Genomic DNA, 197728 nt, shown 5'->3' with positions numbered 1-197728 from the left:
GGCTCTTTGTCAATAAGGACTGATGAGTTGTGCAAAATCAAATCTGGGTCAGAATGAACCTCATTCTGGCTCAGATTTTTTTGTTATCTTACATTGATTAATTGATTGATCAAAAAGATTCTAATTCTCATGTTCTCAAATGATTTAAATCCGTAGGATACTCGTTTCATTGTCTTTATGTGGGTATTCTTCGCTTCTATTTTTCCATTGGAATAAGGATAGATCATCGCGTTGGTGATGCCTTCTTCATAGGTCAGAAGGTTTTGAAGCTTCTCCCGAAAGCCGTCATCTAATGTTTCGGGAAGTTCTGCCAATAAGGAGAAAAACAAGTCAGGGTCTTTGTCTCGAAAGGTTTCAACTAATTCATGAAAAATGGGATATGCCTCCTTAAGGGGCGTGGAAAAGCCAAGCAATCGATCGATCATCATCGCTTCAGTAAGAAACGGGTATTTTGGCGCTCGGAAACTTTTCCATGTTTTGTATTCATAATGGTTAATGTTTGCACGATTTTTTAGCAAAAAGCGCCAGTTCTTTTTCAGTTTTTCTGCTTGGCTTTTCTGTCCTGCTTTACGAAGTTCATTCATTTCACGGATACGCAACTCATTGAACGCCTGATTCATGTGTTTGACAATATGAAACCGATCAATCACTACTTTCGCATTTGGTAGAACACGTTTGGTGAGCTGGAAGTAGGCGGCGTTCATGTCTGTAACTAAGAATTCTACTTCTTCTGGATTGGTACAGCCTAAGAAATAGCTTGTTAATCGAGGCAATTTACGCGTAGGCAAGACATCAATTAATTTTCCTGTTTCGCCATCTGCACAAATAAAACTCATTTTATCTTCTATGGAAGTGTGCGAACGAAATTCATCAACCATCAATACTCTGGGGAGAATCTTCTTAGATTGCTTTGGTAAATAGCTTTTAAACTTTTTCAATGTACGAATAACGGTGGTCAAAGATACCTGACAGCTTTTCGCAATAAAAGATAAAGATACTTTTTCAGTCAGTAAAGAAGCAATTTTATATCTAACATGATCTGCGATTGAATGTCTGGGTCGGACAAAATAACTTTGAGCAGTCCAATGGGTTCGACAGTTCTTACAGGTATAGCGCTGCTTTTTTAGGCGCATAACCATTGGCATATGATTGTATTGTTCAAAACGGACAATAGTTTCCTTTTTTCCATTTTTCACTATAATTGCTTTCCCGTTTCCATCTACCACAGTAGAACCACAACTTCTACAAGCACGAGGAGCAGGCGAGAGAACAGCATCGACGATTAACGTCTTTTCCTTCTGAAAGGTCTCGTAAGAGACCTCTTTAATCATCAAATCTTTATCTATTATTCTCAGCATTTTTTTGATAGAATCATTCATATAGCATATCGTCCTCTCAGTCTGTTTATTTTGTGGTGATTTAATCATACTAGAGAACGATATGTTTTTTAATACCTAAAATGAAAATGGGACTGAAGAATCAATTCTGATTCATCAGTCCCATAAATTATAGAGCCCTTTTTTTTGCTCTTTGTCAAATAGTGTTGTTTTGAATTAAATCTGGAAAAGAGAGCATTTCGGTGTTCTCTTTTTTTGGGCTCTTCGTCAAATCGGACTGATGGTGTCACCTATGAACTAGGTTTTTCAACGAAAAAAAGGACAATCAATGTCCTTTTTAGTTGAGATATGTTCGAATGTTGTCTTTAATTTTCACGATACTATATGGGGTTGGGTCATTGTAATCAGAGGGAGTATCTAAATTGATTTTCTCTGAAAAAAGTATTTCATATTCCTTGATTGATAATTGTTTACGGTTATTTAGTAGTTGCTGATGTTTTTTTGTTAATAAAGGCTTTTTGAAGTTTGCTGCTAATTCTCCTGTGAAAAACTCGGCAACGGCTCCAGAACCATAGCTGAATAGACCAATTTGATCGCCAGACTGCAAAGCGGAACTATTTTCTAGCAGGGAAATCAATCCTAGATACAAAGATCCAGTATAGAGGTTGCCGATTCGTCGGCTATATTGAATGCTTTCCTCGTAGCGAGACAATAGGCGGGCTTGTTCTTCTTCTTTGAGATCAGTAATTTGTGCTAATAGAGCTTTTTTTCCCATCTTTGTATAAGGAATATGGAAGGTTAGTGCTGCATAATCGTTAAAATCAAGATCAGTTCGTTTCTTATGTTCTTGCCAAACAGTTCCAAAGGCGTTGATATAAGTTTTGTTTGATAAGGGACCGTCAACGATTGGGTATTCATAGCCGGTTGGCCGCCAAAAGTCATAGATATCTTGAGTTAAGCTTACGCTGTCATCTTTAAGGATTAAAATATTCGGGTCGCTGGTCACTAGCATTGCGACTGCTCCGGCTCCTTGAGTGGGTTCCCCCCCAGAGGCCAATCCATACTTGGCGATATCGGCTGCCACAACCAGAACTTTTTTATCTGGATGCAACAGAACATGGTTTTTTGCCAGTTGTAGCCCAGCTGTTGCACCATAACAAGCTTCTTTAATCTCAAAGGAGCGGGCAAAGGGTTGAATGCCCATTAGACGGTGTAAAACCACCGCTGATGCTTTTGATTCGTCAATGCTTGATTCTGTTCCAACAACAACCATGTCGATGTCTTGCTTGTCTTCTTCCGTCAGAATTGCTGCTGCAGCATTGGCAGCAAAGGTAACGATATCTTGGCTGATTGGATTGATTGCCATTTGATCTTGACCAATCCCAATATGAAATTTGTTTGGGTCGACGTTTCGGGCGTTAGCAAGATCTGTCATATCTATATAATAAGGTGGAACAAAGAAACTAATTTTATCAATACCTACTGTCATACTCAGACTCCTTCAACTCATTTTTCAGTCTGATATAAAGGTATCATAATTCTTTGATTTTGGGGATAAAAAAAGCGAGAATTTAAAGTTTGTTAAAATTTCTAGTTTTAGCTTAGGTGAGAAGGAAAATGTTATTTGTTTTTTTCCTGTTTAATGATATATTGCAATTTGGAGGTGTCACTTTTGAAAGAAGTTGTCATTATTGATGCGTTACGCACACCAATTGGAAAATACAAAGGTGCATTAAGTGAAGTCAGTGCAGTTGAACTTGGCACGCAGGTTACCAAAGCGCTGCTCAAAAGAAATAATAAAATAAAATCTGCGATTCAGCAGGTAATTTTCGGCAATGTCATCCAAGCTGGAAATGGTCAAAATCCCGCGCGACAGATTGCGGTAAATAGTGGCATTTCAGTTGAAGTTCCGGCTTCAACGATTAATGAGGTTTGTGGTTCAGGAATGAAGGCAGTTATCTTGGCACGGCAGTTGATTCAACTAGGCGAAGCGGAGATCGTTTTGGCTGGTGGGACTGAGAGCATGTCTCAAGCACCTAAGCTACTGCCTTATCAAACAGATGGAACGTATGGGGAAGCAATCTCAAGCATGTTGCAGGATGGGCTGATTGATTCTTTCAGTGGAAATCACATGGGAATCACGGCGGAAAATGTTGCGGAAAACTATCAGGTTTCCAGAGAGACTCAGGATCTTTTTGCCTATCATTCTCAGATGAAAGCTGCGGCGGCGAAAAAAACCGGACGATTCACAAAAGAAATCGTGCCCCTGACAGTGGGAACTGGAATTGTCAATGAAGATGAAGGAATTCGCCCTTCAACCACCGTTGAGAAATTAGCCGAGTTGCGCACGGTTTTCAAAGAAAACGGCACAGTGACAGCAGGAAATGCTTCCACACTAAATGATGGGGCATCGGCACTTTTATTGGCATCAAAAAGCTATGCGGATGCTAACGACCTCCCTTATTTGGCAGTTATCAAAGACGCAGTAGAAGTGGGAATTGATCCGTCAATTATGGGAATATCGCCCATCAAAGCTATTAATAGGCTTTTGGAAAGAAATCAGTTATCCATCAGTGACATCGATTTGTTTGAAATCAATGAAGCTTTTGCTGCCTCTTCTAGTGTGGTAGAACAACAATTGGGCTTGGATCCGGCAAAAGTTAATATCTATGGTGGCGGTATCTCATTAGGACATGCAATCGGTGCAACCGGTGCACGTATTTTAACTACCTTAAGCTATCAGCTGATTGATCATCAGAAACAGTATGGTGTAGCTTCCTTGTGTATTGGTGGAGGATTGGGGTTAGCAGTTCTTTTGGAGCGGTCGAACGAAAGCAAAGGAAAATTTTACGAGCTTTCAGCGGAAGAGCGATTGGCAAAATTAGTCCGAGAAAAGAAGGTCTCACCGGAAACTAGGCTAGAATTTGAAAAAGCGGGCTTGGATACTGCAATTGCAAATCATCTGATTGAAAATCAAATCGGTGACTTTTCAATACCGTTAGGAGTAGCCTTGAATCTATCCGTCAATGAAAAAAAATATGTTGTACCAATGGCGACAGAAGAGCCATCGGTCATTGCGGCTTGTAGTAATGGCGGAAAGCTGTGCGGTGATTTTCAAGGAGAAATCCAGCAGCGACTGATGCGGGGACAGATTGTTTTTCAACAGGTTGAAAATCCCGAAGAAGTGAGAACAGAAATTGAAGCACGCCAAGCAGAAATCAAGGAAAAAGCGGCAGCAAGTTATCCTTCAATCATCAAAAGAGGCGGAGGATTACATTCGTTGACTACGCGACAAGTAGGAACCTTTGTTTCCGTTGATCTTTTGATTGATGTGAAGGATGCTATGGGGGCCAATATTGTAAATACGATTCTTGAAGGAGTAGCGACAACTTTTCGCGACTGGTTTCCAGAAGAAGATATTTTGTTTAGTATTTTAAGTAATTATGCAACAGAATCTTTAGTCAATGTTTCTTGTCGCATACCTGTGGATCGGTTAGCCAAAAAAAATGGTAAGGCTGTTGCTGAAAAGATTGCAGCAGCAAGTCAGTATGCTGCCCTTGATCCTTATCGGGCGGTGACTCATAACAAGGGAATCATGAATGGGATCAATGGGGTGGTCTTAGCTACTGGAAATGACACGCGCGCTGTTGCTGCCGGTTGTCATGCATATGCTGCTCGGAATGGTTCTTATCAAGGATTGAGTCATTGGCAGGTAGAAGGAGATTTTTTGCTGGGAACAATCGAACTGCCATTAGCTATTGCGACGGTAGGAGGAGCAACGAGGGTTTTACCAAAAGCACAGGCAGCTTTAGCCCTTTTAGATGTCCAAAGTGCCGAGGAACTTGCGCAGGTGATTGCTGCTGTTGGCTTGGCACAGAATCTTGCCGCGTTACGAGCTCTCGTAACGGAAGGTATCCAACAAGGACATATGTCGTTGCAGGCACGTTCCTTAGCGTTATCCGTTGGCGCAATTGGAAATGAAATTGTACGTTTATCGGATCAGCTACAGCAGGAACCAATCATGAATCAGGAAACTGCTGTTAAATTACTGACCCAGTTACGAAAATAAGGGTAAAATTATCTCAGAGGAATAAATAAAAAACGAAGGCTAAACTCCATTGGGCCGCTTGGTTCTGTCGTAATTACGACTTTTTGGAGATAGCCTTCGTTTTTTTGATTGTTAATTATCGTTGATTGAGGGGAGTTTTGGCAAATTCTTCGATAACTGGAATGACCTCTGTTTTTAGCTTATATTTTCGTTCCAGCGCTTTTTCAATTGTAAAGTCATTTTCTTCGGTGGTAGAAATCGTAGCAAGTAAACGGTCTTCTTTCCCCTTTTCTTTGATTAAAAGCTGAGAGGCTTCAGTTTCTACAAAGAATTTAGGGAAAGCTTCGATTTGTTCACGAAATGCTTGAAAATCCAATCCATTTTTGGCTTCTTCAGGGGCTTGTTCCTTGGGTTCAGCTACTTGTACAGCTTTTTCTGCCACTGGTTGGGTTTGACGAGCAGGTGCCCAATAGCCGGCAATCTCATTAGCCAAATTCAAAGAAAAACGTTCCATTAGACCTGCTTCTTGTTTTTGAATCCGTTTCAGGACGGTAACGAAATTTTCATCCATAGGTACAGATAAAATTTGTTCCTTATGGGTTTCTCCCAGTAATTCGATCGTCATCTCTTGCAATTTCTTAGGATCGATATACACACGGATCGCTAGCTGATGATTTTGCAGGGCAAGTTTTTCTAAATTTTCAAAAAGCTGCAGACGCACTTGCTCAAACGAAGGGCGGAATTGTTTTAATAATTTTTGTTTTTGTTTTTTCTTCATCGTCTTCTCCTTTAGTCTAGTACCTTTTGTATTATAAGAAAAAAGTTGAAAAATGAAAAGGAAAAATTGAAAAAAAGCTGAAATCGGCCTCTCTTTCCCAGATATTTCAATTAAATGGCAGATTTGGTTAAAATTTTTACTTGTTTCTTGGTACATTTTCTACTACCCTTAGAAAGAAGGAGAAGTGAACATGGACATTTATTTAAAAAAAGCGATTTTACATGTCGTGGATCGTGAAGCTGGAACGCCGGTCCTTTCCCAAGTTGAGCTTGATCTAACGACAGAATATATTAGGGAATATTTAACAAAAAAAATTCAAAAATTATCAACAGCCCAGACAAAAACCGGTCAGTTGGTGGCTGCGTCTAGCTTTGTCCAACTAGCGATGGAAACGAAAGAACAGTTTGTTACCGGCAGCGAAAAACTGCTTCAACGTTGGTTTGAAAAATACCATGAAAGCGAAGATGCGCCAAGTGCTGATGTTTTTATTGTTTTATATGAACAGGATGCCCAACCTTATCTTGCGTTTCTCAAAGTGAATTATGGTCAGGCCTACACCCATTACGTAGAGGCAGAAGAAACAGGAATTGCAAACAAGTTGATTATTAACCGGGCAATTTTAGCAAATAAGACCCAAAAAGCCGATGAAGGAATTGCGGTGAATTTGGGGGATCTAAGTTATGAATTAGTTGAAAAAAAATATACCTTTTCCGGTGAGAAGAAAAATTATTTCTCAACGGAGGTAATCGAAACACAGCCGTTACCATCACTGGAAGAAAATGTGAAGGTCATCAAACGAGTCGCCGAAAAAATCGGTGAGAAATTTGAGACGCCAAAGCATGATATTGCAGCGGACGTGAAAGAGGCAGTTTTTTCATCCATTGAAGAAACGGGTCAGGTAGCCGTTCAAGAAGTGGCACAGCGGGTATTCAAAGATAATATTACTGCACAAATGGCCTTCCAAGAAGAAGTTTTGGAAAAAGGAGTCATTGATCAGTCGCCATTATTAAAAGATGTGAAGGAAATTACCGAGAAAAAATATGGGAAGCAAAAATTAAAATTATCCAATGGCATCGAATTAATCGTACCATTGGATGTGTACCGCAACCGAGATTTGATCGAATTTATCAACAATCCGGACGGGACGATTTCTGTTACCATTAAGAATGTCGAAGACGTAATCAATAAATTATAAAAAATCACAGCAGTCCTTTCCTTGAAAGAGATTGCTGTGATTTCTTTAGTCTAGTTTGTTTTGGACTTTTTCCGGCAGCTCATTTTTGGTGACTTCTTCCCAACGCAATACACCTTTACGGGGATTGACTATTAATTTTAGGTAAGCTTTCAAACGCAGGGGCTTTTCTCGAGATTCATGGAGAGTTACTGTCGTTTTTTCTCCTTGTTCATTGTAAGCAGACTGATTTTCATAGATATAGACTGTGTATTGACGGCCGTCCGTTGCTTTTTCTGTCGTTTTCTCGCCATTAGTCGTAATTTGTGTATAGTAGCTGGTTCCACCATAGAAATAATTATAGGCGTAAAAACAGCCCGCTGTAAAAACAGCTAGTACGACTAAAAAAGGAATTATTTTTTTCAAATTTTTCACCTCAAACCAATTATTCTATAAAAAAGGAAAAACGTCTACCAAAAGATTTAAATGTGAAAAGGAGGAAGACGACTTTCTTGACTTTGACTAAGTTTGACCTATAATAAACATAGATTCAAACTTACAAAAGATAAGTAGATTTTCACAGGTGAAAATTTTTTACAATTGTGAGGAAAAGTCTATAATAAAAGTGAAGCCAAGGAAACTTGGAACCAATAATAGGAGGTTTTTGATATGGCAAAAGAACATTACGATAGAAGTAAACCACACGTTAATATTGGGACCATTGGCCACGTCGACCATGGTAAAACAACGTTGACTGCTGCGATTACAACCGTTTTAGGAAAAAAAGGGCTTGCAAATCCACAGGACTACGCAAGTATTGATGCTGCACCTGAAGAACGTGAACGGGGAATTACCATCAACACCGCCCACGTGGAATATGAAACTGAAAAGCGCCACTATGCGCATATTGATGCACCAGGCCACGCGGACTATGTAAAAAACATGATTACCGGTGCGGCTCAAATGGATGGAGCAATTCTCGTTGTTTCTGCAACAGATGGTCCAATGCCACAAACCCGTGAACATATTTTGCTTTCACGACAAGTTGGTGTAAAACACTTGATCGTCTTTTTGAACAAGACAGATTTAGTGGATGACGATGAATTGATCGATTTAGTGGAAATGGAAGTCCGTGAATTATTAACGGAATATAATTTCCCAGGGGATGATATTCCTGTGATCAAAGGATCTGCATTAAAAGCCTTGGAAGGGGATCCTGAAGCGGAAGCTGCTATCATGGAATTAATGGATACAGTGGATGAATACATTCCAACCCCTGAACGTGACAATGACAAACCATTCTTGTTGCCAGTTGAAGATGTCTTTTCAATCACTGGACGCGGTACCGTTGCTTCTGGACGTATTGATCGTGGTGAAGTCAAGGTAGGGGATGAAATAGAAATCGTCGGTATCAAACCTGAAACACAAAAAGCTGTAGTTACTGGTTTGGAAATGTTCCGTAAAACATTGGATTATGGGCAAGCCGGAGATAACGTCGGTGTCTTGTTACGGGGAATCACTCGTGACGAAATCGAACGGGGACAAGTTTTAGCAAAACCCGGTTCTATTACTCCACATACAAAATTTAAAGGAGAAGTGTATGTACTGACGAAAGAAGAAGGCGGACGTCATACACCATTCTTCAATAATTATCGTCCACAATTTTATTTCCGTACGACGGATGTAACTGGAAATATCGTTTTACCTGAAGGGGTAGAAATGGTCATGCCTGGCGATAACGTAACGATCGATGTTGAATTGATCCATCCAATCGCGGTTGAAAAAGGAACGACCTTCTCAATTCGTGAAGGTGGACGAACAGTTGGTTCTGGTATCGTAACTGAAATCGAAGCATAATTAATTGAAAAGGAACAACCAGACTCGGTACATAACGAGTTTGGTTGTTTTTTGCTTTTGTCGAATCAAGATTTGGATGAAATCTTTTATTTTTATTAATTTTAACGAAAGGAGGGGCAAGAATAGTAGCTCCTTTTATTCGGAAAATGGTACTATGGAAAAAGCCTAAAAAGTCTGGACGGGAATAAATAACCGATGAAGAAAAAATTTCGATGGATAAAACGATTACTCTTAGGAATAACAATCCTTTTATTTACAGCACTGATTCTATTAGGTGTTCGTAATTATTTGATTTTAAAACAGGTGCATACCTACGATCAGGAAATCAGTACTGCCAGTCAGAAATATGACATTTCTGAGTATCAAAATTTGATTGCTGCCATTATCTTTACTGAAAGTAAGGGAAAAGTAATCGATATTATGCAAAGTTCAGAAAGTGTCTACGGGGAAATGGGGAAAATCTCAAGCACGGAGGAAAGCATTGAGCATGGAGTGAAATTTTTGGCTGAAGCCCTTCAAAAAGCAGAGGATCAAAAGTGTGATTTGTGGACGGCGGTTCAAGCCTATAATTTTGGCTTAGATTATATTGATTACGTGGCAGAACGAGGAGGAAAAAACAGCTTAGAATTAGCAGAGGCGTATTCTAGGGATGTCCTTTCTCCATTACTGGGGAATCAAGAAAAAACAAAATACCGTTATTGGGGAATTCATTCTCTGTTTTATAACGGCGGGTATTTATACCATAATGGTGGCAATTTATTTTATGCGGAGACAGTTAAGCTGAACCAGTTAAAAATTCAAGGGACAAATTTCCTTTTTTGATTTGACTGAAAAAGGGATTATGCTACACTAAGGAAGAATTCGCGTTTTCTGCAAAATAGTTGGTAATTACAAAAAAGATGACGCAGCAAAAAAACGAAAAGAAATTTGAGTAAGGGAGTACAACTGAATGGAAGAGAAGCACCAGACAACAACTAAGGAATGGCTGTTACGGTTTGTAAAGGGAATGTTCATTGGTTCAGGCTTTATTTTACCGGGAGTCAGCGGCGGAGCCTTAGCGGCGATTTTTGGGATTTATGAACGGATCATTTCATTTTTAGCTCATATTACCCGTAATTTTAAAGAAAATGTATTGTTTTTTATTCCTGTAGGGTTAGGAGGAGTTACTGGAGTCTTTTTACTCTCCTTCGCTGTCAGCTTTTTGTTGGGAGCTTATGAAACGATTATTTTATGGTTTTTCGTTGGCTGTATTATCGGAACTGTGCCTGCGTTATGGAAAGAGGCTGGTAAGAAAGGACGTTCCACTCGGGAATTGATTATTTTGGCGGTTAGTTTCGTTTTGGGCTTCTTGTTCTTATGGAAAGGTTCAGGCCTTTTCTCTCATGTGGATCAAAATTTTGTAACCTGGATGATTGCCGGCGGACTGATTGGTTTAGGAATGATCGTGCCAGGTCTTAGTCCTTCTAACTTTCTGGTTTATATGGGCATGTATAAAGCGATGTCTGACGGAATCAAAGAATTGAATTTTGGTGTGATTTTGCCTATCGGAATTGGCGGAATCATTACGGTTCTAGGTCTTTCGAAGGTTATGGATTATATTTTCAGCAAAGCTTATCCGCAATTATTCCACTTTATTTTAGGTGTAGTTTTTGCTTCGACAATCATGATTATTCCCACAGATTATTCCGGTTTTACTGCTGGCAGTTATGTCGCTTGCGTAATTTTATGTGCAGCAGGTGCGGCATTAGGTGCATGGATGAGTAAACTAGAGAATGAATACAAATAGAAATTAGTCTTGAGAGGGGAAAAACATTTTTTCCTCTCTTTCGACTTTAGTGATTTGAAAAGTTTCTTAGGATAAAAAGCTTGAAAAACAGCGGAATTATGATAGAATGAAACATGTATAATTGTGTCAATTTCTAAATCGCGCTGATTTCGGTTAGTGCGATTTTTTACGGACATTCATTATCAAAAACTCGTCTTAGCATTTCTCGCAGGAGGTGAGTGAAATGGTAAAAAGAATTCCTTCAACCGTGATTGAGGAAATTCGGTCGAAGACAAATATCGTTGAAGTGGTTGGACAATATGTCCAATTAAAAAAATCAGGAAAAAACTATTCCGGGTTGTGTCCATTTCACGAAGAAAAAACACCTTCCTTTTCAGTAGCCGAGGATAAACAGATTTTTCATTGTTTTGGCTGTGGGAAAGGCGGAAATGTTTTTAGTTTTATTCAGGAAATAGAGGGACTCTCGTTTCCCGAGGCAGTCGTCAAGGTTGCGGATTTAGAAAGTATTCCAATGGCTCAGCAGTATCAGGAAGTGGAAGCTTCTGAAAATACGCAATCCAGACAATTGATTGAGCTGCATGAAAAAGCTGTAGAGGTTTTTCATCATATGTTGATTCATACAGCGGCTGGTCAAGGGGCATTGGATTATTTGCTGGAAAGAGGGCTGACGCAAGAACTGATTGAGACCTTTCAAATTGGGTTTGCGCCGAATGAACGCCACTTTTTAGGCCAGATTTTTCAAAATGAAAAGGTTCCTGAGACACTTTATTCTGCTTCCGGTCTGTTTGTAGAACGAGAAGATGGGACGTTTGCTGATCGTTTTTATCAGCGCATCATGTTTCCTATCCGTAATCCACAAGGGAAAACAATCGGGTTTTCTGGTCGATTTTTACCAACAGAGGGTCTTTCCGGAAAGGAACAGCCAAAGTATTTAAACAGTCCAGAAACCGAGCTGTTTAATAAACGGGATGTTTTGTTCAACTTTGATAAAGCGCGAAGTACGATCCGCAAAGAAAGTACGGTTTTTTTATTTGAGGGATTTATGGATGTGCTGGCGGCGTGGCAGGCAGGAATTCAAAACGGTATTGCAAGTATGGGCACGAGTCTTACCAATCAACAAATCACGGCAATTGAACGTGTCGCTAAAGAGCTTGTTATCTGTTATGACGGAGATACTGCTGGCGTTGAAGCAACGAATCGTGCGATTGGACTGATGCAGGAACATAGTCGACTACGATTGACAATCGTCAGTTTGCCAGAACGGTTGGATCCAGATGAATATGTTCAAAAATATGGTGTTGATGCGTTTCAAGAGTTAGCCTATCACGGGCGGGATACAGTCTTTTCTTTTAAGATGATGTATCATCGGCTGCATCATAATCTACAAAATGAAAAAGAACAGCTTGATTATGTACAAGAATTATTAAAGGAACTAACCAAGGTTGATTCGCTGATTGAACAAGATCGTTACCTGACTCAGTTATCCACAGAGTTTCATATCAGTCGTGAAACATTGCAACAGCAATTTCGTCAATTCAGGCAGGACCAACGCATACAGAACAATGAACAGCGGCAACCAACCAAGGAGCGCAATCCAGCTTTCCGTGGAACAAAGTCGCCACCGATTATTGGAGTGAAGGCAAAGCAGTTCACCCAACTGGAAAAAGCAGAACGTCTCTTGCTTTATCGTTTATTTAATGATCCCTTTCTCAATCAGAAACTGAAACAGCAACAGTTGCAGTTTGTTCATGAAAGGTATCAGGAAATCTATTTTTTATATGATACCTACGTAGAGAGCACCGGGAATTTTTTACTACCTGAATTTCTTGATTTTTTAAAAGATCAAGAAATCAAAAATATCGTGATTGAAATTGCTTATCTCAATGTTCCGGAAGAAAGCTCGGACCATGAGATCAACTACTTATTGCAGATTTTCAAAAAGGCGGAAATTGCTGATGAAATCACAAAAAAAAGAATCCAGCAGCAAGAAGCTAGTCAAAAAGGAAATCAGCAGTTAGAGTTGGAATTGGCAGTTGAAATAATAAATTTAACAAAAAAGATGAAGCAAGCCGAATTACATTGAAGGGGGCCTTCTTTTTATGGCAAAACAAGCAAACACCGAGTATGATAAAGCAGTCTCAGAATTTATACGGACAAACAAAACAAAAGGGCAGGTCGTGTATGACGAATTGTCAAATACCCTCGCAACACCTTTTTCTCTAGATGCTGATGCAATGGATAAATTGATCCAAAAAATCGAGGATGCCGGCATAAGCGTCGTGGATGAAAATGGCGAACCCTCCGTCCACAGTCTAAAAAGTAACGAAAAAAAGGCCGAAGCGGCAAAACAAGAAGACCTTTCAGCGCCAACTGGTGTTAAAATCAATGACCCTGTTCGGATGTACCTAAAAGAAATTGGTCGGGTACCGTTGCTGACAGCGGAAGAAGAAGTCGCATTGGCATTAAAGATCGAAGAAGGCGACCAAGAAGCAAAACAACGCTTAGCTGAAGCCAATTTACGGTTAGTAGTAAGTATTGCCAAACGGTATGTAGGTCGGGGCATGCAGTTTTTGGATTTGATCCAAGAAGGAAACATGGGCTTGATGAAGGCTGTTGAAAAATTTGACTATCGCAAAGGATTCAAATTTTCTACCTATGCGACGTGGTGGATTCGTCAAGCGATTACACGAGCAATCGCAGACCAAGCACGGACAATCCGAATTCCAGTTCACATGGTGGAAACCATCAACAAATTGATCCGTATCCAACGGCAACTATTACAAGATTTAGGACGGGAACCAACACCGGAAGAAATCGGTGCAGAAATGGATCTGCCAACAGAAAAAGTTCGGGAAATCTTGAAAATCGCTCAAGAACCAGTTTCTTTGGAAACACCAATCGGTGAAGAAGATGATTCCCATTTAGGTGATTTCATTGAAGACCAAGAGGCAACCAGCCCAGCAGAACATGCAGCGTATGAGTTGCTGAAGGAACAATTGGAAGATGTTTTGGATACACTGACCGATCGTGAGGAAAATGTTTTACGTCTACGTTTTGGTTTAGATGACGGTCGTACACGTACATTGGAAGAAGTCGGAAAAGTCTTTGGTGTGACGAGAGAACGGATTCGTCAAATTGAAGCAAAAGCCCTACGGAAACTGCGCCATCCTTCACGTTCAAAACAACTGAAAGATTTCTTAGAATAAGAATGAAATAAAAACGTTAAAAAAACTTTTAAAGGTCTTTTAAGGCTTTTGAAAGTTTTTTTTGTTACAAACGCAAAAAATGGTAAAATAAATTTAAAGAAAACCTAATGTTCTCACTATTGGCGAACATCTAATAATATGATAGATTTAGGGCTATGAATGTAAAGGAGCAAGATAATAGTGATCAACAAATGTCCACAATGTGGTTTTGAACCTGTGGCAGGAAAAATGATTTGCCCCAATTGCGGATTCGAAATCAAAGAAAATATTGCACAAAAAATTGAAGATCAAAACGAACAAAAAGATACACATAAAAATGATAATATTGCCTGGTCGGATTTCAAGAATGTTTCCATTGGTTCGGTAATGGAAACGTTTAATGAACAGCATGGCATCGATGAAGACACTGAGACAACAAAATCAATCGAAGCAAAAGACGAACCCATAGAAAATCCTATTTTATCTGCTTATATTCGCCAGCATAAAGGGGAAGAGGGCGAAACTGTCGAAGAACTTGTTGCAAAAGAACAGGCGGAAGCCCAGTCTACAATAGCAGAATCTACCGAATTAATAGAAGAACCTGTTGAAGAGGTTGATGGAGCGGAAGAAAATGTTATTTCACTTTCAGAAACGAAAGAGATAACGTCAGCAGAAACGGCAGAAGCTACAGCAGTTCCTGAAGAAATTGACGAAGGCTTAAAAAATTCAGAACAAGCTTCACAGCCTACTGAGGTTCTTTTAGAAGCTGAAAGCGACTCTGAGCACCTTGAAGAGGTTGATGATGAAGAGGCGGCGACGGAAGAACCTATTCGCAACAAGCCTCATAAATCTCGAGGATCTTATTTAATTGCGGCAGCAGCCGTGGCAGTCGTTGGAATCGGTGGTTGGCTTTTTTATGACCATCAAGAAAAAGTTGCCGCAGAAAAAGCTCAAGAACAAAAAGTTACTTCAGCTTTGGAAGATATTCAACAACAGCTGGATCAGTTTTATTTAGATTCCGATCAGCAATTTATCAAAGAAAATAAATCATTAGCTGAACTGGAAACGGTCAAAACGACCTTGGACAAATACGAGAATGAAGAAAAATATGCGGCAATCAATGCTTCCTATGGCAAATTGAAAGAAAAGTTTACAACAATCAATCAAGTGAACCAATTATTTGATCAGCCAATTTTGGTGGGAGATCATCTGGCAGAGCCAGCAGTCTACGATTCTTTAGCTGATGTTACTCTTGAAAAGCCTACCGGGACTTCCGCTTTTGATCAACTTGTCACTCAGGCGATTGAAAAAGCAGAGAAACAAGCGGCGGCTTTACAAAAAGCAACAGATGCTGTTGCTTTGGTTTACCAAAAGGATCAAGTGAAAAGCGATGCTTCCCGTAAAAATTATCAAACAGCCAATAACTTGGTGAAAAAACTTCCTGATAGTACTTCAAAAACGGCGATGCTTGAAGCTTTGAGTGCAGTAGACGGTGCCTTATCGAAAAAAGAGACGGCAGCCAAAGAAGCTGCGGCAAAGAAAGCAGCAGAAAAAGAGGCAGCAGCCAAAGAAGCTGCCGCAAATCAAGCGGCAAAAGAACAGGCAGCGCAACAAGCCGCATTACCGGCAGAGGCTTCGCCTAATATGCAGCCGAATACGAACAATCAGCCTATTTTAGGGACAGTAGCCAGTGATGTTGCAGATGCGAATAACCCAGCTTGGCAATGGGCGGCCGGGGTGAAAGAGAAAGTTCTTGCGACGTGTATTGCACGAGGCTATATTGTTGAAGGAGGCTACACGCTGGAGAAAGTTCGGATTGAAAATGGCGAGGGATATTACAACTTATTCGCCACAAATACTCGTTCTTCCTTAATGAAGGGAGTATCTGATTCAGCACTGCCATTTTATCTAGTAACTATCAACTGTAAAACCGGCTATTTCCGGGGAAATGGTTCAGATAACACAATAAAATAAAAATAAAAAGAATATTATTTATTTTCTGAAAATTACTTGTTTACCTTCCTTATTTCCGCTATGATAATTTCAATTAAATGGAAAGAAGGAGGGTAATTTTCATGCAAAAATTACAAAAAGTGAGCTATGCAAGTTTCAGTGACGGTGTGAGAGCATGTTTACCCACGATGTTAGGTTATTTAGGAATCGGTTTTGCGGCTGGGGTCGTTGAAAAAGGTGTTGGCCTTTCCCTTTTAGAGATTGCGTTGTTATCACTAATTGTTTACGCCGGTAGTGCTCAATTTATTATTTGCGGTTTGTTGGCGATTCAGGCACCGTTGTCCTCAATTGTGGTCACTGTTTTTTTAGTGAATCTTCGGCACCTATTGATGAGTCTTTCTGTCGCCGGCTATTTTAGAAAAGAAAAAATCTGGACGAATATCGGGCTGGGAACCTTACTGACTGATGAATCCTATGGTGTGCTAACTACCGCTTTACAAGAAGAACAGTCGGTAACGGCCTCATGGACCAATGGATTGAATGTTGCGGCTTACTTGACGTGGCTGGTTGCCAATCTTTTAGGAGGACTTCTCGGGCATTTCATTCCTGATCCGGCAGCTTTTGGTTTGGATTTTGCATTGACAGCAATGTTTTTAGGTCTCTTTTTGTTTCAAGTAGAATTACCTCTAAAAAAGCGTACCAGACAAACGGTGACGGTTTTAGCCACCGTGATTTTTTCGTTGGTGCTTTTGATGCGGCTGACTTCTGCTGAAATCGCGGTAATCGGCTCGACACTGATTGGTTGTTTCGTAGGGACGGTGACTGTTGATGATTAGTAGTGGGATTTTGATTATGATTGTTGTTAGTGGGATCGTTACATGGATACCGAGAATTTTACCCTTTGTATTTTCTCGCAAGCTGGTCTTTCCAGATAAAGTTCAAACTTTTTTAAATTTTTTGCCCTTGTGTATTTTGACTGCCCTTTTTGTTCAAAGTTTGCTGGAATTTCGAGAAGGTCGGTTTCCGGTGATAAAATTAGAGGAAACACTTGCTTGTATTCCCGCTTTAGTGGTAGGTTACTATACGAAGGATCTTATGAAAATCGTCGTGACCGGTATCGTAGCAATTGCGATTATTCGGATCATAATTTAAGGAGAAAAATATGGAAGAATTATTAGCATCCGTCTTTTCAGGGATGATTATTGATGAAAATGAAAAAGATTATTTCGTTCAAAAAAATGGGGTGACTTTCCGCCTATCGAAAAAAGAAGGGGAATTTCAGTTAGGAACAGCGGTGGAAGGTTTTGGCTATCAAAATCAGAAGCAGGAGTTTAGTTTCACAACAGAAATTCCGAAAAGCCGTAAAGGGCATTATGCTTTTGCGACAGTAATCGATACCCGTCGTGACCTTGGTGCATTTGTGGATATCGGCTTACCTGACAAGGATATCCCGGTTTCTCTTGATGAACTGCCAACGATGCGGGAGCTCTGGCCGAAAAAAGGAGATCGTTTGATGGTTTCTTTGCGCGTTGATCACAAGGAACGGATTTGGGCTACCTTGGCAGATGAAAAAATTTTCCGAGCATTAAGCAAGCAGGGAAATGCAGAAATGAAGAATCAAAATAAAGTTGGAACGATTTTCCGATTGAAGTTGGCAGGTTCTTATTTGCTGACGGAAGATTTTTATCTGGGCTTTATTCATCCTTCTGAACGTTTTCAAGAACCACGGTTAGGTGAAGTAGTGCAACCGCGGATCATCGGCGTACGTCCAGATGGGGTGCTGAATATGTCGCTAAAACCTCGAGCGCATGAAGCAATCAATGATGATGCGGCGATGTTGTTGGCTTATTTGGAACGAACAGCAGAAAAACGGATGCCTTACACAGATAAATCTGATCCAGAAGCGATTAAGCAAATGTTTGGTATCAGCAAAGGGCAATTCAAACGGGCGATGGGTCACTTACTAAAAGCAAAGCTTGTGGAACAAAAAGAAGCGTACACCTATTTGTTGAAAAATTCTAATTGAGAATAACTTGTATTAATCTGGAATTTTATTTATAATAAATATAATCTATCGATAATTATCTAAAACCTAGATTATAATTATTATAAAGTGTTGACGAAAGAGGTTGATGGGCTGATGAACACACTCACTGCTTTGAAAAAAATCAAAAAGCAACTTCATGAATCGGGATTTAAGCTTACGCCGCAACGAGAAGCTACGTTGCAAGTGCTTTTAGAAAATGAGAAGGATCATCTTTCCGCAGAAGAAATTTTCTTTTTTGTTAAACGGAAAAGTCCGGAAATTGGTTTAGCGACTGTTTATCGTACATTAGAAATTCTAACTGAGATCAAGGTAATCGATAAAGTCAGTTTTAATGACGGGGTTGCCCGGTATGATTTAAGAAAAGAAGGTGCCAAACACTTTCATCATCACCTGCTTTGTTTGGAATGCGGCAATATCGAAGAGGTAGAAGAGGATTTACTGGGTGCAGTCGAGGAAGTCGTTGAAAGTAAGTATCATTTTTTGGTAAAAGATCATCGTCTGACCTTTCACGGAATTTGTAAAAATTGCCAAGAAAAAGCGGCATATTCTGAATTGACAGAACAAAAAGAACAATAGAAAAAAAGTCTGGTTTGACATGAGCGGACAGCCTCCTCACAGGAAGCGTCGGTTCACGGAAACGAGGCTTTTCTTTTTGATATTTTTCTGTTCGAACAGAGGGTTATTTGTTATGATGGTAAAGTCGAAAGTTGAGGATTGATGATGGAAGAGCAAGTAATTGATTATATTCATTATTTAACGATTGAACGAGGCTTATCTTTAAATACAAGAAAGAGCTATGAACGGGATTTGACGCAGTATTTACACTTTTTGGAAAAAGCGCAGGTAACGAATTGGGATCAGATTGATCGATTTCTTATCTTGAGTTTTTTACAGGAATTAAAAACAGCTCAAAAATCTTCGGCGACGATTACTCGAATGGTTTCTAGTTTGCGCCGGTTTCATCAATTTTTACGTCAGGAACGCTATACGGATCATGATCCCATGCAGCACATCGATTCGCCTAAAAAAGTGCAGAAATTACCGGATACATTGAGTTTGCAGGAAGTCGAACTTCTGATCGATACACCGGATACGAAGGATATTTTAGGCATTCGGGATCGAGCAATTCTGGAAGTGTTGTATGCGACTGGACTGCGAGTTAGTGAATTGATCGGCTTAAAGTTAAATGACCTGCATTTAAGTATGGGACTTTTGCAAACTTTAGGAAAAGGGGACAAGGAACGAATCGTGCCTTTAGGGGATTATGCAATTCAATGGGTGCAGCGATATCTGGAGGAAGCTCGCCCTTATTTGACCCGCAAGCATCCGGAAGAAGCACATCTGTTTGTGAATAGTCATGGCACAGGATTATCCCGCCAAGGAATTTGGAAAAATTTGAAAGGGATTGTCCGTGAGGCAGGCATCACTAAAAAAGTGACGCCTCATACATTGCGACATAGTTTCGCTACTCATTTGTTGGAAAATGGAGCTGATTTGAGAACGGTACAAGAATTGCTGGGACACGCCGATATTTCCACGACACAGATTTACACCCATATTACGAAAAAACGAATGACTGATGTATATAAGCAACATTTCCCACGAGCATAGAAAAAGGTGAGACGGTGCGAGAGATTAAAATAAAATTAGCTGTTTTCGAAGGTCCCCTGGATCTTTTGCTGCATTTGATTCAAAAATTGGAACTGGATATTTACGATATTCCCATCGCTGATGTGACGGAACAATATATGGAATATATTCATACGATGAAAACATTGGAGCTGGAGATTGCGGGAGAATATTTGGTGATGGCCGCAAGTTTGATGGCAATCAAATCTCAGATGCTTTTGCCGAAACAGGAATTGGAACCAATCGATGATGCCTATGAAGAAGATCCGCGGGAAGCATTGGTGGCTCAGCTGTTGGAATATCGCAAGTATAAATATGCTGCGGAACAATTGTCGGAGAAGGCAGAAGAACGCAGTCAGTATTATACAAAAGAACCCATGGATATAGAAGATTACCGGGAAACGACCGAAGAATTACCGGAACATCAATTAAACACGATTGATCTTTTTTTAGCCTTTCATCAAATGTTGGAAAAACGTAAGAAAAGAAAGGTTTTGGAGACAACGATTTCTGCTGACGAAAACACAATTGAAGAAAAGATAAAGGAACTTCAGGAAAAAATGCGTCAATTTACCGGGAAACGTGGACGGTCCTTTGAATCCTTTTTTGTCAGTTACAGCAAATCAGAGATTGTTGCCACGTTTTTGGCTTTGTTAGAGTTAATGAAAAAAGGTCAAATACGGGCAGAACAGGAAAAAAATTACGGAGAAATCATGCTTTATGCAACAGGAGAAGAGTATAATGAAATTGAGTGAATTGGAAGCGATGCTGTTTGTCGTTGGGGATGAAGGCATCGGATTGGAAGAATTGAGCTACTTGCTGGAAGCCCAGACTGCTACGGTGTATCAAGCGTTGCAAACATTGCAGCAAAAATATCAGGATGACGAATCTTCTGCTCTGCATATCTTAGAAGTAGGAAATCATTTTGTTCTAACGACAAAAAAGCAATTTGCTCCCTTGTTAAAAAAATATGCACACTCGCCAATCGCCCATACTTTATCTCAGGCCGCCTTAGAAACATTATCGATTATTGCTTATAAACAACCGATTACTCGGGTGGAAGTCGATGAGATTCGTGGTGTGCAGTCCGCCGGTTCAGTCCAAAAATTGGTGGCGCGGCAATTGATCGGTGAAAAAGGTCGAGTAGATGGACCGGGACGAGCCATTCTTTATGGGACAACGGACTATTTCATGGATTATTTTGGCTTGAAATCATTGGAAGAGTTGCCAGATATCCAAGCGATGGAAGAAGAATTAGAAGAACTGCCGACAGACTTGTTTTTTGATCGCTTTACAAAAGAACAAACAGAACCCGCAGCAGACGATTCGCAACCATAATTTCTGGAAGAAAAGTTGCTGCTAGAAAAAGAAAATCCAAAGTATCCGTTCCACTTAAAAGGAAAGAATCTAGTGGAATGATATACGTAGCGAAAATTGGAAAAAATTTTGCAAAAAATTTCAACAAAAGAATGAACGAGGATGTCAGTTCCACTTAAAAGGAAAGAATCTAGTGGAATGATATACGTAGTGAAAATTGGAAGAAATTTTGCAAAAAATTTCAACAAAAGAATGAACGAGGATGTCAGTTCCACTTAAAAAGAAAGAATCTAGTGGAATGATATACGTAGTGAAAATTGGAAGAAATTTCGCAAAAAATTTCAACAAAAGAATGAACGAGGAGAAAATAAATGGAACGTTTACAAAAAGTGATTGCGCATGCAGGGATCGCTTCCCGAAGAAAAGCCGAGCAACTGATTATTGATGGTCGGGTAAAAATCAATGGCGAAGTAGTAACGGAACTAGGCATCAAAGTTCAAAAGCAAGACCGTGTTGAGGTAGATGATATTCCTATCTATCAAGAAGAACCTGTTTATTTTCTCTTTTATAAACCAAGAGGTGTGATCTCTGCGGTTTCTGATGACAAAGGACGCAAGGTAGTGGTTGACTATCTGTCAGGGGTGACAGAGCGAATTTACCCTGTGGGACGATTGGATTATGATACCTCTGGTTTGCTTTTACTGACGAATGATGGGGAGTTTTCACAAAAATTAACTCACCCCAAACACCAAGTTGATAAAGTATACGTGGCAAAAGTCAAAGGAATCGCTGATAAAAGACGGTTAGCACCATTAGCACGGGGAATCAAAGTTGAAGGTAAGAAAACTGCGCCGGCTCGTTTTACCATTCTGTCAACCGATACAAAAGCAGAGACAAGTATTGTTGAACTGACCATCCATGAAGGCCGTAACCATCAAGTGAAAAACATGCTGATGGCAGTAGGATATCCTGTGCAAAAACTAAAACGGGAAAAATACGGCGAGTTGACATTAGGAAAATTACGTCCGGGAGAATACCGGGAGTTGAATAAGAAAGAAGTTTCCAGTTTATTGAATACAGCAAAAGAAATCTAGCCAAAAGAAGCACAACAACTTATTTGTCTTTTTGTTAGATTCGTGTATAATAGGGACTGTAAAAAAAATATTAAGGTTCGTCTTCAGGGGCAGGGTGTAATTCCCGACCGGTGGTTATAGTCCACGACCCACTTCATTGAAGTGGCTGAATCGGTGAAATTCCGATACCGACAGTAAAGTCTGGATAAAGAAGATAGGGCTTATTTGAATTGGCACTATACCTTCAAATAACTCTAACTCTATTTTTCCCTGAGAAAAATAGAGTTTTTTTGTTTGCATCGTATGGCGACGATTTGAAAAGGTTCGATTGAAGATGAGTCCTTGAACTAGGAGGATTTCAATGAAGAACAGTAAGGTACAAAAAATGGTGGCAGTCGCACTTTTTGCGGCGATGGGATTGATTTTGCAATACGTGGCGTTTCCAGTATTGCCGGCGTTCAATTTTTTAAAAATTGATTTTAGTGATATTCCGGTAATGTTGAGTATGTTTTTATTTGGACCAGTTGCCGGTATTATGACGGCGTTTCTCCGTTCAACATTGCATTTGTTGACGACAGGGCTGGAACCAAGCAATATGGTAGGAGACATCGCAAGTTTCCTAGCCTCCAGTATTTTTACGCTACCGATGTATTATTTCTTTAGAGGTCATGAAACAAAAAGAAATAAAACCTTTGGAATCGTAACGGGGATTTTGGCATTGACGATTTTTATGAGTCTTGCAAATTATTTCATCATCACCCCATTGTATCTCACATTTTTCGGTGTAAGTGCCGATCAATTCTTAGGAATGTCACTGGCTCGCTATGTAGCGATCGGTATCGTTCCCTTCAATTTGATCAAAGGAGCGATCGTCAGTGCGGTGTTCTTAGTCCTTCATGCCAAACTGCTTCCTTGGTTGAGTCGTAAGCAAAAACAAACACAAATGAACCATTTTTAAGAAGATAGAATCAGGAGAGATCGAGTGCAAAGATAGCATTCGATCTTTTTTTTAATAAAATAGCAAAATGCTGTTATTTTTGAGTGAAAAAAAATACATAATTAAGTGTAATGACAGGTACAATTGAGCTAGATTGGACATTTTATGCGGATTGGTGTATAAAAATTGAATTAACATTGCATAAAGCCAAATCCTTCACGTTTTAAAGGGCGAGATTTTCATTTTATTTCTTTTTTGAAAGCGTTACAATTTTGATGGAAGCAGAGATTTAATAAAAATTTAAAAAGTCTCGCTTGAAAATTTTGAAGCATACGGTTACTCAGACGAAATATACATAATCTTGGGAAAAAGACGTTTTTAATTGATTTTTAATCCAAGTATGCAGGTCGTTTACGATTTGATAAAATAACGATGTCGGTGTAATTTGTATGTTAAAAAAATACAGAGAGGAAGAAAGAGATGGAAAATGTAAAAAAGAAAAAGTTTCAAATGCCTTCCGCGTACACGGTCTTATTCCTTATCATTGCAGTTATCGCGGTCTTTACCTGGTTCATTCCTGCGGGACATTACAGCGTTGATGATGCAGGAAATATCATTGCTGGTTCTTATGAACAGGTAAAATCAAACCCACAGGGAATCTATGATGTATTGATGGCACCAGTCAATGGGATGTTAGGAGTAGATGCAGGAGAATTTACGAAATCAACACCCGCTGCAGTCCAAGTGTCCTTCTTTATTTTAATCGTTGGTGGATTTTTGGGAATCATCAACAAAACCGGCGCTTTAGATGCGGGAATCGCCACGGTCGTGAAAAGATTTAAAGGCAAAGAAAAAATGCTGATTCCAGTATTGATGTTCTTGTTTGCTTTAGGGGGATCAACCTACGGAATGGCAGAAGAAACGATTCCGTTTTATGCGTTGTTGATTCCGGTGATGATGGCAATTGGTCTAGATACAGTGGTTGCCGTAGCAATTGTTTTGGTCGGTTCACAGGTGGGCTGTCTTGCTTCTACTGTTAACCCCTTTGCAACTGGTGTAGCATCGGATGCAGTTGGTATTTCGATGGGGGAAGGAATCGGTTTGCGATTCGTTATGTTCATCGTTTTAGTCACGATTTCAATCATTTACGTGTATCGTTATGCCTCGAAGATCGAAAAAGATCCGACCAAATCGCTGGTTTATAAAAACCGCGAAAAAGACAACAAACATTTTGATATTGAAGCGATTGCCAATCAAGAAACGATGTCCAAAAAACAAAGACACGTTATGATTTTGTTCTTTGCTACCTTTATCATTATGATCATTAGTTTGATTCCTTGGACGATGCTGAATGAAAACTTCACCTTGTTTGAAAATATCACAGCATGGTTGACTGGTCTGCCAGTTATTGGAACAGTTTTAGGACAAGACATGTTGCCGTTTGGTGACTGGTACTTCCCAGAAATCACCATGTTGTTCCTATTGATGGCAATTCTGGTTGCTTTCATTTATGGCATGAAGGAATCCACTTTTATTTCAGAATTTATGGCAGGCGCTGCTGACCTTTTAGGTGTTGCAATCGTGGTTGCTGTTGCGCGGGGAATCCAAGTTATCATGAATCAAGGACTGATTACAGATACGATTCTTCATTGGGGGGAACAAGGACTGAGCGGACTGAATTCTGGTGTCTTCATCGTATTGACATTTATTTTCTATATTCCAATGTCCTTCTTGATTCCATCGACTTCTGGTCTGGCATCAGCAACGATGGGAATCATGGGACCAATGGGAGAATTTGCCGGTGTCGGTAAAGACTTAGTCATCACTGCGTATCAATCTGCTTCAGGTCTGGTGAATCTGATTACACCAACTTCAGCGATCGTTATGGGGGCGTTAGCCATTGCTCGTTTTGATATTGGTGTCTGGTTCAAATTCATGGGTAAATTGATTGGAATCTTATTTGTTGCTATTTGTGCAATCTTGGCAATTGCCGCAATGCTGTAAGATTTTCACTGGACAAAAATATTGAAGAAGTCTAACATGAATGACAGATAATCTGATAGGATCACCTAGCAATAGGAAATGGATTAGAGGGATTTCGATTATCTGATCGAAATCCCTTTTTAAATTTTATAGGAGGTAGGAAGATGAAACAATTTGTTACAGAAGAACATCAAAAAGCTGCAGTCCATGCATTGGAAGAATTGATTCAAGTGCCATCCGTTTTAGATGAATCTGATACTGGAAAAGGGCATCCTTTTGGCAAAAAAGTAGTGGCGGCTTTAGACAAGGTCGTTGAAATCTGCGATCAAATTGGCTTTAAAACATTTAGAGATCCAGATGGGTATTATGCCTATGCGGAAGTCGGTGAAGGTAAAGAACTTTTTGGCATTTTATGTCACATGGATGTCGTACCAGCTGCTGACCAAAAAGGCTGGGAAACAGATCCTTTCAAACCAGAAATCAAAGATGGAAAAATCATCGGGCGGGGTTCACAAGATGATAAAGGACCGTCAATGGCTGCGTTGTTTGCGGTAAAAGCTTTGATGGATGCCGGTGTAACTTTTAATCAACGAATTCGTTTTATTTTTGGCTCGGACGAAGAAAACTTGTGGCGTTGTATTGAAAAGTACAATGAAAAAGAAGAAGGCATCACACAAGGCTTTGCTCCTGATGCAGAATTCCCATTGATTTATGCAGAAAAAGGCTTACTGCAAGCTTATCTGACTGGTCCGGGAACAAATGAAGTCTTTGTGAAAGCACCGGGAGCACTGAACGTTGTACCAGATTCGGCTCCTTATAGCGGGAAACATTTAGCAGAGGTCAAAAAACAATTAGAAGCATTTGGCTTCGATTTTGAAGAAACCGCAGATGGACTTGCGGTTCTTGGAAAAAGTATCCATGCAAAAGATGCACCGCAAGGCACCAATGCGATCTCGCGTTTGTCTATGGCATTAGCGAACATTGTAGATTTTGGTCCGTTGAATTTCTTAGGTAAATTAGTGAAGGAAAATGCGACAGGAGAAAATGTTGTCGGGAAAACGGTGGATGAACAATCTGGTGAGCTGACAATGAATATTGCAAGTTTAGAAATCACTCCTGAACACACAAAAATTGGAATCGATATGCGAATTCCGGTGACCTTTGAAAAAGAAGATTTAGTGGCAAAACTTTCAGAAAAAGTGAAAGAGTACGGACTAACTTATGAAGAATTTGACTTTTTGGATTCCTTATATGTGCCGATTGAAAGTGAATTAATTCAAACATTACTTGGGACATATCGAGAAATTACTGGAGACACAAGCGAACCGATGATTTCCGGTGGCGCAACCTTTGCTCGAACGATGAACAATTGTGTCGCTTTTGGCGCGATGTTTGCAGATACGCCAGACTTCATGCACCAAGCCAATGAACAATGGGAATTGGCAAGCATGTACAAAGTAATGACGATTTATGCAGAAGCCATTTATCGATTGTGCGGAAAATAAAAAAAGACTCAAAGACGGAAGTTTTCGTCTTTGAGCTTTTTTTTGTTATCTATTTTAATGAAGTTCTTTGTAAATCTACTGGAGTTCTTCCAGTAAGATTGCACGAACAGGACATTTTTGATAAGCTTTGGTCACAGCCATGGCTTCAGCTGGTTGAACGAATTGTTGCCGAGCTTCGGGTTCTTGTTTGAATAAAACAATCCCTTCTTCATCGTAGTCAAAAATATCTGGTGCGTAAACGGCACATAAACCGCAGGCAATACATCGTTCGGGAACGATTTTACATAGACGAGCCACTGTGGGTCACTCACTTTCTGGAGGAAGCATTCATTGAATAATTTTATTTTAGCTTTGTTTGCGGAACATGGCAAGTTAAAGCCAAGTTCTCTTTTTCATTTATTAAACGGCAAACGAACCACATCCATCTTATCTTTCGGCTTTTTTCATGATCTGCTTGCACTGAACGGTGTGTTGCCGAATTATTCACAGAAAGCCTATGAAAAAACATTAGCCGATTTGCTGCAAGAGCAATTATTAGAAGAAACGCTAGACGGGCAACTGCAGCTGACGCAAAAAGGCAGACAAAACGTGCCGATGCAAGCAACGATTTTGTCGCAGGTCGATTATTTTTCCTACGGTCGAAACACGGAAAAAATGTGGCGTTTTGTGCAGTTCGTTCTCCAAGTGACTTCCTATCTAGGAAAAACGAATCGGTACTTGCCTTTGGAAACATCTCCTGAATATACAGAGCGGGTGCGACAACTGGTCCGTAGGTCAGAGAATCAGTTGCCTAATCAAATCTACAAGGAATTGACGCAAATTTTTTCTAGGATGCCAAAAGAAGAAGCCAATTATTTGGCACAGACTTTTTCAGGGTATCATTTTGTCGGGCAAGCCTCCTATCAATTAGTTCCCCAAAATTTTCAAGAAATGCCATGGGCACAGTTGTTCCATGATAGCCAGGTTCATCATTTTTTTCACGAATTAGCGGGACATCCCGACTTTATACTCTATCATTTTTTGCAACCTTATTATTTTGAAAATGAAAATCAAAGTATGGGAAAAACCCGGCAATTATTTTTAAAGGGCTATTCAAGAGAGCAGATTATGAAAATGCGTCACATAAAAAGCGGAACCATCAACGATCATTTGATTGAATGGGCATTGCGAACCCCAGATTTTCCCTTTGAACGGTTCATCTCGAGTCAAGCACGAGAAAAGTTGCAACAGCTTTCTGGGGAGTATCAGCAATGGGATTACCGAGAAATTACAGCAGCACTGGAAATTTCTTTTGAAGAATTTCGGTTGTACCAAATTATGCGGAAAATGGAGGAAGGTCATGCTTGAAGATTCGTTGAAAAGCTATTTTGGGTATGATACCTTTCGTCAAGGACAAAAGGAGACCATCACTGCGATTTTATCGGGGCAAGATACTTTGGCGGTTCTCCCGACTGGAACGGGAAAAAGTTTGTGTTATCAGCTTTCGGGTTATCTGATAGAAGGCTTGGTGGTGATTGTTTCCCCATTGATTTCTTTAATGGAAGATCAGGTCAGTTCCTTGCACCAAACCCAAGAAAAACGGGTGATTGCACTGAATAGTCTGTTATCAAAAAATGAAAAAAAGTTTGTACTGTCACGACTGAATCGCTACAAATTTTTATTTGCCAGTCCGGAAATGTTGTTGCAGCCGGAAGTTATTCGCGCTTTGCAGCAATGTACGATTGGTTTGTTGGTTATTGATGAAGCCCATTGTGTTTCTCAATGGGGAATCGATTTTCGCCCGGAATACCGGGAACTGCAACAGGTAAAAGACTATTTAGGAAATCCCGTTACCTTAGCACTGACAGCAACGGCTCCCAAGCAGGTTCGAGAAGATATTGCCACGACATTGCTTACCGAGAAGCATCAGGAGATTCTTTATTCTGTGGATCGCCCAAATATTGCCTTGTTTGTAGAAAAAACGACAGATAAACTGGCTTCATTAAAAACTATCCTTACACATTTTTCGGGATCAGGTATTATTTATTGCGCCACGAGGAAAAACGTGGAACAGTTGTATGAGCAATTGAAGGATCAGTGGAATGTCGGGTATTACCACGGGGGACTGGCTGCCAGTCAACGAAAATTATTGCAGCAACAATTTTCTACAGGGAAACTCCAACTTTTGATTGCAACCAATGCGTTTGGCATGGGAATCAATAAAGCGGACATCCGGTTTGTGATCCATTATGATTTGGCTGATAGTTTGGAAAATTATAGTCAAGAGATCGGGCGGGCGGGAAGAGACGGTCGCCCCAGCTATGCTCTGCTGCTTTACCAAGACGGCGATGAAAAGATCCATGAATTTTTTCAACATGCCTCACAGCAAGAGCGAATCGGATTGGAGCAGTTGTTTAATCATCAGGTGACTGAACAGACACCTCTGCAAGGAAAATGGCAAAAGCAAGCCGACCATTTTGGAAAATCTGCTGTTTTACAACTTTTGTATCAAAATGAACAGGCTAAAAAACAACGATTGCAAAAAATGCTTGCTTATATTGATGAGACGACGTGCCGCCGTCGCTGTCTGCTGGAAAATTTTGAAGAACGATTGACGAAAAAAGTCGCGAACTGCTGTGATCTCCATGCCGCTCAGCTTCCGCAAAAAGAACTACTACCTGAAAAAAAGACGAACCTACCAGATTGGCAAGAGATTTTACTAAAAATGTTTAAAGAAACAGATTGATTGCTTTTTTTCAAGACAGTCGTCAAATTCCTATGGTATAATTACACACGAAAGATTTTAGGAGGGTAACACATTGAGCAGAAAAGACAAACATGATGACGTTCAACCAAATGAAACGCAAGAACCGTGGGAACAACCGATCTATGACACAGAATACGATCAAAGTTCTTCCCGTTCACAGCAACGTAAGAAAAAACGCGGGACTTCAAAATTCTTGATTATTCTCGTTGTTTTATTGGCGCTTTGTATTGCGCTTCCAACAGCAGCGTATTTTTTTGTGATTAAAGGTGATCGCAGCAACAATACAGCAGCAAGTACCGAACAAACGACACAAGTTAGCGAAAGCACGAGCGAAACGACTGAAGAAACGTCTACTGAAGAGTCTTCAACGAGCGAAAGCTCAACGGAATCTTCTTCAACAAGTACTAGCACCAGTGAGTCTTCCTCTGATTCCAGCAGCAGTCAAGCAGTTGAAAATAATGCCGCTGCTGAAAATGACAATCAGACAAACAATCAAACAAACAATCAAACTGGTGAACAGTACACAACCGTTCAAGATGGAGAAGGACCAAACCAAGTTGCGGCTCGGATGGGAATCTCAGTTGAAGAGTTGTATCAATTAAACGGCATTGATCCTAATAACTTTATGTTGTATCCAGGACAAGAATTGCGCGTGAAATAAAGTTGAGTAAAAGCTGAACGTTTCCGTTCGGCTTTTCTTATGAATGTTTTTATTCTGTATGGAAAGTGTTAGGTGTCAGATAATGGAAAAAATCAATATCGCAATCGACGGACCGGCTTCTTCCGGCAAAAGTACTGTTGCTAAAATTTTAGCTAAGAAATATGGCTTTGTTTATACGGATACGGGGGCAATGTACCGTAGTGTTACCTATTTGGCGATTCAACATCAGGTGGCTTTTTCAGACGAGGAAGCATTGGTCCAGTTAATCAAAAAACATACGATTTCCTTCAAACAGACAGGGAGAGGACAACTTGTTTTTGTTGACGGCGAGAATGTGTCAAAAGTGATACGGGAACCGGAAGTGACCAACAACGTCTCAGAAGTATCCGCCCACCGAAAAGTGCGGGAAGAACTGGTTCGCCAGCAACAAAAAATCGCTGAAGCTGGTGGTGTGGTGATGGATGGTCGAGATATTGGCACCGCTGTTTTACCAAATGCAGAGGTCAAAATCTTTTTGGTTGCCAGTGCAGAAGAACGTGCCCAACGACGATACAAAGAAAATCAAGGAAAAGGAATCACAACAGACTTTGATACGTTGAAAAAAGAAATCGAACACCGAGATTACCTGGATTCTCACCGGGAAGTTTCACCGTTAAAACAAGCGGAAGATGCTGTATTAATCGATACGACAGGCAAAGACATTCCCGAAGTGGTCAAAGCAATTCGAATCGTAGTTGCCAAAAAAGGATACCAAGGCGCCTAAATTTTGCCCTAATTGATCTGTTGTTATCCAAAGAGAGACCAATCACGCATCCAAAGTGAAGAATTTCAAAGAAATAAGAGAAATCGCTTTATTTTTTCGCAAGAATATTTTACACTTAAAGTTGTAGTGTAAACGTAGAATTGAATTTAATTGTTGGTTAGGAGGACATTTGTTATGACAGAATTTGAAAACGGTCAAGTGGAAAATGGAAATGAAACAATGGCAGATGCATTGGAAAGTTTCCAAGAAGTAAAAGTTGGCGATATCGTCAAAGGTGAAGTGCTGGCAATCGAAGACAAGCAAGCAATCGTTGGTATCGAAGGTGCCGGCGTTGAAGGTGTCGTGCCTGCAAAAGAGTTGTCAACATTACCTGTTGAAGACATTGAGGAAGTCGTAAAAGTCGGCGACGTCTTAGACTTAGTCGTGATTTCAACGATCGGTAAAGATAAAGAAAACGGTAGCTACCTTCTTTCAAAACGCCGCCTAGACGCGAAGAAAGTTTGGGAAGATATCGAAAAAGACTTCAAAGAAGGAAAAGTCATTGAAGCACCTGTAACAAATGTTGTAAAAGGCGGCTTAGTTGTTGATGTCGGTGTTCGTGGATTTGTTCCTGCATCAATGGTAGAAGACCATTTTGTTGCTGATTTTGAAGAGTACAAAGGCAAAACGTTGGCTTTCAAAATCATTGAAATCGAACCTTCAGAAAATCGTTTGATTTTATCCCATAAAGCTGTAGTTGAAACAGAAAAAGAAGCACAAAAACAAGAAGTATTGGCTACAATCCATGAAGGAGAAACGGTTGAAGGAACGGTTGCCCGTTTAACAGACTTCGGTGCGTTTGTCGATCTTGGTGGTGTGGACGGTTTAGTCCATGTATCTGAAATTTCTCACAGCCATGTGGATCGCCCAAGCGATGTCCTAAAAGTCGGCGATTCCGTTCAAGTAAAAGTATTGTCCGTTGATCCTGAAAAAGAACGTGTTTCTTTATCAATCAAAGACACATTGCCTGGACCTTGGACAGATATCGAAGAAAAAGCAGCACCAGGTACGATTTTAGAGGGCACGGTTAAACGCTTGACAAGCTTTGGCGCATTTGTTGAAGTCTTCCCAGGAGTTGAGGGATTGGTTCACATTTCTCAAATTTCTCACAAACACATTGCTACACCTCATGAAGTGCTTAAAGAAGGCGATGAAGTGCAAGTTAAGGTGCTGGAAGTCAATCCGAATGAACATCGGGTAGCATTGAGCATCAAAGCATTGGAAGAAAAACCACAAGAAGAAAAAGAAGAATCCTATGAACTTCCTGAAGAAACAAGTGGATTTACAATGGGAGACATTCTTGGTAATGCATTAAATACGGATGATTCCGAAGACAAATCAGAAGAATAACCCGTACTTGCTGGGAGACATTAATCTGTTGAGATTAGTGTCTCTTTTTTTGAGAAGCAAGCGGCAGGTTTTTCCACGAGAATTTTACCTTGCAAGTTACCGGGGGATTAGGTAAACTAAATAAGATTGTAATGAATTTGGACAAATTTTCTGATGGAAAATTTCATACCAAAAAAGGAACTAGGGGGAATTAACATGGCGAATCCAACAATAGCAATCGTCGGTCGACCAAATGTCGGCAAGTCGACGATTTTTAATCGCATTGCCGGTGAACGAATTTCGATCGTTGAAGATACGCCGGGTGTTACTCGTGATCGTATCTATGCGACAGGAGAATGGCTGGGACGTGAATTTAGTATTATCGACACTGGCGGTATTGATTTAGGCGATGAGCCTTTTATGGAACAAATCAAGCATCAAGCAGAAATCGCAATCGATGAAGCTGACGTTATCTTATTTATTGCCAGCGGACGTGAGGGTGTAACTGATGCAGATGAATTAGTTGCCAAAATTTTATATAAAAGTAATAAACCAGTTATCTTGGCAGTAAACAAAGTGGATAATCCGGAAATGCGTGCGGAAATCTATGAATTTTATTCTTTAGGCCTAGGCGATCCATTCCCAATTTCTGGTAGTCATGGTTTGGGTATCGGGGATGTTTTAGATGAAGCGGTCAAACATTTCAGCACAGAAATCGAAGAGGAAGATGATTCGGTTATTAAATTCAGCTTGATTGGACGGCCCAACGTTGGTAAATCCTCATTAATTAATGCAATTTTAGGGGAAGATCGAGTGATTGTTTCTGATATTGAAGGAACTACTCGAGATGCAGTCGATACTCATTTTACTTCGGATACCGGACAGGAATTTACCATGATCGATACTGCAGGAATGCGTAAACGGGGAAAAGTGTACGAAAGCACAGAGAAATATAGCGTGATGCGTGCGATGCGTGCAATCGAACGTTCTGATGTCGTCTTGATGATTTTAAACGGGGAGGAAGGAATTCGGGAGCAGGATAAAAAAATCGCCGGCTATGCCCATGAAGCAGGACGCGGAATCATTATTGTCGTTAATAAATGGGATTTGGTGAAAAAAGAAACCAATACCCTGCGTGATTTTGAAAAGGAAATCCGTGAAGAATTCCAATATCTGGATTATGCCCCGATTCTATTTGTTTCAGCAGAGACAAAACAACGGTTGAATAAATTACCTGAGCTGATTGAAGAAGTCAGTGCCAATCAGAATATGCGGATTCCGTCAGCAGTCTTGAATGATGTAATTATGGACGCAGTAGCGATCAATCCAACACCAACGGATAAAGGCAAGCGATTAAAGATTTTCTATGCAACACAAGTAGCAGTAAAACCACCTGCTTTTGTTATCTTCGTCAATGAGGAAGAACTGATGCATTTTTCTTATGCTCGCTTCTTGGAAAATCAAATTCGAAAGGCATTTGTCTTTGAAGGAACACCGATTAAAATCATTCCTCGCCGCAGAAAATAAAAGATTTTACCATAGTTGAATTTTTTTTTCAAAGAATAACTATTTTTTTAATAGATTTGTTTTTTTGATGGAAAAAAGACGGGTTAAAAACGCGAAAATCCTTGATATTACAACGTTCTTATGATAACGTTATATCAGAATATTGATGGTTATCAATATTTATCGCAAAGATTTGGACCACTCAAATTTTTGTGATGTGATGTTAAGCATCATAACCCTTTTGGAGGAGGTGAAATCATCCCATGGCAAACAAAGCAGAATTAATCGAAAAAGTTGCAGCAGCTACTGAATTAACAAAAAAAGACGCAACTGCAGCTGTTGACGCAGTCTTTTCAACAATCCAAGATGCTTTAGCTAAAGGTGAAAAAGTTCAATTGATCGGTTTTGGTAACTTTGAAGTTCGCTCTCGTGCAGAACGCAAAGGACGTAACCCACAAACTGGTGAAGAAATCAAAATCCCTGCAAGCAAAGTACCTGCATTCAAACCAGGTAAAGCTCTTAAGGACGCTGTGAAATAATGCGGCAAATAAACTCGTTGGGGCTCTAGAGCTCTAGCGGGTTTTTTATTTTTCATCTTAAAAAAGCGGAAAATGAACTCCTGTCTAGTTTCTGTTTTTTGAGCAGGATTTTTTAGAAAACGCTTTATTTGTGCTACGCTTTAACTAGGTATTGATACTGCGGAAATTTTTATCTTTTTGAAGTTGAAATAGTATGTTCAGGTTAAGAACAGGAGGAGACCATGATGAATAAGAATAAAATGGCTTGTTGTCTGTGGATCGATGGTGCACCACAAGAAACTGCTGATTTTTATTTGGATATTTTTGATAAAAGTGAGCAAAAGCGTTCCTTGCGTTTTGTTGAAGATATTCACGGGCGCCCTGGTGAAATTGCAACGATTGAACTGAATTTAGCGGGAAGTGAATTTATTCTTTTAAATGGCGGACCAGAATTCACCCCAACACCGGCGATTTCTTATGTTATCAATTGTGAAGATAACACTCAGTTGGAAAATGTTTGGCAACGATTATCTGCTGATGGAACTGTTTTGATGGAATTTCAAGAGTATCCAGAGATTGGACTCTTTGGTTGGGTGGAAGATCGTTATGGTTTTTCTTGGCAGGTAAAAATTGGCGAGGGAGCGCAATCCATTACTCCTTTTGTATCATGTTCGCAAATGAACGCTATGGAAAAGCTCAGGAGGCCGTTACTGAATGGTTGACGATTTTTGGTGGAGGAACGGATTTTCGTTTATTGAATGATGATCAAACTACACAGCTTATCGGTTTCCATCTTTACGATCAATCGTTTCTTGCGATGGATAGCCCAGAAGAGCATAAATTCGGGTTTTCAATGGCTAATTCCTTCTATATCTATTGTGAAGATCAGGATGAAATCGATCGTTTGTGGGAAAGCGTAACTAACGAAGGAACGGAATATCCCTGTGGTTGGATGATGGATAAATTTGGCATTTCTTGGCAAACCGTTCCACGAGATTTATCTGATTTATTGGACGATCATCATTTTGAAAAAGCGTATCAAACAACACTGGCTCTGTATAAAATGAAAAAAATCGACATTGAAAAATTACGCAGTGTTCATCGCAATGCTTAGAATCTAAGAAACCGGAGACAATCTGAAAAAAAGGGCTCTTTGTCAATAAGGACTGATGAGTTGTGCAAAATCAAATCTGGGTCAGAATGAACCTCATTCTGGCTCAGATTTTTTTGTTATCTTACATTGATTAATTGATTGATCAAAAAGATTCTAATTCTCATGTTCTCAAATGATTTAAATCCGTAGGATACTCGTTTCATTGTCTTTATGTGGGTATTCTTCGCTTCTATTTTTCCATTGGAATAAGGATAGATCATCGCGTTGGTGATGCCTTCTTCATAGGTCAGAAGGTTTTGAAGCTTCTCCCGAAAGCCGTCATCTAATGTTTCGGGAAGTTCTGCCAATAAGGAGAAAAACAAGTCAGGGTCTTTGTCTCGAAAGGTTTCAACTAATTCATGAAAAATGGGATATGCCTCCTTAAGGGGCGTGGAAAAGCCAAGCAATCGATCGATCATCATCGCTTCAGTAAGAAACGGGTATTTTGGCGCTCGGAAACTTTTCCATGTTTTGTATTCATAATGGTTAATGTTTGCACGATTTTTTAGCAAAAAGCGCCAGTTCTTTTTCAGTTTTTCTGCTTGGCTTTTCTGTCCTGCTTTACGAAGTTCATTCATTTCACGGATACGCAACTCATTGAACGCCTGATTCATGTGTTTGACAATATGAAACCGATCAATCACTACTTTCGCATTTGGTAGAACACGTTTGGTGAGCTGGAAGTAGGCGGCGTTCATGTCTGTAACTAAGAATTCTACTTCTTCTGGATTGGTACAGCCTAAGAAATAGCTTGTTAATCGAGGCAATTTACGCGTAGGCAAGACATCAATTAATTTTCCTGTTTCGCCATCTGCACAAATAAAACTCATTTTATCTTCTATGGAAGTGTGCGAACGAAATTCATCAACCATCAATACTCTGGGGAGAATCTTCTTAGATTGCTTTGGTAAATAGCTTTTAAACTTTTTCAATGTACGAATAACGGTGGTCAAAGATACCTGACAGCTTTTCGCAATAAAAGATAAAGATACTTTTTCAGTCAGTAAAGAAGCAATTTTATATCTAACATGATCTGCGATTGAATGTCTGGGTCGGACAAAATAACTTTGAGCAGTCCAATGGGTTCGACAGTTCTTACAGGTATAGCGCTGCTTTTTTAGGCGCATAACCATTGGCATATGATTGTATTGTTCAAAACGGACAATAGTTTCCTTTTTTCCATTTTTCACTATAATTGCTTTCCCGTTTCCATCTACCACAGTAGAACCACAACTTCTACAAGCACGAGGAGCAGGCGAGAGAACAGCATCGACGATTAACGTCTTTTCCTTCTGAAAGGTCTCGTAAGAGACCTCTTTAATCATCAAATCTTTATCTATTATTCTCAGCATTTTTTTGATAGAATCATTCATATAGCATATCGTCCTCTCAGTCTGTTTATTTTGTGGTGATTTAATCATACTAGAGAACGATATGTTTTTTAATACCTAAAATGAAAATGGGACTGAAGAATCAATTCTGATTCATCAGTCCCATAAATTATAGAGCCAAAAAAAGGATTGTCTTTTTTCTTTGCAATCGCTATCCTAATAATGAACGCATTCAGTGATTGTTAGAAAAACAATCGCTAAAGAATAAAAGAAATGAGGCAATCAAATGAGTATGTATACATTTCCAGAAAACTTTTGGTGGGGCTCAGCCGCAAGCGGTCCCCAAACAGAAGGTAGAGTCGCAGGAGACGGCAAAGGCGATAATATCTTTGATTATTGGTACGAAAAAGAACCAGAGAAGTTTTTTAATCAAGTAGGTCCGGGAAAAGCTTCGCAAGTGTATACCAAATATAAAGAAGACATTCAACTGATGAAACAAACGGGGCATAATTCTTTTCGGACGTCAATTCAATGGAGTCGATTGCTCCCCAATGGAACCGGTGAAGTCAATTCAGAAGCAGTGAAATTCTATCGCAATTATTTTGCGGAATTATTGGCAAATGACATTGAACCTTTCATCAATCTGTATCATTTTGATATGCCGATGCCATTACAGACAGCCGGGGGATGGCTCAATCGGGAAACGGTAGCGGCTTATGAAGTGTACGCCAAGACTTGTTTTGAGTTATTTGGCGATCAAGTAAAGAAATGGTTCACTCATAACGAGCCGATCGTTCCTGTTGAAGCAGGTTATCTGTATCAATTGCATTATCCAGAAGAAGCAAATATGACGCATGCTGTTCAAGTTGGCTATCATGAAGCGTTGGCTTCTGCTTTGGCAATTAAAGCCTATCATGAAAGCAAGCAGGAAGGACAAATTGGGATTATTTTGAATTTGACACCGAGCTATCCTCGAGATGAGAATAATCCAGCTGACGTAAAAGCAGCAAAAATTGCTGATGCTTTTTTCAATCGTTCTTTTTTAGACCCAGCAGTCAAAGGAGAGTTTCCTCAAGATTTGGTGGATTTATTAAAAGAAAAAGGAATGTTACCGGAAATGCAAGAAAATGATTTGCAACTTATCCGAGAAAATACAGTGGACTTATTAGGAATCAATTATTATCAACCACGAAGAATCAAAGAAAAAGAAACACCAAAAGCTGAAAATCCTATGCCGGAAGATTATTTTGATGTGTACGAAATGCCGGGAAGAAAAATGAATCCTTATCGTGGCTGGGAAATTTATGAAAAGGGAATCTATGACATTTTGATGAATGTTCGCGACAATTACGGCAATATCCCTTGTTTCATTTCTGAAAATGGTATGGGAGTAGAAGATGAAGGTCGTTTCATTCAAGCAGATGGAATGATTCATGATGATTATCGGATCGACTTTGTTTCGGAGCATTTGAAGTTTGTGCATCAAGCAATTCAAGAAGGAGCTAATTGTTTAGGCTACCACATGTGGACGTGTATGGATAATTGGTCATGGACCAATGCCTACAAAAATCGTTATGGCTTTATTTCAGTCAATTTAGCAGAAGATGGGAAACGGACAATCAAGAAATCTGGTTATTGGTTTAAACAAGTAGCGGATCAAAATGGGTTTGAAGAATAAAAAAAGCGGTCAAAATCAGATGATTTTGACCGTTTCTTTATGAAATTTTATTGAATTATTCAGCTACAGTAACGTCGCCGCTAACTGTTGCGCCGTTTTCTTCTAATTTAGCAGAATCTTGGAATTCTTTGCTTGCAAAAGTTACGTTTCCTTCAACTTTAGCGCCATCCAATACAAAGCCGTTTGCTTTCACTTCGATATCGCCTTTTACAGTTCCGTGAACGATGTTTAAGTTTTCTGATTCAACAACGATCTTTGGTACAGTAATTGTATATTCAGCTGTTACATTACGGTCTTCATCTTGAGAATACAAAGCTAATTTACGGTAAACAGCTTGTGTATCGTCACCTTTATCGTGGAATTCACCAGTAACTGTTAAGTCATTGTCAAAAGTTACATCAGCAGTTGCTGCTACGATCCAGTTTCCGTCAGCACCTAATGCTTTTTCAAGAACACTTGCTTGATCGCTGATTGAAGCAGTTGATGTTACTTCAACAGAAGAAGATGCTTCAGTTGATGCTGCGACTGAAGAAGAAGCACTTGATGATTCTTTTGTTCCTTCATCTGCGCCACAAGCTGTTAAAACACCGCCTGTTGCTAATAATGCTGCTGCGAACGTTACGACTTTCACGAATTTCATAAAAAAATCTCCCCTAAAAAAAGTTTTTGTTTGATACAATGAAAATAATAAGCGTTCCAACCTCATTCGTCAACTATAAATACTTATTTTTACTTTGTGAATAAATTGACGCACGAATTAGATTAGACAGAAGAAGAGCAATTGATTGTCAATTAAAGGAAATCGTGCTATGCTTTCAAAACGTAAAGATTACAGTTTATGAAAAGCTCATTGGTTGAAAAAACAATTTAAAAATGGAAGGAATTTATAATGGCAAAAAAATCCAAAATCGTTAAAGCGCAAAAACAACTAGCGCTAATCGAAAAATATGCAGCAGTACGCTTTGAATTGAAGCAACAAGGAGATTATGCTGCTTTAGCGAAATTACCAAAAGATGCAAATCCTAATCGTTTGAAAAATCGTGATTTGATCGATGGTCGCCCCCGCGGCTACATGCGTAAATTCGGTATGTCACGGATCAATTTCCGTCAATTAGCTCACGAAGGAAAGATACCCGGAGTGACAAAAGCCAGTTGGTAAGATAAAAATTTAAAAAAGATGAACTGTGGAAAATCTAACTGAATGATTTTCCACTTTTTGATTTCCCTTAAATTTTTTATTTCTGAGAAATTAATGATACACTGACAGGGGAGGGGAAAAGGATGCGCAGCCAATTCAAAAAACAGCAACAATCGTCAACAATTATTTATGGTGAACCGCTTGCTGCCAGCCTACCGACAGCAGCATTGTCCGGCAAACATGTACTTGTTGTAACCAATCAAAAATATTATGACCATTTTTTTGATAAAATCAGTCGAGTGTTGCAATCGGCGGAGGATTTGGATTGGTATATCGTGACCAACCAAGTCTATTGTAATAATTTAAATGGAATGATGGATCTATTGTCCTTTTTAGAAAAATTTCCTGAAAATAAAGAGTATTTACTAATAGGGTTTGGCAATGAAGGCGTGATGCAGCTGGTAGGCTTTTTGCAACAGACGATTCGCATGCGAGGAAATTATTGGACGATTCCTCCATCTGTTCGATCTTTGGCAAGTTGTTTGACGGCTCATTCATCCATTGTAAAAAAAGGCAATCAAGCCATTTTACAAGTTAAAAATCTGCCGGAATTCATTTTTTATGATCAAACAATTTCGGAAGGTCAAAAAGATGGTAAGCTGGTGGATTTCCTAACCCTGATTCGTTGTGGTCTCGTTTGTGATTATCCTTTTTTACAAAACCTATACAGAAATTTTCCCACGAGTAATCAAATTGAAAATCGTTCATTTACCGCCTTATTGCAGGATGTGCTCCGTTTTTATCAGGAAACATCGGTTGAAACTTTCGGGTCGCTTTTTGAGCAGGCTTTTTATGAAACTGAGAATGGTCACTTGCTTTCGGCAAATATGAAACGATTGTACGGTGTGATTTTCCAGCTGCTTTGGAGTGACTGTGAGGTGCCATTGAATTTTCAATTGGAGAATTTTATGAAGTGGCTAAGTCATTTAGGTTACCCAATCCATTTACCGCAACAGCTATCCCTTAGTGAATATTGCGAAAACGTGGTAAAATTAAGTCAAAGAACCGATGCACCTATTGTATTGACTGCTATCGGAAAAATCGGCGGCAGAAAATTGCCGAGGGATGAGGCGTTAATCGCCATGATGCAAAAGTACCAACAAATTCTAAATAAGATTTGAGGAAAACCATGGAACAATCATACAGTGAACAAATGCTGACGGCACTTGAAAATGAAGATCTCGTCGCCGCTCAGTTAGCATTTAATCAAGCATTAGTAAAAGATCAGCCGGAAGAGTTGGCACAATTAGGAGAACAACTGCTGCAATTGGGTTTTTTGGAAGAAGCACAGCAGCTATTTGAGCGTCTCGTAGAACAAACAAAAAGTCCGGAATTTTATCTGCCTTTAGCAGAAATCGCCATTGAGAACGATCAGATTGACACCGCATTTGAGTTCATTGAAAAAATTCCTAAAGACAATGATTTTTATCCAGAAGCACTGTTGCTTTCAGCGGATTTGTATCAGGTTTTGGGAATACCGGAAGTCAGCGAAGCGAAATTGAATGAAGCTGCAAAATTATTGCCGGATGAACCATTGATTCAGTTTGCATTGGCAGAATTATATTTTACAACGGAGCGTTTTTCAGAGGCTGCGACACTTTATCAGATGTTGTTGGCTGCAAAAGTCAAAGAAATGGCAAATGTCTCGTTGGAGGAACGTCTTGGTAGTGCCCTTAGCTTAGAAGGGAAGTTTGAAGAAGCTGTCGTGCATATGGAAAAAGCTTTGCAGGAAGAAGTCACTGATGATCGACTGTTTCAAACAGCTTTTGTTTATTTGCAATTAAAAGAAAATCAGCAAGCCATCCACTATTTGCAACAGCTGCGGACATTAAATCCTCAGTATCAGTCTTTATATCTGTATTTGGCGCAAGCATTACAGGAAGAAGAGCTGTTGGAGGAAGCGCAGGAAGTAATTGAAGAAGGGTTAAAGGAAAATCCTTTCCAAATCGATTTTTATCAATTTGCATCAGAAAATGCCTTTCGATTGCATGAAGAAGAAAAGGCAGAGAAATTTTTGATTCAAGCATTGGAAATCGGTGAAAAAACCGATGAAACGTTATTGATGCTCAGCAATCTGTATCTTAAAGAAGAACGATTCGATGAGGTAGTCACAACGATCGAAAAGATGGAAAACCCCGATGATGCGTTTGCACAATGGAATTTGGCTCATGCCTACAACGAATTAGAAGATTTTACCGAAGCAGCTGTACATTATGAACAAGCCAATGTTTCATTGCAGCATGAACCGGAATTTATGAAGGAATATGGACTCTTTTTACGAGAAGAAGGACGGTTAGCTGAGGCACTTTCGTTGTTTACCCATTATTTAAGCCATGAACCGGGAGATTTGGAGGTCCAATCGATTATTGACGCCTTAACAGAAGGATAGGTGAGGACAATGGTTGTAACTATCAAAGAAAAAAAGAATTTTCTAAACTGGTTTGTTGCGAATGCTTCATTTAGTCGGCGGGAAGTATCTTGGATTTTGAATTATTTAATCAACCACGAGTCGATTTTGCAAAATGTTCATTTTGTTGAAGGAGTCAAAATGACTAATCGTGGATTGCAGATTCGCGAGGTATCCTTTAGTGGGGAACCGTTGACTTTGCAAATTGATGGGCAACGATTTCACGACAGCGATCAAATTTTTCATGAGATTCGTTTAAATTGGAAAGAACCGCTTTATATCGAGTGTCTATTTAAAAATGCCTGGAATCAACCGGCCTATCTTTCGGTACTGGAGGATAACCCCTATTTGCGATGGAACGATATCGTAAGTGAAGGAATCATTGATCGCATCGATACTTATTTGAAGCAGGAAGAGATCCAAGCACAAATTCGCTTGCTGTATCAGCAAATCGATGCCGCTTTGGAAGCAGGGGACAAAAATGCCTTCTTTGAATTATCAGATGAAGTCAATCGCGAATTGTTACGATTGCGGGAAGCAAATGGAAATCACTCCCAACTTTTAGAAGACAATCCAAAATAAAAGACAAGAGCTTTTACAGTTTCCGTCAATCGGCTGGATAAATCCGGCAGGAAGCTGTCAAAAGCTCTTGTTTTAATTACTCTATTTTTGTACCATTTGGCGTTTTTCGCTTGAATAAGGCGTTCTTCGGCTTCATGTAGGTAAAACCCTCACCTTCGACTTCGTGGACGTTGATGATGGAAACAAAGGCCCGTTCATCAAATTCATGAACAATGCGTTTAACCTCAGAAATTTCCCGTGCGCTGACCACCATATAAATGATTTTCTTTTCTACACCGGAAAAACCGCCTTCGCCTTTGATGTAGCTGACACCCCGTTGTAATTCAGACATTAGGACAGGGGTAATTTGCTCGGTGAAATTGGAAATAATCAAGACACCCTTTGCCGAGTACCCGCCGTCTAGGATCGTATCGACGATTCGAGAAAAAACATAAGAAAAAATGAGGGTGTACATCATTCGTTGCAGGTCAATATAAGTTAAGGAGGCTGTCAGAACGAGGATGTCAAAAAAGAATAAGGAACGCCCCATCGTGATTCCAAATTTTTGTTCCAGCACGCGTGCTAGAACATCACTACCTCCTGTCGTTCCCCCTACGCGATAAATAATCCCACTGCCGATGCCGGCAAATAATCCTGCAATGAGAGCGGCAATCAACAAATCGTGTTGAATGTCGATACTAAAAGAAATATGCTGCCAGAAAAAAAGCCAGCCGGAAAGAGCCACTGTTCCAATAATCGTATAAAAAAAAGACCTTCTTCCCAATATTTTTCCGCCTAATAAAATGATCGGAATGTTTAGTATCAAAGTACTTAATGCCGGATTGATTCCAAACAGTGCCCGCAGAATCAGAGTGATCCCCGTCACGCCGCCTTCTGCCAAACTATTGGGAATATTGAAATAAATCAGACCAAAAGCATAAATAAGTGTTCCCAGTAAAATGATCAGTGTATCTTTGATTGTTCTTGAAAAATCCATGAAATCACGCTCCAGTTGCAACTAATGTAGCTTTAATGTAGCACGAAAAAAAATTCTTCACAATCATTCTGTTGTTCTATGCTAGGAAAAAGAGTCTACTTTTGATAAGATAAAGGAAAATAGAGGTGAAAAAAGTGACAGAAAAACGATCATTGGTTTCCATGCAAGAAGAAGTAGATACCTATATCCAACAATTCAAAACTGGCTATTTCAGCCCATTGGCGCAAATGGCTCGTTTGACAGAAGAAGTCGGCGAACTGGCGCGAGAGATCAATCATTATCACGGGGAAAAAGCCAAGAAAGCTTCGGAAGGACAAAAAACCGTTGCGGAAGAATTAGGGGATGTATTGTTTGTCACTTTGATCATGGCCAATTCATTGAACATCGACTTGACTGAGGTATTCGAAGAAAATATGGAGAAATTCAATCGGCGGGATCGCTATCGTTTTGAACGCAAAGATGGAAAAACCGCAGAAATGGAAAAAAACGATGAAATTAAATAAATTACCGGAAGAATTTACAAAAGCTTCGCCCGTTTTGAAACAAATCGAAGAAGCTGGTTATGAGGCATATTTTGTTGGTGGGAGCGTTCGGGATGCATTGTTGGGACAACCAATCCATGACGTAGATATTGCGACCAGTGCTTTTCCTGCAGAAATCAAAGAAATTTTTAAACGGACCATCGACATTGGGATTGAACATGGGACCGTGCTGGTTCTTCATGAAGAGGAACAATATGAGATCACAACTTTTCGAACAGAATCAACCTATCAGGATTTTCGGCGACCAGACCATGTAGAGTTTGTTCGTTCCTTAGCAGAAGATCTGAAAAGGCGAGATTTCACGATCAACGCCTTTGCTTTAAAAGAAGATCATACGATTATTGATTTGTTCGATGGCTTATCGGATTTGGATCAAAAAATCTTGCGAGCAGTAGGCAACCCTCATGAACGGTTTCATGAAGATGCGTTACGCATGATGCGAGGCCTGCGATTTATCAGCCAACTGGGTTTTGAGATGGAGCAGGAAACTTTTTCAGCCATTTATGAGAACCATGCCTTGTTAGAAAAAATTTCCATCGAACGAATTTATATTGAATTCAATAAATTGCTTTTAGGAAATTACCGAATCCGAGCAATCAAGAACTTTGTTGAAACTGAATGCTATCAGTATTGCCCAGGATTCAGGGACAAGGGAGCAGAGCTGCTGAATTTTGCTGATTTACCTCCCCAAAAAATTGCGACGGAAGCTCAGGCATGGGCGTTATTATTGGATCAGCTTTTAGTGAAAGCGGAAGAAATTCGTTCCTTTTTAAAAAAATGGAAAGCTTCAAATGAACTGATTACTCATACTCAAGCGATTTTTTGCGGGATGCAGCTTCGCAAAGATCATTTTTGGCAACCATTAGAACTTTATCATCTTGGCAGTTTTGCTTTATCAGCAGAAGAAATGATGCCATATTTTTCGGTCGAATCCGACCAAATGGCAGTGGAGGCAGCGTTAGATGATTTACCCATCCGTTCATTAAAGGACCTCGCCATCAACGGACGGGATTTATTGACGACCTTTGATTTAAAATCCGGAAAATGGGTCAAAGAAGTGTTGACGTGCTGCGAAGAAGCTGTGGTATTAAGAAAAATTAAAAATACACGTTCTACTTTGATTGAATTTGCAAAAAAACAGTTGGAGGGAGAAAAATGAATCCCAACAAAGAATTTACCGTCACTCCTGAATTGACCGCTTTAGCAGTTGGTTCAGGAGGACTAGACGTTTTAGCGACACCAGCCCTAGTGACAATGATTGAAAATACGTGTTATAATTACCTTGAAGAACTTCTGAGTAAAGAGGAAACCAGCGTTGGTGTCCAAATCACGCTTCATCATATTGCCCCTTCAAAGGTGGGTGCGCAGATTCAAATTGTGGTGAATACCATCACAGACGAAGGAAAAAAAGTCGGATTTCAGTTTGAAGCTTTTGAGAATGGTCGAGTAATCGCCCGTGGGGAGCATCAGCGAGTGATTGTAAATGCTCAGAAATTTTTATCAAAACTTTCGTAATGTAAGCATTATCTAAACGATTGTGCATTAGGTATGCTACACTAAAAACGTAAAACATAAAGTGAGGAGATCAAAATATGTCAAGAGAAATGAAAGCACTAAAATTTTACTTTAGAAATGGAGAAACATGGACGATTGAACGTCGTCACATCGGTGATCTATGGATCAAACAAATTACGACTAGTTATGGACGAATCAATGGAAGCGAATTCGTAGAAATCCATCCATGTGCTGGTTTTAAAATTGAAATTTTCCAAGAAGGCGATCATGTTGCCACGCAAGATATCAATCTTGGCGGTTTGGAATTAGGCATGTTTTCTCGAGCATTAAAATATGAAGACATCGAACGGATGGAAATTTTATTCCGCACGGGAACCCCAGATTTAGTTTACTTCCCATACAAAGACAAAGATACAGAAGGATTGGATAATGTTTATCAATCCACAAAAGTCAGTGAAAAAACAAAGAGTCTATATATCGTAATCGATCCAACGCAAACTGTTGATGAAGTTTATGGTGAATTTTTTTAATTAGACTGCAGTAAGAATTGATCCGAGCGAAGATGTTCGGATCAATTCTTTTAATTTTGAAATTTTTTTCGTCAAGTAAAACTACTTAACAAAATCCATAAAAAGACTAGCGTTCACGAAAAAAACATGATATTATATTTAGGTCTGAGAGAGATCTTGGAGAATGCTAGTGAATAGGGGAGGGAAAACAATGCGCGTAAACATCACATTAGAATGCACTTCTTGCAAAGAACGCAATTATCTAACAAGCAAAAACAAACGTAACAGCCCTGACCGCTTGGAAAAGAAAAAATATTGCCCACGCGAAAGAAAAGTTACTTTACATCGTGAAACTAAATAATTTTTATTTGGCACTTGAAACCTGTTTTTACGGCGTTTCAAGTGTTTTTTATTTGTTAACCGATAGAAAATAAAAAAATCCGCTCATCATGGACAAACGGATTTTCTAAGAGAAAGTAGATAAAAATCTGTATAAACTTAGTTGAGTTTTTCTTGAATATCTTCAACCATCTGAGTATAGGCGATTGGTCCATTGTAGAGCCAACTGCTCTCAGGTCCAAATTCCCACAAATGATTGTTTTTGACTGCGGGGATGTTTTGCCAAATTTGATCGTCAAACATGGCAGCACCCGTGTCACTATTAACAAGAATCAAATAATCTGCATCAAGCTGAGCGAGTTTTTCTAATGAGACTGCGGACCAGTCAGAAGTTGCTGATTGACTGATTTCCTTGGTGAGATTGGGTACTTCAAAGCCTAATTGGTCATAAAGTAAATTACCGCTGGAGCGGTTTTCAGCGACCATGAAGGCAGAATTGTTGGTCACCCATAAAACGGCAGCCGATTTTCCGGCAATTTTGTCTTTTAATTCTTCTTTTGCTTGTTTCACAAGAGCTTCGTAATCTGTGATCACTTGGTCTCCTTGTTCATTTTTATCCAGAACGTCGGCAATATCTTTTAATTTTTCCTGCCAAGTGACATCTTCACCATTTTTTACTACATAGGTTGGCGCGATTTTATTGTATTCTGCATATTTGCCGCCTTCGACCATCGAATTAGATTCAATCAGCAGCAAATCTGGTTCAAAACTCAATACGTCTTCATACGGCAGATCAAAATTGATTGTCGGAACATCTTTTAATCCTTCTTGTAAATAGGTTTGAATGGATCCACTGCCAACTGTCCATTGGGCAACTGGTTTGACGTCAAGAGCAACGAGGTAATCTTCCAGATAGCTGCCGATGATTCGTTTCGGGTTGTTCGGGATAGCTACTTTGTGATCCAAAGCATCGGTTTTTGTTTCACTTTTTTCAGTAGAATCATTTTTTTGAGAGCTGCAACCGGCAAAGACGAGGGTGCTTAATAAAAGTACAGGCAGAATCATTTTTCTTGTTATTTTTTTCATCTTGGATTCCTTTCGTAAATGAGAACTGTTATCAATTATAAATACTAACAAACTCAAGGGGAAAGTCAATCATTACTTTCTATTAAATCCTGTAAAATCAATTCTTCTCCTATTGACGAATGAAAAAAATAAGGGGATAATTGAGAACGATTATCAACAATACATAGGAGATACCAATGACGGAATTAAAAACGATTGATTTATCAGTCGGTTATCAAAAACAAAGAATTATAAAAAATTTAACCTTAAAAATTCCAGAAGGACAGATTATAGGCTTGATCGGACCTAACGGCAGTGGAAAATCCACTTTGTTGAAGGCTTTAGCTCGGATTTTGCTTCCCCACGAAGGGACTGTTTTTTTGGATGGTGAAGCGATTCAAACCATTGCAACAAAAGAAGTAGCGAAAAAAATCGCCATGCTGGCACAAGCTAGCGATAGTTCCATCGGCTTGACGATTGAAGAAATTGTTTCCTATGGTCGCTTTCCGTATCAAAAAGGCTTTGGACAGCTGTCCAAAGCAGATTACGAAGCAATTCACTGGGCGATTGAGGCAACTGGGTTGGAAAAACTGGCAAACAAAACGATTCAAACACTATCAGGCGGACAAAAGCAACGAGTTTGGATTGCAATGGCGTTGGCACAAGATACTGATATTGTTATTTTAGATGAACCAACGACCTTTTTAGACCCTGCTCATCAATTGGAAATTTTACAATTATTGCAAAAAATCAATCAAAAGCATGAAAAAACCATCATCATGTCGATTCACGATTTGAATTTGGCTTCTCGATTCTGTGATTATCTTTATGCGTTAAAAGAGGGTGAGATGCTGACCTGTGGAACTCCTGAACAAGTATTGACAAATGACTGTTTGCAACAGTTATTTGAAATTGATGCCTGCTTAGGAACTTTTCCTGACAGTACCAAACCGTTAGTAATAAGTTATGAACTGCGAGGAGCTGCTTATGAAACGGAATAAAATGTCGCTACTTATCGGAGGCCTTTTTTTAGCCTGTCTGCTTTTATTTTATTTTTCTTTGACAAATGGGGCAGTGACTATTTCCAGACAAACTGTTTGGGAGGCGCTTTTTCAATTTGATCCGCAAAATCAGACGCAGCAAATTATCCGCAATTTACGTTTGCCACGAGTCTTGGCTGCCTTTTTGATTGGCGGTGCATTTGCTGTCAGCGGGGCATTGATGCAAGCTGTCACGAAAAATCCTTTGGCTGATTCAGGATTATTGGGAATCAATAGTGGAGCTTCCCTGGGATTGGCATTAAGTTTTGTTTTCTTTCCGACACACGAGGCAACAGCGGTTTTATTTTCATTTTTTGGTGCATTAGGGGCAGCGGGTTTTATTTTCTTGCTGACACGTTTTTCAACCGTCGGGCTTTCGCCGGTTCGATTAGTTTTAGCGGGAGTGGCAATAAGTTCTCTGTTTTCTGCATTGAGTCAATCTTTGTCCCTCTTTTTTGATCTTCAGCAGGATATCGCTTTCTGGTTTATTGGTGGCGTGGCAGCAATTACTTGGAGTCGCTTTTTCAATTTATTGCCTTTTTTTGTTGTTGCGATCATCGGAAGTATTTTTTTATCTGCACAATTGAATGTGTTGACGTTGGGGGATGAAACTGCGATTGGTTTGGGAAAAAATCCCTCTTTTATCCGCGGATTTGCCTTAGTGCTGGTCGTTTTATTGGCAGGAACTGCCGTTTCACTGGTTGGTCCAATTAGTTTTATTGGATTGATGGTTCCTCATGTAGCGCGTCATTTTTCAGAAAGTTATCGTAAAATCGTGCCCTTAAGTATTTTGATGGGGGGCTTTCTGGTTATGCTGGCAGATTTTTGTGCCCGCTTAATCAATCCCCCTTTTGAAACGCCATTTGGCTTGTTGATTGCAGCCATTGGTGTACCTTTCTTACTCTACAAAGTAAGGAGGACAACCCTATGAAGAAACAGACGATTGGTGTAGTTGGTGTTTTGCTTTTGGTTTTTTGTGCCAGTTTGATGATTGGAAAAACGACGTTGGATTTTTCAGAGGTAGCAGCAATTTTTATGAAGGAAGCCACACCAGCACAAACACTGATTTTTTGGAATTTTCGTTTTCCTCGGAGTTTGATTGCCTTAATCGGCGGTTGCGGATTAGCATTTTCCGGTTTTTTATTGCAAGGAACGACCCGAAATGACCTAGCAGATGGCAGTATTCTCGGTATCAATAGCGGTGCTGGATTGTTTGTGATGGTATATCTGGGATTTTTTGCACAGGGTTCTCTTCTTATTTTGCCGATGCTTGCTATGGCGGGAGGAATTTTAGCAGCTATTTTAGTATTTGGCATTGCTTTTCAACGTAAAGAATTTTTATCAATGGAAAAAATTCTTTTAGCCGGAATCGCTGTCAATGCTGGTTTTAGCGCATTGACTTTATTATTAACGATCAAAATTTCTAAAGATAGTTATTCCTTCGTCACTTCTTGGCTTGCCGGTTCAATTTGGGGAACGACGTGGAGTGCAGTTACGACGTTGATTCCGTTTCTTCTTATTTTTACAATTTTTGCTTATCGTAAAGTACCAATGCTGACAATTTTAGGCTTTGGAGAAGAACGAGCAATGAGTTTAGGCATAAAGGTCAATCGGGAACGAATGATTTTATTGGGGACAGCAGTTGGACTGGCAGCCTGTTGTGTTGCATTTACCGGGAGTCTCGGTTTTGTTGGTTTATTGGCTCCGCATATCAGCAAAGCATGGCTTAAACAAGAAACTCGTAGCAGCTTCTTAATAAGCGGTGCAATAGGCGGCATATTGGTTTTAGTAGCAGATATTATCGGACGGATTCTTCTTACCAGCGGAGAGATTCCTGCGGGGATTATTATTGCGATCATTGGTGCACCGTATTTTTTATTTTTATTGTTGAGAGATCAATTTTAACTAGCAAACGGCGGATTCGTGTTCTGTCCGTTTGCTATTTCTACTTTTTTTCGATACTATTCACTTATGGGAGCGTTGATGATGAAGAAAGAATTACGAAAAAAAAGCATTGAGAGCTTACAAAAACTTGCGCAAAATGCAGAAGAAAAAAAAGCCAAAGAAAAACAGATTTTAGCTACTTTTTTTGCAAGTGCTTTATGGAAAGAAGCTAAAACAATTGGTCTGATTCGTTCCGTGGGTTTTGAATTTTCCACCGATGGGATTTTTACCCGAGGATTTGAAGAAAAAAAACAATTGGTCGTACCTAAATCATTGAAAGACCGTCGATTGATTTTTTATCATGTCACACCAAAGACTCGTTATGAAACGTCTACATTTGGGGTGGAGGAGCCATTGAGCGATTTGGAGGCACCAAAAGATACGATTGATTTATTGATCGTTCCGGGACTGGTTTTTTCCAGTGAAGGTTATCGAATTGGTTTTGGCGGTGGCTATTATGATCGCTATCTCCAAGATTTTTCTGGCAATACTTGTAGTTTGGCTTTTAAGGAACAGTTAGATGATTCTTGGCAGCCGGAGCCGTTTGATGTACCGATCATGAAACTATTTACAGACAATTAAAAGGAGATTTTATGGATTATCAGACACAACTAAAAACAAAGCGCTGGTTGAACAAACCCTTTATCACCTATGGATTTTTAGGTATTCAAACAATCGTTTTTGTGATAACCGCGTTGTTTCCACACTCATCTTTAGAAAGCAGCGGGGTCATGTTTGGTCCCTTCGTTTATTTTTATCATGAATATTGGCGTTTTGTTACACCGATTTTTATTCACTTTTCATTGCTTCACTTTGCAGTAAATTCCATTGTCTTATATTTTATCGGACAGCAGGTTGAAGCAATCTACGGACATTGGCGTTTTTTGATTTTGTATCTATTGAGCGGGGTTCTGGGAAATGCAATGAGTTTTGCTTTTAATACCGCCGGCGTTCAATCTGCCGGGTCCAGTACTTCGATTTTTGGAATTTTTGGCGCCTTTTTGTTGCTAGGGTATTATTTCAAACACAATCCGGCAATCCAAGGAATGGTGCGGCAATTTGCTCTTTTCGTTGGAATGAGTCTGCTGTTTGGTATTTTTGATCAGTCTATTGATATGTGGGGGCATATTGGCGGCATCATCGGTGGATTATTAATTGGGAATATCTTAGCATTACCGAAAAATCATGGGAAATTCTCTATCCATGCACGAATTATATCTGTTTTGATTTTTAGTTTTCTTATCGTGCTTTGTCTTGTTTACGGGTTAAGAAAATATAGTTTATTGATTGGGTAAAAAAGGATGTCGGCCTTTGAGGGCTCTTTGTCAATAAGGACTGATGAGTTGTGCAAAATCAAATCTGGGTCAGAATGAACCTCATTCTGGCTCAGATTTTTTTGTTATCTTACATTGATTAATTGATTGATCAAAAAGATTCTAATTCTCATGTTCTCAAATGATTTAAATCCGTAGGATACTCGTTTCATTGTCTTTATGTGGGTATTCTTCGCTTCTATTTTTCCATTGGAATAAGGATAGATCATCGCGTTGGTGATGCCTTCTTCATAGGTCAGAAGGTTTTGAAGCTTCTCCCGAAAGCCGTCATCTAATGTTTCGGGAAGTTCTGCCAATAAGGAGAAAAACAAGTCAGGGTCTTTGTCTCGAAAGGTTTCAACTAATTCATGAAAAATGGGATATGCCTCCTTAAGGGGCGTGGAAAAGCCAAGCAATCGATCGATCATCATCGCTTCAGTAAGAAACGGGTATTTTGGCGCTCGGAAACTTTTCCATGTTTTGTATTCATAATGGTTAATGTTTGCACGATTTTTTAGCAAAAAGCGCCAGTTCTTTTTCAGTTTTTCTGCTTGGCTTTTCTGTCCTGCTTTACGAAGTTCATTCATTTCACGGATACGCAACTCATTGAACGCCTGATTCATGTGTTTGACAATATGAAACCGATCAATCACTACTTTCGCATTTGGTAGAACACGTTTGGTGAGCTGGAAGTAGGCGGCGTTCATGTCTGTAACTAAGAATTCTACTTCTTCTGGATTGGTACAGCCTAAGAAATAGCTTGTTAATCGAGGCAATTTACGCGTAGGCAAGACATCAATTAATTTTCCTGTTTCGCCATCTGCACAAATAAAACTCATTTTATCTTCTATGGAAGTGTGCGAACGAAATTCATCAACCATCAATACTCTGGGGAGAATCTTCTTAGATTGCTTTGGTAAATAGCTTTTAAACTTTTTCAATGTACGAATAACGGTGGTCAAAGATACCTGACAGCTTTTCGCAATAAAAGATAAAGATACTTTTTCAGTCAGTAAAGAAGCAATTTTATATCTAACATGATCTGCGATTGAATGTCTGGGTCGGACAAAATAACTTTGAGCAGTCCAATGGGTTCGACAGTTCTTACAGGTATAGCGCTGCTTTTTTAGGCGCATAACCATTGGCATATGATTGTATTGTTCAAAACGGACAATAGTTTCCTTTTTTCCATTTTTCACTATAATTGCTTTCCCGTTTCCATCTACCACAGTAGAACCACAACTTCTACAAGCACGAGGAGCAGGCGAGAGAACAGCATCGACGATTAACGTCTTTTCCTTCTGAAAGGTCTCGTAAGAGACCTCTTTAATCATCAAATCTTTATCTATTATTCTCAGCATTTTTTTGATAGAATCATTCATATAGCATATCGTCCTCTCAGTCTGTTTATTTTGTGGTGATTTAATCATACTAGAGAACGATATGTTTTTTAATACCTAAAATGAAAATGGGACTGAAGAATCAATTCTGATTCATCAGTCCCATAAATTATAGAGCCCCTTTGAGCTGACATCCTTTTTTTAAAATTTTTAAAACAGAATCAGAAAATATCCATGGGTACGAAAGAATAGCGATCAGGTTGGTAAGAAAACGAACGCGGATAGAACCACTTAACGCCTATGCTATAAACTTGCGCATTATTGGCAGCTTGGATATCGGCATTAGAATCACCAAAATAGACCGCAGTTTCTGTCTTTGCTTGAAAATAATCCAGAGCTTTTAGAATTCCTTCTTGATGAGGCTTTGGCTGGATCACATCATCCCCTGTCACGCTAAATGCAACGACTTTTTCTAACCCTAAAAACTGCATTGAAATATCATAGGAAATTCTGCCTTTACCCGTCACGACTGCGATATTTTTTTTGCTGGCAGAAAGTTTCGCCAACATGGCTGTGATTTCAGGATTTTCTTTAACCAATTTACTATGTTCTTGTTGATAAATACTGTAATAAAGTGCGAGAGCATCTGAAAAATCATCAGGATTTGTCAGATTATTCTTTATTATGCCAGCTTCACTCGGTCCAAACCAACTTTCAATTGTCTGATTGGAGAGGGAGACACCATTGTATTTTATAAACACCCGTCGAAAACTTTCAAAACAAATTGGCAGCGTATCCGCCAGTGGTACCGTCAAAATCAAAAATAAATGTATTGTATCGTTTCAGCAAGTCCATACTCCTAATTCCTCCAAATCATTTCTTTGACCATTTCTCTAAGATTATCGGCATTTTCGACCAGCTCCACGCAATACTGGCTAAGCCGATGATCGCCAGTATCAACCCCAAGATGCCCATTTTATTTTCTTCTTTTCTTGCGTTTGTAATGAGTATGACAGCCTTCTATTCTTGAGATAGCGTTTTCAAATAATCTTTAGAAATATTTAGAGGATGAATTGAATAAGTTTTGCTCTTTGCAGGTGCTCATCCTATAATGAAGAGAAGATAAAAAAGAGGAATACTCACTCTACCAAAGTAGTAAGTAATCGTGGAAACTACGTAACAGAAATCATTGGAAAAAGAAAGCTTAGGAGGGGAAAATGGATCAAAAAACAATTATTAAAGAATGGTTTGAGTCATGGGTAACAAAAGATTTTTCTAAAATTGAGGAATATTTTATTGAGGACATCTATTACCGAGAATGCTATGGGCCGATTTATTGTGGACTGTCACAACTATCTCAGTGGATAGAATTGATGAAAGCAAAGCAAGATGTTTTGGAATGGCGGATTGATCGAATTTTTGCGGTCCAGTCTGATATTTTTGTTGTTGAGTGGTACTTTCGTGCGCGGGAAGAGCAGGAATACGCCTTTGATGGGGTATCAATAATTGAATTTAAGAAAGAAAAAATCAAGAAGTTGACAGAATATCAGGCAAAACATGAGACATATCGTCCGTTTGGGTGAATGAAAACTATCTATTTTTTCCAGTGAAAATCCAAAGTAATTTTTGGTCGAAATAAATCATAGAAATTTGGTACTTTGATATTTAGAACTGTAGATAGTAAGATAGTAGAGAACTGTTTTCTGCTTTTTTTTGAAATTCTTTTGTACAACAAGAGATTTACTTGTATAATAGTCGAGGAAGTGCTTTATATGGAAACCCTGTACGATGTTCAACAATTATTCAAACAATTCGGAATGTACATTTATGTCGGCAAACGACTGTATGACATCGAATTGATGATGATCGAGTTGCGTAATCTTTATGATGGTCGCGTGATTGATCATGAAACTTATATGACCGCTTGGCGTGTTTTAAAGCGGGAGCATCGCATTGAGGAAAGTCGCGAGAAAGGATAGTTTAGCATGGATAAAAAAATTATTGGTATCGATTTAGGAGGTACCACCGTTAAATTTGCCATCATGACAGTCGATGGAGACATTCAACAAAAATGGAGTATTGAAACCAATATCTTAGATGATGGATCACATATTGTTCCAGATATTATTGAATCAATCAATCACCATTTAAATCTTTACGATATGAAAGCGGATGATTTCTTAGGAATCGGTATGGGGACTCCAGGAAGTGTTGACCGGGAAAAAGGAACTGTTGTGGGTGCCTACAACTTAAACTGGACAACTATCCAGCCTGTTCGTCAACAAATCGAAGAAGGAACCGGAATTCGATTTACTTTAGACAATGATGCCAATGTAGCGGCTCTTGGTGAACGTTGGAAAGGTGCTGGCGAAAATAATCCAGATGTTGTTTTCATCACCTTAGGAACCGGAGTTGGTGGCGGAATCATCGCTGAAGGAAAATTATTGCACGGTGTTGCTGGTTGTGCCGGAGAAGTCGGTCACATTACCGTAGATCCTCATGGATTTGAATGTACCTGTGGCAAGCGTGGTTGTTTAGAAACTGTTTCTAGTGCTACGGGAGTCGTTCGAGTAGCACGACATCTTGCTGAAGAATATGCTGGCGATTCCGAACTGAAAAAACGGTTGGATGATGGTCAGGATATCAGTTCAAAAGATGTTTTTGAATCAGCAGAAAAGGATGATCCTTTTGCATTGATGGTTGTAGACAAAGTTTGTTTCTATCTAGGATTAGCTTGCGGAAACCTTGGAAATACGCTGAATCCTTCAAGTGTTGTTTTAGGTGGCGGCGTATCTGCAGCAGGAGAATTTTTACGAAGCCGAGTAGAAAACTATTTTAAAGAATTTACATTTCCACAAGTGCGCAACAGCACTCAGATCAAACTAGCAGAATTAGGCAATGAAGCCGGCGTTATCGGAGCAGGTTCATTGGCATTGCAATTTGTAGAATAGAGAGGGTAGAAGTGAATGAGTCCTTTAGCTTGGATCAATATTATTTTATTAGCGATTTTACTAGCGATCGGAGCCAATGAATTGTATCTACGTATCATGGCAAAACGTTCCGCAAAAGTTTTAACAGAAGAAGAATTTAAAGAAGGTATGCGAAAAGCTCAAGTGATTGATGTTCGGGAAAAGGACGAGTTTGATGCAGGACATATTTTAGGGGCACGAAATATCCCTTATTCCGTTTTGTCGAATTCTTACAATAGTATCCGTAAAGATCAACCCGTTTATATTTACGATCAAAAAAAATCGATGAGTATTCGTGCGGCGAATAAATTAAGAAAACAAGGCTACAAAGATATGTATTTGCTAAAGGGCGGCTATCAAAGCTGGACGGGCAAAACAAAATCTAAGAATATTTAAACAAGAAATCACTCTGAAAAGGGTGATTTTTTTTGAAAAAGCGCAATGATTTTGTGGTTCTTTTTGAAAATGCTACACTTTAAGTGGAGGGGATCGAAATGATCAAATTAAAGAGAATTTATGAAGAAGCAGAACCAACTGACGGATTTCGGGTACTGGTTGATCGCATTTGGCCTCGAGGAATAAAAAAAACAGAGGCTAAATTGGATGAATGGTTAAAAGAGATTGCGCCAACGACAGCGTTGCGAAAATGGTTTAATCATGAATCGGGGAAGTATCCAATGTTTCGAGAAAAATATCTTGCAGAATTAAAAATATCCCCTGCTAAAGAAGCAGTGACTATTTTGCAAGATGACATCCAAAAATATCCAACGGTCACTCTTTTATACGGTGCCAAAAATCAAACCGAGAACCAGGCAGTCGTACTAAAAGAATATTTGGAAAGCCTATGAAAATTGGGATTGTAGGTGCAGGACCTCGAGGCTTGTCTTTGTGTGAGCGCTTAGTGGTAAATCATTCTGCGGCAGATGAACCAATAGAAATTTTTCTTTTTGATCATGTGGGGATTGGCGGCAGCGTTTGGCGAGAAGAGCAATCCAAAAATTTAAAGATGAATACCGTTGCTCAGCAAGTGACTTTATTCACGGATGATCGCGTAGATATAATGGGAAAAAAAAGAAATGGCTTGGATCTTTTTCAATGGAGCAAGCAACTTGGTTATGAATTTATCAAAAGAAATGGCGGCAAAGAAAAACAGTATTTTATGGAAGAAGTATTGCGGCTGAAGGAAAACGATGTCACGAGCAGGGCGCTTTACGGATTCTACCAACGATGGTTTTATCAACAGTTACGGCAACAACTCTCCCCAAAAAAACAAGTGACTTTTTTTAAGACTAAAGTTCTTGCGGCACTTCCTCATAAACAAGGCTTTTTAGTAACCACGGAGCATCAGCCACAGGTTGTAGATCAATTGGCACTGGCTACTGGGTATTGGCAAAATGAATGGACTAAAGAAGAAACGGAATTTTTTCAATACGCGAAAAAACACGGCTTAATTTACCAATCGCCAAGTAATGCAGCCGATGTCGTGGTGGACTCGATTCCAGAAGCGCAGCCGATTTTTTTTCGGGGATTAGGATTGGCATTTTTTGATTATCTTAGTTTGTTTTCTTTGCAACGAGGTGGAAAATTTGAAGGAGAGGAAAAATTGCGGTACATCCCTTCAGGCAGAGAGCCGAAAATGTATGCCGTATCTAGACGAGGGGTCCCTTATTTTCCTCGAGGCAAAAATCAAAAAGGATGGGGAGAAGCAGCGAAACCTCATTTTCTGACTCCTGAGTACTTAAATAAAAGAAAACAATCTGCAGAAGTTCCTTCTTTTTTTGATAACATGAAAAAGGAAGTGGAGCTGGTTTATTATCGACAACGAATTCTTGAAGAAAAACTGCCGATTGCTGTTGATACATTTACAAATCAGTTTATTGAAAAGGGCAGAGAAATCCTTTCAACATTTCCTTCGTTGGATAAACAGCGTTGGAATTGGGAGAAGATAGCTGATCCGGCGCGGTTTTTCACAGAATCCTTTCAACAAGAACTGATAGCTTATTTGCAGTGGCAAATTAGTGAGGCGAAAAAAGGAACCATAGATGGGCCGGTAGCTGCAGCAATTGACGTCTGGAAAGATTTGCGAGACCCGGTGCGGTTCATGCTGTTTCATAATTTGTTCAGTAAGGAAGAATTAGAGTGTATGTGGCAATGGTTTGTTCCCTTAGATGCTTTTTTAACAATTGGTCCACCGTTGGAACGAAGTGAAGAGTTGCTTGCGCTGATTGAGTCGGGTATTTTGACGATTCTTCCGCCCAAAACGCCTATTAAATTGTTAGATGAAAAATTTTCTGTTTCTTTAAATGGACAAAAAATTTTATCTGACACATTGATTGAAGCAAGATTACCAGATACACAGCTTTTTGCTACAAGAAATCCTTTGCTGAAAAATCTCCGCCAACAAGGATTGGCAACATCTTTTACTTATTCAGGCAAATTGAAGACTGGTGCATTGGCTGTTGAAAGAAAAACCAATCGTGTGTTGACTTCAAAGGGAATTCCCCAGCCAAACCTTTATTGTTTTGGTCTTCCAGTCGAGGGAGAAGACTGGTTGACAGCAAGCGTTTCCCGTCCAGGAACCAACGCATGGAATCTCCGTCAGGCAGATAAGATTTCTCTATTACTAATGAAAAAGAACCGCTGATTAGTGAAATCAGCGGTTCTTTTTAGCGAGCAACACGTTTGCGCATTGCTTTCTTACGATTTTCTTCGATCATCGCTTCTTTTTCATCGATTGGATCGATCACTTGTTTTTTGACAGCGAAGACAAATCCTGCTGCTGCCGCTACGGTTGCTAATGTGCCGACTAAGACACCTGAAGCAAATTTTTTCATCGGACTCACTCCATTCCCTATCTTCTTCTTTCATTATGACGGAAACTGCGAAAAATGAAAAGTTAAAACACTTGCAAAAACGTTGAAAATATTTAGTAAATATTATATAATAAATTTACTAAATAAAAAGTGAGAGGTGTACGATGAAAAATTTACAAGAGATCTTCAAAGAAAAGTTTGGAACAGAACCAACAGGCGAATATTTTGCGCCAGGAAGAATTAATTTGATTGGTGAGCACACGGATTATAATGGTGGTTTTGTTTTTCCGGCAGCTATCACAATTGGAACATTTGGTGTAGCAAAAAAACGGGAAGACGATCTCGTTCGTTTATATTCGGAGAATTTTCCTGAAAAAGGAATCATCGAATTTTCAATCAATGATCTGCACTATAAAAAAGAGCATGATTGGACAAATTATCCAAAAGGAATGATGCATTTTCTAAAAGAAGACGGACATGCAATCGACACTGGGATGGAAATTGTTTTTTACGGTACGATTCCGAATGGTGCAGGTCTTTCCTCTTCTGCTTCTATTGAACTTTTGACGGGGGTTATTTTAGAAGATTTATTCCAATTGACGGTGAAACGTCTTGACTTGGTCATTACCGGCAAACGAGTAGAAAATAAATTTATCGGTGTTAATTCTGGGATTATGGATCAATTTGCGATTGGCATGGGACAAAAAGATCATGCATTATTATTAGACACGAATACATTGGAATATGAGGTAGTACCGGCAGAATTTGGAGAATACGTGGTTGCAATCATGAACACTAACAAACGGCGAGAATTAGCAGATTCCAAATATAATGAACGGCGAGCGGAATGTGAAGAGGCATTAAGCCGGTTGCAAACCAAGCTCACGATCAAGTCACTTGGTGAATTGGATGAAGAAACGTTCTATGCTCATACAGAGCTTATCGAAGATGACACGTTGATCAAACGAGCAAAGCATGCGGTCACAGAAAATCAACGGACATTAAAAGCGAAGGCTGCTTTAGTCAAAGGAGATTTAGAAACCTTTGGTAAATTATTGAATGCTTCTCATGACTCTTTACAAAATGATTATGAAGTAACTGGTATCGAATTGGATACACTTGTTTCTGCTGCTCAAGCACAGCCCGGGGTTCTCGGTGCGCGGATGACCGGCGCTGGTTTTGGCGGTTGTGCGATTGCCCTAGTCAAAGATTCTGAATGGGAAAATTTTGTTGCCGCAGTGAAGAAGGAGTATAATAATAAAATCGGCTATGCCACAGATATTTATAAAGCAAGCATTGATGACGGGGCAAGAAAACTTTCTTAGGTTACTGAGGCTGTTTTTAGTGGAGCAGGTCGAAAAAAGTGAAAAATTAGTTACCCAACAGACAAAGGAGAAGATAAAATGGCAGTTTTAGTATTAGGCGGGGCAGGTTACATCGGCTCTCATGCTGTTGATCAGCTTATTGAAAAAGGATACGACGTCGTAGTTGTTGATAATTTATTAACCGGACATAAACAGGCAATCCATCCTGCTGCACGTTTTTATGAAGGCGATGTGCGGGACAAACCGTTTTTGCAGCAAGTATTTGAAAAAGAAGCCATCGAAGGTGTCATTCACTTTGCTGCAAGCTCATTAGTAGGAGAATCAGTTGAAAAACCGCTGATGTATTTTAATAACAATGTCCACGGGATGCAGGTGTTATTGGAAGTGATGCAGGAAAATGATGTGAAACATATCGTTTTCTCATCAACAGCCGCTACTTATGGAGAACCAGAAGAAGTACCGATTCGCGAAACAACACCACAAAAGCCTAAAAATCCCTATGGCGAAAGTAAATTAATGATGGAAAAAATGATGAAATGGTGCGACAACGCGTATGGAATGAAATATGTTGCTTTGCGTTACTTTAATGTAGCAGGCGCTAAAGCAGACGCCTCCATTGGGGAAGACCACAATCCGGAAACGCATTTGGTACCGATTATCTTGCAAGTTGCACTAGGGCAACGGAAACAGTTGGCAATTTTTGGGGATGATTATGATACACCTGATGGGACCTGTGTTCGGGACTATGTACAGGTAGAGGATTTGATTGCTGCTCATATCCTTGCATTGGAATATTTAAAAGCGGGCAATGAAAGCAATGCCTTTAATTTAGGAAGCAATCATGGCTATTCTGTCAAAGAAATGTTGGATGCTGCTCGAGAAGTGACAGGAAAAGAAATTCCGGCAAACGTAGCACCACGTCGTGCAGGTGATCCAGGTACTTTGATTGCAGCAAGTGATAAAGCACAGGAAGTATTAGGCTGGAAACCGCAATATACGGATGTAAAAGCAATTATTCAAACGGCTTGGGATTGGCACGTTAGTCATCCAAACGGGTATGAAAAATAGGAGGGAACAGATTTCATGTCAATCAGTCAAACAATCTTTGACTTTACAACTTTAGCCATCCAAGCAGGTGGGTGGATGGATCTTGATCGTCTTTACCTGCATAATCGCTTGTTGGCGCTAATCGGAGAAGATTCGCTGGGTGAAACTATCAGCCAAAAACCACAACAGTCATCAGTGGAATTGCTGGATCAATTAATTATGCAAGCCCAAAAAAATGGTGTAATCACAGACACACCGCAAAAAGAAATCTTGGAAAGTCAACTGATGGATTTTTTGACACCACCACCATCAGTTGTCAATGCACTTTTTGCCCAACAATATGCAAAAAGTCCGCAAGAAGCTACCGATTACTTTTTCGAGTTATGTAAAACAAACGATTACATCAAAACTCGTGCTATTGCAAAAAATATCGTTTTTCCAGTGGAGACAGAATACGGAGAATTGGAAATCACTATTAATCTTTCGAAACCAGAGAAAGATCCTAAACAAATTGCTGCTGCTCGAAATGTGACAGCGGTCAATTATCCTAAATGTATGCTTTGCATGGAAAATGAAGGCTATCAAGGTCGGGTCAATTATCCTGCTCGAACCAATCATCGAATCATTCGGATGAATCTGGATGGGGAGAGTTGGGGTTTTCAATATTCGCCTTATGCGTATTACAATGAACATTGTATTATTTTAGCTGAAGAACATCGACCAATGAAAATCAGCAAGGAGACCTTCGAACGTTTGTTGCGGATTACGGAAGTTTTACCGCATTATTTTGTAGGGTCAAATGCGGATTTGCCAATCGTTGGTGGATCGATTTTATCTCATGACCATTATCAAGGTGGCAGACACACTTTTGCAATGGCAAATGCCCCAATCGAGAAAAATGTGACGTTATCTGACTTTCCAAATGTTCAAGCAGGAATTGTCAAATGGCCTCTTTCCGTTATTCGCTTGCAATCTGCAAAGCAAGAAGAATTGGTGGAGGCAGCAGAATTTATTTTTGAAAAATGGCGTGATTACTCCGATTACTCGGTGGAAATTTCGGCTTACTCGGAAGATGGTACGCCACATCACACGGTCACACCAATTGCTCGTCGTAAAGATAATTTGTTCGAATTAGATTTGGTTTTGCGAGACAATAATGTCTCCGAAGAACATCCGGACGGTATTTTCCATCCTCATCAAGATGTTCAACACATTAAAAAAGAAAATATCGGATTGATCGAAGTCATGGGACTGGCTGTTTTGCCCCCACGTTTAGCTACTGAATTGGTGGAAGTCGAAAAATATCTTTTAGGTGAAGTCAATCAAATCGCACCTTATCATTTGAAATGGGCGAATGAATTGAAAACCAACTATACGTTTACGAAAGAAACAACGGAAGCTATCCTGCGCAAAGAAGTAGGACTGATTTTTGCACGGGTGTTGGAAGATGCCGGTGTTTTCAAACGAGATGAACAAGGACAGGCTGCCTTTGCTCGGTTTATAGAAGTTTTGTGAAGGGAGTAAGGAATGGCTACCATTAAAGATATCGCAGAAAAAGCGGGTGTCTCACCGGCAACCGTTTCTCGCGTATTGAATTATGATCGTGAGCTTTCAGTCGGTCAAGAAACAAAACAAAAGATTTTTGAAGCGGCAGAAGCATTGAATTATACGAAATACAAAATCAAACAGAAAAAAGAAGCGCAGGTTTTTCGTTTAGTCCAATGGTACGAGGCAGAAGAAGAATTGGCGGATTTGTATTATCTCGCAATTCGTTTGGGGATTGAGAATAAAGCAGAAGAATTGAATATCCGCTTGATTAAGGAACCGTTTGATCAGCTTTCCGAAACACAGACGGATGGAACGATTGCTCTGGGGAAATTTGATGGAAAACAAGTCAAACGGTTTTCTCAACTGAATCAGCCGATTCTTTTTGTGGACTATGATGCGATGAGTGAAGGCTATGATTCATTGACGGTTGATTTTCAACAAGCAGTAGATTTGGTAATTGATCATTTTATTGCAGAGGGACATGAGAAAATCGGAATTCTTTCTGGTTTGGAATATACCAAGGGAAACCACAATGAAATTGAAGATCCCCGCTTAACGGCTTTTCGTCGGCGGATGACGCAATTAAAAATATACGATGCGGACAGTCATCTTTCTGCGGAATTTTCCGTGGAAGGTGGTTATCAAGCGATGAAAACTTTTCTTGCAGCGAATAAAGAGTATCCAACCGCTTTTTTTGCTTCCAGTGATGCCTTAGCAATCGGTGCGATGCGGGCGATTCAAGAAAAAGGACTGTCCTTGCCAAAGGATATCTCACTGATTGGCTTTAATGATGTCAGTGTTGCCAAGTATGTGTTTCCAGCACTTTCTACCATTAATGTTCCGACTGAATGGATGGGAGAACTGGCTCTAACTACGTTGCAAGATATTAGTAAAGAAAAAGCTCCCGTTCCTAGAAAAATTACATTGGGAACGAAATTAGTTTTACGGGAATCGACAAAAAAGTAAAATGATAGTAAAAAGCGGCTCGTTTTAGCCGCTTTTTTGTTTTGAAAAACAATGGGCTGTACCTCTTTTTGATTTGTGGTAAAATATGATGGTGTTTAAAGGAAGGGTGCAAAAATGAAAATTTTAGCCATTGATACATCGAATCAATCCTTAGCAATCGGACTGATGGAAGAAGATCAGGTTGTCGGGCAGTTGCAGACAACTGTAAATAAAAATCATAGTGTTACCTTGATGCCGGCAATTGCTGGACTTGTGAAAATGGTGCATTGGAAACCAAAAGAGATTACACGAATCGTGGTTGCACAAGGTCCGGGTTCCTACACCGGTTTGAGGATAGGTGTTACGACCGGGAAAACCTTGGCAGATACGTTGTCTGCGGAGCTTGTGGGCGTATCAAGTTTAGCCGTGATTGCTGCAAATTGTCGCAACATCGATGGGTGGATTTTACCAATTTTTGATGCACGGCGGGGAAATGTCTACGCAGGTGCCTACCAATGGCAAAAAGAGCAATTGATAAATGTGTGGCCGGATCAGCATATCTCCTTTGAAGAACTGAGTGAAAAAGTTCGTGAGCAAAAAGTTTTTTTTGTCGGAGCAGATGTGTCAAAATTTACGGAACAGATTCAGCAGAATTTACCTGATGCTACAATCAATCAAATTCCTGAATGGAACTATCCATCAGGTGTTGTCCTTGCTGAATTGGGGGCAAAAAAACCGGTGACAGCTGTAGATACTTTTTTACCGAATTATTTAAAACGTGTGGAGGCAGAAGAAAAATGGCTGGCGTCTCACGAACCCGGAGATGAAGCGTATGTTGAAAAAATTTAGTCTGTTTATCCAACAATGGCCCTTCAAAAAAAGGACAAACTATCCGACGCGGGTGAAATCAATTCAGGGAACAGACTATCTGGTTCGAGCAATGAAGCGGGAAGATATTAAAGCTCTTTTGCAGGTAGAACGGCACGTTTATGCAGGGGAGGTACCGTGGACACGAGCCGCTTTTCTTTCTGAGTTGTTATCGTCTGTGCCTCATCTGTATCTTTGTCTTGAGTATGGCGGCGAATTAGTCGGATTTATTGGTTGCCGAGTCACTGGAAACGATGGACATATTACCAATATTGCTATTTTGCCTACTTATCAAGGAAGAGGACTGGGTACTTTTTTACTGGAGGAAATCGAGAGCTATGCGCGGAAACAGCGGTGTGAGATTTTATCTTTAGAGGTCCGTCTTGGGAATCGCGATGCCCAACGTTTGTACCGAAAATTTGGCTTTGTGTCACGAACGATTAAAAATGGCTATTATGATGAAACAAATGAGGATGCATTAGATATGGTGAAATACATAAATGAATAAGTTGCAAATTATAAAAGCACAAAAAGAAGAAAGTGAAAAATGGGCAGCATCTGTTTATCATTTGGCAAATGAAGCCTACACCTATCATTCCCCCTGGACACAAGAACAGTTTCTTGAAGATATGAAGACACCGTATAACAATTACTTACTTCTGAAACAAGAAGAAAGACTGATTGGATTTCTTGGGTATCAACACTTGTTATCAGAAGTAGAAATTTCAAATCTTGTAGTTTCGGTGAGGGAGCAAGGAAAGGGACACGGTAAAAAATTATTGCAGCATTTGATTCAACAGCTGGGAATGACTCCAGCAACTATTTTTTTAGAAGTGCGGGTCTCTAACCATGCAGCACAAAATTTGTATCTGACTTGTGGGTTTGAAATTATCAGTCGGCGAAAAGAGTATTATTCGGCACCTGTGGAAGATGCGTTAGTGATGCGTAAGAAAGTAAGGGAAAATGAATGAATGAATTGATTTTAGCAATTGAAAGCAGTTGCGATGAAACAAGTGTCGCGGTCGTAAAAGATGGGGCGATAATTTGTAGCAATATCGTGGCTTCTCAGATTAAAAGTCACCAACGTTTTGGTGGTGTTGTGCCGGAAGTTGCCAGCCGACACCATGTTGAACAAATTACCAGCTGTATCGATGATGCGTTGCAAGAAGCCAAAGTAACTCCTGAAGATTTGACGGCAGTGGCAGTAACCTATGGACCGGGTTTAGTCGGTGCGTTGTTAATTGGTATTTCTGCAGCAAAAGCCTTCGCCTGGGCAAATAGTCTGCCGTTGATTCCTGTTAGTCATATGGCAGGTCACATTTATGCGGCCCGTTTTGTCAAACCGTTGGAATTTCCATTAATGGCGCTGTTGGTCAGTGGCGGGCATACGGAGCTTGTTTATATGGCAGAAGATGGTTCTTATGAAATTATTGGAGAAACGCGGGATGATGCAGCTGGTGAAGCATATGATAAGGTTGGTCGGGTCTTGGGATTGACTTATCCCAGCGGAAAAGAAATTGACCGCATGGCTCATGAGGGACAAGATACGTATCATTTTCCACGGGCAATGATTCATGAAGACAATTTTGATTTTAGTTTCAGTGGTTTAAAAAGTGCCTTTATCAATCTAGTTCATAATGCAGAACAACGGGGAGAAAAACTGGTGCCCAATGATTTAGCTGCAAGTTTTCAGGCAAGTGTGGTTGATGTTTTAACAACAAAGACGATTAAAGCCTGCCAAAAATATCCGGTCAAACAAGTAGTTGTCGCTGGTGGAGTAGCAGCGAATCAAGGGCTGCGAGAAAGTTTGCAGCAGCAGGTGGCATCAACACTGCCTAATGTCGAATTGATTATTCCGCCGTTGAAATTATGTGGCGACAATGCCGCAATGATCGGTGCAGCAGCTCATATTGAATTAAAAAAACGACATTTTGCTGATTGGCAGTTAAATGCTGTCCCAAGTTTATCCTTTTAATAAAATACAAAAAAATCCGGAAAATAGGAACCTGACACGTCACAGTCTTCTGACAAAGACCACTGGACAATAGGCATTTCCTATTCTTCGGATTTTTTGCATAGAATCGAAGCTTTTCTCAATCATAAAAGGTAAACATTTTTTTGTCGTAATCCAACAAGCCTTTTTTCTTCATTTTTTTAATGACCTGACCAGCCGTTTCGCGAGTCGTTCCACTGTTGACAGCTAATTCTTTCAGGGTAATAGGAAAAGGAATCACCGTTTTGGTTGCTTCTTTTTTTCCTAATTCTTTTTTTAAAATGTAAAGATTTTGTGTCACACGATCATGGGCATTTGAGGTCAATCCAGTTTGCAATCGTAATTGGTGGGAGGCAATAATGCCGTTTAATTTTTTTATTAAGTAAATCAGCTGCTTTGGATTATTCTGACAGATCTGTTCAAAAATCTGTGCCGGAAAATAAAAAGTATCAATATCGGTCAACGCTTGAGCACTGTGGGAATATAACTCTTCACGGAAAATGCCCCCCATTGGAAAAACACTGCAATTTGATACATAGTCATAGTAATAGTAAGTGGCGCTTTCATCGTAGCGTTCTAAACGGACAAGCCCTTCAGTGACGAAGTACAGACGATCACGAGGATCGCCCTCATCAAAAAGAATCTGTCCTTTTTTGTACGAGCGTAGCAGGACATTGGCCTTTAAAAGATTAAATTCTTCTTCTGTCAAATGTTCGAAGTCATCCTGATAGCGTAAACGAGAAAATTGAAAATCGGTTTTATCGGTATACATTCATAGCCCTCATCTCTTGGTTATTTCTCTCATATCAATTGTTGCTTTTTTTTAAATGTTTGTAAAGATAAAAATGCAAAGAATATGGCAAAAATTTCCTTTGAAAGGAGCATTAAATAATCAATTCATTCATAATAAATAAAAGATACATAATAGTTGTAAAAATGAATAAAATCTGTTTGTGTATAAAAAAAATATACATAAAAAGGAAAATACTGACATTAGAAAGCGATAACAATATTATTTAAAAACGAAAAATAAAAATATACAATAATTTTTTTTGAATGAATAAATATTTTTTTGTTTCTTATTTTGCATAAAAACAACGGATTTTTTTGACAATAAAGAATAAATACGGTTAAATATAAATAACAGAACTATTAACGTGAAATATTTGGCATTTCCAATGACGAATATTTTTGAAAGGGCTTTCCGTAACGCGTTAAGCTATTCATGTAATCAAGAAAGAGGAGGCAGCAAAATGGATAAACCGATTCACGTATTTTCTGAAATAGGAAAATTGAAAACCGTCTTATTGAAAAGACCGGGACAAGAGGTAGAAAATTTAACCCCAGATATTATGGAACGTCTATTGTTTGATGATATTCCGTATCTTCCAGTCGCTCAGGACGAACATGATGAGTTCGCCAAAGTATTGCAAGACAACGGAACTGAAACCTTGTACTTAGAAAAGCTAGTTGCTGAAGCAATTGATGCGGGCAACGTCAAAGAAGAATTCTTAAATCGAATGTTGGATGAATCCTTTATTGACTCTGCCACGGTTCGTCAAGGATTGTTTGAATACTTATTGTCAATGGAAACCCAAGACATGGTTAATAAAATCATGGCGGGTGTTCGGACGAAAGAAATCGATGTCAAACCACACTCTTTATTTGATCTTTCAAAAGATGATGACTACCCATTCTTTATGGACCCAATGCCAAATCTATATTTCACACGAGATCCGTCCGCCTCAATCGGAAACGGAATGACAGTTAACAAAATGGCATTTGAAGCACGACGTCGGGAATCAATGTTTACAACCTATATCCTAAATCATCACCCACGCTTCGCAAATAAAGGTGTTGAAGTTTGGTTGGATCGTGATGTCGATGGGCATATTGAAGGTGGCGACGAACTAGTTCTTAGCGATGAAGTAGTAGCTATCGGAATTTCCCAACGGACGCATGCGCGTTCACTAGAAAAATTAGCCCGCAATTTGTTCGCAAAAAATGCTGGCTTTAAAAAAGTCTTGGCAATCAAAATCCCGCATAATCGCGCGATGATGCACTTAGATACTGTTTTTACAATGGTTGATTACGATAAATTTACGATTCATCCAGAAATTCAAGATGCTGACGGAAAAATCGACGTTTACACAATTGAACCAGATGGTGACGACATCAAAATTTCACATAGCCAAGATTTACATGGTACATTAAAAGCAGCATTGCATTTAGACGATTTGGTTTTGATTCCAACTGGAAACGGGGATGCTATTGTTGCACCTCGGGAACAATGGAATGACGGATCAAATACATTGGCAATCGCACCGGGTGTGGTAGTCACTTATAATCGTAACTATGTTTCCAATGAATTGTTGCGCAGCTATGGCATCAAAGTGTTGGAAATCCATTCAGGGGAATTGTCCCGCGGTCGTGGTGGCCCACGTTGCATGAGTCAACCTCTCGTTCGTGAAGATTTGAAAAAATAATTCGTTGACTTTTCCGAGGCGGTGATCTCATTGCCTTCGGATTCATTTAATGACCAAACTAAAGGAGAGTACCAATATGAAAGAATCTGTATTTCAAGGAAGAAGTTTATTAGCTGAGAAAGATTTCACCAAAGAAGAACTACAATACCTAATCGATTTTTCAGAACATTTAAAGGATCTAAAAAAACGCGGCATTCCTCATCACTATTTAGAAGGAAAAAATATCGCACTGCTTTTTGAAAAAACATCGACTCGGACACGGGCAGCCTTTACTACTGCTGCAGTGGATTTAGGTGCACATCCAGAATATTTGGGTGCGAATGATATCCAATTAGGAAAAAAAGAATCGACGGAAGATACAGCCAAAGTTCTTGGTCGGATGTTTGATGGAATTGAATTCCGCGGATTCAGTCAAAAAATGGTCGAAGAACTAGCAGAATTCTCCGGTGTACCTGTTTGGAACGGTTTGACAGATGAATGGCATCCAACGCAAATGATTGCTGACTTCTTAACAATCCAAGAAAACTTTGGAACGGTGGAAGGTATTACAGTTGCTTATTGTGGCGATGGTCGGAACAATATGGCAAATTCTTTATTGGTAACTGGTGCGATTTTAGGAACACATATGCGTATCGTGGCACCGAAAGAGTTACAACCGGACGAAGAAGTTGTGAAATTAGCAGAAGGTTTTGCAGCGAAGACAGGTGCGAAATTAATGATTACAGATGACGTAGATAAAGGCGTTGACGGTGCAGATGTTCTTTATTCTGATGTATGGGTTTCAATGGGAGAAGAAGACAAATTTGAAGAACGCATCAAATTACTGAAACCTTATCAAATCAATATGGAAATGATTGAAAAAACCCACAACACAGACAGACTGATTTTCTTGCACTGCTTGCCAGCATTCCATGATACAAAAACGGTTTACGGGGAACAAATGAAAGAAAAATTCGGTATCACGGAAATGGAAGTGACAGACGAAGTATTCAACAGCAAATATGCCCGTCAATTTGATCAAGCGGAAAATCGGATGCACTCCATTAAAGCCATCATGGCAGCAACTTTGGGCAACCTGTTTATTCCCCGAGTATAAATAAAAACTACTTACTTTAACAAAAGCGGGTCAGAACGTTGTAGGTTTGAAAAAACAGGCGACAGGCGCTGGCCCGCTTTGTCATTCTTAAAAATGTCGAAAAGGAGCGTGCCATCATGGCAAATCGTAAAGTTGTTGTCGCATTAGGGGGAAATGCTATTCTTTCTGATGACGCAACTGCCCAAGCACAACAAAGCGCGTTACGTGAAACTGCAAAATATTTAGTGAAATTTATTGAGCAAGGCGATGAATTGATTATCTCTCACGGAAACGGTCCACAAGTGGGAAACTTATTGATCCAGCAAGCAGCAGCCGATTCTGAAAAAACACCAGCAATGCCGCTTGATACCTGTGTCGCTATGACAGAAGGATCTATTGGGTATTGGCTGCAAAATGAAATGGGCAGTACTCTAAAAGAAAAAGGAATCGATAAAGATGTCGTTTCTTTAGTTACGCAAGTTATCGTCGATGAAAATGATCCTTCTTTCCAAAGTCCATCGAAACCAGTTGGTCCATTTTTTACTGAAACAGAAGCACAACAACAAATGAAAGAGACCGGCGCAACCTTTAAAGAAGATGCCGGTCGTGGCTGGCGAAAAGTAGTCGCTTCACCAAAACCAATTTCAATTAAGGAAGCACGAGTAATTGAAAGTCTGGTCAATCAAGGAGTGATTACCGTTTCAGTTGGAGGCGGTGGGATTCCCGTTGTTGAAACAGCTAACGGTTTAGAAGGTCGCGAAGCAGTGATCGATAAAGATTTTGCTTCAGAAAAATTGGCAGAAATCATTGAAGCAGATTTGCTGATTATTTTGACCGGAGTGGATAATGTTTATGTGAATTATCAAAAACCTGATCAAAAAAAATTAGAGACAGTTACTGTGGCTGAAATGAAGCAATACATCGAAGAGAACCAGTTCGCACCAGGCAGTATGCTGCCAAAAGTTCAAGCAGCAATCGAATTTGCTGAAGCTCGTCCAGAGGGCAAAGCAATCATCACTTCATTGGAAAACATCGAAAACCTATTAGCCAATGAAGAAGGAACGATTGTTGTCGCAAAATAAGTGAATCTATCGCGTAGGCGATTGGTTTATAGAAAACCTTGAAGTGTGTGATTTTCTCCTTTAGTGCATACTTCAAGGCTTTTAAAGAAACGTGAAAAGAAATTTTGATTAAAAATATTTAAAAATTAATTCGCAAACAGGAAAATACTAGCCATTCACAAAAACCTTTGCTATAATCAATGCAGTTTAATAAACGATTTGATGAACAAGAGAGTATCTTTTGATGAACGTATAGCGAGTTCGGGCAGGTGAGAGCCGAATGGGAAAACAAGAGAGAACCGCACTTGGGAAAATCTGCCTAGCAGACGGCTATCTACCGTTATTAGAGAAGCAGGTTCTTTTTAGAACAATTAGAGTGGTACCGCGGGTAATCTCGTCTCTGGTGAAGGATTCACTGGGGGCTTTTTTTGTTGCTTCAAATCATCTCTCAAAAAATCAAGGAGGAAGTAAAATGAATAATAAAGATGTCGTTGCAAAAGCTATTTATGAGGTAGTCAAGGATGATCTATCCTTAGAACAAGTAGAAAAATTATTGGAAAACCCAAAATCGGCAGATCACGGAGACGTGGCTTTTCCGGCTTTTGCATTAGCAAAAGCCTATCGTAAAGCACCACAACAAATCGCACCGGAATTAGCAGAAAAAATCGATGGGGCAGATTTTGAAAAAATCGAAGTAGTTGGACCTTATTTGAACTTTTTTATGAATAAAGCCAGCATCAGCGAAAAAGTATTGGCAACCGTCGTAAAAGAAAAGAATCATTACGGGGATGCTTCCATCGGCGAAAACAAAAATGTACCGATTGACTTGTCTTCACCAAACATTGCCAAACCAATTTCAATGGGACATTTACGTTCTACCGTAATCGGAAATTCCATTGGGTTTATTATGGAAAAAATCGGCTACAATCCGATTCGTATCAATCACTTGGGCGACTGGGGTACTCAATTTGGAAAATTGATTGTAGGTTACAAAAAATGGGGCTCTGAAGAAGCTGTTAAAGCTGAACCAATCAATGAATTATTACGTTTGTATGTTCAATTCCATGAAGTTGTTGAAACAGAACCAGAATTGGATGATGAAGCACGGGCTTGGTTCAAAAAATTAGAAGACGGCGACGAAGAAGCTGTTAGCTTATGGCAATGGTTCCGTGATGAATCCATGAAAGAGTTCAATAAAATTTATGACATGTTGGGTGTCGAGTTTGATTCTTTAAATGGGGAAGCTTTTTACAATGATAAAATGGATGAAGTCATCGAATTACTTGAAGAAAAACATCTGTTGAAAGAAGATAAGGGCGCAGAAATCGTTGACCTTTCTGCCTATGATCTAAACCCTGCTTTGATCCGTAAGTCAGACGGAGCCACTTTATATATCACTCGTGACTTGGCGGCTGCCTTGTATCGTAAACGGACGTATGACTTTGCCCAATCTATTTATGTTGTTGGGAATGAACAAAGCTATCACTTTAAACAATTAAAAGCTGTATTGAAGGAAATGGGCTTTGATTGGTCAGATGACATGCATCATATTGCATTTGGTTTGATTACCCAAGGCGGGAAGAAATTATCCACCCGTAAAGGAAAAATCGTTTTACTTGAAGAAGTTTTGAATCAAGCCATCGATTCTGCCAAGGAGCAAATTACAGAGAAGAATCCTGATTTGGAAAACAAAGATGAAGTAGCAAAACAAGTCGGCGTTGGAGCTGTGATTTTCCATGATTTAAAAAATGATCGTTTGAATACCTTTGACTTTACTTTGGAAGAAGTGGTGCGCTTTGAAGGAGAAACCGGTCCTTACGTACAATATACCCACGCACGAGCAATGAGCATTCTTGCCAAAGCCGGCTTTGTTCCTCAAGCCGATCAAAGTTACGCATTAGCTGATGAAGGAAGCTGGGAAGTCATCAAGCTGGTTCAAAAATATCCTGAAACAATCATGCAAGCAGCAGAAAAATTTGAACCATCTGTTATTGCAAAACACGCGATTAAATTGGCACAAGCTTTCAATAAATACTATGCTCAAACTAAAATTTTGGCAGATGACGGACAAAAAGATGCTCGTTTGGCATTAGTTTATGCCGTTACAGTCTTGTTGAAAGAAGATTTACGTCTCTTGGGACTTCATGCGCCAGACAAAATGTAAGAAAATAGCCAAAAAAAGACTGACATCGATTGATGTCAGTCTTTTCACTATGCTAATATGTGGTTTTTGAAATAGCGTTCCATTTTTTTTGCATCTTCTTCTGTTCGGGAGATAATAATGACCGTGTCAAAACCGGCGATGGTCGTTACTTTTTCAGGAATGTGGACTTCATCAATGACCGCTGTAATCAATTGGGCATTGTCCGGCAAAGTATTGACGATGGTCAAAAATTGAACCCGATCGACTTTCGTCACAACATCTTCGATCATGTGGATCAATCGTTGTTCTTCTTCCTGTCCGTCTTGTCCAAAACGTTCTCCTTGGAAAATTTCAAACCGTGCTTGACCGGTTTCGTCAGGGGCTTTGATGATTTTTAAATCGCGAATATCGCGGGAAATCGTTGCTTGCGTCGCAGTGACGCCTTTTTCTTCCAATAATCGAAGCAATTCTTCTTGAGTGCGGACTGTTTGGCTGCTAATGATCTGTTTAATTAGTAAGTGTCGGTCAGCTTTGCGCATAGTAGAATCTCCTTTATTCGTTTTGTTCCTTTCATCATAGCAAATCATTTTCCTTCTGCCCACTTTGATGAGTGAATTTTTATCCGTAAAAGCTGAATTTTCATCTTAATTGGTCAATAAGATTATGATTTTTATATTGAGAGAAGCGTTTAAAGTAACGTATTTTTTTGAATTGGAGTATACTTTACTTAGAAATAACTCGTTGCTTTCTTTTAGCAATGAAATTCTAAAGGAGTGAATCTTAATGGAAACTGGACAAGAAAAATTTTTGCATTTCTTTTTAGATCGCGTAGAAGCGGCCCATGTGGATGAGGCAAAAAAGCTATTAGTAAAGTCATTTGCAGATCAACAAGTAGAAAACTTTACCTATGCAGATTTTGAGAAACTGCAAGCAAAGCTTTTACCATTGGTTAAAGAAGATAAAGTAGATGAAGTCAAACAAGCAATGACTCATTTTTCACAAGGTTTAGCAAAATAAGTACTGAATTCAATAAACGCGTTCTCGATGAAAATCAGAAGAATGTGTTTTTTTTAACGGGAAAAATCGTTGCATTTTAGTTTTGCCTACTGTATACTGTTCTAGGTGTGAGCGAGTCTTGCACAAATCCACATTAAAGGTCTATTTACAGTCAGGGTGCTTTGCTTGCGAAGTCTGCTGTGGAGTTTACGGCTTTTAAGAGGAAAACAAAAACCAATTGGAGGAAACAAATCATGGCAGTAATCAGTATGAAACAATTGCTAGAAGCCGGCGTACACTTTGGACACCAAACACGTCGCTGGAACCCAAAAATGAAGAAATATATCTTCACTGAAAGAAACGGAATCTACATCATCGACTTGCAAAAAACAGTTAAATTAGTCGATGCAGCTTACGACTACATGAGAAACGTTGCAGAAGAAGGCGGCGTTGCATTGTTCGTAGGAACAAAAAAACAAGCACAAGAAGCGATTAAAGAAGAAGCTACCCGCGCAGGTCAATACTTTGTAAACCATCGTTGGTTAGGTGGAACTTTAACTAACTGGGAAACAATCCAAAAACGTGTTGCACGTTTGAAACAAATCAGCAAAATGGAAGAAGACGGTACATTTGATGTCCTTCCTAAAAAAGAAGTTGTTGGTTTGAACAAAGAACGTGAACGTCTTGAAAAATTCTTAGGCGGTATCGCTGATATGCCAAGAATTCCTGATGTAATGTACATCGTTGACCCACGTAAAGAACGCATTGCTGTTCAAGAAGCACACAAACTAAATATCCCAATCGTCGCTATGGTTGACACGAACTGTGATCCAGATGAAATCGACGTAGTTATCCCTTCAAATGATGATGCAATCCGTGCGGTAAAATTGATTACTGCTAAAATGGCTGATGCCTTCATCGAAGGAAATCAAGGGGAAGATCAAGTTGTAGAAGAAGATTTTGCAGCAGAAACTACTGAAAATGCAACTTCAATCGAAGAAATCGTTGATGTAGTAGAAGGCGACAATACTTCTGCTGATTCAGCTGAATAATTTTGAATGACGGAGCTGTTTCAAAGGCCAGGCGGTCAAGCCTCACTCTCCTTTGAAACAGCTTTTTTTAAGAAAATAATTATAAATCAACCAATTCAGGAGGGAATTTTTAAAATGGCAGACGTTACAGCTAAAATGGTAAAAGAACTGCGCGACATGACCGGCGTAGGAATGATGGATGCGAAACGCGCATTAGTAGAAGTAGAAGGCGATATGGAAAAAGCAGTGGATCTTTTACGTGAAAAAGGAATGGCTAAAGCTGCGAAGAAAAGCGATCGTATCGCTGCTGAAGGATTAGCAGCTGTTGCAGTAAAAGGCAACGTAGCTTCTATTGTTGAAATCAACTCAGAAACAGACTTTGTTTCTAAAAATGAAATGTTCCAAGACCTAGTTAAAGAAGTTGCGGAATTGATTGCTGAACATAAACCTGCTGACATGGAAGCTGCAATGAAGCTTGAAACAGCAAAAGGTACGATTGAAGCAACGATGATCGAAGCAACACAAGTAATTGGTGAAAAAATCAGCTTCCGTCGTTTTGAAGTTGTTGAAAAAGAGGATAACGCAGCATTTGGCGGTTACTTGCACATGGGCGGACGTATCGCTGTGTTAACTGTTTTAGAAGGAACAACAGACGATTCAGTAGCAAAAGATGTAGCAATGCACGTCGCAGCTATCAATCCTCGTTATGTAAACGAAAAAGAAATCCCTGCAGCAGAATTAGAACATGAAAAAGCTGTGTTGACAGAACAAGCATTAAACGAAGGCAAACCAGCTAAAATCGTTGAAAAAATGGTTGAAGGTCGTTTGAGCAAATTCAAAGCAGAAATCGCTTTGGTTGACCAACCATTTGTTAAAGATCCAGATATGACGGTTGAAAAATATGTGGCATCAAAAGGTGCAACGGTGAAATCATTCGTCCGCTTTGAAGTTGGCGAAGGAATCGAAAAACGCGAAGATAACTTTGTTGAAGAAGTTATGAGCCAAGTGAAAAAATAATTACTATTCAGTTGAATAGATGGGGACGCATGAATTGTGCGCTCCCTTTTTTTAAGCAAGTCTGTCAAGTTATTACTGGCATAACTTTAGCGATATGCTACAATAACAGTAGAGAAATACGGAGGAATCATAATGGCTAAAACAAAATATCAACGAGTTGTCCTAAAATTAAGTGGTGAAGCATTAGCGGGTGAAGACGGCTTTGGAATCAAACCACCAACCATCAAAGAAATCGTGAAACAAATCAAAGAAGTCCATGAGTTGGGCGTTGAGATGGCGATTGTAGTTGGCGGAGGCAATATCTGGCGAGGACAAATCGGCGCACAAATGGGAATGGAACGTGCCCAAGCAGATTATATGGGCATGTTGGCAACTGTCATGAACGCGTTGGCGTTGCAGGATACTCTTGAAAATGAAGGAGTACCGACACGAGTGCAAACATCTATCGAGATGCGTCAAATCGCTGAACCATACATTCGGCGCCGTGCTGAACGACACTTGGAAAAAGGACGAATTGTTATTTTTGCAGGCGGAACCGGCAATCCTTATTTCTCAACCGATACGACCGCAGCGTTGCGTGCGGCTGAAATCAATGCTGACGTTATTTTGATGGCAAAAAACAATGTGGATGGCGTATACTCTGCAGATCCAAAATTAGATGCTAATGCAGTGAAATTTGATGAATTGACTCATTTAGATGTGATTGCAAAAGGATTACAAGTAATGGATTCCACCGCAAGCTCATTAAGTATGGACAACGATATTCCGTTGGTTGTTTTCAATCTGAATGAAGCAGGTAATATCCGCCGTGCGGTTATGGGAGAAAATATCGGAACAACAGTTAGGGGGAAATAGTAATGGCAGATGCAATAATGGCAGAAGCAAAAGAAAAAATGAAAAAAGCTGCAGAAAGTTTGCAGCGTGATCTTGGTCAAATTCGTGCAGGTCGTGCGAATGCCAGCTTGATGGATCGTGTTTCAGTGATCTACTATGGCGCACCAACACCAATCAATCAATTGGCTTCAATCACCATTCCAGAGGCGAGAGTTTTGATGGTAACACCATTTGACAAATCGATCATTCAAGATATTGAAAAAGCGATTTTAACAAGTGATATCGGAATCACACCAGCAAATGACGGCAATGTGATTCGTTTAGTTATTCCACAACTGACGGAAGAACGCCGAAAAGAATTAGCAAAAGAAGTAAAAAAAGAAGCTGAAAATGCAAAAATTGCGATTCGCAACATTCGTCGTGATGCAATGGACAGCTACAAAAAACAACAAAAAGACGGTGATATCACCGAAGACGATTTGCGAGGAATGGAAAAAGATGTGCAAACGTTGACGGATGATAGCATCAAAGCAATCGATAAAATTGCTGCTGATAAAGAAAAAGAATTATTGGAAGTATAATTCGTAAGTACAAAAGAAATCTGGCGTGTTCGTCAGATTTCTTTTTTTTCAGTAAAATCACTACAACAAAGGTGATTTTTCATAGGAAACTTATGGAATTATTGTTATAATGGGGAAGATGAAATTGTAAATTCGTTAGGAGCCGAGCTTATGTTACGTTTTTTTCCACAAAAAAATAAATATATCCAGGAAACAGGCGACTTTGCGTTTGCACAAGATGGACCGATTCCTAAACATATAGCGATTATTATGGACGGAAATGGTCGCTGGGCACAAAATCGGCGCTTGCCACGGGTCGCGGGTCATAAAGAAGGAATGGAAACAGTCAAAACGGTTACCAAGCATGCGTCAAAACTTGGTGTCAAAGTGTTGACTCTTTATGCGTTTTCTACAGAGAACTGGAAACGACCGACAGATGAAGTCAATTTTTTGATGCAGCTGCCTGTCGATTTTTTTGATACCTTCGTTCCTGAATTGATCAAAGAAAATGTGCGGGTCCATGTGATGGGGTATACGGACTTGTTGCCGGCCCATACCCAAGGGGCGGTTGAAAGAGCCATGGAGCAAACCAAAGAAAATACGGGGATGATTCTAAATTTTGCGTTGAATTATGGCAGTCGTGCAGAAATCGTGACGGCTGTTCAAAATATTACGAAAAAAATAGAAAAAGAGACAATTTCTTCAGATGACATCACAGAAGAAATGATTGCAGATCATCTAATGACCGGTTTTTTACCTGTGGATTTGCGAGATCCGGAGCTGGTGATTCGAACGAGTGGAGAAGAACGAATCAGCAACTTTTTGTTATGGCAGATAGCATATAGTGAATTCTTTTTTACAAAAGCACTTTGGCCAGACTTTAACGGAGAGCTGTTAGAAATGGCAATTGCGTCCTTCCAAAATCGTGACCGACGATTTGGCGGACTGAAAAGCAAAGAGGAGGATAAATAGTGAAGCAACGTGTGATTACAGCGGTTGTTGCCTTGGCATTATTTTTGCCGATTATTTATGTGGGTGGCATCGCTATTGAAATTACGGCGGCCTTGTTGGCAATCGTTGGGGTTTATGAGCTTTTTAGAATGAAAGGATTGAATATTGTTAGTTTTGAAGGAATCATTTCAGCAATCGGTGCCGTTTTTCTGGTGTTGCCGATCAATCGCTGGTTGATTTTGCCGGAACAGACAAATCCTTATTTACTTTTTTATTTGACAGTGATGATTTTGTTGGGAGTCTCCGTTGTTTCTAAAAATACGTATACGATTGATGAAGCGGGTTTTCCAGTAATCGTTAGTTTGTATGTTGGTGTTGGGTTCCAAAACTTCGTCGCAGCGCGAAGTGAAAGTTTGACGGTATTAGTTTTTGGTTTGTTTGTTGTTTGGGCGACGGACATCGGTGCCTATATGGTTGGTCGCAGATACGGCAGAAAAAAATTATGGCCGGAAATTTCACCTAATAAAACGGTAGAAGGCGCTCTGGGCGGAATTTTAAGTGCAGTGATAGTGGCTGCAATTTATTTACTACTATTTCCAGGGAAACAATTTTTTGGACACAGTACACCGATTATGTTGATTTTGACCATTGTTTTTTCCGTTGTTGGTCAATTTGGTGATTTAGTAGAGTCAGCGATCAAACGGCATTACGGAGTCAAAGATTCAGGAAATATTCTACCAGGACACGGCGGAATTTTAGATCGCTTTGACAGTTTATTATTCGTTTTCCCTATTATGCATTTATTAGGAGTTTTTTAAAAGAAACCGTACTGTAGTTGCTTTGAGCGGCTACAGTTTTTTTCTAATCAATCCAAAAAGGGATGATTGGTTATTCATTTCCGGTATGATAGAATAGAAAAGAGTTTTAATTTGATTTTAATACACTTTGAAAGTGAGGAAACAAGATGAAAACAGCTTTGACATTTATCATTGTCTTTGGTGTTATCGTAATCATACATGAATTTGGTCACTTCTTTTTTGCAAAACGTGCGGGAATCTTAGTGCGGGAATTTGCTATCGGAATGGGGCCAAAAATTTATGGTCATCAAGGAAAAGACGGTACAACGTATACATTACGATTATTGCCAATTGGTGGATATGTTCGCATGGCAGGGATGGGGGAAGATGAAACGGAGCTTTCACCGGGCATGCCCATTGCACTTTTACAAAATGAGCAAGGAGATATCACCAAAATCAATACCAGTAAAAAAATCCAGTTACCAAATGGATTTCCAATGGAGTTGGCAGAAGCTGATTTGGAAGATAAGCTGACGATTTCCGGGTACATCAATGGCGATGAGAGCCAGTTAGTGACCTATTCTGTTTTGCATGATGCGACGATTATTGAGCAGGATGGCACCGAGGTTCGTATTGCACCACGGGATGTCCAATTCCAATCAGCAAAACTATGGCAACGGATGTTGACAAATTTTGCCGGACCTATGAATAATTTTATTTTAGCGATTTTACTTTTTATTTTTATTACCTTCATGCAAGGTGGCGTTACTATCACCAATACAAATGCAATTGGTGAAGTTCTTCCCGATGGGGTGGCGGCACAAGCCGGACTGGAGGAGAAGGATAAAATTGTCAGTATCGACGGAGAAAAGATCAATAATTGGAATGAATTAACAACGATTATTACTGAAAATCCTGATAAGGAACTGACCTTTGAAGTACAAAGAGGATCGGAAAAATTTGAAAAGACAATCACACCTGAAGCTGAGAAAAGCGGCAATCAAACAGTGGGAAAACTAGGTATTCACGTACCGATGGATACTGGATTTTCTGCTAAAATCACTGGCGGATTTCGACAGGCAATCGACAGTTCACTAGCAATTTTTACCGCATTAGGGAGTTTGATTGTGCAACCGGATATTAATAAATTGGGCGGACCAGTAGCAATGTTTCAAATGTCCTCTCAGGCAGCTGAGCAGGGTCCAATGACGGTGTTATTACTGATGGCAGTTTTATCGATGAATCTGGGAATCTTTAATTTATTGCCGATTCCTGCATTGGATGGTGGAAAATTAGTTTTAAATATTTTTGAAGGCGTTAGAGGCAAACCTTTGAGTCAAGAAAAGGAAGGCATACTGACACTTGTCGGCTTTGGGTTGCTGATGGTGTTGATGGTCTTTGTTACGTGGAATGATATCCAACGTTTCTTTTTCTAAAATAGTTGGTAGCTAAGTTCAAAGGTAAAGGAGAAAAAAATGAAGCAATCAAAGATGTTGATTCCAACTTTGCGGGAAGTACCAAACGAAGCAGAAGTATTGAGCCATAAAATGCTGATTCGAGCGGGGTATATCCGACAGTTTTCATCCGGCAGTTATTGTTATCTGCCCCTTGCATACCGAGTGTTAGAAAAAATCAAACAAATCATACGCGAAGAGTTGACAGCAATCGATGCGCAGGAAATGCAAATGCCGCTGTTGCTGTCAACTGAATTGTGGGAAGAATCTGGTCGTTTGGAGACGTATGGTTCTAATCTCTATCGGCTGAATGATCGCAGTGAACGCACCTATCTTTTAGCGCCAACTCATGAGGAAGCGTTTACGGCATTGATTCGGGATGAAGTCAGTTCGTATAAACGCTTGCCAATCAATCTTTTTCAGATTCAAACAAAATTTCGTGATGAAAAAAGACCCCGTTTTGGACTGTTACGTAGCAAAGAATTTATTATGAAAGACGGCTATTCTTTTCATGGAACAAAAGAAAGTTTGGAGAAAACCTATCAACTATACGATCAGGCGTATCGTCGAATCTTTTCTCGCTGCGGTTTAGCAGTCCGTGGCATCATCGGAAACGGCGGGGCAATGGGTGGCAAAGATTCAAAAGAATATATGCTAGTTTCTGAAATTGGAGAGGATACGGTTTGCTTTTCAACGGAAAGTGAATATGCGGCCAACCTCGAAATGGCAACAAGTCAATATGTTGCTAAACGATCCCATGAAACTTTGAAGGAACGTCAAAAACTAGCAACACCCGGTGTCAAAACCATTGCAGAAGTTGCAGACTTTTTGAACGTTGAACCGCAAAAAATCATTAAATCCGTGCTTTTTTTAGCTGATGATGCGCCAATCATGGTTTTGGTCCGGGGAGATCATGAAGTAAATGAAGTGAAAATTAAAAACTATCTTCAAGTGGAACGATTGATTCCAGCGACTAATGAAGAAGCTGTTGCTCTGCTTGCGGCAGATTTTGGATCAATTGGACCCGTTGAGCTGCCTCAAGGAATTGAAATTTATAGTGATTTTTATGTAAAGGACCTGACAAATGCGGTCACAGGGGCAAATAGCACGGACTATCATTTTGTTAACGTGAATCCTGGCCGTGATTTTCAACCGGCAGCTTACGGTGATTTTCGTTTTGTTAGAGAAGGAGAACCATCACCAGACGGTCACGGCGTGTTGACCTTTGCTAAAGGGATTGAATTGGGTCACATTTTTAAACTAGGGACACGATACAGTCAGGCATTGGGGGCGATGGTCCTTGATGAAAACGGACAGAAAATTCCCGTTGAAATGGGCAGTTATGGGATCGGTGTCAGCCGCTTGTTGGCAGCAATTGTTGAACAACATGCAGATGAAGAAGGAATCAACTGGCCCAAGGGAATCGCGCCTTTTGATTTGCATGTCATCCAAGTAAATATGGAGGATAACTTCCAAACAGAACTTATCGAGGAATTAGCAACGACTTTGACTGCGGCAGATTACGAAGTGTTGGTGGATGATCGCGAGGAACGAGCTGGTGTCAAATTTGCAGATGCGGATTTAATCGGCTGTCCTTTGCGAATCACCGTTGGGAAAAAAGCCAGAGACGGGGTTGTAGAAGTTAAAATCAAGAATACCGGTGCAATGGTTGAGGTTCGTAAAGAAGAACTGGTAGACACAATCGCCATTTTACTTGATACATTGGATGAACCGTACTGAGTGACGAAAAAAATGAGGAGGTCGAAAGCGACTCCTTATTTTTTTTAATGAAAAATCAATCAAAGCACGTTATACTAGAAACTGTTGAATGAAAAAGGGAGGAAAATGAACTTGTCAAAAAATAGAGAAACCTTTGAAATACTTTTGGATCAAATTCAGCTTGAGCCACAAGAACGACAACATCCCTTAATTTCTACCGGTGAAATCAAAGAAGTCATTGTCCATCGTCAATCTAAGGTTTGGTCATTCGTCTTTTCTTTTGATCAAATATTGCCGGTTTTTTTGTATCAATCTTTTCGCCAGCATTTAGAAATGGCGTTTAAGGAAATTGCTCAGGTCGCAGTAACCATCGAAACGAAGGATTCAGGATTTGATGAAGTTCTACTTCAAGAATATTGGGGAGTAGCTATTGCAAACAATGCGTGTGATACGCAACTGGTTCAGCAAACCATCAAGTCTCAACTGCCACTTTTGAAAGAAAAGAAAGTTCTTTTGCCTATTTCTAATGAAGCAGTTATTCCGTATATGGTTCAGCAATACTTGCCAATTGTCGAACAAAGTTATCGGCAAATGGGTTTTCCCGCATTTCGCATTGAACCGCAAGTAGATGAACAACAAGCAAAAGCGGCTTTGCAGGAATTGGAAACAAAAAAAGAAGAACAAGCGCAGGCCTTTATGCAACAAGCAGCTGAAAATTTGGCAGCCCACGAACAACGGAAAAAAGAAAAGAAAGAGCGGGGACCTGCGCTTGAAGGACCGATTCAGCTGGGAAGAAATATTCCAACGGATGAACCAATTACACCGATGGGAAATATTTTGGAAGAAGAACGGCGAATCACGATTGAAGGGTATGTTTTTGACAAAGAAGTGCGGGAATTGCGTTCTAAACGAAAAATTCTCACGCTGAAAATTACAGATTATACCTCTTCTTTCATTGTTAAGAAATTTTCCAATAATGAAACCGATGAGCAAATTTTTGATGCGATCGCAAAGGGAAGCTGGCTAAAAGTTCGCGGAAGTATTCAAGAAGATACCTTCATGCGGGATTTAGTAATGAATGCGCAGGATTTGATAGAAGTAAAGCATCCTGAACGGAAAGATTATGCACCAGAAGGAGAAAAACGGGTCGAATTGCATCTGCATTCAAATATGAGTACGATGGATGCGACAAATAATGTGGCAGACCTTGTTGCTCAAGCCGGACGCTGGGGTCATAAAGCCATTGCCATCACTGATCACGGTGGGGCTCAATCGTTTCCTGATGCCCATCAAGCAGGTCAAAAAGCTGGCGTGAAGATTTTGTACGGGGTTGAAGCTAATGTCGTCGATGATGGGGTATTGATTGCTTACAATGATCAACATATTTCCTTGACCGATGCGACTTATGTGGTGTTTGACGTGGAAACGACTGGACTTTCTGCAGTATATGACACAATCATCGAACTCGCTGCTGTCAAAATGCATAAGGGGAATGTGATCGATACTTTTGACGAATTCATTGATCCTGGGCATCCATTATCAAATACCACGGTGAATTTAACAGGGATCACGGATGAAATGGTTCGCGGATCTAAGTCAGAAAGAGAAGTACTAGAAGCTTTTCGTGCATTTTCGGAAAATACGATATTAGTGGCTCACAATGCGTCTTTTGATATGGGCTTTCTTAATACAACCTATCGACGATTGTCCTTGCCAGAAACGCAGGCTCCTGTCATCGATACCTTAGAATTGGCCCGCTATCTTTATCCGGAATTCAAACGATTTGGACTGGGTGTGCTGTCTAAAAAATTCGGTGTTGGTTTGGAACAACATCACCGGGCAATCTATGACTCGGAAGCTACTGGACATTTGGCGTGGATCTTTGTTAAAGAGGCCATGGAAAAGCACGACATGTTTTACCACGATGACTTGAATCGGCATGTCGGCGGAGAAAATTCTTTTAAAGCGGCCCGACCGTTCCATGCAACGATATTAGCGCAGACACAAGATGGACTAAAAAATCTGTTCAAGCTGATTTCTATGTCGAATATTACTTATTTCCACGGAAAAGTTCCACGGATTCCTCGGTCAGAGTTGGTTAAGCTGCGTTCAGGATTACTGGTTGGAACAGCCTGCGACAAAGGTGAAGTTTTCGTAGCGATGATGCAAAAAGGTGTTGAAGCAGCACGAGAATTGGCAAAATTTTATGATTATATTGAAGTTATGCCAAAAGAAGTCTATGCACCCCTGATTGAACAAGAACTGATCAAAAATGAGAAAGATCTGGAAGAAATCATCCGAAATTTAGTTGAGATCGGACATGAATTGAATAAACCGGTCGTAGCTACAGGAAATGTCCATTATCTAAATGAAGAGGATGCAATTTATCGAAAAATTTTGATTAATTCAATGGGAGGCGCCAATCCATTGAATCGTCACAGTTTGCCGGATGTTCATTTTCGAACGACAGATGAAATGCTGACTGCTTTTCAATTTTTAGGTGCGGAAACAGCAAAAGAAATCGTGGTCGAAAATCCCAATAAAATTGTTGATTTGTGTGAAACAATTATTCCTGTGAAGGATAAATTGTACACGCCGAAAATTCCTGGATCAGAACAAGAAATCACGGATCTAAGTTACAAACGAGCAAAAGAATTGTACGGTGATCCATTACCTGAGATTGTAGAAAAACGATTGGAAAAAGAATTGCATTCAATTATCGGAAATGGCTTTTCGGTTATCTACTTGATTGCCCAAAAACTGGTGCATAAAAGTAATGCGGATGGGTATTTGGTTGGTTCCCGAGGATCGGTAGGCTCAAGTTTCGTGGCAACTATGACAGGGATTACCGAGGTAAATCCTTTAGCACCACATTATCATTGTCCAAATTGTCAGTACTCTGAATTTTATGAAGATGGCTCTTACGGTTCGGGATTTGACATGCCGGAGAAAGCCTGTCCTAATTGCGGCACCCGCTTGAAAAAAGATGGACATGATATTCCTTTTGAAACCTTCCTTGGCTTCCATGGCGATAAGGTACCGGATATTGATTTGAATTTCTCAGGGGAATATCAACCAGAAGCCCATAATTACACGAAAGTACTTTTTGGTGAAGACTATGTTTATCGGGCAGGGACGATTGGTACCGTGGCAGATAAAACTGCTTATGGTTTTGTTAAGGGATATGAACGCGACCACAACCTGCATTTCCGCGGGGCAGAAGTAGATCGTTTGGCAAAAGGTGCCACAGGCGTAAAACGAACCACAGGTCAACATCCCGGCGGTATTATTGTTATTCCAGATTATATGGATGTATATGATTTTACACCGATTCAGTATCCAGCAGATGATCTGAATTCAGAATGGCGAACGACTCACTTTGATTTCCACTCGATCCATGACAATATTTTGAAGCTTGATATTTTAGGGCATGATGATCCGACCGTGATTCGAATGCTGCAGGATCTTTCAGGAATCGATCCCAAAACAATTCCCACAGATGATCCAGAGGTAATGCGGATCTTTGACGGTCCAGAGGTATTGAATGTGGAGGAAAATCAAATCTATTCCAAAACGGGTACTTTGGGAATTCCAGAATTTGGGACACGTTTTGTTCGAGGAATGCTGGAAGAAACCCACCCTTCAACCTTTGCTGAATTGCTGCAAATTTCGGGTCTGTCTCATGGGACGGATGTTTGGTTGGGGAATGCCGAAGAACTGATCCGTCGAGGAGAAGCTACATTGGCAAACGTAATCGGTTGTCGGGATGATATCATGGTTTATTTGATGCACGCCGGCTTGGACAGCGGGATGGCCTTTAAAATTATGGAAACAGTTCGTAAAGGACAATGGAATAAAATTCCAGAAGATTTGCGGGAAACGTACCTGAAAGCCATGAGAGAAAATAACGTCCCTGAATGGTACATTGACTCCTGTTCAAAAATAAAATATATGTTTCCAAAAGCCCATGCAGCAGCCTATGTGTTGATGGCGTTACGGGTAGCATACTTTAAAGTGTATTTTCCAATTCTTTATTACTGTGCTTATTTTTCCGTTCGAGCAGATGACTTTGATTTGATATCAATGGCAAAAGGGAAAGATGCCGTTAAAGCAAGCATGAAAGAAATCATGGATAAAGGTATGGATGCTTCTACGAAAGAAAAAAATATGTTGACGGTTTTAGAACTGGCGAATGAAATGATCGAACGAGGATTTGAGTTCGGCATGATTGACTTGTATAAATCGGATGCAGAAAACTTTGTCATTGAAGGAAATAAATTGATTGCACCATTTCGAGCAGTCCCAAGTTTGGGGACCAACGTGGCAAAACAAATCGTTGAAGCACGAAAAGACGGACCATTCTTATCTAAAGAAGATCTTGCCAATCGAGGAAAAGTTTCAAAAACCTTGATTGAATACATGACGGAAAATGGTGTATTGAAGGATCTGCCGGATGAAAATCAATTATCCTTGTTTGATATGTTATAAAAAAAGCCTGAGAAGCGAATAAAGTGTACCCTTTGTAAAGGACATTTTGAAAAAGCCTAGGCGACTTGTTGAAGCTGCTGTCTGTATTTTACAGGCGGCAGCTTTTTTAAATTCCACTGGCCTCGGTAATGATTGTAATACGTCATATAACTCTTAATCTCTCGTTTTACTTCTTCTAATGTTTCGCACTCATTTAGATTTGTTTCATCTTTAAAATGCCCAAAGAATGACTCTTGGGGTGCGTTATCCCAACAGTTTCCTCGGCGTGACATGGATTGTCCTAATCCCATTTTCTTCACAAGCTTTTGGAATTGGGAGCTTGTATAATGAACACCCTGATCAGAATGGATAAAGGCATCTTCTGTTAGATGGTGATGCTTCTTCAATTTATAAAGCGTATTGAGCGCAATTTCTATACTTAATGAAGAAGATACTTCATACGCTAAAATTTCATTTGTTTCAGCGTCTTTAATCGTTGATAGATAAGCACGTTTACCACCTCTATAGGTTAAATATGTGATATCAGTTAATAGTACTTTTCCTGCAACACCTTGCTTGAAATGACGATTTAATTTATTTTCGCAAGTGCGATGTTCTTTCGTTGCTTTCGCCATACGACGTGCTGGATTCGCTTTTCGAATGGGGCAGGTAATTTTAAATTTCTTCATAATACGGCGTATGCGTTTCAAGTTGTATGTGATTCCATACTGATTTTGAAGCGTCATTTTAATTTGGCGTGCTCCTTTTTTGCGTCCTCGGAAATGATACGCCTTTAAAATGATTTCCATTACTACTTCATCTGCTTGTTCCTGTGTAGCACGATTTTGTGCTGATTCTTCCGTGAAGTAATTGTAATAACCTGAACGAGACACTTCCATTACTTCGCAGAGATAGCTCACCATATGCTTCAATTTGTACTTTTTAATCGTTTGGTTAATCAGTTTAAATTTTAATTGTGGTGCGATTTTTATTTCTTCTTCAACATCTGCCTTTCGAGTAGATCGAGCTTTTTTAGAAGTTCATTCTCCGCCTCAAGTAAACGGTTTTTCGCTTCTAATCGTGCAATCTTTTCCTCTAATGTTAACTCACGCTCTGATGGTCTACCTGAGTTCGTTTTACGTGTATCTTGTAACCCTTCTACACATGCTTTACGGAAAGCGGCACGCCAACGTTTACTTGCAGCTTTCACACGTTCAACACCAATCAATTCAATATTAAGACCAGCTTCTTCAAATATTTCGCGTGGCAGTTTACCTTTCTTGTTTTCCGAAATAAAATGACGTTTAAATTCATCTGTATACGTGATCGCCTTTTCACTCACCGCTTGCACATGAGGATTACATTTCAGTTGTTCTTGTTCTTTTTTAGTTAATAATCTTTTCGTCATTCTAGTTCCGCTCCAACTTCTTTTTTCTCATTATAAACAAAAGTACCCTATCAGAAGGACTTTTTTCAAAGTGTTTATCTGATAGGGTACATTTTAGAAAACTTCTCGGTTTTTTTTTCAAGCATTAGTTGGAAGGTGTTATTAGAATGTGTGGTACACTGGCTTCGAGGTGAAGAAAATGCGTAATACTTGGTTGGCGGAGCAGTTGAATTTGTTGAAGAAGGAAAATCCCCTCGTGATTGAGGAAACAATCCGTTATATTGAGCAGCTAGAAGATGACAACGAAAGTCTGCAGGTCTCTCTTGAAGGAACGATCTGGAGTCCTCGCTTGTGGAACCAACCATCCACAGCACAGCAAAAAAATAAGCCGGAATAGCTCCGACTTATTTTTTTGTTAATTTGACAACGACTTCGCAACGCGCAGTTTGGGGGAACATGTCTACTGATTGTAAGTAATGAATGTCGTAGATTTTTGCTAGTTGAACAAGGTCACGTGCTAAAGTAGAAACATTACAGGAAATATAAACTAATTTTTCAGGTGGATAAGCAACCAGTGTTTTTAGTAATTGATTGTCCAGCCCGGTTCGTGGAGGATCAACAATGATTGCATCCGGCTCAAAGCCCTCGTGAAACCATTTTGGAATCAATTCTTCTGCTGCACCGGTTTCATAGTGGGTATTTGTCATGCCCATTGCTTGCGCATTGTGTTGGGCATCAGTGATTGCTTGCGGAATGATATCCATTCCTCGGACCTCTTTTGCTAAAGAAGCTAAACTTAATCCAATCGTCCCTACACCACAATAAGCATCTACCAGTGTTTCATTTTTTTGCAGTGCCAATGCTTTGCGAGCCTCATCATAGAGAGTAGCGGTTTGTTCAGGATTTAATTGAAAAAAAGCTCGGGCAGATAGATCAAATGTTAAGTCGTTCAGTCGTTCTTGAATGCTTTCTTTTCCCCATAAATGGATGGTTTCATCTCCCATGATGACAGAAGTTTTTTGATTTTGAACATTTTGCATAATGGAAACAACTTCTGGTAGTTGCGCGTTGATTTCCCGAATCAGAGCATTTTTTTTCGGTAATTTAGGTGTACTAGTGACAAAAACAATCTGGAGCTCACCAGTTTCGACACCTTCTCTAACCATTAAGGTTCGCAAAATTCCGGCATTTTTTCGTTCATCATAAATAGGCAGATGGTACTCATTAATCAGTTGCACTAGTAGGTTGATTACTTTTTGTGTTGCGGGATGCTGGACGATGCAGTCGTCAATTGCTACTAATCGATGAGAATTGGTTTCGTATAAGCCGGCTTCTGCAAGTTGGGTCTTTTCATTGAAACGCAACTGGAATTGTGCCTTGTTCCGATAGCGCCAAGGATCATCCATGCCGATGGTTTCCTTTAGTTGATACTTTTTATAGCCTTCTGGTTTGAATTTTTCTAAAGCCTGTTTTAATAAATCTTTTTTGAAATCCAATTGTTTTGGATAGGCAAGGTGCTGCAACTGACATCCTCCGCAACGATCATAAAAAACACAGGGAGGTGTCATGCGGTCTGGACTGCTTTTAATGATCTTAGTCAGTTCAGCTTCTGCAAATCGGGGATTAACCTGAGTAATGGTCGCCAGTATCTCCTCAGTCGGCAGAGCTTTTGGAACAAAAACAATCAGACGTTTATAATAGCCGATTCCTTCGCCATTAATTCCCAGACGTTTGATTTTTAATTTTATTGTTTGCCCATTTTTTACTATTGTTTCAGCCATAATTGCTCCTCATGTAAATAAATTTCTGTTTTTATTTTACCATAGAATTGTCGGAGAAAGTTCTTTTTTGTGGTAAACTAGAATATATGTTCGTAAGGAGGACACTATGATCACGATCGTACGAATCAGTAAAGGTAAAGGAAATTTTTATAAAGTAGAGTTTTCAAACGGAGAAGCATTGCGGGTTTCGGAAGATTTATTGGTTCGCTACCGTTTATTAAAGGGAATGGAGCTTTCAGAAGAAGAATTTCAAAAGGTCAAAAAGAGTACTGGATATGATCTGGGCCTACAATTGGCGATGAACTATATTAGTTATCAGTTACGTTCAGAAAAAGAAGTTCGAAGTTATCTTAAAGAAAAAGAAATTGAAGCGCATGACCGTGATACAATTCTTCAACGATTAAAAGAATTAAAGGTTGTTGATGATCGGGTCTATGGGGAGAGTTATGTTCGTACGCAGATGCGTACTTCGGATAAAGGCCCCACTGTTGTTAAGCAGCAATTGCGATTAAAGGGGCTGTCTGAGGATTTGATTGAAGAAGTTCTTCATTTGTACACCTTTGATCAGCAACTAGAGGTAGCTAAGCATGTGGCTGAAAAAAGTTTACGGCGAATTCATGGAAAGAGTCACAAAGAAACGATTCAAAAAATTCGTACTGCATTAATGCAAAAAGGTTTTTCTGGCGACAGCATCTCTCTTACAATGGAGGATTTAGCGTTAGAAAAGGAATCGGATGAAGAATATGATGCCCTTGTAAAAGAAGGAGAACGGCTATGGCGACGGCACCAACGTAAAGCGCAACGTGAGCGGGAAAATAAGGTCAAGCAAGGCCTGTTTCAAAAAGGGTTTCAGCTAGAGGAAATCCAGCGATTTTTAGAAGAAAAAGGATTAGAAGATGACTAAGAAAACGGAACTATCCGCAGCTGAAATCAGTCAGCTGCGACAAGAATTTTTGACATGGTATCATGATAAAAAACGAAATCTTCCTTGGCGGGCGACAACTGATCCTTATGCTATCTGGATATCGGAGATTATGCTTCAGCAAACCCGTGTGGATACGGTAATCGATTATTATTATCGTTTCATGGAATTATTTCCTACTATTCAGGATTTAGCAGAGGCTGAGGAACAAAAACTTTTAAAAGTCTGGGAAGGACTGGGCTATTATTCACGGGCACGAAATTTAAAAATTGCTGCCCAACAGATTGTTGAATTATATGATGGAAAAATGCCGACGACCATTGATGAGATTCGTACATTGAAGGGAATTGGACCGTACACAGCCGGTGCGATTGCCAGCATTGCCTTTGGGTTACCGGAACCGGCAATCGACGGTAATGTGATGCGGGTGGTCAGTCGTTTATTTGAAATCGATGCGGATATCGCAAAGGCCAGCAGTCGTCATTACTTTGAGGATGCTATGAGAAAAATCATTGATCCTGATGAACCGGGAGAATTCAATCAAGCCTTGATGGATTTAGGCTCGAGCATCTGTACACCAACGTCTCCTGATTGCGCTGCATGCCCGTTGAAGGATTTTTGTTTGGCTTACCAAGAGAATCGTCAAACTGATTTTCCAGTTAAAACCAAAAAGGCTAAGCCTAAGGATGTTTATTATATTGCGACGGCCCTAGAAAATCCTACTGGAAAATATTTATTGCAACAACGACCAGCAACCGGTCTATTGGCTTCCATGTGGACTTTTCCGATGATGGAAGTGACGGAAAAAGAATACCGAAAGCTTGAAGCTACCTGGTCAAAAAAATCAATGGATCAACTCTCTCTTTTTGTGGCAGAAGATCAATTGTTACCGGATATTTTTGAAGAAGAGGTGGTTTGGCAAAAGCGGCATTTAGGCGAAATTACACATATTTTTAGTCATTTAAAATGGCATGTCTTACTGTTTTATGGGCGAACAGGAAAAAAAGAAGTCAATGAAAATCAGCGTTTTGCTGCAATGAGCGACTTTGAGAAATACGTTTTTCCTAAGCCACAGCAAAAATTAGTAGAACAATTGAAGAAAAATCATTTATCAGATAAAGATTTCTAGGCAAACCATTGATTTATTGCTATAATGTTTACGATGTCGGTGTAATGAACACCCAAACAAATGCAGTGTGTCTGCTGAGGGAAGGGTAGCTATGCGAATTCCTAAAGAAGGAGAGTTTGTTTCCATACAAAGTTACAAACATGATGGCAATTTGCATCGAACGTGGCGCGATACAATGGTATTGAAAACTAGTGAATACTCAATGATTGGTGTGAATGATCACACGTTAGTGACTGAATCCGATGGTCGTCGTTGGGTAACACGCGAACCAGCAATTGTTTATTTTCATAAAAAATACTGGTTTAATGTAATAGCAATGATTAGAGAAAAGGGGGTTTCCTATTATTGCAATCTAGCTTCACCTTATTTGATGGATGAAGAAGCCTTGAAATATATCGATTATGATTTGGATATCAAGGTCTTTCCAGATGGTGAAAAACGTTTATTGGATGTGGATGAGTATGAGCTTCACAGTAAAATCATGCATTATCCGGATGATATTGACTATGTATTAAAAGAAAATGTCAAAATTCTAGTAGACTGGATCAATAATGGCAAAGGACCATTCTCAGAAGGCTATATTGATATTTGGTATAACCGCTACAAGCAATTGTCACGTAAATAAAAAACAGCAGATCTTTAAGGTCTGCTGTTTTTTATTGCTTTTTTCTCATAATTAACTTTGAAAGTGAAATAGTTTGTTTAAGACAAAGTTAAGGTAGGTAAGGTACAATAAATGTATTAAGGAAAAGCAGGTTGGTATATGGAAGAACATAAAAATAATAAGAAAAAATATTATTTATTCATTATTTTTTTACTTTCAGTGGCTGTAGTCTTTAGTTTGGGATGGCAAAAAATAGAAGCACCGACTACTGACTCCAGTGTTTATGAAACGAACACCAGTGAATCTGTTACGGAGATTCCTGAAGAAAAGGTGACTGAAAAATTGGTTCAAGTATATGTTGCGCCAGAATTATACGACACGACGACGGTTACGGAAAATGATTTTGTTCCATTACAGGAGGAACCTAGCAGTCAAAGCAACGTCTTGGAAAAAATCCATCGTGGTGAATGGACCAATTATTTAGGAACCGAGGGAGATTGGATCTACATTCAGACGAATAAGGGAAATAAAGGGTATATCCCGAAAGAGAACAGCAAAGAAAAAGAAGTGACTCGTACAGAAAGTAAAGAATTAACAGTAGTACTGGATGCTGGTCATGGTGGTTCCGATACGGGAGCGACTAGCTCAGATGGCGTATTGAATGAAAAAGATTTGACACTTAAAACTGTACAAACAGTAGGGAAAGTTTTAGAAGCTGCTGGAATTAACGTGGTTTATACACGTACAAAAGATACGTACCTTGAATTAACAGATATTACTCAAATCAGTTTGGAACAAAATGCTGACTTATTTCTGAGTCTTCATTATGATAACTATGATTATGCAAATGTGATGTCTGGTTTTACGACCTACTATTATTATGAAAAAATGAAATCTTTTGCGGAAATAATCAATCAAGAATTGGCAAAACAGATTGATTTGACAAATAATGGGATTCGTCAAGGAAATTATCTGGTGATTCGTGAATCCTATGTTCCCAGTTTGTTGCTGGAACTCGGCTATATGAATTCTGATCAGGATCTGGCTCAAATCAATACCAGGGAATACCGGGAAAAAGTTGCGGCAGCGATTCTTTCTGGTGTTGAAAAATTTGGACAGAACTATTTTCCATTTGGAATGGGAGAATAGAAAAATGAGAAAAACCATTTGCGGTTTTTCTCATTTTTTTATAGGTTTTTTTTCATTGCGATATGCTCCATACCTGCATCAAGAAAAACTTCCCCATATTTGTGATACCCCATTTTTTCATAGAAGGGCTCTGCGGGCAGTTGTGCCCCCAATTGAATCATAGAAAATCCCTGTTGCTTAGCAAATTTTTCTGCTTCTGTGATCACCTGCTTGCCTAAATTTTTTTTACGGGCATCTTTGCGAACGGCCATGCGTTGCAGTTTCAAGGTTGTTTCATTTAGCGGCAATAAACGGACGGTTGCTAACGCCTGACCTTCCTCATAAAGTACGAAATGGATTGCATAGGCTTCATCTTTATCGATTTCTCTTTCTAATGGTACGCCTTGTTCTTTTACAAAGACTTGATGACGAATTTTAACAGCATCAAGATAAATTTGACTCATGGTATCTTTTGTTTGGACAACAGTCACTCCACTCACCTCGATAGTAGTATACCCAAAGTTTAACAATCTGCAAAATAACTTGTCTAAATCGAGAGAAAAAGAAGCTGTTTTTTGCAAGTTAGGTTATAATATGAAAATGAGGGAGGGATGGCCTTGTTTGATAAATTAAAAAATTCAAAATTAATGTTTTGGTCGCTTGAGTTGCTGATTTTAGCGACGTTGGTTTTTGTTTCAACAAAAATAAATTTTTTGTTTCAACCAATTGGTACATTTTTTAGAACCTTGTTTGTACCGATTCTGGTGGGGGGATTTCTCTACTATGTCTTAAATCCGATTGTCAACTTCTTGATAAAGTATACGAAAATAAAGCGGATTTTTGCCATTATCCTCGTTTTTATTTTGTTGGTTGGGGTTATCGTCTGGATGATTTTAAGTGTGATTCCAAATTTGGTAAGTCAAATTTCTTCCTTGGCATCAAATATCCCAAATTTTGTGGAAAACATGCAGACTTGGGGTATGAAGCTCGCAGATAATCCAATTTTCAGTCAGATAAATATCGTAGAACAAATCGAAAAAATGGATATTTCTTATTCATCTATCATTCAAAAATTCTTGAGTGGTCTTTCAACAAGTTTAGGTTCAATCGTAGGAACGATTGCTTCTGCGACGGTAACGATTGTGACGGTACCGTTTATTCTTTTCTATATGTTAAAAGATGGAGATCGTTTAGTACCGAATATTCAACGGTTCTTTCCTGAAACACGTCGGGCACAAATCGTTGACTTATTGGGTCAACTGCACCAAACGCTGTCTAATTATATCAGCGGTCAAGCAATTGAATGTGTTTTTGTCGGCACCTTCACGTTTATCGGATATTTGATTGTCGGTGTTGATTATGCCTTTCTGTTCGGTGTGATCGCGGGAATCACGAATCTGATTCCTTATCTTGGTCCTTACTTAGGATTATTGCCTGCGGTACTGGCGACCGTCTTTGATGATCCATTAAGAGCTGTTTTGTGTGCGGTGGTTGTAATCATTGTTCAACAAATCGATGGGAATGTGATTTATCCAAATGTTATCGGCAAATCTTTGGCAATTCATCCGTTGACAATCATCTTAGTCTTGTTGGTAGCAGGGAATATTGCTGGATTGTTGGGAATATTCTTAGGAATTCCTTTTTATGCGATTTGCCGTACGATTATTATTTTTATCATTCGATTGGTAAAAGCAGACCGTATCAAAGAAAATCATGACAAAATCACTGATAGCAGTGATTTACAGCTATAGGGTTTTTATTGCAAAGAAAATCGCTTTGTGATACGATTTTAGCGTGGCACTTGCCACGCTTTTTTTCTAGAAAATTGTTTAAAAATAAGGAGAGATTGCTATTATGAATGCTGACCCGGAGAGTCAGTCGCTTTTAGCGCAAATTTTACTACTAATTGTTCTTACGTTGATCAATGCCTTTCTTGCAGCATCGGAGATATCACTGATTTCCGTTAACAAAAATCGGGTGGAGCAAAAAGCCGAAGAAGGAAATATCAAGTCACAAAAACTACTGAAGATATTAGAAGATCCAACCAATTTTCTTTCAACTATTCAGGTAGGAATTACATTGGTAACTATTTTGTCAGGGGCTTCATTAGCAGATACATTGGCGACACGCTTGGCGCCGGTATTAGGAGATATCCCTGGGGCAAAAAATATTGCTAGTATCATCGTTCTTGCGATATTGACCTATATTTCAATCGTTTTTGGCGAGCTATATCCGAAACGAATTGCATTGAATAAATCAGAAGAAGTTGCCTCGTTTACTTCAGGCGTCATTCGTTTTCTGGGAAAAGTCACAAAACCGTTCGTTTGGTTGCTTTCAGCTTCAACAAGTTTGTTAGCACGAATCACGCCAATGGAATTTGATGACGAAGATGGAAAAATGACCCGTGACGAGATGCGTTATATGTTGGAAACAGAAGGCGTACTGAAAGATGAAGAACGGGAAATGCTTCAGGGCGTTTTTTCATTAGACACAAAAGTTGCTAGAGAAGTGATGGTTCCGCGAACGGATGCATTTATGGTGGATATTGATGATTCTGTGAACGAAATCGTCTCAGAAATTTTAGCTGAGAGTTATTCACGAATTCCCGTTTATGAAGAAGATAAAGATAAAGTAATCGGGGTGCTGCATACGAAAAACTTGTTAAAGGCAGCCTATGAAGTTGGGTTTGAAGCATTGGATCTGCATAAGATTTTGCAAGAGCCGCTTTTCATGCCGGAAACTGTTTTTATCGATGATTTGCTTTATGAACTGAAACGTACCCAAAATCAAATGGCGATTTTGCTGGACGAATACGGTGGCGTTGTCGGTGTCGTGACTTTAGAGGACTTGTTGGAAGAAATTGTTGGCGAGATTGATGATGAATCCGATGAAGTTGAAAATCTTTATGAACGAATTGATGAAAATGAATATATGATCCAAGGTCGTATGCTGATTGATGAATTCAATGAACTTTTTGGAACAAATCTGCATATGAGCGATGTGGATACAATGGCAGGATATTTGATCACTGCGTTAGGAACGATTCCTGATGAAGGAGAAAAACTATCCTTCAACGTAGATAATGTCACTTTAATTTCTGAAGAAATGGAAGGTTCACGAGTTCTTAAAATTCGAGCAATCTTTCATCCAGAGGAAACCGACGTAGATCCAGAGGAAGAACGCCGGCATTTTCGTAAAGATTTTGAAGAAGATGAACCCCGCAGATGAAAGAAAGTTTACAGAAGACTAAATAGGTAAAATGGAGGAGCGAGCCACTTGGTCTTGCTCCTTTTATTCGGAAAAAATAGCAGGAGAAAGAAAACAGTTTTGGAAATCCCCTGCTATCCATGCTATACTATCCTAGTTGAAAAAATGCGACGCAGGAATGATAGATAAAGATCAGTGAAAAGGAATGAAAAAAATGGACAATCCTAAATTAAAAGAACAAGTCGATAGTCGCCGCACCTTTGCGATTATTTCCCACCCGGATGCGGGGAAAACGACAATTACGGAACAATTGCTTTTATTTGGCGGAGCGATTCGTCAAGCTGGAACGGTCAAAGGAAAAAAGACCGGGAATTTTGCAAAATCTGACTGGATGGAAATTGAAAAACAACGGGGGATTTCTGTAACCAGCTCGGTGATGCAATTTGATTACAATGGAAAACGCATCAATATTCTGGATACTCCAGGACATGAGGACTTTTCAGAAGATACCTATCGTACGCTGATGGCTGTGGATAGTGCTGTGATGGTGATTGACAGCGCCAAAGGGATCGAAGCCCAAACCAAAAAATTATTTCAAGTTGTAAAAAAACGCGGAATCCCGATTTTTACTTTTATCAATAAACTGGATCGTGACGGTCGTGAACCTTTAGATTTATTGGAAGAATTAGAAGAATTGCTGAATATCGAATCCTATCCGATGAATTGGCCAATCGGTATGGGAAAAGGATTAGACGGTCTCTATGATATCCATAATCAGCGGGTAGAATTGTACCGACCAGAAACTCCTGAAAAGCGGTTTGTTCCTCTGGATGAAGCAGGAGCGATTCCTGAAGATCATCCCTTGCAACAAAGTGGCGTTTTCCAACAGGTATTGGAAGAAGTTGAGTTGTTGAAGGAAGCAGGAGATGAATTCGATCCAGAAAAAGTTGCAACAGGAAAACAAACACCGGTTTTCTTTGGCTCTGCATTGACTAATTTTGGTGTACAAACTTTCTTGGAAACCTTCTTGCAATTTGCGCCATCTCCATACGGGCATCAAACGATGGATGGCGAAGAAATCAGTCCTTATGAAGCTGATTTTTCAGGTTTTGTTTTTAAAATCCAAGCCAATATGAATCCAGCTCACCGAGATCGGATCGCTTTTGTTCGTATTTGTTCAGGAACATTTGAACGGGGAATGGATGTCTTTTTAGAACGAACAGATAAAAAAATGAAGTTAAGCAACGTGACGCAGTTTATGGCAGACACACGAGAAAATATCGAAGAAGCGGTTGCCGGTGATATCATTGGGGTTTATGATACAGGAAACTATCAAATCGGGGATACTCTCTACGAAGGTAAATTGAAGGTCGCATATGAAGAATTACCGTCGTTCACACCGGAATTATTTATGCGGGTCTCTGCAAAAAATGTGATGAAGCAAAAATCCTTCCACAAAGGAATCTACCAACTGGTGCAAGAAGGCGCCATTCAGCTGTATAAAACTTACTTGACGGAAGAATACATCATCGGGGCAGTCGGACAATTGCAGTTTGAAGTCTTCCAATATCGGATGAAAAATGAATACAACGCTGAAGTAATCATGACACCAATGGGGCATAAAATCGCTCGCTGGATCGATCCAGCCGATTTGGATGAACGCATGAGCTCTAGCCGAAATATTTTGGCGAAGGATCGCTTTGACCAACCACTATTCTTGTTTGAAAACCAATTTGCGGAACGCTGGTTTGCGGATAAGTATCCAAAAGTTAAGTTAAAGAGTTTGATGTAAAAAATGAAATGTCAAAATTAGTATGAGGTGTTTTAAGTGCGAAGAGGTCCTTTCCTATCTGAAAATGGTGGGAAGGGGCTTTTTTTGACGATGCAATGATTGATAGCCTTTTTAAAGGAAATAGGATATAATGATGTAAAAAAATAAGCTAAGGGAACTATGATGGAAAACGAAAAAAAAAATACCACTATCAGCATTTTGATTTTTATTAGCTTTGCGGGACTCTTTTTGATTCAAAAATTTCAACATATGGATTTGACGCTGGTGTTTATAGCTATTTTAATGGTTAATGCTTTTTATTATACAATTAGGGCGTATCAGGAAAAATCAGTTCTTCGTTTATTTTTGTTTGGAATCTCGGCATTTGTTTCAGCCTATATTCTATGGACAAGTATTTTTTAGGAGTAGGGGGGCGTCAAATTTGGAAAAAACAAAGAAACAATGGATTTCAAACGGAGTTTTTATCTTTAGCTTTATATCGATTTTGGTTGTTCAAGAGTCTAAAAATATGGACCTTAGTTGGATTTTTACCGGAATTTTTTCTGTTTATTTTTTTTATCAAACATTGAAAGCTCAAAAAGAAGAATCGATGTTTCGTCTGGTTGGATTTGCCATTCTAAGTTTGTCATTTGCTTATTTAACGTTTGAAGAAAAGGTGCTTTAGAAATGGAGGGATTGGAGTGAAAAGGACGAAAATAGATAACGGTGTAATGATTTTATTTGCTTTTATCGTGGGATTGATTATAATTGTCGAGTATTTTACAGAATTAAACCTGGACACTATGTTTCCTGGGAGTTTTGCTTTATTCTTTCTTTATTTTTCAGTAAGAGCCTATCAGGAAAAACAATTTTCAAGACTAATAATATGGGGATCATTAGCAATTCTTTTTTCTTATTTAGTTGTTACTAGTTTAGCTTATAAATAAAAAAATAAATGGATGGTGAAATTTTTTATTTTTAATTTGGATAGTCTCGGGAGAAAACAAATAAAAGGGCTTTAAAAAAGAGCTTTTGGACTGAAAAGGATGAAGAGAGATAATCATCAGTTTAAGCTCTGTATTTAAAAAAGATTATGCCGTCAAAGACTTCTTATATTTTTTGATTTTTTTACTTGCCCAATTGTAATGACTTGAAGTGGCCGATACAAAATAACTACCTAAAGTGCTGCCGCCAACCCATTTGAAGGCTCCTTTAGAAAATAATTCGTCCTCTGAGAAAGTTTCTATCTGGTTCATTACCTGTGAATGGCTGTCTGTCAGTAAGTTTAGAGAATCTTCATAGGAGGTTTCCTGATGATTTTCCCAAAATACCTGATTCATTGCTCCATAAGTTTTCCAGTTATAGCCTTCTTTTAAAAACTGCATTTCTACACCTTTCTGGTTCGCAGATACCCAGTCTATAAGTAATTTATGCCACTCATACAGATGAACGAGTACATCTCGAATATTTTTGTCTCTTTTCCAGTGGGCTCCTTTTTCTTTTTCAATATCAAAACGAAATACACCGTCTACATCTTTTTCTGGAATAGAATTGATTAGTGCGAGTAATTTCTCGTATTCTTCAGTTCCTGTTTGGATTAGCTCCGCTTTTGTTTTTGGTCTTGCCATAGGTATGTCCTCCCGTTTTTATTTTTATTATAACGCAGATGGATTATACTTCTAGCAATCATCCTCATTTTGAGTGAAGTATCTATCAGGAAGAAGGGTACACTTATTTCTTCCTACTCATCCATATTAGAACCATTCTCACCAACAAAGCCAGTCCGACGGAAAGTAAGAGAGACAAAAATAAATATGCTGTGCCGTAGTAAAAAGTATTGCTGAAGATGTGTTTGCCTAATGGAGGAATAAGCAAGAAAAAGAGTATACCAAAAGCAACACTAATCAGCCAAAAACCCAATCCATTTGTTTGCCAACTTTTTGGATTAAAGGAAAGTAAAGAATTTCCTTTTTGAATTGGATTGCTGCCTTGTGTTCCGTTCGTGTTGATACGATTGTATTCGCTGGAACGAATGGTGGATTTTTCCGCAAACTTTTTTTGTCCCTCTAAACGATTCATGTTGTTCCTCTCCCAATCTAAAAAATTTAATAAATCAGTTAAAAAAACATGCTTAATGTAAAAAAACACTTCAATAAAAAAGTTCTCTATGCTAAACTTAGCATAGATTCTTCCCTAAACAGGAGCAAGGTTTCAGCGGAGAAAAGAGGAGAAACGTGCTTTTAGTCAGACGTTTCTTCTTGTTTTCTTTAAAGGCAACTTTTTAGAGAATAGGGTATAAAAAAAGCTGATCTTTAAATCAGCTTTTAGACGAATGGACAAATTACAGACTGGCAGTTTTTTCGGTGAGCACTGGTTTTTTAATAGAAATTTCAACCAAGCCGGGCATCTCGATGACTTGAATCGAATCTTTATAATAAGAGCCGGTGGGCATTTTTTTCAAGAAATACTCCTTTACTTCATGGATTTCTGAAGAACGCAGATTACGCTTTTTGTTAATTAAAAGAATTTCATTATGTGATGGGGCAACGGTGTACACAACGGTAGTATTTCCATCGGTATAAACTTTAACTAACTCAGCATCTGTATTTTCAAGTTGGTTTTTGACCATGCGAGAATGGCTGTTGGTTACATTGATTAATTTCATTTTTTTCACCCCTCGTAGTGTACCTTTGATTAAGTCTATTATATATTTTTTTTTGAGAAATTGGAAAGGGATAACCCTTATTCTGAAAAAAAACATCAAAAAAACAGTAGAATAGTTTCCTATTTATACATCCTTCTATTTTAAGTTACTAGTGTTGCATAGATAATATCAGAATAGTCTGAAAATTAATTCTCGTTAAAAATTGCCAAAAAGTCGAGTGCTTACGCAACGGATGACTATTTTTCCAGAAATTACACGTTTATTCAAATGAAAACTAAGAGAGACGACGATAAAACAATGAGAATCAACCTGATCTATGAAGTTCCAACCAACTTTCAGCTGGCTCGAACATCAGATAATGAAAGGATCTTTTCAACTGAAAGAGTGTCGCTGTCGTTTCAAGTTCAATCTTCACCATATAGGTTAGAAGGGATGCAATAAGGGTAAGTATCACTTGATTTATTGCACCTTGTTCACTTCGTGAATAAAGATGTTTGATGGTTAGATTCTGTTTCAAATGCTTAAAGAAAAGTTCAATATGCCAGCGTGCCTGATACATGTCTGCTACTTCATTTGGCGTGACATCAAACCGATTGGTTACAATTCGTAATAGTTTTTGCCCGTTTGTTAGTACAGTGACTAATCTGAATCGTTCAGTGACATGATTGACACCACCACCTAGAATGACGTGCTGATCACTAATAATTTTACCATCCGTTGTTTCAGGTTTAGTCACATCAATTTGATCTAGAATAGTGATTTTAGTATTACCCTTTATTCTTGTCACAAAGAAATAGCCATCTCCATGCAGTTTATCCAGTAATTTGTAATCGAAGTAACCCCGGTCAACGACATAAGTTGCTTCTGTCTTATCAGCTAACACTTCGAACTGTGTACGATCGTGTTCACTAGCGTTTGTGATGGTGAAGCTTTCTGGATATTGATTGTTCTCATCGAGGTAACAGAGATTCAGATGAAGTTTGATTCCAGACTTCGTCTGGCGAAACTTAGCCCAGGGAAACCATGCTTTGTTTAGTGGAATTGTTGTTGAATCAATGATTTGTAGGCTTGTTGTCTTTGAACTGGGTCTTTGTTGGGATATTTTTTTTACCAATTGCGTGAAAATCTCCATCAAAACGTTTTGATCAATTTTTGCAGTTTTACGAGACAGCGAGCTGTAGCATAGTGACTCAATGCCCACTTCTTTGCATAATCGTTGATCTAAAAAAGCACGATTGATTTCTCGATAGCTGGGTAAGTCCTCATAAACTGCGTGAAGAAGGATCTTTAAAGCTGATCTAAAATCTAGTTTCTTACTGTAATAATCGAATGTTTGAATTGAATTTTTGGCATTCTCAGATAAATTATCAAGATTTATTGAAGAAAGCCATTTCTGAAATGATGTTTTTAAGTTATACTTATCCATACGTAGGTCCTTTTTATTGGTCTTGGATAAGTCATCCAAGAGTAGTATAAAGGATTTTTTTGTGCGTGAATAGCTTTAAATCAAGGATTTTACAAGTTAGTATTTCTTTGCAACACTAGTGATTTTAAGTAAAAAAAGAGCTTGGGACATAAGTCCTAATGAAAAATCCAGATACCAGTCAAATTGATTGGCATCTGGATTATTTTTTTGTATTAAAATAAGAACACCTTTGCTAAAATAAAAGTGACTAAACAAATAAAAAAGCGAGGTGTTCTTATGTTTAAAAATTATACCACAAATCAAGTCGTTCTTCCTCTAGATTTTAGTTTTCAGTTAGAAAAAAATGATATTGCGTTCGCTATTGATGAGTTAATTGAAAGTATTCCCGAACAGCGTTTCATTCCCTTTCATCATCAAATGGGACCTTCTTCCTATCATCCAAAAATGATGATGAAGATGATTTTATGTGCCTACACACAATCCGTGTTTTCTGGTCGAAAGATTGAAGTATTGACGAAAGACAGTATTCGCATGATGTGGCTTACGCAAAGTTATCAACCTAGTTATCGAACAATTAATCGGTTCCGTGTGAATCCTTTGGTGAACACACTCCTTCGGGAGTGCTTCGTTCAGTTCCGTAGCCAATTGGTCAAGGAACAATTGATCGATGAAGAAGCCATTTTTATCGATGGGACAAAGATTGAAGCAAATGCCAATAAATACACCTTTGTTTGGAGAAAATCGATTGATAACTTTGATAAAAAGCTTACTGAAAAATCAGCTTTTCTTTATGATGAATTGGTAAAAAATACGATTATTCCTGAAATTGAACGCGAGTCCACAAATGAATTATCTCCAACTGAATTAAGTCAGATTGAAGAACACCTCACTCATGTTGTGGATAAATTTACAGAAAAAATCACACAAGAAGAAGATGGAACGACTCGAAAATCGTTACGTTCGAAACGGAAAATCCCGAAAAAAATCAGAAAACTATTTCGTGACTTCAAAGAAAGAAAACTTGCCTATCAAAGACATAGACAGATTCTAGGAAAACGAAATAGCTACTCTAGAACCGACCTAGACGCAACGTTTATGCGCATGAAAGATGATCCTATGAAAAATGGTCAGCTGAAAGCTGGCTACAACCTTCAAATTGCCACAAACAGTCAGTATATTTTAGGCTATGATCTTTTCTCAAATCCAACGGATACACGAACACTGCGCCCCTTTTTAACTACTTTAAAAGAGCGTTTCTTTGAGCTACCAACCTATATTGTCGCGGATGCTGGTTATGGAGGAGAAGAAAACTATCAAGCTATTTTAGAAGACCATGAACGGATACCGCTCATTACCTATGCCATGTATCATAAAGAACAAAAGAAAAAATTTAAACAAAACCCGTTTCTTCCCGCAAACTGGTCGTATCAAGAATTAGATGATACATTTCTTTGCCCTAATGGACGGAAAATGAGGTTTCGCAATTATTCTATTCGTACAGATAAATATGGATTTAAACGATATTTAAAACGGTATGAATGTGAAGATTGTTCGAATTGTCCTCTTCGAAGCCAGTGTACAAAAGCAAAGGGTGACAAGAATCGTGAGATTCAAAAGAACATGAACTGGGAATACTTTAAAGCAACGATTCAACAGCTACTTTCAGAAGAAGAAACCGGTAAAATCTATCGTCAACGAAAAATTGACGTTGAACCAGCTTTCGGACATTTGAAGGCTTGTTTAGGTTTTACTCGGTTCTCTGTTCGAGGAAAACAGCAGACACACAATGAGATTGGGTTTGCACTAATGGCGATCAATTTAAGGAAGTATAGGTTGAACATGCCCGCAACCAAGGAAGCTTCTTCCAATAATCTAAAAAACAGACGACCGAAAATTCTTTTTACGATTTTCGGTCGTCTATTTTATGATTCTTGGAACTTATGTCCCAAGCTCTTTTTACTTATTCTTTTGTTTCTGGTTCCGTAGTTTTTTCTTTAGGAGCGTTTTTAGCAACTACTTCGATTTTGCCATCCTTGGTCAATTTTGCTTTTAAGTTTTTGATTTTTGGATGATCCAAATAGTATTCCGCTACACCATCTTCGATTTGTTCTTGAATCGTTCGGCGAAGAGGGCGGGCACCCATTGCTGGATTGTAACCTAAGTCAACTAATTTTTCTTGAACAGTTTTTGGTACATCAATATGGATTCCTTGAGCACTCAACATTTTGTTTACATCGTTAAGCATCAAATTGACAATCGTCAACAAGTCTTCTTTTGAAAGTGTCTTGAATTCCACGATGCCATCGAAACGGTTCAAGAATTCTGGTGTGAAGTAATTATTTAATTGTCCTAAAACGGATCGAGTAATTCCTTCACGGGCTGCTCCGAAGCCAACATTGGCTTCCACTTTTCCGGTACCGGCATTACTTGTCATAATAATCAAGGTATCTTTAAAGCTGACAGTGCGACCTTGTGCATCCGTCAAACGACCGTCATCCAAAATTTGCAGGAACATATGCAATACATCTGGGTGAGCTTTTTCGATTTCATCTAATAAAATCAAACTGTAAGGATTACGACGAACTTTTTCGGTCAATTGTCCAGCTTCTTCATAACCAACATAGCCAGGAGGAGAACCAATCAATTTAGAAACACTGTGTTTTTCCATATATTCAGACATATCGAAACGAATCATGGATTCTTCTGAGCCGAATAATTCATATGCCAATTGTTTGGCCAATTCTGTTTTTCCGACGCCAGTCGGTCCGACAAATAAGAAGGAACCGATTGGTCGAGTTTGTTTCCCAAGTCCTACACGATTTCGACGAATGGCTTTTGCCACACGATCGATCGCGTCTTCTTGTCCAATGACATGAGCTTTTAGGTCAGTAGCCAAATTTTTCAATTGTGTTTGTTCTTTTTCTTTCAGCTCACCGACTGGAATACCCGTTCGAGCTTCTACGATTTGTTCCATGTCTTTTTCGGTGATGACTGGTATTTCTTCGTCACTGATTTGTTTTTCTTTCATTTTTTGAAGTTTGTTGATTTGGTCGCGATAATACGCGGCTTTTTCAAAATCTTCTTCTTGTGAGGCTTGTTGTTTTTGGGTTTGGGCATCGGCTAATTTCTTTTCGATAACTTTTGGATCGATCATTTGAATCGTCAAATTCTTTTTCGAGCCGGTTTCATCCAACAAGTCAATGGCCTTATCCGGCAAGAAACGATCTTGAACATACCGATTAGATAAAACAGCAGCAGCTTCGATTGCTTCATCCGTATATTTAACATGGTGATAGTCTTCATAACGAGGTTGCAATCCTTTTAAGATTGTGATGGTTTCTTCTACAGAAGGTTCCTCCACACGAACGGGTTGAAGCCGACGTTCTAGGGCTGCATCTTTTTCAATAATTCGATATTCGTTTAACGTTGTAGCACCTACCATTTGCAATTCGCCACGAGCTAAAGCAGGTTTTAAAATATTTCCTGCATCCATATTTCCGTCGCCGGCAGAACCAGCACCAACGATTTCGTGTACTTCATCAATAAATAGGATAACATTTTTTGCCTGTTTGACTTCTTCAATCAATTTTTGAACCCGTTCTTCAAATTGCCCACGGATACCTGTTCCTTGAACAAGGGAGGCGACATCTAAACGAATCACTTCTTTGTCCATTAATTTTTGTGGGACATCACCATTGACAATCTTTTGAGCGAAACCTTCAACAACTGCCGTTTTACCGACACCGGGTTCACCAATCAAAACGGGATTGTTTTTGGTTCTGCGGTTAAGGATCTCAATCACTCGTTGAATTTCTTCATCCCGTCCAACGACTGGATCAATGTCTCCTTGACGAGCTTGTTCTGTAATGTTGATTCCATATTCTCCCAGCAGTCCATTGGCTTGCCGATTTCCTTGTGGAGGTTGTCCACCGTTAAAGTTATTGCCACCGCCGAATTGAGTGGGGGGTGTTTGTTCGGGAGCACCGTTTTGTTGCATTTGCCGAGACATTTGTCGGAACAAATCATCAAGACTGCCAAACCCGAATGGATCTTGTTGCATCATATTTTGTTGGCTTCCTTTTTGATTTTTTAATTTTTGATAACAGCTTTGACAATAATCAAGCTGTTTTCTCTGACCATTTACATTTGCGTATAAATGGATCGTTGCTTCATTTTTGCCGCAATTTTGACAAAGCATAGAATAGTCACGACCTTTCATACCGTTTTTACTACGAATTAATTTTAACGCGAATCCTGCGTTTCGTAAAAAGATAAACTCAATAGAAGATCAAAAAATGGAAATACTTTCACTGACCATCTTTGACCTTTGGTTTTTATTATACCAAGTTTTGCTTAAGATGCAACTATTTGCTCTTTGACAATTGTCGAAAAATGAAAAACAAGTATACTATATAAATAGTGACAGGTGAGGAGGTGCGTCAATGGTTGAAAATCCATATGAAGGCCAGTTGCAGCAGCTTCGCAGCGGCGACCTTTCAGAAATTATCGTTGAGCAAGCAGAATTTTTAATTTTTCGAGAAGCATGGTTAAAATGCGAAGACCGTACCGCTTTTGTCGGGGAAGCCGGCTTAAATGGCAGGATTATTTACCGTTATCAGAAAAATCAAGGCTAGACCAATGAATAAACAATGTAAATTGGTAGAAAACGGTTGTAAGATTGGCAAAAAAATGGTAATCTTTACAATTGAAAGGGAATTTTTTAGATGTCTTTTTTACGTTGTAGAAAGCAGAAAAAACCCTAACAAAAAACTTTGTTTAATAAAGGAGATCAATCAATTATGGAAAAGAAAGACTTTCATGTAGTAGCAGAAACTGGAATCCACGCACGTCCAGCTACCTTATTAGTTCAAACAGCTAGCAAATTCAACTCTGATATCAACCTTGAATACAAAGGCAAATCAGTGAACCTAAAATCAATCATGGGCGTTATGTCTTTAGGCGTTGGCCAAGGATCAGACGTTACCATCACTGCTGAAGGTGCTGACGAAGCTGACGCAATGGCAGCAATCGTTGACACAATGAAGAAAGAAGGATTATCTGAATAATGGTTGAAATGCTAAAAGGGATCGCCGCAAGTGACGGAGTTGCCGTTGCAAAAGCTTACCTGCTAGTTCAACCGGATTTATCCTTCAATAAAGTTTCAGTAGAAGATACTGACGCTGAGGAAAAACGATTAGACGACGCTTTGGCAAAGTCTACCGATGAATTGACTCAAATTCGGGAAAAAGCAGCGCAAAGTCTCGGTGAAGAAGAAGCGCAAGTATTTGATGCCCATTTGATGGTTCTTAGTGATCCAGAAATGGTTGGTCAAATCAAGCAAAACGTGAAAGATAACAAAGTCAATGCTGAATCAGCATTGAAAGATGTTACCGACATGTATATCGGTATGTTCGAAGCGATGGATGACAATGCTTACATGCAAGAACGCGCAGCAGATATTCGTGACGTTGCAAAACGGATCTTGGCGAATTTGTTAGGAGTTTCTCTACCAAATCCTTCAATGATCAACGAACAAGTTGTTGTCGTGGCGCATGACTTGACTCCAAGTGATACGGCACAATTAGACCGTAACTTTGTTAAAGCATTCGTAACGGATATCGGCGGACGTACTTCGCACTCTGCGATTATGGCTCGTTCTTTAGAAATTCCTGCAATCGTGGGAACAAAAGAAATTACTGCCAAAGTCAAAGCTGGCGATATTTTAGCTGTGAATGGGATCGAAGGGGACGTTATCATTGACCCTACTGAAGATCAAAAAGCAGAATTTATTAAAATTGGTGAAGACTATGCTGCTCAAAAAGCAGAATGGGAAAAACTAAAAAATTCAAAAACAATCACTGCTGATGGCAAACATTTTGAATTAGCTGCTAATATTGGTACGCCAAAAGATTTAGAAGGCGTACGTAATAACGGCGCAGAAGCAATCGGTTTGTATCGTACAGAATTCTTATACATGGATTCTGCTGATTTTCCTACTGAAGACGACCAATACAAAGCGTATAAAGCTGTATTGGAAGGCATGGGAGACAAACCTGTTGTTGTTCGTACGATGGATATCGGTGGGGATAAGGAGCTTCCTTATCTGCAATTGCCTCATGAAATGAATCCATTCTTGGGTTATCGTGCGTTGCGTATCAGTTTATCCGACTTAGGAGACGATATGTTCCGTACACAAATGCGTGCGTTGTTGCGTGCTTCTGCGCACGGCAATTTACGGATTATGTTCCCAATGGTGGCAACATTGAAAGAGTTCCGCGCTGCGAAAAAAATCTACAATGAAGAACGTCAAAAATTGATTAGCGAAGGTGTAACTGTTTCGGATACGATCCAAGTTGGGATTATGATCGAAATTCCTGCGGCTGCTGTTTTAGCAGATAAATTCGCAAAAGAAGTTGATTTCTTCAGTATTGGAACCAATGATTTGATTCAATACACAATGGCGGCTGACCGGATGAACGAACGCGTTTCGTACCTATACCAACCTTATAATCCTTCAATTTTACGTTTAATCAAAAATGTAATTGATGCAGCACATGCAGAAGGTAAATGGGCTGGAATGTGTGGCGAAATGGCAGGAGATCAAACAGCGGTACCATTGTTAGTAGGAATGGGCTTAGATGAATTTTCAATGAGTGCGACTTCAGTCTTGAAGACTCGTAGCTTGATGAAACGTTTGACAACTACTGATATGCAAGAGCTTGCTGATCGTGCGTTGAAAGAATGTGACACACTTGAAGAAGTTGTTGCTTTAGTTGAACAATACGTAAAATAGATTTTTCAAAAAGAGGAAGAGCACTTTGTAAATTCGCAAAGTTGCTCTTCTTTTTGTTTTTTTAAAGGGCACCCAATCTATCAAATTTGTAAGGTGTTTTCCAGCAAATCTAGGTCTATAGTTGGAGATACATTTGCCCTTGCTGTGCTATAATGTTTGTAACGCCAGATGGAAAAGCTTGTTTTTACCGTTTTCAGTATTTCAATGAAATGCTGGTATGACATGACGACTGGTTGAAATTTTGAAAAAAATGTCAATCGGAAAAAGAACAAGGATGTCAATTCCACTTATTTCAAGAATCCTAGTGGAATGATATACGGTGTGAAAATCGGAAGAAATTTTGAAAAAAATTTCAACCAGAAAAAGAACAAGGATGTCAGTTCCACTTATTTCAAGAATCCTAGTGGAATGATATACGGCGTGAAAATCGGAAGAAATTTTGAAAAAAATTTCAACCAGAAAAAGAACAAGGAGGATATTCTCTTTGAAGGTATTACTTTATTTCGAAGGAGAAAAGATGCTTGAAAAATCAGGGATTGGTCGAGCATTATCCCACCAAAAGCGAGCATTAAGTGAGGTTGGGGTGGAATATACCTGTGACCCTCATGATGAAGATTATGATATTTTGCACATCAACACATACGGTGTCAATAGTTATAATATGGTAAGCAAAGCTCGTCGTGCAGGTAAAAAAGTTATTTACCATGCCCATTCAACCGAAGAGGATTTTCGAAACTCTTTCATCGGTTCCAATCAAGTATCACCTATTTATAAAAAATATTTAGTCAGCTTATATTCAAAAGCCGATCAATTGATTACACCAACACCCTATTCCAAAGAATTACTGGAAGGATACGGGTTGACCGTGCCAATTGCTGCGATTTCAAACGGTATTGATTTAGAAAAATATGCACCTGATCCAGAGAAAGAACAAAAATTCCGCGAATATTTTCATTTATCACCAGAGCAAAAAGTTATTATTTCAGTGGGCTTGTTCTTTGAGCGAAAAGGAATCGTTGATTTTGTCGAGTTAGCCAAACAATTTCCTGAGTACCTTTTCATCTGGTTTGGTCATGTGCCAATGTACACGATTCCGAAAAATATTCGAAATATCGTAAAGGAAGATCATCCTGATAACGTTCTTTTCCCTGGTTATATTCAGGGAGAGATTATCCAAGGCGCATATTCTGGTGCAGATCTCTTTTTCTTTCCTTCCTATGAAGAAACGGAAGGTATCGTGGTTTTAGAAGCACTGGCAAGTAAGCAGAAGGTTTTAGTTCGGGATATTCCCGTCTACAAAGGCTGGCTGCAAAATGAACAAAACTGTTACATGGCAAAAGATAATCAGGAATTTGCTAATCGAATTGAAGAAATCGTTGAACAGAAAGTACCGGATCTTTCTTTGGCAGGGTATGAAACAGCTAAAGGTAAGAGTATTCGAAAAATCGGTGAGGAATTGAAAGCTGTTTATGAACAGGTTTTGGAAAATGAAACTGTTATGTAGTTTGGAGGAAGTAAAGTGAAAATTGGATTTTTTACGGATACCTATTTTCCGCAGGTCAGTGGTGTTGCGACATCGATCAAAACATTGAAGGATGAACTGGAGCATAAAGGGCATGAAGTATATATTTTTACAACAACTGACCCGAATGCGAAGGAAATGGAAGAAGATATTATCCGAATGCCAAGTGTACCGTTTGTTTCGTTCAAGGATCGACGAATCGTTGTTCGTGGCATGTGGTATGCCTATCTTATCGCTAAGGAATTAGAACTGGACTTGATTCATACCCACACAGAATTTGGTGCAGGAATGTTGGGAAAAATGGTTGGAAAAAAATTGAAGATTCCTGTGATCCATACCTACCACACCATGTACGAAGATTATTTGCATTATGTAGCAAAAGGCAAAGTATTGCGCCCTTCCCATGTAAAATATTTCTCTCGGATTTTTGCCAACCACACAACAGGTGTCGTCTGCCCAAGTGAACGGGTGATTGATACGTTGCGTTCATATGGTGTGACCTCGCCAATGCGGGTGATTCCCACCGGCATTGAAATTGAAAAATTTGAACGTCCTGATATTACGGAAGACATGCGGAAAACTGTCCGAGAACATTTGGGAATTACTCAAGACCAACTGATGATTTTATCTTTAAGCCGAATTTCTTATGAAAAAAATATTCAAGCTATTATTCATGGCTTTCCAGAAGTCATTCGTCAGTTACCGCAAGCCCGTTTAGTTGTAGTTGGGAAAGGTCCTTATTTAGAAAAATTACGGGAATTGGTTGAAACATTGGGATTAAGTGAAGTGGTTCAATTTACCGGAGAAGTACCGAATGAGGAAACTGCCTTGTTTTATCATGCGGCAGATTACTTTGTCAGCACATCTACGTCGGAAACACAGGGTCTGACCTATACAGAGGCAATGGCAGCGGGAACGCCTCTTGTCGTGGAAGGTAACGATTATTTGAACAATCTGATCGATGATCCTTCGCTGGGTATGACCTTTGTTTCAGAGGAAGACTTTGCGGATTCTTTGATTGATTATATCAATCAAAAAATTCCCGGCAACGATCAAGTGCTGGAAACAAAACTTTACGAAATTTCGGCTACTCATTTTGGTGAATCGATGCTTGATTTTTATAACGACATGATTGCCTATTATCATTCCCGTGAATTGGAGAAGGAAACGGAGCCTTCAATCCAAAAAATCAAGGTTAAACTTCGTGCTTTTAGAAAGTCATCGATGTAAACATTCTGCGACACATCTTCACACTTTTAGCGTATACTAAGAGTGTGAATTTTTTTGATTGGAGGAATGGATATGAAGATTGGTTTTATTGGAACGGGCGTCATGGGGCATGCGATCGTTGAACATTTGCTGGCAGCCGGCCATGAATTAGCAGTATTTAATCGAACAAAAAGCAAGACGGATGATTTGGTTGCAAAAGGTGCAGTATGGAAAGATACACCGAAAGAAATTGCAGCAGCAAGCGACTTTGTTTTTTCCATGGTAGGTTATCCAAAAGATGTGGAAGAAATTTATTATGGTGAAAAAGGTATTTTTCAAACAGATGTTGCGGGAAAAGTTCTGGTGGATCTTACTACCAGCACTCCGACTTTAGCAGAAAGAATTGCAAAGACCGCAATTGAAAACGGAGCAGAAAGCTTGGATGCGCCAGTTTCGGGTGGAGATCTGGGCGCTAAAAATGCGACGTTGACAATTATGGTAGGGGGTAGCTCGGAAACGTTTGAAAAAGTATTGCCTCTTTTTGAAGTAATCGGAAAAACCTATAGTCTGCATGGAGGTCCCGGTAAAGGACAGCACACTAAAATGGCAAATCAAATCATGATTGCCGGTACTATGACAGGAATGACAGAAATGTTGGTTTATGCGAAAAATGCCGGTCTGGATTTACCTAAAGTCATCGATACTTTAGCCGGCGGCAGTGCAGCCAATTGGTCTATGAGCAATTATGGTCCTCGCATTTTAAAAGCAGATTATTCTCCCGGATTTTTTGTTAAACATTTTATCAAAGATTTAAAAATTGCATTGGATGAGGCGAAGAAAATGAAGTTGGAACTGCCAAGTACCAAATTGGCAACGAAACTCTATGAAGAGCTTGCAGACAAGGGCTTTGAAAATGACGGAACCCAAGCGCTGATTAAACTATGGTGGAACGATTAGAAAATTTAAAAAAATCATGTTTTTTTTCCAAAAAACAATGCAAGCATAGGTCTGTTTTGATACAATGTAACAGAAATGGAGAAAGGGAGGCTTTCGGATGAAAAGTTCACAATTAGTTGCCATCATCAAACGCCTTGAAGCGATGACAGAAGCAACCGACAATGAGGTACAAGTGCGCCGTTTTGAAAAAGAAGGCGTTGAGAAGTGTACAGTGACATACGATAAAGCAACAGAAACCTTTGAATTGACTGAGGCAGATACACATCAAAGCTATCAATTTGATAACATTGATATCGTTGCAATGGAGATTTACGACCTGATTCAATAGTGTCACCAATCTGCATTTATTCAACTAGAAAAACCGAGATTTTCAGAATCCAACAGATACCTGTTTGGCGCTGAAAATGTCGGTTTTTTTTATTCATCAATTAGGATCGCTTGGTTGTGAGGTTCGATAAAGCGGCGATAATAGCTGATCAAAATATCGGTGGGATCGACTTCGGATTTTTCTAATTGTTTCTTCTCTTTAGTAATTGGCGGAAACGTTGGTGGTTCAGTTGCAATGATTGCTTGATCGATTCGACCATAAGAGATTTGATAATATTTTCTTTTTTCCGCAGCAATCGGCAAGGAAAATTCAATTTGTGGTTGCTTTAAAAATTGATTTCTCCGTAGCAAAGAGTCATAAAAACGTTGGCTCTGATTGGCTTCCTCCTGCAATCGTTGCGCCTGTTCAAAATTCAGATGTTCACTGGCATGCAGCATTCGCTGGTGAAGCAGATGAAAGTAACTCGTTGGTTCGCCAGTAAAAAAATGTTTCACCTCTGTTAGCCGTTCGCTCAATGGAGTGTCAGTGATTTGAGGAATTTGTTTTTCTACCGCCAAACGAGTGAGGGGATTAGTTTTTGGCAACAGAAAAGTATCGTTCAAGCTGACGAGGATATCCGGCAGATGTTTGTATTGGCGGAATGGTCCCAAAAAATTCGGCTGATACTCTGTTGAAAGAAGGATCTCATGACCGACAATTCCAACATAAAGATAATTTTGATAAAAGTTCATTTGGCGATTATAGAGAGGATGGTATTGTTGGATGTATCGACATTCCAATAACAGTGCATCAAGCTCAGTCGCTACATCAATCGTTTCAAAAGAAGCAATATTATAAATCATCCGCAAAACCTTATTGGAATGATTTGGGTTGTGTCGAAAATAGGACTGTACCCGTTTTTTTAGATTTTTTGCTTTTCCAACATAAATGATTCCGCCGTGCTGATCTTTCATCAAATAAATTCCCGGCGTTGTCGGCAATGCCGCTGCTTGTTGTTTTAGATTTTTCATAGGAAGAAGATAACAGAAAAAAGGAAAAAGAACAAGGAAAGCTCCGTCTTTTTTTTACGAATAATGTTTTGAATATCAAACTAATTTTCTAGGAAACGATTGAGGAAACAAAAATTTTTTCAATTAAAAATCCATGATTATTCTTGAAAATTAATGTGAGATTGCAAAAAATTCTAAAAAGGACTTGCAATTTGTAAAAACATATAATATATTTTGATAGTCAAATGATTTGATAATCAAAGTATTTTGGATGGTGAAACCGTGGAACCTAATTTAGAAACAGTCAACGATTATTTAGTAAGTGTCTTCAATGATATTCTTACGATCGAAGAATCAGAATTACAAAAATCACAATTTAATGATTTATCCATTACGGAGATGCACACGATCGAAGCAATTGGAATGTATAAGAAGAAAACGACCTCGGAAGTAGCCAAGGAATTATCCATTACTGTGGGAACGCTGACGACAGCAATTAATCGTTTGGTAAAAAAAGGATACGTTGATCGGATTCGCAGTGAAGATGATCGCCGAGTGGTAAAGCTGGGACTAACGAAAAAAGGAAAGCTGCTTTTTCGGGTTCATCAGTATTTTCATCGACAAATGATCAAAGGAGTATTGCAGGATATGAGTAGTGAGGAAGAAGCAGCACTTTTAAAAGCGCTAAAAAATCTGCATGATTTCTTGCAGGAATACAAATGAGCGAGGTAAAGAAGTGTTACGGAAAAATTACTGCCACCGCAAGCTATGTTCCAGAAAAAATCATTTCCAACCAGCAGCTTTCAGAAATCATGGATACATCGGATGAATGGATTTTTTCCCGAACTGGTATCAAAGAGCGACATGTAGTCACTACAGAAAATACGTCAGATCTTTGTACCGAGGTAGCAAAAAGAATTTTAAGAAAAGCCGATTGCTTGCCGGAAGAGCTTGATTTTATTTTAGTTGCTACCATGACTCCAGATTTTGCTACACCATCTGTTGCCTGTCAGGTTCAAGGAAATATTCAAGCCGTCAATGCCTTTGCTTTTGATATCAGTGCCGCTTGTTCTGGTTTCGTTTATGCGATGGCAATGGCAGAAAAATTGATTCGCACCGGTGGAAAAAAAGGACTGGTAATCGGGGGCGAGGTTTTATCAAAAGTTTTAGATTGGCAGGATCGATCAACAGCGGTGCTATTTGGTGACGCTGCTGCCGGAATCTTATTGGAAGCAACAGAGCAACCAAGGATTTTGCAGGAAAAATTACAAGCAGATGGTCAAAAAGCCGATTGCCTGACTTCAGGTTTTGTAGCTAACGAAAGTCCTTATTCAGAAAAAAAAGCTTCTTCGCCTTATCTTACAATGATTGGCAGAGAAATCTTTGATTTTGCAACTCGGACCGTTGTGGCACAAATTGCAGACGTGATTGGAGAAAGAGAGATTGATTATTTCTTGCTCCATCAAGCGAATGCCCGAATTTTAGACAAGGTTGCCAGAAAACTAAAACAACCTCGTGAAAAATTTTTGCAAAATATGGAAAAATACGGCAACACTTCAGCAGCAAGTATTCCTTTATTGTTGGATGAAGCTGTGACAAATGGCACTTTGATTATAGGTAGTAAACAAACAGTGGTGTTTTCAGGTTTTGGTGGCGGTCTGACATACGGAGCCATCCTTCTAAAGCTTTAGAGACCTGTTTACAATAAAAATGACGAATAATTAATTATTGGAGGAACTATACACATGATATTTGAAAAAATTCAAGAAATCGTAGCAGAAGAACTAGGGAAAGAAACAGCAGAAATCAAATTGAACACCAACATCCAAGAAGATTTAGAAGCAGACAGCTTGGATTTGTTCCAAATCATCAACGAAATCGAAGATGAATTTGATGTAAAAATTGAAACAGAAGAAGGCATCACAACCGTAGAAGATTTAGTGAAATACGTAGAGAAACAACAAGCGTAAGGTGAGACTGGCTAGGCCCATAGCCTAGCTTTTCTTATAATGGGAAGAAGTCTTTCTTCCTATTATAAGGAAATCAGTTCGTTGATTTTCGTAAAGGTAGCTAAAGGAGAAGAATATGCAAACAGCTTTTTTATTTAGTGGGCAAGGAGCACAATATCCAGGGATGGGTAAAGAGCTTTATCAACAAGAAAAAATCGTTCGGCAGACTTTCTCACAAGCGAGTGAGGTTTTAGGCTATGACATGGCTGAATTATGTTTTGAAAGTGATCGAATCCACCAGACAGAATACACACAGCCGGCCATTTTGACGGTTAGCATTGCTTTTTGGCGGATCTTAAATGAAAAAGGATTCCAAGCAGATGCTGTAGCCGGTTTGAGTCTTGGAGAATATTCCGCTCTAGTTGCCAGTGGCGCACTGGATTTCGAAATAGCGGTTGACCTTGTCGCAAAACGAGGCAAGTTCATGACAAAAGCGGCACCTAAAGGAACAGGAAAAATGGTGGCAGTTTTGAATACGCCAATTGAAACGATTGAGGCAAGTTGCCAACAAGCAGCAAATGTAGGAATTGTTGTACCGGCAAACTATAATACACCGCAGCAAATTGTTATCGGTGGAGAAGTAGAAGCTGTTGACGCTGCTGTAAATTTTCTAAAAGAAGCCGGAGTTAAGCGGATGATTCCGTTAAACGTCAGTGGTCCATTTCATACCCCCTTGCTGAAGCCGGCAGCTGATGAGTTAAAAAAAGAGCTGGAAAAAATTCGTTTTTCTGCGATGCAGATTCCAGTAATTAGTAACACAACGGCAAAAGTGATGAAACAAGAAGAAATTAAGTCGTTATTGGAACAGCAGGTTATGTCATCTGTTCGTTTTTATGAAAGTATTGAGACATTGAAGCAAATAGGAATTACCCAAACAGTAGAAATCGGTCCGGGAAAAGTACTGACTGGATTTATTAAAAAAATCGATCCTTCGATCAATCTATTGCGAGTTGAGGATAGTGAAACCTTGGCAGCAACGATTGCGCAGTTGGACTAGGAGGAAGTAATGGATATACAGGGAAAAAATATATTTGTGACCGGTAGTACCCGCGGCATTGGCTTAGGTATTGCGAAAGCTTTCGCACAAGCAGGTGGGAACATTATTTTAAATGGACGGGGAGATATTTCATCCGAGTTGATTCAAGAAATCGAAGCATACGGCGTTCGTTGTATCGGTGTATCGGGAGACATTGCTGATTTTGATACTGCCGGTGAAATGATCGACAATGCGATTGAAGCGCTAGGACCGATCCATATCTTGATCAATAACGCTGGTATCACTAATGATAAGCTGGTGATGCGTATGACAGCAGAGGATTTTGAAAAGGTCATCCGTATTAATCTGACGGGAACTTTCAATATGACACAACATGTCATCAAAAAGATGATGAAGCAACGAGAAGGAAGAATCATTAATATGGCTTCTGTTTCGGGCTTGATTGGAAATCTAGGGCAGGCAAATTATGCGGCAAGCAAAGCCGGCGTCGTTGGATTTACCAAATCAGTTGCCAGAGAGGCGGCAGCTAGAGGGATTACCTGCAACGCGATAGCTCCCGGGTTCATTGCTACGGATATGACAGAGGTTCTTTCTGCTAAAGTAAAAGAGCAGGTTGCAGAAAATATTCCGTTACAAAAATTCGGCGGTGTCGAGGATGTGGCAAACACGGCACTTTTCTTAGCCCGAAGCCCATATATTACCGGACAGGTCATCAATGTTGATGGCGGACTAGTCATGCACGGTTAACAGGAGGAGAAACGAATGAATCGAGTAGTAATCACAGGATATGGTGTTGCTTCACCTATCGGCAACGATCCAGAGACCTTTTTAACAAGTCTAAAAGAAGGAAAAAACGGTATTGGGGAAATCACCCACTTTGATGCAACAGATACGGGTATTCGCTTAGCAGCAGAAGTGAAGGAATTTCCTTTTGATAAATATTTTATAAAAAAAGATGCAAAACGAATGGATATGTTTTCCGTATACGGTGTGTATGCAGCTTTAGAAGCAATGACAATGGCAGATTTCACCAAAGAAGATGTTGATGCGGATCGTTTTGGTGTCATCGTAGGATCGGGAATCGGTGGTTTACAAACAATCCAAGATCAAGTGATTCGAATGTCTGAAAAAGGCTCACAACGAGTATCACCAATGTTTGTTCCTATGTCAATCGTCAATATGGTGGCTGGAAACATCGCTTTGCGAGTGGGGGCAAAAGGAATTTGTACGAGCATCGTAACCGCTTGTGCTTCAGGAACTCATTCGATTGGTGAAGCTTTCCGCAACATTAAACATGGCTATGCGGATGTCATACTGGCTGGAGGAGCAGAAGCATCCATCAATCAAATCGGTATTGCCGGTTTTGCTTCCTTGACAGCTTTGACAAAAGAAACGGATCCTTCAAAGGCCTCAGTTCCTTTTGATACGAATCGCAGCGGTTTTGTCATGGGGGAAGGTGCAGGAGTCATGGTGTTAGAATCTTACGAGCATGCCAAACAACGAGGAGCCAACATACTAGCCGAGATTGTTGGGTATGGAGCAAATTGTGATGCATATCATATGACAGCGCCAAATCCTGATGGTTCGGGAGCAGGTAAAGCGATTCAGTTGGCAATGGCAGAAGCAGGAATCACCGGAGCAGATGTTGACTATGTAAATGCTCATGGAACAAGCACACCGGCAAATGATGTTGCTGAAGCAAAAGCGATTCAATATGGACTAGGTGAAACCTACCGTCAAACTTATGTCAGCAGTACAAAATCGATGACCGGTCATTTGTTGGGAGCCGCTGGAGGAATTGAAGCTATTGCAAGTCTGCTTGCTTTGGAACATCAATTTATTCCACCAACAATCAATGTTTCTCAGCAAGATCCCGAAATTGATTTAAACGTTGTAAAAAATCAAAGTCAACCAGCAGATGTGACCTATGCTTTAAGTAATTCGTTAGGCTTTGGTGGTCATAATGCAGTTATTTGTTTGAAACGTTGGGAGGCTGACGAATGAATATTCAAGAAATCAAAGGGTTATTAGATCAGTTCGATCAATCCTCTTTAACAGAATTTGATTTAAAAGAAGGCAATTTTGAACTTTATTTTAATAAAAATACGTCATCTGGAAAAGAACGGCTCTATGCAACGCCAGCTGCGGAAACACCAGCAATTGGAGGCACACAACTTCAGACAACATCTACTCATGAAGAAACTACCGAAACAATTGTGACCGAAGAGGCAAAAGCTGAGGGAACATCAATCGTGTCACCGTTAGTAGGTGTGGTCTATCTGCAACCAACACCAGAAAAACCGGCATTTAAAAAACTGGGTGATCAGGTGAAAAAAGGCGAAGTTCTATGCATTATCGAAGCCATGAAAGTAATGAATGAAATTACCAGTGAAGTATCTGGAGAAATTACCGCGATACTCGTTGAGAATGAACAGACAGTGGAATACAATCAACCGTTGTTTGTGGTGAAAGAAGGCTAAAAAATGTCATTAATGACTGTAGAAGAAATCAAAAAAATCATTCCCCATCGTTATCCGTTTCTATTGCTGGATCGCGTAGAGGAAATGGAAATTGGCAAAAAAATCATCGCAAAGAAAAATGTATCCGTCAATGAACCTTTCTTTCAAGGACACTTTCCTCACGAACCGGTAATGCCGGGCGTACTGATTCTAGAAGCAATGGCGCAAGCTGGTGCAGTTGCGTTGCTTTCTCTTGAAGAATTTCAAGGGAAAACTGCTTATTTCGGTGGAATTGATAAAGCAAAATTTAGAAAAAAAGTAACGCCGGGAGATACCCTGCTGTTGGAAGTAGAATTATTGAAAGTGAAATCTTCTGCTGGAATCGGCAAAGGGATCGCATATGTTGATGGAAAAAAAGTTGCTGAGGCGGAACTGACGTTTATGATTGGATAGGTGAGTTATGTTTTCAAAAGTATTGATTGCAAATCGTGGAGAAATCGCTGTACGAATCATTCGCGCCTGTCGTGAACTAGGAATTGCCACTGTTGCGGTTTATTCAGAAGCAGACCGGGAAGCTCTGCATACGGAAATGGCAGATGAGGCGATTTGTATCGGACCGGCAAAAGCAGCAGATTCTTATTTAAACGTGCAGCAGATTCTAAGTGCTGCAGTGGTGACAAAGGCAGAAGCCATTCATCCGGGGTTTGGTTTTTTATCAGAAAATAGCCGCTTTGCTGCCATGTGCGAAGAAATCAATGTTACGTTTATCGGTCCTAAAAGTGAAACGATTGAAGCAATGGGCAATAAAATCAATGCCCGTCAATTAATGATCCAAGCAGAAGTTCCCGTCATTCCTGGTAGCGATGGAGAAGTGGTTGATGTTGAAGAAGCATTAGCCGTAGCCGAACGCATCGGGTATCCTGTGATGCTGAAAGCTGCAGCTGGCGGTGGCGGAAAAGGAATTCGAAAAGTTGCTTCAAAAGATGAACTGCCACAGCATTTTTCTTCTGCCCAGCAGGAAGCAAAAGCAGCCTTTGGAAATGACGCCATGTATTTGGAAAAAATCGTTTATCCTGCTCGTCATATTGAAGTACAAATTTTAGGTGACGCATTTGGTCATATTATCCATCTGGGAGAAAGAGACTGTTCTTTACAGCGAAACAACCAAAAAGTGATGGAAGAATCTCCATCGGTGGTGATTTCAGAAGAAAAACGCCAAGAACTTGGTGAAGCTGCCCTGCGAGCGGCAAGAGCAGTCGGTTACCAAAATGCCGGCACAATTGAATTTTTAATGGATCAAGCTGGCTCGTTTTATTTTATGGAAATGAATACCCGAATTCAAGTGGAACATCCAATCACTGAGATGGTCACTGGAATTGATCTTGTAAAAAAACAAATTCAGATTGCAGCAAATGAACCTTTGGATATTCAGCAAACGGATATTAAGTTGAAGGGACATGCAATTGAATGTCGAATCAATGCAGAAAATCCAGCCTTTCATTTTGCTCCTTCGCCAGGGAAGATCACCAATCTTTTCTTACCCAGTGGTGGATTAGGTGTGCGGGTGGATAGCGGTATGTACTCTGGGTACACAATTCCTCCTTATTATGATTCCATGATTGCAAAAGTAATCGTTCATGGAGATACCCGTTTTGAAGCATTGATGAAAATGCAACGTGCACTAGGAGAGCTAGTGACAGATGGTGTATTGACAAATTCAGAATTTCAAATGGATTTGATTAGTCATCCACAAGTTGTTGCAGGAGATTACGACACCGCCTTTTTACAAGAAATCTTTTTACCGAATTGGGAACAATAGGAGGGTGAAACATGGCCTTATTCAAAAAGAAAAATTACATTCGCATCAATCCAAATAGGGATGCGACGCCAGCAAATACTCCTTTCGTTCCAGATAACATGTGGGCGAAATGTCCAAGTTGCAAACACACGCTTTATACGAAAGAAATGGGAGCAGAAAAGGTCTGCCCCCATTGTGGTTACAATTTTCGAATCAGTGCTTGGGAAAGAATCGCTCTTACTATCGATGAAAAAAGTTTTGAAGAATGGGATAATGATTGTCGGACGAGCGACCCGCTTGATTTTCCCGGCTATCTGGAAAAGATTCGCATAACACAAGAAAAAACGGGACTGAGTGAAGCCGTATTGACAGGAAACGCTACAATCAATGGCGTCCCTTTGGCAATCGGTGTCATGGATTCTCATTTCATCATGGGAAGCATGGGCACGGTTGTAGGAGAAAAAATCACCCGCTTGTTTGAACGGGCTACAACCAAAGGATTGCCAGTAGTGATTTTTACCGCTTCCGGAGGCGCCCGAATGCAAGAAGGAATTTTTTCTTTGATGCAGATGGCAAAAATTTCTGCGGCAGTCAAGCGACATAGTGAAGCAGGATTGTTTTATTTGACGGTTTTAACTGATCCAACTACCGGCGGCGTCACGGCAAGTTTTGCAATGGAAGGGGACATTATTTTAGCAGAGCCCCAAAGCCTGATTGGGTTTGCCGGACGGCGAGTGATTGAAGAAACTATCAAGCAGGAGTTGCCAGAGGACTTTCAAAAGGCGGAATTTTTGAAAAAACACGGCTTCGTTGACCAAATTGTTCCAAGAAAAGAAATGAAGGAACGTATTTATCAATTATTGACACTTCATACGATGGAAGGGTGGTCGCTGGGATGAAAAAAACTGCGGCAGAAATTCTGCAACAAGCGCGGGGAAAAGATCGCTTGACGGCTCTTGATTATTTTGAGTTGATTTTTGAGAATTTCCAAGAGCTACATGGGGATCGACTTTTTGGAGATGACGAGGCGGTAGTTGGTGGTATTGCATGTTTAGACGAAAAGCCAGTGACAGTCATCGGCATTCAAAAAGGCAAAAATCTGCAGGAGAATCTACGAAGAAATTTTGGTTCTCCTCATCCAGAAGGATATCGAAAAGCCTTACGTTTAATGAAGCAAGCCGAAAAATTTGGCCGGCCGGTGATTACCTTTATCAATACCGCAGGCGCTTTTTGCGGTGTTGGGGCAGAAGAAAGAGGCGAAGGCGAGGCGATTGCCCGTAATCTTTTGGAAATGTCTGATTTGAAGGTGCCAATCATCGCCATCATTATTGGTGAAGGCGGTAGCGGTGGTGCGCTTGCCTTAGCTCTTGGCGACGAAGTATGGATGATGGAGCAATCAATTTATGCTATTTTGTCACCAGAAGGCTTTGCCTCAATCCTATGGAAAGATGGCAGCCGTGCAAAAGAAGCTGCGGAATTGATGAAAATTACTGCAAAAGAATTGTTTGATTTAAAGGTAATTGATAAAGTCATTCCCGAAACTTTAAATGGCGAACCAATTGAAATGGAAAAAATCAATCACATGCTTCGCAAAGCATTGATCGACAAATTACAAGAACTTTGCCAACTGACGGAATCCGAAAGGTTAGAAGCACGTTATCAGCGTTTTCGTAAATTTTAATCGTAAAAGTAGAAGGACCAAAGCATCCAGCTTTTGGTCTTTTTTTGTTTCTTATAGCCGTTTTTGCTGGGAATATTCAATAAACTAGCGATTTTCACGAGAAAAGTAAATAAAATTTCAAAAAACTTTCAAAAAATGGATGAAAAGTCAAAAAAACTGTGGTAATATGTATACAATCTCATAAAAAAGAAATATATTGTATAAAAAATGAATAATGAGGAGCGGATTTTATGAAAAAGATTTTAACAGGGGTTGCGTCATTAGCATTAGTTTTCTTACTGGGTGCTTGTGGTGGCGGAAATAACGAAAAAGCATCAAAGGATTCAGATACACAAGACAAAGCAGTTGCTGCAATCAAAGATGCGGGAGTACTGAAAGTTGGATTATCTGCAGATTTTGCTCCTTTTGAATTTCATACGATGTCTGACGGCAAAGATAAAATTGTCGGGGCAGATATTGATTTAGCCAATGCAATCGCCGAAAAATTAGATGTTGATGTTGAGTTTATGGATATGGAATTCAATGCAGTATTAAGTTCTCTGCAACAGGGAAAAGTGGATATTGCGATTTCGGGAATTTCTGCTACACCGGAACGTAAGGAATCCTTCGACTTTTCAGATAATTACTACAATCCACCACAAAAAATTGTTATCAACAAGAAAAATGCCGCAACCTTTACTTCGATTGAAAGTTTGAGTGGCAAAAAAATCGGTGCACAAAAAGGCTCTGTTCAAGAAGATGTAGCCAAGACACAGATTGCTGATGCACAGATCGTTTCTGTTGCGAAAGTTCCTAATCTAATCATTGAATTAAACCAAGGCTCGATCGATGCGCTCGTCGTTGAAGAAACAGTTGGTGCTTCTTATATTGACCAAAACCCGGATTTGCAGTTTGCAGAAGTTGACTTGAAATCCAGCGAAGACGAAGCGTATGCAATCGCCTTGCCAAAAGACAGCGGCGAATTAAAATCAGAAATTAATGATGTAATCAAAGAATTGAACGATTCTGGCAAAATGGAAGAATTTGTTCAAAAAAATATCGAGCTAGCAAATAAAAATGCCGAAAAATAGATTGAGGTCAGACAAATGAATTTTTCCTTTTTACCAGATTTTTTCCCTTATTTTCTTTCAGGAACAGTCGTTACCATTATCATTTCAGTGGTTACTATCATTTTTGGAACGATTATCGGAGTCGTAATGGCTTTGCTGAAACTTTCCAGCGTGTCTCCTTTGCGTTGGTTTGCCAATATTTATATTGAAATTATTCGTTGTACACCGATGTTGATCCAAATTTTGATTGGTTTTGGACTTTTGCAAGGAATCATCAGTGCGCCAACGGTAGCTATCGGTGTTTTAGATGTCGATTTTAGTCGGTTGATTCCCGGAATTATTGTGATTTCAATGAACTCTGGCGCCTATGTAGCAGAAATCGTTCGGGGTGGGATTATTTCCGTTGAAGCAGGGCAAAAAGAAGCAGCAGAATCTCTGGGTTTGCGTCCAATGCAGGCGATGCGTTACGTGATTTTACCGCAAGCATTGCGAAATATTCTTCCTTCAATGGGAAATGAATTTATCACCCTGATCAAAGATTCTTCCCTACTTTCAACAATTGGAATTTACGAATTATTGAGCAGTGCGCAAATCGTTATCACCAATTCGTATATTCCGTTAGAACCATTGTATATTGCCGCTATCATTTACTTTATCCTGACCTTCTTCACGGGCCGTTTACTGGCTTTATGGGAAGAAAAAATGGGTAAAGGATACCAAAGATAGGGGGAATATAAGATGTCGGAAGCATTGATTAAAGTAGAAAATCTGCATAAATCATTTAAGAAAAATCAAGTATTAAAAGGAATCAATTCAGAGATTAAAAAAGGGGAAGTCGTGGTAATCATCGGACCATCTGGCTCAGGAAAAAGTACCTTTCTCCGCTGTCTAAATCTTTTAGAGGTACCAACTCAAGGTAATATTTATTTTGAAGGTACAGATATTACCGATAAGAAAAATGACATTTACAAAATGCGAGAGAAAATGGGAATGGTTTTTCAAAATTTTAATCTTTTTCCTAATATGACAGTCATGGATAACTTGATTTTATCTCCTGTTAAAGTAAAAAAAGAATCCAAAGAGACAGCTATGGCTTTTGGGGAGCAGCTTTTAGAAAAAGTTGGTTTGAGTGAAAAAAGCGATGCCTATCCTCAATCGCTTTCTGGGGGACAGAAACAGCGGATCGCGATTGCACGAGCATTGGCGATGCAGCCGGATGTTATGTTGTTTGATGAACCGACTTCGGCGTTAGATCCGGAAATGGTAGGGGAGGTCCTTTCAGTTATGCAGCAGTTGGCAAAAGACGGTATGACGATGGTCATTGTTACCCATGAAATGGGATTTGCCAAAGAAGTTGGAGATCGTGTGCTCTTTATGGATGAAGGAATCATCATGGAAGAAGGAACACCGGAAGACATCTTTCAGCATGCACAAAATCCACGGACGATTGATTTTTTGTCGAAAATATTATAGAAAAAACCTGTAGGAAAATAGCCAAGAGGCCGTTTTCCTACAGGTTTTTTTAAAAATTCGGATGTTGATGTTTTTGTTTTCGTAAAAGAGGCAGCAATTCTTTTGCAGTGATCGCCATTACTTTTTCGCCAAGGGAACCCTTCGGCATTTTTTCTGCGGGGTCATTTTTGTAACGATAATCGGTAAAGAGCTGTTCTCCGTCTTTTTCTTCATAAAAAGCCCAGATTTCTTCATCTCCGATATCTTCAATATCGGCAAAAAGCTCAACAATCAGTTCATTCAAGTCTTCGTGAAATTGCATCATTCATTCTCCTTACTCAAAATTTTCTCCTTCTATCTTAGCACATTTTTGTGGGGATACAACGGGGTTTTAAGAAGGTGGGGCTATGCTTACAATAGAAATTCGTTCTCAATCCATGCCAATCCTTCATGAGTGCTAGTGTAAAAAAGGAGTTTTCCATTCAAATCAAAAAAGGCTATGTTCATGTAGCCAAATTCTGTAGTATCAACACTGCTACCTAAAACAACATCAAAATGATTATAGAAAAAAGAGTCAATTTTTCGTAAGTCATTAAAAAAGTTTTTTCTGTTACCAGTAAATATCTCTATTTATTAAGAATAATAGTAGATTCTTGGTCATCGAGAAGACGTAATAATTTAACATATTTTGTCTTTTTTTCAAGAAAATTCACTATTTCAAAATAGTCGGCTTTAGTTGTTATCCGAATATTTTCCATAATTTGCCTCCAAACTAGAATAGTCTATCAAAAAGATGCGAGGGTTCATCTTTTTTTAATGCTATTTGCAGATGGTTACTAACGGGAATAAATTTAGGGTAAAAGAAAAAGCCTTGATAAATCAAGACTTATAAGATAAGCGGGTGACGAGAATCGAACTCGCGACGGAAGCTTGGGAAGCTTCTGTTTTACCACTAAACTACACCCGCGGAACAAGATAAAGTATACGGCTTTTTCTAAAAAGAAACAAGAGAAATTTTAATTTTCTGCTTGCATTTTCAAAAATAATACGTTATATTTAAGCCATCAAAATGATAAAGCGCTATCATTTTGAATGAACAAACCTAACTCCTTTTTAAATCTTTTCAATACAAAGCTATTTATTTTGAAAAAATCGCTAACAAATTGTGTTGGCGATTTTTTCTTTTGAATTGTACTTATCAAGGCGTAAAGCATATTGGTTGCATTTTTGTCTATTTTCAATTACAGTACCTTTATAAGTATAGGCCATGCTCGTTTTTGATGAGTCTATTGATCAAGCACTGTCAACGGATGAAACGACGTTGATGGTGTTTTTTTGTTTGAGCCGACAGTAGGGAGAAAAAATAAAAAATTTGATTAAAAAACCATTGACAAAAAAATAGAAAGTGCTAATCTTATATTCAACAAAATAATTCTCCGTTGATAAGGAAAGTAAGCTTAAAGCTGTTTCAGAGAGACTCTGGTTGGTGTGAAGGGTTAGGTGTGGCAAGTTGAAAATGGCCTTTGAGGAATTTTTGGCGATATGTAGTCAAAAACGGATTGTCCACCGTTAAAAGGACCGCCGATCTCATTCATGATGACGTCGGGCTGAGGGAAAGAGCAATCTTTCTAAATAAAGGTGGTAACACGATCATTCGTCCTTTTACTGGCATTCGCCGGTAAAGGGATTTTTTTATTAAAAAAATTTAAGAAAAGAGTGGAAAATATGAGCAAAAAAATACCATTTACAGTCGATCACGTAGGAAGTTTCTTACGTCCTAAAAAATTGAAGGAAGCACGAAAAAAAGCCTCAGAAGGCGTGATTTCTGCGGCGGAATTGCGGGCGGTCGAAGATGAAGCCATTCGTTCATTAGTGAAAAAAGAAAAAGAAGCTGGCTTAAAAGGAATCACGGATGGTGAATTTCGTCGTGGATTCTGGCATATTGATTTTTTAGAAAATTTAAATGGAGTGGAAGGTTACGTACCAGAGACCGGATACAATCAACATTTTCATGGAAAAGCAGCACCCTCATACAATATTCGCGTGATTGATCGCATTTCCTTTAATGAACATCATCCATTTTTAGCTGATTTTCGTTTTCTGAAAGAAGTAGTTGAAACGGAGGAAGGCTATTTTGCGAAAGCAACGATTCCCAGTCCAACGATGATTTTACGCCAAGAATTGCTCGCAAATGATGGTTCTTCCAGAATCGCTGCTATTTATCCAGACCTGACTGTTTTTTACGAAGATTTGGCTAAAACCTATCAAGATGCGCTTCATGCATTTTATGCAGCTGGCTGTCGTTATTTACAATTTGATGATACCAATTGGGCTTTTTTGGCGGATGCGACGAAACAAAAAGAATTGCAGGAAAAAGGAATCAACGCTTCAGAAATCGCTGCTATCTGTACAAAAATTATCAATCAAGCATTAGCCGATAAACCGGAAGATTTGACAGTCACCACGCATATCTGTCGAGGAAATCATGCTTCTTCATGGTTATTTTCGGGTGGATATGAACCAATCGCTGCAGAATTATTTGCAACCAATTATGATGGTTTTTTCTTAGAATACGATTCAGAACGTGCCGGTGACTTCTCGCCATTGCGCCATTGGTCAAATAATGGAAGCAAAGTTGTTTTGGGGTTAGTTACTTCAAAATTTCCACAATTGGAAAATCCTGAAGAAATCAAAGCACGGATTCAGGAAGCAGCAGCATTTGTTCCTCTTGAAAATTTGAGTATCAGTCCGCAATGTGGTTTTGCTTCCACCGAGGAAGGCAATAAAGTAGCAGAAGAAGATCAGTGGAAAAAAATCACTTTATTACAAGAAATCGCAAAAGAAGTTTGGTAGAAAAGAATCCACTTTTTTCTTGCTATTTCTCGGGAAATATAGTATTTTTAATTTACTAAGTGATAATCATTATCATTTAGTAAAGCTTTTACTCCTTAAAACGAAACGCTTTACAAGATAGATTATGCCGCCAACCGTTCAATTGGCGGTGTTTTTTTATCGAAAAAAATAAAAATCCTTCGTTTGTAAGGAGAGGAAATAATTGTGTTTTATACAGTTTTCATGTTTAATTATGCTGTATCATAAAAAATGCAAAGGAGCAAACGCATATGGAAACACGTTTATTTCCTTCCATCGCATTTGACAATGCGAAAGAAGCACTTGCGTATTATGAAAATGTTTTTGGAGCAACGGACATTTATCGCTTGTCGCCGACAGCAGAACAAGCAAGTCAAATGGGGATTCCTGAAAACACCGATTTAGATACGATTACAGTTCATGCAACTTTCAGTGTTTTGGGTGTAGAGATCCAAGCAGGAGATTCTTTTGGCGCCGACACAAATCCGACAGGACAAATCACCCTCATGATCAGTGTAAATAGTGAAGATCCTGAAAGTATGAAAGCGGCAGATGATTTTTATGAAGGATTGACAAAATCAAATGAAGTTACCGTTGTTTTACCTTATGAAAATCAATTCTGGGGAGGAAAACTTGGTCAATTTAAAGATAAGTATGGTATCAACTGGATGTTGCATGCCCAACCATGGTCACAATTTTAGAAAAACGATCCCACACTACTTCGACTGTAATGTGGGATTTTTTTGATTTCAAAAAACTTTAGTCGTTTGATTAGTCGGTTAAGCGCAGGACCCCGTCCAATCGTTGAGCAATAGCGGCGGATAAGTGATGGGTGATCATGATGACTGTCAATTCAGGTTTATCCAGCAGCAGGTTTTCAATTTTTTCTGCACTCGTGCGATCAAGATTTGCGGTTCCTTCATCGACCAAAATAATTTTTTTCTGCCGTAAAAATCCTCGAGCTAGTGCGAGACGCTGCTTTTGACCACCGGAAAACAATCTACCGTTTTCACCGATAAATTGATCCAGGCCTTTTTCTTGGGTCTGAACCAACTCCCATAAATCAGCTTCTTCTAAGGCGTGTTTAATCTCTTCCTCGGAGAAATGCTCATCCAAGACCAGATTTTCTCGGATGGTTCCAGTAAAGATGTAAGGCACTTGATCAATGTACAAAATATCCTGATAGATTTGATTGGTGGCAAGCTTTGCTAATTCTGAGTTCCCAATGGTGACAGAGCCTTGGTATCCACGAATTTTACCATTCAAAATATTTAATAGCGTGCTTTTTCCCGAACCGCTGGCACCTACGACGGAGTATTTTTTATTTTGTTCAAACGTATAAGAAAGGTTAGTGAAAATGGGTTGTTCCTTTTGATAGCCGTAAGAAAGATTGGTTAGTTGGATACCTTGTGTCAGTTGATAATCGGCTGCTGGAGTTTCATCAAATGATGCAACGTTCAAATATTTATCAAACAAAGGGGCGGTCCCCTGAATTTCTGAAATGTAGTTATTCAAATTGCCTAAAGTATTAAAAATCGTGGAGGCAAAATTTCCGGTAGCTGCGACCGAACCTGGTGTTAGAGCTTTTCGAATAACTAAAAGACCTGTCAATGCAAGAATTGAAACTTGACCGATAACATTGCCGATACCGCCGGTCACCGCAACTTTTGCGGTGGTGTTTCCTTGCATGATTTTGCTTTCTTGTAAAGGGGCAATGGCTTCAGCAACCTTTTTATGAATAAATGGGAGGCGATGAAAGACATAGAGGGTGTCAAAGCCGCTGAGGTAGTCTGATACTTGACTTAAAAAAACTTCACTTTTAGTTGCCACAGTAAGATAGCGGTGTTTCATTTCTTTTTCAAAAATTTTTGGCAGAAGCAATAGTGCGACACTTTCAACAAAAGTCAATAAAACCAATGACCAGTGAAAAGAAAATAAAGCGAAAAAGGAAACGACGGTTGCGATCATTCCGCTGGTAACTTGGTAAAAGCTGTCAAAACTCTTTTCAATGGTATTGATATCGTTAGTCAGCCATGAAGCGTAAGTCCCAACTTTTTCTTTATGAAAATCTCCATAGCTGGTTCCAGTCAAGCGGTCAGTGATTTCCAAACGCAGGTAATTGATCATTTTTTGAATGACTGTTGTTTTCCAGCGAACACGGAAAAAAACCAGAATCAAAAATAGTGTGAATGCTGCCAACACCTCAAAAATTGTGCGGAAAAAAAGTTGTTGATTCAAGGCAATGATTGCATTGAAAACTTTAGCAATGCTCAAAGTAGCAGCGGTTTGTGCCGAGGCTTCTCCTAATAAAAATAAGCCGACGACGAAATTTTCCTTCCAAAATAACCGTAAAATTCTTTTCATTGAATGTCCCTCCTTGATGTTTCTAGCATAGCGGGTTAAAATAAAGGAAACACAATAAATTACATATATGTAAAAAGAGGATGGCAGATGAACTTTGGCGAGACGTTTCAGCAATTGCGAAAAAACAAACGAATCACTTTGAAGGAGGCAGCAGCTTCTAGTATTAGCGCGGCACAGCTTTCCCGATTTGAAAACAATAAGACGATGCTGACGGTGGATCAGTTTTTTCATTGTCTGGAAAATATCAATGTCTCTATTGAGGAATTTCGCTTTGTTCAAAAAGAAACGATTAAAGATCATTATCAGTTGGACGTAAAACGAATGGAAACGTTCTTGAATCAAAATCAAAAGGAAAAGAGTATTCTGCTAATGAACGAGCTTCATCAACGAAGCACTTCTGCCTATAGTTGGCCGCTTTTTCTTGGAGATTTTATTCAATATATTCTTGCGTTGAATGAAGACAATGATTTCATTGGATCGGATACCCGAGTTGTTCGCTATCTCCATCAGGTAGATGATTGGGGTGAAATGGAATTACGCTTGTTTTCGATTTTTAGTTTTCTTTTCGAACCAGAAGAACTCTATCGTTTTTCAAAAGGAGTCATCAAAAAAGCAAATTCTTATTTGGCATTGCCTCAGACACAGCGCTTGTATTTTGATATCCTGTACAATTTGTTTCAAGTCTTTATTTATCGAAACAAAATCAGTTATGCGCGGGAAATTCTGCAACTGACAGGAGAGGCTTTAGGAAAAAAAGTGGATTTATTGTTTCCTCAAATCGATTATTTATACAATAAGGGTGTTTTGTGCTATAAGGAGCAACAGGTGATGGTGGGAGATCAATATTTTGATCAAGCATTGTCTGTTTGTCGAATTTTTAGACAAAAAGAACGCTTAAAGCAATTTCAAAATCAAATTCAACAATGGCGTACTTCTCATGAGGAACCGAATTTTAAAATGTTGACCCTCAATCTAAGTCTTTTTTCGTAAAAAAGCGGACCTTTGTGTAAACCTAGTATTTTCCGCAATTTTATAGTATAATTTCGGCTTGAGGAGTACGTTTTTGTACTCCTTCATTTTTTGAACAAAGGAGACACTATGTTTGCAAAGTACAAACCAACATGGATGGTCAATGCTATCTATGATTTGACTCCCGAACAATTACGAAAACATGGAATCAAAGCGGTCCTGACGGATTTGGACAATACCTTGATTGCATGGAACAATCCTGATGGTACGGATGAATTGCGGCAATGGCTGCAAACTATGAAACAGGCGGAGATTCCTGTAATCGTGGTTTCCAATAATAAAGCCAGTCGTGTGGAGCGGGCCATCCAAGCATTGGATCTAGGCTATGTTTCTCGCGCATTAAAACCTTTTTCCCGAGGCATTCGTATCGGACATGAGCGGCTGCAAATGTCAAAAGATGAGGTTGTGATGGTGGGAGATCAATTAATGACGGATATTCGCGGAGCCAATCGCGCAGGTGTACGCAGTATTTTGGTAAAACCGCTGATTGAAACAGATGCATGGAACACACGAATCAATCGCTTTATGGAGCGAAGAGTAATGAAACAGTTATTGAAAGAACATTCAGATATGAAATGGCGAGGTGATTTAGGTGAGTGAAGCAATCCATTGTGTAGGCTGTGGTGCGGTGATTCAAACAGAAGATCCGGAAAAACCCGGCTTCACACCACAATCGGCACTTGAAAAAGGATTAGCGACTGGAGAAGTGTATTGTCAAAGATGTTTTCGTCTGCGGCACTACAATGAAATCCAAGATGTTTCTTTGACAGATGATGATTTTTTGCGATTATTGAATGAATTAGGGCAAAAGGATGCGTTGATCGTGAATGTCGTGGATATTTTTGATTTTAACGGATCATTGATTCCGGGACTTCATCGGTTTGTTGGGAACAACCCCGTGTTACTTGTCGGCAATAAAGTCGATATTTTGCCAAAATCTTTAAAACCGGGGAAATTGACCCAATGGATGCGGGAACAAGCGCATGCATCAGGCTTGCGTCCAGTAGATGTCATGCTGACTAGTGGAAAAAATGCAAAATACATGCAAAAACTATTGGATATGATTGAAAAATATCGGGAAAATCGAGACGTCTATGTCGTGGGTGTGACAAACGTTGGAAAATCAACCTTGATCAATCAAATCATTCAACATACGGCTGGGATCAAAGAATTGATCACCACTTCAAGATTTCCCGGCACGACGTTGGATAAAATTGAGATTCCGTTGGATGACGGCCACTTTTTAATTGATACACCGGGAATTATTCACCGGCATCAAATGGCACATTATCTTGGCAAGAAGGATCTCAAAATTATCGCGCCCCACAAAGAAATCAAACCAAAAGTTTATCAACTTCAGGCAGAGCAAACACTCTTTTTAGGTGGATTAGCTCGATTTGATTTCATTCAGGGGGAAAAAAGTTCCTTTATCGCATATGTCGCCAACGATGTGGAGATTCATCGCACAAAATTAGCGAAGGCAGACGAATTTTATGACAAGCACGTGGGAGGCTTATTGCAGCCGCCACGCCCAGATGAAGTGGCTGATTTTCCCGAACTGGTTCGTTTTGAATTTGCAGTGAAAGCAAAAACCGACATCGTTTTTGCTGGTCTTGGCTGGGTCACCGTTACGACCCCCTGTGTGGTTGCTGGTTGGGCGCCAAAAGGTGTCGATGTCTTGCGTAGAAAAGCTTTAATTTAGAAAGAAGGAACGTTATGGAACTTAGAGGAAAACAAAAACGCTTTTTGCGTAGTCAAGCGCATCATCTGCAACCAATTTTCCAAGTTGGTAAAGGTGGAGTCAATGAGGCGATGATTAAACAAATTGAAGAAGCACTTGAAAAAAGAGAATTAATCAAAATATCTTTGTTGCAAAATACAGAAGAAGTCGCAGATGAGGTTGCAGAAACGTTACAAAAAGAAATTCGTTGCGACGTGGTACAAATTATTGGTCGTGTGCTGGTTTTATTTAAACCCTCTACGAAAGAAAAGTACCAAAAGTTGTCAAGAGAAGTTCGTTCGATTTAAAAACGGAGGGAAAGAACATGCAGGCAAAATCACTTGTGGGAACTGCAACCTTGGTTCAACCGGAATTGGAAACAATCCAAAAACGCAAGCAAGTGGGGATTCTTGGTGGAAATTTCAACCCAGTTCACACCACTCACTTGATTTTAGCCGATCAGGTCGGCCAGTCCCTAGGTTTGGAAAAAGTTTATCTTATGCCGGAATATTTACCGCCACATAAGGATGGAAAAACGACGATTTCAGCAACGCATCGGTTAAACATGCTGGAGCTGGCTGTTGCAGATAATCCTTTGTTGGCAGTGGAAACGATTGAACTAGAACGAAAAGGAATCAGTTACACTTACGATACAATGAAAGAGCTGACGGAAAAAAATCCCGATACTGATTATTATTTTATTATCGGCGGGGATATGGTTGCTTATCTTCCAGAATGGTACCGGATTGATGAATTAGTTCAATTGGTTCGTTTTGTTGGGGTCAAACGTCCTGATTTCCCGGCTGAAAGTGAATACCCCGTCATTTGGGTAGATGCTCCGTTGATGGATATTAGCTCTTCCATGATACGAAAAAGAATCGCTCAAGGATGCTCGGTTCGATACTTCCTACCAGAGAATGTGCTACACTATATTCAAGAAAAGAGGTTGTATCTGGATGAATTATAGCGGAAAATATACATCGCTTGATCGGGAACTCTTGATGCAAAAAGTTCAAATGCGGATGAGTGAACGGCGATTTAAACATGTTTTGGGCGTCGAAGAAACGGCGATTGCCTTAGCTGAAAAATATGGTTGTTCACCAGAGCAGGCAAGCATTGCCGGATTGGTTCACGATTATGCAAAGGAACGCCCTGACGAAGAATTTCAATTAGTGATTCGTCGTGACGGATTCGACCTTGATTTGCTTCATTGGGGAAATGCAATTTGGCATGGTGTCGTGGGTGCAGATTTTGTTCAACGAGAGTTGGCTATTGATGATCCTGAAATTTTACAGGCCATTCGGGTTCACACAACGGGTGCAGCGGAAATGAGTCTGCTTGACAAAATTCTTTATGTGGCAGATTACATTGAACCAGGTCGAGATTTTCCTGGTGTTGAAGCAGCACGAGAATTGGCATTAGTAGATTTGGATAGTGCAGTTGCTTTTGAAACGAAACACACATTGAGTCATCTAATTGAACAAGACAAACCCATTTACCCCAAAACCATCGAAACCTATAACCGCTGGGTAGCAAAGAAAATTTAATATATTAAAAAGACCAAGGATGCCAGTTCCACTTGTAACGAGAGGCTTAGTGGAATGGAGATAGGGCGAGAGAATAAAACTAAATTTTCTAAAAGAAAATTTAATACATTAAAAGGACCAAGGATGCCAGTTCCACTTGTAACGAGAGGCTTAGTGGAATGGGGATAGGGCGAGAGAATAAGACTAAATTTTCTAAAGGAAAATTTAATACATTAAAAGGACCAAGGATGCCAGTTCCACTTGTAACGAGAGGCTTAGTGGAATGGAGATAGGGCGAGAGAATAAAACTAAATTTTCTAAAGGAAAATTTAATACATTAAAAGGACCAAGGATGCCAGTTCCACTTGTAACGAGAGGCTTAGTGGAATGGGGATAGGGCGAGAGAATAAGACTAAATTTTCTAAAGGAAAATTTAATACATTAAAACGAACAAGGAGGGAATTATCATAGATAGTCAGAAAATTTTAGAAGTCGCTGTTCGGGCGGCAGATTCCAAACGTGCTGAGGATATTCTTGCTTTAGATGTCAGAGGAATTTCGTTATTAGCCGATTATTTCGTCATCTGTTCAGCAAACAGCGAACGTCAAATCAATGCGATTATTGACGAGGTAGTTGATAAGGAAGAAGAGCAACAGGTTGAAGTAAAACGTATCGAAGGAAAAGATGGTGCCAAGTGGGTCTTAATCGACTTGGGAGATGTTATCGTCCATGTTTTCAGTAATTCAGAACGTGCCTTTTATAATCTTGAAAAACTTTGGGCAGATGCGCCATTAGTGAGCGTCAACGATTGGATCGTGGAATAAAATGGCTTACGAAACATTTGCCTTCGTGTATGACGAAGTGATGGATGCCAGCTTGTATGAAAAATGGCTGGCATTTTCTAAACGTCATTTGCAAGGAAAAAAAGAAATCCTTGAATTGGCTTGCGGAACAGGTGCATTGGCAGTGGCTTTTGCAAAAGAAGCGTATCAAGTAACCGCGCTTGATTTGTCTGAGGAAATGCTGATGATCGCCAGCAATCGGGCAATCGATGCAGATGTTTCGATTCAATTTGTTGAGGGAGATATGCTTGATTTATCTGAGATTGGTCAGTATGAGGCAGTGACCTGTTTTTCTGATTCTCTGTGCTATATGGCAGATGAACAAGATGTTCAGCAAGTTTTTGATGAAGTGTACCAGGTTTTAGAAGATGGCGGAATCTTTCTTTTCGACGTCCATTCCCTTTATCAGATTAATGATGTTTTTCCGGAATACAGCTACCACTATCAAACAGATGAGTTTGCGTTTTTGTGGGACAGCTATGCTGGCGAACATGAAAACAGCATTGAGCATTTCTTGACTTTTTTTGTTGCAGACGAAGAGGGAAGTAATCATTTTTCGCGACAAGATGAATTGCATAAGGAACGGACCTATCCACTGGAGGTTTATTTACGAATGTTGGAAAATGCTGGCTTTCAGCAGGTGCAAACTTTTGCAGATTTTACTGATTCGCCGCTGAATGAAGTGAGTCGGCGTTGGTTTTTTGTTTGTCAAAAATAGACATGAATCTTTTTGATTTGTGTCTTTTTTTTATATACTTGGATTTTGATAAGTAGGTTACAGCGGTGATAACAGAAAAAAATTAGAAAAAGGACAAAGCGTTTTCACATTTGTCAGAAAAAGTGATAAAATATAGATGTATGGAAAGAAAAGACTGTGAATTTCTTTTCACCAAAAAGGAGGAGAATTTTTTGGAAAACACACATAAAACAAACTTTCCTGCTGATTTTCTGTGGGGATCAGCTTCCGCCGCGTATCAAGTTGAAGGTGCTTGGGACGAAGACGGCAAAGGAAAATCCGTTTGGGATGAATTTGTACGAATTCCCGGTAAAACGTTTAAAGGAACGAACGGCGATTTAGCAGTAGATCATTACCATCGTTTTGAAGAAGACATTCGCTTGATGAAAGAACAAGGATTGAAATCCTATCGTTTTTCCGTTGCTTGGACACGGATTTTTCCAGAAGGACGTGGAGAAATCAATCAGGCTGGACTTGATTTTTATGTTCGCTTAGTAGATGAATTGATTGCAAACGGAATCGAACCGTTATTAACGATTTATCACTGGGATCTTCCACTTGCGTTACAAGAAGCCTATGGAGGTTGGGAATCTCGTGAAATCGTTGAGGACTTTGTGAACTATGCAACCGTTTTATTTGAGACCTTTAAAGGAAAAGTTCATTATTGGGTGAGCTTGAATGAACAAAACGTATTCATTCAATTAGGCTATATGCTGGCGGTTCATCCCCCAGGTGTCAGTGATCAAAAACGCATGTATCAAGCAAATCATCATGCAAATTTGGCGAATGCAGCGGTTATCAAAAAATTTCATGAAATGAAAATGCCGGGACAAATTGGTCCAAGTTTTGCCTATACACCTAATTATTCTTTTGATAGTGATCCTAAAAATGTATTAGCCGCAGAAAATGCAGAAGAATTCATGGCAAATTTCTGGATGGATGTTTATGCAAGAGGAGAATATCCCATCGTTGTGATGGACTATTTGGAAAAACATGGAATCGCTCCGGAGGTTTTACCGGAAGATGCGGCATTGTTGAAAGCAGGCAAACCTGACTTTATGGGAATGAACTATTATCAAAGTGCCACAAATCAATTCAATCCTTTAGATGGTGTCGGTCAAGGGGAAATGAACACATCTGGAAAAAAAGGTTCTTCAAAAGAATCTGGCGTTCCTGGTTTATACAAAAAGGTTCAAAATCCATTTGTTGATCGTACAAACTGGGATTGGGAAATTGATCCAATGGGAATTCGTATTGCATTGCGTCGAATCACCAGTCGGTACCGTCTACCTGTTTTAATTACGGAAAACGGGTTGGGAGAATTTGATAAAATTACTGAGGACCACCAAGTTCATGATGACTACCGAATCAAGTATTTACGGAATCATGTGGCAGCTATTTCTGATGCGATTGCTGACGGTTGTCAAGTTTTGGGCTATTGCACATGGTCCTATACAGATTTATTAAGTTGGTTGAATGGATACCAAAAACGGTATGGTTTCGTTTATGTGGATCAAGATGAAACACAAGAAGGCAGCTTGAATCGTTACAAGAAAGATAGTTACTATTGGTATCAACGTGTCATTGCATCAAATGGAGAAAACTTAGATTAATTTTTTTGGAGAGTCTATTCAAGGCTCTCTTTTTTTATGGAATAAATCACTAGTGTTGCAAAGAAATACTAACTTGTAAAATCCTTGATTTAAAGCTATTCACGCACAAAAAAATCCTTTATACTACTCTTGGATGACTTATCCAAGACCAATAAAAAGGACCTACGTATGGATAAGTATAACTTAAAAACATCATTTCAGAAATGGCTTTCTTCAATAAATCTTGATAATTTATCTGAGAATGCCAAAAATTCAATTCAAACATTCGATTATTACAGTAAGAAACTAGATTTTAGATCAGCTTTAAAGATCCTTCTTCACGCAGTTTATGAGGACTTACCCAGCTATCGAGAAATCAATCGTGCTTTTTTAGATCAACGATTATGCAAAGAAGTGGGCATTGAGTCACTATGCTACAGCTCGCTGTCTCGTAAAACTGCAAAAATTGATCAAAACGTTTTGATGGAGATTTTCACGCAATTGGTAAAAAAAATATCCCAACAAAGACCCAGTTCAAAGACAACAAGCCTACAAATCATTGATTCAACAACAATTCCACTAAACAAAGCATGGTTTCCCTGGGCTAAGTTTCGCCAGACGAAGTCTGGAATCAAACTTCATCTGAATCTCTGTTACCTCGATGAGAACAATCAATATCCAGAAAGCTTCACCATCACAAACGCTAGTGAACACGATCGTACACAGTTCGAAGTGTTAGCTGATAAGACAGAAGCAACTTATGTCGTTGACCGGGGTTACTTCGATTACAAATTACTGGATAAACTGCATGGAGATGGCTATTTCTTTGTGACAAGAATAAAGGGTAATACTAAAATCACTATTCTAGATCAAATTGATGTGACTAAACCTGAAACAACGGATGGTAAAATTATTAGTGATCAGCACGTCATTCTAGGTGGTGGTGTCAATCATGTCACTGAACGATTCAGATTAGTCACTGTACTAACAAACGGGCAAAAACTATTACGAATTGTAACCAATCGGTTTGATGTCACGCCAAATGAAGTAGCAGACATGTATCAGGCACGCTGGCATATTGAACTTTTCTTTAAGCATTTGAAACAGAATCTAACCATCAAACATCTTTATTCACGAAGTGAACAAGGTGCAATAAATCAAGTGATACTTACCCTTATTGCATCCCTTCTAACCTATATGGTGAAGATTGAACTTGAAACGACAGCGACACTCTTTCAGTTGAAAAGATCCTTTCATTATCTGATGTTCGAGCCAGCTGAAAGTTGGTTGGAACTTCATAGATCAGGTTGATTCTCATTGTTTTATCGTCGTCTCTCTTAGTTTTCATTTGAATAAACGTGTAATTTCTGGAAAAATAGTCATCCGTTGCGTAAGCACTCGACTTTTTGGCAATTTTTAACGAGAATTAATTTTCAGACTATTCTGATATTATCTATGCAACACTAGTAGGAATAAATCTGTTAAAATAAAGAAAAAAAGGGAGGCAAAAATGTGAAAGCATGCGGGATCATCGTCGAATACAATCCTTTTCATAATGGTCATTCCTATCACGCAAAAAAAGCACGAGAGCTGACCGGCGCAGATGTTGTTGTCGCAGTGATGAGTGGGAATTTTTTGCAACGGGGAGAGCCGGCAATTATAGATAAATGGCAGCGAGCAAATGCGGCGTTGCAAAATGGTGTGGATCTGGTGATCGAATTACCTGTCGAATGGTCCATGCAGCCGGCAGATCTTTTTGCAAGAGGTGCCATTGGATTATTGCAGGCGCTGGGCTGTGAATTTTTATGTTTTGGCACAGATCAAGAGACTTTTTTTGATTATCAAGCTTTTGGCAGGTTTGTTTTAGAAAATCAAGAGAAAATTGATCTGGCTTTTCAAAAAATCACAGATCCCAGCCTAACCTATCCTCAGAAAATGATGACTGTTTTGCAAGAAATTTATCCTCCATTGCAGGTGGGCACCAACCAGCCAAATCATATCCTAGGATTAAGCTATGCACAGGCAAATGCGAAGTATCCTAATCCGATGCAGCTTTTTTCTGTAAAACGCGAAGGTGCCGGTTATCATTCAACGGAATTGACCCAAACCATTGCCAGTGCTACTGCTATTCGCCAAGCAGTTGGAAATCATCATTCGGTGACTGCTTATGTTCCAGAGCAAACGGCAGCGGGATTGAAATCGCACACGGTGACTTGGGAAAATTACTGGCCCCTGTTGCAGTATCGTATTCTTTCCAGCACTCTGACGGAATTGCGGGAAATTTATCAAATGGTGGATGGATTAGAATTCCGACTAAAAAAAGTGATTCAAGAAGCAGATAATTTTGAAGAATTAGTTACCAAACTAAAAACCAAGCGGTATACCCAGGCCCGAATCCAACGGCTGCTTTGTTCCTTGTTGTTAAATTTAAAGCAGACAGATTTAGAGGAACAGTGGCAAAAGCAATACCTTCATATATTAGGTTTTACGAAAAATGGTCAGGCTTTTTTGACTGAAAGAAAAAAGAAAAGCAGCTTGCCGTACTTTTCTAAAATCGGTAAAAAAGAGGAAGCAGTTGCTTCACTGATGATTCGAAGTGATCAAATCTATCAATTGGGAGCGACTGGAATCAAAGAACAAAATTTTGGTCGGCATCCTTGGAGGCTTTTAAAATAGTTTTGGAAAACTACTTCACAGGAGCGGGATTGACAAGTATAATGGACGAGGACGTTTTTTCGTCAGAGGCACAAAAATTAGAAAGCGAAGTGAGACTATGGGTCGTAAATGGGCAAATATCGTAGCAAAAAAGACTGCTAAAGATGCAAACAACAGCCGAATTTATGCAAAATTTGGAATCGAAATTTATGCGGCAGCGAAATCAGGTGATCCTGACCCACACGCGAACCAAAAATTACGGTTCGTTATCGAACGTGCGAAAACCTATAATGTACCAAGACATATCATTGATCGTGCAATTGAAAAAGCGAAGGGTTCTGGCGATGAGCAATATTCAGAATTGCGCTATGAAGGTTTTGGACCAAATGGCTCGATGGTTATTGTGGATACATTGACAAACAATGTCAATCGTACAGCGGCAGATGTTCGGGCAGCATTTGGTAAAAATGGCGGAAATATGGGTGTTTCTGGCGCCGTTTCCTATATGTTTGATAACACAGCGATTTTTGGCTTTGCCGGAAATGATGCCGATGAAATTTTAGAATATTTAATGGAAAAAGAAATCGATGTTCGAGATGTGATCGATGAAGAAGGGCAAATCATCGTATACGGTGAACCAACAGATTTTAACAGCATCCAAGAAGCCTTAAAAGAAAAAGGTATCACCAAATTTTCAATTGCTGAAATCCAAATGATTCCGCAAAATGAAGTACAACTATCCGGTGACGATTTAGAAAAATTTGAAAAAATGATAGATGTTTTGGAAGATTTAGAAGATGTTCAAAACATTTATCACAATGTCGAGTTAGACGACTAAAAAAACGCTGACCTCGTTCTGGATGACAGAAACGAGGTCAGCGTTTTTTAGAAGACTTCCATAAACCCAAAAAGATTCAAAACAAAAACAATGAAGACCGCCATATTTCCTAAAAGGGACAGCATGATCAATCCATAACGAATCGTCCAGATTTTATACCAGCCTCCGTCATAAGAGCCGCGTTTTTTAGGTCCGCGATAGAGTATTTTGGCAAGAATCGTTAGTACCAATAGTCCAAGTTGAAGAATGGTAGCAATCGTTAGGGAAATCGTTGCGTTCATAATCAAGTAATAAAGAAAAATAGTGGCGATTCCCGTTATAATAGCAAGTACAAACATGTTTAACACCTCATTTTCTGTAAATAATTGGCTGAATTTTTTCTAAGGGAGTCCTTTAATAGAAATCTAGAAAGACCCAGCATCTCCTAAAAAAAAGTATAACGTAGACTAGAAAAAAAGACTATTAGAAAGCTGTTTTAGGTCGCCTTATCTTAAAAATGTGCCATTAAAAAAATTTTCCACTTGCTCCTGTTTCAATTTGGCTAATCAGAAAATTCTGTGCTAAAATCAAAGGAGAAAGTTATTTATTTTTAGAGAGCAGGTGAGCATATGTCGGAAAAAATCGTCCTCGAACCTTTTGATCGTATTTTGAGCGGGTATGATAAATTAGCAGAAACAGCTGTCTCAATCGCAGATTGTTCAAAGTTATGTGAAAAATATCAAAAGTTTGGCGTATCTGGCTATCGGCTAGGAAATTTTCGCGGTTCAGGTTATTTAAATCGTTATGTAAATTTCAGTGTCGATTGTGCACCTCTTTTGATTTATAAAAAGAGATATTTGATTCCTTTAGTTTTTCGACAATCAGCAGAAACCGATCGTCTGTTTCGAGAAGAATACCGAATGGAAGGTTTTTTCCTGCTTTTGGAATGGAGTCTGAAGCATCAACCGGAAAAAGTGATTATGGATTACAACAAAACAAAAAAGCGTACCTCCTATGAAGCTATTTCTGATGATAAACAAGTCATTGACAGTGCCTATCTCGTTTTCCGTTTGTCGGAGATTCTGGATGGTGCGGGTTTTCCTATCAGCAATTTCAATACATTGGAGCAGTTTATTGAATGGAACCGAATCTATCGTTTGATTGATAACGGTGCGATTGGTCGACATAGCAAAAATTTTGATTCAGAACTGGCAGAAAATCGTTCAGAATTGGCAATGATTTTAAATGTCGTATCCTTAAAATATCCTCATACGACACCATTTCTAAAAGAATAATAAATGAAAAACGCCCTTTTCACAAAATAGTGGAAAGGGCGTTTTTTTAAATCATTTTTTCTTGAAAACTATTTTTTACCGCAGCCAGTAGTGGACTGGTTGGTGTTGGTGTAAAAATAGTCAGCTCGTGCATGGCACGGGTAGCAATCGTATATAAAATCAGTTGATCTTGAGCTGTCTGGAAATTTTCTCCTATATTCCACGCAAATACCTGATCAAATTCCAAACCTTTCGCCAGAAATGCCGGAATAATCATAATAGAACGCTTCATGAAGGTGTCTTCTGAAACAATCAACTGGACTTTTTTCTGTAATTCTGGTGAAAGCTGTTGATACAAGGCTTCACATTCTTCAGCTGTTTTACAAATGACTGCACTACGCCAAAAATGGGCTTTTTCTTCATCCTGCAACAACTGTTCGAGGACATGCAAGCGTTGCTTTTCAGAAGGACTGGTTAGAATCAAAGGAAGCTCGCCTTTGCGGGCAGTCAATTCTACTCGGTTGTCTTGGGTCAGAAACTGATTGGCAAAATCGGTGATTTCTTTGGTGGAACGATAGCTGGTCGTCAATTGATAACGAGTCACCTCTTCATTAGGGAATAACTCAGGCAGAGAGCCCACAATCGTTTCATTTCCAAAAACTTTTTGATTCAGATCGCCGCACAAAGTTAGTGTGGCTTTCGGATAGAGTCGGCGCAATAAAGCAACCTGTGCAGGGGGGAAATCCTGCATTTCATCAATAAAGATGAAGCGGGCTTTTTGCGGTACTTCAGCAGGATAAAGTTCCTTTGACAATAGGAAAAACAACACTGCATCTTCTTGAGTCAAGACTTTATTTTTCAATTTTTCACGGGTGACAAGTTGAGATTCTGCCCATTCTGCTTTTGAAATTCCCGCTTTTTCCAATTTTGTTTCTGGAATGGATTGCAGAAAATGCAGGTATTGTTTGGAATAATTGATAAATTGAAATTGTTGGATAGCTCGTGTCATTCCTCGGAAATAACGCCGGGCTATTTGTTTGCGAATTTGCCCCCGTATCCGACGTTCATTTTCTTCTGAGTCATCTTGATTGGGATTGTCGGCAAAAAATTCCTGCAGCTTTTCTTCTGCCAACTCCTTGACCCAGTTTTTCTTCGCTTCGTCTTTTTGCAATCCGCCGATTTTTTTCAAGAGCTTCGTTTGCAAAAGTTGTGTTCGTTGATAAAGCGGTAGTGCCTGATTGGTCTCTTGGTACCATTGTCTGATTTGTGCCGCCGATAATTTTACTTCACCCTTGACTTTCAGCGAACGGAACAAAGGACCATAGGAAGTAATTCCCCGACTGTACCGCTGGATTTCACTAACGAGACTCATTCCACTTTTGAGTCGTTCGGTTTTCTGTTCTTTTCCGGATAGAAAAATTTCTTCCTGCTGTGCTTCTTTTTCAATTTCAAATCCTGGTACCAATTGGGAAATAAAGGTTCGGAAGGTACGTGTAGGAACTTCACTTTCCCCTAAAGAAGGTAAAACCATTGCAATGTAATCAGAAAATAGATGATTGGGTGAAAACAGTAAAACTTGTTTGTCGTCTAGCCATTTGCGGTGACGGTACAAAAGAAAGGCGACCCGTTGTAATAAAGCCGAGGTTTTTCCACTACCGGCGATTCCTTCAATCAGCATGATTTTGCTATGAGTATCACGGATAATTTGGTTTTGCGCTTTTTGAATCGTGGAGACGATATTTTTCATTTGGGAAGAAGAGGCTTCATCCAAGATTTCCAGAAGGAATTCATCGTTGATCACTTCGGAAGTATCCACCATCGAAAGAATTTTTCCTTCTTGGATTTTAAATTGTCTTTTTAACAATAATTCTACATCAAAATGCTCTTGATCCGTTTCATAAAAAGTAGGACCCAGCTCGCCTTCGTAATAAAGATTAGCAATCGGTGCCCGCCAGTCGATCACGATCGTTTCTTCCGATTTGTCTCGCAAGGAGGCAATTCCTAAATAAAGTGTTTCTTTTTCCGTTTCTTCCTTGAAATCGATTCGGGCAAAATACGGATTTCCACTCATTGTCTGCAAGGTTTTGATCCGCTTTTGCTGGGACTCTGCAGTCTGATATTTTAGTAATAATTCTTGTTCATGTTGGCGATATTCAACGGCAGATTCATAAAAGGCTTCGTCAGAACCGCTGCGGATCGTTTTCTTTGCGATTTCTTTCAGTTCTTCTTGCATCGTTCCAGTCAATACTTGCTGCTGTTTTTCCAATAATTGCTGCTCAGCACCGATCAAGCCGATGGTCTCATCTGCATGCATTTGTTCTTTGATTCTTTCCTCCATTAAATAGGCCTCCTTAAAAAAATACAACATAAAATTATAGCATAAAAAACAGTAACTTGCCGAGAGAAAAAAAGACTTATGATAAAATAAAGAAAAAGAAAGAGATGTGAGAGAAATGGAAATGAGAACAGAACAAGAAATGCTGACGTTGATTCTGCAAACAGCCAAGGAATTACCTCAGGTCGTCGCTGCAGCAATCTCAGGTTCTCGTATGAATTCCAACGTACCAAAGGATTCTTTTCAGGATTTTGATATTGTGTATATTGTGAATGAGAAAAAAAGTCTACTCACTAATCGGAAATGGTTGGAAAAATTCGGGGAACGCTTGATTATGCAATGCCCCGAGGAAATGACCTTGTTTCCACCAACATTAGGGGAGCGATTTACTTTTTTGATGCTGTTTGCAGATGGCAATCGGATTGATTTAATGCTCTGTCCATTTTCTGAGATTGAAAGGGAGATTGCAGAAGAACCATTATTATCAGTTTTATATGATCCTTGTGGCATTTTTCCGCAATTAACTTCTCCAACAGATACTGCTTTTTGGGTCAAGGAGCCAACAAAGGAAGAGTTTTTTGACTGCTGCAATGAATTTTGGTGGGTATCCACCTATGTTGTTAAAGGCTTGTGGCGTAAGGAACTGCTCTATGCTTCAGATCATTTGTATGAAGTTTGTCAAAAAGAATTATTGCGCTTGTTAAGCTGGCAGGTTGCTGCAGAAAAAAATTACACGTTTAGTGTCGGCAAAAATTTTAAATATTTGCCTAAATATTTAACGATGGATCAACAAGAGCAACTTTTAATCGTTCGGGATTTTTCTTCTAAAGAAAAAATCTGGCAGGCATTGTTTAAAACACAAGCCTTCTTTCATGGCGAAGCTTTAAAATTTGCAGCACATCAAGGATTCTTTTACGATGCGGAAACAGCCGAAAAAGTAATGGCTTATAGCCGTACGTGGTACCAGGAAACAGACAAAAAGGAAACTGTTTAATTGTAAATGAAAGATATTTTCATTTAAGTTGCTTTCTTTTTCTTTTCAGCGAATTATCGGTATGCTAGAAAAGAAAGAAGGATGATCGTTGATGAACCACTTTAAAAAATTCATTATTACAATTCTTGTAGGAGTAGCGGCTCTCGCAAGCGAATTCTTATTGAAGCAACCGAGATGGGCATTTTTATTGGTTGCTATCATTGGCAGTATCGTTGCTTTTACTATGTTGATTGAAATGATTCGAACACTTCGTTCTGGGCGATATGGTGTGGATATTTTAGCAATTACCGCCATTGTTGCCACATTAGCAGTAGGCGAATATTGGGCGAGTTTGATGATTTTGGTCATGCTGACAGGTGGAGATAGTTTAGAAGATTACGCCGGCAGACAAGCCAATAAAGAATTGCAGTCTTTACTGGATCATTCACCACAAATTGCCCATCGGCTTGTGAATGGACAATTGGAGGATATTGCGGTCGAAGCGGCTCAAATCAACGATCAGCTAGTGGTGAAGCCCGGTGAGATCGTTCCAGTAGATGGGAAAATTTTATCTGAGAGGGCTACGTTGGATGAGTCTTCCTTGACAGGTGAGTCTCGTCCGGTGACGAAAAAAATCGGTGAAGAGGTCATGTCTGGATCAATCAACGGTGAAGAATCGTTGCGAGTCGAAGTTACAAAGTCCGCGGAAGATTCTCAATACCAAACAATTATCAAATTGGTAAAAGAATCAAAAGAAAAACCAGCTCACTTTGTTCGAATGGCAGATCGTTACGCGATTCCTTTTACTGCAATTGCTTACCTAATCGGGGGGATTGCATGGTTGGTGACAAAAGATCCAGTTCGTTTTGCTGAAGTTTTGGTTGTTGCTTCTCCTTGTCCGTTGATTTTGGCAGCGCCAATCGCTTTGGTTGCAGGAATGAGCCGCTCTAGTCGAAACGGTATCATTGTAAAAACCGGAACAACGATTGAAAAATTGGCAGAGGCAAAAACAATAACTTTTGATAAAACAGGAACCATAACAGCGGGACAACTGGCAGTTTCCGCAATTCATCCGACCGAAGGATTCAATGAACAGCGCCTGCTTTACTATGTTGCCAGCGCGGAACAGGATTCTTCTCACATCTTAGCTCGTTCCATCGTTGCGTATGCCAAAAACAAAGTTACCTTGACAACGGCAGATTCATTGGAAGAAGTAACTGGTTCAGGAATCAAGGCGGAAATTGATGGTCATCTTTTAAAAATCGGGCGGGCAGCATTTGCTAACGCGCAAGAAATTCCCACTGATGAAACGATTATTTATATTTCCTGCGATGAATCATTCGCCGGGACGATTACTTTTCAAGACATCTTACGGCCAGAAGCAAAGCAAACCGTTGCTTCCTTGAGAAACCTTGGTATCAAACGAATTTTAATGTTGACGGGAGACCATCAAGCGATTGCCGATGATATTGCTCAACAAGCGGGTATTGACGAGGTCTATGCTGAGTGTTTGCCACAGGATAAAATCAATGTGATTAAGGGAATTTCGGCATCTGATCGACCACTGGTAATGGTGGGTGACGGGGTCAATGATGCACCGGCGCTTGCAATCGCGGATATCGGAATTGCCATGGGAGCGCATGGGTCAACTGCTGCCAGTGAGAGTGCCGATGCGGTTGTTTTGAAGGATGACTTGTCGCGAGTGCTCAGAGCCGTAGAGGTCGCAAAAGATACAATGCGAATCGCCAAGCAATCGGTTTTGATCGGAATCTTTATTTGTATACTTTTGATGTTGATTGCCAGCACAGGTGTCATCCCCGCTTTGTTCGGAGCAATTTTGCAAGAAGTTGTAGATACTGTTTCAATTTTGAGTGCGTTGCGTGCCAAAAATGATTAGAAAATTGGAGGGATAGCATGAAGATTTTATTGACTGGAGATAGTTTGATCGCTCGTAAGGAATCCCTAAAAGAACCCATGTTGAACGCATATTTGAAGAAGAAGGTTCCTAAAATAAAAATCGTAAACACCGCAATCAGTGGCAACAACAGTAATGACTTACGAAATCGTTTTGCCAAAGATGTGATGCATTTTAGAGGAATTGACAAGCTGTTTCTTCTAATTGGAACAAATGATTTAGCTGAAAATAAGCAGGTTTCCAAAATGGTTTATCAGGAAAATCTGCAATGGATGATTACTCAGCTGAAAAAGAAATATACTGCCAGCCAAATTTTCTTTATCACTCCTCCCGCAGTGGATGAAAAGAAACAGAAATTTCGTAACAATGAGCTAATCAAGTCCTACATCAATTGTTTGATGGAGGTAGCAAATCGGGAAAACTGTGTTGTTCTTGATTTTTATACAGAGATCATCAACCAGCCGGATTTTAAAAAAATCATCAATGGAACCGTAAAGGATGGTCTGCACTTTGGTAAAGAAGGCTATGATCTGCTTTCAGATATCATCGTGAGGTATCTTTAATAGGAAAAAAATCAGTCGGTTTGGGGCTGATTTTTTTGTATCCATCGGTGAGGAAAGTAGGACCCCCAATTTTTTTAAGAGCGATTTGCTATTTAAGAAAGGCGGGAGGTATAATAGGAGCCGCAAAGTCAAAAATCATTTGTCTATATTTATGAAAAGAGGAAAGAACTATGCCATTTGTTCATGTAGAATTGGTTGAAGGAAGAAGCAGAGAACAGCTTGAAGGAATGATGAAAGATATTACTGAGGCTGTTCATAAAAATACGGGTGCGCCAAAAGAGCATATCCACATCATCATCAATGAAATGAAAAAAGGAAATTACGGAGTTAACGGAGCTTGGAAAGAATAGGCATTTCTTTCTTGCAATTTACACGTTTTAGTGCTTAAATGGTTCTATAATTGATTGATGAAAAAGACAACCAAATTTGAGAGTCTTCGAAAAGAGAGGAAAATCACGGCTGAGAATTTTCCGGAAGAAAACCAGAGGCGGACCACTTTTGAAACCTTTGTTGAAGCGAAGGCGGTCGCACCGTTACCACGTTTGAGGAACACAGATTGTGTTTGAAAATTAGGTGGAACCACGAAATTTCGTCCTAGTATCGCAGTGCGATGCTAGGATTTTTTTATTTTTCGGCAATCAAAAGCTCTTCGACCTATCTTTTTATCAATCATAATTTTGAAGGAGGATTTTTTATGTCAATAAAAATTACATTTCCAGATGGTGCAGTAAAAGAGTTTGCTGCTGGAATCACTACAAAAGAAATCGCAGATCAAATTTCTAAAAGTCTTGGAAAAAAAGCTTTAGCAGGAAAAATAAACGGACAATTGATCGACTTGGATCGCCCAATTGAAGAAGATGCTTCTATTGAAATCGTAACCCCAGATCATGAAGATGCTCTTGCTTTGGTTCGACATTCTTCTGCTCATTTAATGGCGCAAGCTATGCGTCGCTTGTTCCCTAAAATCCATTTTGGAGTGGGTCCAGCGATTGATACTGGTTTTTATTACGATACAGACAATGGCGAACACCCAATTGCTGCCGAAGATTTACCAGCAATCGAAACAGAAATGATGAAAATTGTAAAAGAAAACCTGCCAATCGAACGCCATGTTTTAACAAAAGCAGAAGCACTAGAACTTTTTGCGGCTGATCCTTATAAAGTGGAACTGATTAGTGAATTGCCAGAAGACGAAGTAATTACTGCCTATAGTCAAGGAGAATTCGTTGACCTATGCCGTGGACCTCACGTGCCGTCAACGGGGCGAATCCAAGTATTCAAATTGCTGTCTGTGGCAGGTGCTTACTGGCGCGGAAATTCTGACAACCACATGATGCAACGGGTTTATGGTACAGCTTTCTTTGATAAAAAAGAATTAAAGGAATTTATCAAACAAAGAGAAGAAGCCAAGGAACGGGATCACCGTAAACTTGGGAAAGAATTAGATTTATTCATGGTTTCTCAAGAAGTTGGTTCTGGGTTACCATTCTGGTTGCCAAAAGGAGCAACCATTCGTCGGACTATCGAACGCTACATTGTAGATAAGGAAATTGGTTTGGGTTATCAACACGTGTATACACCGATTATGGCAGATGTGAACTTATACAAAACTTCTGGACACTGGGATCACTACCATGAAGATATGTTTCCGCCAATGGATATGGGAGATGGCGAAATGCTGGTTCTGCGCCCAATGAATTGTCCTCATCATATGATGGTTTATAAAAATCATATCCATTCTTATCGCGAGTTGCCAATTCGAATTGCTGAACTTGGTATGATGCACCGTTATGAAAAATCTGGCGCATTGTCCGGGTTGCAACGGGTGCGGGAAATGACCTTGAACGACGGACATACTTTTGTTCGCCCAGATCAAATCAAGGAAGAATTTAAACGGACACTGGACTTGATGATTGCTGTTTACAAAGATTTCAACATCACCGATTATCGTTTCCGCTTAAGCTATCGGGATCCAAACAATACAGACAAATATTTTGATGATGATGCAATGTGGGAAAATGCTCAAACAATGTTGAAAGAAGCAATGGATGAGCTTGGTTTAGACTATTTTGAAGCAGAAGGTGAAGCTGCCTTTTATGGTCCAAAAATGGATGTACAAGTAAAAACAGCATTGGGAATGGAAGAAACATTGTCAACGATTCAATTGGATTTCTTATTGCCTGAACGTTTTGACTTGACTTATGTTGGGGAAGATGGCGAAAATACGCATCGTCCTGTTGTCATTCACCGAGGAATCGTGTCAACCATGGAACGTTTTGTTGCATATTTGACTGAAGTTTATAAAGGCGCTTTTCCAACTTGGTTGGCACCTGTTCAAGCAACAATCATCCCGGTTTCCGTTGATGCACACAGTGATTACGCTTATGAAATCAAAGAACGTCTGCAAAGCCAAGGTTTGCGGGTTGAAGTGGATGACCGAAATGAAAAAATGGGCTATAAAATTCGGGGCTCCCAAACGCAAAAAATTCCTTATCAATTAGTTGTTGGAGACAATGAAGTGAAGGATGCTACGGTAAATGTTCGTCGTTACGGAAGTAAAGAAACTGCTGTGGAAGATTTGAGTATGTTTATCGATGCAATCGTTGCAGAAGTAAACAATTACAGTCGTGAAGCATAGGTAACTACTGAATAGTTGAACGAATTTCTCGCTTTTTGGTTAAACATCAAAAAGCGGGAAAATTTATTATCAAAAAGAGATAAAAACAGGGAGAAAGGAATGAAAAAATGGAAAACAAGCAACGATCGATCCTATCAGTGATTGTCCTGTCGATTATTACCTGTGGCATTTATTTTTTTGTCTGGATGTATCAAACCACAAGAGATCTGAATGAGTACACAAATGATTATCGATTAAGTCCAGGAACGGTTATTTTATTAACGGTTATTACCTGTGGTATTTACGGTATTTATTGGTGGTATCGGATCAATGACCTATTCATAAAAGCGCAGCAAAAAGTTGGCTACAAGGTTTATAATGACAATAAAGTTCTTTTTATCGTCCTATCTTTATTTGGGCTGAATATTGTCAATATGGCGATTTTGCAATCTGATTTGAATCTTTTATGGCGAACAGATACTACGGAGCCAGAAACAAAAGATGACGACTGGACAGATTATTAATGTGTTTTTTCAAAGCAATTACCGGTCTGCCTTGCCCAGGTTGTGGCATGACCCGCGCATTTCTTCATTTTTTTAGTGGCGATTTTACAGGGGCATTTTATTATCATCCACTATTTTGGTTGGTAGCTTTGATTTTCGGAGCGCTGCTTGGTAAGAAATATTTTCCCCGTCTGGCGGCAATTTTGCGTAAGGAGAAACTCTGGCTGTCATTGTTAGGCGTTGTTTTAGTCGTATACGGTATACGCTTGTTCCTGCTTTTCCCCGAATATCCGCCAATGGATTTCGATCAACAGGCGTTGCTTCCACGGTTGCTTCGCCAAATTTTTTAAGAAAAAATTATTGAATATTTTTTAAGAAAGCGTGGAATGCTTATCAGGTCCGTCTTTAGACCTTGAGTTTTCTCGTAGTATATGGTATAGTACGTTATGGTAATGATACTTGAAGTGAGTGAGCGGAAATTTCGCTCACTCTTTTTCATGAATGAAAGTCGTTTATTTTGAAGGAGGCGAAGAATTTTGAGTACAGTGGTGGAAACAGTTACGGAATTAGTGACTCCCATCTTAGAGGAACAAAATTTTGAGTTGGTTGAAGTGGAATTTGCAAAAGAAGGAAAAAGCTGGTTTCTTCGCGTATTCATTGATAAAGAAGGCGGAATCGATATCGAGGAGTGTGCCTTTGTCAGTGAGCAATTAAGTGAAAAACTGGATGCGTGCGATCCAGATCCCATTCCCCAAGCATATTTTTTAGAAGTTTCTTCTCCTGGTGCTGAGCGTCCTTTGAAAAAAGAAAGCGACTATGAAAAAGCACTTGGCGAATACATCCATGTATCCTTTTATCAGCCAGTCGATGGTGAAAAGCAGTACGAAGGATTTTTACAAGCTTTTGATAAAGAACAGATGACGATGAAAATTCGTATAAAAACACGGGAAAAAGAGATTACTTTTGATCGGAAAAACATTGCTAAAGCGCGTTTAGCTATTCAATTTTAATCACGAAGGAGTCAGAAAACAATGAGTAAAGAAATGTTGAATGCATTGGATGCATTGGAAGCGGAAAAAGGAGTTTCCAAAGAAATCGTTATTGAAGCGCTTGAAGCAGCTTTAGTTTCGGCTTACAAACGCCACTATGGCCAAGCACAAAACGTTGAAGTGGAATTTGATCAAAAAAAGGGCAACATCCATGTGTATGCAGTCAAAGAAGTAACTGAAGAAGTCATGGACTCTCAGTTGGAAGTATCTTTAAAAGACGCTTTGCTGATCAATCCTGCTTATGAAATCGGGGATAAGATTCGTTTCGAAGTCACACCGAAAGATTTTGGACGGATTGCCGCCCAAACGGCGAAACAAGTTATCTTGCAACGGGTGAGAGAAGCGGAACGCAACATTATCTATAACGAATTCAGTGCTTATGAAAAAGACATCATGCAAGGAATTGTTGAACGTCAAGACCATCGTTATATTTATGTCAATCTTGGCAAAATCGAAGCTGTCCTTTCAAAGCAAGATCAAATGCCTAACGAATTTTATCAACCTCACGACCGAATCAAGGTCTACGTTTTTCGTGTTGAAAATACATCAAAAGGCCCTCAAGTTTTTGTAAGCCGTAGCCATCCAGATTTGTTGCGTCGCTTATTTGAACAAGAAGTGCCGGAAGTCTATGATGGAACGGTTGAAATTATCAGTATTGCTCGTGAAGCAGGGGACCGTTCAAAAGTTTCTGTTCGATCCAATGATCCGAATATCGATCCCGTGGGAACGTGTGTAGGACCAAAAGGCCAACGGGTCCAAGCTATCGTCAATGAATTAAAGGGCGAAAACATGGATATCGTTGAATGGAACGAAGATGCCGCAGTATACATTGCAAATTCGTTGAATCCGGCACAAGTTGTGGATGTTATCTTTGACTTGCAAAATCCTAAGGCCTGCACAGTTGTCGTACCAGATTATCAATTGTCATTAGCCATCGGCAAACGGGGACAAAACGCCCGTCTTGCAGCAAAATTAACTGGGTTTAAAATCGATATCAAATCAGAATCAGATATGGAAGAATTTTACGCAAAACTTGAAGATGGCGATTATATCGATGCCGGTGAATCAGCTGATGTGGATGCAGCGATAACTGAAACTCCAGAAGAAGCAATCGTGGAATCAGAAAAACCTGCAGACGATGAAGTCGTTGATATGGACGAAAAGTAGAGAAACAAGCGAGGGAAAAACGATGAAAAAACGAAAAGTTCCTTTACGAAAATCGGTTGTGTCTGGTGAAATGAAACCTAAAAAAGAATTGATTCGCATTGCCCGCTCAAAAGAAGGCGTCGTTTCCATTGATCCATCTGGAAAAATGCCTGGTCGCGGTGCGTATGTTGCGATTGAACCTGAGGAAGTACGTGTTTCTCAAGAAAAGAAAATTTTGGATCGGGTGTTGGAAACAACCTTGACAGATGAATTCTATCAAGAATTATTAGACTATGTCACCCATCAAAAAGCCCGTCGCGAGTTATTCAAAAATGAATAAGACGAAGCTGCTGAATATGTTAGGACTTGCAATGCGAGCTGGTAAACTGGTAACCGGCGAAGAGCTTGTGGTCAAAGAGATCCGTTCGCAAAAAGCGGCACTTGTTTTGATCGCCTCTGACGCTGGAAAAAATACCCAAAAAAAAGTCAAAGATAAAAGTACTTATTACAAAGTTCCTTGCTTTGACGAGTTAACTTCTACTGAAATCAGTCACGCCATTGGCAAACCAAGGATGGTGATTGCTGTAATGGATCAAGGTTTTGGAAGGAAGATCAAGGAACTAATACAAGGTTAGGAAGGTGATTGCATGGGTAAAAAAAGAATTTATGAACTTGCAAAAGAAATGAACAAATCAAGCAAAGAGCTTGTTGAAAAGGCGCAATCTTTAGGATTTGATGTCAAAAACCATATGGGTTCGATTTCGGATGGAGAAGAAAAAAAATTACGCCAAACATTGACTGGAGGCGCGTCAAACAGACCGAACTCCGGAAATAGACAACAAGAAAATAGCCAACCTGCAACCCAAAAACCAGCGAACCAGCCTTCTAATCCAGAAGCAAAACCTGAACATAAAAAATTCCAAACACAGCGGAATAATCCGAATTTTCAAAATCGTAACAAACCTGCCCGTCCAGCGGGAAACAAGCCTTATCGTCAAGACACGGCTAAACCTGCAAATCAAGGAGTAAACCAGGCAGAACGACCAAATCAAGAAAAACCAAAACAACAGACAACAAGACCACAAACACAAGGTCAAAAACCACAAAATCAAAATCAAGCAAGACCGCAAAATCAAGCACAACGACCACAGAATCAAGGTCAAAAACCGCAAAATCAAGGGAGACCACAGACCCAAGGACAAAGACCACAAACACAAGGTCAAAAACCTCAGGGACAAAGTCGTCCACAATCACAGCAACCACAGTCAGGAAAACAGATGAATCAAAAAACAAACCAAAAACCAACAGAACAACGCAATCAAGCAACCAACCAACGTCCACAAGCTGCTTCTCAGAATCAAACTCGAGGACAAGCCGGCGGACAAGGTGGACAAGATCAAAAACGAACAACGAACAATAACCGCGGCAAAGGAAACTTCAACAACCAAAACCGCAACAATTTTGGCAATCAAAATCGCAATCGATTTAATAAAAAAGGGAAGAAAGGCCGTCAACAACAAACTTCCCAAAAACCTGCTGTTCCACCACGTAAATTCCGTGAATTGCCAGATGTTTTAGAATATACAGAAGGTATGAACGTAGCAGAAATTTCAAAAAAAATCCATCGTGAGCCAGCCGAAATCATCAAAAAATTATTCTTGATGGGTGTTATGGTCAACCAAAATCAACCGTTGGATAAAGATACGATTGAATTATTGGCGACAGACTACGGCATGGAAGCACAAGAAAAAGTACAAGTGGATATCACAGATATCGACAAATTCTTTGAACCAGAAGAATTGAATGAAGAAAATCTTGTTCCACGTCCACCAGTTGTAACGATCATGGGACACGTCGATCACGGTAAGACAACGTTGTTAGATACTTTGCGTCATTCACGAGTAACCAGTGGTGAAGCCGGAGGAATTACACAGCATATTGGTGCTTATCAAATTGATATCGACGGCAAACCTATTACCTTCTTGGATACACCGGGACACGCGGCCTTTACCAGCATGCGGGCACGAGGAGCAAGTATTACTGATATTACTATTTTAGTAGTTGCAGCAGATGATGGTGTGATGCCACAAACAATTGAAGCAATCAATCATGCGAAGGCAGCAAAAGTTCCAATCATCGTTGCAGTCAATAAAATCGATAAACCAGGTGCTAATCCACAACATGTTATGCAAGAACTAAGCGAATATGAACTGATCCCTGAAGCTTGGGGTGGCGATACGATTTTTGTTGAAATCTCCGCAAAATTTGGTCAAAATATCGAAGAATTGTTGGAAATGATTGTTTTAGTTGCAGAAGTTGAAGATTTGAAAGCAGATCCTCAACAGCGGGCAATCGGAACCGTCATTGAAGCACGATTAGATAAAGGAAAAGGACCAGTTTCTACTTTACTGGTTCAACAAGGAACACTGCATGTTGGTGATCCAATCGTTGTCGGAAATACCTATGGACGTGTTCGGGTGATGACCAATGATATCGGTCGGCGGGAAAAAGCAGCTGGACCAGCAACACCAGTTGAAATTACCGGATTGAATGATGTACCTCAAGCTGGAGACCGTTTCGTTGTCTTTGAAGATGAAAAAACTGCTCGGGCAGCTGGGGAAGAGCGGGGCAAACGTGCCTTGATGGAACAACGCTCATCTAATAGTCGGGTAACACTGGATACATTATTTGAAAGCCTAAAAGAAGGCGAATTGAAAGACGTTAATGTTATCATTAAAGCAGACGTGCAAGGTTCTGCCGAAGCATTGGCAGCCTCATTACAAAAAATCGATGTTGAAGGCGTTCGTATCAATATCGTCCATTCAGCAGTAGGTGCCATCAATGAGAGCGATGTGACACTGGCTGCAGCAAGTAATGCGATTATCATTGGATTCAATGTGCGTCCGACACCACAAGCAAAACAACAAGCAGATGCTGAAAAAGTGGACATTCGTCTACACCGGATCATTTACAAAGCCATCGAAGAAATCGAAACAGCGATGAAGGGAATGCTTGATCCAGAATTCGAAGAAAAAATCATAGGACAAATGGTTGTCCGAGAAACATATAAAGTCTCCAAAGTCGGAACGATTGCTGGTTGTTACGTAACAGAAGGATTTATTCGTCGAGACAGCGGTGTGCGTGTGATTCGCGACGGCATCGTGATTTACGAAGGTGTATTAGCAAGCTTGAAACGCTTCAAAGATGATGTGAAGGAAGTTAAGCTAGGCTTTGAATGTGGTGCAATGATCGAAAAATTCAACGATCTCAAAGCAGATGATGTTATCGAAGCATATGTTATGGAAGAAATTAAAAACGATTAATCACAAAGGAGGTCGAAGACTATGGCCAATTATCGTGATCGCAGAGTAGCACAAGAAATTCTACGGGAAGTAAACCAAATCTTACGAAAAAAAATCCGTGATCCTCGGGTACAGGATGTAACTATTACTGATGTACGTGTGACAGGTGATTTGCAACAAGCGACAATTTATTATAGTTTACTGTCAGAATTAGCTTCTGAAAGACAAAAGGCACAGCAAGGGCTTGAAAAAGCAACAGGCTTGATTCGTCATGAATTGGGACAAACCTTAACCCTTTATAAAACGCCGGAAATCTTTTTTGAACTTGATGAATCTGTCGAATATGGCAATAAGATCGATGAAATGATTCGCAACCTGCACAAAGAGTAAAGAAGAATTTCATGAAAAAACTAGCGAAGGATTTCAGCTCTCTTTTTGGGAACTGAGATACCTTCGCTTTTTTCAGTTTACAGATGATAAACTTCTGGGGAAATGTGCTATAATAATCCAGTTGAATAGGAGAAGTGAGGTGTGACATGGACGGAATTTTACCTCTATGGAAAGAACGGGGAATGACGAGTCATGACTGTGTTTTTCAATTACGAAAAATTTTACATACAAAAAAAATCGGGCATAGTGGTACACTGGATCCCGATGTAGATGGTGTATTGCCGATTTGTATCGGAAAAGGCACAAAGATGGTAGAATTTCTGATGGAGTCGGGAAAAACATATGTAGGGGAAATTACCCTTGGATTTGCAACAACGACAGAGGATGCTTCAGGAGAGGTTGTTGAACGTACAGTCATCCAACAACCATTTTCGAACAAAGCAATCGATGAAGCAATGGCTTCTTTGACGGGTGAAATTACTCAGATACCGCCGATGTTTTCAGCGGTCAAGGTCAACGGACGTCGGTTATATGACTATGCACGAGCGGGAGAAATCGTTGAACGCCCTGAACGCAAAGCCCAAATTTTTTCTTTTGAACGAATCTCAGAGCCAGTATGGGAAAATGGAACCCAGTCTTGGCGGTTTCAAGTGAGGTGCGGCAAAGGAACCTACGTGCGAACGTTAGCGGTTGATACGGGAAAAAAATTACAGGTAGCCGCCCACATGTCGGACTTAACACGAATAGCTAGTGGCGGATTTACAAAAGCGCAAGCAGTAACCCTGCAACAGGTACGGGAATTAGTAGAGCAAAACCAATTAGAGGCCTATTTATTGCCAATTGAATATGGCGTAAAGGAATTTCCACGGGTGGATCTTTCCGATGCATTGTGGCAAAAAATAAAAAATGGGATGCGACTGCCTTTTTCAGCTTTCCAATTAGCCGAAATGCCACAGGAACCGATTGCGCTGTTTTATCAAGAAAAAGTGGTAGGAATCTATGAAAAGAACAATAAGAATCCCGAAGAACTAAAACCGAGGAAAATGTTTCGTACGGAGTAGTAGATGGAGGATTACTTGATAGGTTCTGTGTAGTAAATTTGTTACCTTAATTATGAACGGAGAATTTTGATGAAAATAATAACGATTAGACATCCTTATACAAAAGAGCAAATTCCAGAAGGGGATGTCGTTTTAGTTCTGGGCTTTTTTGATGGGGTACATAAAGGACATCAGAAAGTCATTCGGAAAGGAAAAAAAATCGCTGAGGAGCAAGGATTAAAGTTAGCTGTGATGACATTTAATCAACATCCTTCCATTGTTTTCCAAAAGGTCGATCCAGCTGAAATGCATTACCTAACTAGCCTTTCGCAAAAAGAACGAATCATGGCTGATCTAGGCGTCGATTATTTATATGTGATTGATTTTACTTCGGCGTTTGCAGGATTAAAGCCACAGGACTTTGTGGATCAATATATTGTGGGTCTTCATGGAAAATTTGCTGTCAGCGGCTTTGATTATACCTATGGTCCGAGAGATATCGCTGATGTAGCCCATCTTCCTGAATATGCTAAAAATCGTTTTGAGGTAGTCACAGTAGCAAAAGAAACTGAGGATGGAGAAAAAATCAGTTCTACTCGTATTCGTCAATTGTTGGAAGAAGGAAATATGGATGAAGTCAATAAACTATTGGGCTATCCATATGAAATCGAAGGGACAGTCGTGCACGGGGATGCTCGTGGACGCACTTTAGGATTTCCTACAGCCAATATCAAGTTCAAATCTACTGTCCGTTTGCCCGAAGAAGGCGTCTATGTGTCTGAATTGAAGGTGGGCGATCGTTGGTATCCGGCAATGGGATCAATTGGCCATAATGATACCTTCGGCAAAGGACGAGAATTAACAGTTGAAGTCTATATTTTGGATTTTCATCAAGATATCTATGGGGAACAGGTCAGTGTCCGCTGGCTACATCTGCTACGGGGACAGGTTGCTTTTGATGGGGCAGAAGCTCTGATCGAACAACTGCATGCAGACGAAGCGGCAACACGTGCATATTTTAAAAAATAAGAAACCAGAATCGGAGGATAATTACTCCGATTCTTTTTTAATGATAACAAAAATTTATCACACTGCTTTATTTCTTATCATGTGAAAGATTGAATTAATCTACTCTCTGCGCTATGATTACAACAACAAAATAAGAAATGCCATGAAAAGATAAGTACAAAGCGGAACACTTACAGAGAGCTTAGGAGAATGAGAATAAGCAGCGGGAAACTTTGGAAAATGGTCTTGGAGCAATCGACAGCAAGTAATAACGAACTGCCGACGGAAAGCGTCCGTTAGATACGCGCAAGTATTTCGTTTGAATTTTTTGAGATACTTATGGAGGCTGACTTTGTGAAGAGTCAGCGAACAAAGGTGGTCACACGAGACAATCGTCCTTTCTTTTTATGGAAGGATGTTTTTTTATTTTGTAGGAACAGCGGTTGTACTGATAAAAAGGAGAGAATGCAAATGGCAAAAATCGTTGAAAATATCTTAGAATTGACCGGAGATACACCTGTCGTAAAACTAAATCGAATCGTTCCAGAAGGTGCTGCAGATGTCTATGTTAAACTAGAATTTTATAACCCAGCTGGTTCAGTCAAGGATCGAATCGCCCTTGCAATGATCGAAAAAGCAGAAAAAGAGGGGAAATTAAAACCCGGAGGAACAATCGTTGAACCGACTTCCGGCAATACAGGCGTTGGCTTATCCTTCGTTGGTGCGGCAAAAGGGTATAACGTTGTCATCGTTTTACCGGAAACCTTCTCAATTGAACGTCGGAAATTGATCCAAGCATACGGTGCAAAATTAGTTTTGACACCAGGGAGTGAAGGAATCAACGGAGCGATTGCCAAGGCTAAAGAGTTGGCAGAAGAAAACGGTTGGTTTTTGCCTTTGCAATTTGAAAATGAAGCCAATCCAGAAGTTCATTATCAAACAACTGGTAAGGAACTTGCTGCAGCATTCGCCGAAACAGGACTCGATGCGTTTGTTGCCGGCGTTGGAACTGGTGGGACGATTACCGGTGTTGCCAAAAGTTTGAAGGAAACTTTGCCAAATGTTCGTGTTTATGCGGTGGAAGCGGCCGAATCTGCTGTTTTATCTGGCGGCAAAGCGGGTCCTCATAAAATTCAAGGGATTTCTACCGGCTTTGTGCCAAAAGTTTTAAATGAAGAAAGCTACCAAGAAGTATTACCTGTATCTAGTGAAAACGCCTTGGAAACTGCGCGGAAAGTTGGAACACAAGAAGGGATTCTTGTCGGAATTTCTGCAGGGGCAGCTATTTACGGTGCAATTGAAGTGGCTAAAAAATTAGGTGCCGGCAAGAAAGTCGCAGCAATTGTTGCTGATAACGGCGAACGCTATCTTTCGACAGTTCTCTATGATTTTGCAGACGAATAAGTTGAATCAAAGGACGATTAGCAGGAAATCCTGTTGATCGTCGTTTTTTTTTTCACAAAGCATTGCAAAAAAGTTCTGTTTGACTTAACCTTGAGTTTAAGTTGTAAAGTTGATGTATTGAATGCGATGAATGATAAATAGTGTAAAGACAAAAAGCAAGGAGACAAAAAATGAACATTTCCAAAGTAGCAGAAAAAATGGCATTAACACCAGTCACTCTCAGATACTATGAGCGAATTGGTTTAATTCCTCCAATCACTCGTAAAAACGGCGGGGTTCGAAACTATTCAGAAGAAGATTTGCAATGGATTGATTTCATCAAATGCATGCGCAGTGCTGGATTGACGGTGGAATCTTTGATTGAATATACAACACTTTATCAACAGGGAGCTGCAACGCTAGAAGCCAGAAAACAAATTTTGATTGAAGAAAGAGAGCAATTAAAAAAGAAATACCAAGAAATGGGAGAAACTTTAGAGCGTCTGGAAGGGAAAATCGCTAATTATACAGACTTACAAAGTGAGATGCGCTGAGGAGAAAGCGGAGTGAAATATTTTATTGCGGATACACATTTCAATCATGAGAATGTGATTGATTTTTTCTTCGGCGAAACGGCAGAAAATGCAGCCCATATTTTAAAAAGCTATTAGGACGCCGCGGGCTAAACCTAGGTGCTGATCTGCAAAATTATTGTCCAGTCAGTCTTTGTGACGTTTTAGAAAAAGCAGTAATAAGAGGAAACGTTTGTAGATTAAGGGAGCAACTCTCCGCAAATTGAATTCTCTCACAAAGTCTCTTATAATAAATTTATATCGAATAAAAAAGAACAGGGGGGAATTTCGTGAGTAAACAAACAGAGCGCTTTGAAGCGATGCGAAAACAAACGAGAGATAAAATTCGCTATGCCGCGGTTACTTTATTTGCAAAACATTCTTTTGCGAATACGACAATGCAGGCAATTGCCGAAGAGGCAGGTGTCAGCACAGGGTTGGCATATCGTTATTTCCCTTCCAAGCAGGCCTTGTTTGATGCCATAATGAGTGAAGCCATTGAGGGTTTAAGAAATTTGAAACACCTGTTTCAAGCAGAAGGTGATCCACGAAGCATTTTAACGGGGGCAACAGAGGAAATGTTGAAAGGAATCGCAGTGGATCGAACCACAAGTGATTTATTTTTATTGGTTACGCAATCGATTTTCCCCAATACAGAGCCGAATAACGGCTTGAAGGAATTGATTGCGATGGATAAGGAGCTAATTGCGGCATTGAAACAATTGATTATTCGTGGTCAGGAAAAAAAGCAATTTGTTGCTGGTGATCCGCAAATGTTGGCGATGTTTTTTATCAGTAGCGCTCAGGGAGTAGGACTAATGGCAACGATTTTTGAAGAGGACTATCAATTACCGGATATCAGCATCTTTTTAAGTTTTTTATTGCAAAAATAAATAGCCTGTGAATTTTTTGTCAGTGGAAAATCTCGCTTTTCATTGACAAATATTTTTTATATTTTATAATGAATATATGTTCATTCATTATAAAGGCGAAGGAGAATTTTATGGAATTTGCGATTGAGGGTAAGAATTTATCAAAAAAGTTTGGTGAGCATTTGGCAGTGGACGCAATTAATTTTCAGGTGGCTGCTGGTAAGATCTTTGCGTTATTAGGAGAAAATGGGGCGGGAAAAACGACCACGATTCATTTGCTTACCGGTTTGTTAAAACCAACAGCAGGAGAAATTTTTTACGAAGGAATCAAGGCTTCACGAAAGGAAATCCGCAGTCAAATCGGTGTGACAGGACAATTTGCAGCACTGGATGAAGAACTGACTGGGCGGGAAAATCTAGAAATTCTTGGACAACTCCATTCGTTACCGAAGAAGATAGCGAGAAAAAAAGCTATAGAACTATTAAAACAATTTCAATTGGAACAAGCTGCTGATAGAAAAGTCAGTCAGTATTCTGGCGGGATGAAACGCCGATTGGATATTGCAGCAAGTCTTTTGGGAGATCCAAAAGTGTTGTTTTTGGACGAGCCAACGACTGGAATCGATCCTGCAAATCGTCGGAAAATTTGGAAACTGATTGCTGATTTGGCAAAAAAATCGGGAATGACGATTTTTCTTACCACTCAGTATTTGGAAGAAGCTGAGATATTGGCTGACTATGTGACAATCATGAGTCAAGGAAAAATTATTGCTGATGGATCGATTCAAACACTTAAAAAGCAATTGCCAGAAAGTAAGATTCATTTACAGTTTTCAAACGAAAAGGACTTCCAAAAAGCACAATTGGTTTTAATCGGAGAAAAAATCGCTCTCCTACCAGAAAATAAGTTAGAGATTTTGGCAGTAGAAAAAGTTCAAAAATTGACTTCATTGTTTTCAAAATTAGCAGACCATGAAATTGTGGTAAGTGATGTTCAATTATTGGAACCAACGTTGGAAGATGTTTATTTGGAAGTAACTAAAGGAGGTAGCAGCCATGCAATGGTTTCATGATTTGACGGTTATGAGTAGGAGAAGCTGGAAGCTCAATTCCCGTAATTTGGATGGGTTGATTACTACAATTTTTTTGCCTGTTCTGATTTTATTGTCCTTTGTTTTTATTTTTGGAGGTGCAATTGACCGTAGTGGGAATTATATCGATTATATCTTGCCCGGAATCATTGTTTTAGGAATCGGGCAAGTATCGGCAGGAGCGGCGGTTGCCATGTCTACGATGAAACAAAGAGGAATTTTGAATCGCTTCAAAACAATGAATATTACCCAATCTTCGGTTTTATGGGGGGAACTAACCATTAATCTTCTAAAAAATCTTATTGCCGTATTTCTAGTGGTCATCGTGGGCATCTTACTTGGATTTAGCACTCAGATTACTTTTTTAACTAGTTTTTTCTTGCTATTCTTTGTGCTGTTATTTGCGGCAGTACTGATCTGGATCAGTTTTTTTGTTGGGCTCACTGTTGGAACGGAAGCAGCGGCAGCATTTCCGATGATTTTGCTGTTTATGCCCTATTTGAGTAGCGGGTTTGTCCCATTAGAAACATTACCAAAATTTTTACGCCGGTTAGCAGAAATTTCTCCTTTCACTCCAATTACAGAATCAATTCGAGGTTTGTTAATGAATGAGTTAATAATCCACAATCTCCAGACGGCACTGATTTGGTTAGGTCTTTTATTATTACTTTTTGTTCCTTTGACCCTGAGAAAATATGAGAGATTGACGGAGGGGTGACTTGCGAGTTTTGGTGGTGTAAATAAACTTACTAATATAGAAGAAATAAGTATTTTCCTCAATAAAAGTTGCTTTATCGTAACTTCATTTAGTAATTGCTCTTGAAAAGAATATGTTAAGTTTTAATAGCCTATGATAGAATGAAGTGCAACGCTTCAATTTATAGCTAAATGAAAGGTATTAAAGAAGCGGACAGGCCTTTTGAGAGGAAATAACAAAATGAAAAATATAGATAAACCAGGTAATACCAGCATTTCAGCCTACATTCACATCCCATTTTGTGAACATATCTGTTATTACTGTGACTTTAATAAGGTATTCCTGGAAGGGCAGCCAGTCGATGAATATATCGAAATGCTGTTGAAGGAAATCCAATTGACATTGGAGCAACAAAAAACGGAAGAGTCAAAAACAATCTACATTGGTGGAGGAACGCCAACTTCTTTATCCGCAAAGCAATTGGATCAATTGTTGCAAGGCGTCACGGACTTGTTTCCGATGGAGAAGGTAAAAGAATTCACTATTGAAGCCAATCCGGGCGATCTGACTCAGGATAAATTGCGGGTTATGAAAAATTACGGAATTGGTCGTTTATCAATGGGCGTCCAAACATTTGATGACCAATTATTAAAAAAAATTGGTCGTAAGCACTCGGTAGCTGATGTTTACCAAACGATTGACTTGTTAAAAAAAGAGCAGTTTGATAATGTGTCTATCGATTTAATCTATGCGTTACCGGGACAAACATTGGAAAGTTTCAGAGATACGTTACATCGAGCATTGGATTTTGATTTACCTCACTATTCTTTGTATTCCTTAATTTTGGAAAATAAAACCATGTTCATGAATTGGGTGCGGCAAGGAAGAATCGAATTGCCGGATCAAGAAGTTGAAAGTCAAATGTTTGAAGAAGCAATCGAACAAATGGAAAAACGTGGACGTCATCAATACGAAATCAGTAACTTTGCTGAATCTGGAAAAGAATCTCAGCATAATCTGGTTTATTGGAACAACGAAAATTATTTTGGGTTTGGTGCGGGAGCTAGCGGCTACTTGGGTAATCGCAGATACAAAAATTATGGACCAATCCAACATTATTTGGAACCTTTGCGAAAGGGAAAGCTTCCTATCTATGAAGAAGAATTTTTAACAAAGGAAAATCAGATGGAAGAGGAATTATTTTTAGGTCTAAGAAAACTGGAAGGTATTTCCAAGCAAAACTTCCGCCAAAAATTTAATGTCGATTTTCATGATATTTATGGACCAGTGTTGCCGGAGCTGAAAGAAAAAGGTTGGCTGCTGGAAGAAAAGGATACCGTCCGTTTGACAAAAACTGGGTTATTTATCGGTAATGAAGTATTTGAAAAGTTTTTATTGAAGAGTTCTAACTAGGACTCTTTTTTCTTTTTAAATTTTTCTAAAATAATTAGCACTCGGCATGATAGAGTGCTAAAAAGTGGTGAAAAATTCTTGACAAATAAGTGGAGTGTGGTATATTTATACTCGTATTAGCACTTATAAGTAAAGAGTGCTAATGAGAGGTGATAGATTATGTTGACACAACGGCAACAGGATATTTTGCGTCTCATTGTTCAAAATTACACGCAAACGGGTCATCCAGTCGGTTCTAAAAAACTGATGGAAGAAGGAATTGATGCAAGCTCTGCAACGATTCGCAACGAGATGAAGGCATTAGAAGAATATGGCTTTCTTCAAAAAACACATTCTTCTTCCGGGCGAGTTCCTTCGATGACAGGCTATCGTTATTATGTTGATCATCTTTTACGACCGGACAAAGTCGAAAAATCAGAAATGCAACTTATTCAACAGTCTTTTGGTAGAGAGTTTCATGAAATTAATGAAATCATCCAACAGTCTGCGGATATCCTATCCAGTCTGACCAGTTACACAGCACTTTCACTAGGTCCAGATATGAAGGAACGACGTTTAACGGGTTTTCGCATCGTTCCCTTGAACGATCGCCAAATCATTGCGATTATCGTGACGGATAAAGGTAACGTTGAAAGTCAGGTCTTTACGATTCCCCGCTCCATTAGTGGAGAAGATTTAGAGAAAATGGTGCGGATCATCAATGATAAATTGATCGGTGAACCGTTGATTACGGTATATCATCGCTTGCGAACAGAAATTCCTATGATTTTGCATAAGTATTTTCAAACAACTGAAGGGATTCTTGATCTATTTGATTCGTTGCTGAGTAACGCTTTCGAAGAAAAAATCTTTGTCGGCGGACGGATGAACCTTTTGGATTTCGGTCCTAAGCCGGATGTGGATCAGTTCAAAACGATTTATTCTTTTATGAAAGATCCCGAGGAGTTGAATCAGCTATTGATTCCGCCAAATGGAACTATCCAGATTCGAATTGGTGATGAGCTTGGCATTGACTTGCTGCAAAATATGAGTTTAGTCCAAGCAAGTTATGATATTTCTGGTCATGGCCGCGGCACGATTGCGCTTTTGGGTCCTACGAGTATGCAATATTCAAAAATTTTTGCGTTGATTGACGTTTTTCGTCAAGAACTCGCATCAAAATTGGCTGACTATTATCGATCACTAGATTCGTTTAGTTAGTAAAAGCAAAAAGCGAAACAATCTAATAGAGAAAGGAAGTTAGTCAAGTGTCTGAAAAAGAATTGGAAAAAGAACTAGAAACAGAAATTGAAGCAGCGATCACTGAAGAAATTGAAGCTGATGATACTGAATCAGAAGCTCCGACAGAACTTGAAGTGTTGAAAGCAAAAAACAATGAATTAGAAGATCAGTTTTTGAGAGCGCGGGCGGAAATCGCAAATATTACCACTCGAAATCGCAATGAACGGGAACAATTACAAAAATATCGTTCGCAAGATTTGGCGAAGAAACTTTTGCCGGCAATCGATAATTTGGAACGTGCAATGGCGGCGGAAGTATCCGATGACCAAGGCGCAAATTTGAAAAAAGGTGTCGACATGGTTCTAGAAGGAATTCGTTTTGCTTTGAAAGAAGAAGGGATTGAAGAAATTCCCGCAGCTGGTGAAATGTTTGATCCTAATGTTCATCAGGCCGTTCAAACGATTCCAGCCGGTGACGATGTAGCAACAGATACAATCGTTGAAGTTTTACAAAAAGGATATAAGCTGCATGACCGCGTCTTGCGACCAAGCATGGTTATCGTAGCCCAATAATAAAAAAATATTAGTAGTATACTATTTTAAAGGAGTGTTTTTTACATGAGTAAAATTATCGGTATCGACTTAGGTACAACAAACTCAGCAGTCGCTGTTCTTGAAGGCGGCGAAGCAAAAATTATTGCAAATCCAGAAGGAAACCGCACAACACCTTCTGTTGTTTCTTTCAAAAATGGTGAAATCCAAGTAGGTGAAGTAGCAAAACGTCAAGCTGTAACAAATCCTCATACGATTTCTTCTATCAAACGTCATATTGGTGAAGCAGGTTATAAAGTAGAAGCCGAAGGGAAATCTTATACACCACAAGAAATCTCAGCTATGATTTTACAATACATCAAAGGTTTTGCTGAAGATTATCTAGGTGAAAAAGTTGAAAAAGCAGTCATTACAGTTCCTGCATACTTCAATGATGCGCAACGTCAAGCAACGAAAGATGCTGGTAAAATTGCAGGTTTAGAAGTAGAACGGATTGTTAATGAACCAACAGCAGCAGCATTAGCTTATGGTTTGGATAAAACAGACAAAGAAGAAAAAATCTTAGTATTTGACCTTGGTGGTGGTACTTTTGACGTATCAATCCTTGAATTAGGTGACGGTGTGTTTGATGTATTATCTACAGCCGGTGACAATCATCTTGGTGGGGATGACTTTGATAACAAAATCATCGATCATATGGTTGCTGAATTTAAAAAAGAAAACGGTATTGATTTAGGAAAAGACAAAATGGCGTTGCAACGGTTGAAAGATGCCGCTGAAAAAGCGAAAAAAGATTTGTCAGGTGTAACAAGCACGCAAATCAGCTTGCCATTTATCACAGCCGGAGACGCTGGTCCTTTGCATTTGGAAATGACTTTGACTCGTGCGAAATTTGATGAATTAACAAGTGATCTTGTTGAACGGACAAAAATTCCAGTACGTCAAGCTTTGAAAGATGCTGGTTTATCACAATCTGAAGTAGATGAAGTGATTTTAGTCGGTGGTTCAACCCGGATTCCTGCAGTTGTTGATGCTGTTCGTAAAGAAACTGGCAAAGAACCAAATAAATCTGTAAATCCTGACGAAGTTGTTGCGATGGGTGCTGCAATCCAAGGTGGAGTTATCACTGGGGACGTCAAAGATGTAGTCTTGTTAGACGTTACACCACTTTCATTAGGTATCGAAACAATGGGTAGTGTCTTTACAAAATTAATTGACCGTAACACAACGATTCCTACAAGTAAATCACAAGTCTTCTCAACAGCAGCAGACAATCAACCTGCCGTAGATATCCATGTACTGCAAGGGGAACGTCCAATGGCTTCTGATAACAAAACATTAGGAAGATTCCAATTGACGGATATTCCACCAGCACCTCGTGGAATTCCACAAATCGAAGTAACTTTTGATATCGATAAGAACGGTATCGTGAATGTTTCTGCTAAAGATTTGGGAACACAAAAAGAACAAAAAATCACCATCAAATCTTCTTCAGGTCTTTCAGATGAAGAAATCGATCGCATGGTGAAAGATGCTGAAGCAAATGCTGAAGCAGATAAAGCCCGCAAAGAAGAAGTAGATCTTCGTAATGATGTAGATGCGTTGTTATTCACTGTTGATAAAACATTGAAAGATCTAGAAGGCAAAGTAGATGCAGAAGAAGTGAAGAAAGCGGAAGATGCTCGGGATGAACTGAAAGCTGCAGTTGAAGCAAATAACATCGAAGAAATGAAAACAAAACGAGATGCATTAAACGAAATCGTACAAAACTTAACGGTTAAATTGTACGAACAAGCAGCGCAACAACAAGCACAAGAAAATCCAGAAGAAGCGCAAGGCGGCGCAGATGATGTTGTCGATGCTGATTTTGAAGAAGTAGACGGCGATGACAAATAAGTAACTCGCTAAGAAAAAGCCAAAGTCATCCTTTGGCTTTTTCTTATGATTTATTAAGAATGATTTGGCTTATGACAGAAATATGATAAAATACACAAGTGGTTAAAACAAGAAATGTGGAGGGAAGCCTATGGCAACAAAACGAGATTATTACGAAGTCCTGGGATTGCAAAAAGGGGCTTCGGATGATGAAATTAAAAAGGCATACCGCAAGCTTTCCAAAAAGTATCATCCGGATATTAACAAAGAGGCTGATGCAGAAGATAAATTCAAAGAAATTTCCGAAGCCTATGAAATTCTGAGCGATCCGCAAAAAAGAGCAGCGTATGATCAATATGGACACGCTGGTACAGATCCTAATTATGGTGGCGGTGGCGGCTACGGTGGATTTGGCGGCGGTAATTATGGTGGCTTTTCCGGTGGCGGTTTTGGTGGATTTGAAGATATCTTTGAATCGTTTTTTGGCGGCGGTGGCGGTGGTCGTTCGGCTGATCCCAATGCGCCCCGACAAGGAGCCGATTTGCAGTATTCGATCAACTTGAAGTTTGAAGAAGCAATTTTTGGTGTGGAGAAACCGATCAAGTACAATCGGGAAGAAACCTGTCATACATGTGGCGGTAACGGAGCAAAACCCGGTACCCAGCCAGAAACCTGTCATAAGTGTCATGGTTCTGGTTCAATCAATGTGGAACGACAAACGCCTCTTGGTCGTGTAATGAGTCGTCAAACCTGTGATGTCTGTCATGGTACTGGGAAAGAAATCAAAGAACCATGTCCAACTTGTCACGGTGCTGGACACGAAAAGAAAGCCCATGAAGTGAAAGTCAATGTCCCTGCAGGGGTAGAAGATGGGCAACAAATGCGTTTGGCAAATCAAGGGGAAGCCGGACAAAACGGTGGACCTTATGGGGATCTTTATGTTGTTTTCCGAGTTGAAGAAAGTGATATCTTCGATCGGGATGGTGCGGAGATTTACTATGAATTGCCATTAAACTTTGTCCAAGCAGCACTTGGTGATGAAATCAATGTGCCGACTGTTCATGGAGATGTGAAACTGAAAATTCCAGCTGGTACACAAACGGGAACTAATTTCCGTCTTCGTGGAAAAGGTGCACCTCGTTTACGTGGTGGTGGCAATGGCGATCAACAAGTCCGCGTTAAAATCCTTACACCAAAAAATCTGAATGATGCGCAAAAAGACGCATTGCGTAGCTTTGCGGAAGCTAGTGGTACAAAAATCAGTGAACAGCAGGCAGAAGGTTTTTTTGATAAAATGAAAGACGCCTTCAGCGGAAAAAAGAAGTAGGTAATCAATCGACTTCCTGTTCATAAAAAATAAGTAGAAATGACGACTGTTTGGCGTTGTTTCTACTTATTTTTTTGCAAAAAAAACTGTGAAAGTCAGGGATTAACCGACTTTCACAAGAAAGATTAAATATTTAGAACTTTGTCCAGAAAATCTTTGGTTCGTTCGTTCTTAGGAGCATTGAACAGTTGGTCTGGTGTTCCATCTTCCAAGAATTTTCCTTCGTCACAAAAGAGAACACGATTAGCTACTTCTTTGGCGAAGCCCATTTCATGGGTGACGATAACCATTGTCATGCCTTGTTTTGCTAATTTTTTCATTACGTTCAACACATCGCCGACCATTTCTGGATCCAGAGCAGAGGTAGGTTCATCAAATAACATAACATCAGGGTTCATTGCCAAAGCGCGAGCGATAGCAACCCGCTGTTTTTGACCGCCAGATAATTTATCAGGATACATATCCTTTTTATCTGCTAGTCCAACGGTATCCAATAATTCCAGCGCTTTTTTCTCCGCTTCGCTACGATTGTTTTTCTTAAGATCCATTGGCGCTAAAACAATATTTTCTAAAACGGTCAAATGGGGGAAAAGGTTAAAATGTTGAAAAACCATACCGATATGTTGCCGAATAAGATTGATATTGGTATTCTTATCCATTAAATGAGCACCATCAATGACGATATCTCCACTGGTTGGTTCCTCTAAACGGTTCAAGCAACGTAAAAAGGTGCTTTTTCCGGAACCGGACGGACCGATGACACAGACAACATCGCCTTCTTTAATTGAGATACTGATATCATTTAACACGGTATTGTCACCATATTTTTTAACAAGATGTTCCACTAAGATTTTTTCTGCCATCTTATTTCACCTTCTTTTCTAAAACTTTTGCCAATTTTGTCAGTGACGTGATGACGATCAAGTACATGACCGCGATAATCAGATAAACATTGGTACTTTGTGAAGTTCGTGCAACGATGATTTTTCCTGTTTGCAATAGTTCTACCACGCCGATGACGGAGATAATGGTCGTGTCCTTCAACGAAATAACGAACTGATTGACGAAGGAAGGAATCATAATTTTGATTGCTTGCGGTAAAATGATTTTTTGCATGGTGCGAGTGTAAGGCATACCGAGACTGCGGGAGGCTTCCATCTGCCCAACAGGGACAGCGTTGATACCGCCACGAACAATTTCAGCGATATAGGCACTTGCATTCAAGGTTAGGGTGATGACGCCTGCTGCAAAATCAGGAATCGTAATGCCGATTGCATCCGACAACCCGAAAAAGATGAAGAACGCCAGAACCATCATTGGGATACCGCGAATGATATCGACGTATATGGAAGCAAAAGTCCGCAAAGCTCTGATTGGTGCAACGCTGAACAGTCCGAAAATAATCCCAATCACTAGAGCTAGAGCAAAGGAAATCAAGGCCAATGCAATCGTTTTTCCGAGCCCTTCCAGTAAGACTTTCCAGTTATTTTCTAATAACCCGAAAATCGTTTTTTCGTTGGCTTTTTTTACAGGAGCGGCGCCATCTGAAATATATTTTGCGAGGATATCTTCGTATTCGCCGGTTCGTTTCATTTCGGCGATTCCTTCATTAAACATTTCAAGTAATTCAGGATTTTGCCCTTTTTTCACTGCGAAACCATATTCACCACCAGATTCGCGTTTGATAGGAGTTGTTAATTTTTGTCCATTGCTGATGGCGTAGCCGATAACTGGATAATCGTCCATCATAGCATCAATTTGTCCGCCTTTCACGGATTCGTAAAGCTGATCCGCCGCATCGTACAGTTTTATTGTGTAGCCGTAGTTATCTTTGTTTGCTTCAAGAAAATCTGCGCTTTCCGTACCGATTTTTGCGCCAACTTTTTTGTCTTTTAAATCATCATAAGATTTGATTGATTTATTGCCCTCTTTTACAGCGACTTGAATTCCGCTTTCGAAATAGGGGGTAGAAAAATCAAAGGACTCCTTCCGTTCATCAGTAATGCTCATCCCGGCAATCATACCGTCTGCTTGATTGCCTTCAAGCGCCTGTAATGCACCGGAAAAGCCGATAAAATTAAATTTAATGTTGAAGCCTTGTAATTCAGCCGCTCGTTTCATTAAGTCGACATCGATACCGACATATTCATTTTCTTCATTTTTAAATTCGAAAGGGGCAAAAGCGGAATCACTTGCGATAATGTATTCTTCTTTTTTTGGTTCAACTTTTTTCATTGTAGCGGAATCGTCTCCGCTTTCTGTTGCGATATAGGTTGCAACAATTTTGTCATAGCGGCCGTTTTCTTTAAGTTTTTTTAAGCCGTTGTTGAATTTTTCTAAGAGCTCACTGTTTTCACCTTTTTTTACTGCAAAACCATAAGAATTTCCTTGTTCCGGTTCGCCGATGAGTTTGAATTCTTCCCCATTTGAAATAGCATAACCTAACACAGGGTAGTCATCAAAAATTGCCTGTACGGTATTGTTGCGTAATGCTCCATAGAGCCCGTCTGCTGCATCATAAACTTTTACTTTGAATCCATAGGTCTCTTTCTTCTCTTCTAAAAAAGTGGCGCTTTCTGTGCCGACTTTTGCACCAACCGTTTTTCCTTTTAGTCCATCATAATCGGTGATAGATTCTTCGTCTGCACGAACGGCCATTTGGATGCCGCTATCAAAGTAAGGTTCGGAAAAGTCAAAGGACTCTTTCCGTTCGTCGGTAATACTCATCCCGGCAATCATCCCGTCTAGTTGGTTGGATTGGACGCCTTGGATAGAGCTGTCAAAGCCCAACGGTCGCAAATCGACTGAAAAATTTTGATCTTTTGCAATTTCATTTAATAAGTCGATATCAATACCGACATATTCATTGTTTTCATTTTGGAACTCGAAGGGCGCAAATGTGAGATCGGTTCCGATTTTATAGGTTTTCTCGGCAGCTTCGACCGATTCTTTTCCGCCTAGTGTAAAGAGACCTACCATTAATGCTGCCAACGAGAGCAGAAGTGTTCGTTTCTTCATTTCGTATCCTCCTATTTTTTTGAATATGAGGATATTATACGGGTTAAAGCGCTCTTAAACAAGAGAAAGTAAGGAATAAATAAAAAAATACCAAGAATGCTAACAGAAGATGTTAAGAAATCTTACATTCGGAAAAGCGAGATTCAGTCAGAAAACTAGCGAAAGTATGTTCGCTATGATATAATATAGCGCAGTGAGAAATGTGTTTATTTTCTTTGCTTTTAATATGAAGGAATAAAGGAGGATGTTAGATGATTGAGAGAGAAACCTCCCATAAATTTGAATTAGTCTCAAAATATCAGCCTGCCGGGGATCAGCCGGAAGCCATTAGAGAATTGGTTGAAGGTGTGGTTGAAGGGAAGAAAGCCCAGATTTTATTAGGAGCGACCGGAACCGGAAAAACTTATACCATTTCGAATTTGATCAAAGAAGTGAACAAGCCGACGTTGATCATTGCCCACAATAAAACATTGGCTGGGCAGTTGTATGGTGAGTTCAAAGAATTTTTCCCAAACAACGCGGTGGAATATTTTGTTAGTTATTATGATTACTATCAACCGGAAGCTTATGTTCCATCCAGTGATACTTATATTGAAAAAGATTCTAGTGTCAATGATGAAATTGACAAATTGCGTCACTCGGCGACCAGTGCTTTGTTGGAACGCAATGATGTAATCGTTGTGGCATCTGTGTCCTGTATTTTTGGTTTGGGTTCACCAGTCGAATACCAGAAGCAGGTAGTTTCTTTACGGGTCGGTATGGAAATTTCTCGTGATCGGCTGTTACGTAATTTGATCGATATCCAATTCGAACGGAATGACATTGATTTTCAGCGGGGGCGTTTTCGTGTCCGTGGAGACGTGGTGGAGATTTTCCCCGCATCTCGGGATGAACGGGCATTACGAATCGAATTTTTTGGTGATGAAATCGATCGAATCCGTGAAGTGGATGCATTGACCGGTGAAATTTTATCAGAAACAGAACATGTTTCGATTTTCCCGGCAACTCACTTTGTTACCAATGAAGATTATTTAGAACACGGGATTGCGTCTATTCAAGCCGAATTAAAAGATCGCTTGGAGGTCCTACGAAGTGAAAATAAATTATTGGAAGCACAACGCTTGGAACAGCGGACAAATTATGATTTAGAGATGCTGCGAGAAATGGGGTATACCTCTGGAATTGAAAATTATTCCCGACATATGGATGGCAGAAAAGAAGGAGAACCGCCATATACATTAATCGATTTCTTCCCAGAAGATTTTTTATTAGTTGTAGATGAATCTCACGTAACGATGCCGCAGGTGCGCGGCATGTATAATGGTGACCGGGCGAGAAAACAAATGTTGGTGGATTATGGTTTTCGTTTGCCTTCTGCATTGGATAATCGTCCTTTGCGTTTGGAGGAATTTGAAGAACATGTCAATCAGATTGTATATGTTTCGGCAACACCGGGTCCTTATGAAGCGGAACAAACAGATACCGTCATTCAACAAATTATTCGTCCGACTGGTTTGCTTGATCCAGTTATCGAAGTCCGTCCGATTATGGGACAGATTGATGATTTGGTTGGAGAAATCAATGCTCGGTCTGAAAAGAACCAGCGCGTCTTTGTGACGACTTTGACGAAAAAAATGTCAGAGGACTTGACAGATTACTTAAAAGAATTAGGAATCAAGGTTAAATATCTTCACAGTGATATCAAAACGTTGGAACGAACGGAAATCATTCGCGATTTGCGATTAGGGGAATTTGACGTTCTTATCGGAATCAACCTATTGCGGGAAGGTCTGGACGTACCAGAAGTTTCTTTGGTTGCGATTTTAGATGCCGATAAAGAAGGCTTCTTGCGTAGTGAGCGTTCTTTAGTCCAAACGATTGGACGAGCAGCCCGAAATTCCGATGGGAAAGTTATTATGTATGCGGATAAAATGACGGATTCGATGCAGCGAGCAATTGATGAAACAGCACGCCGTCGTTCGATTCAACAAAAGTATAATGAAGAACACGGCATCGTTCCTAAGACGATTATTAAAGAAATTCGCGATCTGATTTCAATCACCAAAGTGGCTGAAGAAGATGAAGCTTATGAAACGACTTCTTTTGAAGATTTATCAAGAGAAGAAAAAGCCATTTTATTGAGTAAGTTAGAAAAAGAAATGAAGGACGCAGCCAAAGCGTTAGATTTTGAGACGGCTGCAACATTACGGGATACCATTTTAGAATTAAAGGCGTCTGAGTAGGAGGAAAACAATGGCAAATGATAAGATCGTGATTCACGGTGCGCGTGCACATAATTTAAAAAATGTTGATGTAACGATTCCCCGGGATAAACTGGTGGTGGTCACTGGTTTATCCGGTTCTGGGAAGAGCTCATTGGCATTTGATACACTTTATGCAGAAGGACAACGTCGCTATGTGGAAAGTCTTTCGGCATATGCTCGGCAGTTTTTGGGGCAAATGGATAAACCAGATGTGGACAGTATTGATGGTCTAAGTCCGGCAATTTCTATCGATCAGAAGACTACCAGTAAAAACCCTCGTTCAACAGTCGGAACGGTGACAGAAATTAATGATTATTTGCGGCTGTTATTTGCTCGGGTTGGACATCCGATTTGTCCCAATGATCATATTGAGATCACCAGTCAGTCTGCGGAACAAATGGTGGATGAAGTATTAGAGCTACCTGAACGAACGAAGATCCAAATTTTGGCTCCAATCGTTTATCAAAAAAAGGGACAGCATAAAAAAGTTTTTGAACGAATTCAGCGAGAAGGCTATGTTCGGGTTCGAGTAGATGGCGAAATTTATGATATTTCAGAAGTCCCTGAATTAGAAAAAAATAAAAAACATGAAATTAGTATTGTCATTGATCGGATTGTTGTGAAGGAAGGCATTCGCTCTCGACTGTTTGATTCCTTTGAAGCGGCACTGCATTTAGCAGAGGGCTATGCGGTCGTTGATGTAATCGGTCAAAAAGAAATGCTGTTTAGTGAACACTACTCTTGTCCCTATTGTGGTTTTACAGTTGGGGAGCTTGAACCGCGACTCTTTTCGTTTAACGCACCATTTGGAGCTTGTCCAGAATGTGATGGTTTAGGTATTAAACTGGAAGTGGACGTGGATTTAGTCGTTCCAGATACAACCAAGACATTACATGAAGGAGCAATCATTCCTTGGAATCCAATTAGTTCGCAATATTACCCTCAAATGTTGGAGCAGGCTTGTGACAGTTTTGGTATTGATATGGATACACCTTTTGAGGAATTGCCAGAAGAACATCAAGAAATCGTCTTAAAGGGATCAAATGGAGAAACTTTCCACTTTCATTATGAAAATGATTTTGGCGGTGTACGGGATGTTGAAGTTGCCTTTGAAGGAGTATTGACGAATATTAAACGCCGGTACCATGAAACAAATAGTGATTTCACTCGGGAACAAATGCGACTTTATATGACTGAATTAACCTGTCAAGCGTGTCGTGGATACCGGTTGAATCCGCAGGCGTTATCAGTTCAAATCAATGAAACAAATATCGGTCAAGTGAGCGAATTTGCCATCAATAATAGTTTGGCCTTTTTTGAGAAGGTTTCGCTTTCAGAAACAGAAAAAGTAATTGCCAAGCCTATTTTGAAAGAAATCAATGACCGTTTAAGCTTTTTACGGAATGTTGGGTTAGATTATTTGACCCTGAGTCGAGCTGCCGGTACCTTATCTGGGGGAGAGGCACAACGGATCCGTTTAGCGACCCAAATCGGTTCCAATCTGTCGGGTGTATTGTATATTTTGGATGAACCGTCTATCGGTCTTCATCAAAGAGACAACGATCGTTTATTGGATTCTTTACGAAAAATGCGGGATCTGGGAAATACCTTGATTGTTGTAGAGCATGATGAAGATACAATGCGGGCAGCAGATTATTTGATTGATGTGGGACCAGGAGCCGGGCATGCCGGCGGTGAAATCGTTGCGGCGGGAACACCGGCGCAGGTAGCGAAAAATAAGAAGTCATTGACAGGACAATATTTATCCGGGAAAAAAGTCATTCCTGTACCGAAAGAACGCCGCAAAGGAAATGGTGAAAAACTTAAAATCACCGGAGCTAGTGAAAACAACTTGAAGAATATTTCGGTAGAATTTCCGTTAGGCTCATTTATTGCGGTTACCGGCGTTTCCGGTTCAGGAAAATCCACCTTGGTCAATGAGATTTTGAAAAAAGCTTTGGCGCAAAAAATCAACCGTAACTCTCATAAGCCGGGAAAATTCAAAACGATGACTGGCTACGAAAAGATTGAAAAAATCATCGATATTGATCAAAGCCCAATTGGTCGGACACCACGAAGCAATCCTGCTACCTATACCAGTGTTTTTGACGATGTTCGTGATCTTTTTGCGAAAACCAATGAAGCAAAGATGCGAGGGTATAAAAAAGGACGTTTCAGTTTTAACGTTAAGGGTGGCCGCTGCGAAGCCTGTAAAGGGGACGGAATCATAAAAATCGAGATGCACTTTTTGCCGGATGTCTATGTTCCTTGTGAAGTTTGTCATGGGAAACGGTATAATTCAGAAACGTTGGAAGTGCATTACAAAGGGAAAAATATCTCAGAAATTTTGGATATGACAGTGGAAGATGCCGTTGATTTCTTTAAACATATTCCTAAAATCTATCGAAAACTGCAAACAATTGTGGATGTTGGTTTGGGGTATGTCACACTGGGACAACCTGCTACGACCTTATCCGGGGGAGAAGCGCAACGAATGAAACTTGCCAGCGAATTGCATAAAAGTTCAAACGGCAAGAGCTTTTATATTCTTGACGAACCGACAACGGGACTTCATACGGATGATATCGCGCGTTTGCTTCATGTTTTAGAACGATTGGCAGACGCTGGGAACACCGTATTAGTGATTGAACATAATCTGGATGTCATCAAATCCGCAGATCATGTGATTGACCTTGGCCCAGAAGGCGGGGATGGCGGTGGAACGATTATTGCCAAAGGAACACCGGAAATGATCGCTGCCGTGGAAGAAAGTTACACCGGGCAGTATTTGAAAAAAGTTTTGAAATAAAATTTAAAGTTTTCTTAACTGTTTTTTCAAGAACTTGTCACTGGAAATCAACTCGGTTAGAATGCACACAAGGGGATAACTCAACGATTTTTGGTTGAATTATTGTCCTATAAGTTCTATCCGTTCAAAATTGAAAAAAGCAATCGAAGTTCAGCACTTTGATTGCTTTTTTCTTTATGGTATTATGATTGTTGTATATTTCAAGAAATCATTGAATCAGTTAGTAGAAGTGAGTGTGTAAAATGAATGATCAAAACAACTTTATTCCGATTCTTTTAGGAAGCGATATGAATGTCTATGGAATGGCTCGTGCCTTTCATGAAGAATATGGCATGACTTCTGTCGCTTATGCATCAAATCAGTTGGCACCAACAAGATATAGCCAAATCGTCGATGTCCATGTGGTGGATGGCTTTGATAAAGATCCAGTGTTTATTGAAAAAATGTTAGAACTGGCAAAGAATACCTATAACGATCCTTCTAGGAAGTACCTGTTGATCGCTTGCGGAGACGGTTATGCGGAATTACTGTCGCAACATAAGGAGGACTTGGCGCCTTATTTTGTTTTTGCTGCCAATGATTACTCACTTTTCAAGCGACTGATCAACAAAGTAAGTTTTTATGAAGTCTGTGAGGAATATCAACTGCCTTATCCTAAGACCTTGATTGTAACAAAAGAAATGGTGGTAGAGGGGAAACTAAATCAAGCGTTGCCGTTTGATTTTCCAGTCGCATTAAAACCAGCGAACAGTGTAGAATGGTTGTCTGTTAAATTTGAAGGACGCAAAAAAGCGTTTATTATTGATAATCAAGCTGAGTTTGACATGATTTTAGATCGTTTATATAAAGCCGGCTATACCAGCGAGATGATCGTTCAAGATTTTATTCCTGGGGATGATAGCAATATGCGGGTTTTAAATGCGTATGTCGATCAACATCAAAACGTTCGTATGATGGTTTTAGGACACCCATTATTAGAAGATCCAACTCCCGCATCCGTAGGAAATTATGTGGTAATCGTTCCAGACTATAATGAAAAGATTTATCGAACGATTAAGGAGTTTTTGACGAAAATCCATTATGTTGGATTTGCGAACTTTGATTTGAAGTATGATGTCCGGGATGATGAATACAAATTGTTCGAAATTAATTTACGTCAAGGAAGAAGTAGCTTTTTTGTAACATTGAGCGGATATAATCTGGCAAAATACATTACGGAAGACCTAATTTATTCTTCTGTTTTTCGAGAAACAGAATATGGCACTATTGACTCTCCGAAAGCGAAAGTTTGGCTAGGAGTACCGAAAAAAACATTTAAAAAATATGCGCGGGACAATGCGGGGAAAGCCTTTGCCGAAAAATTGATTCGAGATGGTAGATGGGGAACGACCGTCTTTTATGAAAAGGACCAGTCTTTCAAACGCTGGTTCTTGATGAAATACATGTTCCATAATTACATCAAGCGCTTCAAAACGTACTTTAATGTGAAAGAAGGATAGCTTGTGGAGAATTTTTTTAGTATTTTAGGTGGCATGGGGACGATGGCGACAGAGAGTTTTGTCCGCCTTCTGAATCATCGAACAGTAGCCCATAAGGATCAGGAGTATTTGAATTATGTCTTGTTCAATCACGCAACGGTCCCTGACCGCACAGCGTATATCTTGGATACGACGGCAGAAAATCCTATGCCTTTTTTGTTGGATGACATTGCCAAGCAAAATCTCCTGAAGCCGAATTTTATTGTGCTGACTTGCAATACGGCACATTATTTCTTTGATGAACTGCAGGCAGCGACACCGATTGACTTATTGCATATGCCACGAGAAGCGGCGGTGGAGTTGCAAAAGCAGCAAGCTTCTGGCAAAATCGCTTTTTTAGGCACTGAAGGGAGTGTTAAGGCGGGGGTCTATGAGAAAGAATTACGGGTCGCAGGCTTTGATGTCCTGATTCCTGACGCTTCTCTACAGAAAAAAATCAATCATTTGATTTACCAAGACATCAAAGAAAATGATTTTTTGAATAAGACCTTGTATTTTGAAATTTTGCAGGAAGTCGTCGAAAAATACCACTGCGAAAAAATCGTTTTAGGCTGTACCGAGCTTTCTTTGATGGAAGAATTCACCGAGAACAATCCGTATCCGGTAATCGATGCCCAATCAATTTTAGTTGACCGGACGATAGCACGCGCATTACAGGATCGACGAGCAAAAAAAGAGAACCAACTTAAATAGACACGAGTAGAGTCAATTGATTTTGGCTCTTTTTTTATGAATACGATGGAATTTCGTAGCAAAGACACGCCCGGAATGTTATAATGTATTGAATAGGTGATGCTGTTGAAGGGAGTTTTTTGATTATGCAAGATAATTTACAATTAGTCATTATTACCGGAATGAGTGGTGCCGGAAAAACGGTAGCCATCCAGAGTTTTGAAGATATGGGTTTTTTCTGTATCGATAATATGCCACCTTCATTGATTCCAAAATTTTGGGAGTTAATTAAAGAATCAGGGAAAATAACTAAAATTGCGTTAGTGGTGGATTTACGTTCCCGCTCTTTTTTCGAAGAAATTCAAAGTATGCTGGTGGATATTGAAAATACGAATTTTATCGATACACAGGTTTTATTTTTAGATGCTTCTGATGAGGAATTGGTTTCTCGTTACAAGGAGACCCGCAGAGCGCATCCCTTGGCGATGGATGGTTTGATTACGGAAGGAATCCGTAAAGAACGGGCAATCCTTGATGATATCAAAACGAAGGCAACCATTATTATTGATACAACCAGTTTGACTCCGCGACAATTGCGGGAAAAAATCAATGGTGCATTTAAAACATCGAACGAACACGGCTTTCGGGTAGAGATGATTTCTTTTGGCTTCAAGTATGGGTTACCGATCGATGCAGATATTGTGATGGATGTTCGTTTCTTACCTAATCCACATTATATTGCAGATTTGCGACCACTTACCGGCATGGATCAACCGGTTTACGATTATGTGATGTCCTTTGATGAAACAGAAGAATTTTATCAACGTTTTATCGGCTTGCTACAAACGATTATGCCCGGGTATGTGAATGAAGGAAAAAGCAGTTTGACAGTTGCTATCGGCTGTACTGGCGGACAGCATCGTTCAGTGGCTTTGACAGAACGAGTAGGTCAAGAACTAGCCAAAGACTATAAGGTTAATATCACTCACCGGGATAAAGATAAACGTAAAGAGACGGTGAACCGTTCATGAAAATGAAAACCTATCGTATTCGAAAACCAAAAATCGTCGTTGTCGGCGGTGGAACCGGCTTACCGGTTATTTTGAAAAGTTTGCGCAATCAAGGGGTAGACATTACAGCAGTTGTAACGGTTGCTGACGATGGGGGTAGCAGCGGCGAAATCCGCGACTCCATCGCAATGTCACCGCCGGGGGATTTACGAAATGTTTTAGCGGCTTTATCGGATATGCCGAAATTGTATGGAGATATTTTTCAATATCGCTTTAAAAAAGAAGACAAATTTCTAGCAAATCATGCATTAGGGAATCTGATTATTGCTGCGATTTCTGAAATGCGGGAAAGTACTTATGAAGCCATTCAATTATTAACAAAAATGATGCATGTCGACGGTCACGTGTACCCTTCAAGTGAAGAACCGTTAGTTTTGCATGCCGTTTTTGCCGATGGAACGGAAGCAGTTGGCGAATCAAAAATTGCTTTGGATCGTAAAACCATTGATCGGGTTTTTGTGCGGAATCAACACGGAAATCGAGAACCAAAAGCAGCGCGTAAAGTGGTTTCTTCCATTATGGATGCGGACATGATCGTACTTGGACCGGGGAGTTTATTTACTAGTATTTTGCCTAATTTAATGATCAGTGAAGTTGGTCAAGCGTTAATAGAAACACAGGCTGAAACCGTCTATATCTGCAATATCATGACGCAAAAAGGTGAAACCGAACACTTTACAGATGCGGATCATGTGCGGGTATTGCACAAACATTTAGGAAAACAATTTATTGACACCGTGCTGGTCAATACAGAAAAGGTGCCAGAGGGGTATATGGACCCGGAAATTTATGACGAATACCTGCTTCAGGTTAAGCACGATTTTAAAGGACTGCGGGCGGAAGAATGCCGCGTGGTCTCCACTGACTTTTTAAAGCTGCATGATGGCGGGGTCTTCCATGATGGCGAAAAAGTAGCGGAGGAATTGCTGCGAATCGTCTACGGTGCAAAATAGAGAGGAGGGGATTAGATGTCGTTTGCTGCTGATGTAAAAAAAGAATTGACCGGCTTAGAAGTCCATCGGGAACATGCCAAAGCTGAACTAGCCGCTTTGATTCGGATGAACGGTTCTTTAAGTTTGACCAATCATCAATTTGTTTTGAATGTTCAAACAGAAAATGCTGCAATCGCCAGACGAATCTATTCTCTGTTGAAGGATCACTTTCAAGTGCGCAGTGAACTGCTCGTACGGCGAAAAATGAAATTAAAAAAGAATAATGTTTATATCGTACGCTTAAAGCAAGAAACACAACGGGTATTGAATGAATTGGATATTATGGATGGCATGATGTTTCATACTCATGTTTCCGATGAGATTATGGGAAATGGGCAAAAAATGCGTTCCTATTTGCGGGGGGCTTTTATGGCGTCCGGTTCAGTCAATAATCCGGAAACCAGTCGTTACCATTTGGAAATTTATTCTATTTATGAAGAGCATAATCAAGATATATGTGACATGTTAAATTATTATGGACTGCATGCTCGAATGCTGGAACGAAGGAATGGGTTTATTTCTTATCTTAAAGGTGCTGAAAAGATTGCGGATTTTTTAACCTTGATTGGGGCAACAAATTCAATGTTGAAATTTGAGGACGTGCGAATTGTTCGGGATATGCGTAATTCAGTCAATCGTTTGGTCAATTGCGAAACGGCCAACATGAATAAAACGATTGATGCCGCCTCAAAACAAATTGATAATATCGAATTTATCGAACAGCGGGTCGGTCTGCAGGCTTTGCCGGAGAAATTACAGGAAATTGCTGAGTTGCGTCTGGAACATCCGGAGGTTAGTCTTAAGGAATTGGGAGAAATGATTCCCTCCGGAGCAATCTCCAAATCAGGGATCAACCATCGGATTCGTAAAATTAATGAATTTGCAGAAAATCTGCGGGAAAAAGTATAAAATGCAAGAGACTTCTTCGACAAACGTCAAAGAGCCTCTTGCATTTTTTTCATCTCTTCAAAAGAGCTGCATTAAGATAGTCTTTTAACTGTTCCGGTTCAATCGACTCATCAAAAATTTTATTGCCGATGATGATTGTCGGTACAAATTTGATATTTGCACGATTCGCTTCTTCAATGATTGCTTTGGTGGTCAGTGTATCTTCGTAATTCTCTAAACCTAACTGTTCTTCCGCGAAGGTTTCGACTTCTTCCAGTGTTAACTCTCCCCACTGATCTTGTGTATCAAAAATGCGGTTGATATCTTGATAGGCTTTTTCAATATCTCCTTTTGTGACGTAACGGTGCATCACATTCCCCCGTTGCAGACTTTCTTTTTCTTTGTCAAAAAGTTTGATGACTCGATAGGCTTTCTTTTCTTTTACTGCCTGGTCGATAATGTCTTTTGAAGCGGTAAACCATTGACGGCAATAGGGGCATCGTAGATTAAGAAATTCAATGATGGCGACTGGTGCATCTGTAGGACCGATTTTAACTCCGACATCGGCATTGGTTTCTAAATAATTGATTTCTGAAGTATCCATTTTTTCGCCTCCTTTTCCTCTAGTGTAGCTGAAAAATGGTGAAGAAAGAAGTATTTGGTTTTATTTCACAAAGACTTTTTTATTGAAGTCGGCAAAAGGAAAAAGTCTGTGAAATATTTCTTAATTTCATTTCTAATTGTTCCTTTTTCGGCTATAATAACAGGGAGTAGAGAAATCTATAGAGGATGATGAAAAAATGCGAAAAACAATGGACGGAAATACAGCAGCTGCCTATATTTCTTACGCCTTTACTGAATTAGCAGCAATTTATCCAATTACACCAAGTTCAACGATGGCAGAGTTGGTGGATCAATGGTCGGCAGAAGGAAAAACGAATCTTTTCGGTCAACCGGTAAAAGTGGTAGAAATGCAATCGGAAGCAGGAGCTGCCGGTGTCGTGCACGGTTCATTAAAAACCGGCGCTTTGACCTCCACGTACACAGCTTCACAAGGTCTGCTATTAATGATTCCGAATATGTATAAGATCGCTGGTGAACTATTACCCGGAGTTTTTCATGTTGCGAGTCGTGCAGTAACGACGAATGCTCTGAATATTTTTGGCGACCATACTGATGTGATGGCAGCTCGGCAGACGGGCTTTGCAATGCTGACGGAAAGTAGTGTGCAAGAAGTTATGGATCTTTCGGCAGTTGCACATTTGGCAGCCATCGAATCCAGCTTGCCTTTCTTGAATTTCTTTGATGGCTTTCGGACCAGTCATGAAATTCAAAAAATCGAGGTGATTGATTATGAAAAACTGGCGGAATTAATTGATCAGGATAAATTGGCGGAATTTCGGCAACGGGGAATGAATCCCAATCACCCAACCGTCAGCGGAACCAATCAGAATCCGGATATCCATTTTCAACAGCGGGAGACCATCAATCAATATTATGATAAATTACCGGCAATCGTGCAAAAATATATGTTTAAAATTAATGAACTGCGAAATACAAACTATGATTTGACAACGTATTATGGGGCGGATGATGCGGAAGAATTGATAATTGCAATGGGTTCATCGGCTCAAACAATTGAACAAACCGTTGACTATTTGAATAAACAAGGACGAAAAGTTGGTTTTATCAATATTCATTTGTATCGACCATTTCCTATTGAGAATTTATTAGAAAAAATTCCAGCTACGGTTAAAGCCATTGCTGTGCTAGACCGCAGCAAAGAACCTGGTGCTGGTGGAGAACCATTACTGTTAGACGTTCAAAGTGCTTTGTATGAATCAGAAATCCGACCAATCGTGATTGGCGGTCGTTATGGTTTGGGTTCCAAAGATGTTACACCCAATCAAGTCGTTGCGGTTTTCGATGAATTAAAAAAGGGAAAAGCTGGAAAGAAACGGTTCACGATCGGTATCAATGATGACGTGACCCATCTTTCGCTAGATTGTGGAGAGAGCTTGGATTTGACAAACCCAAAAACCTTCCAAGCAAAATTTTGGGGGTTTGGTTCAGATGGTACAGTTGGCGCCAATAAATCAGCAATCAAAATTATCGGTGACAATACAGAAAAATTTGCTCAGGGGTTTTTCTACTACGATTCCAAAAAATCCGGTGGACTGACAGTTTCTCATCTACGCTTCGGGGATACACCAATTCGTTCCACTTATTTGATCGAACATGCGGATTTTGTCGCTTGCCATACACCTGCCTACCTTCATACCTATGATTTGGTAAAGGGATTGAAAAAAGGCGGGACCTTCTTGTTAAATACAACATGGACCGATGAGCAGTTGCACCGTCATTTACCCAAAAAAATGAAGCGTTACTTGGCAGAAAACGAGATTTCTTTTTACACCATCAATGCCATGAAACTTGCAATGGAAGTTGGTTTGGGGAGACGAATCAATACCGCAATGGAAACAGCTTTCTTTAAATTGGCTGACATCATGCCCTTTGAAAAAGTGTTGCCTATTTTGAAGGCAGAAGCACTAAAAAGCTATGGGCATAAATCTATGACAATCGTTGAAAAAAATATTCAAGCAATCGATCGGACGGTTGAGCTGTTGCATAAAGTAGATGTACCAGCAGAATGGCGAACATTAGAAATTGAACCAGAAAAATCTGAAAATACTTCCCGCTATGTTCGGGAAATCGTCAAGCCAGTGACTGCCCAAGAAGGAAACGACCTGTCCGTGGGTACTCTAATCAATAATCAAATGACGACGGGAGAAATGCCGTTAGGAACCGCTGCTGTTGAAAAACGCGGTGTGGCGTTGGAGGTTCCTGAATGGATTAGTGATCGTTGTACGATGTGTAATGAGTGTGCATTTGTTTGTCCTCATGCTGCGATTCGTCCATTTCTTGCGGATGAAGAAGAAATGGCAGAAGCACCAGAAGGATATATTGTTCGCAGTATGCGGGGAGCAGATGGATTGAATTATCGAATCCAAGTTTCTGTCGAAGACTGTACGGGTTGCGGACTATGCGTTGAAGCTTGCCCGGCAAAAGGAAAAGCTTTGGTGATGAAACCGTATGAAGAACAAAAAGAACAAGCCATCAACTGGGCATTTGCGATGACTTTGAAACAAAAAGAAAATCCGGCAAAACCGGGAACCGTCATGGGAACGCAATTCAATAAACCATTATTAGAATTTTCCGGAGCTTGTTCCGGTTGTGGTGAGACGCCATATGTCAAACTGCTAACACAAATGTATGGTGATCGGATGATGATTGCTAATGCGACAGGCTGTTCCTCCATCTGGGGTGGCGCAGCACCGGTATCTCCTTATACAACAAATGAGAACGGACAAGGTCCCGCTTGGTCCAATTCCTTGCTTGAAGACAATGCCGAATACGGTTATGGAATGTTTTTAGCCAATCAAACACGCCGCGAACAATTAGCAAAACAAATGGCAGCTGTTTTGGAAAAAGTTTCGCCAGAATTACGTCAATTAATGGAAGACTGGATGTCCCATCTAAATGAAGGGTCTGGATCACAACAACGGGCAGCAAAACTTCAAGCTGCGATCGAAGCAGAACTTTTTGATGTTCCAGAGTTGGCGGCTATCTATAAAGCCAAAGATTTATTCGTGAAACCAAGTCAGTGGATGATTGGCGGCGATGGTTGGGCATACGATATTGGTTATGGCGGATTGGATCATGTGCTTGCATCTGGGGCAGATGTTAATATTCTGGTGTTGGATAATGAAGTATATTCTAATACCGGTGGGCAAATGTCAAAAGCGACACCAACTTCTGCAATCGTAAAATTTGCGGCAAGTGGAAAATACGTGTCGAAAAAAGATTTGGGAATGATGGCGATGACTTACGGAAATGTTTATGTGGCACAAGTTGCCTCTGGAGCCAATCAAATGCAAACTATCAAAGCGTTCGAAGAAGCAGAACGTTTCCCTGGACCATCGCTTATAATCGCTTATACGCCTTGTATCACCCATGGTCTGTTCGGTGGTATGCGACAATCCATTAAGGAAGCGCAGGAAGCCGTAGCCAGTGGCTATTGGTCTTTGTACCGCTACAATCCTGAAGCAAGAGAAAAAGGCAAATTGCCAATGACATTGGACTATAAAAAACCGGATTTTGAACAAATGCCGGCCTTTATGAGAACCCAAGTCCGTTTTACTTCGCTGGAAACCAACGACAAAGAACTTTCTGACAAACTTTTCGCAAAAACCGTGGATGATGCAAAAATTCGTTTTTACAATTATGCTCGTTTAGCCGGTCAAGAAGAGAAAATCAGAGGGAAATTAGAAAAAAATGATTTGGTCACAGAGCCTGAAACTCGCCCTCGACGAGAAAAAGTCGCTGATCCTGAAGCGGAAGCGCGACGGGCAGCCCGAAGAGCAGCCCGTGCGGCACGAAAAGAATAAATTTGATTCCGTGAATCTCTCTTTGCTATTGGAAGACAGATTCGCGGATTTTTCTCGACTTTTTGCAAATGGTAAGGGACAAATGAAGAAGAGAAAATGAAGGATTTTTCGAAAATTTTATGAAAATAGCAGGAAAAGTCTTTTTTTCACTAATCTAAAACGAAACCTATGGTATACTTATTTTCGTAAAGTCTTAATGTAAAGGAAGGCTGTCTATGTCATTTGATATCGGGGAATTATTCAATATCGATTATTGGAAACAACTATTTTCAGTGGATATTTTCTCACTGAAATTTTTTGTCAACATATTAGACATCTTAGTTGTTTGGTATATCGTCTACAAATTAATCAAATTGGTTCAGGGAACCAAAGCAATCCAGCTCTTTAAAGGGGTTGCAGTTTTTATCGTTATCCGGATTCTAGCGGAGATGATTGGTCTGCATACACTGTCATGGTTGATGAACCAAGTCATCACTTATGGTGTGATCGCCGCAATCGTCATTTTTCAGCCGGAGATCAGGCGGGGGTTGGAGCATTTAGGGCGAAGTTCACTGTTCCGAACGACAAAACAAGAGCAGAAAAAAGATGAGAAGATGATCACGGCCTTGGATAAAGCGGTGCAATACATGTCGCGGCGAAAAATTGGTGCCCTGATCACGATTGAGCGCAATACCGGCTTGGAGGAATACATTGAAACAGGAATTGCTCTTGATGCGGATATTACTGGGGAATTACTGATAAATATTTTTATCCCCAATACACCGTTGCATGATGGAGCAGTGATTATTCGTAATGAAAAAATCGCGGTTTCTTGTGCCTATTTGCCTTTATCGGAAAGCATGCTGATTCCCAAAGAGTTTGGTACCCGCCATCGTGCAGCCGTTGGTGTCAGTGAAATCAGTGATGCAGTAACGCTAGTCGTTTCTGAGGAAACCGGGGATGTCAGTATTACATTGAACAATGAGCTATTAGCAGGATTGAAGCAAGAAGAATACTTGGCTATCTTAAGAAGAGAATTGGTTCCGGAAGATAAGACGAAAGATAAAAATCGTAAAAATCTCCTACAGTCCTTTATTGAAGGAGTCAGTAAAGGAGGACGTAAATGATTTCCAAAGAGTCAAAAAGCAGCGTATTTTATGCAATCGTCTCTTTGTTGTTCAGTGTCGTCTTATTCTTTAATGTAAATGGGAATAATAACCTTACCGCAAGTTTGACCAGTACACCTGAAGCATACGAAGAGACGGTAACTAACGTGCCCGTTCATCCGGTCTACGATTCGTCAGAATATTATATCCACGGGTACGAGCCAACAGTGAAAGTGAAATTACGCAGTGCCAACCGGATTCAACTCAATTCAGAAGTAAATGAAGATACTCGGGGATTTCGGGTCGTTGCAGATCTTTCAAATTTAGAAGAAGGCACTCATGAGGTGAAACTGCGAATCAACAAGTTAAGTAGCGCTGTGACTGCAACCGTTGATCCCGGAACAATCACAGTAACGATTGAGAAAAAGGTATCCAAGACCTTTAAAGTAGAACCAGTAGTTTCTACAGCTAATCTGGAAGATGGTTTTCAACTGGAAAGTGCTACAGTGTCACCGAAAGAAGTCACAATCACAACTGGCGATAAGACCGCGGAACTGATCAATCGAGTGGTTGCGACTGTCGATCCTGAAAAGGTAACGTCAAAAGATTTTGAAGAAACGGTGGCGGTACAGGCGCTGGATGAAAAAGGGAACAGCTTGAGCATTTTATCCGATCCTGTCGAAGTCAACGTGAAGGTTTCATTGACCGCACCTGAAAAAACTGTTGGACTTTATGTTACCCAACAAGGTAGAATACCTTCAGGCGTGTCTGGATACACCTTTACGCTTGCGCAGCAGACAGCAGTATTGCAAGGACCGCTATCACAAATCGACTTGATCGATAGTATTGCGATTCCAGTTGATATTTCAGGAATCAATCAGACGACAACAAGGACGATTGATATTCCTGTTGAGGATGGTTTGGGCTTGACTCCGGCGAAAGTTTCTGTTGAAATCACACCAACCTTGATCCAGTCTTCCAGCGAAAGCAGTGAAGCAAGCGAGACTGTGCCTTCCCAACAAGAAGAATCCGCACAGTCTACCACAGAAGAATCAAGTACAACGCAATCAACGACAACTGAAAATTCACAAACGAATGAATCAGGAAATGACGATAATTAGACAGAGAGGGTAATAAAAATGGGAAAATATTTTGGAACAGATGGTGTAAGAGGAGAAGCAAATGTGGAGCTTACGCCAGAATTGGCATTTAAATTAGGAAGATATGGCGGGTATGTCCTTAGCCAACATGAAAGCAGTGAACGTCGCCCTCGAGTTTTAGTTGGACGAGATACTCGTATTTCAGGTCAATTACTGGAAAATGCACTGATCGCCGGTTTATTGTCGGTGGGAATTGAAGTCTTTCAATTAGGCGTTATTTCGACACCTGGGGTTGCTTATCTTACTCGGGTACAAAAAGCCAGTGCCGGAGTAATGATTTCTGCATCTCATAATCCTGCCTTAGATAATGGCATCAAGTTTTTCGGGAGTGACGGATTCAAGTTAGTGGATGATCAAGAATTAGAAATTGAAGCATTATTGGATGCACCAGAAGATAATCTGCCTCGTCCTTCTGCAGAAGGTTTGGGAACCGTGGAAGAATTTCCAGAAGGTCTACTGAAATATTCACAATTTCTTGAACAAACCATCAATGAAGATCTTTCTGGATTAACAGTTTGTATCGATGCGGCAAATGGTGCCACAGCTACTTCCGTCAATCGATTATTCGCAGATTTGGAAACAGAATTCTATACCATCGGAACGACGCCGAATGGTTTAAATATTAATGACGGTGTTGGTTCGACCCATCCAGAAAAATTAGCAGAATTCGTTGTTGAAAAAGGTGCAGATGTCGGTTTGGCCTTTGATGGAGACGGAGATCGGGTGATCGCTGTCGATGAGTTAGGAAATATTGTCGATGGCGATAAGATCATGTACATCTGTGCAAAATTTTTGTCGGAAAAGAAACGTCTAAAACAAGACACCATCGTTACCACCGTGATGAGCAATCTTGGTTTCCATAAAGCGGTAGAAGCAATCGGCTTAAAAGACGTCATTACAAAAGTTGGAGATCGGTATGTTGTAGAAGAAATGCGAAAAAATGATTACAATTTTGGTGGAGAACAATCAGGACATATGATTTTCCTAGATTTCAATACAACAGGAGACGGCATGCTTTCTGGAATTCAATTATTGAATATCATGAAACAAACCGGTAAAAAATTATCTGAATTAGCGGCAGAAGTAACGATTTATCCACAAAAATTAGTGAATATCCGAGTGTCGAATAAAAACGGTGCAATGGAGGTTCCTTTGATTAAGGAAGTCATTGAAGAAGCTGAAGCGGAAATGAATGGCGAAGGCCGTATTTTAGTTCGTCCTTCCGGAACAGAACCTTTATTACGAGTGATGGCAGAAGCACCAACTCATGAAAAGGTTGAGTATTATGTTGAAAAAATCGCAGCAGTGGTTCGCCAAGAAATCGGTATCGATTAGGAATTGATTGCAAAGCATCTTCGAAAGAAGGTGCTTTTTTTTCGTGAAAAAAACTCCCTTACCAAAAACAGTAAAGGAGTTTCGAATCGTTCTACTCAACGGTAACGGATTTTGCTAAATTACGGGGTTTATCCACATCAAAGCCTCTTTCCAACGTAGCGTAGTAGGCCATGAGCTGTGTTGGAATTACGGAAATCAGACTTGTTAGTAGAGGATGAATCTGAGGCAAAAGAATCTGATCGGTTTCAGTTGCAAGGTTTTCACTGACAATCGTTAAGGTTTTTGCACCTCGGCTTTCAACTTCTTTTAGATTTCCCCGGGTATGAGAACCCGTCAGGGCATCTGTGATGATGCCTAAAACAGGTGTCCCTTCTTCGATCAAAGCAATCGTTCCATGCTTCAGCTCGCCAGCGGCAAAGCCTTCTGCTTGAATATAGGAAATTTCCTTTAATTTCAAGGCGGCTTCTAGAGAAACGTAAAAATCATTGCCACGACCAATATAAAACGCATTTCGAGTATCGGTTAAATAAGCGGCGGTCAGGTCTTGAATCAAAGCCTTTTCGGTAATCACCGACTCCATCGCAGCTGCAACCAATCCTAGTTCATGAAAAATATCGATGACAGAGGCTGATGGAATGCCCCGATTTTCACCAACTTGTTTTGCCAAGATTGCCAGAACCGCAATTTGAGCAGTATACGCTTTTGTAGATGCCACGGCAATTTCCGGTCCAGCATGCAGCAGCAAGGTATAGTTGGCTTCTCGAGAAAGAGTTGACCCGGCAACATTTGTGATTGTCAGGGAAGGATAACTGAGTTGATTGGTTTTTACCAATACTTGACGACTATCGGCCGTTTCTCCACTTTGGGTGAGGTAGATAAAGAAAGGTTTCTCTGATAGCAATGGCATATTGTAGCCGAACTCACTGGATAAGTGGACCTCTACTGGTAACTGAGTCAATGTTTCAATCAATTTTTTCGCAGCCCAACCTGCGTGATTGCTGGTTCCGCAAGCAACGATATAAATGCGATCACTGCCGCTGATTGCTTGGATCAAAGAAGAATCGATGGTGCCTTGACCGGCTTCATCTGCATAATATTGAACCAGTCGACGCATAACGGCAGGCTGTTCATCGATTTCTTTGAGCATATAATAAGGATATGGTCCTTTTTCGATATCCGTCAGATCGAAATCTGCTTCGTAGGAGGCACGTTGAACGGGGGTCCCGTTTTGATCTTCAATTGCAATGGAGGTCGCTTGAACTACTACCAACTCACCATCTTCCAACTCAACGAATTGATTAGTTTGATCCAACATAGCCAAGGCATCACTGCAAATAACATTGAAGCCGTCACCCAGACCTAGTAAAAGGGGACTCTTGTTTTTCGCTACATAAATTGTTTCTGGGTCTTGTTTGTCTATCAGAGCAAAGGCGTATGAGCCGTGAATCAAGGTCAGGGCTTTTTTGAAGGCTTCTTTTACTGTGATATCCGGTGTCAATAATTTTTCGATTAAGTGGACAACGATTTCAGTATCTGTCTGCCCGATGAAACTATCATTTTTTAGGTATGTTTGGTGCAAGTCTTCGAAATTTTCGATTACCCCGTTGTGCACCAATACTAGACGTTGACTGGTAGAGGTATGGGGATGGGCGTTGGCTTCACTTGGTTTGCCGTGAGTTGCCCAGCGGGTATGCCCGATGCCAATCGTTCCTGTAATATCAGGAGTGATTTTTTCTTCTAGTTTCTTGATTCTTCCCTGTGCTTTGATCAGGTGCTGCTGCTTTTGGTCCGCAACAAAAAGACCGGCAGAGTCATAACCCCGGTACTCCAAACGTTCCAATCCATTTAAAATTACTTTTTCTGCATGATTCTTTCCAACAATTCCAACAATTCCGCACATAATGAGTTTTCCTGCTTTCCTAGTCATTATATGTTTCTATCTGCGTGACAAAGGGTTTGTTAAAGCCTTGCGACCTCATTTTGTCTTTGTCTGTAGAGTGCAGTCCCTAGAGCCATCCGCCGAAATTTTCGATAAGCTCTTTCCTCGTCATCTGTGAAAAACAGACCAGGCGCTATCCGATTGGTATATATAAATCTCCTTGTTTTATTTTATAGAAACATAGGAATAGAGTAAAAGAAAAAGAAGGGTTTGTCAATTATTTTTTTATTTAATCGCTATTGGTATATATAGATATAGAAAACTTTTTAAGAGAATAAAAAAATCCACTATCATATTTTCTAATAATTCGATACAATAAATAAGTATAAGAAGAGGTGAGATGATGGAAAATCAAGTACGTTGTATGACATTTAAAGAATTAAAGGAAGTCCTCCAACAATTAGAGGCTGATCCTACCGTGAATGATGAAACAAAAATCTTTTTAGATACTGGTTGGGATAGTTTGCAGGAAATACTTCCCGGAGCTATCACCCGTCAAGAAGCCCAACAATTTCAAGTGGAAGATCCACTGTCAAAAGAGTTGTTCAATGGGTACGCGTCTCTCGCGAAAGCAGAAAAGATGAAGGCAAGCGGAGAAACAGAAACAGTGATCGTGATTGAAAATATATATTAAGAAAATAGGGGTGGAGAAATGAATAAGCGCAGATGGGTAGCGGTAGCAATCGCAGCCGGATTGTTTTTATTTGCAGCAGTGACTGCAATGACCGGACCGACTAAAGAAGAACAGGAACAAGTTTTAAGCGGAATCAATGGTTTACTTTATGGTACCAATGAAATGGGAGAAACAATCATTGAAAAAGGATCGTCTGATTCGCGGATTGTTGAAATTTCCGTTGATGGGACGATTGCGGATTCTGGTGAGAGTGGCTTATTCAGCACGGAAACCTATAATCATCAAGATTTTTTGCAACAGCTTAAAGCAATTCAAGAAGATTCAACAATTAAAGGGATTTTGTTAGAGGTCAATTCTCCAGGTGGCGGAGTTTATGAAAGTGCTGAAATTGCCAAAGAAATGAAAAAAATCAAAGAATTAGGAATTCCTTACTATGTCAGCATGAAAAACATGGCGGCCAGCGGGGGATATTATATTTCCGCTGGAGCAGAGAAGATTTTTGCTACGGATGAAACGGTGACCGGATCAATCGGGGTCATCATGTCAGGAATCAACTATGCGGGATTGTTTGAAAAATTAGGAATCGAAGACCAAACGTATAAAAGCGGTGCTTTAAAAGATATGGGTTCTGCTCAACGAAAACCTACTGAAGCGGACAACAAAGTGCTGCAAAGTTTTGTTGACAGTGCCTATGGTCGTTTTGTCAAAGTGGTTGCAGAAGGACGAGGGATGAGCGAAGAGTCTGTCCGAAAACTTGCTGATGGCCGAATCTATGATGGTGCGCAGGCAAAAGAAAATGGACTGATCGATGCTTTAGGTTTTCCTGAAGATGCTTTGGCACAACTTAAAAAAGACCATGATTTAGAAAATGCTGAAGTTTTTTCTTATGAGGCTGCGACCACCGGGTTTGCGTCTACTTGGTTGGGATCAAGTCTGGCTGAAGTTCAAGGATTAAAAATGTCTGAAACCAGCCGGGTACTTTCTTTATTAGATAGCATTGGAACCGCCGAAGCACCAAAGCCTTTGTATTATTACGGAGGTGAATAATATGACGGAAGAAAAGTATGATGAAGCAGTAAACAATCAAAAAGAAACCGAGGTACAGGAAAAAATACCTGAAGCGACAGTTACTGAGAAAAATGATAGCAAGCAGCATGCTAGTGGACCACAAGTAGGACCGGAAATTTATTATCAACCTTCGACGGATGAACCTTTTACGCAAGAAGAAATTACTGACCGTCAAAAAAATTGGCGACGATTTGAAGAAACCAAAGAAAACTATCGCTTCAATCATTTTCCAGCGTATTTTTATGCCGGTTTTTGGATTCGCTTCTTTGCTTTTTTATTAGACATCCTATGTATTCAGGCAATTACTTCGAGTACGATTGGCTTGTTCTATCGTTTGAGAGGACAAACACCTGATAGCGGCTTTCTAAGTGTCTATGCTTTGCTGAGCCTGGCTATTTATCTTGTCTATTTTATTTTACTAACCAAATTGAACAAAGGCCAAACAATTGGAAAAATGGTTTTTGGAATTCGTGTTGTTAGTTTGGATCAAGAGGAATTGAGCTGGGCGACAGTGCTTGTTCGCGAGGGAGCTTGCCGATTTATTCTCAAATCATTTCCCTTCATTTTGGGTTATCTACCGGCGGCATTTTCGAGGAAAAAACAACATTTGGGGGATTATTTTTCCGGTACGGCAGTGGTAACCTTAAACATGATTAAGGCTTTCAATAAAGAAATCCACGTATAATTTAGTGCTACTTATATCCATTCTTGGAACGGCTTGAGCAACAACAGCTGTTCCAAACTTATTTTAAAGGAGCTATCCATAATGGGAGATACGGTAAAATTTCCAGATGAATACCAAAGACTTTTGTGGCAAGGCCAGCAGCTAATGGAGAAGGCAGAGTATCTTGGAGCGGCAGCGGCTTTTGAAAAGGCGTACCAGCTTGCACCGAATTTTGATAATCATTTGCTTTGGACAAAAGCATTAGTTAAACTGGAAGACTTCGACAAAGTACTGCGAATCGCGGAAGATTGGTATGAAGAATATTTCTCTCACAGGACGGGCTTTCGTTTATATACCCAAACACTGCTTTTGAGTCGGCGATTTTTGAAGGCAAGAGAATATTTGTTAATAGGA

The 197728-nt window shown here is 39.7% G+C and carries 191 protein-coding genes, 1 tRNA gene, 1 riboswitch and 3 other annotated features (1 of these 196 running past the window's edge); of the genes, 159 read left to right on the top strand and 33 right to left on the bottom strand.

What is annotated here, in order from left to right; all coding sequences use genetic code 11:
* Positions 1 to 83: 83 nt before the first annotated feature.
* Together BN1875_RS01745 and BN1875_RS01740 are read right to left on the bottom strand one after the other, a co-directional pair.
* A complete protein-coding gene (locus BN1875_RS01745; RefSeq protein ID WP_048603109.1) occupies positions 84 to 1379 on the bottom strand; it encodes an ISL3 family transposase in 1296 nt (431 codons plus the stop codon).
* 295 nt (positions 1380 to 1674) lie between these two features.
* Positions 1675 to 2826, bottom strand: a complete 1152-nt coding sequence (locus tag BN1875_RS01740; RefSeq protein ID WP_048603154.1) for a hydroxymethylglutaryl-CoA synthase — start codon at positions 2824 to 2826, stop codon at positions 1675 to 1677.
* Between the two features lie 183 nt (positions 2827 to 3009).
* Between BN1875_RS01740 and BN1875_RS13450 the strand changes: the two genes are divergently transcribed.
* Complete coding sequence (locus BN1875_RS13450) at positions 3010 to 5406, top strand: hydroxymethylglutaryl-CoA reductase, degradative (protein WP_082147213.1); 2397 nt, start codon at positions 3010 to 3012, stop codon at positions 5404 to 5406.
* A 115-nt stretch (positions 5407 to 5521) separates the two neighbouring features.
* On the opposite strand, the gene BN1875_RS01725 is transcribed toward BN1875_RS13450, so the two are convergent.
* A complete protein-coding gene (locus tag BN1875_RS01725; protein ID WP_048603153.1) occupies positions 5522 to 6163 on the bottom strand; it encodes a hypothetical protein in 642 nt (213 codons plus the stop codon).
* 190 nt (positions 6164 to 6353) lie between these two features.
* On the opposite strand from BN1875_RS01725, the gene BN1875_RS01720 reads away from it, so the two are divergent.
* Positions 6354 to 7358, top strand: coding sequence for a nucleoid-associated protein (locus BN1875_RS01720; protein ID WP_048603152.1), 1005 nt, complete (start codon positions 6354 to 6356; stop codon positions 7356 to 7358).
* A gap of 45 nt (positions 7359 to 7403) precedes the next feature.
* Here the strand turns inward: BN1875_RS01720 and BN1875_RS01715 are convergent, their stop codons facing one another.
* Positions 7404 to 7760: a YxeA family protein gene (locus BN1875_RS01715; RefSeq protein ID WP_048603151.1), complete on the bottom strand. Its 357-nt coding sequence runs from the start codon at positions 7758 to 7760 to the stop codon at positions 7404 to 7406.
* Between the two features lie 243 nt (positions 7761 to 8003).
* On the opposite strand from BN1875_RS01715, the gene tuf reads away from it, so the two are divergent.
* The 17 genes from tuf (at position 8004) to BN1875_RS01630 (ending at position 26606) form a co-directional block, all read left to right on the top strand.
* Positions 8004 to 9191, top strand: coding sequence for an elongation factor Tu (tuf, locus tag BN1875_RS01710; RefSeq protein ID WP_048603150.1), 1188 nt, complete (start codon positions 8004 to 8006; stop codon positions 9189 to 9191).
* A gap of 195 nt (positions 9192 to 9386) precedes the next feature.
* Positions 9387 to 10013, top strand: coding sequence for a lysozyme family protein (locus BN1875_RS01705; protein WP_048603149.1), 627 nt, complete (start codon positions 9387 to 9389; stop codon positions 10011 to 10013).
* A 127-nt stretch (positions 10014 to 10140) separates the two neighbouring features.
* A complete protein-coding gene (locus BN1875_RS01700; RefSeq protein WP_048603148.1) occupies positions 10141 to 10977 on the top strand; it encodes a DUF368 domain-containing protein in 837 nt (278 codons plus the stop codon).
* A 223-nt stretch (positions 10978 to 11200) separates the two neighbouring features.
* Entirely contained in the window at positions 11201 to 13060 is a 1860-nt protein-coding gene (gene dnaG / locus BN1875_RS01695) for a DNA primase (protein WP_048603147.1), read from the top strand.
* A gap of 16 nt (positions 13061 to 13076) precedes the next feature.
* On the top strand, positions 13077 to 14183 hold the full coding sequence (rpoD, locus tag BN1875_RS01690) for an RNA polymerase sigma factor RpoD (RefSeq protein WP_048603146.1): 1107 nt from the start codon (positions 13077 to 13079) through the stop codon (positions 14181 to 14183).
* A 180-nt stretch (positions 14184 to 14363) separates the two neighbouring features.
* Positions 14364 to 16136 carry a cell division site-positioning protein MapZ family protein gene (locus tag BN1875_RS01685; RefSeq protein WP_048603145.1) on the top strand — a complete coding sequence of 591 codons (1773 nt, stop codon included), beginning with the start codon at positions 14364 to 14366 and terminating at the stop codon, positions 16134 to 16136.
* A 101-nt stretch (positions 16137 to 16237) separates the two neighbouring features.
* The gene (locus BN1875_RS01680) at positions 16238 to 16951 is read left to right on the top strand and encodes an AzlC family ABC transporter permease (RefSeq protein WP_048603144.1); all 714 of its coding nucleotides are present in this window, start codon (positions 16238 to 16240) and stop codon (positions 16949 to 16951) included.
* Positions 16944 to 17267, top strand: a complete 324-nt coding sequence (locus BN1875_RS01675; protein ID WP_048603143.1) for an AzlD domain-containing protein — start codon at positions 16944 to 16946, stop codon at positions 17265 to 17267. The genes BN1875_RS01680 and BN1875_RS01675 overlap by 8 nt, the downstream gene beginning before the upstream one ends.
* A 10-nt stretch (positions 17268 to 17277) precedes the next feature.
* Entirely contained in the window at positions 17278 to 18141 is an 864-nt protein-coding gene (locus BN1875_RS01670) for a CvfB family protein (protein ID WP_048603142.1), read from the top strand.
* A 114-nt stretch (positions 18142 to 18255) separates the two neighbouring features.
* Complete coding sequence (gene fur, locus BN1875_RS01665) at positions 18256 to 18738, top strand: ferric iron uptake transcriptional regulator (protein WP_048603141.1); 483 nt, start codon at positions 18256 to 18258, stop codon at positions 18736 to 18738.
* A gap of 144 nt (positions 18739 to 18882) precedes the next feature.
* A complete protein-coding gene (gene xerD / locus BN1875_RS01660) occupies positions 18883 to 19773 on the top strand; it encodes a site-specific tyrosine recombinase XerD (protein ID WP_048603140.1) in 891 nt (296 codons plus the stop codon).
* Positions 19774 to 19787: 14 nt separating this feature from the next.
* Positions 19788 to 20546 (top strand): segregation/condensation protein A, encoded by a 759-nt coding sequence (locus BN1875_RS01655; RefSeq protein WP_048603139.1) that lies wholly within the window; start codon positions 19788 to 19790, stop codon positions 20544 to 20546.
* A complete protein-coding gene (scpB, locus tag BN1875_RS01650) occupies positions 20530 to 21129 on the top strand; it encodes an SMC-Scp complex subunit ScpB (RefSeq protein WP_147570559.1) in 600 nt (199 codons plus the stop codon). Before BN1875_RS01655 ends, scpB begins: the two co-directional genes overlap by 17 nt.
* 350 nt (positions 21130 to 21479) lie before the next feature.
* A complete protein-coding gene (locus BN1875_RS01645) occupies positions 21480 to 22202 on the top strand; it encodes a pseudouridine synthase (RefSeq protein ID WP_048603137.1) in 723 nt (240 codons plus the stop codon).
* A gap of 75 nt (positions 22203 to 22277) precedes the next feature.
* Positions 22278 to 22401: riboswitch (FMN riboswitch) on the top strand.
* Between the two features lie 141 nt (positions 22402 to 22542).
* A complete protein-coding gene (locus BN1875_RS01640) occupies positions 22543 to 23139 on the top strand; it encodes an ECF transporter S component (protein WP_048603136.1) in 597 nt (198 codons plus the stop codon).
* A 459-nt stretch (positions 23140 to 23598) separates the two neighbouring features.
* Positions 23599 to 25122 (top strand): YfcC family protein, encoded by a 1524-nt coding sequence (locus BN1875_RS01635; RefSeq protein WP_048603135.1) that lies wholly within the window; start codon positions 23599 to 23601, stop codon positions 25120 to 25122.
* Positions 25123 to 25265: 143 nt separating this feature from the next.
* On the top strand, positions 25266 to 26606 hold the full coding sequence (locus tag BN1875_RS01630; protein WP_048603134.1) for a M20 family metallopeptidase: 1341 nt from the start codon (positions 25266 to 25268) through the stop codon (positions 26604 to 26606).
* A gap of 75 nt (positions 26607 to 26681) precedes the next feature.
* Here the strand turns inward: BN1875_RS01630 and BN1875_RS01625 are convergent, their stop codons facing one another.
* The gene (locus BN1875_RS01625) at positions 26682 to 26903 is read right to left on the bottom strand and encodes a ferredoxin (protein WP_048603133.1); all 222 of its coding nucleotides are present in this window, start codon (positions 26901 to 26903) and stop codon (positions 26682 to 26684) included.
* 33 nt (positions 26904 to 26936) lie between these two features.
* On the opposite strand from BN1875_RS01625, the gene BN1875_RS01620 reads away from it, so the two are divergent.
* The 9 genes from BN1875_RS01620 (at position 26937) to BN1875_RS13770 (ending at position 35282) form a co-directional block, all read left to right on the top strand.
* Positions 26937 to 27953, top strand: a complete 1017-nt coding sequence (locus BN1875_RS01620; RefSeq protein ID WP_048603132.1) for a helix-turn-helix domain-containing protein — start codon at positions 26937 to 26939, stop codon at positions 27951 to 27953.
* Positions 27946 to 29331, top strand: a complete 1386-nt coding sequence (locus BN1875_RS01615) for a RecQ family ATP-dependent DNA helicase (RefSeq protein ID WP_048603131.1) — start codon at positions 27946 to 27948, stop codon at positions 29329 to 29331. The genes BN1875_RS01620 and BN1875_RS01615 overlap by 8 nt, the downstream gene beginning before the upstream one ends.
* Before the next feature lie 73 nt (positions 29332 to 29404).
* Positions 29405 to 30013 carry a LysM peptidoglycan-binding domain-containing protein gene (locus BN1875_RS01610; protein ID WP_048603130.1) on the top strand — a complete coding sequence of 203 codons (609 nt, stop codon included), beginning with the start codon at positions 29405 to 29407 and terminating at the stop codon, positions 30011 to 30013.
* 82 nt (positions 30014 to 30095) lie between these two features.
* Complete coding sequence (cmk, locus tag BN1875_RS01605) at positions 30096 to 30776, top strand: (d)CMP kinase (protein ID WP_048603129.1); 681 nt, start codon at positions 30096 to 30098, stop codon at positions 30774 to 30776.
* Positions 30777 to 30950: 174 nt separating this feature from the next.
* On the top strand, positions 30951 to 32165 hold the full coding sequence (gene rpsA / locus BN1875_RS01600; RefSeq protein ID WP_048603128.1) for a 30S ribosomal protein S1: 1215 nt from the start codon (positions 30951 to 30953) through the stop codon (positions 32163 to 32165).
* A 195-nt stretch (positions 32166 to 32360) separates the two neighbouring features.
* Positions 32361 to 33671 (top strand): ribosome biogenesis GTPase Der, encoded by a 1311-nt coding sequence (gene der / locus BN1875_RS01595; protein ID WP_048603127.1) that lies wholly within the window; start codon positions 32361 to 32363, stop codon positions 33669 to 33671.
* 242 nt (positions 33672 to 33913) lie between these two features.
* Positions 33914 to 34189: an HU family DNA-binding protein gene (locus tag BN1875_RS01590; protein WP_048603126.1), complete on the top strand. Its 276-nt coding sequence runs from the start codon at positions 33914 to 33916 to the stop codon at positions 34187 to 34189.
* A 224-nt stretch (positions 34190 to 34413) separates the two neighbouring features.
* On the top strand, positions 34414 to 34890 hold the full coding sequence (locus BN1875_RS13775; protein ID WP_231586059.1) for a VOC family protein: 477 nt from the start codon (positions 34414 to 34416) through the stop codon (positions 34888 to 34890).
* Positions 34887 to 35282, top strand: coding sequence for a VOC family protein (locus BN1875_RS13770; protein WP_231586058.1), 396 nt, complete (start codon positions 34887 to 34889; stop codon positions 35280 to 35282). The genes BN1875_RS13775 and BN1875_RS13770 overlap by 4 nt, the downstream gene beginning before the upstream one ends.
* A 116-nt stretch (positions 35283 to 35398) precedes the next feature.
* Here BN1875_RS13770 and BN1875_RS01580 read toward each other — a convergent pair whose 3' ends face one another.
* Positions 35399 to 36694: an ISL3 family transposase gene (locus tag BN1875_RS01580; protein ID WP_048603109.1), complete on the bottom strand. Its 1296-nt coding sequence runs from the start codon at positions 36692 to 36694 to the stop codon at positions 35399 to 35401.
* Positions 36695 to 36938: 244 nt separating this feature from the next.
* On the opposite strand from BN1875_RS01580, the gene BN1875_RS01575 reads away from it, so the two are divergent.
* The gene (locus BN1875_RS01575; protein WP_048603125.1) at positions 36939 to 38330 is read left to right on the top strand and encodes a glycoside hydrolase family 1 protein; all 1392 of its coding nucleotides are present in this window, start codon (positions 36939 to 36941) and stop codon (positions 38328 to 38330) included.
* A 55-nt stretch (positions 38331 to 38385) separates the two neighbouring features.
* Here the strand turns inward: BN1875_RS01575 and BN1875_RS01570 are convergent, their stop codons facing one another.
* Positions 38386 to 38970: a bactofilin family protein gene (locus tag BN1875_RS01570; protein WP_048603124.1), complete on the bottom strand. Its 585-nt coding sequence runs from the start codon at positions 38968 to 38970 to the stop codon at positions 38386 to 38388.
* Between the two features lie 249 nt (positions 38971 to 39219).
* Between BN1875_RS01570 and rpsN the strand changes: the two genes are divergently transcribed.
* The 4 genes from rpsN (at position 39220) to BN1875_RS01550 (ending at position 42517) form a co-directional block, all read left to right on the top strand.
* Positions 39220 to 39489: a 30S ribosomal protein S14 gene (rpsN, locus tag BN1875_RS01565; RefSeq protein ID WP_048603123.1), complete on the top strand. Its 270-nt coding sequence runs from the start codon at positions 39220 to 39222 to the stop codon at positions 39487 to 39489.
* Positions 39490 to 39611: 122 nt separating this feature from the next.
* A complete protein-coding gene (locus BN1875_RS01560) occupies positions 39612 to 40649 on the top strand; it encodes a hypothetical protein (RefSeq protein WP_048603122.1) in 1038 nt (345 codons plus the stop codon).
* 8 nt (positions 40650 to 40657) lie between these two features.
* Complete coding sequence (locus tag BN1875_RS01555) at positions 40658 to 41917, top strand: tetratricopeptide repeat protein (RefSeq protein ID WP_048603121.1); 1260 nt, start codon at positions 40658 to 40660, stop codon at positions 41915 to 41917.
* A gap of 9 nt (positions 41918 to 41926) precedes the next feature.
* On the top strand, positions 41927 to 42517 hold the full coding sequence (locus tag BN1875_RS01550; protein WP_048603120.1) for a YpiB family protein: 591 nt from the start codon (positions 41927 to 41929) through the stop codon (positions 42515 to 42517).
* Positions 42518 to 42593: 76 nt separating this feature from the next.
* On the opposite strand, the gene BN1875_RS01545 is transcribed toward BN1875_RS01550, so the two are convergent.
* Positions 42594 to 43493 carry a YitT family protein gene (locus BN1875_RS01545; RefSeq protein ID WP_048603119.1) on the bottom strand — a complete coding sequence of 300 codons (900 nt, stop codon included), beginning with the start codon at positions 43491 to 43493 and terminating at the stop codon, positions 42594 to 42596.
* A gap of 134 nt (positions 43494 to 43627) precedes the next feature.
* Between BN1875_RS01545 and BN1875_RS01540 the strand changes: the two genes are divergently transcribed.
* From BN1875_RS01540 to rpmG, 5 genes are all read left to right on the top strand, one after another.
* Positions 43628 to 43996 carry a nucleotide pyrophosphohydrolase gene (locus BN1875_RS01540; protein ID WP_187115909.1) on the top strand — a complete coding sequence of 123 codons (369 nt, stop codon included), beginning with the start codon at positions 43628 to 43630 and terminating at the stop codon, positions 43994 to 43996.
* Positions 43983 to 45194: a CCA tRNA nucleotidyltransferase gene (locus BN1875_RS01535; protein ID WP_048603118.1), complete on the top strand. Its 1212-nt coding sequence runs from the start codon at positions 43983 to 43985 to the stop codon at positions 45192 to 45194. The genes BN1875_RS01540 and BN1875_RS01535 overlap by 14 nt, the downstream gene beginning before the upstream one ends.
* A complete protein-coding gene (locus BN1875_RS01530; protein WP_048603117.1) occupies positions 45191 to 45550 on the top strand; it encodes a thioesterase family protein in 360 nt (119 codons plus the stop codon). The genes BN1875_RS01535 and BN1875_RS01530 overlap by 4 nt, the downstream gene beginning before the upstream one ends.
* Before the next feature lie 77 nt (positions 45551 to 45627).
* Positions 45628 to 46080, top strand: coding sequence for a hypothetical protein (locus BN1875_RS01525; protein WP_048603116.1), 453 nt, complete (start codon positions 45628 to 45630; stop codon positions 46078 to 46080).
* Positions 46081 to 46270: 190 nt separating this feature from the next.
* Positions 46271 to 46420, top strand: a complete 150-nt coding sequence (gene rpmG / locus BN1875_RS13445; RefSeq protein ID WP_082147212.1) for a 50S ribosomal protein L33 — start codon at positions 46271 to 46273, stop codon at positions 46418 to 46420.
* 137 nt (positions 46421 to 46557) lie between these two features.
* On the opposite strand, the gene BN1875_RS01520 is transcribed toward rpmG, so the two are convergent.
* Entirely contained in the window at positions 46558 to 47484 is a 927-nt protein-coding gene (locus BN1875_RS01520) for an ABC transporter substrate-binding protein (protein WP_048603115.1), read from the bottom strand.
* 176 nt (positions 47485 to 47660) lie between these two features.
* Between BN1875_RS01520 and BN1875_RS01515 the strand changes: the two genes are divergently transcribed.
* From BN1875_RS01515 to BN1875_RS01495, 5 genes are all read left to right on the top strand, one after another.
* The gene (locus BN1875_RS01515; RefSeq protein ID WP_048603114.1) at positions 47661 to 48464 is read left to right on the top strand and encodes an ABC transporter ATP-binding protein; all 804 of its coding nucleotides are present in this window, start codon (positions 47661 to 47663) and stop codon (positions 48462 to 48464) included.
* Positions 48451 to 49434: a FecCD family ABC transporter permease gene (locus BN1875_RS01510; RefSeq protein ID WP_048603113.1), complete on the top strand. Its 984-nt coding sequence runs from the start codon at positions 48451 to 48453 to the stop codon at positions 49432 to 49434. Before BN1875_RS01515 ends, BN1875_RS01510 begins: the two co-directional genes overlap by 14 nt.
* Positions 49431 to 50408, top strand: coding sequence for a FecCD family ABC transporter permease (locus BN1875_RS01505; protein ID WP_048603112.1), 978 nt, complete (start codon positions 49431 to 49433; stop codon positions 50406 to 50408). Before BN1875_RS01510 ends, BN1875_RS01505 begins: the two co-directional genes overlap by 4 nt.
* A 78-nt stretch (positions 50409 to 50486) precedes the next feature.
* Positions 50487 to 51029 carry a 5-formyltetrahydrofolate cyclo-ligase gene (locus BN1875_RS01500; RefSeq protein ID WP_048603111.1) on the top strand — a complete coding sequence of 181 codons (543 nt, stop codon included), beginning with the start codon at positions 50487 to 50489 and terminating at the stop codon, positions 51027 to 51029.
* Between the two features lie 11 nt (positions 51030 to 51040).
* Entirely contained in the window at positions 51041 to 51742 is a 702-nt protein-coding gene (locus BN1875_RS01495; RefSeq protein WP_048603110.1) for a rhomboid family intramembrane serine protease, read from the top strand.
* Between the two features lie 104 nt (positions 51743 to 51846).
* On the opposite strand, the gene BN1875_RS01490 is transcribed toward BN1875_RS01495, so the two are convergent.
* Together BN1875_RS01490 and BN1875_RS01485 are read right to left on the bottom strand one after the other, a co-directional pair.
* Positions 51847 to 53142: an ISL3 family transposase gene (locus BN1875_RS01490; protein WP_048603109.1), complete on the bottom strand. Its 1296-nt coding sequence runs from the start codon at positions 53140 to 53142 to the stop codon at positions 51847 to 51849.
* Positions 53143 to 53321: 179 nt separating this feature from the next.
* On the bottom strand, positions 53322 to 53921 hold the full coding sequence (locus tag BN1875_RS01485; RefSeq protein ID WP_048603108.1) for an HAD family hydrolase: 600 nt from the start codon (positions 53919 to 53921) through the stop codon (positions 53322 to 53324).
* A 396-nt stretch (positions 53922 to 54317) separates the two neighbouring features.
* Between BN1875_RS01485 and BN1875_RS01480 the strand changes: the two genes are divergently transcribed.
* The 6 genes from BN1875_RS01480 to BN1875_RS01455 all read left to right on the top strand — a co-directional run bounded on the left by BN1875_RS01480 (position 54318) and on the right by BN1875_RS01455 (position 58713).
* A complete protein-coding gene (locus tag BN1875_RS01480) occupies positions 54318 to 54683 on the top strand; it encodes a nuclear transport factor 2 family protein (RefSeq protein ID WP_048603107.1) in 366 nt (121 codons plus the stop codon).
* 189 nt (positions 54684 to 54872) lie between these two features.
* Positions 54873 to 55079 carry a YqgQ family protein gene (locus BN1875_RS01475; RefSeq protein WP_048603106.1) on the top strand — a complete coding sequence of 69 codons (207 nt, stop codon included), beginning with the start codon at positions 54873 to 54875 and terminating at the stop codon, positions 55077 to 55079.
* Between the two features lie 6 nt (positions 55080 to 55085).
* A complete protein-coding gene (locus BN1875_RS01470; protein WP_048603105.1) occupies positions 55086 to 56051 on the top strand; it encodes an ROK family glucokinase in 966 nt (321 codons plus the stop codon).
* Between the two features lie 15 nt (positions 56052 to 56066).
* Entirely contained in the window at positions 56067 to 56465 is a 399-nt protein-coding gene (locus BN1875_RS01465) for a rhodanese-like domain-containing protein (protein WP_048603104.1), read from the top strand.
* Positions 56466 to 56563: 98 nt separating this feature from the next.
* Complete coding sequence (locus BN1875_RS01460) at positions 56564 to 56917, top strand: DUF488 domain-containing protein (RefSeq protein ID WP_048603103.1); 354 nt, start codon at positions 56564 to 56566, stop codon at positions 56915 to 56917.
* Entirely contained in the window at positions 56914 to 58713 is a 1800-nt protein-coding gene (locus BN1875_RS01455; protein ID WP_048603102.1) for an FAD/NAD(P)-binding protein, read from the top strand. Before BN1875_RS01460 ends, BN1875_RS01455 begins: the two co-directional genes overlap by 4 nt.
* 22 nt (positions 58714 to 58735) lie before the next feature.
* Here BN1875_RS01455 and BN1875_RS13355 read toward each other — a convergent pair whose 3' ends face one another.
* Positions 58736 to 58903 carry a DUF3042 family protein gene (locus tag BN1875_RS13355; protein WP_069959616.1) on the bottom strand — a complete coding sequence of 56 codons (168 nt, stop codon included), beginning with the start codon at positions 58901 to 58903 and terminating at the stop codon, positions 58736 to 58738.
* 143 nt (positions 58904 to 59046) lie between these two features.
* On the opposite strand from BN1875_RS13355, the gene BN1875_RS01450 reads away from it, so the two are divergent.
* The 8 genes from BN1875_RS01450 (at position 59047) to tsaD (ending at position 66589) form a co-directional block, all read left to right on the top strand.
* A complete protein-coding gene (locus BN1875_RS01450; RefSeq protein WP_048603101.1) occupies positions 59047 to 60207 on the top strand; it encodes a galactokinase in 1161 nt (386 codons plus the stop codon).
* 78 nt (positions 60208 to 60285) lie between these two features.
* Positions 60286 to 61275, top strand: coding sequence for a UDP-glucose 4-epimerase GalE (gene galE, locus BN1875_RS01445; protein ID WP_048603100.1), 990 nt, complete (start codon positions 60286 to 60288; stop codon positions 61273 to 61275).
* 15 nt (positions 61276 to 61290) lie between these two features.
* The gene (gene galT / locus BN1875_RS01440; RefSeq protein WP_048603099.1) at positions 61291 to 62769 is read left to right on the top strand and encodes a UDP-glucose--hexose-1-phosphate uridylyltransferase; all 1479 of its coding nucleotides are present in this window, start codon (positions 61291 to 61293) and stop codon (positions 62767 to 62769) included.
* Between the two features lie 12 nt (positions 62770 to 62781).
* Positions 62782 to 63768 carry a LacI family DNA-binding transcriptional regulator gene (locus BN1875_RS01435; protein WP_048603098.1) on the top strand — a complete coding sequence of 329 codons (987 nt, stop codon included), beginning with the start codon at positions 62782 to 62784 and terminating at the stop codon, positions 63766 to 63768.
* A gap of 114 nt (positions 63769 to 63882) precedes the next feature.
* Complete coding sequence (tsaB, locus tag BN1875_RS01430; protein ID WP_048603097.1) at positions 63883 to 64596, top strand: tRNA (adenosine(37)-N6)-threonylcarbamoyltransferase complex dimerization subunit type 1 TsaB; 714 nt, start codon at positions 63883 to 63885, stop codon at positions 64594 to 64596.
* On the top strand, positions 64580 to 65122 hold the full coding sequence (gene rimI / locus BN1875_RS01425; protein WP_048603096.1) for a ribosomal protein S18-alanine N-acetyltransferase: 543 nt from the start codon (positions 64580 to 64582) through the stop codon (positions 65120 to 65122). Before tsaB ends, rimI (BN1875_RS01425) begins: the two co-directional genes overlap by 17 nt.
* Complete coding sequence (gene rimI / locus BN1875_RS01420) at positions 65115 to 65585, top strand: ribosomal protein S18-alanine N-acetyltransferase (protein ID WP_048603095.1); 471 nt, start codon at positions 65115 to 65117, stop codon at positions 65583 to 65585. The genes rimI (BN1875_RS01425) and rimI (BN1875_RS01420) overlap by 8 nt, the downstream gene beginning before the upstream one ends.
* A complete protein-coding gene (gene tsaD, locus BN1875_RS01415; RefSeq protein WP_048603094.1) occupies positions 65582 to 66589 on the top strand; it encodes a tRNA (adenosine(37)-N6)-threonylcarbamoyltransferase complex transferase subunit TsaD in 1008 nt (335 codons plus the stop codon). The genes rimI (BN1875_RS01420) and tsaD overlap by 4 nt, the downstream gene beginning before the upstream one ends.
* A 118-nt stretch (positions 66590 to 66707) precedes the next feature.
* Here tsaD and BN1875_RS01410 read toward each other — a convergent pair whose 3' ends face one another.
* On the bottom strand, positions 66708 to 67379 hold the full coding sequence (locus BN1875_RS01410) for a Crp/Fnr family transcriptional regulator (RefSeq protein WP_048603093.1): 672 nt from the start codon (positions 67377 to 67379) through the stop codon (positions 66708 to 66710).
* A 481-nt stretch (positions 67380 to 67860) separates the two neighbouring features.
* Between BN1875_RS01410 and arcA the strand changes: the two genes are divergently transcribed.
* The 4 genes from arcA (at position 67861) to argS (ending at position 73393) form a co-directional block, all read left to right on the top strand.
* On the top strand, positions 67861 to 69093 hold the full coding sequence (gene arcA, locus BN1875_RS01405; RefSeq protein ID WP_048603092.1) for an arginine deiminase: 1233 nt from the start codon (positions 67861 to 67863) through the stop codon (positions 69091 to 69093).
* Positions 69094 to 69169: 76 nt separating this feature from the next.
* Positions 69170 to 70189 (top strand): ornithine carbamoyltransferase, encoded by a 1020-nt coding sequence (gene argF, locus BN1875_RS01400; protein WP_048603091.1) that lies wholly within the window; start codon positions 69170 to 69172, stop codon positions 70187 to 70189.
* Between the two features lie 116 nt (positions 70190 to 70305).
* A complete protein-coding gene (gene arcC, locus BN1875_RS01395) occupies positions 70306 to 71250 on the top strand; it encodes a carbamate kinase (RefSeq protein WP_048603090.1) in 945 nt (314 codons plus the stop codon).
* Between the two features lie 192 nt (positions 71251 to 71442).
* Positions 71443 to 71634 (top strand) — a binding site (T-box leader).
* 67 nt (positions 71635 to 71701) lie between these two features.
* Positions 71702 to 73393: an arginine--tRNA ligase gene (argS, locus tag BN1875_RS01390; protein WP_048603089.1), complete on the top strand. Its 1692-nt coding sequence runs from the start codon at positions 71702 to 71704 to the stop codon at positions 73391 to 73393.
* Positions 73394 to 73440: 47 nt separating this feature from the next.
* Here argS and BN1875_RS01385 read toward each other — a convergent pair whose 3' ends face one another.
* On the bottom strand, positions 73441 to 73911 hold the full coding sequence (locus tag BN1875_RS01385; RefSeq protein ID WP_048603088.1) for an arginine repressor: 471 nt from the start codon (positions 73909 to 73911) through the stop codon (positions 73441 to 73443).
* A gap of 244 nt (positions 73912 to 74155) precedes the next feature.
* Here BN1875_RS01385 and BN1875_RS01380 point away from each other — a divergent pair, with 244 nt between their 5' ends.
* The 10 genes from BN1875_RS01380 to BN1875_RS01335 all read left to right on the top strand — a co-directional run bounded on the left by BN1875_RS01380 (position 74156) and on the right by BN1875_RS01335 (position 87219).
* On the top strand, positions 74156 to 74389 hold the full coding sequence (locus BN1875_RS01380; protein ID WP_048603087.1) for a hypothetical protein: 234 nt from the start codon (positions 74156 to 74158) through the stop codon (positions 74387 to 74389).
* A gap of 233 nt (positions 74390 to 74622) precedes the next feature.
* Positions 74623 to 75420, top strand: coding sequence for a 30S ribosomal protein S2 (gene rpsB / locus BN1875_RS01375; RefSeq protein ID WP_048603086.1), 798 nt, complete (start codon positions 74623 to 74625; stop codon positions 75418 to 75420).
* A 114-nt stretch (positions 75421 to 75534) separates the two neighbouring features.
* Positions 75535 to 76416: a translation elongation factor Ts gene (gene tsf / locus BN1875_RS01370; protein ID WP_048603085.1), complete on the top strand. Its 882-nt coding sequence runs from the start codon at positions 75535 to 75537 to the stop codon at positions 76414 to 76416.
* Between the two features lie 132 nt (positions 76417 to 76548).
* Entirely contained in the window at positions 76549 to 77271 is a 723-nt protein-coding gene (pyrH, locus tag BN1875_RS01365; protein ID WP_048603084.1) for a UMP kinase, read from the top strand.
* A gap of 2 nt (positions 77272 to 77273) precedes the next feature.
* Positions 77274 to 77831 carry a ribosome recycling factor gene (gene frr / locus BN1875_RS01360; protein WP_048603083.1) on the top strand — a complete coding sequence of 186 codons (558 nt, stop codon included), beginning with the start codon at positions 77274 to 77276 and terminating at the stop codon, positions 77829 to 77831.
* Positions 77832 to 77981: 150 nt separating this feature from the next.
* Complete coding sequence (locus tag BN1875_RS01355) at positions 77982 to 78782, top strand: isoprenyl transferase (protein ID WP_048603082.1); 801 nt, start codon at positions 77982 to 77984, stop codon at positions 78780 to 78782.
* Positions 78782 to 79579, top strand: coding sequence for a phosphatidate cytidylyltransferase (locus BN1875_RS01350; RefSeq protein ID WP_048603081.1), 798 nt, complete (start codon positions 78782 to 78784; stop codon positions 79577 to 79579). Before BN1875_RS01355 ends, BN1875_RS01350 begins: the two co-directional genes overlap by 1 nt.
* A gap of 146 nt (positions 79580 to 79725) precedes the next feature.
* A complete protein-coding gene (rseP, locus tag BN1875_RS01345) occupies positions 79726 to 80994 on the top strand; it encodes an RIP metalloprotease RseP (protein WP_048603080.1) in 1269 nt (422 codons plus the stop codon).
* A gap of 39 nt (positions 80995 to 81033) precedes the next feature.
* Positions 81034 to 82752, top strand: a complete 1719-nt coding sequence (locus tag BN1875_RS01340) for a proline--tRNA ligase (RefSeq protein WP_048603079.1) — start codon at positions 81034 to 81036, stop codon at positions 82750 to 82752.
* 105 nt (positions 82753 to 82857) lie between these two features.
* Positions 82858 to 87219 carry a PolC-type DNA polymerase III gene (locus BN1875_RS01335; protein WP_390622573.1) on the top strand — a complete coding sequence of 1454 codons (4362 nt, stop codon included), beginning with the start codon at positions 82858 to 82860 and terminating at the stop codon, positions 87217 to 87219.
* 56 nt (positions 87220 to 87275) lie between these two features.
* On the opposite strand, the gene BN1875_RS13440 is transcribed toward BN1875_RS01335, so the two are convergent.
* A protein-coding gene (locus BN1875_RS13440; RefSeq protein ID WP_231586057.1) for an IS3 family transposase occupies positions 87276 to 88606 on the bottom strand; the annotation gives its coding sequence in 2 pieces (ribosomal slippage) (positions 87276 to 88225 and positions 88225 to 88606; 1332 coding nt in all).
* A gap of 178 nt (positions 88607 to 88784) precedes the next feature.
* Here BN1875_RS13440 and BN1875_RS01320 point away from each other — a divergent pair.
* Positions 88785 to 88982, top strand: coding sequence for a hypothetical protein (locus tag BN1875_RS01320; RefSeq protein ID WP_048603076.1), 198 nt, complete (start codon positions 88785 to 88787; stop codon positions 88980 to 88982).
* Positions 88983 to 88989: 7 nt separating this feature from the next.
* Here BN1875_RS01320 and rlmD read toward each other — a convergent pair whose 3' ends face one another.
* The gene (rlmD, locus tag BN1875_RS01315) at positions 88990 to 90366 is read right to left on the bottom strand and encodes a 23S rRNA (uracil(1939)-C(5))-methyltransferase RlmD (protein WP_048603075.1); all 1377 of its coding nucleotides are present in this window, start codon (positions 90364 to 90366) and stop codon (positions 88990 to 88992) included.
* A gap of 106 nt (positions 90367 to 90472) precedes the next feature.
* On the opposite strand from rlmD, the gene recX reads away from it, so the two are divergent.
* The 4 genes from recX to BN1875_RS01295 all read left to right on the top strand — a co-directional run bounded on the left by recX (position 90473) and on the right by BN1875_RS01295 (position 94170).
* On the top strand, positions 90473 to 91270 hold the full coding sequence (gene recX / locus BN1875_RS01310) for a recombination regulator RecX (RefSeq protein ID WP_048603074.1): 798 nt from the start codon (positions 90473 to 90475) through the stop codon (positions 91268 to 91270).
* Positions 91263 to 92417 carry an A/G-specific adenine glycosylase gene (mutY, locus tag BN1875_RS01305; protein WP_048603073.1) on the top strand — a complete coding sequence of 385 codons (1155 nt, stop codon included), beginning with the start codon at positions 91263 to 91265 and terminating at the stop codon, positions 92415 to 92417. The genes recX and mutY overlap by 8 nt, the downstream gene beginning before the upstream one ends.
* Positions 92418 to 92508: 91 nt before the next feature.
* The gene (gene ntdP, locus BN1875_RS01300) at positions 92509 to 93042 is read left to right on the top strand and encodes a nucleoside tri-diphosphate phosphatase (RefSeq protein ID WP_048603072.1); all 534 of its coding nucleotides are present in this window, start codon (positions 92509 to 92511) and stop codon (positions 93040 to 93042) included.
* A 138-nt stretch (positions 93043 to 93180) separates the two neighbouring features.
* Positions 93181 to 94170 (top strand): N-acetylmuramoyl-L-alanine amidase family protein, encoded by a 990-nt coding sequence (locus BN1875_RS01295; RefSeq protein ID WP_048603071.1) that lies wholly within the window; start codon positions 93181 to 93183, stop codon positions 94168 to 94170.
* 38 nt (positions 94171 to 94208) lie between these two features.
* Here the strand turns inward: BN1875_RS01295 and BN1875_RS01290 are convergent, their stop codons facing one another.
* The gene (locus tag BN1875_RS01290) at positions 94209 to 94640 is read right to left on the bottom strand and encodes a GNAT family N-acetyltransferase (protein ID WP_048603070.1); all 432 of its coding nucleotides are present in this window, start codon (positions 94638 to 94640) and stop codon (positions 94209 to 94211) included.
* 126 nt (positions 94641 to 94766) lie between these two features.
* Here BN1875_RS01290 and BN1875_RS01285 point away from each other — a divergent pair, with 126 nt between their 5' ends.
* The 6 genes from BN1875_RS01285 (at position 94767) to BN1875_RS01260 (ending at position 100074) form a co-directional block, all read left to right on the top strand.
* Entirely contained in the window at positions 94767 to 95900 is a 1134-nt protein-coding gene (locus BN1875_RS01285; protein ID WP_048603159.1) for an AI-2E family transporter, read from the top strand.
* A gap of 103 nt (positions 95901 to 96003) precedes the next feature.
* A complete protein-coding gene (locus tag BN1875_RS01280) occupies positions 96004 to 97377 on the top strand; it encodes a hemolysin family protein (protein ID WP_048603069.1) in 1374 nt (457 codons plus the stop codon).
* A gap of 193 nt (positions 97378 to 97570) precedes the next feature.
* Positions 97571 to 99148 carry a peptide chain release factor 3 gene (locus BN1875_RS01275; protein WP_048603068.1) on the top strand — a complete coding sequence of 526 codons (1578 nt, stop codon included), beginning with the start codon at positions 97571 to 97573 and terminating at the stop codon, positions 99146 to 99148.
* Positions 99149 to 99310: 162 nt separating this feature from the next.
* Positions 99311 to 99550, top strand: coding sequence for a hypothetical protein (locus BN1875_RS01270; RefSeq protein WP_048603067.1), 240 nt, complete (start codon positions 99311 to 99313; stop codon positions 99548 to 99550).
* Between the two features lie 19 nt (positions 99551 to 99569).
* Positions 99570 to 99812, top strand: coding sequence for a hypothetical protein (locus BN1875_RS01265; protein WP_048603066.1), 243 nt, complete (start codon positions 99570 to 99572; stop codon positions 99810 to 99812).
* A gap of 16 nt (positions 99813 to 99828) precedes the next feature.
* Positions 99829 to 100074, top strand: a complete 246-nt coding sequence (locus BN1875_RS01260) for a hypothetical protein (protein ID WP_048603065.1) — start codon at positions 99829 to 99831, stop codon at positions 100072 to 100074.
* Positions 100075 to 100218: 144 nt separating this feature from the next.
* Here BN1875_RS01260 and BN1875_RS01255 read toward each other — a convergent pair whose 3' ends face one another.
* From BN1875_RS01255 to BN1875_RS01240, 4 genes are all read right to left on the bottom strand, one after another.
* Positions 100219 to 100755, bottom strand: coding sequence for a ClbS/DfsB family four-helix bundle protein (locus tag BN1875_RS01255; RefSeq protein ID WP_048603064.1), 537 nt, complete (start codon positions 100753 to 100755; stop codon positions 100219 to 100221).
* A gap of 103 nt (positions 100756 to 100858) precedes the next feature.
* Entirely contained in the window at positions 100859 to 101206 is a 348-nt protein-coding gene (locus BN1875_RS01250) for a hypothetical protein (RefSeq protein WP_048603063.1), read from the bottom strand.
* 262 nt (positions 101207 to 101468) lie between these two features.
* Positions 101469 to 101792 carry a DUF1827 family protein gene (locus BN1875_RS01245; protein WP_048603062.1) on the bottom strand — a complete coding sequence of 108 codons (324 nt, stop codon included), beginning with the start codon at positions 101790 to 101792 and terminating at the stop codon, positions 101469 to 101471.
* Between the two features lie 304 nt (positions 101793 to 102096).
* Positions 102097 to 103218, bottom strand: a complete 1122-nt coding sequence (locus tag BN1875_RS01240; RefSeq protein ID WP_048603023.1) for an IS4 family transposase — start codon at positions 103216 to 103218, stop codon at positions 102097 to 102099.
* A 276-nt stretch (positions 103219 to 103494) separates the two neighbouring features.
* Between BN1875_RS01240 and BN1875_RS01230 the strand changes: the two genes are divergently transcribed.
* Entirely contained in the window at positions 103495 to 105204 is a 1710-nt protein-coding gene (locus BN1875_RS01230; RefSeq protein WP_147570557.1) for an IS1182 family transposase, read from the top strand.
* Here the strand turns inward: BN1875_RS01230 and BN1875_RS01225 are convergent.
* Positions 105179 to 107416 carry an ATP-dependent Clp protease ATP-binding subunit gene (locus tag BN1875_RS01225; protein WP_171000837.1) on the bottom strand — a complete coding sequence of 746 codons (2238 nt, stop codon included), beginning with the start codon at positions 107414 to 107416 and terminating at the stop codon, positions 105179 to 105181. The genes BN1875_RS01230 and BN1875_RS01225 overlap by 26 nt on opposite strands.
* A gap of 244 nt (positions 107417 to 107660) precedes the next feature.
* Here BN1875_RS01225 and BN1875_RS01220 point away from each other — a divergent pair, with 244 nt between their 5' ends.
* From BN1875_RS01220 to BN1875_RS01185, 7 genes are all read left to right on the top strand, one after another.
* On the top strand, positions 107661 to 107852 hold the full coding sequence (locus BN1875_RS01220; RefSeq protein WP_048603059.1) for a hypothetical protein: 192 nt from the start codon (positions 107661 to 107663) through the stop codon (positions 107850 to 107852).
* A gap of 165 nt (positions 107853 to 108017) precedes the next feature.
* Entirely contained in the window at positions 108018 to 108284 is a 267-nt protein-coding gene (locus BN1875_RS01215; protein ID WP_048603058.1) for a phosphocarrier protein HPr, read from the top strand.
* Complete coding sequence (ptsP, locus tag BN1875_RS01210; protein WP_048603057.1) at positions 108284 to 110011, top strand: phosphoenolpyruvate--protein phosphotransferase; 1728 nt, start codon at positions 108284 to 108286, stop codon at positions 110009 to 110011. The genes BN1875_RS01215 and ptsP overlap by 1 nt, the downstream gene beginning before the upstream one ends.
* Before the next feature lie 484 nt (positions 110012 to 110495).
* Positions 110496 to 111515 (top strand): LTA glycolipid anchor biosynthesis glycosyltransferase, IagA/BgsA family, encoded by a 1020-nt coding sequence (locus BN1875_RS01200; protein WP_048603055.1) that lies wholly within the window; start codon positions 110496 to 110498, stop codon positions 111513 to 111515.
* A gap of 15 nt (positions 111516 to 111530) precedes the next feature.
* Complete coding sequence (locus tag BN1875_RS01195; protein WP_048603054.1) at positions 111531 to 112763, top strand: glycosyltransferase family 4 protein; 1233 nt, start codon at positions 111531 to 111533, stop codon at positions 112761 to 112763.
* 72 nt (positions 112764 to 112835) lie between these two features.
* Positions 112836 to 113699: an NAD(P)-dependent oxidoreductase gene (locus BN1875_RS01190; protein ID WP_048603053.1), complete on the top strand. Its 864-nt coding sequence runs from the start codon at positions 112836 to 112838 to the stop codon at positions 113697 to 113699.
* 97 nt (positions 113700 to 113796) lie between these two features.
* A complete protein-coding gene (locus tag BN1875_RS01185) occupies positions 113797 to 114027 on the top strand; it encodes a YkuJ family protein (RefSeq protein WP_048603052.1) in 231 nt (76 codons plus the stop codon).
* Between the two features lie 89 nt (positions 114028 to 114116).
* On the opposite strand, the gene BN1875_RS01180 is transcribed toward BN1875_RS01185, so the two are convergent.
* Positions 114117 to 115037, bottom strand: coding sequence for a GIY-YIG nuclease family protein (locus BN1875_RS01180; RefSeq protein WP_069959615.1), 921 nt, complete (start codon positions 115035 to 115037; stop codon positions 114117 to 114119).
* A gap of 261 nt (positions 115038 to 115298) precedes the next feature.
* Here BN1875_RS01180 and fabT point away from each other — a divergent pair, with 261 nt between their 5' ends.
* The 14 genes from fabT (at position 115299) to BN1875_RS01110 (ending at position 126482) form a co-directional block, all read left to right on the top strand.
* Positions 115299 to 115739: a fatty acid biosynthesis transcriptional regulator FabT gene (gene fabT / locus BN1875_RS01175; protein WP_048603050.1), complete on the top strand. Its 441-nt coding sequence runs from the start codon at positions 115299 to 115301 to the stop codon at positions 115737 to 115739.
* Positions 115736 to 116707, top strand: coding sequence for a beta-ketoacyl-ACP synthase III (locus tag BN1875_RS01170; protein WP_048603049.1), 972 nt, complete (start codon positions 115736 to 115738; stop codon positions 116705 to 116707). Before fabT ends, BN1875_RS01170 begins: the two co-directional genes overlap by 4 nt.
* A gap of 54 nt (positions 116708 to 116761) precedes the next feature.
* Positions 116762 to 116986 carry an acyl carrier protein gene (locus BN1875_RS01165; protein ID WP_048603048.1) on the top strand — a complete coding sequence of 75 codons (225 nt, stop codon included), beginning with the start codon at positions 116762 to 116764 and terminating at the stop codon, positions 116984 to 116986.
* Between the two features lie 115 nt (positions 116987 to 117101).
* Entirely contained in the window at positions 117102 to 118022 is a 921-nt protein-coding gene (gene fabD, locus BN1875_RS01160) for an ACP S-malonyltransferase (protein ID WP_048603047.1), read from the top strand.
* 9 nt (positions 118023 to 118031) lie between these two features.
* The gene (fabG, locus tag BN1875_RS01155; RefSeq protein WP_048603046.1) at positions 118032 to 118769 is read left to right on the top strand and encodes a 3-oxoacyl-[acyl-carrier-protein] reductase; all 738 of its coding nucleotides are present in this window, start codon (positions 118032 to 118034) and stop codon (positions 118767 to 118769) included.
* 15 nt (positions 118770 to 118784) lie between these two features.
* On the top strand, positions 118785 to 120026 hold the full coding sequence (fabF, locus tag BN1875_RS01150) for a beta-ketoacyl-ACP synthase II (RefSeq protein ID WP_048603045.1): 1242 nt from the start codon (positions 118785 to 118787) through the stop codon (positions 120024 to 120026).
* On the top strand, positions 120023 to 120502 hold the full coding sequence (gene accB / locus BN1875_RS01145; protein ID WP_048603044.1) for an acetyl-CoA carboxylase biotin carboxyl carrier protein: 480 nt from the start codon (positions 120023 to 120025) through the stop codon (positions 120500 to 120502). The genes fabF and accB overlap by 4 nt, the downstream gene beginning before the upstream one ends.
* Positions 120503 to 120514: 12 nt before the next feature.
* Positions 120515 to 120934 carry a 3-hydroxyacyl-ACP dehydratase FabZ gene (fabZ, locus tag BN1875_RS01140; RefSeq protein WP_187115910.1) on the top strand — a complete coding sequence of 140 codons (420 nt, stop codon included), beginning with the start codon at positions 120515 to 120517 and terminating at the stop codon, positions 120932 to 120934.
* 7 nt (positions 120935 to 120941) lie between these two features.
* Entirely contained in the window at positions 120942 to 122300 is a 1359-nt protein-coding gene (locus tag BN1875_RS01135; protein WP_048603042.1) for an acetyl-CoA carboxylase biotin carboxylase subunit, read from the top strand.
* Between the two features lie 11 nt (positions 122301 to 122311).
* Positions 122312 to 123178, top strand: coding sequence for an acetyl-CoA carboxylase, carboxyltransferase subunit beta (gene accD / locus BN1875_RS01130; protein WP_048603041.1), 867 nt, complete (start codon positions 122312 to 122314; stop codon positions 123176 to 123178).
* Positions 123175 to 123960 (top strand): acetyl-CoA carboxylase carboxyl transferase subunit alpha, encoded by a 786-nt coding sequence (locus BN1875_RS01125; protein ID WP_048603040.1) that lies wholly within the window; start codon positions 123175 to 123177, stop codon positions 123958 to 123960. The genes accD and BN1875_RS01125 overlap by 4 nt, the downstream gene beginning before the upstream one ends.
* A gap of 230 nt (positions 123961 to 124190) precedes the next feature.
* Positions 124191 to 125030 carry a transporter substrate-binding domain-containing protein gene (locus tag BN1875_RS01120; protein ID WP_048603039.1) on the top strand — a complete coding sequence of 280 codons (840 nt, stop codon included), beginning with the start codon at positions 124191 to 124193 and terminating at the stop codon, positions 125028 to 125030.
* Positions 125031 to 125045: 15 nt separating this feature from the next.
* Positions 125046 to 125735 (top strand): amino acid ABC transporter permease, encoded by a 690-nt coding sequence (locus BN1875_RS01115; RefSeq protein WP_048603038.1) that lies wholly within the window; start codon positions 125046 to 125048, stop codon positions 125733 to 125735.
* Positions 125736 to 125747: 12 nt separating this feature from the next.
* The gene (locus BN1875_RS01110; RefSeq protein ID WP_048603037.1) at positions 125748 to 126482 is read left to right on the top strand and encodes an amino acid ABC transporter ATP-binding protein; all 735 of its coding nucleotides are present in this window, start codon (positions 125748 to 125750) and stop codon (positions 126480 to 126482) included.
* Between the two features lie 49 nt (positions 126483 to 126531).
* On the opposite strand, the gene BN1875_RS01105 is transcribed toward BN1875_RS01110, so the two are convergent.
* From BN1875_RS01105 to BN1875_RS01100, 3 genes are all read right to left on the bottom strand, one after another.
* Entirely contained in the window at positions 126532 to 126783 is a 252-nt protein-coding gene (locus BN1875_RS01105; RefSeq protein ID WP_048603036.1) for a hypothetical protein, read from the bottom strand.
* 304 nt (positions 126784 to 127087) lie between these two features.
* Positions 127088 to 127219 carry a hypothetical protein gene (locus BN1875_RS13870; protein ID WP_261795772.1) on the bottom strand — a complete coding sequence of 44 codons (132 nt, stop codon included), beginning with the start codon at positions 127217 to 127219 and terminating at the stop codon, positions 127088 to 127090.
* 138 nt (positions 127220 to 127357) lie between these two features.
* Positions 127358 to 127428: transfer RNA gene (locus tag BN1875_RS01100), tRNA-Gly, on the bottom strand.
* A gap of 463 nt (positions 127429 to 127891) precedes the next feature.
* Positions 127892 to 128126 (top strand) — a binding site (T-box leader).
* 60 nt (positions 128127 to 128186) lie between these two features.
* On the opposite strand from BN1875_RS01100, the gene BN1875_RS01095 reads away from it, so the two are divergent.
* The gene (locus tag BN1875_RS01095) at positions 128187 to 129314 is read left to right on the top strand and encodes a 5-methyltetrahydropteroyltriglutamate--homocysteine S-methyltransferase (protein ID WP_048603035.1); all 1128 of its coding nucleotides are present in this window, start codon (positions 128187 to 128189) and stop codon (positions 129312 to 129314) included.
* 269 nt (positions 129315 to 129583) lie between these two features.
* Positions 129584 to 130033 (top strand): VOC family protein, encoded by a 450-nt coding sequence (locus BN1875_RS01090; protein WP_048603034.1) that lies wholly within the window; start codon positions 129584 to 129586, stop codon positions 130031 to 130033.
* 70 nt (positions 130034 to 130103) lie between these two features.
* Here the strand turns inward: BN1875_RS01090 and BN1875_RS01085 are convergent, their stop codons facing one another.
* A complete protein-coding gene (locus BN1875_RS01085; protein ID WP_048603033.1) occupies positions 130104 to 131696 on the bottom strand; it encodes an ABC transporter ATP-binding protein in 1593 nt (530 codons plus the stop codon).
* Positions 131697 to 131783: 87 nt separating this feature from the next.
* Between BN1875_RS01085 and BN1875_RS01080 the strand changes: the two genes are divergently transcribed.
* The 12 genes from BN1875_RS01080 to BN1875_RS01025 all read left to right on the top strand — a co-directional run bounded on the left by BN1875_RS01080 (position 131784) and on the right by BN1875_RS01025 (position 142634).
* A complete protein-coding gene (locus tag BN1875_RS01080; protein ID WP_048603032.1) occupies positions 131784 to 132686 on the top strand; it encodes an Rgg/GadR/MutR family transcriptional regulator in 903 nt (300 codons plus the stop codon).
* Between the two features lie 108 nt (positions 132687 to 132794).
* Positions 132795 to 133325, top strand: a complete 531-nt coding sequence (locus BN1875_RS01075; protein WP_048603031.1) for a YqeG family HAD IIIA-type phosphatase — start codon at positions 132795 to 132797, stop codon at positions 133323 to 133325.
* Entirely contained in the window at positions 133318 to 134427 is a 1110-nt protein-coding gene (gene yqeH / locus BN1875_RS01070) for a ribosome biogenesis GTPase YqeH (protein WP_048603030.1), read from the top strand. The genes BN1875_RS01075 and yqeH overlap by 8 nt, the downstream gene beginning before the upstream one ends.
* 14 nt (positions 134428 to 134441) lie before the next feature.
* Positions 134442 to 134753 carry a ribosome assembly RNA-binding protein YhbY gene (gene yhbY, locus BN1875_RS01065; RefSeq protein WP_048603029.1) on the top strand — a complete coding sequence of 104 codons (312 nt, stop codon included), beginning with the start codon at positions 134442 to 134444 and terminating at the stop codon, positions 134751 to 134753.
* Between the two features lie 17 nt (positions 134754 to 134770).
* Positions 134771 to 135412, top strand: a complete 642-nt coding sequence (locus tag BN1875_RS01060; RefSeq protein ID WP_048603028.1) for a nicotinate-nucleotide adenylyltransferase — start codon at positions 134771 to 134773, stop codon at positions 135410 to 135412.
* The gene (gene yqeK / locus BN1875_RS01055) at positions 135402 to 135992 is read left to right on the top strand and encodes a bis(5'-nucleosyl)-tetraphosphatase (symmetrical) YqeK (RefSeq protein WP_048603027.1); all 591 of its coding nucleotides are present in this window, start codon (positions 135402 to 135404) and stop codon (positions 135990 to 135992) included. The genes BN1875_RS01060 and yqeK overlap by 11 nt, the downstream gene beginning before the upstream one ends.
* A gap of 461 nt (positions 135993 to 136453) precedes the next feature.
* Positions 136454 to 136795 carry a ribosome silencing factor gene (gene rsfS, locus BN1875_RS01050; RefSeq protein WP_048603026.1) on the top strand — a complete coding sequence of 114 codons (342 nt, stop codon included), beginning with the start codon at positions 136454 to 136456 and terminating at the stop codon, positions 136793 to 136795.
* A gap of 1 nt (position 136796) precedes the next feature.
* Positions 136797 to 137531, top strand: a complete 735-nt coding sequence (locus BN1875_RS01045; protein WP_048603025.1) for a class I SAM-dependent DNA methyltransferase — start codon at positions 136797 to 136799, stop codon at positions 137529 to 137531.
* Positions 137532 to 137722: 191 nt separating this feature from the next.
* Positions 137723 to 139162, top strand: coding sequence for a glycoside hydrolase family 1 protein (locus BN1875_RS01040; RefSeq protein WP_048603024.1), 1440 nt, complete (start codon positions 137723 to 137725; stop codon positions 139160 to 139162).
* 168 nt (positions 139163 to 139330) lie between these two features.
* The gene (locus BN1875_RS01035) at positions 139331 to 140452 is read left to right on the top strand and encodes an IS4 family transposase (protein ID WP_048603023.1); all 1122 of its coding nucleotides are present in this window, start codon (positions 139331 to 139333) and stop codon (positions 140450 to 140452) included.
* Between the two features lie 201 nt (positions 140453 to 140653).
* On the top strand, positions 140654 to 141817 hold the full coding sequence (locus BN1875_RS01030) for a nucleotidyltransferase (protein WP_048603022.1): 1164 nt from the start codon (positions 140654 to 140656) through the stop codon (positions 141815 to 141817).
* 97 nt (positions 141818 to 141914) lie between these two features.
* Complete coding sequence (locus BN1875_RS01025) at positions 141915 to 142634, top strand: YebC/PmpR family DNA-binding transcriptional regulator (protein WP_048603021.1); 720 nt, start codon at positions 141915 to 141917, stop codon at positions 142632 to 142634.
* Positions 142635 to 142681: 47 nt separating this feature from the next.
* Here BN1875_RS01025 and BN1875_RS01020 read toward each other — a convergent pair whose 3' ends face one another.
* A complete protein-coding gene (locus BN1875_RS01020; protein WP_048603020.1) occupies positions 142682 to 142972 on the bottom strand; it encodes a hypothetical protein in 291 nt (96 codons plus the stop codon).
* A gap of 270 nt (positions 142973 to 143242) precedes the next feature.
* Here BN1875_RS01020 and BN1875_RS01015 point away from each other — a divergent pair, with 270 nt between their 5' ends.
* Complete coding sequence (locus tag BN1875_RS01015; RefSeq protein WP_048603019.1) at positions 143243 to 143908, top strand: hypothetical protein; 666 nt, start codon at positions 143243 to 143245, stop codon at positions 143906 to 143908.
* 46 nt (positions 143909 to 143954) lie between these two features.
* On the opposite strand, the gene helD is transcribed toward BN1875_RS01015, so the two are convergent.
* A complete protein-coding gene (helD, locus tag BN1875_RS01010) occupies positions 143955 to 146225 on the bottom strand; it encodes an RNA polymerase recycling motor HelD (RefSeq protein ID WP_048603018.1) in 2271 nt (756 codons plus the stop codon).
* Positions 146226 to 146346: 121 nt separating this feature from the next.
* On the opposite strand from helD, the gene BN1875_RS01005 reads away from it, so the two are divergent.
* The 25 genes from BN1875_RS01005 to dnaJ all read left to right on the top strand — a co-directional run bounded on the left by BN1875_RS01005 (position 146347) and on the right by dnaJ (position 171730).
* Entirely contained in the window at positions 146347 to 147216 is an 870-nt protein-coding gene (locus BN1875_RS01005) for an aminoglycoside 6-adenylyltransferase (RefSeq protein WP_048603157.1), read from the top strand.
* A 91-nt stretch (positions 147217 to 147307) separates the two neighbouring features.
* Positions 147308 to 149092 (top strand): heavy metal translocating P-type ATPase, encoded by a 1785-nt coding sequence (locus BN1875_RS01000; protein WP_048603017.1) that lies wholly within the window; start codon positions 147308 to 147310, stop codon positions 149090 to 149092.
* 17 nt (positions 149093 to 149109) lie between these two features.
* Positions 149110 to 149673 (top strand): GDSL-type esterase/lipase family protein, encoded by a 564-nt coding sequence (locus tag BN1875_RS00995; RefSeq protein ID WP_048603016.1) that lies wholly within the window; start codon positions 149110 to 149112, stop codon positions 149671 to 149673.
* 170 nt (positions 149674 to 149843) lie between these two features.
* Positions 149844 to 150023: a 2-hydroxymuconate tautomerase gene (locus BN1875_RS00990; RefSeq protein WP_048603015.1), complete on the top strand. Its 180-nt coding sequence runs from the start codon at positions 149844 to 149846 to the stop codon at positions 150021 to 150023.
* A gap of 344 nt (positions 150024 to 150367) precedes the next feature.
* Positions 150368 to 152311 carry a threonine--tRNA ligase gene (thrS, locus tag BN1875_RS00985; protein ID WP_048603014.1) on the top strand — a complete coding sequence of 648 codons (1944 nt, stop codon included), beginning with the start codon at positions 150368 to 150370 and terminating at the stop codon, positions 152309 to 152311.
* A gap of 107 nt (positions 152312 to 152418) precedes the next feature.
* Positions 152419 to 152814 carry a DUF4234 domain-containing protein gene (locus BN1875_RS00980; protein WP_048603013.1) on the top strand — a complete coding sequence of 132 codons (396 nt, stop codon included), beginning with the start codon at positions 152419 to 152421 and terminating at the stop codon, positions 152812 to 152814.
* Positions 152814 to 153143, top strand: coding sequence for a DUF2752 domain-containing protein (locus BN1875_RS00975; RefSeq protein ID WP_069959613.1), 330 nt, complete (start codon positions 152814 to 152816; stop codon positions 153141 to 153143). Before BN1875_RS00980 ends, BN1875_RS00975 begins: the two co-directional genes overlap by 1 nt.
* A 186-nt stretch (positions 153144 to 153329) precedes the next feature.
* Positions 153330 to 153803: a ribosome maturation factor RimP gene (rimP, locus tag BN1875_RS00970; protein ID WP_048603011.1), complete on the top strand. Its 474-nt coding sequence runs from the start codon at positions 153330 to 153332 to the stop codon at positions 153801 to 153803.
* 21 nt (positions 153804 to 153824) lie between these two features.
* Positions 153825 to 155009 (top strand): transcription termination factor NusA, encoded by a 1185-nt coding sequence (gene nusA / locus BN1875_RS00965; RefSeq protein WP_048603010.1) that lies wholly within the window; start codon positions 153825 to 153827, stop codon positions 155007 to 155009.
* A 22-nt stretch (positions 155010 to 155031) separates the two neighbouring features.
* The gene (rnpM, locus tag BN1875_RS00960; RefSeq protein WP_048603009.1) at positions 155032 to 155328 is read left to right on the top strand and encodes an RNase P modulator RnpM; all 297 of its coding nucleotides are present in this window, start codon (positions 155032 to 155034) and stop codon (positions 155326 to 155328) included.
* Positions 155321 to 155623: a YlxQ-related RNA-binding protein gene (locus BN1875_RS00955; protein ID WP_048603008.1), complete on the top strand. Its 303-nt coding sequence runs from the start codon at positions 155321 to 155323 to the stop codon at positions 155621 to 155623. The genes rnpM and BN1875_RS00955 overlap by 8 nt, the downstream gene beginning before the upstream one ends.
* A 12-nt stretch (positions 155624 to 155635) precedes the next feature.
* On the top strand, positions 155636 to 158311 hold the full coding sequence (gene infB / locus BN1875_RS00950) for a translation initiation factor IF-2 (protein WP_048603007.1): 2676 nt from the start codon (positions 155636 to 155638) through the stop codon (positions 158309 to 158311).
* A 21-nt stretch (positions 158312 to 158332) separates the two neighbouring features.
* Positions 158333 to 158680 carry a 30S ribosome-binding factor RbfA gene (gene rbfA, locus BN1875_RS00945; RefSeq protein ID WP_048603006.1) on the top strand — a complete coding sequence of 116 codons (348 nt, stop codon included), beginning with the start codon at positions 158333 to 158335 and terminating at the stop codon, positions 158678 to 158680.
* Between the two features lie 146 nt (positions 158681 to 158826).
* Positions 158827 to 159741, top strand: a complete 915-nt coding sequence (truB, locus tag BN1875_RS00940) for a tRNA pseudouridine(55) synthase TruB (protein WP_048603005.1) — start codon at positions 158827 to 158829, stop codon at positions 159739 to 159741.
* A gap of 69 nt (positions 159742 to 159810) precedes the next feature.
* Positions 159811 to 160749 (top strand): riboflavin biosynthesis protein RibF, encoded by a 939-nt coding sequence (gene ribF, locus BN1875_RS00935; RefSeq protein ID WP_048603004.1) that lies wholly within the window; start codon positions 159811 to 159813, stop codon positions 160747 to 160749.
* Positions 160750 to 160882: 133 nt separating this feature from the next.
* Positions 160883 to 161131, top strand: a binding site (T-box leader).
* Between the two features lie 68 nt (positions 161132 to 161199).
* The gene (gene cysK / locus BN1875_RS00930) at positions 161200 to 162132 is read left to right on the top strand and encodes a cysteine synthase A (RefSeq protein WP_048603003.1); all 933 of its coding nucleotides are present in this window, start codon (positions 161200 to 161202) and stop codon (positions 162130 to 162132) included.
* Positions 162133 to 162302: 170 nt separating this feature from the next.
* Positions 162303 to 162665, top strand: a complete 363-nt coding sequence (locus BN1875_RS00925; protein ID WP_048603002.1) for a MerR family transcriptional regulator — start codon at positions 162303 to 162305, stop codon at positions 162663 to 162665.
* 308 nt (positions 162666 to 162973) lie between these two features.
* Positions 162974 to 163576, top strand: coding sequence for a TetR/AcrR family transcriptional regulator (locus BN1875_RS00920; protein ID WP_048603001.1), 603 nt, complete (start codon positions 162974 to 162976; stop codon positions 163574 to 163576).
* Positions 163577 to 163686: 110 nt separating this feature from the next.
* Positions 163687 to 164628 carry an ATP-binding cassette domain-containing protein gene (locus BN1875_RS00915; protein ID WP_048603000.1) on the top strand — a complete coding sequence of 314 codons (942 nt, stop codon included), beginning with the start codon at positions 163687 to 163689 and terminating at the stop codon, positions 164626 to 164628.
* Positions 164612 to 165364, top strand: coding sequence for an ABC transporter permease (locus tag BN1875_RS00910; RefSeq protein ID WP_048602999.1), 753 nt, complete (start codon positions 164612 to 164614; stop codon positions 165362 to 165364). Before BN1875_RS00915 ends, BN1875_RS00910 begins: the two co-directional genes overlap by 17 nt.
* A gap of 219 nt (positions 165365 to 165583) precedes the next feature.
* Positions 165584 to 166756: a radical SAM family heme chaperone HemW gene (hemW, locus tag BN1875_RS00905; protein ID WP_048602998.1), complete on the top strand. Its 1173-nt coding sequence runs from the start codon at positions 165584 to 165586 to the stop codon at positions 166754 to 166756.
* A 159-nt stretch (positions 166757 to 166915) separates the two neighbouring features.
* On the top strand, positions 166916 to 167956 hold the full coding sequence (gene hrcA / locus BN1875_RS00900) for a heat-inducible transcriptional repressor HrcA (protein WP_048602997.1): 1041 nt from the start codon (positions 166916 to 166918) through the stop codon (positions 167954 to 167956).
* A gap of 47 nt (positions 167957 to 168003) precedes the next feature.
* A complete protein-coding gene (gene grpE / locus BN1875_RS00895) occupies positions 168004 to 168549 on the top strand; it encodes a nucleotide exchange factor GrpE (protein WP_048602996.1) in 546 nt (181 codons plus the stop codon).
* Between the two features lie 45 nt (positions 168550 to 168594).
* On the top strand, positions 168595 to 170424 hold the full coding sequence (dnaK, locus tag BN1875_RS00890) for a molecular chaperone DnaK (protein ID WP_048602995.1): 1830 nt from the start codon (positions 168595 to 168597) through the stop codon (positions 170422 to 170424).
* Between the two features lie 130 nt (positions 170425 to 170554).
* Complete coding sequence (gene dnaJ / locus BN1875_RS00885) at positions 170555 to 171730, top strand: molecular chaperone DnaJ (RefSeq protein WP_048602994.1); 1176 nt, start codon at positions 170555 to 170557, stop codon at positions 171728 to 171730.
* 125 nt (positions 171731 to 171855) lie between these two features.
* Here the strand turns inward: dnaJ and BN1875_RS00880 are convergent, their stop codons facing one another.
* Both BN1875_RS00880 and BN1875_RS00875 read right to left on the bottom strand, forming a co-directional pair.
* Positions 171856 to 172593, bottom strand: a complete 738-nt coding sequence (locus BN1875_RS00880) for an amino acid ABC transporter ATP-binding protein (RefSeq protein ID WP_048602993.1) — start codon at positions 172591 to 172593, stop codon at positions 171856 to 171858.
* 1 nt (position 172594) lies between these two features.
* Positions 172595 to 174748 carry an amino acid ABC transporter substrate-binding protein/permease gene (locus BN1875_RS00875; RefSeq protein ID WP_048602992.1) on the bottom strand — a complete coding sequence of 718 codons (2154 nt, stop codon included), beginning with the start codon at positions 174746 to 174748 and terminating at the stop codon, positions 172595 to 172597.
* A 251-nt stretch (positions 174749 to 174999) separates the two neighbouring features.
* Between BN1875_RS00875 and uvrB the strand changes: the two genes are divergently transcribed.
* From uvrB to whiA, 7 genes are all read left to right on the top strand, one after another.
* Positions 175000 to 176991 (top strand): excinuclease ABC subunit UvrB, encoded by a 1992-nt coding sequence (gene uvrB, locus BN1875_RS00870; RefSeq protein ID WP_048602991.1) that lies wholly within the window; start codon positions 175000 to 175002, stop codon positions 176989 to 176991.
* A 10-nt stretch (positions 176992 to 177001) separates the two neighbouring features.
* Positions 177002 to 179821, top strand: a complete 2820-nt coding sequence (gene uvrA, locus BN1875_RS00865) for an excinuclease ABC subunit UvrA (protein ID WP_048602990.1) — start codon at positions 177002 to 177004, stop codon at positions 179819 to 179821.
* Positions 179822 to 180063: 242 nt separating this feature from the next.
* Positions 180064 to 181320 (top strand): carboxylate--amine ligase, encoded by a 1257-nt coding sequence (locus BN1875_RS00860; RefSeq protein WP_048602989.1) that lies wholly within the window; start codon positions 180064 to 180066, stop codon positions 181318 to 181320.
* A gap of 3 nt (positions 181321 to 181323) precedes the next feature.
* Positions 181324 to 182052, top strand: a complete 729-nt coding sequence (locus BN1875_RS00855; RefSeq protein WP_048602988.1) for an amino acid racemase — start codon at positions 181324 to 181326, stop codon at positions 182050 to 182052.
* A gap of 125 nt (positions 182053 to 182177) precedes the next feature.
* Positions 182178 to 183062, top strand: a complete 885-nt coding sequence (gene rapZ / locus BN1875_RS00850; protein ID WP_048602987.1) for an RNase adapter RapZ — start codon at positions 182178 to 182180, stop codon at positions 183060 to 183062.
* Positions 183059 to 184054: a gluconeogenesis factor YvcK family protein gene (locus tag BN1875_RS00845; protein ID WP_048602986.1), complete on the top strand. Its 996-nt coding sequence runs from the start codon at positions 183059 to 183061 to the stop codon at positions 184052 to 184054. Before rapZ ends, BN1875_RS00845 begins: the two co-directional genes overlap by 4 nt.
* Before the next feature lie 15 nt (positions 184055 to 184069).
* Positions 184070 to 185002, top strand: a complete 933-nt coding sequence (gene whiA / locus BN1875_RS00840) for a DNA-binding protein WhiA (RefSeq protein WP_048602985.1) — start codon at positions 184070 to 184072, stop codon at positions 185000 to 185002.
* A 49-nt stretch (positions 185003 to 185051) separates the two neighbouring features.
* Here whiA and BN1875_RS00835 read toward each other — a convergent pair whose 3' ends face one another.
* The gene (locus BN1875_RS00835; RefSeq protein WP_048602984.1) at positions 185052 to 185585 is read right to left on the bottom strand and encodes a thioredoxin domain-containing protein; all 534 of its coding nucleotides are present in this window, start codon (positions 185583 to 185585) and stop codon (positions 185052 to 185054) included.
* Positions 185586 to 185793: 208 nt separating this feature from the next.
* Here BN1875_RS00835 and nifJ point away from each other — a divergent pair, with 208 nt between their 5' ends.
* From nifJ to glmM, 4 genes are all read left to right on the top strand, one after another.
* A complete protein-coding gene (nifJ, locus tag BN1875_RS00830) occupies positions 185794 to 189429 on the top strand; it encodes a pyruvate:ferredoxin (flavodoxin) oxidoreductase (protein WP_082147216.1) in 3636 nt (1211 codons plus the stop codon).
* A 215-nt stretch (positions 189430 to 189644) separates the two neighbouring features.
* Positions 189645 to 190535, top strand: a complete 891-nt coding sequence (gene cdaA / locus BN1875_RS00825; RefSeq protein ID WP_048602982.1) for a diadenylate cyclase CdaA — start codon at positions 189645 to 189647, stop codon at positions 190533 to 190535.
* Positions 190532 to 191635, top strand: a complete 1104-nt coding sequence (locus BN1875_RS00820; RefSeq protein WP_048602981.1) for a CdaR family protein — start codon at positions 190532 to 190534, stop codon at positions 191633 to 191635. The genes cdaA and BN1875_RS00820 overlap by 4 nt, the downstream gene beginning before the upstream one ends.
* An 18-nt stretch (positions 191636 to 191653) precedes the next feature.
* Positions 191654 to 193009 carry a phosphoglucosamine mutase gene (gene glmM, locus BN1875_RS00815; protein WP_048602980.1) on the top strand — a complete coding sequence of 452 codons (1356 nt, stop codon included), beginning with the start codon at positions 191654 to 191656 and terminating at the stop codon, positions 193007 to 193009.
* A 91-nt stretch (positions 193010 to 193100) separates the two neighbouring features.
* On the opposite strand, the gene glmS is transcribed toward glmM, so the two are convergent.
* Positions 193101 to 194909, bottom strand: a complete 1809-nt coding sequence (glmS, locus tag BN1875_RS00810; RefSeq protein ID WP_048602979.1) for a glutamine--fructose-6-phosphate transaminase (isomerizing) — start codon at positions 194907 to 194909, stop codon at positions 193101 to 193103.
* 382 nt (positions 194910 to 195291) lie between these two features.
* Between glmS and BN1875_RS00805 the strand changes: the two genes are divergently transcribed.
* The 4 genes from BN1875_RS00805 to BN1875_RS00790 form a co-directional block, all read left to right on the top strand.
* The gene (locus tag BN1875_RS00805) at positions 195292 to 195582 is read left to right on the top strand and encodes a hypothetical protein (RefSeq protein WP_048602978.1); all 291 of its coding nucleotides are present in this window, start codon (positions 195292 to 195294) and stop codon (positions 195580 to 195582) included.
* Between the two features lie 18 nt (positions 195583 to 195600).
* Positions 195601 to 196629, top strand: coding sequence for a signal peptide peptidase SppA (sppA, locus tag BN1875_RS00800; protein WP_048602977.1), 1029 nt, complete (start codon positions 195601 to 195603; stop codon positions 196627 to 196629).
* A 64-nt stretch (positions 196630 to 196693) separates the two neighbouring features.
* Complete coding sequence (locus BN1875_RS00795; RefSeq protein WP_371851514.1) at positions 196694 to 197335, top strand: RDD family protein; 642 nt, start codon at positions 196694 to 196696, stop codon at positions 197333 to 197335.
* 81 nt (positions 197336 to 197416) lie between these two features.
* Positions 197417 to 197728, top strand: partial view of a hypothetical protein gene (locus BN1875_RS00790; protein ID WP_048602976.1) — the start only. The gene runs 657 nt beyond the window's last position; only the first 312 of its 969 coding nucleotides appear in the window; its start codon is at positions 197417 to 197419; its stop codon lies off the right edge, out of view.

Origin of the sequence: Enterococcus massiliensis (assembly GCF_001050095.1) — a bacterium.
GTDB lineage: Bacteria > Bacillota > Bacilli > Lactobacillales > Enterococcaceae > Enterococcus_C > Enterococcus_C songbeiensis.
The sequence above is the reverse complement of the archived record's forward strand: the minus strand, read 5'-3'. Positions and strand labels throughout refer to the sequence as shown.

Coding starts and splice junctions, on each gene's coding strand:
- BN1875_RS00980 (WP_048603013.1), top strand. CDS start 152,419: ATGGAAAACAAGCAACGATCGATCCTATCAGTGATTGTCCTGTCGATT.
- BN1875_RS01020 (WP_048603020.1), bottom strand. CDS start 142,972: ATGTTTGTACTTGCTATTATAACGGGAATCGCCACTATTTTTCTTTAT.
- rimI (WP_048603095.1), top strand. CDS start 65,115: ATGAATAAGTTGCAAATTATAAAAGCACAAAAAGAAGAAAGTGAAAAA.
- rlmD (WP_048603075.1), bottom strand. CDS start 90,366: ATGGCTGAAACAATAGTAAAAAATGGGCAAACAATAAAATTAAAAATC.
- pyrH (WP_048603084.1), top strand. CDS start 76,549: ATGGCTAAAACAAAATATCAACGAGTTGTCCTAAAATTAAGTGGTGAA.
- fabG (WP_048603046.1), top strand. CDS start 118,032: ATGGATATACAGGGAAAAAATATATTTGTGACCGGTAGTACCCGCGGC.
- arcA (WP_048603092.1), top strand. CDS start 67,861: ATGGATAAACCGATTCACGTATTTTCTGAAATAGGAAAATTGAAAACC.
- BN1875_RS01075 (WP_048603031.1), top strand. CDS start 132,795: ATGTTTGCAAAGTACAAACCAACATGGATGGTCAATGCTATCTATGAT.
- tsf (WP_048603085.1), top strand. CDS start 75,535: ATGGCAGACGTTACAGCTAAAATGGTAAAAGAACTGCGCGACATGACC.
- BN1875_RS01705 (WP_048603149.1), top strand. CDS start 9,387: ATGAAGAAAAAATTTCGATGGATAAAACGATTACTCTTAGGAATAACA.
- BN1875_RS01475 (WP_048603106.1), top strand. CDS start 54,873: ATGGAAACCCTGTACGATGTTCAACAATTATTCAAACAATTCGGAATG.
- fabF (WP_048603045.1), top strand. CDS start 118,785: ATGAATCGAGTAGTAATCACAGGATATGGTGTTGCTTCACCTATCGGC.
- BN1875_RS01635 (WP_048603135.1), top strand. CDS start 23,599: ATGGAAAATGTAAAAAAGAAAAAGTTTCAAATGCCTTCCGCGTACACG.
- rseP (WP_048603080.1), top strand. CDS start 79,726: ATGAAAACAGCTTTGACATTTATCATTGTCTTTGGTGTTATCGTAATC.
- BN1875_RS01675 (WP_048603143.1), top strand. CDS start 16,944: ATGATTAGTAGTGGGATTTTGATTATGATTGTTGTTAGTGGGATCGTT.
- BN1875_RS01745 (WP_048603109.1), bottom strand. CDS start 1,379: ATGAATGATTCTATCAAAAAAATGCTGAGAATAATAGATAAAGATTTG.
- tsaB (WP_048603097.1), top strand. CDS start 63,883: ATGAAAATTTTAGCCATTGATACATCGAATCAATCCTTAGCAATCGGA.
- frr (WP_048603083.1), top strand. CDS start 77,274: ATGGCAGATGCAATAATGGCAGAAGCAAAAGAAAAAATGAAAAAAGCT.
- glmM (WP_048602980.1), top strand. CDS start 191,654: ATGGGAAAATATTTTGGAACAGATGGTGTAAGAGGAGAAGCAAATGTG.
- BN1875_RS01135 (WP_048603042.1), top strand. CDS start 120,942: ATGTTTTCAAAAGTATTGATTGCAAATCGTGGAGAAATCGCTGTACGA.
- BN1875_RS01045 (WP_048603025.1), top strand. CDS start 136,797: ATGGCTTACGAAACATTTGCCTTCGTGTATGACGAAGTGATGGATGCC.
- BN1875_RS01060 (WP_048603028.1), top strand. CDS start 134,771: ATGCAGGCAAAATCACTTGTGGGAACTGCAACCTTGGTTCAACCGGAA.
- fabZ (WP_187115910.1), top strand. CDS start 120,515: ATGACTGTAGAAGAAATCAAAAAAATCATTCCCCATCGTTATCCGTTT.
- rpmG (WP_082147212.1), top strand. CDS start 46,271: ATGCGCGTAAACATCACATTAGAATGCACTTCTTGCAAAGAACGCAAT.
- tuf (WP_048603150.1), top strand. CDS start 8,004: ATGGCAAAAGAACATTACGATAGAAGTAAACCACACGTTAATATTGGG.
- hemW (WP_048602998.1), top strand. CDS start 165,584: ATGAAAAATATAGATAAACCAGGTAATACCAGCATTTCAGCCTACATT.
- BN1875_RS01630 (WP_048603134.1), top strand. CDS start 25,266: ATGAAACAATTTGTTACAGAAGAACATCAAAAAGCTGCAGTCCATGCA.
- BN1875_RS01095 (WP_048603035.1), top strand. CDS start 128,187: ATGAGCAAAAAAATACCATTTACAGTCGATCACGTAGGAAGTTTCTTA.
- thrS (WP_048603014.1), top strand. CDS start 150,368: ATGTCAATAAAAATTACATTTCCAGATGGTGCAGTAAAAGAGTTTGCT.
- BN1875_RS01435 (WP_048603098.1), top strand. CDS start 62,782: ATGGCTACCATTAAAGATATCGCAGAAAAAGCGGGTGTCTCACCGGCA.
- BN1875_RS01680 (WP_048603144.1), top strand. CDS start 16,238: ATGCAAAAATTACAAAAAGTGAGCTATGCAAGTTTCAGTGACGGTGTG.
- BN1875_RS00805 (WP_048602978.1), top strand. CDS start 195,292: ATGGAAAATCAAGTACGTTGTATGACATTTAAAGAATTAAAGGAAGTC.
- BN1875_RS01580 (WP_048603109.1), bottom strand. CDS start 36,694: ATGAATGATTCTATCAAAAAAATGCTGAGAATAATAGATAAAGATTTG.
- glmS (WP_048602979.1), bottom strand. CDS start 194,909: ATGTGCGGAATTGTTGGAATTGTTGGAAAGAATCATGCAGAAAAAGTA.
- hrcA (WP_048602997.1), top strand. CDS start 166,916: ATGTTGACACAACGGCAACAGGATATTTTGCGTCTCATTGTTCAAAAT.
- BN1875_RS01465 (WP_048603104.1), top strand. CDS start 56,067: ATGAGTCCTTTAGCTTGGATCAATATTATTTTATTAGCGATTTTACTA.
- BN1875_RS01525 (WP_048603116.1), top strand. CDS start 45,628: ATGTCAAGAGAAATGAAAGCACTAAAATTTTACTTTAGAAATGGAGAA.
- BN1875_RS01085 (WP_048603033.1), bottom strand. CDS start 131,696: ATGAAAAGAATTTTACGGTTATTTTGGAAGGAAAATTTCGTCGTCGGC.
- BN1875_RS01125 (WP_048603040.1), top strand. CDS start 123,175: ATGAAAAAAACTGCGGCAGAAATTCTGCAACAAGCGCGGGGAAAAGAT.
- BN1875_RS01545 (WP_048603119.1), bottom strand. CDS start 43,493: ATGGATTTTTCAAGAACAATCAAAGATACACTGATCATTTTACTGGGA.
- BN1875_RS01645 (WP_048603137.1), top strand. CDS start 21,480: ATGGAACGTTTACAAAAAGTGATTGCGCATGCAGGGATCGCTTCCCGA.
- rapZ (WP_048602987.1), top strand. CDS start 182,178: ATGCAAGATAATTTACAATTAGTCATTATTACCGGAATGAGTGGTGCC.
- BN1875_RS01385 (WP_048603088.1), bottom strand. CDS start 73,911: ATGCGCAAAGCTGACCGACACTTACTAATTAAACAGATCATTAGCAGC.
- BN1875_RS01165 (WP_048603048.1), top strand. CDS start 116,762: ATGATATTTGAAAAAATTCAAGAAATCGTAGCAGAAGAACTAGGGAAA.
- uvrB (WP_048602991.1), top strand. CDS start 175,000: ATGATTGAGAGAGAAACCTCCCATAAATTTGAATTAGTCTCAAAATAT.
- nusA (WP_048603010.1), top strand. CDS start 153,825: ATGAGTAAAGAAATGTTGAATGCATTGGATGCATTGGAAGCGGAAAAA.
- BN1875_RS00955 (WP_048603008.1), top strand. CDS start 155,321: ATGAATAAGACGAAGCTGCTGAATATGTTAGGACTTGCAATGCGAGCT.
- dnaJ (WP_048602994.1), top strand. CDS start 170,555: ATGGCAACAAAACGAGATTATTACGAAGTCCTGGGATTGCAAAAAGGG.
- tsaD (WP_048603094.1), top strand. CDS start 65,582: ATGAATGAATTGATTTTAGCAATTGAAAGCAGTTGCGATGAAACAAGT.
- cysK (WP_048603003.1), top strand. CDS start 161,200: ATGGCAAAAATCGTTGAAAATATCTTAGAATTGACCGGAGATACACCT.
- BN1875_RS00835 (WP_048602984.1), bottom strand. CDS start 185,585: ATGGATACTTCAGAAATCAATTATTTAGAAACCAATGCCGATGTCGGA.
- BN1875_RS01470 (WP_048603105.1), top strand. CDS start 55,086: ATGGATAAAAAAATTATTGGTATCGATTTAGGAGGTACCACCGTTAAA.
- whiA (WP_048602985.1), top strand. CDS start 184,070: ATGTCGTTTGCTGCTGATGTAAAAAAAGAATTGACCGGCTTAGAAGTC.
- truB (WP_048603005.1), top strand. CDS start 158,827: ATGGACGGAATTTTACCTCTATGGAAAGAACGGGGAATGACGAGTCAT.
- BN1875_RS01480 (WP_048603107.1), top strand. CDS start 54,318: ATGGATCAAAAAACAATTATTAAAGAATGGTTTGAGTCATGGGTAACA.
- BN1875_RS01700 (WP_048603148.1), top strand. CDS start 10,141: ATGGAAGAGAAGCACCAGACAACAACTAAGGAATGGCTGTTACGGTTT.
- rpoD (WP_048603146.1), top strand. CDS start 13,077: ATGGCAAAACAAGCAAACACCGAGTATGATAAAGCAGTCTCAGAATTT.
- BN1875_RS01570 (WP_048603124.1), bottom strand. CDS start 38,970: ATGAAATTCGTGAAAGTCGTAACGTTCGCAGCAGCATTATTAGCAACA.
- fabD (WP_048603047.1), top strand. CDS start 117,102: ATGCAAACAGCTTTTTTATTTAGTGGGCAAGGAGCACAATATCCAGGG.
- BN1875_RS01460 (WP_048603103.1), top strand. CDS start 56,564: ATGATCAAATTAAAGAGAATTTATGAAGAAGCAGAACCAACTGACGGA.
- BN1875_RS01035 (WP_048603023.1), top strand. CDS start 139,331: ATGGATAAGTATAACTTAAAAACATCATTTCAGAAATGGCTTTCTTCA.
- sppA (WP_048602977.1), top strand. CDS start 195,601: ATGAATAAGCGCAGATGGGTAGCGGTAGCAATCGCAGCCGGATTGTTT.
- BN1875_RS01510 (WP_048603113.1), top strand. CDS start 48,451: ATGAAACGGAATAAAATGTCGCTACTTATCGGAGGCCTTTTTTTAGCC.
- ptsP (WP_048603057.1), top strand. CDS start 108,284: ATGGTTGAAATGCTAAAAGGGATCGCCGCAAGTGACGGAGTTGCCGTT.
- uvrA (WP_048602990.1), top strand. CDS start 177,002: ATGGCAAATGATAAGATCGTGATTCACGGTGCGCGTGCACATAATTTA.
- BN1875_RS01245 (WP_048603062.1), bottom strand. CDS start 101,792: ATGAAATTAATCAATGTAACCAACAGCCATTCTCGCATGGTCAAAAAC.
- der (WP_048603127.1), top strand. CDS start 32,361: ATGGCGAATCCAACAATAGCAATCGTCGGTCGACCAAATGTCGGCAAG.
- fur (WP_048603141.1), top strand. CDS start 18,256: ATGAACACACTCACTGCTTTGAAAAAAATCAAAAAGCAACTTCATGAA.
- BN1875_RS01025 (WP_048603021.1), top strand. CDS start 141,915: ATGGGTCGTAAATGGGCAAATATCGTAGCAAAAAAGACTGCTAAAGAT.
- ntdP (WP_048603072.1), top strand. CDS start 92,509: ATGCGAATTCCTAAAGAAGGAGAGTTTGTTTCCATACAAAGTTACAAA.
- BN1875_RS01270 (WP_048603067.1), top strand. CDS start 99,311: ATGGAAAACGAAAAAAAAAATACCACTATCAGCATTTTGATTTTTATT.
- BN1875_RS01005 (WP_048603157.1), top strand. CDS start 146,347: ATGAGAACAGAACAAGAAATGCTGACGTTGATTCTGCAAACAGCCAAG.
- BN1875_RS01115 (WP_048603038.1), top strand. CDS start 125,046: ATGAATTTTTCCTTTTTACCAGATTTTTTCCCTTATTTTCTTTCAGGA.
- BN1875_RS00915 (WP_048603000.1), top strand. CDS start 163,687: ATGGAATTTGCGATTGAGGGTAAGAATTTATCAAAAAAGTTTGGTGAG.
- BN1875_RS01500 (WP_048603111.1), top strand. CDS start 50,487: ATGATGAAGAAAGAATTACGAAAAAAAAGCATTGAGAGCTTACAAAAA.
- argF (WP_048603091.1), top strand. CDS start 69,170: ATGAAAGAATCTGTATTTCAAGGAAGAAGTTTATTAGCTGAGAAAGAT.
- BN1875_RS13775 (WP_231586059.1), top strand. CDS start 34,414: ATGAATAAGAATAAAATGGCTTGTTGTCTGTGGATCGATGGTGCACCA.
- galT (WP_048603099.1), top strand. CDS start 61,291: ATGTCAATCAGTCAAACAATCTTTGACTTTACAACTTTAGCCATCCAA.
- rpsA (WP_048603128.1), top strand. CDS start 30,951: ATGACAGAATTTGAAAACGGTCAAGTGGAAAATGGAAATGAAACAATG.
- BN1875_RS01380 (WP_048603087.1), top strand. CDS start 74,156: ATGGAAACTGGACAAGAAAAATTTTTGCATTTCTTTTTAGATCGCGTA.
- BN1875_RS01505 (WP_048603112.1), top strand. CDS start 49,431: ATGAAGAAACAGACGATTGGTGTAGTTGGTGTTTTGCTTTTGGTTTTT.
- BN1875_RS01530 (WP_048603117.1), top strand. CDS start 45,191: ATGAATCCCAACAAAGAATTTACCGTCACTCCTGAATTGACCGCTTTA.
- BN1875_RS01340 (WP_048603079.1), top strand. CDS start 81,034: ATGAAGCAATCAAAGATGTTGATTCCAACTTTGCGGGAAGTACCAAAC.
- BN1875_RS00875 (WP_048602992.1), bottom strand. CDS start 174,748: ATGAAGAAACGAACACTTCTGCTCTCGTTGGCAGCATTAATGGTAGGT.
- BN1875_RS01550 (WP_048603120.1), top strand. CDS start 41,927: ATGGTTGTAACTATCAAAGAAAAAAAGAATTTTCTAAACTGGTTTGTT.
- BN1875_RS01000 (WP_048603017.1), top strand. CDS start 147,308: ATGAACCACTTTAAAAAATTCATTATTACAATTCTTGTAGGAGTAGCG.
- BN1875_RS01190 (WP_048603053.1), top strand. CDS start 112,836: ATGAAGATTGGTTTTATTGGAACGGGCGTCATGGGGCATGCGATCGTT.
- BN1875_RS01320 (WP_048603076.1), top strand. CDS start 88,785: ATGCGTAATACTTGGTTGGCGGAGCAGTTGAATTTGTTGAAGAAGGAA.
- BN1875_RS01720 (WP_048603152.1), top strand. CDS start 6,354: ATGGACATTTATTTAAAAAAAGCGATTTTACATGTCGTGGATCGTGAA.
- BN1875_RS01090 (WP_048603034.1), top strand. CDS start 129,584: ATGGAAACACGTTTATTTCCTTCCATCGCATTTGACAATGCGAAAGAA.
- mutY (WP_048603073.1), top strand. CDS start 91,263: ATGACTAAGAAAACGGAACTATCCGCAGCTGAAATCAGTCAGCTGCGA.
- BN1875_RS01450 (WP_048603101.1), top strand. CDS start 59,047: ATGAAAAATTTACAAGAGATCTTCAAAGAAAAGTTTGGAACAGAACCA.
- recX (WP_048603074.1), top strand. CDS start 90,473: ATGATCACGATCGTACGAATCAGTAAAGGTAAAGGAAATTTTTATAAA.
- BN1875_RS00975 (WP_069959613.1), top strand. CDS start 152,814: ATGTGTTTTTTCAAAGCAATTACCGGTCTGCCTTGCCCAGGTTGTGGC.
- yqeK (WP_048603027.1), top strand. CDS start 135,402: ATGAATTATAGCGGAAAATATACATCGCTTGATCGGGAACTCTTGATG.
- BN1875_RS01560 (WP_048603122.1), top strand. CDS start 39,612: ATGCGCAGCCAATTCAAAAAACAGCAACAATCGTCAACAATTATTTAT.
- BN1875_RS00820 (WP_048602981.1), top strand. CDS start 190,532: ATGATTTCCAAAGAGTCAAAAAGCAGCGTATTTTATGCAATCGTCTCT.
- BN1875_RS01515 (WP_048603114.1), top strand. CDS start 47,661: ATGACGGAATTAAAAACGATTGATTTATCAGTCGGTTATCAAAAACAA.
- BN1875_RS00880 (WP_048602993.1), bottom strand. CDS start 172,593: ATGGCAGAAAAAATCTTAGTGGAACATCTTGTTAAAAAATATGGTGAC.
- BN1875_RS01590 (WP_048603126.1), top strand. CDS start 33,914: ATGGCAAACAAAGCAGAATTAATCGAAAAAGTTGCAGCAGCTACTGAA.
- BN1875_RS01105 (WP_048603036.1), bottom strand. CDS start 126,783: ATGCAATTTCACGAAGACTTGAATGAACTGATTGTTGAGCTTTTTGCC.
- BN1875_RS01575 (WP_048603125.1), top strand. CDS start 36,939: ATGAGTATGTATACATTTCCAGAAAACTTTTGGTGGGGCTCAGCCGCA.
- nifJ (WP_082147216.1), top strand. CDS start 185,794: ATGGACGGAAATACAGCAGCTGCCTATATTTCTTACGCCTTTACTGAA.
- accB (WP_048603044.1), top strand. CDS start 120,023: ATGAATATTCAAGAAATCAAAGGGTTATTAGATCAGTTCGATCAATCC.
- BN1875_RS01535 (WP_048603118.1), top strand. CDS start 43,983: ATGAAATTAAATAAATTACCGGAAGAATTTACAAAAGCTTCGCCCGTT.
- BN1875_RS01015 (WP_048603019.1), top strand. CDS start 143,243: ATGTCGGAAAAAATCGTCCTCGAACCTTTTGATCGTATTTTGAGCGGG.
- BN1875_RS01520 (WP_048603115.1), bottom strand. CDS start 47,484: ATGAAAAAAATAACAAGAAAAATGATTCTGCCTGTACTTTTATTAAGC.
- cdaA (WP_048602982.1), top strand. CDS start 189,645: ATGTCATTTGATATCGGGGAATTATTCAATATCGATTATTGGAAACAA.
- xerD (WP_048603140.1), top strand. CDS start 18,883: ATGGAAGAGCAAGTAATTGATTATATTCATTATTTAACGATTGAACGA.
- BN1875_RS01225 (WP_171000837.1), bottom strand. CDS start 107,416: ATGCTTTGTCAAAATTGCGGCAAAAATGAAGCAACGATCCATTTATAC.
- BN1875_RS01255 (WP_048603064.1), bottom strand. CDS start 100,755: ATGGCAAGACCAAAAACAAAAGCGGAGCTAATCCAAACAGGAACTGAA.
- BN1875_RS01180 (WP_069959615.1), bottom strand. CDS start 115,037: ATGAAAAATCTAAAACAACAAGCAGCGGCATTGCCGACAACGCCGGGA.
- dnaK (WP_048602995.1), top strand. CDS start 168,595: ATGAGTAAAATTATCGGTATCGACTTAGGTACAACAAACTCAGCAGTC.
- BN1875_RS01250 (WP_048603063.1), bottom strand. CDS start 101,206: ATGAATCGTTTAGAGGGACAAAAAAAGTTTGCGGAAAAATCCACCATT.
- BN1875_RS01410 (WP_048603093.1), bottom strand. CDS start 67,379: ATGTATACCGATAAAACCGATTTTCAATTTTCTCGTTTACGCTATCAG.
- BN1875_RS01335 (WP_390622573.1), top strand. CDS start 82,858: ATGAACTTGTCAAAAAATAGAGAAACCTTTGAAATACTTTTGGATCAA.
- BN1875_RS01640 (WP_048603136.1), top strand. CDS start 22,543: ATGAAGAACAGTAAGGTACAAAAAATGGTGGCAGTCGCACTTTTTGCG.
- BN1875_RS01230 (WP_147570557.1), top strand. CDS start 103,495: ATGTTTAAAAATTATACCACAAATCAAGTCGTTCTTCCTCTAGATTTT.
- BN1875_RS01555 (WP_048603121.1), top strand. CDS start 40,658: ATGGAACAATCATACAGTGAACAAATGCTGACGGCACTTGAAAATGAA.
- BN1875_RS01120 (WP_048603039.1), top strand. CDS start 124,191: ATGAAAAAGATTTTAACAGGGGTTGCGTCATTAGCATTAGTTTTCTTA.
- BN1875_RS00910 (WP_048602999.1), top strand. CDS start 164,612: ATGCAATGGTTTCATGATTTGACGGTTATGAGTAGGAGAAGCTGGAAG.
- yhbY (WP_048603029.1), top strand. CDS start 134,442: ATGGAACTTAGAGGAAAACAAAAACGCTTTTTGCGTAGTCAAGCGCAT.
- rbfA (WP_048603006.1), top strand. CDS start 158,333: ATGGCCAATTATCGTGATCGCAGAGTAGCACAAGAAATTCTACGGGAA.
- BN1875_RS01740 (WP_048603154.1), bottom strand. CDS start 2,826: ATGACAGTAGGTATTGATAAAATTAGTTTCTTTGTTCCACCTTATTAT.
- BN1875_RS01080 (WP_048603032.1), top strand. CDS start 131,784: ATGAACTTTGGCGAGACGTTTCAGCAATTGCGAAAAAACAAACGAATC.
- BN1875_RS01185 (WP_048603052.1), top strand. CDS start 113,797: ATGAAAAGTTCACAATTAGTTGCCATCATCAAACGCCTTGAAGCGATG.
- BN1875_RS01455 (WP_048603102.1), top strand. CDS start 56,914: ATGAAAATTGGGATTGTAGGTGCAGGACCTCGAGGCTTGTCTTTGTGT.
- BN1875_RS01110 (WP_048603037.1), top strand. CDS start 125,748: ATGTCGGAAGCATTGATTAAAGTAGAAAATCTGCATAAATCATTTAAG.
- BN1875_RS01490 (WP_048603109.1), bottom strand. CDS start 53,142: ATGAATGATTCTATCAAAAAAATGCTGAGAATAATAGATAAAGATTTG.
- infB (WP_048603007.1), top strand. CDS start 155,636: ATGGGTAAAAAAAGAATTTATGAACTTGCAAAAGAAATGAACAAATCA.
- BN1875_RS13870 (WP_261795772.1), bottom strand. CDS start 127,219: ATGGAAAATATTCGGATAACAACTAAAGCCGACTATTTTGAAATAGTG.
- BN1875_RS01495 (WP_048603110.1), top strand. CDS start 51,041: ATGGATTATCAGACACAACTAAAAACAAAGCGCTGGTTGAACAAACCC.
- argS (WP_048603089.1), top strand. CDS start 71,702: ATGAATAATAAAGATGTCGTTGCAAAAGCTATTTATGAGGTAGTCAAG.
- BN1875_RS13355 (WP_069959616.1), bottom strand. CDS start 58,903: ATGAAAAAATTTGCTTCAGGTGTCTTAGTCGGCACATTAGCAACCGTA.
- BN1875_RS00995 (WP_048603016.1), top strand. CDS start 149,110: ATGAAGATTTTATTGACTGGAGATAGTTTGATCGCTCGTAAGGAATCC.
- helD (WP_048603018.1), bottom strand. CDS start 146,225: ATGGAGGAAAGAATCAAAGAACAAATGCATGCAGATGAGACCATCGGC.
- BN1875_RS01220 (WP_048603059.1), top strand. CDS start 107,661: ATGGTTGAAAATCCATATGAAGGCCAGTTGCAGCAGCTTCGCAGCGGC.
- BN1875_RS01725 (WP_048603153.1), bottom strand. CDS start 6,163: ATGAAGAAAAAACAAAAACAAAAATTATTAAAACAATTCCGCCCTTCG.
- BN1875_RS01240 (WP_048603023.1), bottom strand. CDS start 103,218: ATGGATAAGTATAACTTAAAAACATCATTTCAGAAATGGCTTTCTTCA.
- galE (WP_048603100.1), top strand. CDS start 60,286: ATGGCAGTTTTAGTATTAGGCGGGGCAGGTTACATCGGCTCTCATGCT.
- dnaG (WP_048603147.1), top strand. CDS start 11,201: ATGGTAAAAAGAATTCCTTCAACCGTGATTGAGGAAATTCGGTCGAAG.
- BN1875_RS00845 (WP_048602986.1), top strand. CDS start 183,059: ATGAAAATGAAAACCTATCGTATTCGAAAACCAAAAATCGTCGTTGTC.
- arcC (WP_048603090.1), top strand. CDS start 70,306: ATGGCAAATCGTAAAGTTGTTGTCGCATTAGGGGGAAATGCTATTCTT.
- BN1875_RS01615 (WP_048603131.1), top strand. CDS start 27,946: ATGCTTGAAGATTCGTTGAAAAGCTATTTTGGGTATGATACCTTTCGT.
- BN1875_RS00925 (WP_048603002.1), top strand. CDS start 162,303: ATGAACATTTCCAAAGTAGCAGAAAAAATGGCATTAACACCAGTCACT.
- BN1875_RS01355 (WP_048603082.1), top strand. CDS start 77,982: ATGTTACGTTTTTTTCCACAAAAAAATAAATATATCCAGGAAACAGGC.
- BN1875_RS01280 (WP_048603069.1), top strand. CDS start 96,004: ATGAATGCTGACCCGGAGAGTCAGTCGCTTTTAGCGCAAATTTTACTA.
- BN1875_RS00860 (WP_048602989.1), top strand. CDS start 180,064: ATGAATGATCAAAACAACTTTATTCCGATTCTTTTAGGAAGCGATATG.
- rpsN (WP_048603123.1), top strand. CDS start 39,220: ATGGCAAAAAAATCCAAAATCGTTAAAGCGCAAAAACAACTAGCGCTA.
- BN1875_RS01670 (WP_048603142.1), top strand. CDS start 17,278: ATGGAAGAATTATTAGCATCCGTCTTTTCAGGGATGATTATTGATGAA.
- BN1875_RS01275 (WP_048603068.1), top strand. CDS start 97,571: ATGGACAATCCTAAATTAAAAGAACAAGTCGATAGTCGCCGCACCTTT.
- BN1875_RS01170 (WP_048603049.1), top strand. CDS start 115,736: ATGAGCGAGGTAAAGAAGTGTTACGGAAAAATTACTGCCACCGCAAGC.
- accD (WP_048603041.1), top strand. CDS start 122,312: ATGGCCTTATTCAAAAAGAAAAATTACATTCGCATCAATCCAAATAGG.
- rnpM (WP_048603009.1), top strand. CDS start 155,032: ATGAAAAAACGAAAAGTTCCTTTACGAAAATCGGTTGTGTCTGGTGAA.
- rpsB (WP_048603086.1), top strand. CDS start 74,623: ATGGCAGTAATCAGTATGAAACAATTGCTAGAAGCCGGCGTACACTTT.
- cmk (WP_048603129.1), top strand. CDS start 30,096: ATGGAAAAAATCAATATCGCAATCGACGGACCGGCTTCTTCCGGCAAA.
- BN1875_RS00990 (WP_048603015.1), top strand. CDS start 149,844: ATGCCATTTGTTCATGTAGAATTGGTTGAAGGAAGAAGCAGAGAACAG.
- ribF (WP_048603004.1), top strand. CDS start 159,811: ATGAAAATAATAACGATTAGACATCCTTATACAAAAGAGCAAATTCCA.
- BN1875_RS01295 (WP_048603071.1), top strand. CDS start 93,181: ATGGAAGAACATAAAAATAATAAGAAAAAATATTATTTATTCATTATT.
- BN1875_RS01215 (WP_048603058.1), top strand. CDS start 108,018: ATGGAAAAGAAAGACTTTCATGTAGTAGCAGAAACTGGAATCCACGCA.
- rimI (WP_048603096.1), top strand. CDS start 64,580: ATGTTGAAAAAATTTAGTCTGTTTATCCAACAATGGCCCTTCAAAAAA.